222 protein-coding genes, 1 tRNA gene, 3 rRNA genes and 2 pseudogenes (2 of these 228 only partly in view) are annotated in these 229,794 nt (G+C 65.5%); 87 read left to right on the forward strand and 141 right to left on the reverse strand.

What is annotated here, in order from left to right; translation table 11 throughout:
* From tyrS to ACQPYR_RS30105, 6 genes are all read right to left on the reverse strand, one after another.
* Positions 1–610 carry the start of a tyrosine--tRNA ligase gene (gene tyrS, locus ACQPYR_RS30080; RefSeq protein WP_433622286.1) on the reverse strand. The gene continues 680 nt to the left of window position 1, outside the view, so the window shows 610 of its 1,290 coding nt (coding positions 1–610); it begins with the start codon at positions 608–610; its stop codon lies off the left edge, out of view.
* 222 nt (positions 611–832) lie between these two features.
* Positions 833–1,276, reverse strand: coding sequence for a DoxX family protein (locus ACQPYR_RS30085; protein ID WP_433622287.1), 444 nt, complete (start codon positions 1,274–1,276; stop codon positions 833–835).
* A 107-nt stretch (positions 1,277–1,383) separates the two neighbouring features.
* Positions 1,384–2,025, reverse strand: coding sequence for a DNA-3-methyladenine glycosylase (locus ACQPYR_RS30090; protein WP_433622288.1), 642 nt, complete (start codon positions 2,023–2,025; stop codon positions 1,384–1,386).
* Positions 2,018–3,166: a low temperature requirement protein A gene (locus tag ACQPYR_RS30095; RefSeq protein ID WP_433622289.1), complete on the reverse strand. Its 1,149-nt coding sequence runs from the start codon at positions 3,164–3,166 to the stop codon at positions 2,018–2,020. The genes ACQPYR_RS30090 and ACQPYR_RS30095 overlap by 8 nt, the downstream gene beginning before the upstream one ends.
* 31 nt (positions 3,167–3,197) lie before the next feature.
* The gene (locus ACQPYR_RS30100; RefSeq protein ID WP_433622290.1) at positions 3,198–4,088 is read right to left on the reverse strand and encodes an RNA polymerase sigma-70 factor; all 891 of its coding nucleotides are present in this window, start codon (positions 4,086–4,088) and stop codon (positions 3,198–3,200) included.
* A gap of 101 nt (positions 4,089–4,189) precedes the next feature.
* A complete protein-coding gene (locus ACQPYR_RS30105; protein WP_433622291.1) occupies positions 4,190–5,362 on the reverse strand; it encodes an NAD(P)/FAD-dependent oxidoreductase in 1,173 nt (390 codons plus the stop codon).
* Between the two features lie 181 nt (positions 5,363–5,543).
* Between ACQPYR_RS30105 and ACQPYR_RS30110 the strand changes: the two genes are divergently transcribed.
* From ACQPYR_RS30110 to ACQPYR_RS30125, 4 genes are all read left to right on the forward strand, one after another.
* On the forward strand, positions 5,544–7,061 hold the full coding sequence (locus tag ACQPYR_RS30110) for a multicopper oxidase family protein (RefSeq protein ID WP_433622292.1): 1,518 nt from the start codon (positions 5,544–5,546) through the stop codon (positions 7,059–7,061).
* Between the two features lie 77 nt (positions 7,062–7,138).
* Positions 7,139–7,870, forward strand: coding sequence for an ABC transporter ATP-binding protein (locus tag ACQPYR_RS30115; RefSeq protein WP_062986672.1), 732 nt, complete (start codon positions 7,139–7,141; stop codon positions 7,868–7,870).
* Complete coding sequence (locus ACQPYR_RS30120; RefSeq protein ID WP_433622293.1) at positions 7,867–8,658, forward strand: ABC transporter permease; 792 nt, start codon at positions 7,867–7,869, stop codon at positions 8,656–8,658. Before ACQPYR_RS30115 ends, ACQPYR_RS30120 begins: the two co-directional genes overlap by 4 nt.
* Positions 8,655–9,302 (forward strand): TetR family transcriptional regulator, encoded by a 648-nt coding sequence (locus ACQPYR_RS30125; RefSeq protein WP_433622294.1) that lies wholly within the window; start codon positions 8,655–8,657, stop codon positions 9,300–9,302. The genes ACQPYR_RS30120 and ACQPYR_RS30125 overlap by 4 nt, the downstream gene beginning before the upstream one ends.
* 45 nt (positions 9,303–9,347) lie before the next feature.
* On the opposite strand, the gene ACQPYR_RS30130 is transcribed toward ACQPYR_RS30125, so the two are convergent.
* From ACQPYR_RS30130 to ACQPYR_RS30145, 4 genes are all read right to left on the reverse strand, one after another.
* A complete protein-coding gene (locus ACQPYR_RS30130; RefSeq protein WP_354961354.1) occupies positions 9,348–9,581 on the reverse strand; it encodes a Trm112 family protein in 234 nt (77 codons plus the stop codon).
* 21 nt (positions 9,582–9,602) lie between these two features.
* The gene (locus tag ACQPYR_RS30135; RefSeq protein WP_433622295.1) at positions 9,603–10,112 is read right to left on the reverse strand and encodes a GtrA family protein; all 510 of its coding nucleotides are present in this window, start codon (positions 10,110–10,112) and stop codon (positions 9,603–9,605) included.
* The gene (locus ACQPYR_RS30140; protein WP_433622296.1) at positions 10,109–12,349 is read right to left on the reverse strand and encodes a hypothetical protein; all 2,241 of its coding nucleotides are present in this window, start codon (positions 12,347–12,349) and stop codon (positions 10,109–10,111) included. Before ACQPYR_RS30140 ends, ACQPYR_RS30135 begins: the two co-directional genes overlap by 4 nt.
* A gap of 70 nt (positions 12,350–12,419) precedes the next feature.
* Complete coding sequence (locus ACQPYR_RS30145) at positions 12,420–14,624, reverse strand: hypothetical protein (RefSeq protein WP_433635283.1); 2,205 nt, start codon at positions 14,622–14,624, stop codon at positions 12,420–12,422.
* Positions 14,625–14,882: 258 nt separating this feature from the next.
* Between ACQPYR_RS30145 and ACQPYR_RS30150 the strand changes: the two genes are divergently transcribed.
* Together ACQPYR_RS30150 and rffA are read left to right on the forward strand one after the other, a co-directional pair.
* Positions 14,883–15,983, forward strand: a complete 1,101-nt coding sequence (locus ACQPYR_RS30150; protein ID WP_433622297.1) for a glycosyltransferase family 2 protein — start codon at positions 14,883–14,885, stop codon at positions 15,981–15,983.
* Positions 15,973–17,112, forward strand: a complete 1,140-nt coding sequence (gene rffA, locus ACQPYR_RS30155; RefSeq protein WP_433622298.1) for a dTDP-4-amino-4,6-dideoxygalactose transaminase — start codon at positions 15,973–15,975, stop codon at positions 17,110–17,112. The genes ACQPYR_RS30150 and rffA overlap by 11 nt, the downstream gene beginning before the upstream one ends.
* A gap of 18 nt (positions 17,113–17,130) precedes the next feature.
* Here rffA and ACQPYR_RS30160 read toward each other — a convergent pair whose 3' ends face one another.
* The 3 genes from ACQPYR_RS30160 to ACQPYR_RS30170 form a co-directional block, all read right to left on the reverse strand.
* Positions 17,131–17,730: a class I SAM-dependent methyltransferase gene (locus tag ACQPYR_RS30160; RefSeq protein WP_433622299.1), complete on the reverse strand. Its 600-nt coding sequence runs from the start codon at positions 17,728–17,730 to the stop codon at positions 17,131–17,133.
* A gap of 132 nt (positions 17,731–17,862) precedes the next feature.
* Entirely contained in the window at positions 17,863–18,156 is a 294-nt protein-coding gene (locus ACQPYR_RS30165) for a hypothetical protein (RefSeq protein WP_433622300.1), read from the reverse strand.
* A gap of 83 nt (positions 18,157–18,239) precedes the next feature.
* A complete protein-coding gene (locus ACQPYR_RS30170; protein ID WP_433622301.1) occupies positions 18,240–21,230 on the reverse strand; it encodes an AMP-binding protein in 2,991 nt (996 codons plus the stop codon).
* 550 nt (positions 21,231–21,780) lie between these two features.
* On the opposite strand from ACQPYR_RS30170, the gene ACQPYR_RS30175 reads away from it, so the two are divergent.
* From ACQPYR_RS30175 to ACQPYR_RS30195, 5 genes are all read left to right on the forward strand, one after another.
* Positions 21,781–23,187 (forward strand): family 2B encapsulin nanocompartment shell protein, encoded by a 1,407-nt coding sequence (locus ACQPYR_RS30175; protein WP_433622302.1) that lies wholly within the window; start codon positions 21,781–21,783, stop codon positions 23,185–23,187.
* 60 nt (positions 23,188–23,247) lie between these two features.
* Complete coding sequence (locus tag ACQPYR_RS30180; protein ID WP_433635284.1) at positions 23,248–24,765, forward strand: family 2 encapsulin nanocompartment cargo protein terpene cyclase; 1,518 nt, start codon at positions 23,248–23,250, stop codon at positions 24,763–24,765.
* 51 nt (positions 24,766–24,816) lie between these two features.
* On the forward strand, positions 24,817–25,689 hold the full coding sequence (locus tag ACQPYR_RS30185) for a geranyl diphosphate 2-C-methyltransferase (protein ID WP_433622303.1): 873 nt from the start codon (positions 24,817–24,819) through the stop codon (positions 25,687–25,689).
* 150 nt (positions 25,690–25,839) lie between these two features.
* Positions 25,840–26,418 (forward strand): isopentenyl-diphosphate Delta-isomerase, encoded by a 579-nt coding sequence (gene idi / locus ACQPYR_RS30190; protein WP_433622304.1) that lies wholly within the window; start codon positions 25,840–25,842, stop codon positions 26,416–26,418.
* Between the two features lie 380 nt (positions 26,419–26,798).
* Complete coding sequence (locus tag ACQPYR_RS30195) at positions 26,799–27,143, forward strand: hypothetical protein (protein ID WP_387295363.1); 345 nt, start codon at positions 26,799–26,801, stop codon at positions 27,141–27,143.
* A 4-nt stretch (positions 27,144–27,147) separates the two neighbouring features.
* On the opposite strand, the gene ACQPYR_RS30200 is transcribed toward ACQPYR_RS30195, so the two are convergent.
* From ACQPYR_RS30200 to ACQPYR_RS30210, 3 genes are all read right to left on the reverse strand, one after another.
* Positions 27,148–27,879 carry an aspartate/glutamate racemase family protein gene (locus tag ACQPYR_RS30200; protein ID WP_433622305.1) on the reverse strand — a complete coding sequence of 244 codons (732 nt, stop codon included), beginning with the start codon at positions 27,877–27,879 and terminating at the stop codon, positions 27,148–27,150.
* On the reverse strand, positions 27,879–29,363 hold the full coding sequence (locus ACQPYR_RS30205) for an NCS1 family nucleobase:cation symporter-1 (protein WP_433622306.1): 1,485 nt from the start codon (positions 29,361–29,363) through the stop codon (positions 27,879–27,881). Before ACQPYR_RS30205 ends, ACQPYR_RS30200 begins: the two co-directional genes overlap by 1 nt.
* A gap of 86 nt (positions 29,364–29,449) precedes the next feature.
* Positions 29,450–30,172: a GntR family transcriptional regulator gene (locus tag ACQPYR_RS30210; RefSeq protein ID WP_433622307.1), complete on the reverse strand. Its 723-nt coding sequence runs from the start codon at positions 30,170–30,172 to the stop codon at positions 29,450–29,452.
* Between the two features lie 162 nt (positions 30,173–30,334).
* Here ACQPYR_RS30210 and ACQPYR_RS30215 point away from each other — a divergent pair, with 162 nt between their 5' ends.
* Both ACQPYR_RS30215 and ilvA read left to right on the forward strand, forming a co-directional pair.
* The gene (locus tag ACQPYR_RS30215; protein ID WP_433622308.1) at positions 30,335–31,504 is read left to right on the forward strand and encodes a serine hydrolase domain-containing protein; all 1,170 of its coding nucleotides are present in this window, start codon (positions 30,335–30,337) and stop codon (positions 31,502–31,504) included.
* A gap of 72 nt (positions 31,505–31,576) precedes the next feature.
* Positions 31,577–32,797, forward strand: a complete 1,221-nt coding sequence (gene ilvA, locus ACQPYR_RS30220; protein WP_433622309.1) for a threonine ammonia-lyase — start codon at positions 31,577–31,579, stop codon at positions 32,795–32,797.
* A gap of 37 nt (positions 32,798–32,834) precedes the next feature.
* On the opposite strand, the gene ACQPYR_RS30225 is transcribed toward ilvA, so the two are convergent.
* The 4 genes from ACQPYR_RS30225 to ACQPYR_RS30240 form a co-directional block, all read right to left on the reverse strand.
* A complete protein-coding gene (locus tag ACQPYR_RS30225) occupies positions 32,835–33,809 on the reverse strand; it encodes an ABC transporter substrate-binding protein (protein ID WP_433622310.1) in 975 nt (324 codons plus the stop codon).
* A 53-nt stretch (positions 33,810–33,862) separates the two neighbouring features.
* On the reverse strand, positions 33,863–34,897 hold the full coding sequence (locus tag ACQPYR_RS30230; protein WP_433622311.1) for an ABC transporter permease: 1,035 nt from the start codon (positions 34,895–34,897) through the stop codon (positions 33,863–33,865).
* Positions 34,894–35,670: an ATP-binding cassette domain-containing protein gene (locus ACQPYR_RS30235; RefSeq protein WP_433622312.1), complete on the reverse strand. Its 777-nt coding sequence runs from the start codon at positions 35,668–35,670 to the stop codon at positions 34,894–34,896. Before ACQPYR_RS30235 ends, ACQPYR_RS30230 begins: the two co-directional genes overlap by 4 nt.
* Positions 35,671–35,820: 150 nt before the next feature.
* Positions 35,821–36,222 carry a DMT family transporter gene (locus ACQPYR_RS30240; protein ID WP_433622313.1) on the reverse strand — a complete coding sequence of 134 codons (402 nt, stop codon included), beginning with the start codon at positions 36,220–36,222 and terminating at the stop codon, positions 35,821–35,823.
* A gap of 32 nt (positions 36,223–36,254) precedes the next feature.
* On the opposite strand from ACQPYR_RS30240, the gene ACQPYR_RS30245 reads away from it, so the two are divergent.
* On the forward strand, positions 36,255–36,929 hold the full coding sequence (locus ACQPYR_RS30245) for a hypothetical protein (RefSeq protein ID WP_433622314.1): 675 nt from the start codon (positions 36,255–36,257) through the stop codon (positions 36,927–36,929).
* Positions 36,930–37,023: 94 nt separating this feature from the next.
* Here the strand turns inward: ACQPYR_RS30245 and argH are convergent, their stop codons facing one another.
* The 3 genes from argH to ACQPYR_RS30260 all read right to left on the reverse strand — a co-directional run bounded on the left by argH (position 37,024) and on the right by ACQPYR_RS30260 (position 40,670).
* Complete coding sequence (gene argH / locus ACQPYR_RS30250) at positions 37,024–38,445, reverse strand: argininosuccinate lyase (protein WP_433622315.1); 1,422 nt, start codon at positions 38,443–38,445, stop codon at positions 37,024–37,026.
* A complete protein-coding gene (locus ACQPYR_RS30255) occupies positions 38,442–39,347 on the reverse strand; it encodes an SAM-dependent methyltransferase (protein ID WP_433622316.1) in 906 nt (301 codons plus the stop codon). Before ACQPYR_RS30255 ends, argH begins: the two co-directional genes overlap by 4 nt.
* A gap of 120 nt (positions 39,348–39,467) precedes the next feature.
* Positions 39,468–40,670, reverse strand: a complete 1,203-nt coding sequence (locus ACQPYR_RS30260) for an argininosuccinate synthase (protein WP_433622317.1) — start codon at positions 40,668–40,670, stop codon at positions 39,468–39,470.
* A 252-nt stretch (positions 40,671–40,922) separates the two neighbouring features.
* Between ACQPYR_RS30260 and ACQPYR_RS30265 the strand changes: the two genes are divergently transcribed.
* Complete coding sequence (locus ACQPYR_RS30265) at positions 40,923–41,075, forward strand: hypothetical protein (RefSeq protein ID WP_433622318.1); 153 nt, start codon at positions 40,923–40,925, stop codon at positions 41,073–41,075.
* Positions 41,076–41,202: 127 nt separating this feature from the next.
* Here ACQPYR_RS30265 and ACQPYR_RS30270 read toward each other — a convergent pair whose 3' ends face one another.
* The 7 genes from ACQPYR_RS30270 to ACQPYR_RS30300 form a co-directional block, all read right to left on the reverse strand.
* Positions 41,203–41,715 (reverse strand): arginine repressor, encoded by a 513-nt coding sequence (locus ACQPYR_RS30270; protein ID WP_354953026.1) that lies wholly within the window; start codon positions 41,713–41,715, stop codon positions 41,203–41,205.
* A gap of 121 nt (positions 41,716–41,836) precedes the next feature.
* Positions 41,837–42,775: an ornithine carbamoyltransferase gene (gene argF, locus ACQPYR_RS30275; RefSeq protein WP_433622319.1), complete on the reverse strand. Its 939-nt coding sequence runs from the start codon at positions 42,773–42,775 to the stop codon at positions 41,837–41,839.
* The gene (locus tag ACQPYR_RS30280) at positions 42,772–43,986 is read right to left on the reverse strand and encodes an acetylornithine transaminase (protein ID WP_433622320.1); all 1,215 of its coding nucleotides are present in this window, start codon (positions 43,984–43,986) and stop codon (positions 42,772–42,774) included. The genes argF and ACQPYR_RS30280 overlap by 4 nt, the downstream gene beginning before the upstream one ends.
* The gene (gene argB / locus ACQPYR_RS30285; RefSeq protein WP_433622321.1) at positions 43,983–44,939 is read right to left on the reverse strand and encodes an acetylglutamate kinase; all 957 of its coding nucleotides are present in this window, start codon (positions 44,937–44,939) and stop codon (positions 43,983–43,985) included. The genes ACQPYR_RS30280 and argB overlap by 4 nt, the downstream gene beginning before the upstream one ends.
* Positions 44,936–46,153, reverse strand: a complete 1,218-nt coding sequence (gene argJ, locus ACQPYR_RS30290) for a bifunctional glutamate N-acetyltransferase/amino-acid acetyltransferase ArgJ (protein WP_433622322.1) — start codon at positions 46,151–46,153, stop codon at positions 44,936–44,938. The genes argB and argJ overlap by 4 nt, the downstream gene beginning before the upstream one ends.
* On the reverse strand, positions 46,150–47,208 hold the full coding sequence (gene argC, locus ACQPYR_RS30295) for an N-acetyl-gamma-glutamyl-phosphate reductase (protein WP_433622323.1): 1,059 nt from the start codon (positions 47,206–47,208) through the stop codon (positions 46,150–46,152). The genes argJ and argC overlap by 4 nt, the downstream gene beginning before the upstream one ends.
* 179 nt (positions 47,209–47,387) lie before the next feature.
* Positions 47,388–48,092, reverse strand: a complete 705-nt coding sequence (locus ACQPYR_RS30300) for an ArsR/SmtB family transcription factor (RefSeq protein ID WP_433622324.1) — start codon at positions 48,090–48,092, stop codon at positions 47,388–47,390.
* A gap of 138 nt (positions 48,093–48,230) precedes the next feature.
* On the opposite strand from ACQPYR_RS30300, the gene ACQPYR_RS30305 reads away from it, so the two are divergent.
* From ACQPYR_RS30305 to ACQPYR_RS30320, 4 genes are read left to right on the forward strand one after another with little or no spacing between them, the layout of a single operon-like run.
* On the forward strand, positions 48,231–48,800 hold the full coding sequence (locus ACQPYR_RS30305; RefSeq protein ID WP_433622325.1) for a dihydrofolate reductase family protein: 570 nt from the start codon (positions 48,231–48,233) through the stop codon (positions 48,798–48,800).
* Between the two features lie 9 nt (positions 48,801–48,809).
* Positions 48,810–49,151 (forward strand): YciI family protein, encoded by a 342-nt coding sequence (locus ACQPYR_RS30310; protein WP_433622326.1) that lies wholly within the window; start codon positions 48,810–48,812, stop codon positions 49,149–49,151.
* A 1-nt stretch (position 49,152) separates the two neighbouring features.
* Positions 49,153–50,373: an RNA polymerase sigma factor gene (locus tag ACQPYR_RS30315; RefSeq protein ID WP_433622327.1), complete on the forward strand. Its 1,221-nt coding sequence runs from the start codon at positions 49,153–49,155 to the stop codon at positions 50,371–50,373.
* Positions 50,374–50,398: 25 nt separating this feature from the next.
* Positions 50,399–51,085, forward strand: a complete 687-nt coding sequence (locus tag ACQPYR_RS30320) for an NAD-dependent epimerase/dehydratase family protein (protein ID WP_433622328.1) — start codon at positions 50,399–50,401, stop codon at positions 51,083–51,085.
* Between the two features lie 81 nt (positions 51,086–51,166).
* On the opposite strand, the gene ACQPYR_RS30325 is transcribed toward ACQPYR_RS30320, so the two are convergent.
* Positions 51,167–51,658 (reverse strand): pyridoxamine 5'-phosphate oxidase family protein, encoded by a 492-nt coding sequence (locus ACQPYR_RS30325; protein ID WP_397054906.1) that lies wholly within the window; start codon positions 51,656–51,658, stop codon positions 51,167–51,169.
* 62 nt (positions 51,659–51,720) lie between these two features.
* Here ACQPYR_RS30325 and ACQPYR_RS30330 point away from each other — a divergent pair, with 62 nt between their 5' ends.
* A complete protein-coding gene (locus ACQPYR_RS30330) occupies positions 51,721–52,701 on the forward strand; it encodes a helix-turn-helix transcriptional regulator (RefSeq protein WP_433622329.1) in 981 nt (326 codons plus the stop codon).
* Between the two features lie 28 nt (positions 52,702–52,729).
* On the opposite strand, the gene ACQPYR_RS30335 is transcribed toward ACQPYR_RS30330, so the two are convergent.
* Positions 52,730–53,887: an epoxide hydrolase family protein gene (locus tag ACQPYR_RS30335; protein ID WP_433622330.1), complete on the reverse strand. Its 1,158-nt coding sequence runs from the start codon at positions 53,885–53,887 to the stop codon at positions 52,730–52,732.
* 62 nt (positions 53,888–53,949) lie between these two features.
* Between ACQPYR_RS30335 and ACQPYR_RS30340 the strand changes: the two genes are divergently transcribed.
* Positions 53,950–54,912 carry a helix-turn-helix transcriptional regulator gene (locus tag ACQPYR_RS30340; protein ID WP_433622331.1) on the forward strand — a complete coding sequence of 321 codons (963 nt, stop codon included), beginning with the start codon at positions 53,950–53,952 and terminating at the stop codon, positions 54,910–54,912.
* A gap of 210 nt (positions 54,913–55,122) precedes the next feature.
* Here ACQPYR_RS30340 and ACQPYR_RS30345 read toward each other — a convergent pair whose 3' ends face one another.
* The 4 genes from ACQPYR_RS30345 to ACQPYR_RS30360 are packed head-to-tail and all read right to left on the reverse strand — an operon-like array spanning position 55,123 to position 60,112.
* On the reverse strand, positions 55,123–56,574 hold the full coding sequence (locus ACQPYR_RS30345; protein ID WP_433622332.1) for a GntP family permease: 1,452 nt from the start codon (positions 56,572–56,574) through the stop codon (positions 55,123–55,125).
* A gap of 11 nt (positions 56,575–56,585) precedes the next feature.
* Positions 56,586–57,203: a bifunctional 4-hydroxy-2-oxoglutarate aldolase/2-dehydro-3-deoxy-phosphogluconate aldolase gene (locus ACQPYR_RS30350; RefSeq protein WP_433622333.1), complete on the reverse strand. Its 618-nt coding sequence runs from the start codon at positions 57,201–57,203 to the stop codon at positions 56,586–56,588.
* 5 nt (positions 57,204–57,208) lie between these two features.
* Entirely contained in the window at positions 57,209–58,819 is a 1,611-nt protein-coding gene (locus ACQPYR_RS30355) for an N-acyl-D-amino-acid deacylase family protein (protein WP_433622334.1), read from the reverse strand.
* A 9-nt stretch (positions 58,820–58,828) separates the two neighbouring features.
* Complete coding sequence (locus ACQPYR_RS30360; protein ID WP_433622335.1) at positions 58,829–60,112, reverse strand: amino acid deaminase; 1,284 nt, start codon at positions 60,110–60,112, stop codon at positions 58,829–58,831.
* A gap of 88 nt (positions 60,113–60,200) precedes the next feature.
* Here ACQPYR_RS30360 and ACQPYR_RS30365 point away from each other — a divergent pair, with 88 nt between their 5' ends.
* The 3 genes from ACQPYR_RS30365 to ACQPYR_RS30375 all read left to right on the forward strand — a co-directional run bounded on the left by ACQPYR_RS30365 (position 60,201) and on the right by ACQPYR_RS30375 (position 62,537).
* Positions 60,201–61,298: a sugar kinase gene (locus ACQPYR_RS30365; RefSeq protein WP_433622336.1), complete on the forward strand. Its 1,098-nt coding sequence runs from the start codon at positions 60,201–60,203 to the stop codon at positions 61,296–61,298.
* A 64-nt stretch (positions 61,299–61,362) separates the two neighbouring features.
* Positions 61,363–62,133: an IclR family transcriptional regulator gene (locus ACQPYR_RS30370; RefSeq protein WP_433622337.1), complete on the forward strand. Its 771-nt coding sequence runs from the start codon at positions 61,363–61,365 to the stop codon at positions 62,131–62,133.
* Positions 62,130–62,537, forward strand: a complete 408-nt coding sequence (locus ACQPYR_RS30375) for a RidA family protein (RefSeq protein WP_433622338.1) — start codon at positions 62,130–62,132, stop codon at positions 62,535–62,537. The genes ACQPYR_RS30370 and ACQPYR_RS30375 overlap by 4 nt, the downstream gene beginning before the upstream one ends.
* Here ACQPYR_RS30375 and ppc read toward each other — a convergent pair whose 3' ends face one another.
* The 6 genes from ppc to ACQPYR_RS30405 all read right to left on the reverse strand — a co-directional run bounded on the left by ppc (position 62,538) and on the right by ACQPYR_RS30405 (position 70,681).
* Complete coding sequence (gene ppc, locus ACQPYR_RS30380; protein ID WP_433622339.1) at positions 62,538–65,309, reverse strand: phosphoenolpyruvate carboxylase; 2,772 nt, start codon at positions 65,307–65,309, stop codon at positions 62,538–62,540.
* Between the two features lie 101 nt (positions 65,310–65,410).
* Entirely contained in the window at positions 65,411–65,830 is a 420-nt protein-coding gene (locus ACQPYR_RS30385) for a VOC family protein (protein ID WP_433622340.1), read from the reverse strand.
* Positions 65,831–66,089: 259 nt separating this feature from the next.
* Positions 66,090–66,665 (reverse strand): GTP-binding protein, encoded by a 576-nt coding sequence (locus tag ACQPYR_RS30390; RefSeq protein ID WP_433622341.1) that lies wholly within the window; start codon positions 66,663–66,665, stop codon positions 66,090–66,092.
* Between the two features lie 28 nt (positions 66,666–66,693).
* A complete protein-coding gene (locus tag ACQPYR_RS30395) occupies positions 66,694–67,092 on the reverse strand; it encodes a DUF742 domain-containing protein (protein ID WP_433635285.1) in 399 nt (132 codons plus the stop codon).
* A gap of 35 nt (positions 67,093–67,127) precedes the next feature.
* A complete protein-coding gene (locus tag ACQPYR_RS30400; RefSeq protein ID WP_433193204.1) occupies positions 67,128–67,556 on the reverse strand; it encodes a roadblock/LC7 domain-containing protein in 429 nt (142 codons plus the stop codon).
* Positions 67,553–70,681, reverse strand: a complete 3,129-nt coding sequence (locus ACQPYR_RS30405; protein ID WP_433622342.1) for a nitrate- and nitrite sensing domain-containing protein — start codon at positions 70,679–70,681, stop codon at positions 67,553–67,555. The genes ACQPYR_RS30400 and ACQPYR_RS30405 overlap by 4 nt, the downstream gene beginning before the upstream one ends.
* 457 nt (positions 70,682–71,138) lie before the next feature.
* On the opposite strand from ACQPYR_RS30405, the gene ACQPYR_RS30410 reads away from it, so the two are divergent.
* Genes ACQPYR_RS30410 through ACQPYR_RS30425 form a run of 4 tightly spaced genes read left to right on the forward strand, consistent with a single transcriptional unit; the run spans position 71,139 to position 74,108 of the window.
* On the forward strand, positions 71,139–71,651 hold the full coding sequence (locus ACQPYR_RS30410) for a DUF3558 domain-containing protein (protein ID WP_433635286.1): 513 nt from the start codon (positions 71,139–71,141) through the stop codon (positions 71,649–71,651).
* 21 nt (positions 71,652–71,672) lie between these two features.
* Positions 71,673–72,059, forward strand: coding sequence for a hypothetical protein (locus ACQPYR_RS30415; RefSeq protein ID WP_433521765.1), 387 nt, complete (start codon positions 71,673–71,675; stop codon positions 72,057–72,059).
* A gap of 16 nt (positions 72,060–72,075) precedes the next feature.
* Positions 72,076–73,311, forward strand: coding sequence for a hypothetical protein (locus ACQPYR_RS30420; RefSeq protein WP_433622343.1), 1,236 nt, complete (start codon positions 72,076–72,078; stop codon positions 73,309–73,311).
* Between the two features lie 23 nt (positions 73,312–73,334).
* Positions 73,335–74,108 (forward strand): ESX secretion-associated protein EspG, encoded by a 774-nt coding sequence (locus ACQPYR_RS30425; protein ID WP_433622344.1) that lies wholly within the window; start codon positions 73,335–73,337, stop codon positions 74,106–74,108.
* Positions 74,109–74,112: 4 nt separating this feature from the next.
* Here the strand turns inward: ACQPYR_RS30425 and ACQPYR_RS30430 are convergent, their stop codons facing one another.
* From ACQPYR_RS30430 to ACQPYR_RS30465, 8 genes are all read right to left on the reverse strand, one after another.
* Complete coding sequence (locus tag ACQPYR_RS30430; RefSeq protein ID WP_433622345.1) at positions 74,113–75,141, reverse strand: hypothetical protein; 1,029 nt, start codon at positions 75,139–75,141, stop codon at positions 74,113–74,115.
* Positions 75,142–75,184: 43 nt separating this feature from the next.
* Complete coding sequence (locus ACQPYR_RS30435) at positions 75,185–75,703, reverse strand: PspA/IM30 family protein (protein WP_433622346.1); 519 nt, start codon at positions 75,701–75,703, stop codon at positions 75,185–75,187.
* A gap of 25 nt (positions 75,704–75,728) precedes the next feature.
* Positions 75,729–76,496 carry an alpha/beta hydrolase gene (locus tag ACQPYR_RS30440; protein ID WP_433622347.1) on the reverse strand — a complete coding sequence of 256 codons (768 nt, stop codon included), beginning with the start codon at positions 76,494–76,496 and terminating at the stop codon, positions 75,729–75,731.
* A 54-nt stretch (positions 76,497–76,550) separates the two neighbouring features.
* Positions 76,551–76,841, reverse strand: coding sequence for a DUF427 domain-containing protein (locus ACQPYR_RS30445; RefSeq protein ID WP_433622348.1), 291 nt, complete (start codon positions 76,839–76,841; stop codon positions 76,551–76,553).
* A 360-nt stretch (positions 76,842–77,201) separates the two neighbouring features.
* Entirely contained in the window at positions 77,202–78,200 is a 999-nt protein-coding gene (locus ACQPYR_RS30450; protein ID WP_433622349.1) for an alpha/beta hydrolase, read from the reverse strand.
* Between the two features lie 634 nt (positions 78,201–78,834).
* On the reverse strand, positions 78,835–81,339 hold the full coding sequence (gene pheT, locus ACQPYR_RS30455; RefSeq protein ID WP_433622350.1) for a phenylalanine--tRNA ligase subunit beta: 2,505 nt from the start codon (positions 81,337–81,339) through the stop codon (positions 78,835–78,837).
* Positions 81,340–81,370: 31 nt separating this feature from the next.
* A complete protein-coding gene (gene pheS / locus ACQPYR_RS30460; RefSeq protein WP_433622351.1) occupies positions 81,371–82,429 on the reverse strand; it encodes a phenylalanine--tRNA ligase subunit alpha in 1,059 nt (352 codons plus the stop codon).
* Positions 82,430–83,523: 1,094 nt separating this feature from the next.
* Positions 83,524–84,948, reverse strand: coding sequence for an MFS transporter (locus ACQPYR_RS30465; RefSeq protein WP_433622352.1), 1,425 nt, complete (start codon positions 84,946–84,948; stop codon positions 83,524–83,526).
* Positions 84,949–85,049: 101 nt separating this feature from the next.
* Between ACQPYR_RS30465 and ACQPYR_RS30470 the strand changes: the two genes are divergently transcribed.
* The 5 genes and pseudogenes from ACQPYR_RS30470 to ACQPYR_RS30490 all read left to right on the forward strand — a co-directional run.
* Positions 85,050–85,631, forward strand: a complete 582-nt coding sequence (locus tag ACQPYR_RS30470) for a TetR/AcrR family transcriptional regulator (protein ID WP_433622353.1) — start codon at positions 85,050–85,052, stop codon at positions 85,629–85,631.
* A gap of 292 nt (positions 85,632–85,923) precedes the next feature.
* Positions 85,924–86,448 carry a cysteine dioxygenase gene (locus ACQPYR_RS30475; RefSeq protein ID WP_433622354.1) on the forward strand — a complete coding sequence of 175 codons (525 nt, stop codon included), beginning with the start codon at positions 85,924–85,926 and terminating at the stop codon, positions 86,446–86,448.
* Positions 86,449–86,640: 192 nt separating this feature from the next.
* Positions 86,641–87,051: a rhodanese-like domain-containing protein gene (locus ACQPYR_RS30480; RefSeq protein ID WP_433622355.1), complete on the forward strand. Its 411-nt coding sequence runs from the start codon at positions 86,641–86,643 to the stop codon at positions 87,049–87,051.
* A gap of 505 nt (positions 87,052–87,556) precedes the next feature.
* On the forward strand, positions 87,557–88,228 hold the full coding sequence (locus ACQPYR_RS30485) for a hemerythrin domain-containing protein (protein WP_433622356.1): 672 nt from the start codon (positions 87,557–87,559) through the stop codon (positions 88,226–88,228).
* Between the two features lie 33 nt (positions 88,229–88,261).
* Positions 88,262–88,363: pseudogene (locus ACQPYR_RS30490) on the forward strand (rhodanese-like domain-containing protein); the annotation flags it as partial.
* A 56-nt stretch (positions 88,364–88,419) separates the two neighbouring features.
* Here the strand turns inward: ACQPYR_RS30490 and ACQPYR_RS30495 are convergent.
* The 4 genes from ACQPYR_RS30495 to ACQPYR_RS30510 all read right to left on the reverse strand — a co-directional run bounded on the left by ACQPYR_RS30495 (position 88,420) and on the right by ACQPYR_RS30510 (position 90,068).
* Positions 88,420–88,560, reverse strand: a complete 141-nt coding sequence (locus ACQPYR_RS30495; RefSeq protein WP_433622357.1) for a hypothetical protein — start codon at positions 88,558–88,560, stop codon at positions 88,420–88,422.
* Positions 88,557–88,829: a hypothetical protein gene (locus tag ACQPYR_RS30500; protein ID WP_433622358.1), complete on the reverse strand. Its 273-nt coding sequence runs from the start codon at positions 88,827–88,829 to the stop codon at positions 88,557–88,559. The genes ACQPYR_RS30495 and ACQPYR_RS30500 overlap by 4 nt, the downstream gene beginning before the upstream one ends.
* 35 nt (positions 88,830–88,864) lie before the next feature.
* Positions 88,865–89,173, reverse strand: coding sequence for a hypothetical protein (locus ACQPYR_RS30505; protein ID WP_433622359.1), 309 nt, complete (start codon positions 89,171–89,173; stop codon positions 88,865–88,867).
* 724 nt (positions 89,174–89,897) lie between these two features.
* Positions 89,898–90,068, reverse strand: coding sequence for a hypothetical protein (locus ACQPYR_RS30510; RefSeq protein WP_433622360.1), 171 nt, complete (start codon positions 90,066–90,068; stop codon positions 89,898–89,900).
* A gap of 288 nt (positions 90,069–90,356) precedes the next feature.
* On the opposite strand from ACQPYR_RS30510, the gene ACQPYR_RS30515 reads away from it, so the two are divergent.
* From ACQPYR_RS30515 to ACQPYR_RS30555, 9 genes are all read left to right on the forward strand, one after another.
* Positions 90,357–91,208 carry a helix-turn-helix domain-containing protein gene (locus tag ACQPYR_RS30515; protein WP_433635287.1) on the forward strand — a complete coding sequence of 284 codons (852 nt, stop codon included), beginning with the start codon at positions 90,357–90,359 and terminating at the stop codon, positions 91,206–91,208.
* Positions 91,205–91,411, forward strand: coding sequence for a DUF397 domain-containing protein (locus tag ACQPYR_RS30520; protein ID WP_433622361.1), 207 nt, complete (start codon positions 91,205–91,207; stop codon positions 91,409–91,411). The genes ACQPYR_RS30515 and ACQPYR_RS30520 overlap by 4 nt, the downstream gene beginning before the upstream one ends.
* A gap of 235 nt (positions 91,412–91,646) precedes the next feature.
* Positions 91,647–91,856 carry a hypothetical protein gene (locus ACQPYR_RS30525; protein ID WP_433622362.1) on the forward strand — a complete coding sequence of 70 codons (210 nt, stop codon included), beginning with the start codon at positions 91,647–91,649 and terminating at the stop codon, positions 91,854–91,856.
* Between the two features lie 77 nt (positions 91,857–91,933).
* On the forward strand, positions 91,934–92,272 hold the full coding sequence (locus ACQPYR_RS30530; protein WP_433622363.1) for an ESX-1 secretion-associated protein: 339 nt from the start codon (positions 91,934–91,936) through the stop codon (positions 92,270–92,272).
* Positions 92,269–92,568 carry a WXG100 family type VII secretion target gene (locus ACQPYR_RS30535; protein ID WP_433622364.1) on the forward strand — a complete coding sequence of 100 codons (300 nt, stop codon included), beginning with the start codon at positions 92,269–92,271 and terminating at the stop codon, positions 92,566–92,568. Before ACQPYR_RS30530 ends, ACQPYR_RS30535 begins: the two co-directional genes overlap by 4 nt.
* A 5-nt stretch (positions 92,569–92,573) precedes the next feature.
* Positions 92,574–93,953, forward strand: a complete 1,380-nt coding sequence (locus ACQPYR_RS30540; RefSeq protein WP_433622365.1) for a hypothetical protein — start codon at positions 92,574–92,576, stop codon at positions 93,951–93,953.
* Positions 93,954–93,968: 15 nt separating this feature from the next.
* Positions 93,969–94,265 (forward strand): hypothetical protein, encoded by a 297-nt coding sequence (locus ACQPYR_RS30545; RefSeq protein ID WP_433622366.1) that lies wholly within the window; start codon positions 93,969–93,971, stop codon positions 94,263–94,265.
* 367 nt (positions 94,266–94,632) lie between these two features.
* The gene (locus tag ACQPYR_RS30550; RefSeq protein WP_433622367.1) at positions 94,633–95,205 is read left to right on the forward strand and encodes a hypothetical protein; all 573 of its coding nucleotides are present in this window, start codon (positions 94,633–94,635) and stop codon (positions 95,203–95,205) included.
* Between the two features lie 356 nt (positions 95,206–95,561).
* Positions 95,562–95,726 carry a hypothetical protein gene (locus ACQPYR_RS30555; protein ID WP_433622368.1) on the forward strand — a complete coding sequence of 55 codons (165 nt, stop codon included), beginning with the start codon at positions 95,562–95,564 and terminating at the stop codon, positions 95,724–95,726.
* Positions 95,727–95,958: 232 nt separating this feature from the next.
* On the opposite strand, the gene ACQPYR_RS30560 is transcribed toward ACQPYR_RS30555, so the two are convergent.
* The 4 genes from ACQPYR_RS30560 to infC form a co-directional block, all read right to left on the reverse strand.
* Complete coding sequence (locus ACQPYR_RS30560) at positions 95,959–96,756, reverse strand: TrmH family RNA methyltransferase (protein WP_433622370.1); 798 nt, start codon at positions 96,754–96,756, stop codon at positions 95,959–95,961.
* Positions 96,757–96,794: 38 nt separating this feature from the next.
* On the reverse strand, positions 96,795–97,175 hold the full coding sequence (gene rplT / locus ACQPYR_RS30565; protein WP_040689024.1) for a 50S ribosomal protein L20: 381 nt from the start codon (positions 97,173–97,175) through the stop codon (positions 96,795–96,797).
* A gap of 137 nt (positions 97,176–97,312) precedes the next feature.
* The gene (gene rpmI, locus ACQPYR_RS30570; protein WP_040689021.1) at positions 97,313–97,507 is read right to left on the reverse strand and encodes a 50S ribosomal protein L35; all 195 of its coding nucleotides are present in this window, start codon (positions 97,505–97,507) and stop codon (positions 97,313–97,315) included.
* 61 nt (positions 97,508–97,568) lie between these two features.
* Entirely contained in the window at positions 97,569–98,255 is a 687-nt protein-coding gene (gene infC / locus ACQPYR_RS30575; protein ID WP_084508992.1) for a translation initiation factor IF-3, read from the reverse strand.
* 336 nt (positions 98,256–98,591) lie between these two features.
* On the opposite strand from infC, the gene ACQPYR_RS30580 reads away from it, so the two are divergent.
* From ACQPYR_RS30580 to ACQPYR_RS30595, 4 genes are all read left to right on the forward strand, one after another.
* A complete protein-coding gene (locus ACQPYR_RS30580; protein WP_433622372.1) occupies positions 98,592–98,933 on the forward strand; it encodes a DUF1844 domain-containing protein in 342 nt (113 codons plus the stop codon).
* A 60-nt stretch (positions 98,934–98,993) separates the two neighbouring features.
* Positions 98,994–99,614, forward strand: coding sequence for a TetR/AcrR family transcriptional regulator (locus ACQPYR_RS30585; protein ID WP_433622373.1), 621 nt, complete (start codon positions 98,994–98,996; stop codon positions 99,612–99,614).
* Positions 99,615–99,660: 46 nt separating this feature from the next.
* Complete coding sequence (locus ACQPYR_RS30590; RefSeq protein WP_433622374.1) at positions 99,661–101,202, forward strand: FAD-dependent monooxygenase; 1,542 nt, start codon at positions 99,661–99,663, stop codon at positions 101,200–101,202.
* Positions 101,203–101,429: 227 nt separating this feature from the next.
* Complete coding sequence (locus ACQPYR_RS30595) at positions 101,430–102,143, forward strand: alpha/beta fold hydrolase (RefSeq protein ID WP_433622375.1); 714 nt, start codon at positions 101,430–101,432, stop codon at positions 102,141–102,143.
* Positions 102,144–102,315: 172 nt separating this feature from the next.
* Here the strand turns inward: ACQPYR_RS30595 and uvrA are convergent, their stop codons facing one another.
* Both uvrA and ACQPYR_RS30605 read right to left on the reverse strand, forming a co-directional pair.
* Complete coding sequence (gene uvrA / locus ACQPYR_RS30600) at positions 102,316–105,342, reverse strand: excinuclease ABC subunit UvrA (protein ID WP_433622376.1); 3,027 nt, start codon at positions 105,340–105,342, stop codon at positions 102,316–102,318.
* 115 nt (positions 105,343–105,457) lie between these two features.
* Positions 105,458–107,554: an amylo-alpha-1,6-glucosidase gene (locus tag ACQPYR_RS30605; protein WP_433622377.1), complete on the reverse strand. Its 2,097-nt coding sequence runs from the start codon at positions 107,552–107,554 to the stop codon at positions 105,458–105,460.
* Positions 107,555–108,332: 778 nt separating this feature from the next.
* On the opposite strand from ACQPYR_RS30605, the gene ACQPYR_RS30610 reads away from it, so the two are divergent.
* On the forward strand, positions 108,333–108,965 hold the full coding sequence (locus ACQPYR_RS30610; protein ID WP_387295502.1) for a response regulator: 633 nt from the start codon (positions 108,333–108,335) through the stop codon (positions 108,963–108,965).
* Here ACQPYR_RS30610 and ACQPYR_RS30615 read toward each other — a convergent pair.
* Complete coding sequence (locus tag ACQPYR_RS30615; RefSeq protein ID WP_433622378.1) at positions 108,962–109,750, reverse strand: sigma 54 modulation/S30EA ribosomal C-terminal domain-containing protein; 789 nt, start codon at positions 109,748–109,750, stop codon at positions 108,962–108,964. The genes ACQPYR_RS30610 and ACQPYR_RS30615 overlap by 4 nt on opposite strands.
* Positions 109,751–109,888: 138 nt before the next feature.
* Here ACQPYR_RS30615 and ACQPYR_RS30620 point away from each other — a divergent pair, with 138 nt between their 5' ends.
* Complete coding sequence (locus ACQPYR_RS30620) at positions 109,889–111,628, forward strand: sensor histidine kinase (RefSeq protein WP_433622379.1); 1,740 nt, start codon at positions 109,889–109,891, stop codon at positions 111,626–111,628.
* Between the two features lie 6 nt (positions 111,629–111,634).
* Here ACQPYR_RS30620 and ACQPYR_RS30625 read toward each other — a convergent pair whose 3' ends face one another.
* Entirely contained in the window at positions 111,635–112,780 is a 1,146-nt protein-coding gene (locus ACQPYR_RS30625) for a beta-ketoacyl synthase N-terminal-like domain-containing protein (RefSeq protein ID WP_433622380.1), read from the reverse strand.
* A gap of 261 nt (positions 112,781–113,041) precedes the next feature.
* On the opposite strand from ACQPYR_RS30625, the gene ACQPYR_RS30630 reads away from it, so the two are divergent.
* The 3 genes from ACQPYR_RS30630 (at position 113,042) to ACQPYR_RS30640 (ending at position 117,161) form a co-directional block, all read left to right on the forward strand.
* Positions 113,042–114,385, forward strand: coding sequence for a diguanylate cyclase domain-containing protein (locus tag ACQPYR_RS30630; protein WP_433622381.1), 1,344 nt, complete (start codon positions 113,042–113,044; stop codon positions 114,383–114,385).
* Positions 114,386–114,392: 7 nt separating this feature from the next.
* Complete coding sequence (locus ACQPYR_RS30635) at positions 114,393–114,731, forward strand: antibiotic biosynthesis monooxygenase family protein (protein ID WP_387295512.1); 339 nt, start codon at positions 114,393–114,395, stop codon at positions 114,729–114,731.
* 84 nt (positions 114,732–114,815) lie between these two features.
* Positions 114,816–117,161, forward strand: a complete 2,346-nt coding sequence (locus ACQPYR_RS30640) for a HelD family protein (RefSeq protein ID WP_433622382.1) — start codon at positions 114,816–114,818, stop codon at positions 117,159–117,161.
* A 53-nt stretch (positions 117,162–117,214) separates the two neighbouring features.
* On the opposite strand, the gene ACQPYR_RS30645 is transcribed toward ACQPYR_RS30640, so the two are convergent.
* The 3 genes from ACQPYR_RS30645 to ACQPYR_RS30655 all read right to left on the reverse strand — a co-directional run bounded on the left by ACQPYR_RS30645 (position 117,215) and on the right by ACQPYR_RS30655 (position 119,595).
* Positions 117,215–117,667 carry a universal stress protein gene (locus tag ACQPYR_RS30645; RefSeq protein WP_387295516.1) on the reverse strand — a complete coding sequence of 151 codons (453 nt, stop codon included), beginning with the start codon at positions 117,665–117,667 and terminating at the stop codon, positions 117,215–117,217.
* Between the two features lie 550 nt (positions 117,668–118,217).
* A complete protein-coding gene (locus ACQPYR_RS30650; protein ID WP_387295518.1) occupies positions 118,218–118,634 on the reverse strand; it encodes a DoxX family protein in 417 nt (138 codons plus the stop codon).
* A gap of 79 nt (positions 118,635–118,713) precedes the next feature.
* Positions 118,714–119,595, reverse strand: coding sequence for an AraC family transcriptional regulator (locus ACQPYR_RS30655; protein ID WP_433622383.1), 882 nt, complete (start codon positions 119,593–119,595; stop codon positions 118,714–118,716).
* A 53-nt stretch (positions 119,596–119,648) separates the two neighbouring features.
* On the opposite strand from ACQPYR_RS30655, the gene ACQPYR_RS30660 reads away from it, so the two are divergent.
* The gene (locus ACQPYR_RS30660) at positions 119,649–120,128 is read left to right on the forward strand and encodes a VOC family protein (protein WP_433622384.1); all 480 of its coding nucleotides are present in this window, start codon (positions 119,649–119,651) and stop codon (positions 120,126–120,128) included.
* Between the two features lie 38 nt (positions 120,129–120,166).
* Here the strand turns inward: ACQPYR_RS30660 and uvrB are convergent, their stop codons facing one another.
* Positions 120,167–122,350, reverse strand: a complete 2,184-nt coding sequence (gene uvrB / locus ACQPYR_RS30665) for an excinuclease ABC subunit UvrB (protein ID WP_433622385.1) — start codon at positions 122,348–122,350, stop codon at positions 120,167–120,169.
* 273 nt (positions 122,351–122,623) lie between these two features.
* On the opposite strand from uvrB, the gene ACQPYR_RS30670 reads away from it, so the two are divergent.
* Both ACQPYR_RS30670 and ACQPYR_RS30675 read left to right on the forward strand, forming a co-directional pair.
* The gene (locus ACQPYR_RS30670; protein ID WP_433622386.1) at positions 122,624–123,268 is read left to right on the forward strand and encodes a DUF402 domain-containing protein; all 645 of its coding nucleotides are present in this window, start codon (positions 122,624–122,626) and stop codon (positions 123,266–123,268) included.
* A 75-nt stretch (positions 123,269–123,343) separates the two neighbouring features.
* Positions 123,344–123,868: a DUF402 domain-containing protein gene (locus ACQPYR_RS30675; RefSeq protein WP_433622387.1), complete on the forward strand. Its 525-nt coding sequence runs from the start codon at positions 123,344–123,346 to the stop codon at positions 123,866–123,868.
* A gap of 9 nt (positions 123,869–123,877) precedes the next feature.
* Here the strand turns inward: ACQPYR_RS30675 and coaE are convergent, their stop codons facing one another.
* Positions 123,878–125,089 carry a dephospho-CoA kinase gene (gene coaE, locus ACQPYR_RS30680; RefSeq protein ID WP_433622388.1) on the reverse strand — a complete coding sequence of 404 codons (1,212 nt, stop codon included), beginning with the start codon at positions 125,087–125,089 and terminating at the stop codon, positions 123,878–123,880.
* Positions 125,090–125,385: 296 nt separating this feature from the next.
* Here coaE and ACQPYR_RS30685 point away from each other — a divergent pair, with 296 nt between their 5' ends.
* Positions 125,386–125,598 (forward strand): hypothetical protein, encoded by a 213-nt coding sequence (locus ACQPYR_RS30685; RefSeq protein ID WP_040688985.1) that lies wholly within the window; start codon positions 125,386–125,388, stop codon positions 125,596–125,598.
* 204 nt (positions 125,599–125,802) lie between these two features.
* Here the strand turns inward: ACQPYR_RS30685 and ACQPYR_RS30690 are convergent, their stop codons facing one another.
* The 3 genes from ACQPYR_RS30690 to rpsA all read right to left on the reverse strand — a co-directional run bounded on the left by ACQPYR_RS30690 (position 125,803) and on the right by rpsA (position 130,485).
* Entirely contained in the window at positions 125,803–127,347 is a 1,545-nt protein-coding gene (locus ACQPYR_RS30690) for a phospholipase C (RefSeq protein WP_433622389.1), read from the reverse strand.
* Between the two features lie 131 nt (positions 127,348–127,478).
* The gene (locus tag ACQPYR_RS30695; RefSeq protein ID WP_433622390.1) at positions 127,479–128,936 is read right to left on the reverse strand and encodes an SPFH domain-containing protein; all 1,458 of its coding nucleotides are present in this window, start codon (positions 128,934–128,936) and stop codon (positions 127,479–127,481) included.
* Positions 128,937–129,015: 79 nt separating this feature from the next.
* Positions 129,016–130,485, reverse strand: a complete 1,470-nt coding sequence (rpsA, locus tag ACQPYR_RS30700; protein ID WP_040689126.1) for a 30S ribosomal protein S1 — start codon at positions 130,483–130,485, stop codon at positions 129,016–129,018.
* A 290-nt stretch (positions 130,486–130,775) separates the two neighbouring features.
* On the opposite strand from rpsA, the gene ACQPYR_RS30705 reads away from it, so the two are divergent.
* Entirely contained in the window at positions 130,776–131,630 is an 855-nt protein-coding gene (locus ACQPYR_RS30705; protein ID WP_433622391.1) for a class I SAM-dependent methyltransferase, read from the forward strand.
* Between the two features lie 4 nt (positions 131,631–131,634).
* Here the strand turns inward: ACQPYR_RS30705 and ACQPYR_RS30710 are convergent, their stop codons facing one another.
* Positions 131,635–131,901 carry a hypothetical protein gene (locus tag ACQPYR_RS30710; protein ID WP_433622392.1) on the reverse strand — a complete coding sequence of 89 codons (267 nt, stop codon included), beginning with the start codon at positions 131,899–131,901 and terminating at the stop codon, positions 131,635–131,637.
* 181 nt (positions 131,902–132,082) lie between these two features.
* Positions 132,083–132,670 carry a TetR/AcrR family transcriptional regulator gene (locus ACQPYR_RS30715; protein WP_433622393.1) on the reverse strand — a complete coding sequence of 196 codons (588 nt, stop codon included), beginning with the start codon at positions 132,668–132,670 and terminating at the stop codon, positions 132,083–132,085.
* A gap of 43 nt (positions 132,671–132,713) precedes the next feature.
* Here ACQPYR_RS30715 and ACQPYR_RS30720 point away from each other — a divergent pair, with 43 nt between their 5' ends.
* A complete protein-coding gene (locus ACQPYR_RS30720) occupies positions 132,714–133,610 on the forward strand; it encodes an SDR family NAD(P)-dependent oxidoreductase (RefSeq protein WP_433622394.1) in 897 nt (298 codons plus the stop codon).
* Between the two features lie 74 nt (positions 133,611–133,684).
* Here ACQPYR_RS30720 and ACQPYR_RS30725 read toward each other — a convergent pair whose 3' ends face one another.
* The 3 genes from ACQPYR_RS30725 to ACQPYR_RS30735 all read right to left on the reverse strand — a co-directional run bounded on the left by ACQPYR_RS30725 (position 133,685) and on the right by ACQPYR_RS30735 (position 136,188).
* Positions 133,685–133,855, reverse strand: a complete 171-nt coding sequence (locus tag ACQPYR_RS30725; RefSeq protein ID WP_387295551.1) for a toxin-antitoxin system HicB family antitoxin — start codon at positions 133,853–133,855, stop codon at positions 133,685–133,687.
* A gap of 8 nt (positions 133,856–133,863) precedes the next feature.
* Positions 133,864–134,748 (reverse strand): SPFH domain-containing protein, encoded by an 885-nt coding sequence (locus ACQPYR_RS30730; protein WP_433622395.1) that lies wholly within the window; start codon positions 134,746–134,748, stop codon positions 133,864–133,866.
* A gap of 75 nt (positions 134,749–134,823) precedes the next feature.
* Positions 134,824–136,188, reverse strand: coding sequence for an FAD-binding oxidoreductase (locus ACQPYR_RS30735; RefSeq protein WP_433622396.1), 1,365 nt, complete (start codon positions 136,186–136,188; stop codon positions 134,824–134,826).
* A 71-nt stretch (positions 136,189–136,259) separates the two neighbouring features.
* Here ACQPYR_RS30735 and ACQPYR_RS30740 point away from each other — a divergent pair, with 71 nt between their 5' ends.
* Entirely contained in the window at positions 136,260–137,153 is an 894-nt protein-coding gene (locus ACQPYR_RS30740) for a LysR family transcriptional regulator (RefSeq protein ID WP_433622397.1), read from the forward strand.
* Between the two features lie 2 nt (positions 137,154–137,155).
* Here ACQPYR_RS30740 and ACQPYR_RS30745 read toward each other — a convergent pair whose 3' ends face one another.
* The 4 genes from ACQPYR_RS30745 to ACQPYR_RS30760 form a co-directional block, all read right to left on the reverse strand.
* The gene (locus ACQPYR_RS30745) at positions 137,156–137,908 is read right to left on the reverse strand and encodes an amino acid ABC transporter ATP-binding protein (protein ID WP_433635288.1); all 753 of its coding nucleotides are present in this window, start codon (positions 137,906–137,908) and stop codon (positions 137,156–137,158) included.
* A 41-nt stretch (positions 137,909–137,949) separates the two neighbouring features.
* A complete protein-coding gene (locus ACQPYR_RS30750; protein WP_433622398.1) occupies positions 137,950–138,912 on the reverse strand; it encodes an amino acid ABC transporter permease in 963 nt (320 codons plus the stop codon).
* A 3-nt stretch (positions 138,913–138,915) separates the two neighbouring features.
* Complete coding sequence (locus ACQPYR_RS30755; protein ID WP_433635289.1) at positions 138,916–139,836, reverse strand: ABC transporter substrate-binding protein; 921 nt, start codon at positions 139,834–139,836, stop codon at positions 138,916–138,918.
* Between the two features lie 201 nt (positions 139,837–140,037).
* Positions 140,038–141,096, reverse strand: coding sequence for an isocitrate/isopropylmalate dehydrogenase family protein (locus ACQPYR_RS30760; protein WP_433635290.1), 1,059 nt, complete (start codon positions 141,094–141,096; stop codon positions 140,038–140,040).
* Positions 141,097–141,212: 116 nt separating this feature from the next.
* On the opposite strand from ACQPYR_RS30760, the gene ACQPYR_RS30765 reads away from it, so the two are divergent.
* Both ACQPYR_RS30765 and trxA read left to right on the forward strand, forming a co-directional pair.
* Positions 141,213–141,734, forward strand: coding sequence for a 2'-5' RNA ligase family protein (locus ACQPYR_RS30765; RefSeq protein ID WP_433622399.1), 522 nt, complete (start codon positions 141,213–141,215; stop codon positions 141,732–141,734).
* A gap of 68 nt (positions 141,735–141,802) precedes the next feature.
* Positions 141,803–142,171, forward strand: coding sequence for a thioredoxin (gene trxA / locus ACQPYR_RS30770; protein WP_387295563.1), 369 nt, complete (start codon positions 141,803–141,805; stop codon positions 142,169–142,171).
* 62 nt (positions 142,172–142,233) lie between these two features.
* Here the strand turns inward: trxA and ACQPYR_RS30775 are convergent, their stop codons facing one another.
* Entirely contained in the window at positions 142,234–142,668 is a 435-nt protein-coding gene (locus ACQPYR_RS30775) for a 2-keto-3-deoxygluconate kinase (RefSeq protein WP_433622400.1), read from the reverse strand.
* 370 nt (positions 142,669–143,038) lie between these two features.
* Between ACQPYR_RS30775 and ACQPYR_RS30780 the strand changes: the two genes are divergently transcribed.
* On the forward strand, positions 143,039–143,350 hold the full coding sequence (locus ACQPYR_RS30780) for a DUF6191 domain-containing protein (RefSeq protein ID WP_433622401.1): 312 nt from the start codon (positions 143,039–143,041) through the stop codon (positions 143,348–143,350).
* Positions 143,351–143,604: 254 nt separating this feature from the next.
* Here the strand turns inward: ACQPYR_RS30780 and polA are convergent, their stop codons facing one another.
* Complete coding sequence (gene polA / locus ACQPYR_RS30785) at positions 143,605–146,349, reverse strand: DNA polymerase I (RefSeq protein WP_433622402.1); 2,745 nt, start codon at positions 146,347–146,349, stop codon at positions 143,605–143,607.
* 121 nt (positions 146,350–146,470) lie between these two features.
* On the opposite strand from polA, the gene ACQPYR_RS30790 reads away from it, so the two are divergent.
* Positions 146,471–146,887, forward strand: a complete 417-nt coding sequence (locus ACQPYR_RS30790) for a nuclear transport factor 2 family protein (RefSeq protein ID WP_433521817.1) — start codon at positions 146,471–146,473, stop codon at positions 146,885–146,887.
* A 13-nt stretch (positions 146,888–146,900) separates the two neighbouring features.
* On the opposite strand, the gene ACQPYR_RS30795 is transcribed toward ACQPYR_RS30790, so the two are convergent.
* From ACQPYR_RS30795 to ACQPYR_RS30830, 8 genes and pseudogenes are all read right to left on the reverse strand, one after another.
* On the reverse strand, positions 146,901–147,908 hold the full coding sequence (locus ACQPYR_RS30795; RefSeq protein ID WP_433622403.1) for a neutral zinc metallopeptidase: 1,008 nt from the start codon (positions 147,906–147,908) through the stop codon (positions 146,901–146,903).
* 83 nt (positions 147,909–147,991) lie between these two features.
* Positions 147,992–149,668, reverse strand: coding sequence for a DUF885 domain-containing protein (locus ACQPYR_RS30800; protein ID WP_433622404.1), 1,677 nt, complete (start codon positions 149,666–149,668; stop codon positions 147,992–147,994).
* A 150-nt stretch (positions 149,669–149,818) separates the two neighbouring features.
* Positions 149,819–150,514 (reverse strand): ABC transporter ATP-binding protein, encoded by a 696-nt coding sequence (locus tag ACQPYR_RS30805; RefSeq protein WP_327102034.1) that lies wholly within the window; start codon positions 150,512–150,514, stop codon positions 149,819–149,821.
* Between the two features lie 147 nt (positions 150,515–150,661).
* Positions 150,662–151,612, reverse strand: a pseudogene (locus tag ACQPYR_RS30810) (ABC transporter ATP-binding protein); the annotation flags it as partial.
* Positions 151,609–153,045: a branched-chain amino acid ABC transporter permease gene (locus ACQPYR_RS30815; protein ID WP_433622405.1), complete on the reverse strand. Its 1,437-nt coding sequence runs from the start codon at positions 153,043–153,045 to the stop codon at positions 151,609–151,611. The gene ACQPYR_RS30815 and the pseudogene ACQPYR_RS30810, both read right to left, overlap by 4 nt.
* Positions 153,042–154,076 carry a branched-chain amino acid ABC transporter permease gene (locus tag ACQPYR_RS30820; protein ID WP_433598522.1) on the reverse strand — a complete coding sequence of 345 codons (1,035 nt, stop codon included), beginning with the start codon at positions 154,074–154,076 and terminating at the stop codon, positions 153,042–153,044. Before ACQPYR_RS30820 ends, ACQPYR_RS30815 begins: the two co-directional genes overlap by 4 nt.
* Positions 154,077–154,173: 97 nt before the next feature.
* The gene (locus ACQPYR_RS30825; RefSeq protein ID WP_433622406.1) at positions 154,174–155,385 is read right to left on the reverse strand and encodes a branched-chain amino acid ABC transporter substrate-binding protein; all 1,212 of its coding nucleotides are present in this window, start codon (positions 155,383–155,385) and stop codon (positions 154,174–154,176) included.
* Positions 155,386–155,617: 232 nt separating this feature from the next.
* A complete protein-coding gene (locus ACQPYR_RS30830) occupies positions 155,618–156,235 on the reverse strand; it encodes an ANTAR domain-containing response regulator (protein ID WP_040688928.1) in 618 nt (205 codons plus the stop codon).
* 222 nt (positions 156,236–156,457) lie between these two features.
* On the opposite strand from ACQPYR_RS30830, the gene ACQPYR_RS30835 reads away from it, so the two are divergent.
* From ACQPYR_RS30835 to ACQPYR_RS30850, 4 genes are all read left to right on the forward strand, one after another.
* Positions 156,458–156,544 (forward strand) — tRNA-Leu (locus ACQPYR_RS30835).
* 140 nt (positions 156,545–156,684) lie between these two features.
* Positions 156,685–157,197: a monooxygenase family protein gene (locus ACQPYR_RS30840; protein WP_433622407.1), complete on the forward strand. Its 513-nt coding sequence runs from the start codon at positions 156,685–156,687 to the stop codon at positions 157,195–157,197.
* 244 nt (positions 157,198–157,441) lie between these two features.
* On the forward strand, positions 157,442–158,062 hold the full coding sequence (locus ACQPYR_RS30845; RefSeq protein WP_433622408.1) for a low molecular weight phosphatase family protein: 621 nt from the start codon (positions 157,442–157,444) through the stop codon (positions 158,060–158,062).
* A gap of 98 nt (positions 158,063–158,160) precedes the next feature.
* Positions 158,161–158,571, forward strand: a complete 411-nt coding sequence (locus tag ACQPYR_RS30850; protein WP_433622409.1) for a hypothetical protein — start codon at positions 158,161–158,163, stop codon at positions 158,569–158,571.
* Positions 158,572–158,592: 21 nt separating this feature from the next.
* Here ACQPYR_RS30850 and ACQPYR_RS30855 read toward each other — a convergent pair whose 3' ends face one another.
* From ACQPYR_RS30855 to ACQPYR_RS30905, 11 genes are all read right to left on the reverse strand, one after another.
* Positions 158,593–159,501 carry an acyl-CoA thioesterase gene (locus ACQPYR_RS30855; RefSeq protein WP_433622410.1) on the reverse strand — a complete coding sequence of 303 codons (909 nt, stop codon included), beginning with the start codon at positions 159,499–159,501 and terminating at the stop codon, positions 158,593–158,595.
* 2 nt (positions 159,502–159,503) lie between these two features.
* The gene (pyk, locus tag ACQPYR_RS30860; protein ID WP_433622411.1) at positions 159,504–160,922 is read right to left on the reverse strand and encodes a pyruvate kinase; all 1,419 of its coding nucleotides are present in this window, start codon (positions 160,920–160,922) and stop codon (positions 159,504–159,506) included.
* A 153-nt stretch (positions 160,923–161,075) separates the two neighbouring features.
* The gene (locus tag ACQPYR_RS30865; protein ID WP_433622412.1) at positions 161,076–161,744 is read right to left on the reverse strand and encodes an amino acid ABC transporter permease; all 669 of its coding nucleotides are present in this window, start codon (positions 161,742–161,744) and stop codon (positions 161,076–161,078) included.
* 6 nt (positions 161,745–161,750) lie between these two features.
* Positions 161,751–162,506, reverse strand: a complete 756-nt coding sequence (locus tag ACQPYR_RS30870; protein ID WP_433622413.1) for an amino acid ABC transporter substrate-binding protein — start codon at positions 162,504–162,506, stop codon at positions 161,751–161,753.
* A 174-nt stretch (positions 162,507–162,680) separates the two neighbouring features.
* Complete coding sequence (locus tag ACQPYR_RS30875; RefSeq protein ID WP_433598529.1) at positions 162,681–163,193, reverse strand: TM2 domain-containing protein; 513 nt, start codon at positions 163,191–163,193, stop codon at positions 162,681–162,683.
* 151 nt (positions 163,194–163,344) lie between these two features.
* Entirely contained in the window at positions 163,345–164,493 is a 1,149-nt protein-coding gene (gene lgt, locus ACQPYR_RS30880; protein ID WP_433622414.1) for a prolipoprotein diacylglyceryl transferase, read from the reverse strand.
* 68 nt (positions 164,494–164,561) lie between these two features.
* Positions 164,562–165,362: a tryptophan synthase subunit alpha gene (trpA, locus tag ACQPYR_RS30885; protein ID WP_433622415.1), complete on the reverse strand. Its 801-nt coding sequence runs from the start codon at positions 165,360–165,362 to the stop codon at positions 164,562–164,564.
* A 73-nt stretch (positions 165,363–165,435) separates the two neighbouring features.
* The gene (gene trpB, locus ACQPYR_RS30890) at positions 165,436–166,710 is read right to left on the reverse strand and encodes a tryptophan synthase subunit beta (RefSeq protein WP_433622416.1); all 1,275 of its coding nucleotides are present in this window, start codon (positions 166,708–166,710) and stop codon (positions 165,436–165,438) included.
* Positions 166,707–167,525, reverse strand: a complete 819-nt coding sequence (trpC, locus tag ACQPYR_RS30895) for an indole-3-glycerol phosphate synthase TrpC (RefSeq protein ID WP_387295612.1) — start codon at positions 167,523–167,525, stop codon at positions 166,707–166,709. The genes trpB and trpC overlap by 4 nt, the downstream gene beginning before the upstream one ends.
* 129 nt (positions 167,526–167,654) lie before the next feature.
* Complete coding sequence (locus ACQPYR_RS30900; RefSeq protein WP_433622417.1) at positions 167,655–168,410, reverse strand: TIGR02234 family membrane protein; 756 nt, start codon at positions 168,408–168,410, stop codon at positions 167,655–167,657.
* Positions 168,407–169,957: an anthranilate synthase component I gene (locus tag ACQPYR_RS30905; RefSeq protein WP_433622418.1), complete on the reverse strand. Its 1,551-nt coding sequence runs from the start codon at positions 169,955–169,957 to the stop codon at positions 168,407–168,409. The genes ACQPYR_RS30900 and ACQPYR_RS30905 overlap by 4 nt, the downstream gene beginning before the upstream one ends.
* 160 nt (positions 169,958–170,117) lie before the next feature.
* Here ACQPYR_RS30905 and ACQPYR_RS30910 point away from each other — a divergent pair, with 160 nt between their 5' ends.
* The 4 genes from ACQPYR_RS30910 (at position 170,118) to ACQPYR_RS30925 (ending at position 172,316) form a co-directional block, all read left to right on the forward strand.
* A complete protein-coding gene (locus ACQPYR_RS30910) occupies positions 170,118–170,426 on the forward strand; it encodes a hypothetical protein (protein WP_433622419.1) in 309 nt (102 codons plus the stop codon).
* A 91-nt stretch (positions 170,427–170,517) separates the two neighbouring features.
* A complete protein-coding gene (locus ACQPYR_RS30915) occupies positions 170,518–170,982 on the forward strand; it encodes a peroxiredoxin (protein ID WP_433622420.1) in 465 nt (154 codons plus the stop codon).
* A gap of 87 nt (positions 170,983–171,069) precedes the next feature.
* Positions 171,070–171,642 (forward strand): permease, encoded by a 573-nt coding sequence (locus ACQPYR_RS30920; protein WP_433622421.1) that lies wholly within the window; start codon positions 171,070–171,072, stop codon positions 171,640–171,642.
* Positions 171,643–171,863: 221 nt separating this feature from the next.
* On the forward strand, positions 171,864–172,316 hold the full coding sequence (locus ACQPYR_RS30925) for a MarR family winged helix-turn-helix transcriptional regulator (protein ID WP_433622422.1): 453 nt from the start codon (positions 171,864–171,866) through the stop codon (positions 172,314–172,316).
* Positions 172,317–172,326: 10 nt separating this feature from the next.
* Here ACQPYR_RS30925 and hisI read toward each other — a convergent pair whose 3' ends face one another.
* From hisI to ACQPYR_RS30950, 5 genes are all read right to left on the reverse strand, one after another.
* Positions 172,327–172,671 (reverse strand): phosphoribosyl-AMP cyclohydrolase, encoded by a 345-nt coding sequence (gene hisI / locus ACQPYR_RS30930; protein WP_062993581.1) that lies wholly within the window; start codon positions 172,669–172,671, stop codon positions 172,327–172,329.
* Between the two features lie 605 nt (positions 172,672–173,276).
* Positions 173,277–174,050: an imidazole glycerol phosphate synthase subunit HisF gene (hisF, locus tag ACQPYR_RS30935; protein WP_433622423.1), complete on the reverse strand. Its 774-nt coding sequence runs from the start codon at positions 174,048–174,050 to the stop codon at positions 173,277–173,279.
* A gap of 84 nt (positions 174,051–174,134) precedes the next feature.
* Positions 174,135–174,950, reverse strand: a complete 816-nt coding sequence (locus tag ACQPYR_RS30940) for an inositol monophosphatase family protein (protein WP_433622424.1) — start codon at positions 174,948–174,950, stop codon at positions 174,135–174,137.
* Between the two features lie 7 nt (positions 174,951–174,957).
* Entirely contained in the window at positions 174,958–175,689 is a 732-nt protein-coding gene (gene priA, locus ACQPYR_RS30945) for a bifunctional 1-(5-phosphoribosyl)-5-((5-phosphoribosylamino)methylideneamino)imidazole-4-carboxamide isomerase/phosphoribosylanthranilate isomerase PriA (protein ID WP_040688875.1), read from the reverse strand.
* A gap of 62 nt (positions 175,690–175,751) precedes the next feature.
* Positions 175,752–176,204 (reverse strand): MarR family winged helix-turn-helix transcriptional regulator, encoded by a 453-nt coding sequence (locus ACQPYR_RS30950; protein ID WP_433622425.1) that lies wholly within the window; start codon positions 176,202–176,204, stop codon positions 175,752–175,754.
* 99 nt (positions 176,205–176,303) lie between these two features.
* Here ACQPYR_RS30950 and ACQPYR_RS30955 point away from each other — a divergent pair, with 99 nt between their 5' ends.
* Positions 176,304–176,813, forward strand: a complete 510-nt coding sequence (locus ACQPYR_RS30955; RefSeq protein WP_433622426.1) for a nuclear transport factor 2 family protein — start codon at positions 176,304–176,306, stop codon at positions 176,811–176,813.
* On the opposite strand, the gene ACQPYR_RS30960 is transcribed toward ACQPYR_RS30955, so the two are convergent.
* Positions 176,810–177,337: a hypothetical protein gene (locus tag ACQPYR_RS30960; RefSeq protein ID WP_433622427.1), complete on the reverse strand. Its 528-nt coding sequence runs from the start codon at positions 177,335–177,337 to the stop codon at positions 176,810–176,812. The genes ACQPYR_RS30955 and ACQPYR_RS30960 overlap by 4 nt on opposite strands.
* Before the next feature lie 232 nt (positions 177,338–177,569).
* On the opposite strand from ACQPYR_RS30960, the gene ACQPYR_RS30965 reads away from it, so the two are divergent.
* Positions 177,570–178,862: a DUF2786 domain-containing protein gene (locus ACQPYR_RS30965; protein ID WP_433622428.1), complete on the forward strand. Its 1,293-nt coding sequence runs from the start codon at positions 177,570–177,572 to the stop codon at positions 178,860–178,862.
* Between the two features lie 87 nt (positions 178,863–178,949).
* On the opposite strand, the gene rrf is transcribed toward ACQPYR_RS30965, so the two are convergent.
* The 9 genes from rrf to ACQPYR_RS31010 all read right to left on the reverse strand — a co-directional run bounded on the left by rrf (position 178,950) and on the right by ACQPYR_RS31010 (position 189,918).
* Positions 178,950–179,066 (reverse strand): 5S ribosomal RNA (gene rrf / locus ACQPYR_RS30970).
* Positions 179,067–179,187: 121 nt separating this feature from the next.
* Positions 179,188–182,322, reverse strand: a 23S ribosomal RNA gene (locus tag ACQPYR_RS30975).
* 333 nt (positions 182,323–182,655) lie between these two features.
* Positions 182,656–184,172 (reverse strand): 16S ribosomal RNA (locus ACQPYR_RS30980).
* Together the 16S, 23S and 5S rRNA genes form the textbook arrangement of a ribosomal RNA operon.
* A 459-nt stretch (positions 184,173–184,631) precedes the next feature.
* Positions 184,632–185,267, reverse strand: coding sequence for an imidazole glycerol phosphate synthase subunit HisH (hisH, locus tag ACQPYR_RS30985; protein ID WP_433598544.1), 636 nt, complete (start codon positions 185,265–185,267; stop codon positions 184,632–184,634).
* Positions 185,264–185,878 carry an imidazoleglycerol-phosphate dehydratase HisB gene (gene hisB, locus ACQPYR_RS30990; RefSeq protein ID WP_040688866.1) on the reverse strand — a complete coding sequence of 205 codons (615 nt, stop codon included), beginning with the start codon at positions 185,876–185,878 and terminating at the stop codon, positions 185,264–185,266. Before hisB ends, hisH begins: the two co-directional genes overlap by 4 nt.
* A 23-nt stretch (positions 185,879–185,901) precedes the next feature.
* On the reverse strand, positions 185,902–187,059 hold the full coding sequence (locus tag ACQPYR_RS30995) for a histidinol-phosphate transaminase (RefSeq protein WP_433622429.1): 1,158 nt from the start codon (positions 187,057–187,059) through the stop codon (positions 185,902–185,904).
* Positions 187,056–188,393 carry a histidinol dehydrogenase gene (gene hisD / locus ACQPYR_RS31000; protein ID WP_433622430.1) on the reverse strand — a complete coding sequence of 446 codons (1,338 nt, stop codon included), beginning with the start codon at positions 188,391–188,393 and terminating at the stop codon, positions 187,056–187,058. The genes ACQPYR_RS30995 and hisD overlap by 4 nt, the downstream gene beginning before the upstream one ends.
* Positions 188,394–188,572: 179 nt before the next feature.
* On the reverse strand, positions 188,573–188,860 hold the full coding sequence (locus ACQPYR_RS31005; protein ID WP_433622431.1) for a putative quinol monooxygenase: 288 nt from the start codon (positions 188,858–188,860) through the stop codon (positions 188,573–188,575).
* A gap of 17 nt (positions 188,861–188,877) precedes the next feature.
* Positions 188,878–189,918, reverse strand: coding sequence for an aldo/keto reductase (locus ACQPYR_RS31010; RefSeq protein WP_433622432.1), 1,041 nt, complete (start codon positions 189,916–189,918; stop codon positions 188,878–188,880).
* A 142-nt stretch (positions 189,919–190,060) separates the two neighbouring features.
* On the opposite strand from ACQPYR_RS31010, the gene ACQPYR_RS31015 reads away from it, so the two are divergent.
* A complete protein-coding gene (locus ACQPYR_RS31015) occupies positions 190,061–190,918 on the forward strand; it encodes a helix-turn-helix transcriptional regulator (RefSeq protein WP_433622433.1) in 858 nt (285 codons plus the stop codon).
* A 22-nt stretch (positions 190,919–190,940) separates the two neighbouring features.
* Here the strand turns inward: ACQPYR_RS31015 and ACQPYR_RS31020 are convergent, their stop codons facing one another.
* From ACQPYR_RS31020 to ACQPYR_RS31040, 5 genes are all read right to left on the reverse strand, one after another.
* Positions 190,941–192,593 carry a protein kinase domain-containing protein gene (locus ACQPYR_RS31020; RefSeq protein ID WP_433622434.1) on the reverse strand — a complete coding sequence of 551 codons (1,653 nt, stop codon included), beginning with the start codon at positions 192,591–192,593 and terminating at the stop codon, positions 190,941–190,943.
* A gap of 114 nt (positions 192,594–192,707) precedes the next feature.
* Positions 192,708–194,450, reverse strand: coding sequence for a penicillin-binding transpeptidase domain-containing protein (locus ACQPYR_RS31025; protein ID WP_433622435.1), 1,743 nt, complete (start codon positions 194,448–194,450; stop codon positions 192,708–192,710).
* Positions 194,451–194,505: 55 nt separating this feature from the next.
* Entirely contained in the window at positions 194,506–195,363 is an 858-nt protein-coding gene (locus ACQPYR_RS31030; protein WP_433622436.1) for an arylamine N-acetyltransferase family protein, read from the reverse strand.
* Between the two features lie 60 nt (positions 195,364–195,423).
* Complete coding sequence (locus ACQPYR_RS31035; protein WP_433622437.1) at positions 195,424–196,419, reverse strand: alpha/beta hydrolase family protein; 996 nt, start codon at positions 196,417–196,419, stop codon at positions 195,424–195,426.
* 20 nt (positions 196,420–196,439) lie between these two features.
* Entirely contained in the window at positions 196,440–197,651 is a 1,212-nt protein-coding gene (locus ACQPYR_RS31040) for an MFS transporter (RefSeq protein WP_433622438.1), read from the reverse strand.
* Positions 197,652–197,757: 106 nt separating this feature from the next.
* Here ACQPYR_RS31040 and ACQPYR_RS31045 point away from each other — a divergent pair, with 106 nt between their 5' ends.
* From ACQPYR_RS31045 to ACQPYR_RS31055, 3 genes are all read left to right on the forward strand, one after another.
* Entirely contained in the window at positions 197,758–198,093 is a 336-nt protein-coding gene (locus ACQPYR_RS31045; protein ID WP_433622439.1) for an ArsR/SmtB family transcription factor, read from the forward strand.
* A gap of 111 nt (positions 198,094–198,204) precedes the next feature.
* Entirely contained in the window at positions 198,205–198,699 is a 495-nt protein-coding gene (locus tag ACQPYR_RS31050; RefSeq protein WP_433622440.1) for a tellurite resistance TerB family protein, read from the forward strand.
* Positions 198,700–198,715: 16 nt separating this feature from the next.
* Positions 198,716–199,894, forward strand: a complete 1,179-nt coding sequence (locus tag ACQPYR_RS31055; protein ID WP_433622441.1) for a winged helix DNA-binding domain-containing protein — start codon at positions 198,716–198,718, stop codon at positions 199,892–199,894.
* Positions 199,895–199,897: 3 nt separating this feature from the next.
* Here ACQPYR_RS31055 and nadC read toward each other — a convergent pair whose 3' ends face one another.
* The 3 genes from nadC to nadA all read right to left on the reverse strand — a co-directional run bounded on the left by nadC (position 199,898) and on the right by nadA (position 203,662).
* Positions 199,898–200,758: a carboxylating nicotinate-nucleotide diphosphorylase gene (gene nadC / locus ACQPYR_RS31060; protein WP_433622442.1), complete on the reverse strand. Its 861-nt coding sequence runs from the start codon at positions 200,756–200,758 to the stop codon at positions 199,898–199,900.
* Positions 200,759–200,800: 42 nt separating this feature from the next.
* Entirely contained in the window at positions 200,801–202,504 is a 1,704-nt protein-coding gene (locus ACQPYR_RS31065; protein WP_433622443.1) for an L-aspartate oxidase, read from the reverse strand.
* A gap of 114 nt (positions 202,505–202,618) precedes the next feature.
* Positions 202,619–203,662 (reverse strand): quinolinate synthase NadA, encoded by a 1,044-nt coding sequence (nadA, locus tag ACQPYR_RS31070; protein WP_433622444.1) that lies wholly within the window; start codon positions 203,660–203,662, stop codon positions 202,619–202,621.
* 92 nt (positions 203,663–203,754) lie between these two features.
* Here nadA and ACQPYR_RS31075 point away from each other — a divergent pair, with 92 nt between their 5' ends.
* The gene (locus ACQPYR_RS31075; protein ID WP_433622445.1) at positions 203,755–204,513 is read left to right on the forward strand and encodes an NUDIX hydrolase; all 759 of its coding nucleotides are present in this window, start codon (positions 203,755–203,757) and stop codon (positions 204,511–204,513) included.
* Positions 204,514–204,646: 133 nt separating this feature from the next.
* On the opposite strand, the gene ACQPYR_RS31080 is transcribed toward ACQPYR_RS31075, so the two are convergent.
* Together ACQPYR_RS31080 and ACQPYR_RS31085 are read right to left on the reverse strand one after the other, a co-directional pair.
* A complete protein-coding gene (locus tag ACQPYR_RS31080; protein WP_433622446.1) occupies positions 204,647–204,874 on the reverse strand; it encodes a hypothetical protein in 228 nt (75 codons plus the stop codon).
* Between the two features lie 439 nt (positions 204,875–205,313).
* Positions 205,314–205,502: a hypothetical protein gene (locus ACQPYR_RS31085; RefSeq protein WP_397087997.1), complete on the reverse strand. Its 189-nt coding sequence runs from the start codon at positions 205,500–205,502 to the stop codon at positions 205,314–205,316.
* Positions 205,503–205,527: 25 nt separating this feature from the next.
* On the opposite strand from ACQPYR_RS31085, the gene ACQPYR_RS31090 reads away from it, so the two are divergent.
* Positions 205,528–205,722: a hypothetical protein gene (locus ACQPYR_RS31090; RefSeq protein ID WP_433622447.1), complete on the forward strand. Its 195-nt coding sequence runs from the start codon at positions 205,528–205,530 to the stop codon at positions 205,720–205,722.
* A 297-nt stretch (positions 205,723–206,019) separates the two neighbouring features.
* Here ACQPYR_RS31090 and ACQPYR_RS31095 read toward each other — a convergent pair whose 3' ends face one another.
* The 4 genes from ACQPYR_RS31095 to bioB all read right to left on the reverse strand — a co-directional run bounded on the left by ACQPYR_RS31095 (position 206,020) and on the right by bioB (position 208,643).
* The gene (locus tag ACQPYR_RS31095; protein WP_433622448.1) at positions 206,020–206,553 is read right to left on the reverse strand and encodes a DUF1353 domain-containing protein; all 534 of its coding nucleotides are present in this window, start codon (positions 206,551–206,553) and stop codon (positions 206,020–206,022) included.
* Between the two features lie 92 nt (positions 206,554–206,645).
* Positions 206,646–207,374, reverse strand: coding sequence for a DUF2567 domain-containing protein (locus ACQPYR_RS31100; RefSeq protein ID WP_433622449.1), 729 nt, complete (start codon positions 207,372–207,374; stop codon positions 206,646–206,648).
* Positions 207,375–207,376: 2 nt separating this feature from the next.
* Entirely contained in the window at positions 207,377–207,592 is a 216-nt protein-coding gene (locus tag ACQPYR_RS31105) for a hypothetical protein (protein WP_174415049.1), read from the reverse strand.
* Between the two features lie 37 nt (positions 207,593–207,629).
* Entirely contained in the window at positions 207,630–208,643 is a 1,014-nt protein-coding gene (bioB, locus tag ACQPYR_RS31110; RefSeq protein ID WP_063042115.1) for a biotin synthase BioB, read from the reverse strand.
* A 105-nt stretch (positions 208,644–208,748) separates the two neighbouring features.
* Between bioB and ACQPYR_RS31115 the strand changes: the two genes are divergently transcribed.
* Together ACQPYR_RS31115 and ACQPYR_RS31120 are read left to right on the forward strand one after the other, a co-directional pair.
* Positions 208,749–209,333, forward strand: coding sequence for a TetR/AcrR family transcriptional regulator C-terminal domain-containing protein (locus ACQPYR_RS31115; protein WP_433622450.1), 585 nt, complete (start codon positions 208,749–208,751; stop codon positions 209,331–209,333).
* Between the two features lie 38 nt (positions 209,334–209,371).
* Positions 209,372–210,022, forward strand: coding sequence for a nucleotidyltransferase domain-containing protein (locus tag ACQPYR_RS31120; protein ID WP_433622451.1), 651 nt, complete (start codon positions 209,372–209,374; stop codon positions 210,020–210,022).
* Positions 210,023–210,026: 4 nt separating this feature from the next.
* Here the strand turns inward: ACQPYR_RS31120 and ACQPYR_RS31125 are convergent, their stop codons facing one another.
* A complete protein-coding gene (locus ACQPYR_RS31125) occupies positions 210,027–211,445 on the reverse strand; it encodes a DHA2 family efflux MFS transporter permease subunit (protein WP_433622452.1) in 1,419 nt (472 codons plus the stop codon).
* 130 nt (positions 211,446–211,575) lie between these two features.
* Here ACQPYR_RS31125 and ACQPYR_RS31130 point away from each other — a divergent pair, with 130 nt between their 5' ends.
* Both ACQPYR_RS31130 and ACQPYR_RS31135 read left to right on the forward strand, forming a co-directional pair.
* On the forward strand, positions 211,576–212,577 hold the full coding sequence (locus tag ACQPYR_RS31130) for a sigma-70 family RNA polymerase sigma factor (protein WP_433635291.1): 1,002 nt from the start codon (positions 211,576–211,578) through the stop codon (positions 212,575–212,577).
* Positions 212,574–213,122, forward strand: coding sequence for a maleylpyruvate isomerase family mycothiol-dependent enzyme (locus ACQPYR_RS31135; protein ID WP_433622453.1), 549 nt, complete (start codon positions 212,574–212,576; stop codon positions 213,120–213,122). The genes ACQPYR_RS31130 and ACQPYR_RS31135 overlap by 4 nt, the downstream gene beginning before the upstream one ends.
* A gap of 217 nt (positions 213,123–213,339) precedes the next feature.
* Here the strand turns inward: ACQPYR_RS31135 and ACQPYR_RS31140 are convergent, their stop codons facing one another.
* The 9 genes from ACQPYR_RS31140 to ACQPYR_RS31180 all read right to left on the reverse strand — a co-directional run bounded on the left by ACQPYR_RS31140 (position 213,340) and on the right by ACQPYR_RS31180 (position 222,664).
* Positions 213,340–214,569: an MFS transporter gene (locus ACQPYR_RS31140; protein WP_433622454.1), complete on the reverse strand. Its 1,230-nt coding sequence runs from the start codon at positions 214,567–214,569 to the stop codon at positions 213,340–213,342.
* Between the two features lie 452 nt (positions 214,570–215,021).
* Positions 215,022–216,365: an LLM class flavin-dependent oxidoreductase gene (locus ACQPYR_RS31145; protein ID WP_433622455.1), complete on the reverse strand. Its 1,344-nt coding sequence runs from the start codon at positions 216,363–216,365 to the stop codon at positions 215,022–215,024.
* Entirely contained in the window at positions 216,362–217,111 is a 750-nt protein-coding gene (locus ACQPYR_RS31150; RefSeq protein ID WP_433622456.1) for an ABC transporter ATP-binding protein, read from the reverse strand. Before ACQPYR_RS31150 ends, ACQPYR_RS31145 begins: the two co-directional genes overlap by 4 nt.
* The gene (locus ACQPYR_RS31155; RefSeq protein ID WP_433622457.1) at positions 217,087–217,953 is read right to left on the reverse strand and encodes an ABC transporter permease; all 867 of its coding nucleotides are present in this window, start codon (positions 217,951–217,953) and stop codon (positions 217,087–217,089) included. Before ACQPYR_RS31155 ends, ACQPYR_RS31150 begins: the two co-directional genes overlap by 25 nt.
* 2 nt (positions 217,954–217,955) lie before the next feature.
* On the reverse strand, positions 217,956–219,044 hold the full coding sequence (locus tag ACQPYR_RS31160; RefSeq protein WP_433622458.1) for an ABC transporter substrate-binding protein: 1,089 nt from the start codon (positions 219,042–219,044) through the stop codon (positions 217,956–217,958).
* A gap of 111 nt (positions 219,045–219,155) precedes the next feature.
* The gene (locus ACQPYR_RS31165) at positions 219,156–220,322 is read right to left on the reverse strand and encodes an alpha/beta fold hydrolase (protein WP_433622459.1); all 1,167 of its coding nucleotides are present in this window, start codon (positions 220,320–220,322) and stop codon (positions 219,156–219,158) included.
* 213 nt (positions 220,323–220,535) lie between these two features.
* Positions 220,536–220,748, reverse strand: a complete 213-nt coding sequence (locus ACQPYR_RS31170; RefSeq protein WP_433622460.1) for an SRPBCC domain-containing protein — start codon at positions 220,746–220,748, stop codon at positions 220,536–220,538.
* Between the two features lie 25 nt (positions 220,749–220,773).
* Positions 220,774–221,442 carry a dethiobiotin synthase gene (gene bioD, locus ACQPYR_RS31175; RefSeq protein WP_433622461.1) on the reverse strand — a complete coding sequence of 223 codons (669 nt, stop codon included), beginning with the start codon at positions 221,440–221,442 and terminating at the stop codon, positions 220,774–220,776.
* A 73-nt stretch (positions 221,443–221,515) separates the two neighbouring features.
* Positions 221,516–222,664, reverse strand: coding sequence for an 8-amino-7-oxononanoate synthase (locus ACQPYR_RS31180; protein ID WP_433622462.1), 1,149 nt, complete (start codon positions 222,662–222,664; stop codon positions 221,516–221,518).
* A 133-nt stretch (positions 222,665–222,797) separates the two neighbouring features.
* On the opposite strand from ACQPYR_RS31180, the gene ACQPYR_RS31185 reads away from it, so the two are divergent.
* Positions 222,798–223,118, forward strand: coding sequence for a hypothetical protein (locus tag ACQPYR_RS31185; protein WP_433622463.1), 321 nt, complete (start codon positions 222,798–222,800; stop codon positions 223,116–223,118).
* Positions 223,119–223,122: 4 nt separating this feature from the next.
* On the opposite strand, the gene ACQPYR_RS31190 is transcribed toward ACQPYR_RS31185, so the two are convergent.
* Positions 223,123–224,427 carry an adenosylmethionine--8-amino-7-oxononanoate transaminase gene (locus tag ACQPYR_RS31190; protein WP_433622464.1) on the reverse strand — a complete coding sequence of 435 codons (1,305 nt, stop codon included), beginning with the start codon at positions 224,425–224,427 and terminating at the stop codon, positions 223,123–223,125.
* Between the two features lie 157 nt (positions 224,428–224,584).
* Between ACQPYR_RS31190 and ACQPYR_RS31195 the strand changes: the two genes are divergently transcribed.
* On the forward strand, positions 224,585–225,517 hold the full coding sequence (locus tag ACQPYR_RS31195; protein WP_433622465.1) for a bifunctional helix-turn-helix transcriptional regulator/GNAT family N-acetyltransferase: 933 nt from the start codon (positions 224,585–224,587) through the stop codon (positions 225,515–225,517).
* A gap of 3 nt (positions 225,518–225,520) precedes the next feature.
* Here ACQPYR_RS31195 and ACQPYR_RS31200 read toward each other — a convergent pair whose 3' ends face one another.
* Positions 225,521–225,742 carry a MarR family winged helix-turn-helix transcriptional regulator gene (locus ACQPYR_RS31200; RefSeq protein WP_433622466.1) on the reverse strand — a complete coding sequence of 74 codons (222 nt, stop codon included), beginning with the start codon at positions 225,740–225,742 and terminating at the stop codon, positions 225,521–225,523.
* 61 nt (positions 225,743–225,803) lie between these two features.
* Between ACQPYR_RS31200 and ACQPYR_RS31205 the strand changes: the two genes are divergently transcribed.
* The 3 genes from ACQPYR_RS31205 to treY form a co-directional block, all read left to right on the forward strand.
* On the forward strand, positions 225,804–226,103 hold the full coding sequence (locus tag ACQPYR_RS31205) for a hypothetical protein (RefSeq protein WP_433622467.1): 300 nt from the start codon (positions 225,804–225,806) through the stop codon (positions 226,101–226,103).
* A 98-nt stretch (positions 226,104–226,201) separates the two neighbouring features.
* Positions 226,202–228,322: a glycogen debranching protein GlgX gene (gene glgX, locus ACQPYR_RS31210; protein ID WP_433622468.1), complete on the forward strand. Its 2,121-nt coding sequence runs from the start codon at positions 226,202–226,204 to the stop codon at positions 228,320–228,322.
* A 51-nt stretch (positions 228,323–228,373) separates the two neighbouring features.
* Positions 228,374–229,794, forward strand: the 5' portion of a protein-coding gene (gene treY, locus ACQPYR_RS31215) for a malto-oligosyltrehalose synthase (RefSeq protein WP_433635292.1). The gene runs 994 nt beyond the window's last position; only the first 1,421 of its 2,415 coding nucleotides appear in the window; it begins with the start codon at positions 228,374–228,376; the stop codon falls past the right edge of the window.

Below are 229,794 nucleotides of genomic sequence, written 5' to 3' on the forward strand. Positions count from 1 at the left end.
CGGCGATGATGTTGCCCCACTGATCCGAACCGCCTACCTGCAGTGTGCAGCCGTAGTTGCGGCGCAGTTGCAAGTAGTCGTTGGCCTGCAGCAGCATGTAGCTGAATTCGGTGTAAGAGATGCCCTCGCCGTCCAGGCGGCGCTTGATGGTGTCGCGGGCCAGCATGACGTTGACCGAGAAGTGCTTGCCGATATCGCGCAGGAAGTCGACGGTCGACAGCTGGCCGGTCCAGTCCATGTTGTTGGCGATGATCGCGCCGGTAGGCGAGTCGTCGAGGTCGACGAAGCGCTCGAGCTGTGAACGGATCCGGCCCGCCCATTCCGCGACGGTATCGGTCGAATTCATGGTGCGTTCGCCCACGTCACGCGGATCGCCGATGAGTCCGGTGGCACCACCGGCCAGCACGATCGGGCGATGGCCCGCGCGCTGGAACCGCTTCAGCGCCAGCAGCGGGACCAGATGTCCGGCGTGCAGGCTAGCCGCGGTGGGATCGAAACCGGCATAGAGGGTCAGCGGCCCGGCGGATGTCGCCGCGCGCAGGGCGTCCAGGTCGGTGGACTGCGCGATCAGTCCGCGCCAGGTCAGTTCGTCGATGATGTCGCCGCTCACGCCTCCGCCTCGCTGGCGCTCGGCTCCAGCGTGCGCGATGCGCGCCGGCACATGGTTCGCTCACTTCGTTCGCTCACGCTGTCCCATCTTTCCGCACCGGTCCCCGCGACCGGCATGGCCCTCAGTGTCGCCGCGCGCCGCCACGCAGGGCGAACGACTTTCGGTAAACGCGACGACGATCGGCAGACCGCGGTCTGCCGATCGTGTGGGTTGTTCAGATGTTCAGCGAGCCGGCAGCTCCCGCAGCGCGACGATGCTGTCGCGACGCTGCCAGGCGATCCAGACGAACACCACGCCGAGCACCAGCGGGAACGGTGCCAGAGCGGGTGCGCCGAGCAGGAACACCTGGGTCAATGCGGCGCAGACCATGGTGATGGTCAGGCCGACGGCCGCGGGGCCGGTCAGGCGGGGCACCAGCAGGCCGATGCCACCGGCGAGTTCGACGACGCCGGTGAAGTAGCGGAACCACTGGCCCCAGCCGATCGTGTCGAAGGATTCGATCGCCGCATGCGCGCCGAGCAGTTTCGGGGCGGCGGAGGCGATGATGAAGAACAGCGCGAGCAGGACCTGCACGGTCCAGAGCGCGATAGCCATCTTCTTGCCGGGGCGGTGGGCGACGGTGGCGGCAGCGGTGGTGATCGGGGCGGCGGGGGCGATGGCGGTCATCTGTCTTTCCTTCGAGTCGGTCGCGCCGGGTGGAGCGCGTTCAACAGATAGGACGGACACCGCGGCGAAAACTCATCGCCGATCCCGAAAATTCTTGTGACCTGGTGTTATACCGCTTCGATCGGAGCACGCGGGCTGCGCCGGTAGACCGAGACCGCCGGCGATGCGAGCCAGAATCGCCACGGCACATCCGCCGCACTGCTGACCCCGACGCGCGGTCCGTCGGAAATCTCGGCGGGGTCGATCGCGCCGTTCAGCTCCAAGCGAATCGGCGAGGCAGGGTCGAAGAGCGGAGTTCCGTAGTCGCTCAGCGTTATTCCGAGCGCGCTGCCGAGATTCCCAGGGCCCCTTGCCAAATCGGCGTCGGTTCGGGCCGCGGGTCGTCGCTCCCTGACCGTGTCGGCCCCGGCGATCACCTCGCCCGATCGGATGAGTACCGCACTCGCGGTGCCGTCCGGGCCGCTGGTCACGTTCACGCACATATGCATGCCGTAGCTGAGGTAGACGTACAGCACGCCGGCGGGCCCGAACATCACCGCATTGCGCTTGGTCCGCCCGCGTCCGGAATGCGATGCGGGATCCGGCCACGGTCCGGCCGGATCGCCGCCATATGCCTCGACCTCGACGATTCGCACGCCGACCGGTCCAGACCACAGTGTCGAGCCGAGCAGTCGGCGAGCCGCGGCGGGTGGTTCGACCGCGAGTTCCTCATTACGCACGACTCTCCATTGTTCCCGAAAGTCAGACATAGCGACTGTGCTGGCCCGAGCGCAGTGTGACGAGATCGTCGATGATCACCGCGGCATAGCCGACCGCGACCAGCACCGCGAGCTGCGCCCAGGCGACCCACGCGATACCGATCGGGATGGTCGTGGCCACCGCGGCGGCGGCGAGCAGTCGCGACCACGGGCGCGGCAGCCCGAGGGCGAGCCGGAAACAGAACTGGCCGAAGAAGTACAGCGCGACGCCGCCGGAGAGCGCGGACGCGGCGGCGACGGAGGCGGGTTCGTTGCCGTGCGCGATGGTCATATTGATGCCCGCCGCGGTGACGGTGATGCCGATCAGCAGCGGGTAGAGCGCGTAACCGTAGGCGAGCACCGCGGGACGCGAGCGTTCCCGATCCGGGACCGCGGCCAGCGCATGCTCGCCAAGGTCGTCATCGATCCCGAAGTAGGCCCACCACAGCACATAGACCAGGCAGAGTCCGAGTGCGACGGTGGCGGTCAGCGGCACGGTCAGCTTCTCCCCCGCCAGGCCCAGACCGATCGCGACCACCGACTCACCGATGGCGACGATGATCACCAACCCGTTGCGCTCGCAGAAATGGCTGGCCCGCACCACGAAATCGCGGGTGTCGACCAGGTACGGACTCAGTACCTGCACCCCGAATGCCAGCCCCCAGCACAGGTACTGCCACCAGCCGTGCACGAAACCGCCCGCGAGCACCAGCGCCGCCGCGAGCGCGTTCAGCGGCGCGATGCGTTTGATCGCCTGGCTCGCCGAGGTGCCGCCGCTGACCCAGAACAGGGCCGTGTGCACCGTGTTGACCAGGACGTAGCCGAGACCGAAGGCGAGACCCGTGCCGTGGAACGCGTCCGGGATCGCCAGCGCAAGCACGAAGAATCCGAACATGCCGATCAGCAGCAGCGTGCGACGCTGCGAATTGCTCGGCGCCACTTCGTTGGTGAGCCAGACGTAGCCGCTGTACATCCACCAGATGACCCCGAACAGCACCAGCACCTGAGCCAGCGCCTCCCAGCCGGGATGGTGGGTGAAGACGTGGGTGAGCTGGGTGATGGTGAAGACGAAGACGAGATCGAAGAACAGTTCCAGGGTGGAAACCCGAACCTGTCCCCCGTCCACGTCCGGTTCCGTGGTCTGGCTGGTCACGGCAGGATCGTAAAGCAACGCGGCGAACTGGTCATCCGATCACGTCGGTCCCCATGTAGAGCCCCTTGAGCTTGCTCGGGTTCACCTGGAAGCGCAGGTTGTGGATGTGGCCGTCGATGATGTCGTAGGTGAACGCTGCCACCGGGTTTCCGTCGATGCGCGCGAGCGCTCCGAGTTCCCCGTTGATATGCGCGGGCTCGAGGACGACGCCCGCGACCGACGGCTTGGCGAGTACGCCGAGGACCCAGCGGGCCACATGATCCGGTCCGTACAGCGGACGCCGGGCCGCGGTGACCACACCGCCGCCGTCGGACCACGAGGTGACGTCGGGGGCGAGCAGATCCATCAGGGCATTGAGATCGCCACCGGCGCAGGCGGCCATGAACTGTTGGGTGATGTGAGAGCGCTCGGCCTTATCGGTATCGAAACGTGGGCGACGGGACTGCACATGGGAGCGAGCCCGATGCGCGATCTGCCGCACGGTGGCCTCGGGCTTGTCGAGGGTGTCGGCGATTTCGGCGTGGCTGTATCCGAACACCTCGCGCAGCAGGAAGACCGCGCGTTCCACCGGATTCAAGGTCTCCAGGACCACCAGCATCGCGGTGGAGACGGTGTCGGCCAACTCGGTCTCCTCGGCGATATTCGGTGAGGTCAGCAGGGGTTCGGGAAGCCAAGGGCCGACATAGGTTTCGCGCTTGGCCTTGGCCGAGGTGAGCCGGTTCAACGACAGGTTGGTGACCGTGCGCACCAGATAGGACTTGGGGTGTTGGACTGTCGACTGATCGGTTTCATTCCACTTCAGCCAGGTGTCCTGGAGGATGTCCTCGGCATCGGTGACGGTGCCCAGCATCCGGTAGGCAGTGGAAAAGAGCAGCCGCCGGTGTTCGATGAATGGGTCCTGCGCGGACGTAGCGTCGGCCATCTGGACCATGCTCCTAGGCCAAGTCCGGATTTGGCAATCCAACTTTCCGGACGCACACGGAAACCGCCCGCCTGGTTGGCGGACGGCTGATCCGGGCCGGTTCATGCGGTCCGACGCGTGGATTTGCCGCCGTTGGACAGCTGGACCGAGACCGTCATCTTCTTGCTCAGCTTGAAGCTCGGCACCGGGCTGCTGCTCACCCCTTCCTTGTACAAGACGGCCGCTCGTCCGGTCAGGTAGAACCGGCCAGGGGTGTCATCGGCCTTGGTGAACTGGATGACTGCATCCTTGCGCCCCAGGCTGACGGGCTGATGGAAATAACCGAACCGGAAAGGCTTGACGTTCTTGCCCTTCAACTGCCGCGCGATGGAGTCGGCGGCGTAGGCGGCGGTCGGCAGACCGGACTGGCAGGTGCCGTGGATCTGCCCCCAGGCCTGGCGCACCGCGGCAGCGTCGCCGACGGCGTGGATGTTCGGGTGTGAAACCGACCGCAGGGTCGGATCGACGACGATCAGCCCGCGTGCGTCTGTTTCGATGCCCGCCTGCGCGGCAAGTGGCGAGACGCGGACACCGGTGGTCCACAGGGTCAGATCGGCCGAAACCAGTTCGCCGTCGGCGAGTTCGACCGCATCCGGGAGCACCTTGGTGACCGCTTGGCCGACCATGCGGGCAATACCGAGCCGATCGAGCGCCTTGTTCAGGTAGGCGCGAGACTTATCGCCCATCATCGCGCCCGGTTCGGTGCTGCTGATCAGCGTGACGCGCAGGCCCGGGTAGCTCTCTGCGATTTCGGCCGCCGCCTCGATGCCGGTCAGACCGCCGCCGCAGACCGCGAGGGTGCCGGCACCGGCCGCGACCACCGCGAGGTGTTCGGAGAAGCGGTGCGCGGTGCGCGGATCGTTCAGGGTCCAGGCGTGATCGGCGGCGCCGGGCACGATGCTGGTGTCGGTGCTGCTGCCGAGCGCGTAGATCAGCTCATCGTAGTGCAGTGTGCCGGTGCCGTCGAGGTAGACCCGCTGCGCCTCGGGATCGATGGAAGTCGCCCAGCCCTGGACGAATTCGACGCCCGAGCCCGCCAGGATCTCCGGGATCCGGTTATCGGCCAACTCCTGACCCGCGGCGACCTGGTGCATGCGCAGCCGCTCGGTGAAGCGGGCGGACGGGTTGACGATGGTTATCTCGACGTCGAGTTTGCGGGTCCGCCGGGCCAGCCGGATGGCGGCCAGCATGCCGGTGTAGCCCGCGCCTAGTACGACGATCCGATGCTTTGTCATGGCTTGCTCCCATGGTCGGTGTCACCGGGGCAGGTTTGTTGGTTGGTGACGACCATCGGACAAAGCACCGCCGCCGGACGTGACAGCCATGCGATGTGACGTGGGACACACGGCGGATCAGGGGCGAAATGGGGACGCTCCCGGATGTGGCCAGGGGCCGGTGATCCATACCGTCAGCGGTATGTCTTCGGTTTCCCGGCCGCGGTGGTTGCGGCGGTTGCTCTTGGTCGTCACGGCGATCGCGGCGGTGGTGCTGCTATCGGTTGGTGGCTGCGTCTCTTGGGTGTACAGCAGTGCATCCGTATCTACTGTCGGTGGCGGCGAATTCAGCAATGAGCTCGCGATTCCGCCGCTGGCGCAGTCCCGGGTGCGCGCCGATGGCACACGTGTCTTCGAACTCGAAATGCGTTCGGGGCAACGCGAATTCCGGGCCGGGCGGGCGACCGAGACGTGGGGGTTCAACGGGAACTATCTCGGTCCGACGCTGCGGGCGCGGCGGGGCGAAAAGGTGGAAGTCGAAGTCCGGAACAATCTTTCGGAACAATCGACAGTGCACTGGCACGGAATGCATCTGCCCGCGGCGATGGATGGCGGGCCACATCAGATGGTGCAGGCCGGTGGCACATGGACACCACGTTGGACCGTGGACCAGCCCGCCGCCACGCTCTGGTACCACCCGCATCCGCACGGCGCGACCGAACAGCACGTCCGGCGTGGGCTCGCGGGGCTTTTCCTGCTCGATGACGAAGTGTCCGAAGGCCTTTCGCTACCGCAGAACTATGGCGTCGACGATCTGCCGGTCATCGTCCAGGACGTGAAATTCCGTGGCAATCAGCTCGATTCGTCGCACGGCATGTTCCGCGATGTCGGGTTCCTCGGCGACCGGACCATGGTGAACGGAACCCTCACGCCGTATCGGAATGTCGGCGATGAGTTCGTGCGATTGCGGCTGCTCAACGCCTCGACGGCGCGGGTCTACACCTTCGGATTCGCCGACGATCGCCGCTTCTCGCTGGTCGGTACCGACGGCGGGCTGCTGGAACGTCCTGTCGCGCTCGATCGGGTGCGGCTGTCACCGGGCGAACGCGCCGAAATCGTGGTTCGCGTGCGGCCCGGCGAACGGACCGTGCTGCGCAGCACGAAACTCGATGCGGGACTGGGCTTCTGGACGCAGCGATTCGCCGGCGGTGACGACAGCTTCGACATCCTTGAACTGCGTGCGGCAACGATATTGCGGCCATCCCCGGAATTGCCTGCGGCACTGGCACACCCGTCCACGCCGGATGGCTCCGATTCGGTGCGTGAGCGGAAGTTCGAACTGAATCTGAGTGGCATCAACGGCAGTCCGATGGCGATGGATCGGATCGATCTGACGGTCACCCGGGGCACCACCGAAACCTGGGTGGTGCACAACAACGACGGCATGCCGCACAACTTCCACATTCACGATGTGCAGTTCCGCGTCCTCGAACTGAACGGCGCACCGCCGCCCGATGCACTGACCGGACCGAAGGACACCATCTTCCTGCCGCCGAATGCCACCGCGAAGCTCGCCATGCGGTTCGACGGACCCGCCGATCCGAACTCGCCGTACATGTATCACTGCCACCTGCTCTGGCATGAGGACCAGGGCATGATGGGCCAGTTTGTCGTGGTCGAGCCGGGTCAGTCGGCCGGAACACCGGCACATCACCACTGACGGGTCTTGCCCAGAAGTCCCGAGCGCGCTAAATTCATCACACAGTGAATTCAACACTCGATGAATTGAGGCGTCCCATGACGGACCTGCACTCATCCCACGCCGTCGAGGTTCGCAACCTCACCGTGCGCCGCGGCGGCCGCGAAGTCCTACACAACATCTCGCTGACCATCCCGCGCGGTTCCATCACCGGACTGCTCGGTCCGTCGGGATGCGGCAAGACCACGCTCATGCGAAGCATCGTCGGCACCCAGATCGTGGCGTCCGGCGAGATTTCAGCGCTCGGATTGCCCGCGGGCTCCGCGGAATTGCGACACCGGATCGGCTACGTGACCCAGGCGCCGAGCATCTATTCCGATATCAGCGTGCGCGAGAACGTCGCCTACTACGCTGCGCTCTACGGCCGCGACCGCGACGACACCGATGAGGCCATCGGCGCGGTCGGCCTGTTGGATCACGCCCATCAGCGCGGCGACGAACTCTCCGGCGGCCAGAAGACCCGCGCCTCGCTGGCCTGCGCCCTGGTCGCGCAGCCGGAAATGCTGATCCTGGACGAACCTACGGTCGGCCTGGATCCGGTACTGCGCGTCGATCTGTGGAAGAAATTCCACGAATTGGCCGCGAATGGAACAACACTGCTGGTCTCCAGCCATGTGATGGACGAGGCCGAGCACTGCGACGAGTTGCTGCTGATGCGCGAGGGCGATCTGCTCGCCGAGCTCAGCCCGGACGAACTGCGCACCGAGACCGGTGAGCAGAACCTCGAACAAGCCTTCCTCACTCTGATCACGATGGGACGTGCGGCATGACCACCACCCTCGTACCGCGCCGCCGGACGCCGACACTGCGTCCCTATGCCGCGACGACCGGACGGATCCTGCGTCAGCTGCGCAATGACCACCGCACTGTCGCAATGATTCTCGTGGTTCCGGCGGTCCTGATGGCGCTGCTCTACTTCATCTACAAAGACACCCCGCCGAACCCCTTCAACCCGGTGCCGATATTCGATCGCGTTGGCATCAGCATGCTCGGCATCCTGCCGTTCATCGTGATGTTCCTGATCACCGCGATCGCCATGCAGCGCGAACGCACCTCCGGCACCTTGGAGCGGCTGCTCACCACACCGCTGTCGAAGCTCGATCTGCTCGCCGGATACGGCACCGCCTTCTCGGTGGCCGCGGCGGCGCAGGCGGCGGTGGCCTGCCTGGTTTCCTTCGGGCTGCTCGGCCTGGATTCGGCGGGTAGTCCGCTCTGGGTGGTGGTGATCGCGATGGTCGACGCGGTCTGTGGCGTCGCACTCGGGCTATTGGCAAGTGCCTTCGCGCGCACCGAATTCCAGGCCGTGCAGTTCATGCCGGTGGTGGTCGCGCCGCAGATCTTCCTGTGCGGCCTACTTGTTCCGCGTGGACAGTTGCCCGGCTGGTTGGAGGCGATCAGCAATGTGATGCCGTTGAGCTATGCGGTCGATGCGCTGCAACAGGTTTCGACGCATCCGGACGTCACCGGTCAGATGCTGCGTGATCTGGCGGTCGTCGCCGGATTCGCGATCGTCGCGCTCTGCCTGGGCGCGGCCACGCTACGACGGCGGACCGCGTGACGGCCGAGGAGATCGCACAGGACCCGACGACCAACGGCGACCGGGGCACTCGCTCCGGTCGCCGGCCTGGTCGCTCCGACACCCGCGAGGAAATCCTCGCGGCCGCCCGCGCCCGCTTCGCCGAGATCGGTTTCGACAAGACCTCGATTCGTGCCGTCGCCGCCGACGCGGGGGTCGATCCCGCGCTGGTCCACCACTATTTCGGGACCAAACAGCAACTGTTCGCCGCGGTGGTCGAGTTACCGATTGATCCGGAGGCCACACTGCGCCTGATCGAGGCCGCGCCGCTGGATCGGCTCGGCGAAACCATTCTCGGCTCGGTGCTAGCGGTGTGGGACTCTCCTGCCGGCCCCGGGGTCGTCGCGGCGGTGCGCAGCATTCTCGCGGGCGGCGATACCGCGCTGGCCAGGACGTTTGTCCTGGATGTCGTCCTGGAACGGGTACGGATGCGGATCGCGAAGCCCGAGGACGACGGCCGCGCCCGGGTCGCGCTGGTGGGTACGCAGATGATCGGCGTGCTGGTCGCGCGCAAGATCCTGGAGATAGAACCGCTGGCCTCGATGCCGGGTCCCGAACTGGTCGCGGCCGTCGCCCCCACGCTGCAGCGCTATCTCACCGGTGAAATCCATACTCCCGCACCGTAATTCGCGGTGGCGCACGCTATCGTGCGCCACCGAGCGAATGGCTGCTCAGGCGTCGGCGTGCTGACTTGTGAAGGCGGTGTGTTCGGCGTCGGTGACATCGCGAGCCTCATCGATCAGCAGCACCGGAATGCCGTTCTCGATCGGATAGGCGCGGCGCAGGCGCGGGTTGTACAGCGCGGTGGCGCCCTTGTCATCGCGGACCAACAGCAGCGGACCCTTGTCCTGCGGGCAGGCGAGCAGGCTCAACAGGGTGGCGTCCAAGGCGGTTTCCTCCGGCATGATCGATAACTTACCCGCCGCCTAGGACCGTTCCGCACCCGAACCGGCCGACGGCGGCTCGGGCACGGGCGCCCGGTGGAACGAGATGTAGCGATGTCCGAAGAAGCTGGCGACGGCGACCAGGCCCATCACCACCACCGCGGCCGGCCTACTCGGCAGATGCAGCACCGAGACGGCCAGCGACAGCAGGGCGATATTCATCAGCAGCCCACCGGAGTTGACCGCCACGAAGCGAACGAAATCGCGCAGCATATGTCCGCGCACCCGGAAGACCAGCGTGCGATGCAGTACGAAAGCGATGACGATGCTGACGGCGTACGCGGCGACCACCGCGACCGCGGGCGGCACATTACTGCCGAGCACCGATAGCCACAGCACGGTCAGCCCCATACCGAGCGCGGTATTGAACGCACCGACCATCGCGAAGGCGATCTCCTGCCGACGCACCAGCCGCAGCAGCACACCCGGATCCTCGGCGCCGGTCGCACCCGCATGATCCGCCGTGAATTCGGCCTGCTGGTCAGCTGTCAACGAGATACTCCCGCCAGATCGGGTTCCGAAACCGTCACGGTCACCGGCGGTTCGGTCAGCGTCGCATCCTCGTCACGCTTGCGACCGCGCACGAACATCCATTGCAATGCGCCGATTCCGAACAGCCCGAGCAGTATCGCGACCCCGCCGATCTTCCACCCCGGCGGCCGCCAGGTCAGCTCCAGGTCGCCGTTCTTGGTACCGGCCGGAATATCGACGGCAACAAAGGTTTTCGCGACCACGTCGAAGGGAATCGCGCGACCGTTCAGCTTCACCTGATAGCCCGGCCAGCCCAGCCGTGCGAAGACCACGCGGCCACCACTATCCGAACTCACGCGAACCCGGCTGGTCAATTCCGATTCCGACACCGACGTCGCGGTGCCACCGGAGACCGCCGACACCCGGCCGTTCTGCGTGGACAGCAGCCCACCCACTCGCTCGAGCACCGCGATGTACTGGTCGTGCCCCGGGTAGTCGACCCACTGCCAGCCAGATGGTGCGGGTTGATCGCGCGCGTCCGGGTACAGCGCCTTCTGCAGTACAACCCGATCCACCTTCATCAGGTCGACGATCGTCCTGCCGGTAGTGGGCTCGGTCGCGAAGGCCCGCCGGAAGGCATCGGGGCAGACGCTGGTGTCCCAGCGCATGCACAGCATTTCACCGAACCAGAAGTGCCCGTTGGGCGTATAGCCGCTGACGTAGGTCTTCTCCAGATCCTTGGCGTAGTTACCGAAGACCAGCGATCCGTACGCGCCCCGCAGCGAACGATCCTCCGGCCGGATCAGCCCGCGATCGGCCAATTGCAGGGTGGTGCCCCGAAATTCGGGAAACGCGTCCTTCATCTGCGACCGCTGCTCGGGCAGGTTCCAGCTCATCGGCGTCGGCTGTGCCGCATGCACCTGCAGGAAGGCGATCGGGAACACCGAAACAATGGTCAACGCGCAGGCCGCGGCCATGCTTTTCTTCATCCCGAGCCACACGACGGCCGCGCCGAGCACGGCGATTCCGACCGCCGCCACTACATGCCAGACGACCTCGCGCGGCGCCGCCGAGAACGACCGCACCCACAGCAGCCCGATCAGCACACCCGCCGCGATAGCGCGGCCACGCCAATTCTCGAAGGTGGCGAAGCGGCCGAGCAGCACGCACACCAGCACCAACAGTCCGAGGGCCAGCATCGGCAATACCCGCGCGGGCCAGCGCAGCGGGCCGATGGTGCCCGGCCCCGCCGTCCACATCAGCGCCATCAGCGCGACGAGCGCGATCGCACTGAACTCCCGCCAGGACGCGCGCGCCTTGCGCCAGTCGATGAAGGCCAGCGCCGGAATCAGGAACCAGGCGATATAGACCACCGGCATCGGCTGCACATAACCCCACCAGGAGTTGTACGCGGGTAACGAGCTGGGCAGGCTGGCATTGAGCGATTCCGACCACGGCACGGTCAAGAACTGGTCGTTATTGATCTGAGCCGTGCCGCGCCAGGTCACCTTCGCCGACAGCATGCTCGGCAGATAGGTCGCCAGCCCTGCCACCGCCGCACAGCCCGCGACCGCGAGCAGTCGCAGCGACGGCTGCCACTTGCGTTGGTAGACGACCTCCCCCACGGCCACCGCGCCGATCATCAGCCCGGCCTCGACCGCCGGAAAAATGTATTGCACCGAGATGGCCAGGTACAGGAAAACGAAGGTGGGGATCGGGCCGCCCCGTCCCCGTGCGTAGCGCACGCCGGACGCCCACGCGTGCACCAGCCACGCGGTACCGGTGAAGGCGGTGTACCAACTCGCCTCGTCGAAGAACAGCAGCCAACCGGTGAACGGAATCGACACGCCCGCGACGGCGGCCCACGGCAGCCGCGCCCCGTACTCCACGCAGATGCGGTACACGCCGGTCCCGAGAACGACCGCGAAGATCAGCTTGATCACGGTGGTGTAGAGCGCGATGTTGTCGACCGAGGGCGCGATCAGATCGATCAGCAGTTGCGGCGGATTCAGCAGGCCCGCCTCCTCGATGGCGTAGTTGCCCGCCATCCAGTGCTCGGGGACCAGCACCGGGAACTGTCCGTCGCGCAGGGACCGGCCGAGCATCACCCACAGCGGGCCGTACTGCGACTCGCTGTCATCGGTGTAGAAATGCCTGGCATTGGCCAGCAGGACGGCACCATATCCGGCGATCACACCGAGCGCGGTTATGAATCCCCACTTGTACACGTCCCGCCGGGCGGGGGCGCTGCTTTCCACCACGAGTTCCAGACCCTACAGGGCGCACTCGTCGAGGGACACCTCCGATCGGGCCTGCGCGGATCGACCGCTACGAGACCAGGTCCGCCAGTTCACGATCCGGCTCGCCGGGCCTCGGATCCGCCGCCGATGGCTCCGGATCCCGACGCCGCGACCGTACCCACAGCCACTGCAGCACCCCGACGCCGGCGAGACCGAGCGCTGTGGTGCCGATGCCGATCTTCCAGCCCGGTGGCCGCCAGGTCAGCACCAGTTCGGCGTTCTGCGTGCCCGCGGGTATGTCGACGGCGACAAAAGACTTCGCCACGGTGGTGATCGGGATCTGCTTACCGTCCAGGGTCACCCGGTAACCCGGCCAGCCGAGGCGCGCGAATACCACCTTGCCGCCGCCGGCCGAGGACACCCGCACCCGGCTGGTGGTATCGGTCTCCGAAATCGATGTCGCTGTCACATTTTTCGCATCCGCGACGCGGCCGTTCACCGTCGAGATCGGACCGTCCACGCGTTCCAGCACCGAGATGTAGCGCTCATGACCGGGATAGTCGGCCCACTTCCAGCCCTCCGGCGCCGGCTGATTGCGCGCATCGGGGAACAGGGCGCGCTGCAGCACCACCCGGTCCAGCTTCATCAGATCGACAAGGGGACGGCCGGTGCTCGGCTCCGGGGCGAACATGCGCCGATAGGCGTCCGGGCAGACGCTGCTGTCCCAGCGCATGCACAGCAGTTCGCCGAAATAGAAGTGACCGGTCGGGGTGTAGCCATTGACATAGGTCAGCTCGAGCGATTTGGCGTAGTTACCGAAGACCAGGGATCCGTAGGCGCCGTCGAGTCTCATATCGTCGCGCTGCAGCAGCCCGCGCTCGCCGAGTTGGATCGTGGTACCGGGAAAGTCCGGGAACGCGGCCTGCGCCTCGGACCTGTTGGTCGGCAGATGCCATGTCATCGGTGTCGGCTGCGCGGCATTGACCTGATAGAACGCGATCGGGAACATCGCGACGATGCTCAGCACACCCGCGGTGGCAAGACTCCGGTTACGGGCCAGCCAGACCACCCCGGCGACCAGCGCGCCGATCGCGGCGGCCGCCAGCACATGCCGGACCACATTGTGTGGATCCGCGGAAAAGGACCGCACCCACAGCAGACCGATCAGCAGGGCGGCGGCGATGCCGCGACTCTTCAGATCACGCAGGGTGGCGTAGCGCCCGAGTAACACACAGACCAGCACGAGCAGGCCGAGCGCGAGCATCGGCAGCACCCGCACCGGCCAGCGCAGCGGACCGATCGAACCCGGTCCGGCACTCCACATCAGCATGATGATCGCGAACAGTGCGACCCCGCTGAGCTCGCGCCAGGATTCGCGGGCGCGCCGCCAGTCGATGAAGGCCAGCGCCGGAATAAGGAACCAGGCGATATAGGTGACCGGCATCGGCTGGATATAGCCCCACCAGGAGGTGAACGCGGGCAATGTGCTCGGCAGACTGGCATTGAGCGATTCCGACCACGGCACCGTCAAGAACTGGTCGTTATTGATCTCCATGGTGCCGCGCCAGGTCACCTTCGCCGACAGCATGCTCGGCAGAAAGGTCAGCAATCCGGCCAAGCCTGCACCCGTCGCGGCGACGGTCAGCCGCGCCACCGGCTGCCATTTGCGTTGGTAGACGAGCTCGCCCACCGCGACGGCGAGCAGCATGAGCGCCGCCTCGACGGCCGGGAAGATGTACTGCGTGGAGATGGCCAGGTAGAGGTAGATGAAGACGGGAATCGGCCCGCCCAGACCGCGGGTGTAGCGCACCGACGACGCCCAGGCATGGACCAGCCATGCGGTGCCGGTGAGCGCGGTCATCCAACTGGCCTCGTCGAAGAACAGGAAGAAACCCGACAGCGGGAACGCGACACCCGCGACCGCGGACCACACCGGCCGCGCGCCGTACACCAGGCAGATCCGGTAGACACCGAGCGCGGCGATGATCGCGAAGATCAGTTTGACGACGGTCGCGTACACCGCCATGTTGTCGACCGACGGCGCGATCAGATCGATCAGCAGCTGCGGCGGGTTGAACAGCCCGGCATCATCCATCGTGTTGTTGCCCGACATCCAACGCTCGGGCACCAGCACCGGGAAGGTGCCGTCACGGAGCGCGCGTCCCAATCCCACCCAGAGTCCGGTGTACTGCGATTCGGTGTCGTCGGTGTAGAAGTGCCGCGCATTGGCCAGCAGTACCGCCAGGTATCCCGCGATGACACCGAGGGTGCAGAGGCCACCCCATCGGTACACCTCCCGACGCGAATCGGGCTCCCTGTCGCGGGCGTCGGGTACTGCGCTTTTCGCCTCCGTCACTGCACCAACCGTCACGAGTTCCAAACCCTACAGCGCACAGTCGAGCTTGGCATCGAAGCGCCGACACCACCATGATGGTGCGATGAGCTGCTCCGGAATGCCGTATGCGTACCGTGTTAAAGTTCACGGCGGCTCGGGCTCTGCTGTCCAGCGGAGATTACCGGCACGCACCGTCATCGAAAGTCGATCCAGCTGATGCCGATTCCCACCGCCCACCCCAACGGCTCGCCCGCGGGTGCGACCAACGGACGCCCCGCTCGACCGGGCGCCGACCAGCCGCACGCGGTGTCGGTCGTGGTGCCGATCTATCGGGGCGAAGAAACCATCGGTGGACTTGTCGAAGAACTGCACCGGCTGACCGATCCCACGGACACCCCCGGCGGCGCCGCCTTCACGGTCGGCGAGATCATCCTGGTGCACGACCACGGTCCCGACCGCTCTGATGTAGTGCTGCAGGAACTGGAGCAGACCTATCCGGAGGTCCGCGTCGTCTGGCTCAGCCGCAACTTCGGGCAGGACGCCGCGACCATCGCCGGAATGTCGGCCGCCCAGGGCGACTGGATCGTCACCATGGACGAGGACGGGCAGCACGATCCCGCCTTCATCGGCGCATTCCTGGACGCGGCCCTGACCGAGCGCGCCGATCTGGTCTACTCGAAGCCGACCAACACCCGCCCGCACGGATTCCTGCGCAACATCACCTCGCGCGGCGCGAAGGTGGTGCTCGCGACGATCTTCGCTTTCCCGGACTCCACCCGATTCGAAAGCTACCGGCTCATCCGCGGCGATATCGGCCGCCAACTCGCCGAGGTCGCCTCCAACGGCGCCTACCTCGACGTCGCACTGACCTGGGTGGTCGGCACCGTCGCACAGGTGCCGGTGACCTTGCGCGCCGAGGGCCGCGAGGAATCCGGCTACAACTACCGGCGGCTGTTCTCGCTGTTCTGGAAGATGGTGCTGTGCAGCGGAACCCGGGGCCTGCGGCTGGTCAGCCTGCTCGGAGTCACCCTCGCGCTGGCCGGTGGCGTGATGGCCGCGTTCGTCGTATACGAGGCGCTCACCGCCGACAATTGGGCGCCCGAGGGCTGGGCCTCGATGATCGTCGTGCTGCTGCTATGTTCGGGAACGATCTTGTTCTCGCTGGGACTCATCGCCGAATACCTCGGTGTGGCTTTGCATATCCTCGTCGGCAAGCCGCTGTATCTGACCGTCGGTTCGCCGACACCGCGCCCGGCGGATAACCGCGAAATGACCACGACCACCGCCAGCAGGGAGAACGACCGGGTTGAGCACTGACCGCGTCATCTTCAGCCGCCCGTACCGGGCCCGCCGCGAACTGGCCAATCTGGAGGCCGTTCTCGCCTCCGACCACAGTCACGGCGACGGGCGGTTCACCGCCTCGGCCACCGCGAAGCTGAAGACCATCACCGAGGCACCGCATGCGCTGCTGACCACCTCGTGCACCTCCGCACTGGAGATGGCGGGTCTGCTGCTCGAGCTCGGCCCCGACGATGAGGTGATCGTGCCGAGTTTCGCGTTCACCTCGACCGCGACGGCCATGGCACTGCGCGGGGCCACCTGCGTCTTCGCCGATATCGACCCGGAAACGGGCAATTTGGATCCCGAGTCGGTCGCCGCGGTGCTCACCGAGCGAACCAAGGCCGTTGTGGTCATCCACTACGGCGGGGTGGCCGCCGATATGGCCGGGCTGCTCGCACTCGCCGACGCGCACGGCATCGCCATCGTGGAGGACAATGCGCACGGCCTCGGCGGCCGGTGGCGCGATCGCCCACTGGGCACCCTGGGCACCCTCGGCACGCTCAGCTTCCACGACACCAAGAACGTGCACTGCGGCGAGGGCGGTGCACTGTTGCTCACCGACGAGATCCTGATGTCGCGCGCCGAGATCATCCGCGAGAAGGGCACCGACCGCGCCCGTTTCCTGCGCGGCGCGGTCGACAAGTACTCCTGGCAGGATATCGGCTCCAGCTATCTGCCCAGCGAGCTCAACGCGGCGGTGCTGGACGCGCAGCTGGACGAATTCGAGACGATCCAGACCGGACGGCACCGGGTTTGGGACGCATACGCCGCCGCACTGCCGGACTGGGCCCGCCGCAACGATGTCCGGCTCATGGCCGTGCCCGCGGACCGCACACATACCGCGCATCTGTATTACCTGCGCACACCTACCGAGCGGCAGCGCGACGATCTGATCGCACATCTGGCCGCACGCGGTATTTCGGCGCCGTTCCACTATGTTCCGCTGGATTCCAGCCCGGCCGGACTGAAACTGGGCCGCACCCCGAAGCCCTGTCTGCGCAGCGCCGAATTCTCGGGAACCGTTGTGCGCCTGCCACTTTGGCCCGATCTCACCGACGATCAGATCGCCAGGGTCATCGACGCCGTCACCGCATACACCGTCTAGGCGAGAGTCGGACCCGCCTCACGCGGTGAGCACGAACAGCTTCTCCCTGCCACCGGCGATCAGCGACCGCTGTACCACCCGCGGCTCGTAATCGCGGAAGAACGCGTCCAGAGTCGCCTCGCTGAACCGACGCGCCTGTGCGCCGTCGCCCGCATCGGTGAACCGCTGGCCGATCGCGGCGAGTACCCGATTCTCGCTGGTGGCAAGGTTGCGAATCGGCTCCGCGATGATCACCTGCTTTCCCGCCGCCGCCAGCATCCGATCGATGACCGAAGCAGGCTCGGGCAGAAAGTGATACAGGCTCGACTGCATGATGACGTAATCGGCCTCGGGCAGCGGGGTATCGGAACGCAAATTCCACACCACGCCGCGTCCACCCGTCCGGGCCAGCCTCGCGATGAATCGGTCGTTGAGGTCGAGTCCGGTGTATTCGATGGCCCGGTCGCGCAGATAGCGGGTATACAGCGTCGCGGGCCCACAGCACAGGTCGACCACACTGACGCCATCGGGCACGAGTTCGGCGATCGCGCGATACCGAGCGGGGTAGTGCCGCCCGTACAGCCCCCGCATCAACAGCTCGTAGATGGTTCCGTTGCGGTAGATAAGGCTCGGTCTCACAGCACCCCTGAACAGTTGTCGACATGGCAACTACGCCACCCGGATGCGCCGGGCAGCCCGCACGCGGCACCGCCCTCTTGGTAGTGAATCAACCGACTCGCCAACACGATCCGGCGCGGCAAGCGTACCCGCCTACGGCTGCCCCTGCTGACGGGCGGCCTCCTCGCGGATCTCGCGGAGTCTGGTCGCCGCATCCTTCGTGGGACGGGTCGGGAGCGCGGGTGGTGGGGTGGCGGGCAGCTGTGGCGCTTCGGTCTCGGTGGCTTTGCCGCGACTGCCGACGTAGAGCCGGAACACGCCGTAACCGGCCAACAGCAGGATAGCCAGTGGCACCAGGGAAAGCACCAGGCTCTTCACGAACCCGATCACCATCAGCACGCCCAACAGCGCCAGTATGCCGACGCCCAGTTTGACCTTCCACGACATCTCGAGACCTCCGTTGTCGCCGCGGACCTGGCATCCACGCTACCCCGCCGTTGCGACCGGAACCGGAACGACGGGGCGCCGGCTTATTCGCCGAAGATGGTTCCGGCTTCGTCCTCGGTGCGGATTTCGTAGGCCTCGGATTCCCGGTTGTACCACCAGGTATCGGGTCCCGGCTGCGGACGACCCGCGGCCTGCACGGCCCGCGTCGACGGGCGGTAGGACGAACTACGCGGAATCTCGTCGACGACGTAGACGATGTCGGGCCGCTGGTCCGGATCGAGCGCGCGCACCGCCTCGGTCACATCCTTGGGTTCCAGCCGGAAGCCCTTGCGGACGCTCACCGCCGCCACCGCCACCGCATGGTCGCCGACGGGCAGTGCGTAGGCGACCTCCATATCGACGGCGGTGATGTCGTTGAGCATGTCGACGATGGGCTGGGTGAAGACCGGGCCGCGTTCGGTGTGGATCACCGTATCGGTGCGATCGACCAGCCAGTAGTCGCCGTCGCTGTCGCGGCGGAAGAGATTTTCGGTCGGCATCCACGCATCGCCCGCCGTGAACACCCCGCGGAGCCCGCCGTCGGAGAGGTCGATGCCCTCGGTCGCCTTGCCGATCAGCAGACCGACCTCGTTATCCGCGCACCGGCGCGCGAAGCCGGACCCGTCGGTTCGGATCTGCTCGGTGACCGGATCGTAGGCGACCAACTCCACCTTCGCGGTGCCCGGCACGGGGCGGCCCTTGCAGCCGGCTTTCACGCCGGCCACATTGGCCAGCACCACATCGCCCTCGATGGAGGCGTAGAACTCGAGTACCCGCGCGGGTGCGAACTGTTCGGTGGTGCGTCGCCACAGGCCCGCGGGCATGCCCGAGCCGATGAACAGACGGATCGGATGCCAAGGGGGGCTGGAAGTCGGCGAAGCCGACGGGGTGGGTGAATGCGGCCCGGCCGGGAAGACTTCGGCATCGAGTATGTCGCGCAGCATGGTCCAGGTGTAGGTGACCACGGTGACGCCGTAGCGGTGCACCTCCTCGCCGAACCGGATCGGGTCCAGCGACCTGGCCAGTGCGATCCGGCTGCCGCCCGCGATCGCGCCGCCCAGACTCACCAGCAGACCGGACGAATGATGCAGCGGCGCAAGGCAGTAGACGGTGTCCTTGCGATCCAGATCGGCAGAGGTCGCGGTGCCGAAGGCGGACAGCGCCCAGCGGTGATTGGTGATGTATTTGGCTTCCAGGCGGTCGCCGGTGCCGGTGACGAGCACGAAGGCCAATTCCCGCGCCAGACCCGGATCCGGGCGGTACCAGGCGGGCAGTTCGACCTGCGTGGGATCGATCTGTTCCAGGTCGATCACGTCATCGCTCAATGCAACAGCGAGAGTGCGGGTGCTACCGCCGCCGAGCACCAGGACCCGGGTGCCGGTTGCCGCCGCCGCGCGCAGATTCTCCGGATCCGAGACCAGGGCCCTGATGCCGGTGAGTTCGATGGCGCGATCCAACTCGCTACCGGGGGCGAGTAATACGGACACCGCGCCGATACGGGAGAGCGCGGCGACGGTGGCCAGCGCGCTCGGCCGGGTCTCCATCACCACACCGACGCGCATGGCCGGGCGGATGCCGACGGAGACGAGCCCGCGCACGACATTATCGATGCGCGCGTTCACGGCGGCATTGGTGTGCACGCGATCGTCGAAGAGGAACAGATCGCGCAGCGGCGCGCGGCGCGCCTGCTCGGCGACCAAGCGGCCCAACGAGATGCGGGTGTGCGGCTGGATCATGCCGAGTCGAGCCAGCCGCGGCAGTGCGCGCGCGGCCTCACCCGCGAGTTCGATCGAACCGCGCACGGTATTACCGGCAATGCCCTCCAGCGCCTTGCCGACGCCTGCGCCCGCCTCGGCCAGGGTGGCCGCGGTGTGCACGACCCGGGTGGCCGCCGAATTCGGCCGACTGGTCGCCACATGGTCGGTCATCGGCGCGATCTCCGGCGGCAACGGCTGATCGCCGTCCATCCAATCGATCCACTGACGCACCAGCGGCCAGGTATGCCTGGTCGCCATGCTGCCCGCGACGAGGCCGAAATGTCCCGCCACCAAACTGGCTTCGTATACCTCGGCATTGGGTGCGGCGCGGACGATGCCGCGCACCGCGGCCGGTTGGCCGATATCGTCGACCTCGCCGACGAAGGCCAGGATCGGGCACTTCAGCTCGGCCAGCGAAACCGGCTGGTCCCGGATCACGAAGCCACCGAGCATCAATCGGTTGTGCACGACGAACTGCTTGAGCAGGTCCGCCGCCGCCGGACCGGCGTAGCCGACCCAACCGTCGTTATTGAGGAACCGGCGCTGACGTTCCTTGGGCAGCAATGCCTCTCGGTCGTGCAGCTGGCGCAGGAAGTCGATCCGCGATTTGGCGGTCTTCATCGGATCGAGCATCTGGAAGCCGAGCCGGACCATGGAATCGGTGATCGGCAGGCGGGTCACCACATGGTCGGCCAGGAACTCCGCGACATCGGAGACCATGCCGTAGGGCAGTCCGAACGGCATGCCCGCGACCACATCCACCGGGCTGCCGAAGGTCACGATGCTCTCCACGCCCTTGCCGAAGCGGTAGGCGGTGGTCTGATAGGCGAACATGCCGCCCTGCGAGTACCCCATCAGGTGCACATTGGCGCCGGTCGCGTCGCAGACCGTATCGATGGCGCTGTTGATCGCGAGGACGTGATCGGCCAGATCCCGTTCCCAGCCACCCTCCTCACTGGCGGGCGAACCGAAATCGACCACCCAGCAGTCGATTCCGCCACGGTGCAGAATGCCGACCGCGCCGTCGTCGGCATTCACATCCCAGATATCGGCATTGACCATCAGCGGCGGTACCAGGACCGCGACCGGGCGGGCCGGCGTCGCATCGTCGGGGAAGTAATGGCGCAGTCGATACATTCTGCGCCGTTCGACTACCTCGAACGGCGAGGACTCGACATCGTGGGTCAACCCGCCGAAGCGGATGACCTCGAGGCCGTTCTGGGCCGTTGCCATCAACCGCTGCACCGACCCGACCACACTTTCCACATTCAACTTCACGATCGCTCCTGGCCCTACCCTGCAAAGTGACCCGCATCACACACCCCGATGTGCTCAGACGAGCTTCCCACACCGTGTATCCATTATGGGTCGGCTGTGACGGGATCCATGCCGGGTCGGGCCGATGATGCGGGATGTTCGCGGTGGCGGTGCGCAAAAGATACCGACCGTACAGCCTTGCCCGGCCCGCACCGATTCACGCGGGTCGTTATCGGCAGTTATCCGCATCGAGGTCATGTCGTAACCATCCGAAAAACAGACCAGCATTCTCGTGGCGTCATTCTCGAGATTCGTGTGCGCGCAGCATCTTTCGCGGTTTAGGATCGAACCCGTTCGGAACGCAATGTCGCGTAAGCCAATTCGCACGGGAGAGTCGGTCACCGTCTGCATGCCTCGGCTCGGCCACTTCTCTCGGCAACCATGCCGCCATACCCCAGCAGGCCTGCCGCCTGTCGAATTGTTGTGCACCACCGCCGAATTCGAAAGTCCGTCGAACCACCAGTACAGCACAATCGACCGTCTCGGTGACCATCTCAGGTGAGGACCACGCATGACCATCGAAATGCCAGTCCAAACAGAAACCAACGGGCGCAAGAGCCTCAGCACCGGTGCTGCCCACCAGCTCGCGCACACCACCAAGTCCGAGCCGCAGATGCAGGGCATCACATCGCGCTGGCTCACCCGCGCATTGCCGTGGACGCAGGTCAACGGTGGTATTTATCGTGTCAACCGACGACTGACCCACACCGTCGGCAACGGCGAGGTCGAGTTCGTCATCGACGGCTCGCAAGCCAGAGTGATCCCGATGGAACTCACCGAACTTCCGCAATTGCGGGACTTCGACGACGAAGAGGTGCTGCGCGCGCTCGCCCAGCGTTTCGAGCAGCGCGATCTCGAACCCGGTACGGTGGTCGCCGAATTCGGCAATCCGATGAATCAGGTCATGCTGATCGTGCACGGCAAACTCAGCAAGATCGGCACCGGGGAATTCGGCGAGCAAACCAAGCTCGGCATGCTGGGCGGCGGTGATTTCTTCGGTGATGAAACCCTCATCGATGGGTCCGGTATTTGGCCGGTGACCGTCAAAACCGTCACCCCCACCACCATGCTGGTGCTGTCCCGGCAAACGCTCGAAGAAATGCTGGAGTACACCCCGGCGCTCCGCGAGCAATTGTCCCGTGTCGCCGACGCTCCGGCACGTCCGCAGAACACCAAGGGCGAGGCGAACATCGAGATCTCCTCGGGCCACTTCGGTGAGCCGTTGCTGACCGGCACCTTCGTCGACCTCGACGACGCCCCGCGTGAATACGAGCTCAGCCTGGCCCAGAGCGTGCTGCGGGTGCACACCCGCGTCGCCGACCTGTTCAACGATCCGATGAACCAGGTCGAACAGCAGCTCCGACTCACCATCGAGGCACTCTACGAGCGGCGCGAGAGCGATCTGGTCAACAATCCCGATTTCGGATTGCTGCACAATTGCGACCTGAAACAGCGCATCTACAGTGAGTCCGGTGCACCGACGCCGGACGATATGGATGAGCTGTTGAGCATGCGGCGCAGCACGAAACTGTTTCTGGCACATCCGAAAGCGATCGCCGCTTTCGGTCGTGAATGTAGTAAGCGCGGCCTGTATCCGGATCCGGTCGAGGTGGACGGACACCGCGTGTTCGCCTGGCGCGGCGTCCCGATCTACCCGTGCAGCAAGATCCCCGTCAGCGATACCCAGACCACCTCGATTCTCGCCATGCGTACCGGCGAGAAGGATCAGGGCGTCATCGGCCTGCACCAGACCGGCATCCCGGACGAATACGAGCCGAGCCTGAACGTCCGCTTCAAGGGCATCGACGACCAGTCGATCATCTCCTACCTGGTCAGCTGCTACTACTCGGCGGCCGTGCTGGTGCCGGACGCGCTGGGCGTGCTCGACAACGTCCTGGTCGCCCGGCAGGCGGACTGACCGGGGTGATGACCGATGTCGGTGCTCTCCCGCGCCTCGGCACCACCCGCCACCCACGAGATGGCCGCCGCTGTCGCAGCACTGCTGTCCAACCTCGATACCACCGCTGCGCCCACACTCCCGCTGGAGGTTCCGGAACCGGCAACCTCGGCTCCACCTGAAAACACCGATATACCGGAAAGTACGGAATTACCCGAATGCACAGCAATACCCGAATCATCCGAAACCCAGGTGGTGGAAGCTGATTCGTCAGAACTGGACCGACCTACCCGACCTGCGGCGATTGTTCCGCGCAGCCTGCTCGGACCCAGCGGCCTGGGTGCGGCTGCACTCCTACTTCCGTCGTCCACCACCACCCAAGCGGGATTACCTACTACTGAGGTACCCGACCCCGCACGCACACCTACTATCCGGGCGGCTGGTCTCCAGCCGCCACCGGTGTCGTTCGACGCCACATCGATCGCTGTCGGCGTGGCGCAGGGGGCCGCGCCGGCAGGATCGGCCCCAGCCGAACCGAAAACCAACCGGGGTCGAATTCCATTCGGCCCCACCGGATCAGGTACCGCATCTGCCTACCCGCGAGGCACCGCGGCACCGATTCCACCGTTGTACTGTCCACCGGCGTTGCGTGATGACCCGGCGTTGGCCCAATTGGTCAACGACGGGCTCATCGACTGGGCGCGGGATATCGGTCTCTACACCGGGCGCCTGGACGAACTGCGCGATGCCGACTTCGGCCGATTGATCATGCTCGCCCATCCGGACAGTAACGATGCGGACCGGTTGCTCGCGGCCGCGAAATGCGCGGTCTCGGAATGGTCGGTCGACGATTACTACTGCGAGGAAGGAGCCGATGAGACCGAACCCGACGGCACACCGTCCAGTGCCGAGGCCGAACTCGGCCCCCGACTCGAGTTGGCCGCCGCCGCAATGGATCCCGTCCACCTCCCGGCTCGCTACCAGCCACAGCTGGAGCGGGCGCTACAGGCCGATCCGATCCTGCGCGCGTTCCGTACGTCCTTCGAGCACCTGTCCCGGTATGCGACCCCGGCACAGCTGGCTCGATTGCGCACCGAGATCGCCGGATGGTTCATCGCGCTCGGCGCGGAGGCCGGCTGGCGGGCCGCACACCGGATGCCACCGGTGTGGGAGTACCTCACCAATCGGCAGCCGCACAGTTTCCTGCCATGTATGGCGCCGATCGATGTGGTCGGCGGCTATGAGCTCCAGGCCGCCGAGTACACCGATCCGCGAGTGCGCCGGGTCGTGACCACGGCCGCGCTCGCCAGTCAGATGGTGAACGACCTGTATTCGATGGCGCGCGAAGACCGTTCGGACGGTAGGGAATTCAACCTGCCGACGGTTTTGGCCGCGGAAGAGCGCTGCTCCCGGCGCGAGGCGGTGCTGCGCACCGCCGTCGTGCACGACGAACTGGTGCACCGATTCGAACAGGAGGCCGGTCCACTGGCCGCCGTCGGATCGGCCGAACTGCGCCGGTTCCTCGGCGGACTCTGGGCGTGGATGGGCGGCAACCGCGCCTGGCACGCCGCGAGCAAGCGCTACAACGAGTCGAATTAGCCAGTACCGCAACCTAATCAGCAGTACCGCAACACGAGAGGATGATCAGGCATGACCATGCTCAATCCCGACACGGGGTCCGTCCTGCGCACCAGCTACCAGAAGGCCGTTGCCGAGTACTGGAACAACAACCCGAATGACGACCGGGTCAATACCAAACTCGGTGAGGTCGACGGGCTGTTCCACCACCACTACGGCATCGGCGAACCCGATCAGGCAGCGCTGGCCGGACCGGCGGATTCTCGCGAGGAACGGATCGTCAAGGAACTGCACCGCCTGGAGACCGCGCAAGCATCGCTGCTGCTGGACCACCTCGGTGATATCCGGCCGGGCGATCGGCTGATGGACGGCGGCTCCGGCCGCGGCGGTACGAGTTTTATGGCCAATCAGCGCTTCGGCTGTCAGGTAGACGGCGTCACCATTTCCGAATACCAGGTCGGCTTCGCCAATGATCAGGCCGCCCATCGCGGTGTCGCGGACAAGGTGCGCTTCCATTTCCGGAATATGCTCGAAACCGGTTTCGACACCGGATCCAGGCGCGGCATCTGGACCAACGAAACCACCATGTATGTGGATCTCGGCGAGCTGTTCGAGGAGTTCGCCCGGCTGCTCGAACCCGGCGGTCGCTACGTATGCATCACCGGCTGTTCCAATGATGTCAATGGCGGGCGTTCGGCCTCGGTCAGCTGGATCGACGCCCATTACGGCTGCATGATCCATCCGCGCAGCGAGTATTTCCGGGCCTTGGCCGACAACAATCTGGTGCCGGTCAACGTCATCGATCTGACCGCCGCCACGATTCCCTATTGGGAGCTGCGCACCGAATCCGAGCTGGCGACCGGTGTGGAGAAGCCGTTCCTGACCGCCTACAAGGAGGGCAGCTTCCAATACCTGCTGATCGCCGCCGATAAGGTGGGGCGATGAGCGAGCGTAGCGAGCCATCCATAGGCACAGCACCATCGGTCACCGCGGAGCCGAGCGTCGGCGAGGCGCAGGCATGAGCGCGCGGAGCGAGCGAATCATGGGCACAGCACCATCGGTCACTGCGGAGCCGAGCGCCAGCGAGGCGCAGCTGTGACCGAAACGCTGGCGAAGCCGATCACCGACCGCGAGGCCCTGCCTGTCGAGCTGGTCGACGCGGCCGGGCGCGCGGTCGGTGCGTGCCCGGTAGCGCAGGCGCATACCGCGCCCGGGCTGCTGCACCGCGCGTTCTCGGTGCTGCTGTACGACGATGCGGGTCGGGTGCTTTTGCAGCAGCGTGCCGCGGTGAAGACACGGTTTCCGCTGCTCTGGGCCAATACGGCGTGCGGTCATCCGGCGCCGGGTGAGCCGGTGGTGGCGGCCGCCGCGGTCCGGTTGGCCGAGGAGTTGGGGTTGGCCACCGCGCTGACCGAGGTCGGAATCTTCCGGTATCACGCCCAGGATTCCACGACCGGTCGGGTGGAGCACGAATGGGATCATGTGCTGATCGGACGGCTCGATGCCGAGTTCCTGCGGACCGCGGCGCCGCGGCCGGATCCGGCGGAGGTCGCCGACTACGCGTGGATCCAACCGGAGGCGCTGCGGGATGCGATCGCCGACGACCCTGGGAGCTATACGCCGTGGCTGCTCGGTGTGCTCGATATCGCCGAAGAAGCGGTTCGGGTCATCTGAGGCTCGTTGGGGGTCGTCGCGCTGACCCGGCCGTTTCAGGTTCGTAGGCCGGGTCAGCCAACGATCATCTCCCGCCGTCCCCGCGTAATCGCCGCGGCGATCCGTAGCTGCCGCCGCGATGCTTCGTAACTGGCTGCCTGGGCCAAGTCCCCTGCTCCTTGCTGGTTTTGGTTCGCAACATGTGCTGTACGACTTTCAGCATCTGAGATCTCATGTTTCAATGCGCATATCTACGTTTCAGCAAGTATTTTTGCCAAAATACGGGGGGCTTGTAACACCGGTCGAAGCCTTCGAGAAATCACAGGAACGACACAGGGTGCGAACAGGAGCGACTCGGATCCTGGATCGCGTACGAGGTCTTGAATTCAGCGAGGTGCACGATGGTCGAAGTCGAAGTCACGGACGACAAAGTGACGGTTCATGTGCTCGGCGGGCACCGACTGCTGGCCCTGCGCGAGCACGTGACCTTCGATCTGGCCGATATCAAAGAGGTGACCCCCGCCCCGGTCGATCTGCGCCCACCGTGGGTCCGCGCACCGGGCACGTTCTTTCCCGGCGTTATCGCGGCGGGCACCTACCGCGGCAAGGGGCGAAAAGAGTTCTGGGACACCAGATTCGACGGCCATGCCATTCTCATCGACCTTGCAGGCCCCGGGTTCACCCGTCTCGTCGTCGATGTCGACGATCCCGATGCGGCGATGGAAGCCCTGGCCGCAGCCGCCTGACAGCTCAGGAATTCGAGCCGAAGGAGCGCAGCGGGCCGCTATACGCCTTGGGTGGTGGTGCGGCGAACTCTCCCCTACCCGATTTGCGCAGGCCGAGGGTGATCAGCGACTGGGCGGTGAGGGTGGCAGCGGCGACGCCGTCGATCACCGGTACACCGATCTCGTCGCGGATGTGGTTGCAGAGGTCGGCCATGCCCGCGCAGCCGAGGACGATCGCATCGGAACCATCGGCGTCGACCGCATCGCCGCATGCCTCGGTGACGACTTTGCGGGCATCCGGATCTTCCAGTGCGAGCACCGGGATTTCGCAGGCGTGGATGCCGCGGCAAAAACGTTGCATGCCATAGCGATACACCAGCTCGTCGGCTCGGCCGATGGTCCGGCCGAGCGTCGTGACGATGCTGAATCCGCCGCCGAGATGACTCGCGGTACGCATTGCCGCCTCCGCGATGCCGATTACCGGCCCGCGTGCCAGTTCTCGGGCCGCGTCCAGGCCCGGATCACCGAAGCAGGCGATCACGTAGCCGTCGACACCCTCCTGTTCGCCGCGTCGGATGGCGGCGAGAATGCCCGGGACGCTGAGGGCTTCGTCGTAGTGACTCTCGATCGAGGCGGGCCCCATCTCGGCGGTTACCGCGTCGAGCAGTGTGTCCCGGCCCGCTACGGCCTGGGCACACTGCTCGATCGTGTCGGTCATCGCCCGCGTGGTGTTCGGGTTGACGACCTGGATGCGCATCAGGCGGCAACTCCCTGCACTGCCAACCGGGTTCGGGTGGCCAGCAGGTAATAGGTGAGGAAGCCGAGGCCGCAGCCGATGAACCAGCTGTACTGCGCGGCGGTGTACATGCCGGTGACATCCTTGGCCAGCACCGGGATCACCGCGATGATCGCGCCGACGGCGGTTGCGATGATCGCCGCCGGGTTGTAACCCTTGCTGTACCAGTAGGATCCGGTCTGCGACAGGGTGAACAAGTCGTCGACGACAACCTGCTGTTTGCGCACCAGATAATAGTCGGCGATGAGGACACCGAACAGCGGGCCGATGAATGCGCCGAGCACCTCCAGGGTGTAGTGGATGACCTCCGGATTGTTGTAGAGGTTCCACGGGGTGATCAGGACCGAACCGACCGCGGCGATCATGCCGCCCGCGCGCCAGCTGATCCGCTGCGGGCTGACGTGTGAGAAGTCGAAAGCCGGCGAAATAAAGTTGGCGACGATATTGATACCGATCGTGGCGATGGCGAAGGTCATCGCGCCCAGCACGATCGCGAAGGTGCTGTCGATACGGGCCACCGTCGCAACGGGATCGGTGATCAGCTCACCGTAGACCGGGACCGTCAGCGATGCCGTGATCACGACCAGCAGTGAGAAGAGCAGGAAGTTGACCGGCAGCCCGAGCAGGTTGCCACGCCGCACCACCGCGAAACTCTTGCCGTAGCGGGAGAAATCGCCGAAGTTCAGCATCGGACCGGAGAAGTAGGACACGACCAGCGCGATCGCGCCGAGCATGACCGGGACCGAGGCCCAACCGGTGTACTTCACCTCGCCGAGCTTCAGGTCGATGGCACTCCAGCCTGCCTTGGCGATCAGATAGCCGCAGAGCAGGAACATCACGACATACACAGCGGGACCACAGAAGTCGATGAATTTGCGAATCGATTCCATGCCGCGCCAGAACACGCAGGCCTGCACGACCCACAGCAATAGATAACTGCCCCACCCGAGCAGTGAGAGACCGAGGAAACCATAGTCGTCGACGACCGCATACGGAGCGAGGCTCGGAAATAGTTTCACCAGTACGACATCCAGTGCCGCCGAGGCGAGAAAGGTCTGAATCCCGTACCAGGCGACGGCGATCAGGCCACGGATGATGGCCGGGATATTCGCGCCGAGCACCCCGAATGCGCTGCGGCACATGACCGGATACGGCACACCGGTCACCTGACTCGGCTTGGCGACCAGATTGCAGAAGAAATAGACGATGGTGATGCCGATCAGCAGCGCCGCGAGCACCTGCCAGCTGGCGAGTCCGAGTGCGAATAAGCTGCCCGCGGTGACATAGCCGCCGACGCTGTGCACGTCCGACATCCAGAACGCGAAGATGTTGTAGGAGCCCCAGGTCTGCTTGCGCAGTGGGGCCAGGTCCGCATTTGTCAGCCGTGGGTCGTAGGCGGGCGGCGCGAGTACGGGCGGGGCCGCGGTGGTGAGCGTTTCGGTCATGGTGTTTCCCATCCGAAGGTGAAACTGTTGATCGAAACGACAGTAGAAACCACGCATTGCCCGGCCATTGCGCAGTTATTGCCCGGCTATTGCGCGATCGATATATCTTCCGGCGCGAGCAGTCCGGTATCGGTGGGCAACGTCGCGATTACCGTCTCCAACCTGCGGTGATGCCGTTCGGCGATCAGCAGCAGGCGATCCACATCCCGGGCCATGAAAGCATCGAGCATCAGCGCGTGATCGGTGTGCAGGCGCACCCGATCAGCGCGGCCGATATGCACCATGGACTGCACCGGCTCGGTGACATTCCACGCCGATTCGAGCATGTGCAGCAGTCGGAACATCCGTGACGGCTTGGTCAGCGCCACGTGGAAATGGCGCGACTGACGGTGGTATGCGACCGGGTCGTCATCTCGAATCGCCTGTTCCAGTAGCGAATTCACCTCGAGCAAACGAGCGCGGTCGGCGTCGGTGGCATTGCGCGCCGCGGCCGCCAGCGACGCGGTTTCCAGGGTCTCCCGCGCGATATACATTTCGCGCAGCTCGTTGGAGGTCAGCTGGGCCACCGCATAACCGCCGTGCGGCTGATGGGTGACCAGTCCCTCCCCGATCAATGTCTTGAGCGCCTCCCGCACCGGGATATGGCTGACGCCGAACAATTCGGCAACCTCGCGCAACGGGATCACCGTGCACGGCGGCACGGCCCCATCCAGAATCACCCGGCGCAGTTCGCCGAGGATCACTTGCGGTCGGCCTGGTTCGTCGACAACCAACCTGGCCAGTAGCGCCGATCGTCGTCTCGGGGGCATGCGGCCACGCTATGCGAGCCGTGTTGCGATCTCGGTCGCGGATATGACGGTCAGGAAAAGTTCACCGAACCGACCGGTCTCACGGTTGGAATTTCGGCTCCGCGATGGCCGCGGTCGCTGCCGTGCCATGCTGTTGGTTGGTCTAACGACAGAGGTAATCCAATGACACTTACCGCAACGCAGTCGGTGGATCGTCGCTATGTGCGCCTGGTCGCCGAATTCGACAGGCTGTTCCGCAGGCCGAGCGACGGCGGCGGGGCGCTCGTGGTCTATCAACACGGCGAACCGGTCGTGGATGTGTGGGCCGGATTCGCGCATCCGGGCGTGCCGTGGGCCGCCGATACCGTGGCCATGGCCTATTCCACCGGCAAGGGTGTGGTCTCGACGCTGGCGCACCGATTGGCCGAGCGTGGACTGTTCGATTACGACGAGCCGGTCGCCACCTACTGGCCCGAATTCGGGGCGGCGGGCAAGGAGCGCATTACGGTGCGGGAAATGCTCACCCACCGGGCGGGTCTGCATCGGCTGCGCGATCTGCTACCTGGGCCGGTAGCGCGTTTCCTGGACGATGCCGAGGTCACCGCTGCGCTCGCGGCCTGCTCCCCCGACCCGCGCCACCTGGTGACCAGCGGCTACCACGGAATCTCCTTCGGGCACTTGGTCGCCGAACTGATCCGACGGGTCTCCGGTTCGGATTTCACCGAGCTGTTGCGCACGGAAATCGCGAGACCGCTCGCGGCGGAGGAACTCTGGTTCCGCGTGCCGGAATCCGAACGCGGCCGCATTGCCACCAACTTTCCTCGGCTCACCGTTGCGGGCATGAGTTGGGAAAACAGTGCGCGGCTCATGGGCCGGACTCGTTTCGCTGCGGCCGCCGAAACCACCCCGCGCGGATTCGCGGATATGGTTTCCGATCCGCGGCTGCATGATTCGGTGATTCCAGGCGTCAACGGCGTCTTCTCGGCGCGTGCCCTGGCGAGGATGTACAGCGCGCTCGCGACCGATGGTCGGCTCGGGGACTTCCAGTTGCTGCGTCCGGAGACCATCGAGCAGATCACCCAGCGTCAGGTCTTCACTCCCGATTACGTTCTGGCGTTTCGCATTCCGTGGGCGCTGGGTTACCACGGTGTGCCGATGAAGCCGTCGAAGGTTGATCCCATCTCCGCGTTCGGCCATTTCGGTCTCGGCGGTTCGGGGGCGTTCGCCGATCCGGCCACCGGGATGTCGCTGGCCTTCGTCACCAATCGGCTCGGCGGGAAGCTGACGCCGCTCGGCGATGCTCGGCTGGCGCGGCTCGGTGCCATTGCGCATAATCTCGCGAAGGCCGGATAGGCGCGCGAAATCATCGGATGATTTCTGCCCATGTGGCAGCGCATCCGTGCCATGGGCTGGCAGCATGGGCGCATGGAGTTGCTGGGACTGGACCGTATCGAGGCGGCCGCGGCGGCATTGGCGCCGGTGATTCGGCGGACACCGGTGGTCGCGTCACGGGTGTTGTCCGAACACGCCGGAACCGAGGTGCGGCTGAAGTGCGAGAACCTGCAGCGGACCGGCTCGTTCAAACCGCGCGGGGCATACTTCCGGATCGCGAACCTCCCGGCGGAAGATCGGGCGCGCGGCGTGGTGGCGGCCAGTGCGGGCAATCACGCGCAGGGGGTGGCGTGGGCCGCGGCTTCGCTCGGGATTCGCTCGACGGTATTCATGCCGGTGGGCGCTTCGCTGCCGAAGCTGGTGGCCACCAAGGCGTATGGGGCCGAGGTGCGGCAGGTCGGTGAGACCATCGACGACTCGCTGGATGCCGCACTGGATTTCGCCGAGCGGACCGGTGCGACGCTGATCCATCCGTTCGATCACGGCGATATCGTCGCCGGGCAGGCGACGGTGGCCCTGGAGATCATCGAGCAGATGCCCGAGGTCGGGACTGTGATCGTGCCGACCGGCGGCGGTGGGCTACTCGCCGGGGTCGCCATTGCCCTGCATCATGTCGCACCGCACGTACGGGTGGTTGGCGTGCAGGCCGCGGAGGCAGCGGCGTGGCCCGATTCGCTGGCGGCGGGTAAACCGGTGCGGGCGACGCGGATGTCGACCATGGCCGACGGCATCGCGGTCGGGCTGCCGGGTGCGGTGCCGTTCGCGCACGTCGCGGCGCATGTGCCCGCGGTGGTGACGGTCGACGAGGATGCGCTGTCCAAGGCGCTGCTGCTGTGTCTGGAACGCGCGAAGTTGATCGTCGAGCCCGCCGGTGCCGCTGCGGTGGCGGCCCTGATGAGTTGCGAGCCAACGGAACTCGGGTTGCAGGGGCCGGTGTGCGCGATCCTGTCCGGCGGCAATATCGATCCGATGATGCTGACCAGGATCATCGGACATGGTCTCGGCGCCGCCGGGCGTTATCTGGCTGTGCGCGTGACGATTTCGGATCGGCCCGGTGCGTTGAGCGGATTGCTCGCGGTGGTCGGGAAGACCGGTGCGAGTGTGGTGGATGTGGTGCACTCGCGGACCGGTGGGTGGCTCGCGGTCGACGAGGTCGAGGTAGCGCTGACGTTGGAAACGCGGGGTCCCACCCATCGCGACGATGTGCTCGCCGCGTTGGAGAATTCGGGATACACGGTGCGAGTGGAGGATTAGCCGGGTCCGAGCGTGCTCGGACCCGACCTCGCCCCCGTCAGCACTTCCGCTTGTAGAAGTACTTCGAGTTGGCATCCATATCGGCCTGGGTGATCGCCACCATATCGGTCTGAATATTGCGGGTGACCGGCTTACCCTCCAGCGCGGCCGCGGCCTCGTCGACGCCCTTCGCACCGATCCCGGCCGGATCCTGCGCGATAAGCGCCTGCACGGTGCCGGCTTTCAGGTCCTCGACCTGTTTCGGGCTCGCATCGAAGCCGACCAGTTTGACCTGGCCGAGCTTATTGGCATTGCGTAATCCGGTGGCCGCGCCCTCGGCCGAACTCAGGTTGGTGGCGAAGATCCCGGCAAGGTCGGGATGGGCGGCCAGCGTCGCGGTCACGATCGAAGCCGCCTGTGCCGCTTCATTGTTGTTGTACTGCACGCCGAGCGAGGTAATGCCCGGGAAGGCCTTGACCGCATCTTCGAAGCCCTGGGCACGCGCATCGGTGGTGGAGGTTCCGGCCTTGGTGTTGATCACCAGCACGGGTCCCTTGTCGCCGATGAGCTTGGCCAGCGTCTGCGCCGCGAGCTCGCCGCCCTTCTTGTTATCGGATGCGATCGACGACAGCGCGATCGACGTGTCGTCCAGCGCGGTATCGACTTCGATGATTTTGATCCCGGCATCCTTGGCCTGTTTGATCGGATTCGCCATCGCCTGCGCATGTGTCGGGGCGATCAGGATGCCGCCGGGCTTATTGGCCACCACACCGGTCAGTACCGGAGTCTGCGCGCCCGCATCGAATTTCGTCGGCGCCTGTGTCTGCAGCTTGTAGCCGAGTTTGCTCGCCTCGTCCTGCGCGCCGCATTGCATGGAAATATAGAACGGTTCGTCGGCGACACCGGGAATCAGCACCAATTTCTTGGCATCAGTTCCGCCGGAATTGTTCACCGAGCCACCACATCCCACCATCAGCGTGCCGACCGCCGCCATCGCGCCGATCATCACCGCGGTCCGCTTCGCCACCCTCATTTGGCTACCTCCGCCTTATTCTCTTATCGCGCAGTGCTGTACTGCTTACCTCTCTACTTGCGGTCCCGGGCACGGCGGCGCAGTTGGTCGAACCACACCGCCCCCACCAGAACCGCGCTCACCGCGATCGGCTGCCAGAACACCGGCACCCCCGCGATGACGAATCCCTTGCGCAGCACCGACGGAATGAAAACGCCGATTACCGTGCCGGCAATGGTGCCGATTCCGCCGAAAAGGCTGGTCCCGCCGATGACTACACCGGCGATGGCATCCAGATTGTCGGTGCCGTGTCCGCCGATGGTGGTGGTGCCGAAGTAGGCCAGATTCATGAATCCGGCCACTCCGGCGAGTAATCCGGTCATCAGATAGACCAGCACGAGGTGGCGGGTGACCGCGATGCCCGAACGCCGCGCGGCCTCCTCATTGGAGCCGATCGCGTAGGTGTAGCGACCGAACCGGGTGGTGTGCAGCACCCAGGCGGCGAGCACCGTCACCGCCGCCGCGACCAGCACCAGATTCGGTACGCCGCCCAGCGACGTCCCGAAACCCAGGGAGTTGCGCAGTTTATCGGGCACCGTCCTGGTGTCGACACCGCCGGTGATCAGTTGTGCCGCACCGAGTGCCGCACCGAAGGAGCCGAGGGTGACGATCAGCGGTGGAATCTTGGCCTTTGCCACCAGAATTCCATTCAGCAATCCCCAGATGCCACCGCCCGCAATGGAAATCAGGAGGCCGACACCGATAATTCCCCAGCCCGCGCCGGTGGCGTTCTCGTCGGGGCTCAGCCATTCCATCGTTTTCGCGCCGAGTACGCCGGCGAAGATCAGCACCATGCCGACCGACAGGTCGATGCCCGAGGTGATGATCACGAAGGTCATGCCGACCGAAAGCACCAGCAGCACCGAGGTTTCGATCAGCAGCGTCTGCAGGGTGAAACGGGTCGGGAAGGCGTCGGGGCGGATGATGCTGAAAACGATGCACAATACGACGAGCACCACACCGATCCACAGCGTGCTAGCGCCGAGAAGCCGTTGCAGCGCAGTGCGTTCCGGCAGATCGGGGCCACCATTCGGCTCTGCTTTCGTCATGCGGCGTCCTCGTGTGACAGCGCTCCGGTCATCGCGCCGACCAACTGCTCCAGCGTGGCATCGGCGGCGACGAATCGGGCTACCCGCTTGCCGAGGCGCAGCACCTCGATCCGGTCGGCCACGGCCAGCACCTCCGGCATATTGTGGCTGATCAGTACGACGGCAATGCCCTGGTCACGCACGTTGCGAATCACCTCGAGCACCCGTTCGCGCTGCACAACGCCGAGGGCCGCGGTCGGTTCGTCCATGAAGACGACCTTGCTCGCCCACAGCACCGCACGCGCCACGGCGACACTCTGGCGCTGTCCGCCCGACAATGCGCCGATCGGCACATCGGTGCTCTGCAGCGTCACGCCGAGGAGCCGGAAGTGTTCCACGGCTTGGGTCCGCATCGCCCGCTTGTCGAGCATGCCGAGTCTGCCTGCCAATCCGCGGCGAACCAGCTCTCGGCCGAGGAAGAGGTTGGCGGCCGGGTCCAGATCGGGTGCGACGGCGAGGTCCTGGTACACGGTTTCGATGCCGAGCCTGCGTGCGGCGGTCGGTGAGCCGAGCACCGTTTGCGAACCGTCCAGCAGGATGGTCCCCGAATCCGGTTGTTCCGCCCCGGAAAGGCATTTCACCAGCGTGGACTTGCCCGCACCGTTATCGCCGATCAATGCGACGACCTCACCGGCGCGCACCTGAAAGTTGGCTCCCCGCAACGCCTCGACACCGCCGTAGCGTTTCACCAACGACTGGGCCTCGAGTACTACATCGCCCGCTTCCGATGCCATACCGTCACCCGCGTCGACTCAGTTGAGCAAACGTCCGATCCATCGGCCGATGCTACGTTCGCCGCCACCTCTCATGGGACGAATTCGACAAAATGCGCAGGGCGCAACGAGATTGATCAGCCGAACACCGATAATTTCGCAGCGCGGATGTCAATGTGCGCCACCGAGTTCCAATGCAAGCACACCGAGAATCACCAATCCGATGCCGCCGACCTGGATCAACGAGAGTCGTTCGTCCAGGAATAGGACACCGATGACGGCGATGGCCGCGACGCCGACCGCCGACCAGATGCCGTAGGCGACACCGATCGGCATGCCGCGCTTCAGTGCCTGGGACAGGAAGAAGAAGGCCGCACCGTAGCCGATGACCACGATGATCGAAGGCACCAATTTGGTGAAACCGTCAGAGATTTTGAGCGAGACGGTCGCGGTGATTTCGGAGGCGATGGCCAGCGCCAGCAACAGCAGGGTCATCGGCGCAGCGTAAACCCGGGCGGGCGGGGTGCGGTCGGCGCCATAAGCATTCGACCATCCCGATCGAAAGGTCGGCACCGCACAATTCGGTCGTCGATCGAGGAGGGACAATGGACGCAGCGGTGATCTTGGTCCTGGCCGGGCCGATCCTGATACTGGTCACGCTCATTGTGTTCGTTCCGCTGACGATTCGTGCCGAGCGCGAGCGCCGAAGGATCTTGCGGCAGTGGGCGACCCAGCACGGGTGGACGTTCGCGGACAGGTCGCGGGCTCGGTGGGTCTCGCGCATGCCCCGGGGTGGACGCTATCTGGGCGTGACATTGACGGGGCAGATCGGCGGGCGCTGGGTGACGGTGGCGGAGTACAGATATGAAACGGAAACCGTCGGTGCGACGGTCGGCCCACGTTCCGCGTCGAACAGGACTACGACAACGCACCACCTGATCGCGACCATGGTGCTGCTGGACCGCCCCTTCCCATCGGTCAACGTGTCCACCCGCGGCATGCTGTCCAAGCTGGGTCGCACACTGTTCGGCGACAAGCCCACCGCCACCGGCAATGTTTCCTTCGACTCACGCTTCCGGATCAATGCCGTCGATCCGGACTTCGCCCGCTGGCTCGTCGGCAAACCGCTGATCGACGCGCATCTCGCCGGAACCGTCCCGGACTGGAGCCTTGTCGGCCAGGAGTTGCTGACATACCGAGCGGGCCGACTGCGCGACCCATCCGCGATCCCCGCAATCGCCGCCCCGCTGGTGCGTGTGGCGCAGTTGTTGGGTCGCTGACGTTGTCGGACAGCGTCGCTGACCTATCGGCGACCCAACTGCGCGATCCCGGCGATCCCACCATTTCGCGCCCGCGTAAGGGCGTCGAGGGGAGCTACGGGAAGAGGGGGCGCAGGGTGGTGACGGTGTTGCGGATGTCGTCGAGTTGCGCCGTGACCTGCACGCCCGCGGTTCCGCCGCGCGCATTGCGGGATGCGATCGAGCCCTGCACGGTGAGCACTTCGCGGACCTGTGGGGCCAGTGCCGGATCGATGGCGGCGAATTCTTCGTCGGTCAGCTCGTCGAGGCCGACACCGCGCGCCTCGGCGGCGCGCACGCAGCCACCCGCGGCCTCGTGTGCGACGCGGAACGGAACACCCTGGCGGACAAGCCATTCGGCGATATCGGTGGCGAGGGTGAAACCGGCGGGGGCCAGTTCGGCCATGCGGTCGGTGTGGAAGGTGAGCGTCGAGACCAGGCCCGCGATGGCCGGGAGCAGCAGTTCGAGTTGGGCGACCGAGTCGAACAGCGGTTCCTTGTCCTCCTGCAGGTCCCGGTTGTAAGCCAGCGGTTGAGCTTTCAGGGTCGCCAGCAGTCCGGTCAGATTGCCGATGAGGCGGCCTGCCTTGCCGCGGGTGAGTTCGGAGACGTCCGGGTTCTTCTTCTGCGGCATGATCGACGAGCCGGTGGACCAGGCGTCGGCGAGGGTGATGTAGCCGAATTCCGGTGTGCTCCAGATGATCACCTCTTCGGCCATCCGGCTCAGATCGACGCCGATCATGGCGAGCACGAAGGCCGCCTCGGCCGCGAAATCACGCGCGGAAGTGGCATCGATCGAATTCGCCGCGGCGGCATCGAAATCCAGTTCGGCCGCAATGGCTTCCGGATCGAGTCCGAGCGAGGATCCGGCCAGTGCGCCGGAACCATAGGGCGACACCGCCGCCCGCTTGTCGAAGTCGCGCAGCCGATCGATATCGCGCAGCAGCGGATGCGCGTGTGCGAGCAGATGGTGTGCGAGCAGCACCGGCTGCGCGGCCTGCAGATGCGTCTTGCCGGGCATTACCGCGTCCGGATGCGCGGCGGCCTGGGCGACCAACGCGTCGACCACATCGAGGAGTCCGGCGGCGACCCGGCGGGCCGCATCGCGCAGCCACATCCGAAACAGCGTGGCCACCTGGTCATTACGCGAACGCCCGGCCCGGAGTCGACCGCCCAGTTCGGCGCCGACCCGCTCGATCAGCCCGCGCTCCAACGCGCCGTGCACGTCCTCATCGGCCTCGGCGGGGGCGAACGCACCCGAATCCACGTCCGCCGCAAGGCGATCCAGCCCAGACAGCATGGCGGCGAGGTCGCTCTCCGACAGCAGTCCCGCCTTGTGCAGCACGCGCGCGTGCGCCTTCGACGCGCGGATGTCGTAGGGAGCCAGCGCCCAGTCGAAATGGGTCGACTTGCTCAGCGCGGCCATTGCCGCGGCCGGTCCGGACGCGAAACGTCCGCCCCAGAGCGCCCCTTCGTTGGTGCTGCCGCTCTGCGTCATCGTGTGCTGTCTCCTCCGGGTCGTCGGGCGGTGAACAAAATATCGGTCTTCAGGTGGGCAGCGGCCGCGTCGGACACCTCCCGGCCACGGCTGCGCAGCACCTCGGCCGGATCGGCGCGCGACACCGTCCAGCCGTGTTCGGTGAACCAGTCGATCGGATCGCTGCGGCCCTCGTCGGAGTACCACAGTTCGCCGACATCGACCGTCACGTCGACCCCGGCCGCTCGCGCATCCCGCAATGCCTTCGAGTCCGGCGCGGAACCGGATGAGCGGTAGATCGCGATGCGACTGCCCGGTGCACTCGATGCCACGATGTTGTCGAACAGCCGGTCCTGAGCGTCCGCGGGGAGGTAACGCAAGAGGCCTTCGACCAACCATGCGGTCGGCGCGGTCGGATCGAATCCATTGTCGCGCAACGCCGCAGGCCAATCCTGACGCAGATCCACCGCTATCGCGCGGCGGTCTGCCGCGGGCGGAAAATCCGCAAGCGCGCTCTCCTTGAACTCCAGCACCTTCGGCAGATCCAGCTCGAAAACCGTTGTGCCGACTGGCCATTCGAACCGATATGCCCTGGCGTCCAGGCCCGCGGCGGGGATGACGAGCTGCCGGATGCCGTCGGCGGCCGCCTCCTGGACGTAGGCGTCGAGGTAGCAGGTGCGTGCGATGAGGGCCGAGATAATAGGGCCCATCGCCGCTGTCGCGGCCTCCTCGAGATTCGGGATCTCCCCGCGCACGATGCGCGTCCAGGATTCCGAACCGACGGCGGTCACCAGCACTTCGGCGTACGGATCATGGAACAGTGCGTCCGCGCGGCGGCTCTCGGCGGCTCGCATTGCGGCGACGCCGAGGGCGGTGGCGCCCACGCTCGATTCGATATCCCAGCTGTCGTCGTCGGTCCGCATAGCGCTCCTTTCGGGTCGGCGACTCACTGCGCGCCGACCCGATCGAGCCTAGTAGGCGCAGTCGGACGAGGTCCGTCGCTGAATCTCTCGCGCTCGGCCGAGCGAAGGCGCGGCCACCGCCTACTTCTGGTTGAGGTCGCGACGCGCCGCGACCTTGGAGGACAGGCCGTGGATCTGCACGAAGCCCTTGGCGAGGGACTGATCGAAGGTGTCGCCCTCGTCGTAGGTGGCCAGGTTGAAGTCGTAGAGCGACTGCTCGGAGCGGCGACCGTTGACCACGACCGAACCGCCGTGCAGCACCATCCGGATCTCGCCGGTGACGTGCTGCTGGGTCTCGGCGACGAAGGCGTCCAGCGCGCGCTTGAGCGGGGAGAACCAGAGGCCGTCGTAGGCCAGCTCGCCCCAGCGCTGCTCGACCTGCCGCTTGTAGCGGCCCAGTTCGCGCTCGATGGTGACGTTTTCCAGGGCCTGGTGCGCGGTGATCAGCGCGATGGCGCCTGGGGCCTCGTAGATCTCGCGGCTCTTGATGCCGACGAGCCGGTCCTCGACCATATCGAGGCGGCCGACACCCTGGCGGCCCGCACGATGGTTCAGCTCGACGATGGCCTCGAGCACGCTGACCTGGCGGCCGTCGATGGCGACCGGCACACCCTTGTCGAAGGTGACGATGAGTTCGTCGGGCGCCTCGAAGTTGACCGTCGGGTCCGAGGTGTAGTCGTAGACGTCCTTGGTCGGCGCGTTCCAGAGGTCCTCGAGGAAGCCCGTCTCCACCGCGCGACCCCACACGTTCTGGTCGATCGAGAACGGGGACTTCTTGGTGACGTTGATCGGGAGCTGGTTCTCCTCGGCGAAGGCGATGGCCTTCTCCCGGGTCCAGGCGTAGTCGCGGACCGGGGCGATCACATTCAGGTCGGGGGCGAGCGCGCCGATGCCGACCTCGAAGCGGACCTGGTCGTTGCCCTTACCGGTGCAGCCGTGCGCGACGGTGCTCGCGCCGTGGAACTTGGCGGCCTCGACGAGGTGCTTGACGATGAGCGGGCGGCTGATCGCCGAGACCAGCGGGTACTGACCCATGTACATGGCGTTGGCCTGGATGGTCGGCAGGCAGTACTCGTTGGCGAATTCGTCGCGAGCATCGACCACGATCGCCTCGACGGCACCGCAGTCCAGTGCGCGCCGGCGCACCACATTCATGTCCTCGCCGCCCTGGCCCAGATCGATGGCGACCGCCACGACCTCGGCGCCGGTCTCCTTGCCGATCCAGCTGATCGCAACGGAGGTATCGAGCCCACCGGAGTAGGCGAGTACGACGCGCTCGGACATGTCTTTGTGCTCCTCGGTTTCGTGCTTGTCTGCAGGTCGTGCCCGCATCCGCGGGCGGCGGGGCGCGGCGCCCACCGACGCACGCAAATCGCACGTCAGGCGGCCCGCACCGTCATGCAAATGATTATGCATGATGATGCAAGCCCATTCACAACCGGGTCCGAGTTCCACCTTCCCGTAGCACCTTGGCACCCCCTTCCAGCTATGTCACGCTTTATCCGGTAACTATCGGAGCGGGCGAAGGACGGACCCATGCTGCTGCACCTCATAGCAGGCGAATTCAGCACCCTCGGCAACGACGTCCTCGACATCGGCCGCGCACTAGTCGACCTCGTGCAAGACATCATCAACGTCGGCACCCCCAGCAACACCCCGCATGGCGGCGGCCAATACCCCTTCGGCTGACCCTGCAATCGCATCGCGTATGTAGTGGCTACCTCGCATAGGTTGTGTGCCCTATGCGAGGTAGTCACCAGGTATGCGCCACCGATCGCTGTGCCGAGCCGACCGCGCTGAGGATGAGATTCCCGGCTCAGGCGAGTGCCTCGATCTTGGCGGCTAGTTCGGCGCCGGTGAGGGGTTCGCGGGCTATTACGGCGATGGTGTCGTCCCCGGCGATGGTGCCGACGATGAACGGGAGGGCGGCGCGGTCGAGGGCGCTGGCCAGGTAGTGGGCGGCACCTGGCGGGGTGCGCAGGACGGCGATATTGCCGCTGGCATCGGTGGAGACCAAGAGGTCGCCGAGGAGTTTGGAGAGGCGGTCGGTGCCGCCGGTGACGCCGCGGACAGGGCTGCCGTCTTCGGGTACCACGTAGACGCCCGCGCCACCGTCGGCGGCGCGCAATTTCACGGCGCCGAGTTCATCGAGGTCGCGGGACAGGGTGGCCTGAGTGGTTTCGATACCTTCGGCGGCGAGCAGTGCCGCGAGTTCGGTCTGGCTGCGGACCGCGTGCGCCGTCAGCAGTTCGATGATGCGGGATTGGCGGCCGGCGCGGGTTCGAGCGATAGCGGGGGCGGACTTGCCCGCGTCGGGTTGGACTGTCATGGCCGAGCCTCGCTGCCGCGTCTCGCGCCGAGCCGCACGAGCGCCGTGATGAATGGAGGGCTGGTATGGCCACACCGAGCCACCGCCTTCGATCCTGTCACTCCCGCGGCACCACACACACTCACCGCGCCTCACCTCTCTTGGCCAACAACCACACAAGCAGCGCCTTCTGTGCGTGCAGCCGGTTCTCCGCCTCGTCCCACACCACGCTGTGCGGTCCATCGAGCACCTCGTCGGTGATCTCCTCACCGCGATGAGCCGGAAGACAGTGCAGCACAACGACATCCGGCTGTGCCTTGGCGAGCAGATCGTCGTTGAGCTGGAACGGACGGAACGGCCCGACGCGATCGAGGCCGTCGTTCTCCTGTCCCATGGAGGTCCAGGTGTCGGTCACCAGAGCATCGGCACCCGCCGCGGCGGCGACCGGATCGCCGGTCAGGGTGATGGTCGCACCGGTCTCGGCGGCCCGCTTGCGTGCGGCCTCCAGAATCCACGGCAGCGGCTCGAAACCCGTTGGCGCGGCGATGGTTATGTTCACACCCGCGGTCACACCACCGAGCAGCAGCGAGTGCGCCATATTGTTCGCACCGTCACCGAAGTAGGTGAGGCTGCGCCCGACCAGACCGCCCTTGCGCTCGGCGAGGGTCTGCAGATCGGCGAGCACCTGACACGGGTGGAACTCGTTGGACAAAGCGTTGACGATCGGAACCGTTGCGGTTACGGCCATTTCGTCCAGTCGCACCTGTTCGAAGGTACGCCACACGATCGCATCGACATAGCGCGAGAGCACCTTGCCGGTATCACCGAGCGTCTCCTCGCGACCGAGCTGGGTGTCGCGACCGTCGACCACCACCGCGTGCCCGCCGAGCTGCGCGATACCCATTTCGAAGGAGAACCGCGTGCGGGTGGAGTTCTTCTCGAAGATCACCCCGACTCCGCGCGGCCCTTCCAGCGGCCGATGCGCGAATGGATCCTTCTTCAATTCCGCTGCGAGCGCGAGGATTTCGGCTTGCTCGGCAGGCGTGACGTCATCGTCACGCAGAAAGTGCCGGAGTGTCATTTGGCCCCCTTGGCATCCGCGATCGCACCGTCCAGGATCTCGGGCAGATCGCCGACGAAATTGTCGGACTGGGTCTCGGTGAGCACCAGCGGCGGCGCGAGCCGAATGATGTTGGGCTTGGGCGCATTCACCAGATAGCCCGCCTCCCGCGCCCGGTTCTCGACCTCGGCCGAGATATCGTCGGTCAACACGATTCCGAGCAGCAGACCCGCACCACGCACATGGTCGATCAGCGGGTGCTCGAGCAGCTCGATGCCGTCGCTGAGCCGCTTGCCGACGGATTCGACATGGGCGAGCAGATCGGTGTCGTCGATGGTGCGCAGTACCGCCAAAGCCGCTGCGGCACAGACCGCATTGCCGCCGAACGTGGTGCCGTGCAGACCCGGCGTCAGCAGATCGGCGGCCGGTCCGGTGGCCAGCACCGCACCGATCGGCAGCCCGCCGCCGAGCCCCTTGGCCAGCGTGATCACGTCGGGCACTATGCCGAATGCCTGGTGCGCGTAGAACTTTCCGCATCGGCCGATTCCGGTCTGCACCTCGTCGAGAATCAGCAGCGCACCGTGACGCGCGGTGATCTCCCGCGCCTTCACCAGATAGTCGATGGGCGGCACGACAACGCCGCTCTCCCCCATGATCGGTTCGAGGAATACCGCCGCGGTGTCCTCGTCGACGACCGCCTCGAGCGCCGCCGCATCGCCGTAGGGCACATGGACGACACCCGCGGGCATCGGCTCGAACGGCGTCCGCTTGGCGGGCTGTCCGGTGAGCGCGAGCGCGCCCATGGTCCGGCCGTGGAATGCCTCGTCGGTCGCGATGATCTTGTGCCGCCCCGTCAGCCGCGCCATCTTGAACGCCGCCTCATTGGCCTCGGTGCCCGAGTTGCAGAAGAACGCGCGGCCGTGGCCGTCCCCGAATTCACCGTCGCCGAAATGCGCGAGCAGCCGTTCGGCCAGTTCGATGACCGGTTCGTTGGCGTAGATATTCGAGGTATGGCCCAGCGTGCCGAGCTGCTGGGTAACGGCTTCCAGAATCGCCGGGTGGGCGTGGCCCAAGCTGTTGACCGCGATACCGCCGAGGAAGTCGACGTAGCGTCTGCCGTCCGCGTCGTAGACCACCGCGCCCGCGCCGCGCACCAGCGCGACCTTGGGGGTGGTGTAGTTCTTCATCAACGCGGCGGACCACCGCTGTTGCAGCTCTGCTGTTTCGCTCATATTCTCGTTCCGTTCAGTGTGTCCGCCGCGCTCGTCGGGAGCGGGGCGGGCGTCACCATCGTTCCGATTCCTTCTCCGGTGAACAGTTCCAGCAGCACCGAATGTGGGACGCGACCGTCGATGACATGTGCGGTCGGCACCCCGCCCTGCACGGCGCGCAGGCAGGCTTCCATCTTCGGCACCATGCCCGCATCCAGACGCGGGAGCAACTCGGCCAGTTCGGCCGCATCGATGCGCGAGGTCAGCGACGAACGGTCCGGCCAGTCGGTGTAGAGGCCCTCGACGTCGGTCAGGATCACCAGTTTTTCCGCGCCGATGCCTTCGGCGAGTGCGGCGGCGGCGGTGTCGGCATTGATGTTGTGCACCACGCCGTCAGCGTCCGGGGCGATGGTGGAAACCACCGGAATACGCCCCGCGCCGATGAGGTCGAGCACGGCGTCGGCATTCACCTCGGTGACATCGCCGACCAGCCCGATATCGGTGGCTTCGCCGTCGACGTCGACGGTGCGCCGGGTCGCGGTGAACAGGCGCGCGTCCTCACCGGATATGCCGACCGCGTACGGACCGTGCGCATTGATCAGCCCGACCAGTTCCCGGCCGACCTGACCGAACAGCACCATCCGCACCACATCCATCACCTCGGGTGTGGTGACCCGGAAGCCGCCGCGGAATTCACCTTCCAGCCCGAGCTTTTTCAGCATCGCGCTGATCTGCGGTCCACCGCCGTGCACCACCACCGGGTGCACACCGACGGTGCGCAGGAACGTCATATCGGCGGCGAAGGCCTGTTTGAGCTCCGCATCGATCATCGCATTGCCGCCGTATTTGACAACTACGATCTTGTCGCGGAACTTCTGCAGCCACGGCAATGCGTCGGCGAGGACGTGCGCCTTGTCCAACGCCGAAAGTTCCCGCACCGCATCGCTGGTCGTGTTGATTGTTCGCTCGCTCATGAGCTGTAGGCCGAATTCTCTTCGACATAGCCGTGCGACAGGTCGGTGGTGCGCACGGTGGCGGTGCCGTCACCGACATTCAGTTCGATCCGCACCTCGATATCGGCGCCGGACAGGTCGACCTCGCGCGCGCCCGGCGCGCCGACGCTGTCGACGCAGACCGGATTTCCGTTGAACGACACCGAGATCCGGTTCGGATCCAGGGTGACCGGTGCGATGCCGACGGCGGCGAGCACCCGGCCCCAGTTCGGGTCGGAACCGAAGAGCGCCGTCTTGACCAGACTGTCGCGGGCGACGGCGCGCGCCGCGACCAGCGCCTCGTCCTCGGAGACCGCACCGGCGACGGTGATCTGCACGCGCTTGGTCACGCCCTCGGCGTCGGCCATCAGCTGGGCGGCCAGATCGTCACAGACTGCGAGCACCGCCGCGTCGAGGTCCTCCTGCGACGGCGTGACCTCGCTCGCCCCGTTGGCGAGCAGCAGCACGGTGTCATTGGTGGAGCAGGAGCCGTCGACATCGAGCCGGTCGAAGGTGAGCCGAGTCGCGTTGCGCAGTGCGCGATCCAGTTGTTCGGCAGTTGCGGCGGCATCGGTGGTGAGCACTACCAGCATGGTCGCCAGCGATGGGGCGAGCATGCCCGCACCCTTGGCCATGCCGCCGACATTCCACTTGTCGCGGTGGTGGAAGGCCGTTTCCTTGGGCACGGTGTCGGTGGTCATGATCGCGTATGCCGCGTCGAGACCGCCGGACAGCCCGCCGCCCATTTCGTGCACGATCTCGGTGACGGCCGGAACCACCTTGTCCATCGGCAGCCGGTCGCCGATCAAACCCGTTGAGCAGACGGCGATTTCGCCCGCGCCGGTCTCGGTGCCCCAATTGCTCAGTGCCTTGGCCAATTCCTCGGCGGTCTGGTGGGTGTCCTGGAATCCGCCCGGACCGGTACACGCATTGGCTCCACCGGAATTCAGGATCACCGCACGCAGACGACCGGCGGTGAGCACCTGCTGCGACCACAGCACCGGTGCGGCCTTCACCTGGTTGCGCGTGAACACGCCCGCGGCCGCGTATTCCGGGCCCTCGTTGAATACCAGTGCCAGATCGGGTTTTCCGCTGGCCTTGATGCCTGCGGCGATGCCCGCCGCCCGGAAGCCGAGCGGAGCGGTCACGCCCTGGCTCCGGACCAGCTTGCCGGCCGGAGTTTCGATCGTCGTCACGGTGCCACTCCTACGGTGGAAAGTCCTGCCGTCTCGTCGAATCCGACGGCCAGATTCATGGATTGGACCGCGGCACCCGCGGTGCCCTTGGTCAGGTTGTCGATCGCGCCGATCACCACGAGCAGTCCGGCATCGGCATCCACCGCGACCTGGAGGGTCACGGCATTGGAGCCGAGCACCGAACCCGTCTGCGGCAGTGTGCCTTCCGGCAGCAGCTGCACGAATGGTTCGTCGGCGTAAGCCTTTTCATAGATCGCGCGAGCCTGGTCGGCGTCGACTCGGGTCGGAGCCGTGCAGGTCGCGAGGATGCCACGCGGCATCGGCGCCAGCACCGGGGTGAACGAGACGGCGACCTCGGTGCCACCGGCGGCCTGCAGGTTCTGCGCGATCTCCGGGGTGTGCCGGTGCGCGCCCGCGATGCCGTAGGCCCGCACCGAACCCATCACCTCGGACCCGAGCAGGCCGATGTCGAGTTTGCGGCCCGCACCCGAAGTGCCGCTCACCGCAACAACATTCACCTTCGGTTCGATGATTCCGGCCGCGATCGCCGGTGCCAGCGCGAGGCTGGCGACCGTGGGATAGCAGCCGGGCACGGCGATCCGGTGCGCGCCGCGCAGGCGCTCGCGCCCGCCCGGCAGCTCAGGTAGGCCGTACGGCCAACTGCCCGCATGGGTGGTGCCGTAGTACTTCTCCCAGGCCACCGCATCGGTCAGCCGGAAGTCGGCGCCGCAGTCGATGATCACGGTCGACTCCGGCAGCTGCTCGGCGATGGCCGCGGACTGACCGTGCGGCAGGCCGAGGAAGACGATGTCGTGACCGGCCAGCTCATCGAGCGTGGTCGGCGCGAGCACGCGATCGGCGAGCGGCAGCAGATGCGGCTGCAGCTCCCCCAGCGTGCTGCCCGCATTGGATCCAGCGGTCAGCGCCCCGATGACGAGGCGCCCGTCGCGGTAGGCCGGATGACCGAGCAATAGGCGCAGCACTTCACCGCCGGCGTATCCACTGGCACCGGCCACAGCAACCCGCAACACTGGGTTACTCGACGAATCAACCATGTGATGATTATGCACGATTATGCAAGCCCATTCATGAACGGGGTCCTGCTCTACCTATCCTGGCCCACGTCACCAGGCGGTTCCGCATCGCTCGGGCAGTGATACCCGGGAAGGTTGCGGGTCAATCGCGTCGAAGAGATTCGGCACTCGATCGATCCTGCGCGAAAACGGGCGCAGTGTCAGCCGACTGTTGCGGGATCGATACCGAGCGCCTCACGCAGACCGATCTCACCCTTCTGGGTCAGGCGCATAGCGCGGCCGGATCCGACGCGTCGCACCCAATCCAGTGCCTGCAGTCGGCGGCACAGCTGTGCGCCCGCGGCACCGCCGAGATGAGTGCGGCGTTCGGTCCAGTCGAGGCAGGGGCGGGCAATCGGGCGGCGCGTCCGCAGTGTGTCCGCCTCGACGCCCATCGGCCCCGTCAGCCATGCCAAACCCGCCTCGGTGAGGGCGAACCCGCCGTCGTCATCGAGCAGTTCGCGCTCGGTCATGGCAGCGGCGATCGCGACGCCGAGTCGGCCCGCGAGGTGGTCGTAGCAGGTTCTGCCACGAGCCAGGGCCGCCGCCGCGGTGGACGCGCGCAGCGTCGTGGGTTCCGGGTGCCCCGGTTCCAGATGGGCGATCATGGTCTCCAATAGCTCGGCGACCTGCGGGCTCGCCAGCTGCACGTAGCGGTGCCTGCCCTGACGGCGTTCGATGAGCAGACCGCCGTCGAACAGCCGGTTCAGGTGCTCGGTCGCGGTGGACGGCGCGACTCCGGCGTGACGGGCCAGCTCACCCGCCGTCCAGGCGCGACCGTCGACCAGGGCCAGGCACATATCGGCCCGGGTGCGGTCGGCCAGCAGGGTGGCCAGTGCGGCCAGTTCGGCTCCTCGGATTTGCACCACACCATGATCGCGCCGGGATATTTCGGCGTGCACCGAAATATCCGACCGATTTCTGTCCGCGATGTCGATTCGCCGCAGGGCCGTTCGTGTAGGTAGTGAAGCCGGTCACCGACCGGCCAACGGAAAGGACTCCCCATGAGCAAGATCATCGCGGTCGAGCACCTCACCCTGGACGGCGTCATGCAGTCCCCCGGCGGGGCCGATGAGGACACCCGGGACGGCTTTCTACACGGCGGCTGGGCGCATCGCCACGACGACCCCGTGCAGGCCAGGGTGTTGGGCGAGCATATGGCGACCCATCACGGTGCGCTGTTGCTCGGACGGCGGACCTACCAGCAGTTCTACAGCTTCTGGCCGCACCAAACCGACAATCCGTACACCGAGGTGCTGAACAAGACCGAGAAGTTCGTCGCGTCCCGGACGTTGACCGATCCGTTGCCTTGGGAGAACTCCACACTGCTCGGCGGCGATGTCGTCGCCGCGGTACGCGAACTGCGGCAGGATCTGGTAGTACTCGGCAGCGGCGATCTGCTGCAAACGTTGATGCGCAACGATCTCGTCGACGATTATCTATTGCTGATCCATCCGATCGTGGTCGGCGGCGGGCGGCGGCTGTTCGATGGCACGGACCTCGGCGAACTGCGACTCGCCGATAGCGTGACCACTCCCACCGGCGTAGTGATCGCCACCTACCAGCGGGGATGAGGACGAGCCGTGCAGCAGTATCTACTCAGCATCTATCAGCCCGAAGGCAGTGCGCCGCCGGACGATCTCGACGAGATCATGCGCGATCTGTACGCGCTGAACGACGAGATCCGGGCCGCTGGCGCTTGGGTTTTCGCCGCGGGACTACATGCGCCGAGTACCGCGACTGTGCTGCGCGCCCAGGGCAACGATGTGCTCGTCACCGACGGTCCGTATGTCGAAAGTAAGGAGTACATAGGCGGATTCACCGTCATCCGGGCAGCCGATCTGGACGAGGCGCTCGACTGGGGCAAGAAGATGGCCGCCGTACTCACCTTGCCGATCGAGGTACGGCCGGTGGCCGATCACTGAGATGGTCACCGATGCCGCGATCGCCGCCGTATTCACCGAACACTACGGTCGGGCGGTCGCCAGCCTGATCCGCGTCTTCGGCGATATCACCATCGCCGAGGACGCGGTGCAGGACGCGTTCACCGCCGCCGTACAACGCTGGCCGACCGACGGACTCCCGCCGAGCCCGCCGGGCTGGATAATCACCACTGCGCGCAACCGAGCCATCGATCGCTTGCGGCGCGAAGCATCTCGCGACGACCGCCATGCCGAGGCCGCACTTCTGCACGCCGACAACGAACCCGACGATATGACCGCCGTCGAGGATGACCGCCTCCGCCTGATCTTCACCTGCTGCCACCCGGCTCTATCACTGAATGCCCAAGTGGCACTGACATTGCGGCTGCTCGGTGGCCTCACCACACCCGAAATCGCCCACGCCTTCCTGACTTCCGAATCGACCATGGCGCAACGGCTCGTCCGCGCCAAGGGCAAGATCCGCGACGCCCGCATCCCCTATCGAGTCCCGCGCGACGCCGACCTGCCCGCCCGCCTGCGCGCGGTCTCGGCCGTCATCTACCTGATCTTCACCGAGGGCCATACCGCCACCTCCGGAGATCAGCTGGTTCGGACCGACCTGTGTGCCGAGGCAATCCGATTGGGGCGCTTACTCATCGAGCTGATGCCCGACGAGCCGGAGGTACACGGACTGCTCGCGCTGATGCTGCTCACCGAATCGCGTCGAGCCGCTCGCACCGCCCCGGACGGATCGCTCGTGCCGCTGCCCGACCAAGACCGCAACCGTTGGGACCGCACCCTCATCGCCGAGGGACATGCCCTCGTCCGAGAGTGCTTGCGCCGCAACAAACCCGGCCCCTACCAGATCCAAGCCGCAATCAACGCCGTACACGCCGACGCCCCCGATCCGGAATCCACCGACTGGCAACAAATCCTGCAGCTCTACGACCAATTGGCCGCCATAGCACCGAGTCCAATGGTGGCGCTGAACCGCGCCGTCGCGGTCGGTGAAGTCGAGGGTCCTGATGCGGCGCTCACGCTGCTCGCTGAGATCGATCTACCGAATCACCACCTGTTTCACGCGATCCGCGCCGACCTCCTACGGCGACTCGGCCGCACCGCAGAGGCAGTTCAGGCCTACGAAGCCGCCATCGCCCACACGGAAAACACCGCAGAACAGACCTTTCTGCGGCGGCGCAGGGATGAGCTCGCCGCAGCCAACTGATGCCCAGGCGTTGCGCTAGACTCGAATGGTGCCTGATGCACTGATCGTGGGTGGGTCCGGCGTGATCGGACGCGCTATCGCATTGCGGATGGCGGCTGCCGGCTGGCAGGTGCGAGTGACGGGACGTATCCGCCTCCCCGTCGAACTCCGAACGGCCGGTGTGAGTTTCATCTCCGGAGATCGCGCCGACATGCAGCGAGAGTCGGCCGCCGGAGTAGATCTCCTCGTCGACTGCGCCTGCTACACCGCCGACCACGCTCGAGCCCTGGTGGAACTAGCGGCGGAAGCCGGTTCGACGGTATTGCTGTCCAGCAAGGCGGTATACATCGATCCCGCTGGCAACCACGCGAATTCGGATGTCGAGCCTCGATTCGACGGCCCACTACCCGAATCCGCACCGACAGTGGCGCCTGGCCATATCGACTACAACTCCCGCGTCGGCTACGCAGCGAACAAGGTTGCCGCAGAGCAGGTCTCGCTCGACAGCGGCCGCCCCATCACTGTGCTCAGACCATCGCGCGTCCACGGAGTGGGCAACCGTCGTCCACGCGAATGGGTCTTCGTGAAGCGAATCCTCGATGGGCGCCGCTCGGTCCTGCTGCGCCGAGTTCTTGGCCGGGCGGTGATCCGCGTCGAAGCTCTCCGCGCGGGAGGCCCGCCGAAGCGACTTCTCATCGGATCACACCCGCACGGGCGGTCGAACGGCGAGTGACGAGCCCATGAAAGCGCACCGTCTGATCCGGCGGTGATCACTGCCGAACTGCCTCAGCTGATCACCGCCGACCAGCCGCTCTCAGTGCTTGCGCACCACTCGCTCCCCCTGCCCGGGCTTCCAGATGGTGATGTCCAGGTGATCGTCGGTGACCTCGACAGTGGAGGCACTGGTCAGGTCCGCAGTGTAGAAGTGGTCGAACTCTTGGCCGCGGATGTCGAAGCCGGTTTCGTCGAACAGTTGCTGGGCGAAGCGGGCGTGGACTTCCTTGTCCGGGAGGTCGATGACGGTGCCGAAGAGTTTTGCGTCACCGTCGCCGACTTGGGTGTCGACGGTTGCGGTGTGCAGGCAGAAGCGCGGGTCGCGGGCGAGGTCCTTGAATTTGGTGGTGTTCGGCATGCCCGCGATTACCAGCATGCCCTCGAAGATCCGCGGTTCTATGGGGCTGATGCGGGGGAAGCCGTCGGAGCGCAGGGTGCCGAGCATGCAGAGATTGCCGGTGGCCTGGTGCCGACGAGTGAAGACGGTGGCGATGCGCGGGGCTTCTTCGGTGAACTGGCTCCATGTGGTCATGGGGTCGACGGTACGAGCAAAACCTGACATCTTCTGTCAGGTTTTATGGCTAATCTCGAATCATGCGAGCGAGTCGACTGGTGCAGCTGTTGTTGCTGCTCCAAACCCGCGGCCGGACCACCGGGCCGGAGCTGGCGCGCGAGCTGGAGGTGTCGGTGCGCACGGTGTATCGCGATATCGAGGCGCTTTCCGCCGCGGGCGTGCCGATCTACAGCGAACCTGGCCGGACGGGCGGCGTGCGGCTCGTCGACGGGTACCGCACCCGGTTGACCGGTCTCACCACCGAGGAAGCCGATGCGGTACTGCTGGCCGGACAACCCGCGGCCGCTGCCGATCTCGGACTCGGCACGGTATTGGCGACCGCGCAGCTCAAAGTGCTCGCCGCACTGCCGCCTGAATTGCGTGGCCGGGCAACACGAATCGCGGAACGCGTCCATGTGGACGCGCCGGGCTGGTTCCATCGCCCCGACGAAACACCAACGCTCGCAGTGGTTGCCGACGCCTTGTGGCACGACAGACGACTTGATATCCGGTATCGGCGCAAGGATCGAGCCGTCGAACGCCGCTTGGATCCACTCGGCCTCGTATTGAAAGCCGGGACTTGGTATCTCGTCGCAAGCGACGGGTCAGCCATCCGCTCCTATCGGGTCAGCCGGATCACCTCGGCCGAGCAGATCGGCGAATCCTTCACGCGGCCAGACGATTTCGACCTCGCCGAGCATTGGTCGGAGTCCGCCGATGATTTCGCCCGATCGATGCTGCGAGTGCGGGCCCGCTGCCGGGTCGCGGCCGCCCAGCTGCGCCTGCTCCGGCTGATGAACGAGCCAGCCGCGGTCGCCGAGGCGATGGCATCGGCCACCGAACCGGATGCCGAGGGCTGGGTCGAAGTGACCATTCCCTCGGAGTCCTATGAGGTTCTGGCGGGGGCGATCCTGCCGCTCGGCGAATTCTGCGAGGTTCTCGACCCTCCGGAATTCCGCGACCGGCTCGCCGCGACGGCTTTCGCCATGGCCGAACGCTACCGAGGCCCGCACGCGCCCTGACCTTGCGCAAGCCACACCCACACAATGCTCAGCGCAGCGAGCGGAAGAATGCGCGCACATCGTCGGTCAGCAGGTCCGGTGCTTCCATCGCGGCGAAGTGACCACCCCGGCCGTACTCCGTCCAGCGCACGATGTGGTGCTGCTGCTCCGCGAGTACGCGAATGGAATTGTCACCGGCGAATACGGCGGCCGCAGTCGGCACGCCGGGATTCCGCGCAGGCATCCCCCATGAGTCCCCCTCCCCGTACAGCCGGATCGATGAGACGAAGGTTTTGGTAAACCAATAGAGGCTGACATTCGTCAGCAGCGCGTCGCGATCCACCGCCTCGTCGGGCAACTCGAGCGTGGGATTGCTCCAGCGCTGAAAGAGATCCACGATCCAGGTCAGCAGCCCGGCGGGTGAATCGTGCATGCCGATCGCCAGGGTTTGCGGACGCCCCGCCTGCACCATCGCATAGCCGAAGCGCGTATAGCTTTCGCTACCGGTGAGTTTGTCCAGCTTCGCCCGATCCTGCGGGCTGTATTCCGGTTCCGTACCGTCAGCGCTCCAGGACGGCAGCGTGATCGGCCCGTTCACATGGATGCCGAGCACATGGTCGGTGGCGATCCGTCCCAATTCGGTCGAGACGAAGAAGCCCGCGTCGCCGCCCTGCGCCCCGTACCGGTCGTAGCCGAGCCGTGCCATCAACTTGGCCACCACCTGCGCGAACTGTTCGGTCGAGCCGTCCCCGACCTTCGGACCGGGCTCCGAGAAGGCGAATCCGGGCAACGACGGGATGACCAGATGGAACGCATCGACTGGATCACCGCCGTGCGCCCGCGGATCGCTCAAAGGTCCGATCACATCGAGGAATTCGATGAACGAGCCGGGCCAGCCGTGGCTCAGTACCAGCGGCACGGCATCGGGTTCGGGTGAGCGGATGTGCAGGAAGTGCACCTGCCGCCCGTCGATATCGGTGATGAATTGCGGCAGCTCGTTCAGCCGCGCTTCGACTGCGCGCCAATCGTATTCGGACCGCCAGTAATCGGCGAGGCCTTTCATATACGAGATCGACGCGCCCTTATCCCAACCGCCGCCCGGGATTTCATCCGGCCACAAGGTATTCGCCAGCCGGGCGTGCAGATCGTCGATCTGGGCCTGCGGGATCTCGATGCGGAAGGGGCGGATGTCCTGTTCGGGGTTCATGAAAGCGACGGTACTACTCCCTTAGGACAGGAACGTTCCTAAGCATCTGACATGCTGGATTCGTGTTGGAAACCTCGGCGCGCCTGCTCAAACTGCTCGCCCTGCTGCAGACCCACCGCGACTGGACCGGAACCGAACTCGCCGAACGACTCGGCGTCACCGGCCGCACAGTCCGCCGCGACGTGGATCGGCTGCGCGCACTCGGCTACCCGGTGCACGCCACCCAGGGCGCCGCGGGCTATCGACTCGGCGCCGGGGCGGCGCTTCCGCCGCTGCTGCTCGACGACGAGGAGGCCGTTGCGGTGGCGGTCGGGCTGCGCAGCGCCTCCGACGGCACCGTCGCGGGCATCGAGGAGGCATCGCTGCGCGCGCTCACCAAACTCGAACAGGTGCTGCCGCCGCGGCTGCGCCACCGGGTCCGCACGCTGCGTGGGGCGACGGTCCGGGTCGGGACACCGGACGCAACCGTGGAACCCGACACTTTGATGGCCGTCGCCGAGGCCTGCCAACGGCACGAGCGCTTGCGCTTCGACTATCGCGCACACAGCGGTGCCACCACCCGTCGCACGGTGGAGCCGCACAGCCTGGTGCACTTCAGCAGGCGCTGGTACCTCGTTGCCTGGGATGTCGATCGCGGTGACTGGCGTACCTTCCGAGCCGACCGCATCGCGCCACGAACCCCCACCGGCCCGCGTTTCACGCCACGGGAACTTCCGGAAGGCGATGTCGCGGTCCACCTTTCGCTACGACTGTCTTCGAGAGCCTGGCCTTACCAAGCAATTGCCTTGCTGCACAGGTCCGCCGAAGACGCCGCACCGCATGTCTGGCCCGGTATGGGCGTTATCGAAGCCGTCGATGACCACACCTGCCAACTGCACGTCGGCGCGGATACTCCGGAGGCACTGGTCTGGATGATCACCTCGGTCGATATCGACTTCACATTGCTCAACGGCCCACCCGAACTCGTCACAGCCGTCCGCGCCCAAGCCACCCGCTGCACAGCCGCCCTCCGCAACTTCCACTGAACCGCGCTCTGCGACTTCGATCGAGCACCTAAGCTTCGACAGCGCCGACGACGGCACCGAGTCGCATGGCCGCGTTCCGCACTGCAACCTCCAGTGAGCGACTCGAAGAACATGATGGAGGTCGACCCGGAAGACAACCGAGCCGCACGAATCATCCAGCCCGGCACCGGGATTCGATCGCGATGCCGGGCTGAAGCCAGCTGCCCGAGTTCAGCTGACAATCGCGAACAGCACCGCCGCGACCGCGAAACTGACCACCGAGAGCACGGTTTCGAGCACCGTCCAGGTCTGCAGTGTCTGCTTCACCGTCAGGTTGAAGTACTTCGAGATGATCCAGAAGCCACCGTCGTTCACATGGCTGAGAATGATCGACCCCGCCGCGATCGCCATGGCGATGAGCGCGATGGCCATCTGCGAGTACCCGTGCCCGGTGACCAGCGGCGCGACAATGCCGCCGGTGGTCACGATGGCGACGGTCGCCGAGCCCTGAGCGATGCGCAGACCGCAGCTGATGATGTACGCGAGGACGATCACCGGCAGACCGGCGGCCGACATGGTATCGGCGAGGGCGGTCCCGATGCCGGTTGCGGAGATGACCTTTCCGAAGAACGCACCCGCACCGACCACCAGCAAGAGCATGCCGACCGGCTTCAGCGATTCCGCGGTGAGCGTACTGAGCTCCTGCACACTGGAACCGCGCCGCACACCGAGCAGATAGAAGGCGACGAGCACCGCGATCAACAGCGCCACGGCCGGTGTGCCGAGGAAGGTGAGCACCTGCAGCAGCCGCGAATCCTTGTCCAGCCATTGGCTGCCGAAGGTCGCACCGAGGATGAGCACCAGCGGAATCGCGATGATGCCGCCGATGAGCCCGACCGCCGGCGGGCGGATCTCGGTGCGTACGGCCTCCGGATCTGTCGCGGTGCCAGGACCTTCGCCCTTCACCGCAGTCTCGGCCTCCGGCCGCACCAAGAACTCGGCAGGCACCTCGACCTGTACCCGCTTGCCGATGTAGGTGCCCCACACGATGCCCGCGGCGATGAATCCCGGTATGCCGCAGACGAATCCCATGATGATCAGCCATCCCAGGCTCACCCCGAGCAGTCCACCCAGTGCCACCGGACCTGGATGCGGCGGCAGAAACGCGTGGGTCATGGACAGACCCGCCAACATCGGCATGGCGTACAGCACCAGCGATCGCCCACCGCGCTTGGCGGCCACATAGATCAGCGGTGCGAGCACGAAGATGCCGATATCGAAGAAGACCGGGATGCCGAAGATGAGCCCGAGCAGACCCATGGCGACCGGTGCGCCCCTCTCACCGAAGATGCTCAGCAACTTGCCGGTCAGAACATCCGCACCACCGGAACGTTCGAGAATCGCACCGAGCACCGTGCCGAGGCCGATGATGACCGCGATATGCCCGAGAATGCCGCCGAAACCGGTCTCCAGCAGCGAATCACCGGGCTTGATCGCCGAACCGACGATCTTCGACACCGGCAGTCCGGCGGCGAGCGCCAGCCCGAGCCCGGTGAGCAGCAGCGCGATGAACGGCTCCAGCTTGACCTTGATAATGGCGAACAGCAGTACGGCAATCGCGAGACCGCACAGCACCAGCAATCCGGGTGTGGTGGTGCGCAGCCAGTCGACAGTGGTGCCCATGTGGGTACCTCTCAATTCATGGATCGAACGAATGACGCCGCGCGCGAGGCGATTTCGGACCATCGGCCCGCGGCGACGTCGGATGGGGCCACGACATCGGTACCCGCGGTCACGGCCACGGCTCCGTTGGCGAGGAATTCGGCGGCATTGCCCGCATTGACGCCCCCGGAGGGAATGAGCGCCACATCGGGGAAGGGACCGCGCAGGTCTTTCAAATAGCCGGGACCGAGCGCCCTGGCGGGGAAGATCTTCACCGCGGCGGCGCCGAGGTCGAGTGCGGTGAGCACCTCGGTGGGCGTGAAAGCGCCCATGACGACCGGAATGTCGCGTTCGGCCGCGACTGCCGCGACCTCCGCGCGCACACCGGGTGTGACGAGGAACCGTGCACCGTTGTCGATCGCGGCCGCGGCCTGATCGGCATGCAGTACGGTTCCGACACCGACGACAGCATCGGGAACTGTTGCGGCGATACGCAGGTGATCGAGCACGCCAGGCGTTGTGAAGGTGAGCTCCAAGGTGCGAATCCCGGAGCGCGCCAGCGCATCCGCGAGCGCCAATGGATCCGGAATCTCCGGCGCCCGCACCACAGTCAGCACGCGGTCGGCGCGCATGACTTCCAGAGCGCTCATGGCGTTCAATATGTCTCCTTCCGCGTGGCATCCATGCGCAGCGCGCGTCCGGCGAGCTTGCCGGTGGGCGCACCGTTCTCGATAGCGAATTCACCGTTGACCAGCACGTGCCGAATGCCGCGCGCCTGCTGCTTCGGGTTGTCGAAGGTCGCGGTATCAGTGATCGTCGATGGGTCGAACAGCACGAGATCGGCTGCGTACCCGGTGAATACGTGTCCACGGTCGCTCAGTCGCAGGCGCTCCGCGGGCCGTCCCGTGAGGTGGTGCACACACTCCTCCAGCCCGAGCACTCCGAGGTCGCGGACGTAATGGCCCAGATAGCGCGGGAAGGTGCCCCAGGCGCGCGGATGCGGCCGATCACCGACGAGCAGTGCGTCACTGCCGCCCATATGCACCGGGTGCACCATGATCGCGCGCACGTTCTCCTCGTGCCCGACGTGCTGCAGAATGGTGGTGGCCAACTGATCTCTGCGCAGCAGGTCGAAGAACACCGCGACCGGTGCGCGATCGGTATCGGTCGCGATTTCCGCGATGGTCTTACCGACGTACTCCCCCAGCTCCGCACTGGCGACACCGCTGATTTGAATGGTCTCCCATTCGACCGTGACGCCGTGGCAGCCGTCGGAACCGTTCACGTTCACGTCCAACGTGATTCGCGCGCGCATCTCGGGATCATCGATGCGAGCCAATGCCGCATCCGGGCCACCGGACATCGCCCAGCTCGGCAGCAGTGCCGAAAGTGTCGTGGAGCCGGGGAGGTACGGATACGTGTCGAGGGTGATATCGCACCCTTCGGCTCGGGCGGCATCTATCAGCGCCAGCAATTCCGGTGCGCGTCCGCGGTTCACACCGAAGTTCATGGTCGCGTGGGTGAGATGCAGTGCGCAGCCGGTGCTGCGAGCCAGTCCGATCATCTCGGCGTATGCCGCCAACGCGCCTTTACCGTAGGAGCGCGTATGCGGCGCATAGAACCCGCCGTATTCGGCGACGATCTCGCACAGCGCCGCCAATTCCCCGGTGTCCGCATACATTCCGGGCGTATATGTGAGCCCACTCGACATACCGACCGCCCCCTCGCGCAGCCCCTGTGCGAGCAGGTCCCGCATCCGCCGGATCTCCGCCACCGTCGCTGGGCGCTGCTCGCTACCGACGACCAGCAGCCGCAGCGTGCCCTGCGGTACGAGGTACGCGGCGTTCGGTGTTATGCCCTGATCGAGCCGGTGCAGATACTCCGCGACCGTGCGCCAGGAGAAGTCCAGATCGGTGGGATTGCCGTTCCATCCCGCGATCTGACGCCGCAACACCGCCAGCGTGGTGTCATCGATCGGTGCATACGAGAGCCCGTCCTGTCCGATGACCTCGGTGGTGACACCCTGGCTGATCTTCGGGAAATGGCCGGGCTCGGTGAGCAGATGCAGATCGGAGTGCGCGTGCATATCGATGAAGCCGGGGGTGAGCACCGAACCAGGCGCGTCGATGAACCGGGCCGCATCGATGATCGTTCGCGGGTCGGCGATAGTGCTGATCCGTCCCCGATCGATGCCGACATCGGCGCGGAAGCGTGATGCTCCCGTGCCGTCTATGACATCGATATCGCGAAACACTAAGTCCGTCATGGTTACTCGTCAGAAGAAGGTGTGAACGAGGTCGACAACACGTGGCCGCTCCGCATCGGCGTCATCAATGACCGGGATCAGCCGCCACTTGTCGAACGCGGTGCACGGATGCGACAGACCGAGCCGCACCACACTGCCGACCGGTAGGTCACCGGCGGCGCCGCCCGGCAGCCGGAGGAACGTGTGCTGATCATTGAGCGCACTGACATGTGCCGCCGGATTCAACGAACCTTCCGGTCCCGCAACGAATTGCGGGACCGGAAGCCCCTCATCGAATGGCAGATCGCGCTTACCGGCGTCCAGCAGCGCGAGTTCTGCCTCGGGTCGCGAAACGGTCCGCGCCCAGCCGTGCATCGCCGAGCGCAGCGGTCGTTCGCTGCGTGGCGCGGCGAGCGGCGAAATGCCCGCATAGAAGCCGTCGTCGTGAATGATGTACGCACCGGAGCGCAGTACCACGGTGGTCGCAACGCCTTGCTCGTCGGCGAGTCCGGCCAGACATTCGACGACCAGATCCGGATAGGCGCTGCCGCCCGCGGTGACGATCGCGCCTTCCGGATAGCGTCCGGCCGCGGCGAGTTCGCGATGCAGGCGGGCGATTTCGTCCAGATAGCGCCGGACGGCGGCGATCCCGTCCGGGGTGCGATCGTGAGCGAGCGCACCCTCATAACCGCCGACTCCGGCCAGCGTCAGTCGCTCGGCGCGGCCGACTGCTTCGGCAATCGCATGCGCCTGTTCGACCGTGCGTGCCCCCGTACGCCCATGCGGCCCACCGAGTTCGACGATCACCCGAATTCGCACATCACCGGTCAGGTGCTGCTCCATCAGCGCGACGGTCTCGACGCTGTCGACCCAGCAGAAGAATTCGAACTCCGGATCCCGCACCGATTCTGCGGCGACCCAGCGCAATCCGACCGGATCGACGAGTGCATTGGCCAGCACGATCCGTCCGACGCCGAACGACCGGGCCACCTGTACCTGCCACACGGTGGCGAAGGTGATCCCCCAGCACCCGGCGGCCAACTGCTGCGCCCACAGCTGCGGGGCCATGGTGGTCTTCCCGTGCGGCGCCAGGCGCACACCCGCAGCCGCGGCCCAGTCGGCCATCACCGCGACATTCGCCGCGACGGCGGCGCGGTCGACGGTCAATACCGGGGTTTCGAACTCGTCCAGGTGTGGCGCGGAGTCCAGAAAGTCGCGAACCGTGCGGCCCCACGCCGCGGGCGGCAGGCCCTTGTGCTCGGGTCCGAGCGTCCGATCCGCCAGTGCGGCAACGGCTTTCTCATCGATAGCCATGTCGCTCCTTCCCGCGGAATCGTCTCCGCCGAATCATATCGCTCAGGCATTGCATATTTTGCAACGCTTGTTGCACATCGTGTTTTGTGTGGTTATTCTGCACTGGATGGCCGGTGGCCGCAAGGGCAGAAGGGAGATCGATGTGACGTGGCCTACTACGTCGCTCCGCCCGCGGGCGGTGACCATCGGTGAGGGGCTCGCCGTGCTGGTGGCGCGCCCCGGTCCGCTGGAGGACTCGGAGAACTTCGAGCGAACCGCGGGCGGCGCCGAGGCGAATGTGGCCACCGTGCTCACTCAGCTCGATGTGGACGCCGCGTGGATTTCCCGAGTCGGCGATGACGGATTCGGCCGGTATCTCACCGGACACCTCGTGGCACGCGGCGTGGATGTGTCGGCGGTTGTCATCGATCCCGCACGCCCCACCGCCATCTATGTGAAGGAGCGCGGCAGCGGCTCGGGCAAGGCGACCGATCTGGCCGATGGAGCCAGCCGCATGCTGTACTACCGCACCGGCTCCGCCGCCAGCGCGCTGTCCACCGCCGATCTGACGGCGGCGGCCGGACTGCTCGAACGCGCCGACCTCGTGCACTTCACCGGAATAACCACCGCGCTCTCGGAATCCGCGACCCGCCTCACGGAATCCCTTGTCGCACTTCCCCGCCGAGGCATGCTGGTCAGCTTCGATCTGAATTACCGTCCGGCGCTGTGGGCGGGGCGCGTCGAGCAGGCAGCCGAGGTGCTGGCTCGTCATGTACGCGGCTGCGATGTGGTGTTCCTCGGCGCCGACGAGGCGGATGCGGTCTTCGGCACCGACGATGCCGACCGATTGCGGGCACTGTTCCCCGAGCCGGAACACTTGGTGGTCAAGAACAATGAGCATTCGGTGACCGGATTCTCCGGAACCGAGCGCGTCGAAGTGCCCGCGCTGGAACTGGAGATCACCGAGCGGATCGGTGCCGGTGACGGCTTCGCGGGCGGATATCTGGCCGCCCTGCTGCATGGACGCCCGCTGGAGCAGCGGCTGCGCTTCGGGCATCTGTGTGCCGCCGCCGCGCTGACCGGCACCGGTGATGTCGCGGAATTGCCTTCACCCGGTGCGCTGGCGGCATTGGCGGCACTCGACGAGTCCGCCTGGGGGCGCGTGCACTACAGCAGAGATGTCGTAGCAGAGAATGTGGCCTCATGAGCGAGCGAACCGAAGGCACAGCGCCCATGGCGATGACGAAGCCGAGCGCCTGCGAGGCGAAGTCATGAGCCAGAGTTTGTTGCGCGCGTTGACCATCCTGCTGTCGCTCGGGGAGGATACGCGCTCGCTCGATCAGCTGGCCGGTGAACTCGGCGTGCACAAGTCGACGGTGCTGCGGCTGCTGCAGACCATGGAATCGCAGCGCTTCGTCACCCATGACAGCCAGCACCAATACGTCCTCGGCTCCCGGATTTTCGAACTCGCCAACCGCGCCTTGGAACAGCGTGATGTTCGCACCCTCGCCCGCCCGCACCTGAGCGCACTGAATTCCGCTACCGGACAGACGATTCACCTCGCCACCTACGAATCCGGTGACGCCATCTACATCGACAAATTCGATGCGATCCAGAGCGTGCGAATGTATTCCCGCATCGGTCGACCCGCCCCGCTGCACTGCACAGCGGTCGGGAAGGTGCTCGTCGCCGCACAGCCGCGCACGGAATGGCGCGCGATCGCCGAGCGCCTCGACTACCGCAAGTTCACCGACCGCACCATCCGCACCCCGCAGCGCTATCTGGAAGAGCTGGAACTCGTTGCGACACAGGGCTATGCGGAAGACCACGAGGAACACGAGAGCTTCGTCAACTGCATCGGCGTCCCGGTGCGCAATGGCACCGGGACCGTGGTCGCCGCGGTCTCGATGTCGGTGCCGGACATGCTGCTCGACCACGACCAGGTGTTGGCCGAACTGCCGCGGGTTTGCGCGGCGGCCGATGCCATTTCCGCCGAACTCGGCTGGACTCCCGGCCGCACCCCACTGAAAGGCCACTCATGAGTGAGAAGATCGCCGTCCGCACCAACGACGCCCCCGCACCCGCGCACACCTTCTCCCAGGGCGTGCGCAAGGGCCCGTTCGTGCAGGTCTCGGGGCAGGGGCCGGTCGACCCGGCGACAAATGAATACCTCTTCCCCGGCGACGTTGCCGCCCAGACGATTCGGACGCTGCAGAATGTCAAGGCGATCGTCGAAGCGAGCGGCGCCACCTTCGATGATGTGGTGATGCTGCGCGTCTACCTGACCAAGCGCGAGGACTTCGCCGTCATGAACGAGGCCTACGGCGAGTTCGTCACCACCAACACCACCGGTGACGTATTGCCGAGCCGCACAACGGTATTCACCGGCCTGCCGCGGGAGGAAATGCTGGTCGAGATCGATGCGGTCGCCATCGTGTCGGCGTAACTAGCCGGAGTTGCGCAGCGCGGTGGCGAGTCCGTTCATGGTCAGCAGGATGCCGCGTTTGACGAGTTCGGAATCGTCGCCCGCCCGCAGCCGGCGCAGCAACTCGACCTGCATCTGGTTCAGCGGCTCCAGGTACGGGAAGCGGTTGTGGATCGATTCCGCCAGTGACGGGTTGTCGGCGAGCAGGTGATCATTGCCGGTGATCGCGGCGTGCATGCGGATGGTGCGAGCGTGCTCGTCGCGGATCATCCCGAAGATGTGCTCACGCAAGGCCACATCATCGACGAGTTCGGCGTATCTGGCCGCGATATCCAAGTCGCTCTTGGCCATGACCTGGGCCAGATTCGACAGCACCGTCCGGAAGAACGGCCAGCGGCGATAGAGGTCCGACAGAATCGCCAAGCGGTTGGGGTCGCCGCCGACCCACTCCTCCAGCGCCGCACCGGTCCCGTACCAGCCCGGCAGCATGACGCGGGCCTGACTCCACGACATCACCCACGGAATGGCCCGCAGATCGTTCACCGAATTCGTCGGCTTGCGGGAGGCGGGACGACTGCCGATATTCAGATCGCCGACCTCGGCGACCGGCGTGGACTGCCGGAAATACTCGACGAATCCCGGTGTTTCGTGCACCAGCCGCGCATAGGCCGCACGGGCGCGCGCCGCCAGATCGTCCATGAGGTCATAGGACGGCTCGGCATCGGGGCCGAGCCCCTCCACATCGAGCAACGTCGACTCCAGGGTGCCCGCGATCAACGACTCCAGATTGCGATGCGCCGCACCGGATTCCGCGTATTTGGCCGCGATCACCTCACCCTGCTCGGTCAACCGCAGCGAGCCCCGCACAGCGCCGACGGGCTGGGCGAGAATGGCGTCATAGCTGCGCCCGCCACCGCGACCGACCGTGCCGCCGCGACCGTGGAAGAGCCGCAGGCGAATTCCGGTCTTGCGCGCCACCTCGACCAGATCCAGCTCCGCCCGGTAGAGCGCCCAATTGGCGGCCAGATACCCACCGTCCTTGTTGGAATCGGAGTATCCGAGCATGACCTCCTGCCGCATTCCCTTGGCAGCCACCAACTCTCGATACACCGGGACATCCAGCACCGCGGACAGGGTCGCCGCACCGGCGCCCAGATCCTCGATGGTCTCGAACAACGGCACGATATTCACCGGGCAGCTCGGCGGCCCATCGGGCTCACCGGGATCGAGCAGCCCGCCCTCCTTCAACAGCAGCGCCGCCTCCAGCATGTCGCTGACCGAGGTGCACATGCTGATGATGTAGTTCGGCACCGCCTCGACGCCGAAGGTGACGACGACATCCCGTGCGGCACGGACGATATCGAGCTCCTTGGCAGCGAGTTCACCGAGCCGTGCATGCGGGCCGAGCAGCGGACGACGGGTACGCAACTCGGCGGCGAGCAGTTCCACCCGCTCCGCCTCGGCCAGACTCGCGTAGTCCTGATGTACACCCGCCCACGCCAGCAGCTCGGTGACGACCTGTTCGTGCACCTCCGAGTTCTGGCGCATATCCAAGCCCTGCAGGTGAAATCCGAATGTCTCGACGGCATATCGCAGTGCGGCCAGCCGGTCGTCGGCGAGCAGACCGTCACCGCTGGCCCGCATCGAGACGTCCACGGCGTCCAGATCGTCGAGTACCGCTTGCGGGGTCGGGTAGGCCGGTGCACCCATATCCAGTCCGTCCGCGGGTAATTCGCCCAGCGTGGCAAGCGCCGATGCCGACAGGCGCGCCCGAATCCGGTGCAGCGCACGGCGATACGGCTCATCGGAATGTGACGAGGGATCGGGATAACCGGCCTCGGCCAGTGCGGCCACCTCCGGTGTCACCAGCACCAGCCGCGCCGATTGCGACAGTGACTTCTCCAGCTCCACCAGCTCGTGCAGGTACCGTCCGAACGCCACCGCCGACGCTTGCGACGCTGCCTGACGCACGACATCCGCTGTCACGTAAGGATTTCCGTCACGATCGCCACCGATCCACGATCCGGGGCGCAGGATCGGCCGCGGCAGCAATTCCGCACCCGGCCACCGGGACCGCAGCGCCGCCCGAACTTCCGCGTTGATCGCCGGAATAACGTCGAACAGCGTGATGTCGTAGTAGCGCAGTCCGACCGAGATCTCGTCCTGAATCCGCAAGCGCTGCAATCGAATCAGCGCGGTGCGCCACAGCGAGAGCACCTGGCGGCGGATCCGCAGCTCCAGATCCGCACGTGCCCGCTCGGTTTCGGTATAGCGCTGCCGCAATCGCATCAACTCGGTAATGCGGGTCTGCACATCGAAGACGGTGCGGCGCCGGGTTTCGGTCGGATGTGCGGTGATCACCGGCGATACCAGGGCGTCGGCGAGCAGATCGGCGACCTCGGCACCGTCCAGGGCCGCGGCGTCGAGCTTGCGGTAGGTCGCCGCGAGCGAGGAATCCTGCGGCGGCTCCCCCGCCGCCTCATGCGCCGCGCGCCGCCTATCGCGCTGGATATCCTCGGCCAGATTGGCCAGCAGCACGAAATAGGTGAACGCGCGGATCAGCGGCAGCGCGACCGCGATCTCGACGCCGTCCAGCATTTCCGCCACCGCGCTGCGCTCGACCTCCTCGCGCCGCACCCGGAACGCCTCGATCCGCACCCGCTCGATCAGGTCGAAGACCTCGGGGCCCTCGTGATCGCGAATGGTGTCGCCGAGGACGCCGCCGAGGAAGCGGATGTCATCGCGCAGTGGCCGGGTCGCATCCTGTTCCGTCTCGATCCGCGCTTGGGTCATAATTCGACCCTAGTGCCCGGTGCCACACCATTGGCGGTGACATTCGCCTCGGGCGGTTCTCGCCGATGCCACCGAGCCTCGGCACCGGCGAGTGCGGCGAATCAGCCGAGCACCTGGGAGAACCGCAAATGGTTACCCCACGGATCGCGGAAACCGCAGTCGCGGACGCCGTACGGCTGGGTGATCGGTTCCTGATCGACATCGACACCAGCGTCGCGCAGCCGGGCGAAGGTGTCGTCGACGGCCTCGGTGGTGAAGATCAGGGTCCCCTGCGCACCGCTGGCGAGCCGGCCCCTGGCGGCCTCGCGGGCGGCCTCGTTCGGGTTCATCTCCGGGTTCTCCAGGATGAATTCGATACCCGGCTGCGATGCCGGTCCGACAGTCAGCCAGCGACCGCCCGGAAACGGCATATCCTGGCGGACCTCGAAGCCGATGACATCGCGGTAGAACTCCAGTGCCTTGTCCTGATCGCCGACCAAGATGGCGACGTGGGTGAGAGTGAAATCCTTGCCGTTGCTCATTGATATCTCCTTGTGTCGACGGGATCACCAGCGAAGACGGCGAGTGCGTCCGGAATTCATCGGTGATTTCGCGAGAATCTGCGATCTCGCTCAATATCTATCGCTTCGGCTGGCACCAGGGCGCGGCACCCGCGCCGGGGGTTGCCCGCCGCGAACACCCGGGACGACAGATCCCGGGTGACGACACCGCCCGCACCCACGATCAGCGCGCAGTCCAGCAGAATCGCGTCGTAGTCGAGGAAGCTATTCGCCCTACGAGTCAGACGACCTCGCGGGCTTGCAGGGGCGGTGCGGACAGGCGCTGGACCAGGACCTGTTCGAGCAGTGCCACGAGCACGTCCCTTACCGAGCCGCGTTCTCGCGCATCACATTCCAGGACGGGGATCCACTCGTCGAGCTCCAGTGCCTCGCGGACCTCGTCGAGTTCGAAGTGCTCGCCCTGTTCGAAACGGTTGACCACCACCACGAATGGCGTGTTGTGCTCTTCGAAGTAGTCGAGCACCGGGTAGCAGTCCTCGACCCGGCCGGTATCCACCACGATCACTGCGCCGAGCGCGCCGTCGACCAGGTCGTCCCACAGGAAGACGAAGCGGTCCTGGCCGGGGGTGCCGAACAGGTAGAGGATCAGCGAGCTGTCGAGGGTGATGCGGCCGAAGTCCAGGGCGACGGTGGTCTGGGTCTTGTCCGCGCGCCGCCCCGGATCGTCGACGCCGATGGCGACCTCGGTCATCGCCGCCTCGGTCACCAGTGGTTCGATTTCGGAGATCGCACCGATGAATGTTGTTTTGCCGACACCGAATCCGCCGCTGATCACGATCTTGACCGACGAGGGCATGGGCCGCTCGACCTCTGGTGTCCGATATTCAGAGTGCCCGTACAAGGTCCCTGATCCTCTCGATGGCTGCGGTGGAAAGTTCGGGGGCGTCCCGGACCGAAACATGCCCGGCGGCCGCGAGATCGCTGACGATCACCTTCGCGACGCCCACCGGAACGTGCAGCGCCGTCCCGATTTCGGCAATGGAATGCGGCTGCTGGCACAGCCGAACGACGGTGCGCTGTTCGAAGTGCAGCGGCGCGGACAGCGCGGCAGGCGTTGCCCGCACCAGTGTTTCGATGCGCAGCCCGTCGATCACTGGCGTAGTGCGTCCCGCCGTCACGACGAACGGGCGCACGAATCGGTCGTCGAGGACCTGCTCATCCGGACTGTCTTTCGGCGACCGGTTCGCCACGAGCCGGCCGAAAGATTGATTCACCGGGATCATCCGCGGGTCCGGCAACCGCGGCCGGTATGGATCTCTCATCTGCGCAACGACTCTCGCAATTCCGAGATGAGCGCAGGGTCGAGCAGCGCACCGGCGCGTTCGGCCAGCACCGCCATCTCGTACCCGACGAGACCGACATCGCAACCACCGTCGGCGATGACCCCGAGGCAGCTGCCGTCACCGAGTGCCGAGACCAGCAGGAAGCCGCGCTTCATCTCGATCATGATCAGCTTCAGCCCGTCGAACGCGTAACTGCGCGAAGCACTTCGGGCCAGGCTCGACAGGCCCGAGACCATGGCGGCGAGTCGATCCGCGCCCGTGCGGTCCAGCCCCTCGGACATGGCGATGAGCAGACCGTCGGAGGAAACGGCGACGGTGTCGCGGACGCCGTCGGTGTTGCGGACGAAATTGGCCAGCATCCAGTTGAAGGTATGCGGGTCCGCAGTCTGTATGTGGGTAGTCACCGAATCTCCTCTGCGGTGGTGGGTGAAGCCGAGGTTTGCGCCAAATCCGTGACGCGCGGGATATTTTCGGCTGGCTCCGCTCGCGGCGGGGCGGGTGTTCCACGCTCGTGTCCGGCACGGAACGACGAGAGCATGCTGCGGATTTCGGCCGGTGAGCGCTCCACGACCGGAGCGCTGGGCGGAGCCGGGGTGAGAAGCCTTGGCGCGCTGTCACTTCCGGCGGTACGTGCCCGCTTGTTTCGCTTGACCAATCCGTTCCTGGTCCGCTGCACGCCGATCGGAGCCGCATCGGATTCCGGTGCCGCTGACGCCGTTTCGGGTATCTGCCACAGCGAATCGCTCACCGAAGATCCGGCGGGCCGCGGCTGCGCGGTCATGGGTGTGCCATCGGTCGGGTGATCGGATCCATTGAGTCCGGGCAGCCCGGTCAGGGGCCGGTTGGCACCATCGTGCACGGTTCCATTGCCCTCGGGCAGTCCCGTCACCTCGGACGCGGCCATATCGCCGATTGGTACGGCTCCATCGGCCCCGCTCCCAGTGGACACGCGCTTTTGGCGCTCGGGTTCGAGTTCGGCGTCGGCGGAACCGTCCGGCGTGGAAAGGAAGTAAGCGAACGGCGCCGGTGTCGGCGACGCGAATCCCGGTCGTGAATGCGCGGGTCCACCGGACCTCGACGGCCGAGGCCCAGCGCCGTCGAGGTCGGGCCCGCCGGTCATACGCACATCATGGGTTGGCGCCGGGGTGCCGTTGATCGGGGCACCGCCGATCGAAGCCCCATTTACCGGAGTACCGCGGGTCAACGCCCCATTTACCGGACCGCCACCGATCGGATCTCCGCCGACCGGAGCACCGCCATCGTCGGCTGCAGCATCGCCACCATCGACCGGAGCACCACTGATCCGAGCACCGCTACCGCCGATCGGGACACCATTTGCCGGACCGCCACCAGTCGAAGCGCCATCTACCGGAGTACCGCGAGTCAGAGCCCCATTTACCGGACCACCACCGGTCGGAGCACCGTTGAGCGGAGCACCAGTGATCGGAGCACCGCCACCGTTGAGCGGAGCACCGGTGACCGGTGCACCATGCCTCGGCGCCCCGAGCACCGACCTCGCCGTAACAGCTTCGCCCGCAAGAGATCCACTTGATTCACCGACAAGAACGCCCGCCGGCTCGATATGCCCTTGCGCACCCGGCACCACTGCGCCAGACCCCGGAGCCGTCTCGCGCCGCTCCCCTGCCGCAGGTGCGCGCCGATCCTTCTCTCCCGCAATGATTCCCGCGGGCAACAGCAGCCGCGCGGCGATTCCGCTCACCGGCGACACATTCAACTCGACCTCGATCCCGAGCCGCCGTGCCAACCGGCCGACCACGTAATGCCCCAGATAGCGCGTCGGGGCGACAACGAAATCGGTCTCGCCGCGCAGCCGGGAATTCGCCTCGTCCAACTGTGCCACCGGCATGCCGACACCGTGATCCACCACCGCGAGCAGATAGCCGGTAGGCAGCTTGCGCCCGTAGATCTCCACCTCCATATCCGGTGGGGAGAAGGCCAATCCGTTCTCGATCAGCTCGGCGAGCATATGCGCGAGATCGCTGACCACCGCGCCGGTGATGGCGATATCGTCCACTCGCCGCAGCACCACCCTGCGATAGTCGTCGACCTCCGACAACCCGGCGCGAATCACATCGGTGAGCGCGATCGGCTCGGCCCAGCGCCGTGGGCTCCCCGCACCCACCAGCACCAGCAGACTTTCGGCATTGCGCCGCATGCGGGTAGCGAGGTGATCGAGCTCGAACAGATTGGACAGCGCCTTGGGATCGAGTTCCTCGCGTTCGAATTCACTGATCAGGCCGAGCTGACGGCGAACCAGATTCTGGTTGCGCCGCGCCAGATTCGCCATCGATTCGGTGGTATTGCGGCGGACCAGCGCCTGTTCCGAAGCCAATTCGAAGGCCGTGGTCTGCACACCATCCAATGCCCCTGCCACTGCGGCGATTTCGACACTCGCGCCGCGCGGTGTGCGCACCGGCGCGGGCGGATCCGGTTGGGTGTCATCGGATTCCCGCCAGGCCGCGATCACCCCGGGCAGCCGGTGATTTGCGACATCATCCGCCTGCGCGGCCAACTCGGCGAGTGGACGCACGATGGCGCGCACACTGGTGAAGACCAGCGCCATCTCGGCGGCAATCGCGATCAGCGCCGCGAGCAGGAAGCCGCCGAGTGTCAGGAACGCATCCCTGCGCAGCGCCTCCGCGCGCCGCTGCACATCATCACCGACCGTCTGCTGCACCTTGCGCTGCTCGTCGATGACCGCCGTCATCTGCGCCCACCAGGTGCTCGGATCCACCGAGCGCACCAGCGGACCGGTGCTCGACGCGATCGCGATCCGCTCCGATTCGCCTGCCTTGACGGCATTCTCACTGCGCAGCGCCGTATCGAGCTGGGCCTGCTGTGCCGCGGTCGCGTCGCGCGCGAAGGCGGTCAGACCGGCCATCTTGGCGGCGCGGATATCGAGGAATTCGACATACTCGCCATTGCGGAACTCATCGGCGGCGAAGACGCCATTGAGGAATCCGCGCTCTTTGGCTGTCTGTTCCTTGGCCTCACCGAGCGCGTACAGTGCCTCGAGGCCGTGCCGAACCTCGGCGTCGCGCGCCTGATCGAGCCCGAGCGTCAGACGATTCAGCGCGGAGATTCCGTCGGTATAGAACTGAAAGGCGGCCTGCCTACTGGTACGGCGGGCATCGATCTGCGTCCGGATCGTGTCGATCGCGTCGAATTGGCTTATCGCCGAACGTACTTGGGCGGCGCCCGGCGCGTTGCCGGCCGCCGCCTCCTCGAGTGCGGCCAGCGCCCGATTCGTTTCGACCCGCTGGTCTGCCACCGCCTGCACCAGGCGGATATCGCCGCCGAGCAGGCCATTGCTGAGCCCGCGCTCGCGCTGCGCCTCCTGCACCAGATCCTGTACGACCAGTGCGAGCGAGACCGCGTGCACTGTGTCACCGCTGTCGCGGAAGACCTCGACCTCCCGGGCGACAGTCACACCGAGCAGCGCCAACACCAAAACCAATGAGACGACAAGGATTCGGGCCAATTGCCCCCTGATCGTGCGTGATCGCACTATTCTGTTCCCGGCAACCTGGCGTTCACTTCCGGGATCGGCGGTCATATCCGCGGACTTTTCCGACCGTTGACGTAAACGCACCACCCTGCTCCTCCGATTGCCAAGCCGTGACAGCCCCACCGCGAACGCACGGAAAGTCACGCAGCAGCCTGCTCCAGGGGTATGTCGCTGTCAACGCGAAAACCGGACAAAACGGACACAGGGCACATTTGTATACATGCTGGTAATGCACCGTTTCCGCGGTGTCGATCCGCTCACACCGCATCGCCGGACGGTGTGACGTGACGTCCGTCGCAGACAGCTGCGCCGAGGATTCACTGTGCACGCTTCCGGCCGAATCCTTCGCTCCCACTTCCCATCGCGACCAGCAATGCCCCGCATATCGTTTGATATGGTCATGATCTCCGGATAGCCGCAGGTCGAGAGGGTGGGGATGGCGCACCGATTGAAGTTGATGCTGCTCGCGGCGGCTGTGCTGCCGGGGTTGGTCGCGTGTGGGAGCTCGAAGAGTGGAGACGCGACGCCGAGCAGCGGAACGAGCGCTGCTCCTGTGAAGTTGTTCGATCCGTGCATCGGAATCCCGGATAGCGCGCTGACGGCGGCGGGCGTGAACCCCTCCGCCAAAGAGAGTGGCGTGGCCGGCGTGCACCAATCCGGGTGGGAGATCTGCAACTGGAAGGGTTCGAAGTACTCCCTCGGAGTCTTCTCCAGCGCCCGAACTGTGCAGGAGATCGAACAGAAGCAGGGAAATGTCGAGTTCCAGGATGTGACGATCGCCGGACGGCAGGGCCGTCAGTTCCGTGTCGAAGGTGCGTCCCATGACCTGATGTGCGATGTTGTCTTTCCTGCGTCCCAGGGCATCTTCGAGGTCACTCTGATCAACAATCCGGTGCTCGACCACCCCGCGCCACCATGCGGCCTGCTGCAGCAGGCCGGTGAGGCCATAGTGCCGGTGCTACCGAAGTAACTCCGAGGGGGAGGACAGTAAATGAGCCAATCCGATGTCGCGCAATGGACGCGATTTGCCGATCAAGCACGGTCCGGCGAACTGTACTTGGATAGCGAGGAAGCAGCGCGGCAATGCCTTACGGCTTGCGACCAACGACTCAGCGATCTTCAGGACATGCTGATTCAGGCGCAGGCGGCGCAAAGAGTCTCCGGCTTCGGCGATTTCAACATGGCCAATGACCTCGTCAAAATGTTCAAGGGCCAAGCCACCGGCGAGGACAATTCGATCGACAAGATCATCCTGGACCACATCGAGGTCGTCAAAGACATGGGCCAAATCATGGCCCTCTCCATCAAACGCATTACCGGCCAGGACGTCACCAACTCCGTCAACTTCAACACCAACACCGAATCACTAGGCGGCTGACACCATGGGATTCGGCATGTTCAACTGGAGCGCAGGCGATCTCGGCTCCGCAATGCTGGAAAGCCTCACCGACTGGATCGCCGGCGACGAACGCAAACCGGGCGTCGACCCCGCCGCAGTGCAGACCGAATTCAATCAGCAGCGCGACGGCGTCCGCAGCACCGCAAATGGCATCGGCTTTCAGGGCGAGTTCCGACCGCGTTCGGTCAAATCTCGCGACGACTTCGACACCCCGTCCACCTCGCAACTGCGCGAAAAGGTCGACAAGATCGATCTCACCGCCGTCGACAATCTCGCGACGGCATGGAATGAGATCGGCAAACGCGCTGAGACCTCGTTGAATACCTTCAATGCGGCGATGAAGCGCGCGACCGACGAAAGCATCTGGAAAGGTGCGTCGCGCAATGCCGTAGCCAAGGCGGTGAGTGACTACAGCAACCAGGCCGTGCAACTCGCCAACGCCGCCAAGCTCACCGGCAGTAAGGTCGCCGAACTGAATACCGGTCTGGAGCCGACGAAAGCCCTTGTGCCGCATGCTCCTGAGCTCCGGTCGAATGTCGAGAACGCCAGGCATTGGATCGCGGGCCGCGGTTGGCGCGACAACGACGAGGCCGAGAGCACCGCGCATGCAGAAGCGGTGCGCGTGCTGAGGACCGTGTACGCGCCGGTCATCGAGGAGACCGACACCAACGTTCCGGTCATCCCGAAACCCGATAACCCGACCGCGAAGCCGGGCGAAACCCCCAACACCGGGCCGGGTTACAGCCCCGGCGGCAGCCAGCCGAAACAAGAACCCACGAACACCGAGGAGAGTCCGACCACCGATCCGTCGAGTACCCAGTCGACGGATGGTTCGACGACGCCCAGCACCACCAGCACCGACCCGACCACGACCAAGCCGGACATCACCGCGACCAACCCGTCGTCGACGACAACACCGACCGGCACGGGTTCACCGACCCACTCGGGCAGCCCGAGCGGCAGCCCCGGTTCGACCGCCCAGTCCCCGGGCCGAACCGTCACCGGCACACCGACCGGCACCGCCACGCCCACCGCCGCGGCCACAACGACCGCTGCCACCACGGGTCGCAATGGCATGTCCGGCATGGGCTCCCCCGGCAATCGCGGCGGCAAGGACGAAGACGAGTCCAGCAAAGCCATCCCCGACTACTTGATCAACCAGCAGAACGGCGAAGAACTCACCGGGCTCGCCAATGCGCCGAAGACGGTCCCGCCGGTCATCGGCGAATGAGCACCGGCAGACAGGAAGACCGCATGACAACCGCGCGGCGGTGGCGTTTTACCGCGCTCGAATTCCGAGTGCTCTGGGAATCGACCGGACGGGATGTGCTTCCCTATCCGCTGCGACATCGTTCCACCGAGGTCTTCCAGGAGGATTCGGATCGGCTGCGTCGGGCCGCGGCCCAGGTGGTGGTGCCACAACTGGACGAGGATCTGGTGCGCGCCGTCGAGGTGCTGCTGGCGCCGGAGGCGCGGGTGGAGGTGGCGGGGTTCCGCGGTCCGCGCAACGAGCGCAAGATCCGTGCGCACGGCGGCGTGCATTTCCAGCACGGCGCACTGGCTATGCAGGAACCGGGCTCCGAACACGAGCACGGCGGGGATGTGGACCTGCTGTTCCTAGCGGCCGATGATCTGGCCCCCGCCGTGGTCGATGTATTACCGGAATCCCGTCCGGGACAGGGGAAACCGATGCGGGTTCCGATCGAGGAGTTGGAGAAGCCGCCGCCCGTGGTGCGCGACGCCTGGCGTCCGACGGTGCGCGAGGAGTTCGACAAATTCTTCCGTCGCCCGACGACCGCCACCGTGCACGTCGGGGTGTATCCGCTCGGCAGTGTGGACAATCGGCATACCAAGGGCCGCAAGGACTTCCAGATCACCGATTTCGACAATGACGGCCGCTACGTCAGTTTCGGCAGTCGCACCGTGATCGTTAAGCCCACCGATCGGCAGCGCGTCACCGCGACGCTGCGCGAAATGATCGAGCGCACAGTCGAAGAGGTCCGCAACGGCGATCATTTCGCACGCTGAGGACTCAGCTCTTGACCTCGCCGAGGATTCCGAGCACCACATCCGAGGTGTAGAACGGCGCCAGCCGCTCGCGAATCAGCTTGCCCAGCACGCCATTGCGCTTCGCACCGTCGATGACGGCGGGACCATACCGCAGGATCTCCTTGGCGATATCGTCGCCGGACAGACCGAGTTCCGGCAGCATCGCGGCCAGCGTGTAATCCCCGTACTTGGTGAAGAAGACATCCACGCACTCGTCCACGAGCAGCCCGAAGTACTCCTTCTCCCTGGTGGTCACCGCGATCTCGTAACAGAGCAGCACCAGTTCGTTGAGATCCTTCTGGGTCAGATAGTCCCGCAGACCGCTCACCGGCTCGTCGGCGTGCAGATCCCAGAACTCCATCGCGGCATCGTGCACCGGAGCGTCGCGCAACATCTCCCGAATGGCATTGTTGGTGCGCTTGAGCGCGAATACCGCACCCTTGCCCGCCATATCGCCGATGAAGGTGCTCTCGGTGGCCTTCTTGGCGGTCTTGGCCGCCGACTGTCCCATGGAGATCAGCGATGAGACACCGGGAATCTTGCCCGCGAACTGCTTATTGGCCTCCATGAAATCGGAGATGAGCTTATCCACGAACTTGGAGGCGACGGTGGCGACCAGCGGGCTCTCGGTCAGCCGCTCCAGGATGCGCTCCTGCGCCTGGTGCATGCCGAAGATCTTCTCCAGCAGCGCCTCGACCGGTTCGCGGTCGACCACCTGGCCCAGTGTGTATTCGTTGTTCGCGGCGATATGGTCGTAGATCGAGTCGGCGAATACCCCGACCATATCCGCGATGACCGGACTACCGCCGATCAGGTCGATGACACTGCGGACCGTCTCCTTGGCATCATCGATGCCGACGACGTCGCGGAAGATCAGGGTGTCGGCCACCCCGAGCACCGATTCCACGTCCCGTACGACGACCTCGGTGAAACGTTCGCCGCTCACCTCGGCCAGCAGGAACTCCACTTGGGCATCGAGTAGCCGTTCGGCGATCTCACGCGGCTCGCTCATCGAATACCACCATCACATTCGTAGTCCGTCGCGCTCGGTCAGCTTACGGATCGTTCGAGTCGACGTCGTTGCCGTGCAACGATTTCCGTATCTGTGCCAGACGCTCGCGCGCCGCCTTCTCGCGCGCGTCCCATTGTTCGTCGGCGCTGCGGCCCGCAGGAGTCTGCCGGTCGAGTTCGCCCATCCCCTGCGCGGTGCCGAAGCGCTGCTCGACCTTATCGCGAACTGACTCAAAAGTAGGTACGCCGCCGGACGAATATCCGCCCACCTCGGAGCCGGCCGGGATACCGGTCGGCGGTACCGGTACCGCGGGTACCGGAGAAATGCCTCCGACCTGCCCGGATGCTCCGGCGCCCGACTGTTCGTCATGCGGTCGCGGTGTCACAGTGGCGGGACTCACAGTGGCTTCGGAGCTGGTATTACCGAGGCCGGTTGCCTCCACGACCGCGGTGTGCACCCACGAGAGCCGAGGTCGCCCCGCGGTGGCAGCGCCGAGCACCGCCAACAGTTCGTCATCGGACAGTGCTGCGAGGCGCGCGGTGATCTCACCCAAATCACTCATATCGCCAGGCTACGCATCAGCGCAATCACGGGGTCAGCAGTCCACCCGCCCAGGAACGGATCAAATCCTGCCAGTCGACTCCGGTCGACATGATCAGATCGTTGTGATGCCCGCCGGGAAAGACCACAAGTCGCTTCGGCTCGGGTGCCGCCGCATACAACCGCTCGGCATGCCGCAGTGGCAGGAGTTCGTCCTGGTCGCCGTGCATGATCAACACCGGTGCGCGCAGCTTGCTGATGCGGCGCAGGCTCGGATAGGCGTCCGGGACGAACGGGCTGGGCAGGAAGGGATATACCGAGCGGGCCGCGTCACGCAGCCCGGTAAAGGTGGACATCAGAATGAGCCCAGTGGGTGGATGCTCGATCGCGAGTTCGAGCAGCACGCCGCCGCCGAGCGATTTGCCCAGGTAGACCACACGATCCGGGTCGACGCCCGGCTGTTCCAATAGGACCCCGCGGGCCGCGTGGGCGTCGAGATAGGTGCCGTACTCGGTGGGCCGCCCGGTGCTGCGCCCGTAACCGCGGTAGTCGAAAGTCAGTACGTCCAAACCGATTTGGGTGAGCAACGAGTAGATCGGCACCCGGTCGCCGATATTGCCCGCATTACCGTGTGCGAACAGGACGTGCCCGATCGAGCGTGTAGCGGGCAGCCACCAACCCTGCAGCGTCTCGCCATCGGTCGTGCGGATGGACAACTCGGTGTAGTCCATCTCGAGGATCGACGGCGTCTGCACGACCTGGCGATCGGGCATGAAGGTCAGCGCATTGAGGATCGGACTGGCCGGATGTCGCATGCCATCGTTCTTACCCGGAACCCGCCACCGCCGCGCGCCGACTCCCCGAATGCACTACACCTCGACGACGTCGACGCCCTTCCAGAACGCGACCCGGTCACGCACCTGCTCGGCCTCCGGCTTCGGATCCGGGTAGAACCAGGCGGCATCCGGATTCTTCGCACCCTCGACCTCGACCGTGTAATACGACGCGAGCCCCTTCCACCCGCACACGGTATGGGTATCGCTGTCCCGGAAGTACTCCGTCTTCAGCGCTCCCGCCGGAAAGTAGTGATTACCCTCGACCACCACGGTGTCGTCGCTCTCGGCCAACACCGTGCCATTCCAAATGGCTCGCATACTCATCGAATCTCCCGCCGTCGCACCGGATTCCGCCGCTGACAAACCACAGCCAGCTTGTGTAACCCAGCCCACACCCGCCCTATTCCCGCCGCCGATGTCCCGCTCGTCCTCCGCGACGCCGTGCACGATCTCTTGCGCCGCGCACCGATTTGCCCGGCCGATCACCGCGCGGCGCGATAAAAGGTGCGCGACGGCCGATAGCCGATCCGGGACCGCGACGCCGCGCACCGGCCGTCGTGCGTGCCAGCTCCGCCATGTGGCCGGCGTTCGCGGACGCCGAACGACTCACTCAGTGCGCGAAAGCCCGTTCTGGTGGCGACTGTTCAGATCGTCACACGCGGCGACACTGTGACCGGGGCCCTCTTATACGCCGAGGCCCGCTTTGAGGGCTGGCCAGGATTTGGGCAATGCAGTCTTCCAGTACGGCCATGAGTGGACGCCGACCGCGGCGTAGTCGATGGAGAGGTCGGCGCCGAACAGTTTCATGGCGGGCGAGATGGCGAGAGTGCAGTCATGCGAGATCTGTTCGATCTCGTTCGCCCGGATCGGGTCGTTGGGCCACGACCAACTGTCGTCGAACGGGGCATCGTCGGGACCGGGCACACCGGTGCCGACGTATAGGTGGACCGGTTTGCCGCGCAGCGCGTCGAGGTGTTTGCTCGGATCGTGCGCCGCCCACTCCGGGTTGCCCGCGGTGCCCCACATGTTGTCCGGGTTTCCGCCCTTGGATTCGACCACGGGGCGTACCGATAATTGCCCGACACCGTCGGTGGAGTAACAACCGCTGAAGGCTGCCAGGGCTCGGAACATGTCGGGGTGCCGCACGGCCAGAATGGCAGCCGCTCCCGCTCCCATCGAAAGTCCGCCCACGGCGTAGACCCCGTTGCCTTTCAGCTCACGGTCGATCAACGGCGGCAGTTCCGAGGTGAGGAAGGTTTCCCATTTCTGATGCCCCAGTTTCGGGTCATCCTTCATCCAGTCGGTGTAGTAGGTTCCCCCGCCGCCGACCGGCATCACCACATTGACCGGCTTGTCGGCGAAGAACTCCTTCGCGCCACCGCGCAGCGTCCAAGTGCTCGCGGGCTGGGATTCCGATGCCCCGTTTCCGTCCAGTAGCAGCAGGGTCGGCCGGGATGCCGACTGGTTCGCCGGTACCAGCACGTCGAGGTGGATGGTCCGGTTCATCGCGGGCGAACGAACATACATCTGCCATTGCTGCGCGGAGGTGTGCTCGATCCGCTCGACGGTGGCGGCCGCGTTCGCCTGCGGAGCCGCGACGATCAGTGGCGCGACCGTGACCGCCATGGTCGCGGCGACAGCCCCCACTCGGCGCAACACCCGACGACCTCGCAACACCGACATGCGCAAACCCATGTGCACCCTCTCATCGACAGTCGGCCCTTCGGGGCCGGTGGCTGATTCGCGTCGACAATGCCATGGACCGCGCACGCAGACTTCCCACCGTCGGTAACTATCGGGCAACGTTGCAATCTGCGGCCCTCACCGTCTGATGACAGCCGGGCGCCTGCGATATCCGTGCTCCTATCGCCACAGCGCCAATTCTCAGCAATATCGCGGATTTCGCACGCGCGTGGGCAGTGAGCACATCGGCGGCACGCACGATACCGGCACACAACGAATCGGCCGCTACCCGCGTCTGCGATCGCATGGCCGCAGGGAACATAAATGCGCTAGCCACAACGCAAATCGACCCGGGCACAGGAACACCCGGCCCCGACAACAGCTCACCAGCCCCACAGCACCGTACTGACCACATCAGCAAATCACAGAGTCACCGGCGACACGTAAGACACCGAACCACAACGCAAATCGACCCCGGACACAGGAACACCCGGGCCCGACAACAGCTCACCAGCCGCGTCGCTCCGCGCTGACCACATCAGCAAATCACAGAGTCACCGGCGACACGTAAGACACCGAACCACAACGCAAATCGACCCCGGACGCAGTCGCGCCCGGGGCCGATAACAGCTCATCAGCCGCGCAGTACCGCGCCGACCGCGCCGGCGGCGGCCGCGACCGCCGAATCACGCGCGGCACTCGCTTCGTCCTCGGTCAGTGTCCGGTCACCGGCACGGAAACGCAGTGCGTAGGTCAGCGACTTGCGACCTTCACCCGCCTGCGCGCCCTCGTACACGTCGAACAGGGCGATATCCTCCAGCAACGCACCGCCGCCGGTGCGCAGCGCCGATTCGACCGAGGCCGCGGGCACGGACTTCGCGACACTCACCGAAACGTCCTGCAGTACCGCCGGGAACGGGGAAACCACTGGGACAGGCCGGGATTCGCGCAGCGGCAGGGCATCGAGATCGAGTTCGACGGCGCAGGTCCGCGGCGGCAGGCCCGCCCGCTCCAGAACTGCCGGATGCAATTCACCCGCATGCCCGATGACCTGACCATCGACCACCAACTCGGCGCACCGCCCCGGATGCCACGGCAGGTGGACCGCCGGCCGGCGCTCGATGCTCACGCCCGCCGCATCGCCGACGGCATCGGCGAGCGCGAAGGCATCGGCGGCCTCCGCCGGACGCCCGGCACCCCACGGCCCACGCGGTTCCCGCCGACCCGTCAGTACCGCGCCGATGTGCACCGGCTGGGCGGGCAGCGAATCGAGCAGTTCCTCGATCTGCGCATCGGTCGGACGTCGATCCACCGGCAGCGCCGCCACCGCGCGCACATTCGGACCGGGCAGCACCACCTGCGCGATCCCGAAGATCGCGAGATCGCGCGCACCACGAGAGATATTGCGCGCGGCCACTTCCAACAGCCCCGGCAGCAGCGTGGTCGCCAATTCCGCGCGCTCCACATCGAGCGGGTTCAGCACCCGCGTGGTGTTGCGGCGCGGATCGTCGGCGTCCAGACCCCAGATGTCGAAAACCCCGGCGGCGAGGAACGGCGGCGGCGGCACCTCGACGCAGCCGGCGAAGGCCAGCGCCCGGCTCACCGCGCGACGGCGGCGTTGCGCGGTGGTCAGCCCACGCCCGGCCGGCGCGGTCGGAATGACGGACGGAATCTGCTCCAGCCCCTCCAGCCGCAGCACCTCTTCGACGAGGTCGGCGGGCTGGGCCAGGTCGGGCCGCCAGCTCGGCGGCGTGACGACGAGTTGTCCGTGACCGGTGGCCTCGTCGACGCCCACCTCGACCGTGCAGCCGATCTGCGCGAGGCGACGCGCTGAGGTGCCGGTCGGATACACCACGCCGGCCACCCGGTCGGCGAGATCGATATCGATCCGGATCGGCGGCGTGGCGGGCACCGGCACCCGTACATCGGTGAGCGCGGATTGCACAGTGCCACCGGCGATTTCGGCCAGCAGCCGGGCGGCGCGATCGAGCGCGACGACATTGATCTCCGGATCCACGACCCGCTCGTAGCGCTTACCGGCCTCGGAGACCAGCTTGTGCCTGCGCGCGGTCCGGTAGACCAGCAGCGGATTCCAGGTGGCGGCCTCGAGCACGATATCGGTCGACTCCGCGCCGACTTCGGTTGTCGCACCGCCCATTACACCCGCGAGCGAGACCACGCCGGAGTCGTCGGCGATCACCACATCCTCGGCATCGAGCACCCGCTCGACCTCGTCCAGGGTGCGCAGCGTCTCGCCCCTGTTGGCCGTGCGCACGACGAGCCCACCGTTGAGCTTGGCCGCATCGAAGGCGTGCAGCGGCTGGCCGAGCTCGAGCATCACGTAGTTGGTGACATCGACCGCGGGGGAGATCGGGCGCACGCCAGAAAGCAGCAGCCGACGCTGTAACCACCAGGGGCTCACCGCATTCGGGTCGATGCCGATGACCCGGCGCACCGCGAAGCGGGTACACTTGGACTCCGGCTCCAGCCGGACCGGCCACGCGTCCTGCTCGTCATCGGCCAGGGTCCGCACCGCAGGATCCGCGTATTCGAGATCGAACCCGCACGCCAGCTCGCGTGCCAGCCCGCGGGTCGAGAAACAGTACCCGCGATCCGGCGTGATATTCAGCTCGATGACCGTATCGTCGAGCCCCAGCAGCTCATTGGCGTCGGTGCCCGGTTCGGCGGTACCCGGCTCGAGCACCAGAATGCCCGAATGATCCTTGCCGATGCCGAGTTCGGCGACCGAGCAGATCATGCCGTTGGACACATGGCCGTAGGTCTTGCGCGAGGAGATCTGGAATCCGCCGGGCAGCACCCCGCCCGGCAGCACCACGACCACCAGGTCGCCGACGGCGAAGTTCGTTGCGCCGCAGACGATCTCCTGCAGCTCCGGATTACCGACATCCACCTTGCAGAACCGGATCGGCTTCTTGAACTCGGTCAGCTCGGTGATCTCGGCGACGCGACCGACCACGAGGGGCTTATCGATATCACCGCTCACCCGCTGGAGCTTGTCGACCTCTTCGACCTCCAGCCCGACGCGGACGAATCCGGCATCGAGCTCCTCCGGCGTCACCGACCAGTCGGGGGTGGTCCGCTGCAGGATTTCGGTCAGCCAGGACTGCGCTACTCGCACTTGACGTTTCGCTCTCTCGATCGAAGGAAGGTCAGGACCGGATACCGAAGGGCAGTGTGAAACGCACGTCGCCCTCGACGATGTCCCGCATGTCCGGGATGCCGTTGCGGAACTGCAGTGTCCGCTCCAGCCCCATGCCGAACGCGAACCCGCTGTACACCTCGGGATCGATCCCACTGGCGATCAGCACCTTCGGGTTCACCATGCCGCAGCCGCCCCATTCGACCCAGCCCGCGCCGCCCTTCTTGTCCGGGAACCACACGTCGACCTCGGCCGATGGCTCGGTGAACGGAAAGTAGTTGGGACGCATTCGCGTCCGGGTATCGCGGCCGAACAGGGCGCGCGCAAACGCGTCCAAGGTGCCGCGCAGATGCGCCATGGTCAGGCCCTTGTCCACCGCCAGTCCCTCCACCTGGGAGAAGACCGGGGTGTGGGTGGCGTCGAGCTCATCGGTGCGGAAGGTCCGACCGGGGCACACCACATAGATCGGCAGTTCCCGCTCGAGCAGCGAACGCACCTGCACCGGCGAGGTGTGCGTGCGCAGTACCTGTCGCGAGCCCTCGGGTGCGATATGGAAGGTGTCCTGCATCGTGCGTGCCGGATGGTCGGGCAGGAAATTCAGCGCGTCGAAGTTGAAGTGCTCGGTCTCGACCTCGGGCCCCTCGGCGACCTCCCATCCCATCGCGACGAAGACATCGGCGATCTGCTCGGAGATAACCGTGATCGGATGCAGCGCACCGATGGCGTTCCGGCGCGCGGGCAGTGTCACATCGATCGTCTCGGCAACCAGCACGGCGGCGTCGCGCTCGGCGAGCAGCACCGTGCGGCGCGATTCGAAAGCTTCCGACACCCGCGCCCGCGCGACGTTCACGCGCTTGCCCGCATCCGCCTTCTCCGACTTCGGCAGGCTGCCGAGCGCGCGCTGCGCCAACGCCAGCGGCGCCTTACCGCCGAGATGCTCGGTCTTGGCGACCGCGAGCGCATCGAGATCGGCGGCCGCCGCAAACGCCTTCTCAGCCTCTGCCGCGGCGGCGGCCAATGCCTCCTCGCTCAGCGCTGCGTTCTCGACTCCATCGTTGTCGTCGGCCACGATCGTTCGTCTCTCCCCTGGGGATCGGTTCGCGGGTCCACGGTATTGCCGACCCACATTGCTCCTGGTCGAATCGTATTAGATGCGCGAGGGCCGATTCATCCGGATTACCGCTGACACGCTTGCCGAGTGTGTGCCGGCCTCGAACTTGCGCAGTTCACCCAGGCCAGCGCGGCTCGGCGCACAATGCGGTCGATAACGGTGCGTCCCCTAACTATGTGCGGACGGGATGCCCAGCAGGCCGAGCACGACACGAACAATCGCACCGACCACGAACCTACAAATCCGATCGTCGGCGAGTACAAGTCCCGTGCCACCGACATCAGCGGCAATTGGATGACGATCGCGAACCAATCTCCGTATCCAGCCAACGAATGAGCCGCCGGGCCACGAAAACACCAGCCCAACCAGAAAATCTGGATACCGATACCCGATTCATGACCGACCGCACCCCCCGCCGCGGCCTCCGCCCCGCACCTTCCAACGCAACCAGCCGACCAGCCACCCGCACCACAGCGGACACCCGCCCGCGCACCACTTCGCCGCCACGTCCGCCAAACTCATTAATAGCGACTGAGCATTACTGCTGGCCACATGATGCGCGGCCCGTCCGGCGTCAGGCGCACCACTCGTGCTTGATCGCCCCGGTCGCACACCCCGTGCGCGCCTCGCAGAAGGTAGGACTTATGCGAGGCGTGCACGGAATATGCGCCACCGCGCATGCCTATTTCACGTGCTGTAAGCGAGCGCTGGAGTAGAGGCAGATCGCGGCCGCCGCGGCGCGATTCAGACTTTCGGCGCGGCCCGCGAATGGGTAGGCGCACACGATGAGTCGCGCGCCGCACGACAACGCGGCACACCGCTGGGCCGGCCACACAAGTACGCCCGTCCCAGGCGACTGGCCCAGGGCGGGCGCGACCTCGTGAGCGCGTGGCACCGATCCAACTGGGCAGCAGCCGGGAAAGTACCGCGCCCACCCATCAATCCGCCCCAGAAACAACGCACACCCACGACGGCCCACCACGACACAGCCATGTACCCGCCCCACACGAGTAAACGTGGAGCGGGCACACCGCGATTCAGTGCCGCGACGATCAGCCCACTGCGGTGATGCGGCTGGGCAGGAGCCGGGAGAGTGCCGCACCCACCGCGACGATCGCGGCGCCGACCCACAGCGCGGGAATCAGACCGTCGATGAAACTCTGCGGGTCCGTGTAGGAGCCGTGGGAGGCGAAGACCGACGCCAGCACCGCGACACCCATCGCGACACCCACCTCACGGATGGTGCTGTTGGTGCCCGAGGCCATCGCCCGATCTTCCGCACTCGCGCTGGCCATCACGACCGTGGCACCGGGTGCGAAGGTCAGTCCCATACCGATGCCGCCGAGCACGAACGGACCCACGAAGGCGAGAAAGCTTGCGTCCACCGACGAAATCGCCGCCATCCAGGCCAGCGCCAGCGCCAGCAACGTCTGCCCCGCGGTCAGCAGATTTCGCGCACCGACCCGGTCCACGACCAACCCGGCAAGCGGCGCCACCACCATCGGAGCCATCGTCCACGGCATGGTCCGGATGCCCGATTGCAGCGGCCCATACCCCTGCACCACTTGGAAGTACTGGGCCAACAGGAAGATCGAACCGAAGACGCCGACCGCGAAGGTGAAGCCGGTCGCATTGCTCACCCGGAACGCGCGGGAGCGGAACAATCGCAGCGGCAGCATCGGATCCGGCGTCCGCAACTCCCAGGCCATCAGCAGGCCGAGCAGCGCCGCTCCGCCGATCAGCGCGGTCAGCACGCCGGTCGAAGTCCAGCCGTCATCGGCGCCATGGATCACGCCCCACACAACCGCGAGCACGCCGCCTGCGGACAACACCAGCCCCAGTGGATCCAGCCGCTTGGCCCGCCCGTGCGATTCGGTCAGAACCCGTGCCGCGAACGGCAGTACCAGCACACCGATCGGCACGTTGATCCAGAAGATCCACTGCCAGCTCAGGCCCTCGACCACCGCGCCGCCGATCAGCGGGCCGAGTGCGACGCCGAGTCCGGAGATGCCGCCCCAGATGCCGATGGCGGCACTGCGCATCTTCTCCGGGACCGCCGATGAAAGCAGGGTCAGCGAAAGCGGCATCACCGCGGCCGCACCGAAACCCTGAATCGCCCTGGCCGCGATCAGCATCCAGGGCTCGGTGGCCAGCGCGCAGGCCGCCGATGCCGCTGTGAAGATCGCGATACCGGCCAGGAAGACCCGTCGGCGGCCGAGCCGGTCACCGATGGACGTGGCGGTGAGCAGTAGCGACGCGAAGGCCAGCGTGTAGGCGTTGACGAACCATTGCAGATCGGCGAGGGAGGCGCCGAGTTCGGTGCGGATCACCGGCAGCGCATTGGTCACCACCAGGTTGTCCAGCGTGACCATGAACATCGGGATGCCGACCGCGGCCAGCACGGCGGCCAGCGCCCGCCCGCCCGTGCGCGGTTCGACGACCGCCTGCGGGGCGGCGGTTACGAGTGTCTCGGACATGTCCAGCCTTTGTTGTAATCGACTGATAACTAACTGCTCGAAGAGTATGCATCGACTGATAACATGTCAATGGCGAGCGGCCGACGACGAAGTGGAGCACGATGGCGAGTTCAGCCCGAACCCGGATGACCGCGACCGAGCGCAGCGAGGAAGTACTGCGCGCGGCCGTCACCGCATTCGCCGAATCCGGTTATGCTGCAACGAAAACCGATGAGATCGCGCGGCTGGCCGGGGTATCGCAGCCATATGTGATCCGCCTGTTCGGCACCAAACAGCAACTGTTCCTGGCCGCGACCCATCAGGTCTGCGATCGCATCGAGGAGATCTTCCGCGCGGCCGCCGCCGAGGGCATCACGCCGGACGCCACCGGGGAGGAGAAGATGCGCGCGCTCGGCAAGGGCTACCAAACCTTTCTCAACGAACGCGAACTTCTCCGAGTCCTGTTGCAGTCCTTCGCCGCCGCCTCCGACCCTGCCATCGGTCCGGATGTCCGCGCCCGCTTCGGCGGTATTTACGGCGTGGTCAAGGAACTCACCGGCGCATCCGTCCCGGAGATGTGCGGCTTTCTCGGCACCGGCATGCTGCTGACAGTGATGGCCGCGATGGGTGTCGCCGGGCCCGATTCGGTCGACGTCTGCTGGGCCACCGAAATGCTCGAAAGCCTCCGCACTGAGGGCGACTAGTGCATCTGTCCACGCGGTTGTCGGACAACAAGGGTTATTTGAGAGCGACGGACCGGTGATGGCGGTCATCAGATGCATTTCCGCTCACAGGCACGGTTACGGCGGCACCCCCACACCGCTCCGGCCAGTCGGGTGCGCCGCACCTCAGCGATGACGGCAGGTGTCCGGGTTTTACTCATGGTGATCGAGACCGATGGCAACGGCGTGGTGGTGCCGGACAATCGCGAGACCGCTTAGTCGCGGTTTGGCAGCGCAGTCGATTGTCCCCACGACCTTGTCAGGAGTATCTCGCTTGACCACATCACTGCCGGTGAATCTCAAGCACACCAGCGATATTCATCCCGCTGTCGATCTACCGCTGATGCGCGATGCGGTGTGTCCGGAGCGGACGCTGTGGTCACCCACCGAATTGCGGGAGTTGACCCGGTCGGTCGCCGATGCCATGGCCACACCACTATTGGACATCGTGCGGTTCGATACACAGCAACGTTGGTGGACCCGACTGGCGCTGACCATGGGCGTCGAGGTGTGGCTGCTGTCGTGGGCACCGGGGCAGGGCACCGAACCGCATGATCACGGCGGCGCCTCGGGCTCGTTCACGGTATCCATCGGCGAACTCGGCGAGGAATACCGTCACCCAGACGGACCGGTACGCACAGTCCAATGGCAGGCCGGTGAAACGGTCGCGTTCGGACCGGAGCGGGCGCATCGACTGCGCAATAACAGCACCCGCCCGGCCGCCTCGGTCCACGCGTACTCACCACCGCTGCGTCCGGTCCGCGAGTACCGCGCACTCACGGATTTCGTGGGCGTATGAGCGAGCGAACATTCAACACAGCTGCCATGGTCATGACGGAGCCGAGCGCCAGCGAGGCGCATTCATGAGACCAGTCCTCACCGGGACGACACCTTCCAAGACCACCCGCCTCCGGCACAGGCACCCGGGGACGACGTCTCATGACAGTCCGCGAAGGACAAGCGACGCGAGCGTTCCCAGGAGGCCCCGGCCATGAAAGAAGGTAGTGCTATCAGCGCCGAGGACAGGCTCGACAACGCGCGGGCCAAACTGGATCGCGTCGCCCCGCAGCAAGCGGCGACGCTACTGGCCGAGGGCGCATTGGTCGTAGATATCCGCCCGCACGCCAACCGCCTCGCCGAGGGTGAAATCCCCGGTTCGGTCGTGGTGGAACGAATAGTGCTGGAATGGCGGCTCGACCCGACCGGCGAGCATCGGCTGCCCGGTCTCACCGAGAACACTCCGGTCGTGCTGGTCTGCAATGAGGGCTACGCGTCCAGCCTCGCCGCCGCCGACCTCCTCGAACTCGGCCTGCACCGAGCCACCGACCTCATCGGCGGCTTCCGCGCCTGGCAAGCGGCCGGCTTGGCCGTTGTCCCGGGCGGCACACCAGCCGTCCCCTAGCACGCCACCCGAACCCACGAGCCCAGTTGTCGCATATCCAGTACCTACCTCGCACAACCGAGTCCCGCGTCCAGTTGCTTGCTGCGCGGTCCGCCTCCGGCAAGTCGCCGAGCATAGCGATTCTGCGGTCGAAATCGGTGTGGGCGACCACCATTCGACTACGTTCGACCGAATCCCGGCCCGAGCAGCGATACGGCAGAAGCTATCTGGACACGACACTAGGCAAGCTAGGACCTACGCGCGACCACTACTGGATATGCGACAGCTCACGGGTAGCGGGCAAGTAATGCCCGCTGCCGCAATGGCATCGAGCGGTGCACTGATGTCGAGCGGTCGGCGGCCCGCACGCGAGCGGACGTGTTCGCTGTTGTGTGGGCATCGCAGAGGAAGTGAAACCGCCTTAAGTCACCGATAAGTTCGGTGCAAGCGACGGGATGCATTGTTACTCCGACAACGCGCGAACTGCCCGCCACCGCGCACGGGCCGCCGCTTTCGAGGAGCCATCATGACCAGCAATCCAGACACCGCCGTCGCCACCCGCGTAACCCCTGACGTCACCGGGATGAGGATCGCGCACCGGGGGATGATCGCCGATACCCGGCGATTCGCGCAGATCACCGCCCAGATCGCGGCCGGATCCGCATGCCCGCACCGGCGCGTAGCGGCCATCACGGAGTACCTGAATCTGCTCTGCGACTCTATCCACCATCACCACACCATCGAGGACGATGTGCTCTGGCCGGTCCTCATCGCGTCTGCTGGTCCCGACGTAGATGTGCGCGAACTCGAAGACGATCACATCCACGTCGACGAGTTGCTGTCGACACTGCGTACACGCGCGGCCGCGTTTGCCGTGGCCAGCGATAAACAAGCGGCCGCCGCCGAACTCGCCGAAACGCTGGAAACCGCACACGCATTGCTCAGCGAGCACATCGCCGATGAGGAAAAGGTGGTGTTCCCGATCATCGACGAGTACGTCAGCCTCGAAGACTGGGCGCGCGTCGAGAAGGCGGCGAAGCAAGGCGGAAACCTGAAATTCGAGGTCCCGCGCGTGCTCCAGCACGCGACAGAACCGGAACTGGCGCGAATGAAGCAGGAGGCCGGCCTGGTCATCCGGCTGATGCTGAAGGTTCTGGTGCGCGGCTTCGATAAGCGCGAGGCCATCATCGCAGGCTGACTGTCGCCGCACCGGCTCACCGAGAACACTTCCGTTGTGGTCTGCAATGCGGGCAAGGCCTCCAGCCTCGCCGACGCCGACGTCCTCGAACGCGGCCTGCACCGAGCCACCGACATCATCGGCGGCTTCCATTAAAGCCGCTTCGCCAACCTGCAGGTCCAGCACGATAGCGTTGCGGCCGAAAACCCTTGTCACTCATCGTAATTCACCACCACATCGGCGCTCTTGGACCTACGCGGCGACACCCGCGCCGGCCAGCACACCGCCCACACCAACACCGCCAACGGCAAACCAGCCGCCACCACCAGCCCGGCCGTACTCCAACTCATCATCCCCGCCTCTCCGATGAGAACACCGTCCACCGAGCGAAAGACATTCGCGGAGCGACAGTTTCGACGTCCGCGACACACATCACCGCATGCAACATCAGCACATCCATATGCAGCGGCGAGGGCATGATCACCGCATCCACATCCGCGCCCCGAACCTGGTCGACCAGCGGCACCAGCGTGATGTTCGGCGGCCACACCAGCGCGCAGCCGAGTCGCCGCGCCAGCCGCCGCACCTGCGCGGCATCCCATTCCGGCACTTCGGTGACCACTGGGTCTATCCAACCCAGCGCAGTCGGACGCGGCCTCATCGCTGCCTTGCATCACGGGGTATCGGTGTTAGCCGTGCGGCGAGGGTCGCAGCAACCGCGCCGGGGTCGGTCAGCCCATCCACTACATCCAGCAAGGTCTGCATGTCGGGGCCGGGCGACTGCCGTGGCTCGATATCAGCGAAATAGCGACAATCCAACCGCTCCGCGTGACAACGAGTCTCGATCACGCGCTCCGGCCCATTGGTCCGTTCGAAGCGGACGGCTTTCGGCGTTCTCTCGTCAGCATCGACGGATGTGGATCGCCACGGCGTGTACTGCTGGCACATATCCATGTCCTGGCTCATTCCGCGCATTTCCTCCTGATCGCGTATCGGTAAGCACCCGCCGCCGAGGAGCAGTCGCCGCCGACCGGGCGGGTTGGCCGGGCGGTCGATCTAGCGATGGGGAACACGGCGACGGGGCTGCGAAAACCTTTGGCACGCCCGGTGCCTGGGGATGCGGCACCCCGGCACCGGGCCGACTGTGTGAACAGCGACTGATTCGCCCATTCGCGGACCGCATCCGCGAACAGTTCGACCACATCGGCTGGTGCGCCGCTGCAGACGGCCAGCGGACCGATGAGCGCATCACGTTGCGGCAGTTCCGAATCGCGGTCCACTGCTCGCGATTGGCGGCCGTTCGGGTTTCGCGTGGTCACCGGCCCGCCTGACCGGTGTTCTCCGCGCCCGGATCGGCGTGAAGCTTCCCCACGGCACAGAACAGCCACACTCGGTAAAGGAGGGTAGTGAGCACGACGATCAGAGCGGCGATCTGAGTGCGCATTAGGCAGCTGCTTCGGTATCGGAAATCTGTTGTCAGGCAGAGGGTCTGGTGCACGTCGGGCAGTCGGCGGCCGAATCGGTGGGGTGCGGATGTCCCGTCTCGATCAGGCGGGTCCAACAGCCGCGCAACATCTCACATGTACCGACCGCACAGTCGGCGTGGAGATCGCGGGAGATCTCCCGATGCATCTGCGCCGGTGCCATCGCCCGGCTCGGATACCGGTGCTCGATGCGATCGGCGGCCATATCAGAACCCCTGGTGCGGAACATCAGCCGGGACCAACCGCCCGGCATCGATCAGCCGCTTCTTCGCCTGCGCCTTGACCGGGCACATCGACGCCTGACAGTCCAGGTGGCGCTGCATGGTCTCGTGGGCGTATTCGATTGTCATCACGGGCAATTCGCTGTGGTTTGTCACGGGCAGGCCATGCATACGGAGACTCCGAACGTGGGTGTGAGTGTCTGGAAAGCCCGGCAGCGGAGGTCGAAACCACCTGTGCGACACAGTTATTCACAAGAAAGTCGGTACATCCCGGCTACCGGGGTGATTTCAGTAGTACGCTCCCATGGAGTGCTTTGGAAGATTTCTATCTGCGATTCGCGGAATTTACTCCCGCACTTCCAGATTGCCGCTCGTAGTCATTCCAAAAACCACGCCAACGACTAGCGAGGCTACGTAATGACCGGTTCGGCTGTACCGCGTCGGATGTTGGGCCGTCAGTTGAAGAGGCTCCGGGAGGAATCGGGTGTATCGCCTACCGCGGCGGCTAGGGCGATCGAGGTATCACCGCAAACGCTGTGGCGGATGGAGTCGGGTCAACGGGGGCCGAAGCTGAAGGAGTTGTACATCGGCGTCTTGTGCAAGATGTACGGCGCAACCGAGGAAGAGGCTGCGGCGCTCGCCGGCCTCGTCGCGGAGACGAAGAAGCCGGGCTGGTGGCACAGCTACGGCGATGCCGTTCCGGCTCACTTCGACCTGTTCATCGGGTTGGAGGAGGCCGCGAAGCGGTTGACGACGTTCCAGCTCACCCTTGTCCCAGGTCTGCTGCAGACGCCGGATTACCGGCGGGCGCTCGCCTGGATCGAGTTCCCCAGCCATGCCACCGCGGCCCTGGAGACGTTGATCGAGGTACACAGTCGACGGCAGTCGAGGTTGCGGGACAGGGCAAGCGAGTTCAAGTTACGCGTGCTTCTCAGCGAGTCGGTACTACACCATCAGGTGGGCGGTCCAGCCGTGATGGCGGAACAACTCCGGCATCTTGCCGACGTCGGCCTATCGCCAAATGTGTCGATCCGGGTGATCCCTCAGCAGGTCGGAAGCCACCGGGGATTGATCACGGGATCGTTTGTGTTGATGGAGTTTCCCGTGCATCCGACATCTCGGCTGACCGAGCCTCCGGTGGTGTATGTGCAGGGCTATACGGGGGCTCTCTACTTGGATCAAGAAGCGGAAATCACGCAGTACCGCACTGCGATCGCGCAGATCCAGCAGGTAGCGTTGGATGAAGACAAGAGCAGGGAACTGCTACTGAAAGTTGCAAGGGAGTACCTAGCGTGAGTATCGACCTGTCCGGCGCAGCATGGTTCAAGAGCAGCAGGTCAGCCAGCCAGGACACGTGCGTGGAAATCGCGCACCTCGACCGCGGCATGGTCGGGGTAAGGGACTCGAAAAACCCCACAGGTCCGGCCTTGGTGTTCAGTCCTGTCGAGTGGGATGCGTTCATGGCGGGGTTGCAGAGCGGGGAGTTCGAGCTGTCGTGAGCGGCACGTGTATATGAAGTTGTAGGAATCCAGGATTCGCCTGGGGTTCTTCCTTTCCCGGGGCTCGATGCCCCCCGCATCGGCGACGGTTCGGCCACGACGGCGACATCCGAGGCAGCCTCGGCATCGCATCCAGCATCATTGTTGTCGGCGTGCGCGGCCCGCAGAAGCCACACTCTGCAGAAAACACCAACGCTTTTTACGCGCTGGTGACTTGGCCGGTACGGTCTAGGGAGTGCTGGCCAGCGCGATCAATGACACCCCGGACACTGAACTACCCGCAGCAGCCGACCACATACGAGCGGCACAGGAGTTCGCAGCCCGCACGGGGGACACAGATCTGTTCATGACGGCATTCGGCCCACTGGATGTCGAGTTCCACAGCCACACTGTGGAACTCGAAGCAGACGAACCCACAAGTCAGCGGTCGAAGGCGACACGCTGACCTACATATTCGGCGCCCCAAGGGTCTCCTACCTCGATCTGCGCTGCTCCCAATGGGCATCGGTTAGGATTCGCGGCATGAGTGATGGGGGGACATCAGCCTCTGGCCAGAACCTCGCGGTGGTGCCCGAGAAGGTGCGCGAGGTCGGCAAGTACGTCTACGAGTTGGCCGAGGCACTGCGCACGGCGTTGGATTCCGCCGCGAAGGACGTCGCTTCGCTGACCGATGGCAGCTGGACCGGGGACGCGGCCAATGAGTTCTCCGAGGGCTGGACCGAAGTGCGTGACGGCGGTGTCCAGATCATGACCGCTCTGACCGGTATGGCGGAGAAGCTGGGCGTCACCGCAGACACCTACCAGGCGCGTGACGAGAGCAACGCTGCCTCATTGAACACCTCGAGTTTGGATCTGCCATGAACTCTCAATTCTCGGTCGACCTGGACCATCTCGATGAAATCGTGATCCGCCTGTCAAGTCTGGCCGGGTTCATCGGCGAGCATCTCGATGAGATCGATGACCGGGTCGCCACCCTGACCGGCAGTGGGTGGGAAGGCGTTGCCGCCCAGGCCTATGCCGATGCCCACGCTCAATGGGTCACTGGGGCAAGGGAGTTCGTCGAAGGTGTGAAGGATGTGAGCGATGCGGCCAAAGCGGCCCACGCGCGCTACACCACCGCCCACGACACCAATTACAAAATGTTCTCCCAGGGATAAGACACATGGGTGTACTGGTTATCGACTGGCAGACCTACTACGACGCCGGCAAGAAATGCCACGCCCTGGCCACCGACCTCCGCACCGCAGACAAACCGGTCCACGACGCGGTCAAAGGCGAATGCGCGGGCATGGCCGGTAACACCGGCGGTTGCGAAGCATGGGGCAAAACCTACGACCGCCTCGCCCAGGAAACGATGCAGACCTGCACGAACCTGGCCGACGCCCTCACCAACTTCGGCAACATGCTCTACGCCGCCGGACACAACTGGGCACAGTCCAACAACTCCAACCCGATGCCCGACCCACCCACCGTGACGGCGATGTCGGAGTACAAGGTCACCATCCCGACATCGGTCGGCAACAACGGCGACGGCGTCACCGAGGGACACGGCAGCATCCCCGGCTTCTACGACGCCCTGGTCGGCAAGATCCAGGAAGAGTTCGGAAGCAACCTGCCCAACGGCAACAAAGACAAACTCGCCAAGGCCGCAACGACCTGGAAAACGTTCGCCGAACACAAAACCATCACCGATGCGCCGTCCCGGATCACCGAGATCAGCAACCTCTTCAGCGACATCCAGGACAAGAAAGGCCTCGAACCCCTCCTCGGCCACCTCACCACCCTCAATAGCGGTGCCACCCAACTGGCCTCCGCATCCCTCAGCCTCTCCGCACCCGTCACCGAATACAGCACCGCCACCTCAGAAACCCGCGACAAATTCCGGACCGCGGTCACCAATGCCCTGATAGCAGCCGGCACCACTGTCGTCATCGGCGTCGCCGCCTCCTGGATCACCGCCGCCCTCAGCGACGTCGCCGCCGGTGTCGGCGTCGTAGCGATCGCCGGCAACACCGCCAGAGTGCTCAAAAGCACCTACGACGCAAGCAAACTCATCAAAATAATCGGCACAGCCTCCGCAGTCGCAGGCGCCGCAGCCTTCACCGTCACCGCATTCGACAAAGTCCCCAGCCTCACCGATATCACCATCAAACTCGGCGCCATCATCGCCATGAAGGTCTACATCGATGACGACGACAAATTCGAGAACTTGCCGCTGGCTCCCGGCAACCCGGCTCCGGGTATGACTGATGAAGTTGAAAAGTACATCCTCGGGAAGCATGTCAAAGGCGCTCCCAACTATAATCCTTCAAAGGGCACCTGGCCTGACACGATTACCGGTGAGGCGCTCGACGAGCTGGCCGAGGCAGCCGAAAACTCACCGGCACGAGGACCGAACGATGACGGCAATTTTGAACGCGAGGTTGACGCCGGTAAAGTCATCGGCAGCGTGTCAGAGCAATTGGGGGGTCACGCCACGAGTCGATACAAGATAATTACCGACCGATTTGGCGGCATTATTACCATGTATCCGATCCCATAGATTTTAGGAGTTGAATTGGGAATCGACATAATTATTCAAAATCAAATCCACGAACGGATCGACCTGGTATATGGGGACGCGGAAGATACGCTTGTCAAGTATCGAGGGAATGCTCCGGCGGGCTCATTGCTTCGGGGGCTTCATGCGCACGCGGACACAATGTTCAACACGACTCAACTGACCATGCTCTTGGACGAACTAGCAAATCTGTTGCCGAACAACGACAAAGAGGCAGAGATGCTCGTCGTATTGCGCGATGCCGCCGAAACCGCTATCCGCAGGAATGGGTATCTTTGGTTCAGTGGGGACTGAAAGCGTGAACGTGTTCCGCCATTGTTAGCGTAATGCATTCTGGTGACTTTGTTATTCGATTGCGGTACGGAGACCTGGAGAGGTATCGCTATTTCTTGACGAAGGCGCAGCGGCCGCCTCTGGAGGCCCGCAAAGCAGCGTCGCGTAGCGACGTAATCAGCAGCAGCACACGCTGATTGGTGTACGCACCTCCTCGCGTACCCTTGCCGACAACGCCGGTTCGGCGGTATCGACGAGAGAGCTGGGCTATGAGTTATCCGCAGTACCATGGTGTTCAGTACCCGTATTCGCAGGCGCCGACACCGAAACCCAAGGGCGGGACAGCAATTCCGCCGGGGCGCTGGCGGCGATCGGCGCGGTTGTGCAATTGCTGGTCGGGCTGATGAATATCGTACTGGTCCTCACGCAGTCACATGAGCTCCGCCAGGCTGCGGGCTTCGCGTGGTACTCGACTTACGTGTTGGGCACCGGGGCGGTCGCACTGCTTGCCGGGACGCTGCTAGGGACCGGAGCAGTGGCATTGTTCCGTCGCAGGCCAGCGGGGCGTTTGCTGATCGTCGCCGGCTGCGCGTCGACGATCGTGTTCGGAATCGCCTGGGCGCTTGTCATGTTCGGCGTCATCTTGATCGGAGGCGCGTCGGGTATTGCCGGGACACTCGGTGGTTCCGTCGGCTTGGTGTTCCCCATTGCCACACTAATTTTGGCATTGGTGCCGTCGACCCGCCGCTGGATCGCCGCCGACCCGGCACAGAACGCCGACCAGCCCCCGCCCTACCCGGGACAGCCTTACCCGCCGCAGCCGAAGCCGGCTACCTTGCTGCCTATTCCGCCGCCTGGACACCAAATGCCGTACAGCCCGATGCACGGTCAGTTCCCGGCAATGCAGCCGGTGCCATATCCGCAGCCTGCTCAGTACCCCGGCCAGCCGTGCGATCGATAGGCAGCAGGAAGAACAGGTTGAGATTCCGGAAATCCGATCAGCCGAGGGTGTTATTGCACCCGATCCGTTCACCCTCATGATCGCGTATTGGTAAGCACCTGCCGCCGAGGAGCTGCCGCCGGATGCGGGTGGTTGCGTCCGAGCTGAAATAGCTCGACCCGAACATGCCACGAACGTACGCTGCTCGCATGTGCATCTACCCGAGTCGGACTCACCTGGTGTGCCCGCGTTGCCGGGTTGCTCACAAGCACACGATCGGACACGGCCCGGAACAGTGTCCGCAATGTCATGGCGAATTCATCGACGCCGGACCGGATCTCGAGGTGCCAAGGAAAGTCGACAACGAAGGTTGGCGAGTGCTCGCAACGGTCCTCGAATCCGGGCTGAACTTCTACGGCGGCTGCTGCGGCACCGGTCCCGGCTACCGGCCCCGTACCTCCCGTGAGGTTCGTGAGCGGCGGATGCTTGCCGAACGCACAGGTATATCGCTCGCCGAGGCATTAGCCACGCCGAACCCATGATCGGTTGTCCGAAAGCCCTTTTCGTATGAGGGCAGGCCAGGTTTACAGTCGGGACACGCCCGATCATCACCCGCTGACCATGGCGGCAAGGTCGGCGTGTGGGATTCGAAATTGGGGGCCGCCACCCCGATGCTGGTTTTCGACGGAGCGGCAAGGAACTGTTCGACTCCGCCGTGAAGGCCGGCAAGGCCGACCGCAAAGAGTTCAGCCAGCCTGCGGGTTCGCGCCCGGCCTATTTCGTGTGCTGGACCCGTGCGCTCGCATACAGGCAGATAGCTGCTGCGGCCGCGAGATTGAGACTTTCGGCGCGACCGTGGATCGGGATACGCACCCGGTGGTCGGCTCGGTTGGCGACCGACGGATCCAGACCGTGCGCCTCGTTGCCGAACAGCCAGGCCACCGGACCGGCAAGCAATTCGTCGGCCTCGTCCAGGCCGACCTCCCCCTTGGCGGCAGTGGCCAGCACCGTAATGCCCGCTGCCGCAACGGCATCGAGCACTTCGCCGATATCCCGATGCCGCGCGATCGGCACATGGAACAGACTGCCCGCACTCGCGCGCACGCATTTGCCATTGTGCGGATCGACCGCATCCCCGGCCAGCACAACACCATTCGCGCCCACCGCATCGGCGACTCGAATGAGGGTGCCGGCATTGCCGGGTTCGGCGATCTCGACAGGGACGGCGAGCAGTGTCGGACGCTCGGCAAGCACGTCCGCCAGCGGCACGTCGATGTGGTCACACACCGCGACAAGGCCCGGCGCGGTGACGGTTTCGCCGAGGTGTTCGGCGGCGCGCTCACTGACCAACGTGGTGCGCACGCCCGCGGCGGCGGCCCCGGCGATCAGCTGATTCTCCCGAACCGCGGCGTGCATCGAGTAGAACAGCTCGCGCACCCGACCGGCTTCCAGCGCCGCCGCAACGGAATTCGCGCCCTCGGCCAGGAACTGTCCGGTCTTGCGGCGCTGCACGGCGCGCTGGAGCTTGACAGCGGAAACGACCCGCGGATTGTGCTCGGAGAGCGCATCCACGGGTCGTTCCGAATGCTGTGTCGTCACGCAGGTGCGGATCAGGCGGCCGGGGCGTTGACGTCCTGCGGGAGGGCGGCCTTGGCGACGGCGACCAGACCGGCGAACGCCTCGGCGTCGGAGACGGCGAGTTCGGCGAGGATCTTGCGGTCCACCTCGACACCGGCGGCCTTCAGGCCCTGGATGAAGCGGTTGTAGGTGATGTCGTTCAGGCGCGCCGCGGCATTGATGCGGGCGATCCAGAGCTTGCGGAAGTCACCCTTGCGCGCCCGGCGGTCCCGGTAGGCGTAGGTGAGCGAGTGCAGCTGCTGTTCCTTGGCCTTGCGGTACAGCCGCGAGCGCTGGCCGCGGTAGCCCTTGGAGGCCTCGAGAACGGAACGGCGCTTCTTCTGCGCGTTGACGGCCCTTTTGACGCGTGCCATGGGTCTGTCCTTTTAGATCTAGGGGGCGGATGCGTGACGCCCTGGAATTGGTCGGTGGTCGGCGTCCGGAATCCCGGTCGCGCGGGGGCTGGCCTTTTCGAGCGAGCTGCAAGCAGTCGCTACGGAGTAGCTGAGTCTCAGAGACCCAGGAGGCGCTTGACGCGAGGGACGTCAACGGACGCGACGGCTTCCGTGCCGTCCAGACGACGAGTCCGGCGAGTGGACTTGTGCTCGAGCAGGTGGCGACGGTTCGCCTGCTGACGCAGCAGCTTGCCACGGCCCGAAACCTTGAATCGCTTCGAGGCGCCGCTGTGGCTCTTCATCTTCGGCATGGATTCCTCTATCTGTCTCGTACCGGTGGTCCTCGTCGGACCACCGGTTTTCTGATCGGTATTACTGCGGGTCGGCCGGCGCGGCCTGTTCGGCGACCGGTGCGCCCGCGGCAGGTGCGGGAGCGGCAGGCGCTTCGGTGGCGGCGGGACGCGGTGCCCGCGAATCCTCCTGCGCCTTCACCCGCGTCTTCGCACCCTTGTGCGGTGCGAGGACCATGGTCATATTGCGACCGTCCTGCTTGGCGGAGGTCTCGACGAAACCCAGTTCGGCGACGTCGGAGGCCAGACGCTGCAGCAGCCGGAAGCCCAATTCGGGACGCGACTGCTCACGACCGCGGAACATGATCGTGACCTTGACCTTCGAGCCGGCCTCGAGGAAGCGAACAACGTTGCGCTTCTTGGTCTCATAGTCGTGGTCGTCGATCTTGGGACGGAGCTTCTGCTCCTTGATCACGGTCTGCACCTGGTTCTTGCGAGACTCGCGCGCCTTCTGCGCCGTCTCGTACTTGAACTTGCCGTAGTCCATGATCTTGCAGACCGGTGGACGGGCATCCGGCGCGACCTCGACCAAGTCGAGATCCGCCTCGAGGGCGACGCGTAGTGCATCTTCAACACGCACGATCCCAACCTGTTCACCACCCGGTCCGATAAGTCGGACCTCGGGAACGCGGATGCGATCGTTGATGCGGGTCTCAGTGCTGATGGGGCCTCCTAGGTCAAGCGGTGTCGTCAGACGACCGCACGCAATAACGGCAACCCCTTTTCAACACAAAGGCCCCGTTGCGGTATTCCGCCACGGGGCCCGAGTCGACCGGCCTTCGACCACGAGCATGCTCGTGCCGTCCTTGTCCGTGATGATCCCCGCTAGGACCGTCCGCACAAGAAACCCGCCCCGGAGGGCGGGGGACCGGACCGTTTGACCAGTACGATTGCTCGTCGGCAACGGTGGGAGTCGGGCTCCACTTATCAGCCCCGGGCAAGCCGGGGCGGTCGTCAGCGGAAAGTCTAACATTCCCACTCGCTATCGCCGAATCGCCCCGCCCCGGCGAGCGCGCCCACCTACCACGATGCCATCCTCATGGCTATGAGTGACGAGGCATCCGACGTCCGCGAGTTGGCCGAAATCCCCGCGGTCGAGATCATCAGCCGCGCCGCGATGATGCTGATGAGCGCGGCGGCGGAGAAGCTCGGACTCGCCGACGAGGATCCGGACAACAGTCCGCGCCGCGATCTGGACGAGGCGCGCCGCCTGATCACCGCGCTCGCCGGGCTGGTCACCTCGTCTATCGAATACTTCGGTCCGCATGCCGGTCCGTATCGCGACGGCCTGAAGTCGTTGCAGCTCGCCTTCCGCGAGTCATCGGCGCATCCGGACGAGCCGGGCAAGGGTCCGGGCGAGAAGTACACCGGCCCGGTCTACGCTTAGCTAAATTTTGCCCAGCGGGAAATATTGCCCGCCGGGCAAGTTTCGTCGTACTCTGGTGTCATGCCAGATGAGCAAGTCCTCGGCCTTCGCGAGCGCAAGAAACTCGACACCCGCAAGGCACTCAGCGACGCGACGCTCGAGCTGGCGTTCGAACACGGACTGGCCAATATCACCAGAGAGGACATAGCCGCCCGGGCGGGCGTGTCGGTCCGCACCTTCAACAACTACTTCACCGGTAAGCACGAGGCGCTGGCCTACCGGCAGACCGAGCGGATCCAGCGCAGTCTGATCGCATTGCGGAACCGGCCCGTGGACGAGCCGCTCTGGACCGCGATCACCGCGGCAGTCCTCGAACCACTCGAGGCCGACGGCGCCGGAGACCACCCGCCAACCGCGCGGCAACTGGCGGTCGTTCGCGAATTGCTCGAGGCACCGGAGACCCGAACCGCGGTGTCCAAGGCGGTATCCGACGACTGGATCGAGGCGATCGCGGCACGCACCGGAACCGACGCGGCCCGCGATCTGTATCCCCGCCTCGTCGTCGGCGCGATCGGCGCGATCTACCAGGCCGCTACGGCGACCTATGTGTACGCGGATCCGCCGGTATTGCTCACCACACTCCTACGACAAGCCATCGACGAGGTAGCCGCGGGACTTCCCGCGCCTTCCGTCGACGACTGACTCACCGCACACTCACTTTTCAAAGGTAACAAGAGGTGTATTCGTCATGCCCGAAAACTCTTTCGAGGTAGTCATTTCCGGTGCCGGACCGAACGGGCTCATGCTCGCCTGCGAACTCGCACTGGCCGGTGTGCGTCCTATCGTGCTGGAGAAACTGAGCGAGCCAAGCGTCGAGCCGAAAGCGAACGGCCTTGTCGGCCAGGTGATTCGGCTGCTGGATATGCGCGGCCTATACCACGAATTCGGCGGCGCGCCGGGCGCTCCGCAGCCCGTGCCCGGCTATCTGTTCAGTGGGATGCCGGTGTCATTCGCCGAAGTCGCGAACAATCCGATGTACGCGCTGCTCATCCCCCAGCCGAAACTGGTTCGACTGTTGGAGAAGAGGGCACGCGAACTCGGTATCGAAATCCGTTGGGGCCATGAGCTGACCGATCTGGTCCAGCGGGACGGGAGCGTGACCGTCACAGTGACGGGTCCCGACCGCGAGTACGACCTGACCACCACATACTTGGTCGCGGCTGACGGCGGCAAGAGCTTCGTCCGCAAACACACCGGAATCGAATTCCCCGGCAGCACAAACGCATCGAAGTTGGTCCGGATGGCACATGTGAGCGTGCCGGAGGAGCTGCGAACCGGAGACGGCGGCATCCTGATTCCCGGCCTCGGGCGACTCCCCTTCGGACATAACCGACTCGAACGTGGCATGTTCATCTTCGCCGAGCTCGAACGCGGCCGCCCGTTGGTCGCGACCATGGAGTTCGACGGCGATCCGGTACCGGAGGACACGCCGATGACGCTCGACGAACTACGCACAAGTCTGCGGCGGGTGCTCGGTGTCGACCTGCCGATCGCACCACCGCCTGGCCCCGGCCCGCACGCCTTGCGCCGTACCGAAGGCCAGAACACTCGACTGGCCGAACGCTATCGCGAAGGAAATGTGTTCCTGCTCGGCGATTCCGCCCACGTGCATTCGGCGATGGGCGGCCCGGGCCTCAACCTCGGTTTGCAGGACGCGGCCAATCTCGGTTGGAAGCTCGCCGCACAGGTGAACGGTTGGGCACCCGTGGGACTGCTGGACACCTATCACTCCGAGCGATACCCGGTCGGCGAGCGCGTAATGATGCACTCACTGTCCCAGCTCGCACTGATGGCGCCCGGTCCGGAGATCACCGCGCTGCGCGAGTTCATGGGCGAACTTCTCAAAGCGCCGGAAAGCGCTGGACATATCGCACATCTGCTCGCCGGATCCGATATCCGCTACGACATCGGCGATCCGCACCCACTGTCCGGACGCATGGTCCCGAACCTCATCCTCGAAACCTCGGACGGCCGAACGCGTATCGCCGATCTGCTCCACTCGGCACGAGCTGTACTGGTCCAATTGACCGAGACCAGCGGGTTCGCCGATATCGCGGGCGACTGGAACGACCGGGTCGACACCGTTATCGCGACCTGTCCGGACGCGCCCGCTGACGCGCTACTCGTCCGACCGGACGGATATGTGGCATGGGCAGGCGAAGTCGGTGCCGAAGATGACCGACTCCGGAACGCATTGGCGCGGTGGTTCGGTCCAGCTCGGAGCTCGTAGGCACGCCGATGTGGCCCGCCCGGAACCGCGGAGATGCCACCCGGGTGGGCCGCAAGCAACGCGGGGCGATCCGTGCCGCCGAGTCGATCTCACGGGGCAATCCAACTCGACCCGAAGTAGTTCATCTTGTGAACAATGAAACACTTTGTGCGCGTGGCCATCTCGGTGACCCAGACGTATTACTGCGGATTTGCGTTCCGCCTGGTTCGGCGTGCGATGCTCACTGCATGGCACGGATACTTCTGATCCCCGGATTCTGGCTCGGCGCGTGGGCATGGGACGACGTCGCGGCCGATCTGCGCGGCCGGGGTGACGATGTGTCGGCGCTGACGCTACCCGGACTCGACCCGGCCGACGACGAACGGCTCGGCGCGACCCTGGAAATGCAGGCGCAGGCCATCCTCGACGAAATCGCCCCGGATGAAGCCGTGGTGGTCGTCGCGCACTCGGGCGGCGCCGCGGCCGCCTATCTCGCCACCGATATCGCCCCGGAACGCTTCAGCCGCGGCATTTATGTCGACGCCGCTCCGCTACCGAATGGCTTCATCCTCAATTCCGCACTGGACGCGACCGTTCGCGAACTCGCGCTGCCGGATTGGGATCAGTTGGAAGCCGACGGCAATAGCCTCACCGGACTGGACGAGGCATCCCTGGCCCGGTTCCGCGAATGTGCCGTTTCCGAACCCGTCGGAGTCGCCGCGGCTCCCCTGCGACTGAGCGATTCCCCGGCGCGCCTTGCCATCCCGACGACGGTGATCTGTAACAGCATCACCGCGGACCTGGTAAAAAAACTCCGCGACGCGGGTCAGGAACCCATGTTCGCCGAGTTGGCCAAGATCGACGCCGAATACATCGATCTGCCCACCGGCCACTGGCCGATGTGGTCCCGATACAAGGAACTCGCCGAACTGATCCACACCATCGCGAACCGGTCGGACTAGCGAGACCTCGTAGCGGGCCGGTACCGGACGTCGACCACCGAGATGGGATCGGCTGGTCGTTCGGCTGGAAGACAAGCTCGCAGCGCGTCGACCCAAGAGCTGAGCGGGCTTCCGTTGTCTTGCCCGACACCGAGTAAGCGGTGTCGGACGAGACAAGTGGTGTGCGGACAGGTCAGCGGAGCGCGGCGGCCTTCCGCGATGCGCGCTTCGCGGCGGCAGCATTCGGTGCCGGAATCTTCGTCGCCGTCGCCTTGGTAGCCGACGAATTGTTCGTCGCCTTCTTCGCTGGGGCTGCCTTCTTCGCCGCTGCTTTCTTGGCCGGAGCCTTGGGCTTGGTCGCGGCGGGCAGTGCCAGGACCTCCTTCAGGAACTGGCCCGTGTAGCTGTCGCCAACTGCCGCAACATCTTCCGGGGCGCCTTCGGCGACGACCGTACCGCCGCCGGAGCCGCCTTCGGGACCCATATCGACCACCCAGTCGGAGGTCTTGATGACGTCCAGATTGTGTTCGATGACGATGACCGTATTGCCCTTGTCCACCAGGCCGTTGATGACGAGCAGCAGCTTGCGAATGTCCTCGAAGTGCAGGCCGGTGGTCGGCTCGTCGAGGATGTAGACGGTGCGTCCGGTGGAGCGCTTCTGCAGTTCGGCCGCCAGTTTGACGCGCTGTGCCTCACCACCGGAGAGAGTCGGCGCGCTCTGGCCGAGTCGCACATAGCCCAGGCCGACGTCGACCAGGGTCTTGAGGTAGCGGTGGATCGAGGTGACCGGCTCGAAGAAGCCGGCGGCCTCCTCGATCGACATATCGAGCACCTCGGCAATGGTCTTGCCCTTGTAGTGCACCTCGAGCGTCTCCCGGTTGTACCGGGCACCGTGGCAGACCTCGCACGGAACATACACATCCGGCAGGAAGTTCATCTCGATCTTCAAAGTGCCGTCACCCGAGCATGCTTCGCAGCGGCCGCCCTTGACATTGAACGAGAACCGGCCGGGCTGGTAGCCGCGGACCTTCGCCTCGGTGGTTGCCGCGAACAGGGTCCGGATCTTGTCGAATACGCCGGTATAGGTGGCCGGATTCGAGCGTGGCGTCCGGCCGATCGGCGACTGGTCCACCTGCACGAGCTTGTCCAGATGATCGAGGCCGTTGATTCGGGTGTGTCGGCCCGGCACCTGCCGCGCACCGTTCAGCTTGTTCGCGAGCACGGTCGCGAGAATGTCGTTGACCAGCGTGGACTTACCGGAACCGGAAACACCGGTGACCGCGGTGAGCACGCCGAGCGGGAAGCTGACATCGATATTGCGCAGGTTGTGCTCGTTCGCGCCGACCACGGTGAGCTGGCGCTTCTTGCTCACCGGCCGCCGCACCATCGGCACCTCGATGCGTTCGCGGCCCGAAAGGTATGCGCCGGTCAGCGATTTCGGGTCGGTGAGCAGTTCCTGATACGGACCGCTGTGCACGACTTCACCACCGTGCTCACCGGCCAGCGGACCGATATCGACCACCCAGTCCGAGGCCCGAATGGTGTCCTCGTCGTGTTCGACCACGATGAGCGTATTGCCGAGATTCCGCAGCCGCGTGAGCGTTTCGATGAGCCGCCGGTTGTCGCGCTGGTGCAGACCGATCGACGGTTCGTCGAGCACATACAGCACACCGACCAGCCCGGATCCGATCTGGGTCGCCAACCGGATGCGCTGCGCCTCACCGCCGGACAGCGTCGCCGCGGCCCGCGACAGGCTCAGATACTCCAGTCCGACATCGAGCAGGAAGCCCAGGCGCGCCTGCACTTCCTTGAGCACCTGCCCGGCAATGGCGGTCTCCCGCTCCCCCAGCGTCAAGGCATTCAGGAATGCCGAGCAATCACCGATCGACAATTCGCTCACATCGGCGATGGACTTCTTCGCACCGCCCGAGGCGATGGTGACGGCCAGAATTTCCGGACGTAGCCGAGCACCGTTGCACACCGGGCACGGCACATCGCGCATATACCCGTCGTAATGCTCCTTCATCTGCTCGGATTCGGTGCTCTCCATGCGCCGCTGCAGAAACGGCATCACGCCCTCGAAATCGGCGTAATACGAACGCTTCCGGCCGTACCGGTTGGTGTAGGAGACGTGCACCTGATCCGAACTGCCCTCCAGCACCGCCTTGCGTGCCTTCGGCGGCAGGTCCTGCCACGGCGTATCCATGGAGAATCCGATGGATTCGGCCAGACCCGACAGCAGCCGGGTGAAGTATTCGGCGGTCTGTCCGCGCGACCACGGTGCGATCGCGCCCTCGGCCAGGCTCAATTCGGGATCTGGCACCACCAGTTCCGGATCGACCTCCTTGCGGATGCCGAGCCCGGTGCAGTCCGGGCATGCGCCGTAGGGCGAGTTGAACGAGAACGAGCGCGGTTCGAGATCCTCGATATCCAGGGGGTGACCATTGGGGCAGGCCAGGCGTTCGGAGAACCGGCGCTCCCGATCGTGGGCGTGCTCGTCGCGGTCGACGAAGTCCAATACCACGATGCCGTCGGCCAACCGCAGCGCGGTCTCGATCGAATCGGTAAGGCGCTGTTTGGAACTCGACTTCACCTGGAGCCGGTCCACCACGACCTCGACGTCGTGCTTCTCCTGCTTCTTCAGCTTCGGCGGATCGGTGAGCGGATACACCACGCCATCGACCCGGACGCGCGAATAGCCCTGGCTGTTCAACTGGTCGAACAGATCGACGAATTCGCCCTTGCGGGTGCGCACCACCGGCGCGAGCACCTGGAATTTGATGCCCTCCTCCATGGCGAGCACCTGATCCACGATCTGCTGCGGACTCTGCTTGGCGATCAGCTCACCGCAGACCGGGCAGTGCGGAGTACCGGCGCGCGCGTACAGCAGACGCAGGTAGTCGTAGACCTCGGTGATGGTGCCGACCGTCGATCGGGGGTTGCGGTTGGTCGACTTCTGATCGATCGAAACGGCAGGCGAAAGGCCCTCGATGAAGTCGACGTCCGGCTTGTCCATCTGCCCGAGGAACTGGCGCGCGTACGCCGACAGCGATTCGACATAGCGGCGCTGCCCCTCGGCGAAGATCGTGTCGAAGGCGAGGCTGGATTTGCCCGAACCGGATAGACCGGTGAACACGATGAGACTGTCGCGGGGCAGATCGATGTCGATGCTCTTGAGATTGTGCTCCCGAGCTCCGCGCACAGTGAGGCGTTCCGCCACCAGGTGTCCCTTCTCGATCGTGTCGGTCCAACAGACGTGATACCCCCAGCGCCATGCTAGGCCGACCCACCGACAAGTTTCGTCGCACGCCGGGGTCCCCGGTCATCGGTCCAGGTCAGGAGTCGGATCGACGCAGCTTTCCAGCCAATCCGCTGAGCTGCCAGCCCCCATTGTCCACGGTGACGGTGAGCACATCGGACCCCACCCGGACCCCGCTCACCCGTAACGGCAGATACCGGTCCGGCACCGCGGGCGCGACCGACGCCGAGCCGGTGCCCGGCTCCAACCGCAACATGCTCCGCATGAAAAGCAGCGGCGCCGCCGACGCCCACGCCTGCGGTGAGCAGGAGGTCGGATACGGCACCGGCGCGTCGAACTCTGCCCGGTCGAAACCGCTGAAGAGCTCGGGCAGTCGATAGCCGAAGCGAGTCGACGCGTCGAGGACCCCGTCGATCACACGGTTGGCATGTTCGGTGAAGCCGTAGCGCATCAGTCCGGCGGCGCAGATCGCGTTGTCGTGCGGCCAGACCGAACCGTTGTGATAGCTCACCGGGTTGTAGGCACCCATGTTGGTGGCCAAGGTGCGGATACCCCACCCACTGAACATCTCCGGCGACAGCAGGTGATCCGCGACCGGCCGCGCCTTGTCCTCGTCGATGATCCCGGTCCACAGGCAGTGCCCGATATTCGAGGTCAGCGCGTCGATCGGCCGCTTGTCCCCGTCCAGACCGATGGCGAACCAACCGTGCTCGGGCAACCAGAACGTCTTGTTGAACGCTTCCTTCACTGCCGCTGCCTTGACGCGGAACCGATCCGCGGTCGGGTGATCGCCCACATCGGCCGCAAGGGCCGCCCGGGCCACATACGCGGCGTACACATATCCCTGCACCTCGGCCAGCGCGATCGGCGCCTCGGGCAGCCTGCCGTCGGCGAAGTTCACCCCGTCCCAGGAGTCCTTCCACCCCTGATTCGCCAAACCGTGCTCGGCCGCGCGCTGATACTCGACGAATCCGTCGCCGTCCGCGTCACCGAAGTTTTCGATCCACTCCAGCGCCCGATCCGCATGCGGAAGCAGCTCGTCCCTGGTCTCGGCATCCAGTCCCCAGCGATGCAACTCACCGAGCAACATCACGAAAAGCGGTGTGGCATCGGCGGTTCCGTAGTACACGGTGTCACCGCCGAGCAGCGACGTCGCCGCCCGCCCGAACCGCACCTCGTGCGGTATCTTTCCCGGCTCCTCCTCGGTCGTGGCGCGCACCTCGCTGCCCTGCAGACCCGCCAGACTCTGCAGCGTGCCGACGGCGAGCCGCCGGTCCAGCGGCAACACCATCCACGAGGTGAGCAGCGAATCCCGCCCGAACAGCGCCATGAACCACGGCGCGCCCGCGGCGACCACCGCCCGTTCCGGATGACCTGGATCGAAGATGCGCAGTGCGCCGAGATCGACGACAGCGCGGCGCAGTACCTCAGCGAGTGTCTGATCGTCGGTCTGCACCGACGGCGAATTCTCGTACCATTCGCGCATCCGCAGCGCCGGCGCGCTGTGCGAGATCGGATTCCCACACTGATGCCGCGGCGTCACCACCGAACCGAGCGTCGGCTGGTACTGGATGCACACCGACCATTCCCCCCGCCCTGGCAGCTCGACCTGCCACCGCAATTCGCGATCGACCGCGGTCGCCCCCGCGGCGGTCACCGTCACCGCCAGCGGCAGATCGGTCCGGCTGATCTCGACCGTGCCTGCCGTCGCCTTGCTCTTGGTGACCACCACGCTGTCGCCGATCCGTCCCTCCTTCACCTCGAACAGATCGGCGAAATCGGCATCGAGTTCCAGCACCACCACACAGCTGATCGCCGCACCGGAGAGATTGCGGACGGTCACGTCATCGCGCATACCGTCGCCGACATACCGCGCGACGGTCACCAGTGCCGTGCTGTCGGCGCGTCCGGGCCGCGGCGGCGTCCTGGCCAGCAGCGTCGCGCTATAGGGCTCGGTATGCTGGACAGTGAGCGGTTGCGGCGCCAACCCGTCGACGGTCAGCCGCCACCGCGACAGCACCCTGGTATCGCGCACGAACAATCCCTCGGCACGATTCGGGCTGATGACACCGCCGTCCTCGCTGATGCAGAAGGTCGAGCCCTCGACCAGGGTGACCCCGGCGACCGCCCGGGGCGCCCCGGGATCGCCGCCGTCACCCCAGGGGCTCGTCAAGCGACCGGTGTGGGCAGCATGGCCCGGCTCGTCGCTACCCGAGGCGCCGGTGGCTCCTCACGCGGTTCGGGGTCGTCGGCTCCCATCAGTGGACGCACCCGCTCAGTGTAGTAGCGGCACTGCTCCGGTTCGCGGATCTTGGTGATCATCACCAGTTTTCGGCGCGCCCAGCCGATCCAGACCGCCCGATGCGCCCGTTCTCCGCATTCATCCGGCCGACGAAGGCGATGTAGCCACCGGCGCGGGCACTCACGGCCGCACGAACAGCCGGATCTTCATGGACACGTCCACGCTTCTTCGGGTCCCGGCTGGGAATCGATAGCTGGGAACTCTCGAATGGCGCGGCCATGTGCGAACCGCCATTGCACGCCGCATTCTCCGCAGCGGAACAGGGCATCCCGGTGGTCGACGAAGGTGCCGATAGCATGCGAACTACAATCGGGACAGCTCCGCGGCGGACCGAAAACATTGCCGAAATCGAGCGTCGCTGAATATGTCATTGTTCGACATAACTTTGCATGGGGCCCTCCAAGGCCGCGCTACCAAAGACCGCTATGAATGACCTCGGCCTCAGCATACCTGGAACCCCGATGCGCACAATGCCATTCCAGCGGTCGGTTTCTTTCGGTGTTTCGATAGCGCTCGTCGGTAAATTCGAGTCGCCATTACTCGAAATTGTCGTTCCCGACATACCGGTGCGGCCCGCCGAGGGATACCTTGTCGGGTAGGACCAAACGCCGGGGGCGCACGAGATCCCCTGCACCACACAGGAGGTCGCGTGATCACAGTGTTCCTCGTCGACGACCACGAGATCGTCCGGCGCGGCCTCGTCGACCTGCTGGAGAGCGATCCGGAACTCACCGTGATCGGCCAGGCCGGCGATGTCGCCGACGCCATGGCGGGCATTCACGCCCTGCGACCCGATGTGGCTGTACTGGACGTCCGACTTCCCGACGGCAACGGCATCGAACTGTGCCGCGACCTGCTCGCCGAAATCGACGATTTGCATTGCCTCATCCTGACGTCCTACACCGATGAACATGCCATGTTGGACGCGATATTGGCGGGCGCGAGCGGCTATGTCGTCAAGAACATCAAGGGCATGGAATTGGCCGCGGCGATCAAACAGGTCGGCGCCGGGCGTTCGCTATTGGATAACCGCGCGGCGGCCGCACTCAAGGCCCGGCTACGTTCCAGCACCGAAAAAGACGGGCCGCTGGCCGGCCTCACCGAGCAGGAACGCCGACTGCTCGCACTACTCGGCGAGGGATTGACCAATCGACAAATCGCGGCGCGAATGTTCCTGGCGGAGAAGACCGTCAAGAATTACGTCTCGCGGCTTTTGGCCAAACTCGGCATGGAACGGCGCACCCAAGCCGCGGTGCTGGCCTCCAAACTGCGTGAGAGCTAGCGAATTTCGACCGGAACGACGATGGTGAGATCCCCGTCGTAGCGGCGGTACAGCAGGCGGCCGCGGCCCCTGTCGGCATCGGTGAAGAACAGGAAAGGCAATCCCTTACGGCACAGCCGGGTCACCGCCGCCTCCTCGATCAGGACCGGCGCCGGATCCGAATCCATGATCAGGGGTAGGGAATTCACCGTGAGCGGCCGCTGCGCCGGAGCCTGCGGCGGCTGTGTGGTGCGCTGCCTGGTCAGCCGGACGCCGATCGGATCCGCCCAGCTCATCAGGGCGTCCTCACCGGTTTCGGCATCGATGAACAGGTATGAGTCATAATCCATGGCATCCATCACCGCCGACGCCTCGGCGGGCGTACCGGTCAGCAACGCGCAGTGCTTCCTCCGCACGATCGGGCGCGGCTCGGTGACCCTGGCCAGGGGCGGACGCGCCGGATCGGGCCACTCGCGTGACTGTTTGGTCGCCAGCCGGGCGATCTGACGGTCCAGCCGTTCCACCGCGAAGGTCACCGCGAAGCCGCGCGGACCGGTGACCTGCACACGGGTCGGGGTGTCGTGTATGCGAATGTTGGCCTGTACCAACGTGGGTTCTTCCGAATCCACCGGCGCGGTCACCCGCACCCGCGCCGCTGCGTCGAGATGGTGCCGGCGCAGTACCCGGCCGATGCCCCGCACCGCCCTGGTCACATCCGCGGGCGGCACCGCCCCCCGGGTGGTCACGGCGAGTTCGGGGTCGGCGGCAGTGGCCCACAGCTCAGACGAATGCAACGGCGAATTCATAGGACAACCCTACTTTCTATTCCCGGTGTGCGACCATGCCATCACCGCTACGCCACCGCGAACAGGGCCGAAAGTCCTCGATCGACCAACTAGACTGGCGTAGGCGCTATTACGCGCCTGCCAGAACAGGATGCCGTCATGACCGAAGAGCTGGGCAGCGGCCTCTATTCGGTACGCGACACGCTGTCGCAACTTCGGCTCCGGGAGCTGCTGTCGGAGGTCAAGGAACGCGTCGAGCTGATCATCGATTCCCGCGACCGGATGGACGGCTTGGTCGAGGCGATGCTGACCGTCACCTCCGGCCTCGACCTCGATGAAACGCTGCGCGCCATCGTGCACACCGCCACCAGCCTGGTCGACGCCCGCTACGGCGCGCTCGCCGTGCGCGGACACGAGCAGCAGGTCACCCAGTTCCTCGACGAAGGCATGGACGACACCATCCGGGAGCGCATCGACCGACTTCCCGCCGGACACGGCGTACTCGGCGAGGTGTTCACCCAACCCAAACCGCTGCGCCTCGACGAACTCTCGAAACACCCTGCGTCCGTGGGGTTTCCAGAACACCACCCGCCGATGCACACCTTTCTCGGTGTCCCGGTGCGCATTCGTGACGAGGTCTTCGGCAGTCTCTACCTCACCGAGAAAGCCAATGGTCAGCCGTTCACCGAGGACGACGATGTACTCGTGCAGGCGCTGGCGGCCGCGGCCGGCATCGCCGTCGACAACGCCAGGCTCTACGAATCGGCGCGCACCAGACAGGCCTGGATCGAGGCCACCCGCGATATCGCCACCGAATTCCTCGCGGGCACCGAACCCGATCTGGTGCTCGCCCACGTCGTCGACCATGCGCGCACCCTGACCGGCTCACATCAATCGTTCCTGGCCAGCACCGCGGTACCGCAACTCCAACTCGCCGCGATCTCCGAACTCGTCATTACCCAATGGTCCGGTCCGGGTAGCGGATTCGACGGACTGGTCGTGGACGCCGACGGCACCGCACTCGGCGAGGCCTTCACCCGCCGCACACCGCTGCGCTTCGACAATGCCGCCCTGATCGACCTCGGCGTCCCACTGCACGATGTCGGGCCCGCGCTGATCCTGCCGCTGTGCACACCCGACGCCACCCTCGGCGCGCTGGTCACCGTGCGTCCCATCGGCTCACCGCCCTACCCCGACGAACTCGTCGAGCTGACCAACGCGTTCACCGACCAGGCCGCGCTGGCCATGCAGCTGGCCGAAACCCAGCGCAGAATGCGCGAACTCGATATTCTCGCCGACCGCGACCGCATCGCCCGCGACCTGCACGACCATGTGATCCAGCGGCTGTTCGCCATCGGGCTCACCCTGCAGAGCGCAGTACCGCGCGCCGAGGTACCCGAAGTGCGCCAACACCTTTCGACGGTCATCAATGATCTGCAGGAGGTGGTCCAGGAGATCCGCACCTCCATCTTCGATCTGCACGGCGGCAATGGCGGCGGTATCGAATTGCAGCAGCGGATCGAGGATGCGGTGCGTCAGCAGACCACCGATTCGCCGCTGCGGGCCACCGTGCAGGTGACCGGACCGCTGTCGGTGCTGGAGGCCGAATTGGCCGATCACGCGGAGGCGGTAGTGCGTGAGGCGGTGAGCAATGCGGTGCGGCATTCCGGCGCGGCGACCGTCTCGGTGGAGATCAGCGTGGCCGATGATCTGACCATCGTGGTCACCGATAACGGCTGGGGCATCCCGAATCACGTGATCCGCAGCGGGTTGCGGAATCTGGAGCAGCGGGCCGAGAAGTCGGACGGGCAGTTCACCATCGGCCCCGCGGTGGCGGGTATGCACGAAACAGAGGGCATGCCGGGCACGAAATTGTCCTGGTCGGTGCCGCTTCCGTAAACGGCCTCAGTCGACGGGACCGAGCACGACCATCGAATTATTGCCGCCCATGCCGAGCGACAGCTTGACCGTGATCCCGCCCTCGAAGGGCGTGGGACCGTCCAATAGTCGCTCGTAGGCGGGTGCGACGATCGGTGCGGCGGGCACGATGCCGCGGTCGTAGGCCAGTGCCGCGGCGGCCACCTCGACACCGGCCGCCGCCCCCTGGCAGTGCCCGGCAAGCGGCTTGACCGAATAGACGTGCGGCCGGTCGTCGAACATCCGCCGCAGCAGATCCCGCTCGGCCACATCGCACTGCCGGGTGCCGGTGCCGTGCGCGTTGAAATACCGCACGTCCGCGGGGACGATGGCAGCGTCGGCGAGCGCCTGGCGCGCACAGTTGAAGATCTGGGTGTGCCCAGGATCGACCGAAACCACATGATAGGCGTCATTGGTCATGCCGCCGCCGAGCACCGCGGCATAGGGCCGCTCGACCGAGCGTGTGAGGACGAAGGCGACCGACGCCTCACCCATGCTGAAACCGCGGCTGCCCTCTTGGAAGGGGCGGCAGGCGGCCAGTGGTTCGGTATCGCCGACCGCGGCACCGAGCCGGACGAAGTGCTCGAGCATTTCAGGGGTGGCCGACATATCGGTAGCGATGCAGATCACGTCGTCAGCGACACCGCACCGCAGCCAGAGTTCGGCGGTGATCAGCGCGACATTCGCCGAACTGCACGCCGCCGAGACATTCATCGATGGCCCGTGGAAGCCGAATTCCTGCTGTAGTACCGAGATCGGTGTGGAGGGCAGCAGTCGCAGGTAGTCGCGCGAGCGCCGGTGGCCCTCATCGACCAGATAGAAGTCGCGCCAATTGGCGACATCGCCGAGCACGATGGCGTGCAGCAGGCCGACCGTGCGGCCCGGTCGCCAACCACGCGCGGAGGCGTCGGCGATCGCCTCGCGACCCGCCTCCTGCATGGCACGGCCGTAGAGGCTGGTGCTCACCATGGGATCACCGCCATCGGGAATCAGCGAAACCCAGGCGTGCTCATCGCGGCCGAAGCCGTAGCCTGGTTGTAGCGAGGCCGCGGATTTCCCGCTCAGCAGCCCCTGCCAGAGCGTCTCCCGACCCCAGCCGTACCCGCTGACCGCCCCGATCCCAGCGATCGTCATATGATCTTGATGGTGCTTTTCACTGTTCGGGTTGGTACCCGACATGGCATCGCTCCTTCACCGGCTCCCGGGGCCGAAGCGACGTTCGGCTCGAGAAATGTTCACAAATCCGGGTTCTGTAATGATCACCAGATAGCGGCGGATGGAGTGGCCGGACTGTGAGCGAAGCAATAGCGTCGACGATGTGATCTTGTACACGTCGAGACCAGAATAATCCCATGTTCCAATGGCCATGATCGGGTCGATGATCGGGGGTTCGGAGTGGATCAGGACAAGGCAGTCGACGTCGGGGTCGACGCCGAGCAGCTGGCTCAGCGCTACCGGTCCCTGGTCGAACACACCCCGGACGGGATCGTCGTGCACGAGCGCGGCACCGTCGTCTACGCCAACCAGGCCACCGCGCGCATGCTGGCCGCCGACAGCGCCGACGAGGTGATCGGCCAACCGCTGACCAGGTTCGTCCATCCCGATTCGGTATCCGGCATGGTGGACCGCATCAGCCAGCTGACCACCGCGGGCGCCGCCTCCGATCCCACCGAAATGGAGCTGATCCGGGTCGACGGCGAGATCGTCCCGGTCGAGACGGTTTCGGTGCTCACCGCATGGCACGACCACCTCGCCTATCAGGTGGTCATCCACGACCTCACCGCCCAGCGCGCCGCCGAGGCCGCTCAGCGCCGCGCCGAGCAGCACTTCACCACGGTGGTCTCGCAGTTGGAGGAGGGCGTGGTGGTGATCGACCGGAACGGCCGCATCGAATCGGCCAATCCCGCGGCCGTGCAGATCTTCGGCACCGACGAACGCACCGGTGAACTCATCGGCTCCACCATCGATGAACTGCCGCTGATCCTGCTCGACGCCAATGCCCAGCCGCTGCCGCCGAGCCGACATCCGGTCGCACGCACCTTGGCGACCGGCGAAACGATCACCGGATACATCTTCGGCGTCGACCGGCACGACGGTCAGCGTCGCTGGCTCTCCGGCAGCTCGCGACTGCTCAATCCGGGCGATCCGGAATCATCCGCAGTGTCCTCCTTCGCCGACATCACCGAATTCCGGGCCAGTCGAAGGCAATTGGAGTTCCAGGCCACCCACGACTCACTGACCGGACTGGCCAACCGCTCACTGATCCTGTCCCAACTCGCCAATGCGCTGACCGCCAGCGAGGATCTGCCGGTCTCGACGGTGCTGTTCATCGACCTGGACGGCTTCAAGGCGATCAACGACACCCTCGGCCACGCGATCGGCGATACCGTGCTGCAGATCGTGGCCCAGCGGTTGCAGCGCGCACTGCGCGGCACCGATCTGGTCGGCCGACTCGGCGGCGACGAATTCCTGGTACTGCTGTCCGGCCGGACCCGACGCGTCGATCTCGACTCGCTGGTCGAGCGGCTGCGCTCGACCATGGCCGAGCCGATCATCGCGCGCGGGCACCGGATCGCGGTGAACGCCTCGATCGGCGTGACCGAACTCGCCGAGGGTGACAACCGCACGCCCGAGGCGGTGCTGCACGACGCCGATCTGGCGATGTACCGCGCCAAGCCGACCGGCCATCGGGAAGGCACCAGCCTGGGCCGCAGACCGAATAACACGCACGCTTCCTGAGGGTTCCATGATCATCGAACACGCGCTGTTGCCCGTCCGCCCCGCCGAGTCGGCGGCCTTCGAGGCGGCGTTCGCCGAGGCCAGGCCGATCATCGAGAGTATGCCGGGCTTCCGGTCGCTATCGCTGTCCAGGTGCGTCGAGGCGCCCGACACATATTTGCTGTTGGTGGGATGGGAACAGTTGAGCGACCATGTTGATGGCTTCCGCGGGTCCGCCGGATATCAGCGCTGGAAGCAACTGCTGCATCACTTCTACGAACCGTTCCCCGTCGTCCAACATTTCACGCCGGTCCTGGCCACGGACCCGCTACCTGCGGTTACAGCGAGCCCGCCGAACCAGCAGTAGACTCGAAAACTCTGTTTTCAATGGCGTTCGCGTGCACCGTGACCTGCGTGTGCACCGGCTCATCGCGGTGACAAGGAGTTCAGTTTGCCCGACCGCCTCACTCAGGATCGTGCCGCGCACGACGGCACACCCGAGCGGAACCGCGAGATCGACCTGGAGCAGGCCTACCTGTCCGTGCTCTATGAACGACTCGACGATATGCGCGAATACGCCACGAAACGGCTGCGCACCGTGCTGCTGGAAACCGGTGGAACCCCGCAGGCGCGCACCGAACGCGAATCCTTCAGCCAGCTCTATTCCGAGGATCTGGCCAAATACGACGCCGCCGAACACGGCCTGTGTTTCGGCCGCATCGACCTCGACGGTGAGCTAGAAGGCGAATACCGCTACATCGGCAGGCTCGGCATCCTCGACGAGAAGGACGATTACGAGACGCTGCTGCTGGATTGGCGCGCGCCCCTGGCCCGTCCGTTCTATCTAGCGACGACCGCCGCCCCGGACGGGGTGGTCCGGCGACGACATATCCGGTCCCGCAATCGTCGGGTCACGGCCATCAATGACGAGTACCTGGACCTCGACGCCGCTCGGACCGCGGGTGTGACCGATGGTGAGGGCGGGGTCGGCAGCGAGAGCGCATTGCTCTCGGCGCTCAATGCCGCGCGCACCGGTCATATGAACGACATCGTCGAGACCATCCAGAGCGAGCAGGATGCGATCATTCGCTCCGAGCACAAGAGCGTGCTGGTGGTCCAAGGCGGTCCGGGCACCGGTAAGACCGCCGTCGCACTGCACCGCGCGGCGTATCTGCTCTACACCTACCGTCAGCAGTTGGCCAAGAGCGGAGTGCTGATCATCGGTCCTAACGCCACCTTCCTCGACTACATCGGTCAGGTGCTGCCATCGCTCGGTGAGACCGGCGTGCTGCTGTCCACCATCGGCGATCTGTATCCGGGAGTGAAGGCCACCCGCGAGGATTCGCTGCGCGCCGGCGAGGTCAAGGGCTCGCTGGCCATGCTGGAGGTGCTCAAGCAGGCGGTACGCGACCGTCAAGAGGTGCCCGCGGAGCCGGTCCGCCTCTCCTTCGACGGCTACCCGGTCACACTCGATCGCAAGATCGCCACCAAGGCGCGCGGTCGCGCCCGCTCCTCGCGGCGTCCGCACAATCTGGCCCGGCCGATCTTCGCCTCCTCGGTCATCGACGCACTCACCGAACAACTGGCCCAGACCATGGGCGCGGATCTGTCCGGCGGACACCGGGGGATGGCAGGAGGCGCAGCCGACGGGGCGGGTAAGGAAAGTCTGCTCAGCCGAACCGATCTGGCCGAGATCCGGGACGAAATGCGCGCCGATCCGGAGATCCAGGCGGCCATCGGCAAGCTCTGGCCGATCCTGTCGCCGCAGGAGGTGCTTGCGGATCTGCTGGCCGATCCGAAGCGACTCGACCGGGCCGCGAGCAGTCTGGATCCGGCCGACCGAGCCGAACTCGCGCGCTCGGACAACGGCGAATTCAGCGCGCCGGACGCACCGCTGCTCGACGAACTGGCCGAACTACTCGGCATCGACGACACCGAGGAACGCGAACGCGCCCGCCGTCGCTGGCGGGCCCAATTGGCCGAGGCGCAGGACGCGCTCGACATCCTGACCGGTTCCGCGCCACAGGATCTCGAGGACGACCTCGATCCGGAAATCCTGATGGCCTACGACCTGATCGACGCCGGCCAGCTGGCCGAACGTCAGGATGTGCGCAATCGGCAGACCACCGCGGAACGCGCGGCGGGTGATCGCAATTGGACCTACGGCCATGTGATCGTCGATGAGGCGCAGGAACTTTCGGAGATGGCCTGGCGGATGGTGATGCGCCGCATACCTAATCGGTGGGTCACTGTGGTCGGCGATGTGGCGCAGACCGGTGATCCGGCGGGCGCCTCTTCCTGGCAGCGGATGCTGGAACCCTATGTGGCACAACGATGGAAGCTCACCGAGTTGACCGTGAACTACCGGACCCCGGCGGAGATCATGGCGGTCGCGGCGGATGTGCTCGCCGAGATCGATCCGGCCGCGTCGGTGCCGCGGTCAGTTCGGGAGACGGATGTGCGCCCCCGCGCCCATGCCGTCGATGCGAGCGAATTGCGCAGTGCGGTAGCACAATTGGTAGCAGCGGAGTCCGGGCCCGGTACCACGGCCGTCATCACACCGCACGAGATGGTCGCGGACTTCGCCGAGTTGGCGGGCGAATCCGTCCGTGTGCTCACGGTGCACGAGGTCAAGGGGCTGGAATTCGACGCGGTCTATCTGGTGGAACCCCAGGGGATCCTCGATGAATCGCCGCGTGGGATGAACGACCTGTACGTGGCACTGACCCGGGCGACCCAGCGACTCGGCGTGGTGCACACCGGCGACCTGCCACCAGTGCTCAGCGCACTGGATTGACGACGACAGCCGCACACTGCGGGAATGTGCGGCTGTCGCTTCGGCTTTACTGCTTACCTGACGGTGTGCACGATCAGCACATCGGAGCGGGACTTGCGCGCCACATCCGAAGGCACCGAACCCAACAACCGGCCGGCCAGGGTGTTCAGGCCGCGGTTACCGACGACCAGCAGATCGCCCTCGACCTCCTTGATGAGTGCGAGCAGGGATTCGACGGGCTCACCCACGATCGCCCGCTCGACGATCTGCTCGGCGCCCGCGGCGGTCGCGCGGTCGCGGGCGGTGCGCAGGATCTCGTTGGTGGGCGCGGAGCCGCGCACCTGGTAGGCCTCGTCCTTGAGCACATCGGCGGCGGCGGCCACATCGCGATCGTCGGTCGGGTAGTACGCGCAGGCCACGACCAGGGTCGCACCCGCGGCCGCGGCCAGCGAAGCGGCCTTGTCGACGGCGACGTACGACGAGTCCGAGCCATCGGTACCGACGACAATGGTCCGGTAGGCGGTCATGCCTCCACCTCGCTGACGCTCGGCTCCGGCATGACCGCCTGTGGCGCTGCGCCCATGGTTCGCTCGCTTCGCTCCCTCACGGCTTTCTCCTCCAACTATGTGGTGTCGGGTGCCTGCGCCGGTGCCACGTGGAGTCGTGGCACCAGCGCGGCGACTGGGGTCGACCATAGCGGCAAATCGACCGGAAATAGCAGAAATCGCAACACATCACACTTCGGGTGTTCTGGGTTTACCGACACAGGTTCATCCGGCGAATGCCACAGGACCTTTGCGACCTGGGCGGATCTAATTTCGGGGTCCGTGACTTGTGATCCATCACAACCGGCGCGAACGCCCTTGTCTCCCTGGGATATTCATCACATATACCCGACCGTGACCGCTATACGGCGGCAATGTCGGCCCGACCAGGACGGGTAAGAACGTACCCGGCCGGGCCGACGCCATCCACCCGGTTCCGCAGTAACCGCGATGGAGCTCCGTCGACTCGAAAATGCGGACGGCGTCTTTACGGCTCACAATATCGGCGCGATCGGCGCAAATCCGGTCGTATCTACAGACCTGTGAAAAGCGGTCCGGTGATGGTCAATCCGAGTTCGTCGACATGCGCGAAGAAGGCGAACAACATCAGCGAGGCGCCGGCGAGCGCGAGATCCTTGTTGAAATGGATCATCTCGCCCTGCTGGGCCTGCGGATCGGTCTCCTTCCAGAACTGGTGCATCAGAAACGCCGTCGGCACCAGCATGATCACCAGCAGCAGTGCCCCGAGGTCGGCCCATACGCCGAGCAGCACGCTGAGGCCGCCCACCGCGAGAACGACGCCGCCGGCCAGCACCGCGACCCGCGGCTGCGGCAGCCCGCGACTCCGCGCATAATCGGTCATCGCATCGGTCTGCGTGAAATGACCGAACGCGGAACTGAAGAACAACACCACGAAAAGCACTCGCCCTATCAACACCAAGACATCCATCACGAACTCCTCATTCGCCGATGTGGCGGGCCGATTCCGATTCGTGCTCGAATGGGTCGAACGCGAGCGGTCCTGCAAACTACATTCTCGTTGGGACGACCTTCGAAGTCACCTCGTTACGCGAGCGTAGCGAATTCTTGGCATATTCCAGTGGAGCCATTCCGACTTCCGCGGTGAACTCACGCGAGAAGTGCGCTTGATCGAAATAACCCAACTCGGTTGCCAGCGCCGCGAGATCTTCGATGCGTCCGCGCGCGAGTAGATCGGCGCCGTCCTGGAGCCGGTATCGGCGCAGCACCCATTTCGGTCCGGCGCCGACATAGCGCCGGAACAGCCGCTGTAATGTGCGGATCGGGATATCGAACCGATCGGTGACCTGATCGACCCTGGTCAGTTCTCGGTCCTGTTCCATGGCGTCGACGATGCGCAGCACCAATCGGTAGTTGGGATCCGTCGCGGCCTTCCGGCCGATGAGGAAATCCTCGATTATGCTGCGGCGCTTGATATCCGAGGATTCGGCCGATACGCGCTCGGCCAGCCCGGCGGCCTCGGGCAGCACGTCCGTGAGCGGTACGGCGGTGTCCCGGAACGCACCGACATCCAATCCGGTGAACGCACCGAATCCGCCGGCGCGAAAACGTGCGCCGAAAGTCTCCCCCGCGCCGCTGAGTTCCCGGACGAACTTTGTGGTGCAGACGCCGTTGACGAATCCGCCGGTGCGGGTTTCGGTGCGTTCGAAGGTGACGTTCACGCACGGGAACGGCAGCACCTCGGCATAGTACGGCGGCCGGCCGGTCAGATCCCAGCGCACCGACCAATACCACTCGACGAACCGCCCGACCTCGGGCCCGGCCGACAACCGCGCCAACGAGCGATGTCTGGCCTGCTCACCGGGATGCAGAATGCCCTTCACATTGTCGAGCGCGGGCACCGGAACCGGCCCGTCGGCTGCGCCGGTCACGGCTGTCGCTTTCTTACAAGACCACTTCGCCGCGCTCGACGAGGCTTATCGGCATGAGCGAAACAGTGAACACCGTGAACCCCATCGCCGACGGCTACCACTCCATCACCTGCTTCCTGGCCGTCCCGGACGGCAATAAGGCAATCGAGTTCTATACCAACGTCTTCGAGGCCGAGGTGATCAGCCGCAACGATCTCCCCGACGGCCAGCCCGCACACGCTGAACTGAAGATCGGCGACTCGACTCTGCAACTGGGCATGCCCATTCCGGACAACAATGTCCTGGCTCCCAACGGCGAATGGGTGCACACCTCGATCGTGCACTATTGCCCCGATGTCGACGCAGTGGTCAAGCGGGCCATCGAGAACGGCGCCCGCAGTGCGGAGGAGCCGCAGACATTCGTCACCGGCGACCGCTTCGGCGTCGTCCTCGACCCTTTCGGCCACCGCTGGGCGGTGATGACCAAGGTAGAGAATGTCTCGCGCGAGGAGGCCGAGCGCCGCGTCAACGAATGGATGGCCACCCAGGGCTGAACCACGCCGAGCCCGGCGGCGTCGAAAGACGCCGCCGCTCAACTCAACCCCGCGGCATCCATCCCGCGCAGTTCCTTCTTCAGATCCGCGATTTCGTCCCGCAACCGACCGGCCAATTCGAACTGCAGCTCGCGGGCCGCATTCATCATCTGCGCGGTGAGTTCCTTGACCAGATCAGCCAATTCGGCCCGCGGCATCGACTTGACGTCGCGGCCCTCGTACACCCCCGCGCTGACCGCCCGCCCCGGCTCGCCCTGGGCGCGACGGCCGCGGCTGACATTGCGGCCGGACCCACCGACGGCCACCTCGCTGTCGTCGGCCTCCTGATACACCTGATCCAGGATGTCGGCGATCTTCTTGCGCAGCGGCTGCGGGTCGAGGCCCATCGATTCGTTGTAGGCGACCTGCTTGGCCCGGCGGCGTTCGGTCTCCTCGATCGCGTGCTGCATCGAGTCGGTGATCTTGTCCGCATACATGTGCACTTCACCGGAGACATTGCGCGCCGCGCGTCCGATGGTCTGGATGAGGCTGGTGCTGCTGCGCAGGAAGCCCTCCTTATCCGCGTCCAGGATCGCGACCAACGACACCTCGGGCAGGTCGAGACCTTCGCGGAGCAGGTTGATGCCGACCAGCACGTCGTACTCGCCCAGTCGCAGCTGTCGCAGGAGCTCGACCCGGCGCAACGTATCGATCTCAGAATGCAGATACCGCACCCGGACACCGAGCCCGAGCAGATAGTCGGTGAGGTCTTCGGCCATCTTCTTGGTCAGCGTGGTGACGAGCACCCGTTCGTCACGCTCGGTCCGCAGCCGGATCTCGTGCACCAGATCATCGATCTGGCCCTTGGTCGGCTTGACGACGACCTGCGGATCGACCAGACCCGTCGGACGGATCACCTGCTCGACCACCTCGCCGCCGGCCTGACCGAGTTCGTACGGCCCCGGCGTTGCCGACAGGTAGACCGCCTGCCCGATCCGCTCGGCGAACTCCTCCCAGGTGAGCGGTCGGTTGTCGATCGCCGACGGCAGCCGGAACCCGTACTCGACCAGATTGCGCTTGCGCGACATATCGCCCTCGTACATGCCGCCGATCTGTGGAACGGTGACATGCGACTCGTCGATGACGAGCAGGAAATCCTCCGGGAAGTAGTCCAGCAGCGTGGCAGGTGCGGACCCCGCCGGGCGTCCGTCGATATGGCGCGAGTAGTTCTCGATGCCCGAACAGAATCCGACCTGTCGGATCATCTCCAGGTCGTACTGGGTGCGCATACGCAGCCGCTGCGCCTCCAGCAGTTTGCCCTGGCGGTCGAACTCGGCCAGCCGCTGTTCGAGTTCGGCTTCGATATCGCGAACCGCCCGCTCCATCCGATCCGGGCCCGCGACGTAGTGTGTGGCCGGGAAGATCCGGACGGTATCGACCTGCCGCACCACATCGCCGGTGAGCGGATGCAGGTAGTAGAGCGCCTCGATCTCGTCGCCGAAGAATTCGATGCGGACGGCGAGTTCCTCGTAGGACGGGATGATCTCGACGGTGTCACCGCGCACCCGGAACGAACCGCGGGTGAAGGACATGTCGTTGCGCGTGTATTGCACGTCGACCAGCAGCCGCAGGAATGCGTCGCGATCGATTTCGGTGCCGACATCCAGCTGCACCGACCGATCCAGATACGACTGCGGTGTACCGAGGCCGTAGATGCACGACACCGACGCGACTACCACGACATCGCGACGCGAGAGCAGACTCGAGGTGGCCGAATGCCGCAGCCGCTCGACATCGTCGTTGATCGAGCTGTCCTTTTCGATATAGGTATCGGTCTGCGCGATGTAGGCCTCGGGCTGGTAGTAGTCGTAGTACGAGACGAAGTACTCGACGGCGTTGTTGGGCAACATCTCTCGCAGCTCATTGGCCAGCTGCGCGGCGAGGGTCTTATTCGGCGCCATCACCAACGTCGGCCGCTGCAGCCGCTCGATCAGCCAGGCGGTGGTGGCCGATTTACCGGTGCCGGTCGCGCCGAGCAACACCACGTCACGCTCGCCCGCATTGATGCGACGCTCGAGTTCGGCGATGGCCGCGGGCTGATCACCGGCCGGCTGGTGTTCACTGACGACCTGGAACTGCCCGTCGGCCCGCTCGATCTCCCCGACCGGCCGGAACTCCGAATACGCCAGCGGGGTGCCCCGGTCCTCGTAGCCTTCCGCCGGGATTTCGGTTGCGAATGCCATGGTCACCAGCCTAGGCGCAGGCACCGACAGATTCTGCGGCCCGGCGGATCCGCCGGCGCCGGACTCGTCACCGGATCACGATCGGCGTATCCTTTCGCGATCTGAAGCATCATCGCGCCCCAGGGCCGATGCGCAATCTGTTACCTATCCTATAGGACAGGTAAACGGACGTTAATGTCCGTTGCCGCAACGAGATTCGGCATTTCTCGGCATCGGCGAACCGGCCGCAGCAGGTGTAGCCTGATTTGGTTGTCGGACATGAGGATGAGGCCAATGAGCGCTCTGATTCCATTGCTTGCCGCCGCGCCCGCTGTGACCGGTATCGCCGGTTACGTTGCGCGTGACTTTCGGGGGGTCGCTCCCCTGATCCAGCCAACCACCACCGCCGTCGCACCGGGGTCGCCGATGACTACCACCCAGCTAAGACCGAAGATCGAACATTTCAATATCGCCGAGCTGACCATGACCGATCCCAAGGGTTTCGTGCGCCCGATCGACCGCGTGCACGTCGAGCCGTGGGGCCTGTATGTGGCACGCACCGTCGGCGGTCCACGGATCCAATATATGGAGACCTGGCTGCTGCCCGAACTCTGGTTGCGCGTGACGATCGTGCACTACCAGCCCGGACATCACCGCGACCTGGACTATTGCCTGCATATCGGCGAGTACACCCGGATCGAGCCCAAGCGCTGGAAGTCGATGGACCAGTACCTCGAGATCGCGGTGCGCCACTCCCGCGCGGCCGAATTGCGGGGAGTCGACGATCTGCTGGCCGCCCATTCGGCCGGTCTGATCGACACGACGCATGCGCATCACGCGCTGGACCGGGCGACCAAGGCGATGGAGGGCCTGGCCGCGCACGGACACGAGGTCGAGCGCTGGCTTGCCACCAAAGAGATCACACTGACCTGGATGTAGCCGATTCGCCGGACGATCTGCCCAACCGCTGCCGTACCACTCGACGGCGCGGCAGCGGCGGTAGATTCTATTTGCATGACACAGGCACCATCAGTGGACGTGCACAGGCCCAAGGTCGAGTACTTCAATCTCGCGGACCTGACCAACACGGACCCGAAGGGCTTCGTCCGGCCGGTCGAGCGCTATTGGACCGAGCCATGGGGCCTGTACATGGCGCGCACCTCGGATCATCCGCAGTTCCACTACATCGAATCGTGGCTGTTACCCGGACTCGCCATTCGCGTGACGATCTTCCACTTCCACCCCGCGCATCGGCGGGATGAGGACTACTACATCGACCTCGGCCAATTCGCCCAGGTCGGTCCGAAGAAGTGGAAGTCGGTCGACCACTACCTCGACATAGTGGTGCGCTCGGGACGCGAGATCGAACTGCTCGATGTGGACGAGTTACTCGCCGCGCACACCGCGGGATTCATCACCCTCCGCGAAGCCCAGGCCGCCATCGAACGCGCGTCCATCGCGATCGATGGCATCGCCGCCAACGGCTACTCGCTCGACCGCTGGCTCGCCACCCAGGACATCACCCTGACGTGGCTGTAGTACCGCCGCTCAGCGTTCGACGCTGTCGCGCCAGGCCGCTGCCCGCGGGTAGGCGGCATCGAACCATGGTTCCTTCACATCCAGATACGCCAGTGTCGCCGCCGCGCCGGTCAGCCCGGCCGCCTTGGCCGCACCCTCGCGCTTGACCTCCAGATACTCCGCGCGCACCGCCGCATCGGCGATCAGCCAGTCCCGGAACAGCAGCGCGAACTCCTGCCCCGGCGAGCCCGCCACCCGGATATGTACATTCGCCAACCGCCCCGGATCGGCACTCTGGTGAAAACGCTTGGCCCACAACGCCGTATCGCTGCCGGTCGGATCCGCCGGGGTCGGCTTCGGGTTGTCGCCGGTGACATCGGGCCGAACCGGAAAACCGCCCGCCCCCAACGCGTCTCGCAGCCCATCGGCGGCCGCCAGATCCGCGACGGTGATCTGCACATCGATCACATCCTTGGCGGGCAATCCCGGCACCGCGGTCGAGCCGATGTGGTCGATTCGCGATGCCGCCGGACCACACGCCACCCACAGCCGGGCGATGAGCCGCTGCGCCTGCGCCGCCCACTCCGGATTCGCGGGCACGACGCGCAACTCCTTGCGCCGCGCCGGTGTCGCGGTGCGCAGGTTCTCCTCGAACGGCACCAACCGTTGCGTCCACAATTGCCGGACCACCGGGTCGATGGCCCCCGGTTCACCGCTATTGTCCAACAGCACATCCGCGACGGCGTGGCGTTGTTCATCGGTGGCCTGCGCCGAAATACGCGCCCGTGCATCCGTTTCGGAAACGTCACGGAATTCCACCAATCGCCGTATCCGAGTTTCCGCGGGCACGTCGACGATCAATACGAGATTCATCAGCGGTGCGAGACCGTTTTCCACCAGAAGTGGAATATCTTGAACGAGAATCGCATCCGACGGCGCGGCGGAAATCAATTCCGTGGTTCGTTTACCGACCAATGGATGGACAATGGAATTCAACGTCGCGCGAGCGTCGTCGTTTCCGAATGCCTTGGCCGCCAGCGCCGGCCGGTCCAGGCTGCCGTCGGCGGCGAGGATGTCGGGGCCGAACGCCGCCGCCAACGCCGTGAGGCCCTCGGTACCCGGCTCGACAACCTCCCTGGCGATCACATCGGAATCGATGATCACCGCGCCGAGCTCGGCGAGAATCCGCGCCACCGTCGACTTGCCCGCTCCCATGCCTCCGGTGAGGCCGATCCGCAACATTCGACCAGTCTCGCATCCGCGATGTCGCGCCGAACCAACCCCCTGTGCACACATTCCACCCAATGGGCCGGAATACCCACTCGCGCCGCACATTCCACCGTCTGAAACACCATTTGCCCGATCCGTGACTAGGCCGAGACCATCTCGCAACATTTCCGGTCGATTCCGGCCCCCGGCCCACAACTTTCCGACACGCCGAGGCAATTACTCGTGCAAAATACTGTGCCGAACACTTTCGTTCGACTAATCTTCGCCGTGGCGATCCAGGCCAGCACCAGCAAGCAAAGGAACTTTCATTGGGCACCAAAATCAACCAGGCGGGTCGCCACCGCTTGGGTAAGGCGGGGGGCATGCACTGCATCAAGCACCCTGCCGTCGCGGCCGCGCTCGCCGAGCACCGCCGCTCGTGGTTCACCGCTTTGATCAGCCCCGCCCGGCACAGCTTCGCGGCCATGCGAAAACGCTCCGCTGCCGCGACCGCGTACTGGGCGCCTGCGACCGCCAGCTGATTTCAGCCGCCTATCCGGCCATAAACTTCCGGTGACCCAGCCCCATCAGGGGTTGGGTCACTTCGTGCTGCCGTCAGCATTCCGCGCAGCGCGCATGCTCTCGGGGCCGCAACCCATCCCCACACACCGAAGGCGGCGGCGATCCCGATCGTCAGGTCGGCCTTGCGGCCGATCCGTTCGGCGAACAGCAAGAATACTCGCGACCTAGCCCCGCACGATGCCACTCGGACGGCGTCGCGACCCGGGCTGCTGGGTCGGCATCTGGTTGGGCGGCACCGGATACGGAACACCCTTGGTCGTGGTGCCCAGTGCGATATTCGGGCCGCACTGTGCGATCGCGGCATCCATCTTCGGCTTCGGATCACTCAGCACCGGCTTCGCCGCATCCGGGCTCGAGCCGAAATCGAAGGCCGAGGTCATATCGCCGGTGACACTGCGCCGCCACCGCGTCAGGTTCGGCACCTCGACGCCGAAGCGGGTTTCCAGCAGCCGCAGTTGGGACGTGTGATCGAAGGTCTCCGAGGCGACCAGCCCGCCGCGGCTGTACGGCGAAATCACCAGGCCGGGGACGCGATACCCCAAACCGATCGGACCCGCGACACCGTTGGATGCCTTCACCCGATCCAGCGGCACGGTGACGAATTCGCCCGGTGTGCCCGCCGGCGCGGTCGGCGGGGTGACGTGGTCGAAGAAGCCGCCGTTCTCGTCGTAGCTGATGATCAGCGCGGTCTTCTCCCACACCTTCGGATTGGAGGTGAGGATATCGAGCAATTGCACGATGCCGTATGCGCCGAACGCCGCGGGCAACGCGGGATGTTCGCAGTTGATCAACGACGGAATCACCCAGGACACAGCGGGCAGCGTGTCATTGGCGACGTCGGCCTGAAAGTCGTTGGGATACACCGGCGTAAGACCGCGCCGAGCCAATTCGGAATTCGGATCCGAGGATTGGGTGAAACAGCCGAGCATGCCGTCCAGAATTACCGAGGACAGCGGGCCGACATCGCGATTGTTGTAGACCTTCCAGCTGACGCCCGCCTCGGAGAGGTTCTCCGGGAAGGTCCGCCAACTGTAGACGTGCTGCGGAATCAGCGTGGGCGTCTCCAACAGCGGCCCACCGGCCACGCCGTCCGGGTCGATTGTCGCGCTGATCCAGTACAGCCGGTTCGGGTCCGTCGGACCCAGGACCGAGCAGTGGTAGTTGTCGCAGATGGCGAACGCGTCCGCGAGTTCATGGTGGATCGGAATGTCCTCACGCAGGTAGTAGCCCATGGCCGCGGGTGCGTTGGCCGGGCCGACGCTGGCAATGGACATCGGCATCCACTGATCGTTGGCGCCGCCGTTCCAGGCCCGGTGCATACCGCCCCAGCTGTGGTCCGGATCGTTGATGCATTCACCGTCGAGGGTCGCGCCGCGGGTGGTATCGAGGCGGAACGGATTCACGAAGCCGTCCGGGGTCGGACCGACACCGGGCGTCCATCCGTACTGCTGCCACGCCTTTGACGCCTCGCCGAAGCCGCGCACACCGGACATGGTGCCGAAATAGTGGTCGAAGGAACGGTTTTCCTGCATGAGCAGCACGAAATGCTCGATATCCCCGAGACCACCGGTGCCGGCCGGATCGGCGGCATAGGCGCGTTCGATGATCGGGTCGGCCCAGGACGCCAATGCGCCCACCGCTCCCGCCGCGGCGGCCTTCGCCAGGAACTGCCTACGGTTGAGACCGCTGAACGGACTCGCTGCGCACATGCGTGGTGTTCCTTCTCATCCGGTACTGATTGATCGGGGTTGATCTTGCCAGCGGGCTCCCGACTCGCCCGCACCCTATCGCTGAGTCGGGCACACATTCCGGCGAAGTTGGTCGATTGTCCAACTCGTCGCTATCGGCGGTTCACCTGATCCCCCGACTGGTCGAGCTCGTCCCTACTCGAGCTCACCGGCCGTGTCGCCGACCACGTTTCGAGCACCCGTGTCAGCTGCCCGATGAGCGCGGACAGCCCGGACAGATCCCCGCCGAGCTGATACGTCGTCAACTCACCGGGCGTCGGCAACTGCGCGACGATCTGGGGGAGCGCATCGACCAGCTGCGCCTGCGTAGCGGCGACCGAGCGGTGGTTCGTATTGTCGATGCGAATCCGATCCCGTTCCAGATCGAGCAGGGCATCATCATGCGCCGCCCGCGAGCGCCGGGCCGCGACGGCGATCTCACCGTCGAGTTCCAGCTCCCGCAATTCCAGCTTCCTGCGCAGGTTTTCGGCCTGTTCGCCATGTTGCTCACGCTCCAATCGCAGCGCGTGCAGTGCGGTCTCCTTGGCCAGATCGGCGACCGCGCGCTGATCGTCGTGCTCACGGGTGGTGCGCCGCAACCGTTCCGCGGTCTCGCGGTCGAACCGCGCGGCCTCGTTGCGCGCCCGTAGTTCGGCCAATTCCCGCTCGTTCTCGATCCTGCGTTCCTCGGCAACCCGATTCGCGTCCGTCTCGCGGGCCGAAAGCACTTCCTGCGCGGCGAGTTCCGCGAGGCGGGCGATCTGGTTCTGTTCGCTGCGGTAGGGCTTCTGCAGGTTCTCCCACAGCGTCGAAGAGCTGACCACCGCCTCCTTGATCTGCACCGTGACAATGCGCAGCCCGAGCCCACGATCGCTGTCCGCCTCGGCATTTCGATCGGCGCTGCCCTCGGCGACCGCCCGCAGCCGCGCGGTCAACTCTTCGATGATCGGCTGCTTATCGCTGAGCACATCGCGCACACCCATCGTGGAGACCTTGTCCTTGATGGCCGCCTCGGCCTGCTCGCGCAGCTGAATGTTGACCAGCCGCATGGGATCTTCGGCATCGGAGAAGTCCAGCTTGCGGTACGCGGTGGCGAAATCCTCGATGATCCACTGCACATAGCCCTGCACCAGCACGCCCTGCAGTTCACTGCAGATGCAGTAGGCGTTGATGAGAATCGTCTGCATCGCGCCAGGCACAACGAGATACGAATCCGTCGCGGGGTTGAACCGGAACGACACCCCGAGGCCGATGTGCAGCGGTTCCCCGCGACCGCGCCGGGTGTGTACGACGAAGGCATTGGGTGGCACCAAAACCGTTTGCCAGCGCCAGAATCCGGTGATCCGGACCTCCACCGGCCCCGGACCACCGCCCTGTGGTGTGGGCCCGACCCGTTCGGCCCGCTTGGCGATCGCACCGCGCCGCACCGGACCGCCCGGCGCCGCAGGGGCTGCGGCCGCCGCCATCGGCGCCGGGGCGACGGGTTTGCGGCTGCGCAGGTCACCCTCGAGCGCCGCCTGTTGCGCCACCACTTGGTCGAGATAATCGTTCTTGCCCGGATTGCTCCCCATGTCCGGGCACACTACCGCTTACCGCAACACAAAGGCCCCGGTCCGATCGGACCGGGGCCTTTGGCTACTGCTCTACGAATCAGGCGTTGCCGGAGAGCTTCTCACGCAGGGCCGCGAGCTGGGCGTCGCTGGCGAGCGAACCACCGGCGGGCTCGGCCTGGCCGGAGGACGCCTGCGAACCACTCTCGGAGGAGTAGTTGCCCGACGCGCCGCCGCCGTTCGCGGCCTCGGCCGCGGCGTCGGCCGCCATCTTCTCCATCTGCGCGGTGTGCATCTTGTGGCGACGCTCCGCCTCGGCGTAGCGGCCTTCCCACTCTTCGCGCTGCTTGTCGAAGCCCTCGAGCCACTCGTTGGTGTCGGGGTCGAAGCCCTCGGGGAAGATGTAGTTGCCCTGATCGTCGTAGCTGTCGGCCATGCCGTACTTCGACGGGTCGAACTCGGCGTGGTAGTCCTCGTTCGCCTGCTTCAGCGACAGCGAGATCCGGCGACGCTCGAGGTCGATGTCGATGACCTTGACCATCGCGTCGTCGCCGACCGCGACAACCTGGTCCGGGACCTCCACGTGGCGCTCGGCCAGCTCGGAGATGTGCACCAGACCCTCGATGCCCTCTTCGACGCGCACGAACGCACCGAACGGAACCAGCTTGGTGACCTTGCCCGGCACGATCTGGCCGATCGCGTGGGTGCGGGCGAACTGACGCCACGGGTCTTCCTGGGTCGCCTTGAGCGACAGCGAAACCCGCTCGCGGTCCAGGTCGACGTCGAGGACCTCGACGGTGACCTCGTTGCCGACCTCGACAACCTCGGACGGGTGGTCGATGTGCTTCCAGGACAGCTCGGAGACGTGCACCAGACCGTCGACGCCGCCGAGATCGACGAACGCGCCGAAGTTGACGATCGAGGAGACCACACCCTTGCGGACCTGGCCCTTCTGCAGCTGGTGCAGGAACTCGCTGCGGACCTCGGACTGGGTCTGCTCGAGCCAGGCGCGGCGGGACAGGACCACATTGTTGCGGTTCTTGTCCAGCTCGATGATCTTGGCCTCGATCTCCTTGCCGACGTACGGCTGGAGGTCGCGGACCCGGCGCATCTCGACCAGGGAGGCCGGGAGGAAGCCGCGCAGGCCGATGTCCAGGATCAGACCGCCCTTGACGACCTCGATGACGGTGCCCTTGACGGCCTCGTCCTTCTCCTTGAGCTCCTCGATGGTGCCCCACGCCCGCTCGTACTGCGCCCGCTTCTTCGACAGGATCAGGCGGCCTTCCTTGTCCTCTTTGGTGAGAACAAGAGCCTCGACCTCATCGCCCACGGAAACGACCTCGTTGGGGTCGACATCGTGCTTGATGGAGAGTTCGCGAGAGGGGATGACGCCTTCGGTCTTGTAACCGATGTCGAGCAGGACCTCGTCGCGATCGACCTTGACGATGGTTCCTTCGACGATGTCGCCGTCGTTGAAGTACTTGATCGTGGCGTCGATGGCGGCGAGGAAGTCCTCGGCGGAGCCGATATCGTTGACGGCTACCTGCGGCGAGGTGACGGTGGTGGGCATATGTCGGTTTGCTCCGGACGGATTGTGGTCGGTTGCGGACATTGGAACTTTCGGTACGCTGCGATCTCACCGCGATGACGCGACGTGACGGACATAATGAACGTACCGCACGCAAACGCTTGTGAAACTCAGCACGGGTGTTGGCATTACTTTTGTACAGTTGCCCCCGCAGATCGTTACTGCAATGACACCGGTACGGCAGTACCCAAGACACTCGCGCGTTCAGCGTACGCGACCTTGGTCCAGCCGGGCAAACCGGTCCCGACGCCACGCCGGGATAGTCTGACGGCGTGTCGGAAGATCGTCATACGCAGGCAAATGCGCTGCTCGGAACCACCACGACCGCGCGGACCAGAATCGGTTCGGCCGCCAGTCAGCAGGCCAGTCGGCGCTGGTGGGACGCCGACGCCGACCAGTATCACCAAACCCATGCCGACTTTCTCGGCGTCGACTCCCCCGCAGGCGAATTCATCTGGTGCCCGGAGGGCTTGCACGAGGGCGATATGCATTTCCTCGGCGAGGTCGCCGGTAAGCGGATCCTGGAGATCGGATGCGGATCCGCGCCGTGTTCGCGCTGGCTGGCCGGGCAGGGGGCCCACCCGGTCGGGCTCGACCTGTCCATGGGGATGCTCACGCGCGGACTCGCCGCGATGGCGCGCGGTGGACCGCGGGTGCCATTGGTGCAGGCGGGGGCCGAGGCATTGCCGTTCGCCGATGAATCCTTCGATCTGGCGTGTTCGTCCTTCGGCGCGGTCCCGTTCGTCGCGGATTCCGAACTGGTGATGCGCGAGGTTGCGCGGGTGTTGCGGCCGGGCGGTCGGTGGGTGTTCTCGGTGAACCATCCGATGCGCTGGATATTTCCGGACGACCCCGGACCCGCCGGTCTGACCGCCTCGATCCCCTATTTCGACCGCACGCCGTATGTAGAGGTCGACAGCGAGGGCGCGCCGACCTACGTCGAACACCACCGAACCATCGGGGATCGGGTGCGCGAGATCGTCGCCGCCGGGCTGGTGCTCGATGACATCGTCGAACCGGACTGGCCGGAATGGCTCGAGCGCGAGTGGGGACAGTGGAGTCCGCTGCGGGGTGAGTTGTTCCCCGGCACCGCCATCTTCGTCACCCGCAGGCCGGCCGACGCCTGATTTCTCAGAACGGCGGCAGAGCCGCGAAGTTCGGGTCGAGACGGGCGGCGGGGCAGGTATATGCCGCCCAGCGGCGGGCACGCGAGAGACAACCGCTTTCGGCATGGATCTCGGCGAGCCCGCGGCGCAGCGTTGTCAGGTCCGTCAGTGGCGCAAGCAGATCTGGTACCAGATCGAAGTAACTCAACTGGACGATGTCGCCCGTGGCGGGGTCCCGCCACGCGTTGCTGTCGAGCTGCTGTAATCCGCTGGTGTCGAACGAGATTGGCACCCGATCACGCTACCCGGCCGTGCGCTCGGGCAACCGCGGACGCGTTCGGCACCCGCAGATCGAACACCGTGTCGGGCGATACAGCGCGATATCGGCGTCTCCGATACGGCCACCATGGCATTCGGGGGCAGCTACGGCTGCTGGGGATTCCTCTAGCTGCCGCGAACTCGGCATCGCCGGATCAGATACCGGCCGAACGAAATTCATCGAGCAGCGCGGTTCGCGCATCGCCGATGTGCGAGCCGAGGTCACCGCCGGTGTGCAGCCAGATCTCGTAGCCCGCGAAGAAACATGCCATACCGACCTTGGCCCACAGCAGCGGCCGCACATCGGTGCCCGCCGCTACGCCCAATCGGCGCGCAAGGTGTTCGGCGACAAGGGATTCCACCGCATTTCGCTTGGCCAGCTCGCGGGCCTGCAGGGCCGGATGGTCCGCGATCAGCGCATCGCGGGCGCGCGCGTCGGCGATGCGATCGGCGAAACGCTCGACCAACGGGCCGATCACCGCCGCCATGGTTTCCTCCGGGGATTCGTCGGTCGGACGGTCGGCCAATAGCCGAGCCAGCTCCGCGCGATGCTCGTCGTCCTCGGCGAACAGCAATTCGTCCTTGCTCGCGTAGTAGCGATGCAGGGTGCGCGTCCCGACTTCGGCCTCGGCGGCGATATCCGCGACGGTGACGGCGTCGTACCCGCGCTCGACGAACAATCGCAGCGCGGCATCGGCGATCGCCCGCCTGGTCCGCTCCTTCTTCCGATCCCGCAATGACATCGGAATATTGTCGCACAGCGCGCCATATGGCAGACTCTGCCATATGGCAACAAGTGACAGAACTGTTGTGATCACCGGCGGAACCAGCGGACTCGGCCGTGAATGCGCGAGGGCGCTCGCCGCCGATCCACGGTGGACGGTCGTCGTGACCGGGCGCGACGCCGACCGGGCCCAGACGGAGGCCGCCGCCATCGGCGCGCGAGCGGCGACACTCGATCTCGGCGCACTGGCCTCCGTCGCCCATTTCGCCGACGAATTCCGCAGCAGCGGACTGCCTCCGTTGCACGCGCTGGTCTGCAATGCCGGACTGCAATTCACCCGCCGCAGCTACACCGAGGACGGCATCGAGGCCACCTTCGGCGTCAACCATCTCGGACACGTCGCGCTGGTCCAAGCACTGCTCGACGACCTGATCGCGCCCGCGCGCATCGTCTTCGTCACCTCGGGCACGCATAATCCGGATCAGTTCACCGGCATGCCCGATCCGCTGGATACCAATGTCCGCGAACTCGCCTATCCACCCGAGTCGACCGAATCCGCGCAGCGCGACGGTCGTCGCCGCTACAGCACGTCGAAGTTGGCGAACCTGCGGACCACCTACGAATTGGCGCGACAATTCGAGGCGCGCGGCATCACGGTGAACGCCTTCGATCCTGGACTGATGCCGGGCACCGGACTCGCCAGGGATGCCGGGTCGGCGGCACAACTGTTGTGGCGCACGGTCGCTCGGGGTCTGGTGTTGTTGCCGGGTGTGAATACGCCGCGCCGATCGGGCGAGGATCTCGCGTGGCTGGTCACGGATCCGTCGCTCGACGAGGTGTCCGGTCGGCATTTTGTGGGCCGCACCGCGAAACCGTCGTCGAAGGCGTCCTATGACCGCGGCGCGCAACACGCGCTCTACGCCGACAGTCTCGAACTCATCGGCGAACTCGCGCGCTGAAATCGTCGGACCGAATACCGACGATGCCGAATACCCATGGGCATTCGGCATCGTCGCGGCAGAGCTTGTTCCGGCTACTCCTCGGCCGGTTTCGCCTTCGGGCTTCGGCCCGCCTGTTTCAACGCGAGGCGCAGTGCGTACTCGATCTGGGCATTGATACTGCGCAGATCGTCGGCGGCCCATTGGGCAATGGCCTCGTGTATCGCCGGGTCCAGGCGTAGCAGGATCTTCTTGCGCTCGGCCATGAGGCGACTCAAGAGTAGAGCGAGCCGGTATTGACGACGGGTTGGGTGGCGCGGTCACCGCAGAGCACGACCAGCAGGTTCGACACCATCGCGGCCTTGCGTTCCTCGTCGAGTTCGACGACGCCCTGTTCGGCGAGCCGGTCCAGCGCGAGGCCGACCATACCCACCGCGCCCTCGACAATGCGGGTGCGCGCGGCGACCACCTGGGCCGCCTGCTGCCGAACGAGCATGGCCTGGGCGATCTCCGGCGCGTAGGCGAGGTGACTGATCCTGGCCTCGATGACCTCGATGCCCGCCAGATCGGTGCGGTCGCGCAATTCGATGGTCAATTCCTCGGCCACCTCGGCGCCGTCGCGCAGGCTGGTGGTGTTCTGGTCGTGCGCGTCGTAGGGGTGGGTCGTGGCCAGATGCCGCACCGCCGCCTCGGACTGGGTCTCCACGTACTCCTCGTAGTCGTCGACCGAGAAGGCGGCCTTGAAGCTGTCGACCACCCGGTAGACCACGACTGCGGCGATCTCCACCGGATTGCCGTCGGCATCGTTGACCTTGAGCTTCTGGGTTTCGAAGTTACGCACCTTCAGCGAGATGCCGCGCCGGTCGGTGAGCGGCACCACCGAGTAGAAGCCGGGTTCACTCAGCGAGCCGATGTAGCGGCCGAAGAACTGAACGACCTTGGCCTCGTTGGGATTCACCACGGTGAGCCCGGTGGCCAGCAACAGGAGCACGACCACGACCACGGTCGCGATGATCGAGCCGACGAGGGCGAGCACATTGTCGTTGTGCGCGGCCACGGCGTATCCGGCAATGGCGCCGCCACCGATCAGGAGCGTGAGGACAAACCACGACACCAGCACGAGAAAGCCGTTGACGTGGAACGCCGACCGAAGCTTCATGACATCCTCCGAGTATCAAAGTGATATCACGAAGATAGCATCAGACCGTCCCTCGCGATAGGGCGGTCGCGGCGATCAGTTCGCAGGTGTGATGTTGCGGTTGAAGCGGAACATGTTGCGGGAGTCGTACTTCGCCTTCAGCCCGGCCAGCCGCGCGTAGGTGTCCGGCGCGTAGCCACCTCGGGTCTGCGTCTCGTCGGCCGCGGCGCCCGCACCGTAGAGGAAGTTCAGGCTGTGGCCTACGGTCCACGGCGCGAGTGCCGCGCGGACCACCGCATGGTCCTCGGGCGCGGCATCACCCGCATCAGGCCCGGGCATGGTGATGACGCGAACGAGGTACTCGGCATCGCGGTTGTCCACGGCAATCCCCGCAGGACCACGCCTGCCCAGCGCGCCGCCGAGGTGCCGGATATCCACCACCGCCTGAATCGTCGATTCGGGTCCGGTGGCAGTGCGCAAGGCCGACAACGTTTCTCCGGTGAGCTCACCGAGCAAGGCGTTGGTGGCGGCATAGGCATGCGGGTGGTCGGGATCACTGTGGATGGTGTGCGATTCGGTGTACGGCATAAGCCGCAGATCGTCCTTCAGACGATCCCCGACCGCGCGCAACGGCGCGACCAGCAGCTCGCCGTCCGCTGCGGATCCGTTGTAGGCGATCCGTATCGACGCGACATAGCGCCCGCGCAGCGGTTCCGGAATCTGCGGAATGGGCGGGAAGGTCATGACGGTCACCGTCGAGGTCACCTCGTCGGGCAGCGTCGCGGTCCAGTCCTTCCAGGCTGCCATGGCCTGCTCGACCAGTGGGGTATCGAAGATCAACTGACCGCCGTAGACGGTGGCGACCGGCACGAGTTCCAGTTCCAGCGCGGTCACCACGCCGAAGTTGCCACCGCTGCCGAGCACCGCGCCGAAGAGTTCGTCGCCGGGGGTCAGCGTGCGGACTCGACCGTCGGCCGTGACGAGCTCGATGACGCGCACATGTTCGGCGGCGTAACCGAATTGCCTTGCCAGCAGGCCCAATCCGCCGCCGAGGCTGTACCCGACGACACCGACCGACGGCGAGGACCCGTTCAGCGGCGCCAGCCCGTACGGTGCGGCGGCCTCGACCAGCGCGCCCGCCCGCACTCCGGCACCGACACGGGCGGTGCGCGCCCGCGGGTCGATCCGGATATCGGTCATCCGGCGGGTGCTGATCAGCACGCCGCCGTCGGCCGCGACCGAGAGGCCGTGCCCGGTGGCCTGCACCGCGATCGGAAGTCCCTGGCGCGCGGCGTATTCGACCGCACCGCGCACATCCTCGGCGTGCACCGCACCGACGACCAGTGCGGGGCGGTGATGGTAAGCGGCCTGGAAGCCGGCGATCTCTTCGTCATATCCGGCGTCGCCGGGGCGGAAGACCGGGCCGGTGAAGGTATTGATGATCTCTGCGGTGTTTCCCATGCCATAGACGATGCCGCGCGCCAATCCAGAAGTACAACAGATAGTTCTGCTTGGACCTATAATCAGCAGTTATGGAACTGCGCCAACTCCGCTACTTCGTGACCGTGGTCGAGGAGGCCAACTTCACCCGCGCCGCCGCCCGATTGCACCTGGCCCAACCCGGACTCAGCGCCCAGATCCGCCAGCTCGAACACGAACTGGGACAGCAACTTCTGGATCGCGGCGGCCGCTCGGTGACCTTGACCGAGGTGGGCGCGGCGGTGCTGCCGCATGCCAGGGCCGCGCTGGCGGCGACCGAGCGGATTACCGCGACGGTGGACGAATTCACCGGACTGTTGCGCGGACACGTCCGCCTCGGCTGCATCTCCGGCGCGGGCGATGAGGAATTCGATATCGCCTCGGTGCTCGCGGACTTTCACGACGACCACCCGCAGGTCGGCATCAGCCTGACCGAGGACACCTCCGAACGGATGCTCGCGGCGGTGCGCAGCGGCGAGCTGGACATCGCCCTGGTCGGATTGACCGGTGCGGACATCGGCGCCGATATCGGTATAGATGTTGTGCTCGATACGCCGGTGGTCGCGGCGGTCGCGCTGAGCGGTAAGAAGCGTGCATCGATCACGCTCGACCAGTTGCGTGCGCACCCATTGATCTGTCTACCGCGCGGCACCGGCATCCGGGGTGTCTTCGACCGCGCCTGTGCCGCAGCGGGATTCGAACCCGATATCGCATTCGAGGCCGCCGCTCCCCCGCTGTTGCTGCGGCTCGCCGCCCGCGGCCTCGGCATCGCGGTGGTGCCCGCGCTGCCCGCCGAGGAGGCCACGGCATTCGGCGTACGGGTACTGCCGATCACCGAACCGGAGCTGCGCGGACAACTCGCGCTGGCGTGGCGGCGCGATCGCCCGGGCAGTCCGGCCTCGAAAGTCCTACTCGGACAACTCCGTATCGGCTTGGGCGGCCACTGAATTCAGAGCAACCGTGACAGGAACGCCTTGGTGCGTTCATGTTTCGGGTCGGCGAGCACCTCCCGCGGATTACCCGCCTCCACAACCACGCCGCCGTCCATGAACACCAGTTGGTCGGCAACCTCGCGGGCGAAACCCATTTCGTGGGTCACGACCACCATCGTCATACCGTCGGCTGCGAGTTCGCGCATGACCCCGAGCACCTCGCCGACCAATTCCGGATCCAGCGCAGAGGTGGGCTCGTCGAAGAGCATCAGCTTGGGATCCATGGCCAGCGCACGGGCGATCGCGACGCGCTGCTGCTGGCCGCCGGAGAGCTGGGCCGGATAGGCATTCGCCTTGTCCCCCATGCCGACTCGGTCCAGCAACTCGAGCGCACGCGCCACCGCGTCCGCCTTGCGGATGCCCTTCACCTGAATGGGCGCCTCGACAATGTTCTCCAGCGCCGTGCGATGCGGGAACAGGTTGAAATGCTGGAACACCATGCCGATATCGCGGCGCTGCTTGGCCGCATCGCGCGGGTGCAATTCGTAGAGTTTGCCGGCCTTTTCGCGATAGCCGATCAGATCACCATCGACATAGAGCCGACCCGCGTTCACCTGCTCGAGGTGGTTGATACAGCGCAGGAAAGTCGACTTACCCGAACCCGAGGGCCCGATCAGGCACAGCACATCGCCACGCCCGACCTCGAGCGAAATGCCCTTGAGCACCTGCAGCGCACCGAAGTTCTTACACACCCGATCCGCACGGATCATCGGCTGTACACCGGCCGGGTCTACCTTGTCTGTCGTCGCGCTCATTTCGCCTTCACAATCGTCTGAGCGTCGGCCAGTTCCTGCAGCTGCTTGGCGGTCAGCTGCCGCGAGGCGCCCCGTGAGTAGTAGCGCTCCAGGTAGTACTGCCCGATCATCAGCACGCTGGTGACCGCGAGATACCAAGTGGCGGTGACCAATAGCAATGGAATGGGCTGGAAGTTCACGCCGTAGATATCACGGGCCCGGCCGTAGAGGTCGGTGCTCAACGGGATCGCGGTGACCAGCGCGGTGGTCTTGAGCATTCCGATCAGCTCATTGCCGGTGGGCGGGATGATCACCCGCATGGCCTGCGGCAGCACGGTCCTGCGCATGGTCTGCGACCACGACATGCCGAGCGCCGTCGAGGCCTCGCGCTGGCCCTCGCCGACGGAATTGATTCCGGCACGGACGATTTCGGCCATATACGCGGCCTCGTTCAGTGCGAGGCCGATGACCGCGAAGGCGAACGCGGCCTGCAGCCCCTGCACGTCGATCCGCACGAACTCGGGCCCGAACGGCACACCGAGCTGGATCGACTTGTACAGCGACGGGAACAGACCCCAGAAGACCAACTGCACGAAAACCGGTGTGCCACGGAAAATCCAGAGATACACCCACGCCACGGCGCGCAACACCGGATTCGGCGACAGACGCATCACCGCGAGCAACGCGCCGAGCACGATGGCGATCGCCATCGCGAGCACGGTCAACTCGAGGGTGACCGCCGCGCCGGAGGCGATCCGGCTGTCGAACAAATACTTTCGATAGGTTCCCCATCCGTACGCGGGATTGGTGGCCGCGCCGTAGATGAACAACCCGAGCAAGGCGAGGATAATCGCCGCAGCGATCATGCGGCCCGGCCTGCGTAGTGGAACGGCCTTGATCGGCTCCGGTTCTGCCGCGTCGATCGGCCCGCCGGGCCCGGTGTTGTCGCCGGGCGCCGACGTGATTTCGGATGACGACATCGATCAGCCCGCGGCGCCGTTGATGACCGACTTGGTGATCGCGCCTTCCTGCACACCCCAGTTCTTGGTGATCTCCGTGTACTTACCGTTGTCGATCAGGTGCTGGACGGCGGCCTGCAGCGCCTTGCCGAGCGCCGAACCCTTGGGGATGGCCCAACCGTAGGGTGCGGAATCGAAGACCTTGCCCGCCGCCTCGATCTTGCCGTCGCTCTTCTTGATCGCGTACGCGGTCACCGGCGAATCCGCCGACATCGCGTCGACCTGGCCGAGCACCAGTGCGTTGGTCGCCGCGCTCTGCTCATCGAACGGCTTCTTATCGATGGCGGGCTTGCCCTCCGCCTCGCACTTCTTGCTGCGCGCCGGGATCTCATCGGTGTCCTGAACCGTGGTGGCCTGCACCGCGACCCGCTTACCGCAGGCATTGTCCGGGTCGATCGGCTTACCCGTCTGCTGCGCCCACTGGCTGCCCGCGTTGAAGTAGGTGGTGAAGTCGACGCTCTGTTCGCGTTCCTTCGAGTCGGTGATGGAGGACATGCCGACGTCGTAGGTGCCCGCCTGGATCGCGGGAATGATCTTCTCGAAAGAGGACTCGACGTATTCGGCCTTCAGGCCGAGGGTCGCGGCGACCGCGTCCATCAGGTCGACATCGAAGCCGACGATCTTGCCGCTCGGATCCTTGTACTCGTTGGGCTGATACGGGACATTGACTCCGACGACGAGCTTGCCCGACTGCTTGATCTTGTCCGGGAGCAGCGCGGCGGCCGTGTCGAGCTTGTCGATACCCTGTACCTTCGCCACCGCGGGCGAGTTGTCTTCGGAGTTACTACAGCCCGTCAGCACCAGTGCACCACCGGCTAGTACGCACATCGCTTGCAGGGCGCGCCTGCCAAGAACCGATCGAACAGACACAGCAGCCCTCCACATTTCGGATTCGAGAAACCCGGGTGTCACCACCCGTTTGGCAATCTAAGCGATCGTGGCGTTTCGTGCTGGACAGTAACGGAAGATTATCCGTTCTGTGCGGAACACTCCGGGCACAGCAAACACTCAGGTACCGGCGGTGGACCCTACCGGACGGTCCGGTGTTCGAACGATTTGGGTTCCCGGTCGCCCCGCCGGTCCGGGTCAGCGCCGGTGCACCCTGGCGCAGACATGCTCGGTGAATTCGCTGGTCGAGGCGAGACCGCCCAGGTCGGCGGTGGCAATGCCCGCGGCGAAGGCGCCCGCGACGGCGCGTTCGATGCGTTCACCAGCGCTCGACAGCGCGCGGTTGTTGTCGCGAATTCCCAGCCAGTGCAACAACATTGCCGCCGAGAGTTGGAGCGCCGCCGGGTTTGCGCGGTTGTGTCCGGCCAGTGTCGGTGCGGCGCCGTGCACCGCCTGTGCCATCGCCTTGGTTGCCGAGCAGTTGAGCGACGCGGCGATGCCGAGCGAGCCGCTGAGCTCACCCGCGAGATCGGAAAGGATGTCGCCGAAGAGGTTCTCGGTCACCACCACGTCGTAGTCGTGGGCGGCGCGGACCAGATGGGCGGCGACCGCGTCGACGTGTTCGTCGTCGACCTCGACGCCCGGATAGGCGCGGGCGACGTCATAGCAGACGTCGCGGAACAGGCCCATGGTCATGGGCAGCACATTGGCCTTGTGCACGATGGTGACCCGCTTGCGTCGCGCGGCCGCGAGCCGGAAGGCCTCATGCGCGATCCGCTCGCAGGCCGGCCGGGTGATCAGGCCGACCGCCATCGCCACGTCGGGGGTGGGCCGGAATTCGCCCGATCCGGCGAACATATTGCGGTCGGCATAGAAACCCTCGCTGTTCTCCCGGACGATCACCAGGTCGATATCAGCAGCGCTCGCCTTGATTCCGGCGAAGGCACGGGCGGGGCGGATATTCGCATAGAGGCCGAAGCGTTTGCGGATGGCGCCACCCGGTGCGATTCGATGTTCGGGCGGGTAGGCGGCATTATCGTGCGGGCCGAGGATCCAAGCGTCGAGTTCATCGAGGGCCGCGAGGGTCTGCTCCGGCAGCGGATTGCCGAATTCCGCGATGGCGTGCCGGCCCATCGGTAACCGAACCCAGTCGACCGAGACCGCGCCGGCCGCAGCGAGTGCTTCGTCGACCACCGCGCGGGTGGCGCGGACCACCTCGGGGCCGATGCCGTCACCTTCGATGAGGCCGAGTCGCATGGGCGACGTATCACGGTTCACCTGGCCATCCTCCCGCGATGCAAGTTGTTCGCCCACAACCGGGCCGCGTGTTCGCCGCCCATCGAGCCGCGCGGGCGGCTAACCTCACGTGAACTATGGTGCAGTCGGTCGAATTGTTGTTGGACGATGTGGCCGACGCGGAGATCCGGCGGCAGTGGCAGTTGCTCGTCGATGCAGGCATTCCGAGTTTGGCCGGAAAGCAGACCGAAACCAACCGGCCGCATATCACCGTCGCGGTGGCCAGGCAGATCTGGCCGCGTATCGATCACGCGCTGGACCAGCTCACTTTCCGGCCGATTCCGATACGACTAGGCGGCGTGCTGGTCTTCGGTGCGCGCAATCCGATCCTGGTTCGGTCGGTGGTGCCGTCGGAACACCTGCTCGCACTGCAACGTCGTATTTTCGCCGTCGTTTCGCCGTGTCCCGGCATACCGTCGAATGTGCAACCCGACGAGTGGACGCCGCATATCACCCTGGCCAGACGGGTGCCGACGCAGCATTTGGGCGAGGCGATCCACGCCGTCGCCAGGGACCGTGATTTTCCCGCGACCGTCGTGGGTATCCGGCGTTGGGACGGCGATCAACGGCGCGAGTGGCCGGTCGCCCGAGGAAGATAGCAGCATCGCCGGAAGATATATACCGCGCCGGACGTTATAGCTGGCGACAATCGACACGAGAGGACGTCATGGCCACCCAGACCCTGAATCAACAGAATTTCGATGAGATCGTCACCGGGAACGACGTGGTACTCGTCGATTTCTGGGCCGACTGGTGCGGTCCGTGCAAGAGCTTCGCACCCACCTTCGAGGCCTCCTCGGACAAGCATCCCGATGTCGTGCACGGCAAGGTCGACACCGAGGCCGAACAGGGCTTGGCCGCCGCCGCCAACATCCGCTCGATTCCGACCATCATGGCGTTCCGCGAGGGCGTGCTGGTCTTCGCGCAGCCGGGCGCCCTGCCGCCAGCCGCGCTGGAGGATCTGGTCACCCAGGTGAAGGCGCTGGATATGGACGAGGTGCGCAAGCAACTCGCCGAGCAGCAGACCGGTCAGTAAACCGCACCAACGGGTCGTTCACATTCCGCGGAATGTGAACGACCCGTTGCGTTTTCGTAGGCTCAGGCGTCCAGCTTGTTGACGCCCGCGATCATGGCGCGGACCGTCGATTCGGCACTGTCGTCGGCCAGGGCCGCACCCCAGCCGCGCCTGCCGTTGCATTCGCACTGCACGAACGTCGCGGTGCCCGCAGCGGTGCGGCGCTGGTGGAATTGCAGGATTTCGACCGGATAGCCCTCGTCGTAGAGCGCCGAGGTCATCGCGGCGACCGGACTGCCTGCAGCGATCACCGTGCGCAGGTGGTCGGCGAATTCCAGGGTGGCCGTGAACTCCGCGCTCCGATTGCCCGCGGGCGACCAGTCGCCGACCCGAATCGGGCCGGAGTGCTCGCAGTAGCGGTGGTGGAATTGCGTGGGTGTCAGATCGGCGCATTCGGCGCGCAGCGCCTTGGGGGCTGCGGCGATGAACATGTTGGGGTCAAGAGTCAGGATGGTCATTGTGCGGAGGTCTTCCCGAGGATTGTCTTCTCAATTGACAGAGGGGACCAGCAGTAAGTAGTCAGTAGCCCGCAGCGAGGGGGCCGGTCCGAATCAGACCCCGCTACGGCGGGTTACTACGAGAAGTCGCCGAGTTGCCACCATCGCGGTAAGCGGAATTAGCACTGCGCTGTCGCGGTCTGCGACGTGGAGCGCGGCGCTGTGGCGGTCGGCGGGATTCGGCACGCCGACAAGAATAGGTCGATCTCGACGCAATAGCAACCACATTCCTCACCCCGTCGCGCCTACTCGCCAGTACCATTTGCGCAGCTCAGGGGCATAGCGCCGAGGACGGATGGCAAGCCGTCGTCGGGCCGGTACTTTCGGTCACATGGGTGCTCTCGTCGCCATGACCATTCCCGGATTGGCCATCCTGCTGATCGGACTCGCATTCGTCGAGGTGCTGTGGAATCGGCTCACCGGCAGTCGGATACTGCCGTGGTTCAAGCACCGCAAGCACACGCCGGTCGCCGCAACCGGATTCGAACAGGTTGCCGCGACCTTTCAAGGTTCGAAGCATTACGAGTTCGAGCAGCGACAGACGGCACTGATGCATAAAGAAGATAAGTCCGATGGAGCGCCGCCGCGCGATGAGATCGATCTGCGAATGGGATCGGCGAGACTGGTGCGGCGCGAGCAGTGATCATTCGAACGTGAACGATCCGGCGGTCTGACGTGGTATCCGCACCATTATCGCCAAAGCTGTCCCGGGGGACGTTGATATCGTTTTCGGTCTTGGCTAGAGCCGGAGGTGCGCTGGTTGTCGCCGTAATCCTCGCGATCGGTGTAACTGGTTGTGGCTCCGCGATCAGCAGGCCACCGCGCAGTACAAATTACTGGCCGCTGGGCACTGAATGCGGTGCGGCACACCGGATTCCGGCGTGCCGCACCCAACGCTCAGTGCGCGGCGGAGTCCCAGCTGCGGCCGGTGCCGACGGAGACATCCAACGGCACCGACAGCGTGATCGCCGAGGACATCTGTTCGCGGGCGAGTGCGTCGAGGGTGTCCCTCTCCCCCTCGGCGACCTCGAAGACCAGTTCGTCGTGGATCTGCAGCAGCATGCGCGAGCGCAGGCCCGCCTCCTTGATCGCCTTGTGCACGTTGATCATCGCGACCTTGATGATGTCGGCGGCGGTGCCCTGGATGGGCGCGTTGAGGGCCATACGTTCGGCGGCCTCGCGGCGCTGGCGGTTGCTGGAATCCAGATCGGGCAGGTAGCGGCGGCGGCCGAAGAGGGTTTCGGTATAGCCGACCTTGCGTGCCTGTTCGACCACCTCGTAGAGATAGTCGCGAATGCCGCCGAAGCGGTCGAAGTAGACCTCCATCTGCTCCTTGGCCTCCTGCGTGCTGATCTTCAGCTGCGTCGAAAGACCATAGGAGCTCAGACCGTACGCGAGACCGTAGGACATCGCCTTGATCCGGCGGCGCATCTCGGGCGTCACCTCCGACAGCGGGATATCGAAGGCCTTGGAGGCTACGAAGGTGTGCAGATCCTCGCCGGAGTTGAAGGCCTCGATCAGGCCCTCGTCACCGGAAAGGTGGGCCATGATGCGCATTTCGATCTGGCTGTAATCCGCGGTCATCAGCGACTGGAAGCCCGGGCCGACCACGAAGGTGTCGCGGATCTGGCGGCCGGTGTCGGTGCGGATCGGGATGTTCTGCAGATTCGGCTCGGTCGAGGACAGTCGGCCGGTCGCGGCGATGGTCTGGTTGAAGGTGGTGTGGATGCGGCCGTCATCGGCGACGGATTTGAGCAGACCGTCCACGGTGACCTTGAGCCGGGTGGCGTCGCGGTGCTCGAGCAGATGCCGCAGGAACGGATGCTCGGTCTTCTCGAACAGCGATTCCAGCGCGTCGGCGTCGGTGGTGTAGCCGGTCTTGGTGCGCTTGGTCTTCGGCATATCGAGTTCGTCGAAGAGCACCACCTGCAGCTGCTTGGGTGAGCCGAGGTTGATCTGCTTGCCGATCACGCCATAGGCGGCGTTGGCCGCATCGGTGACCTTATCGGCGAATTGGCGCTGCAGGTTCTCGAGCTGCTCGATATCGACCGCGATGCCGGCGTTCTCCAGTTCGGCGAGCACGCTGAGCAGCGGCAGTTCCATATCGTCGAGCAGTGCACTGGATTCGATCCGGCGCAGTTCGCCGTCGAGTGCCTCGGCCAGGTCGAGAACCGCCCGCGCGCGCAGCATTTCGGTCTGCGCCAGCTCGGCGTCCACGGTGTCGGCATCGTCGAGCAGGGAAAGCTGCGGGGTTTCGTCGGTTTCGGCGCGCAGTTCGCGATGCAGGTAGCGCAGCGAAAGATCGTCGAGGTTGAAGCTGCGCTGGCCGGGGCGGACCAGGTAGGCGGCCAGGGCGGTATCGCTGGTGAGACCGGCCAGGGTCCAGCCACGACCACGCAGGGCGTGCACGGCGGCCTTGGCCTCGTGCAGCGCCTTCGGCACGGCCGGATCGGCGAGCCAAGCGCCAAGCGCGGCTTCGTCTTCCGGGGTCAGCACGGCGACATCGATGTAGCCGCTCTCGCCGTCCGCGGCGGCGATGGCGAGCGCGCGCGCGTCACCATTACCTGGGGTATTGGTGCCGACCACCGAAATACCGTGTCGGACACCAACTTTCGCATGTTCAGCAAGCCACCCGGTGACCGCGCCCACCTCCAGCGCGCCGCCGCTGATCTCGAAGCCGGATTCGGCCTCGGGCTCCGGCGGGGCGAGGGTTTCGAAGAGCCGGTCGCGCAGCACCCGGAACTCCAGGTCGTCGAAGAGCTGGTGGATCTTGTTGCGATCCCACGGCTGCTGGGCCAGCTGATCGGGGGTGTAGGGCAGCGGAACGTCGCGGATCATCTCGGTGAGCTGGCGGTTGAGCACGACACTGCTGAGGTTGGCGCGCAGTGCGTCGCCGACCTTGCCCTTCACCTCGTCCACCTTGTCGACGAGGGTGGTCAGATCGCCGTATTCGCGAATCCATTTAGCGGCGGTCTTCTCCCCGACGCCAGGAATGCCGGGCAGGTTGTCGCTCGGGTCGCCGCGCAGGGCCGCGTAATCCGGGTATTGGGCCGGGGTGAGCTGATATTTGGCCATCACCTCATCCGGGGTGAACCGGGTGAGATCGGAGACGCCCTTGCGCGGGTAGAGCAGCGTGACCTCATCGCTGACCAGCTGGATGGCATCACGGTCACCAGAGACGATCAGAACGCGGAAACCCTCGCCCACGGCCTGGGTCGCGATGGTGGCGATCAGGTCGTCGGCCTCGAAACCGTCGATCGCCATCACCGGGATTCCCATGGCGCCGAGCACATCCTTGGTGAGTTCGACCTGGCCGCGGAACTCATCGGGCGTGGCATTTCGGCCCGCCTTGTACTCCGGATACGCCTCGGTACGGAAAGTCTTGCGACTGACGTCGAAAGCGGCCGCGATATGCGTCGGCTTCTCGTCCCGCAACAGATTGATCAGCATCGCGGTGAATCCGTACACCGCATTCGTGGTCTGCCCGGTGACCGTCTTGAAGTTCTCCGCGGGCAGCGCGAAGAACGCGCGATAGGCGATCGAATGCCCGTCCAACAGCAACAATGTCGGCCGCTCACCACCCGCATCACTGGCTGCCGTAGGCACGACGCTGGAACGCTGATCAGTAGTCGCTGGGGTCACGTGCAAGAGTCTAGGGAGCCCCACCGACAATCCACAGTCGCGGCACCCCCTTGTTGTGCGAGTCCAGCGAGCCGTCCGATTTCCGCCGGAAGCGGTACGCAGCGGCGACCATGATTTCCCGGTGACCACAACCCGCGCAGCACTGCAGAACTTCTTCGCCGCCGAAGCCGCCTACATCACCGAGGGCGCGAACTTCGATGCGATGGCCGCCTGCTTGGCCCCCGATGTCGTCATGTACCAGGCCGAACACCTCCCCTACGGCGGCGAATGGCACGGCCCCGACGGCATCGAGAACTTCATGGCGGCAATGAGCCGGACCTGGGCCTCGCTGGAGTTCCTCGAGCAGCGATTCGTGGTGGACGGCGACGCGGTGGTCATCTACAACCGCGGCCGCATGCTGGCCCGTGCCACCGGCCGGATGCTGGAGACATCGGTAATGCAGCTGATGACATTCCGCGACGGGCTGATCGCCGAGATCCGGCCGTTCTATCTGGACACCGCCGCCGTCGTCGAGGTGCTGACCGAAGCGCACCGCTGATAGAACAACGCACTCATTCGACGTGGGCCGGGGAGCTGTACCAGGTATTGCACTCCCAGGTGTCGCCCTTGTCGGAGCCCCATTTCCACCAGCCCCACACGTTTTCCTCGGTGCCCTGCATGCGGGGATCGCGGGTGGCGTGGCCGCCCTGGACGGCGTGGGAGGCTTCGGTCCAGGTTTGTTCGTCGATATCGGCGCGGCCGAAGTTGGTGCCGAGGAACATGCCGGAGAAGCAGCGGGCCTGCAGTTCCAGGCGGCGGCTCAGTTCGCGACCGGCGATGGTTTCCTTGCCGACGATCGCACGTTTCTCGTTGTAAGCCTGCATGACGCCGATCAGGTTCTGCACGTGGTGGCCGTATTCGGTACTGAGAACGGCCAATTGGGCGCCGCGGCGCGAGCCGCTGGACAGCGGCCGCATGGCGTCGTACGGCAGGACCACGGTTTCGTCGAGCGCGCAGTAGAAGGTTGTCGGGCCGTTGCGCAGTCGCTGCACGCATTGGCTTGCCACCTCACGGGATTCGGTGGGGGCCAGTAGCCGCGGCGGATGGAACGGCAGTCCGGCGCCGCGCAGTGTCGGTTCCCATGACGCGTCCAGGCAGGCGATCGCGGACCGGTAGAAGGCCCGCGCGGTCTCCGGATCGTCGTGCCAGGCGGGCAGTTTGCAATCGACCCTGCCGAGTCCGACGTGCTGAGCGAAGAGCGGATGATCGGCCAGCGCCTGCACCGCGCGGCTCGACGCGAGCGGCATCCCGGCCGGCGATAACCCGGCCAACGGCGCGAAGGCGACCGGGGGCGCGGCATCGCCGATCGGATTCGCCGAGTCGGGCAGGGCGCCCGCGAATCCCGGTGTCGTCGAATCGGAAATCGTACGCGCGGTACGCATTTCACCGGCGTCGGCGGAGCGTCCGGTCATGAGCAGACCCGCCGCGGTGAGCGCACCGATCACACCGAACACCACCCAGATAAGGACGATGCGATTGCCGCGCAACAGACCGAGCCGAGAGCCGAACGTGCTGTTCATGACCTACCTAGAGAGCTCGATCACCGCACATTCATTGGAACTCCGCGCACATCGGTCCGCAAGTCGAGGAGCCGCTCAGCGGGTCACAGAGTGGCCACAAGTTCGCGCAGCACCGGCAGGCTGACCGAGCCGGAGCCGAGCACCACATCGTGGAAGGCTTTGATGTCGAAGGCGGCACCGAGCCGCTCGGCGGCCTGCCGACGTTGCCGACGGATCTCGAGCTGACCGACCTTATAGGCCACGGCCTGACCGGGGATCGCGATATAGCGGTCGATCTCGACCTCGATCTCGGTCAGCCCGACCGGTGCGTTGGCCACCATGAAGTCGACGGCCTGCTGACGACTCCAGCCCTTGGCGTGGATTCCGGTATCGACGACGAGTCGGCACGACCGCCACGAATCTGCGGCCAGCATGCCGACGCGCGCCAAATCGTCTTCGTACAAACCCATTTCGTCGGCAAGACGTTCGGTGTAGAGCGCCCAGCCCTCGACGAAAGCGGTATTCGCGAAGGACTGCCGTTGGAATCGCGGCAGCTGATCGAGTTCATTGGCGATGGTGAGTTGCAGATGATGCCCCGGAATCGCCTCGTGATAGGCCACGGCCGCCGTCTCGTAGCGGCTACGGCCGGTGGGTTCGTGCTGGTTCACGAAGTAGGTGCCGGGCCTGGATCCGTCCGCGGCGGGCGGAAAGTAGTACGCCGCAGGCGCATCCGCGGCCAGGAATTCCGGCACCGCGACGATATCGCAGGATTCCTTGGGCAGGCGGCCGAACCAGTTGCCCATCTCCGCGACCGCCGCACCGAGCGCGCGTTGCGCATCGGCCATGATCTCCTGGCCACTGACGTAACGCAGTTCGGGATCCCGGCGCAGGCGGGTGAAGATTTCGGCGGTATCAGCGGTACCGAAAAGCCGGGTCCCGACCGCACCGTATTCGGCACGCAACAGCGCCAATTCGGAGAGACCGAGTTCATGGATCTCGTCCGCGCCGAGATCGGGCAGGGTGGTGTGGCGGCGCAGCTGCCGTCGGTAGATGTCCTCTCCGTCGGCACCGAGCCAGCACAGGCCGCATTTGTCATCGGGACGGGCGGCGGGCCGCAATTCGTCGGCCAGTACATCCCGATAGCGTTGGAAGGCCGGGCGAATCACCTCGCGGGCGACCTCGGTGAGTTCGGTGCGCCAGTCGGCTTCCCCGTCCCAGTCCGCCGGTCCGGCGAAGGTGACGAACGGATCGGTGGCGATATCGGAGGCCAGGTAGCCGTCCAGCTGGTTGAGCGAGCGTTCGATGGTGATGCGCGCGGGCGTGCGGCCTGCGGCCAGTCCGTTGCGGAACTGCTGGACGGCTTGGTCGAACAGCGTGCCGAACTGGCGATACCGCCGGACCAGGGCGTGCGCATGTTCGGGCTGCGGCGCCTTGGTCTGGGTGGCCATCATGAGCATGCCCGCGTGCACACCGTCCATCTGGTCCGATGCCAGTTCGGTCGGTCGCCACGCCAGATTGTCGATGGCCGTATCCAGTTCGGTGCGCAGCAGACCGCGGGTGACCCGGTCGGTTCCGTCGAGCTTTTCGGCGTCGAGGCCGACCACCTGATCGCGCAACTCGCGCAAGGTCGCGAGCAGTCGCTGTTCGGCCTCGGGCGAGCGATCCTCGACGCGGTCGTCGAAGCGGTGGTCGCCGAGCAAAGTGGCTGTGCTCGGTGCGGCCGCCAGCACAGCATCCCAGTAGCGGTCGGCCAGATTCGTCAATTCGGCATGCCCGTCCACAGCGCCATTCCTCCAGTAGTGGTCATTGGGCGCCAGCGCCCAACGCAGGCCAGCGTCTGATGTGCACGGCGAAGACCGAGCGCAAGCTCGGCCTTCGCCGCGCACTTCCCGCCATCATGCCTGACGGCGGCCACGGACGGGTCCGACTTTTCAGCCCACGCCGAGGTAAGCCGACTTCACGGCCGGATCGGTGAGCAGATCCCCACCGATACCGCTCTTGGTGACCTCACCGGTCTCCAGGATGTAGGCGCGATCGCTGCGGGTCAGCGCCTGCTGGGCATTCTGCTCGACCAACAGCACCGTGGTGCCCTGCTGGTTGATCTCGCTGATGATCCGGAAGATCTGCTGAATCACCATCGGCGCCAAGCCCATCGACGGTTCGTCGAGCAGCAGCAGGCGCGGGCGGGCCATGAGCGAGCGGCCGATGGCCAGCATCTGCTGCTCACCCCCGGAGAGCGTGCCGCCGACCTGCTTGCGCCGCTCGGACAGCCGCGGGAACAGCTCGAAGACCCACTCCAGCGTCTGGCCGTACTCCGCCTTCTGCTTGAAAGCCCTTCCGTAGCAACCCATATCGAGGTTTTCCTGGACCGTCATACCGGGGAAGACACCCCGGCCCTCCGGCGCCTGGATCAACCCGTGTGTCACCCGCTCGTGCGCCTTCATGTGGGTGATATCGCGACCCTCGAACCTGATCTTGCCGCGGGTCAGCGGCAGCAGGCCGGACAGCGCACGCATGGTGGTGGTCTTCCCCGCGCCGTTGGCGCCGAGCAGGGTTACCAGCTCGCCCTCTGCGACACGGAGCGAAACCCCGTGCAGCGCTTGGATTCTGCCGTAGTTGACAACCATATCGTCGACCTCGAGCAGCGGCGGCGCCGCGCTCGAGTCGCGCGGCTCCGCTTTGCGATGCTCGCCACCGGCCGGAGTCGATTTGTCGACGGGCTGTTCCGGTTCGATCACTTCGGTTACGGCAGTTGCCTTTTCGGCCGCCGCGGCCTCGGCATCCGGCACACCCAGATACGCCGCGATCACATCCGGGTTGTCGCGGATCTCCGCGGGCAGCCCATCGGCGATCTTGCGACCGAACTCCAGCACCACGATCCGGTCCGTGACACCCATGACCAGGCGCATATCGTGCTCGATCAGCAGCACGGTGAACCCGTCGTCGCGGATCTTGCGGATCAGATCCATCAGCGCCGATTTCTCGCTCGGATTGAACCCGGCGGCGGGTTCGTCCAGGCAGAGCAGTTTCGGCTCGGTGGCCAGCGCGCGGGCGATCTCCAATCGGCGCTGATCGCCGTAGGAGAGATTGCGCGCCTTCTCCACCGCACGCGGTGCGATTCCGACGAATTCGAGCAGGGCCATGCCGCGCTCGATCGCGTCCTTCTCCTCGCTGCGGTGCCGCGGGGTGCGCAAGATCGCACCGGGCACCGAGGTCTTATGCCTGGCGTCGGTGCCGACCACCACATTCTCCAGCGCGGTCATCTCGCCGAAGAGCCGCACATTCTGGAAGGTGCGGGCGATACCGAGCCGGGTGATCTCGTTGCGCTTGGTCTTCGTCAGCGGTTTGCCGTCGAAATACACCAGACCCGAGGCCGGTTTGTAGACACCGGTGATGGCGTTGAAGCAGGTGGTCTTGCCCGCACCATTGGGGCCGATCAGTCCGAGGATTTCACCGCGGCGAATCTCGAAGCTGACCTTGTCCAATGCGGTCAGACCGCCGAACTGCACCGTGAGTTCATCGGTGCGCAGCAGCGGCGCACCCACCGCGGTCTCGATATCGCGGTGCGGCGCGACCACATCCGCGACCACCTCGGCGTCGGCGAGCACCGGGATCACGGCGGTGACATCGACCTCGCCCGCGCTCTCGACCTCGGGCGGTGCCGCATAACCGGCGGCCATATCCTCATTGTCGAACAGGGCGTCACCCGCGCCTGGCCCGGTCATCGTCGCGCTCCGATCAATTCACGCTCACCCGGTTTACGCACGGCCTGATACACCTGCCTACCGAAGGTCAGCAGCTTCTGCCGCACCGGGAACAGACCCTGTGGCCGCAGAATCATCATGACCACCAAGGTAATTCCGAAGTACATGTACTTGAGGTCACCGAGGGACTGCGCACCGCCGACCCGGAACAGCAACACGCTGCCCAGCAGCAGTGCACCCAAGACGCCGGTGACCACCATGCCGGTGATGCAGCCGCGCCGCGGCCACGCACTCAGACTGTCGCCCTTGTACTTCCACAAGAGGATCAACCCGACGAAGACCAGCACATCGATAGCCAAGAGGATGTACCCGGTGGACTCGTTGCTCACCAATTTCACCGACTGCAGCCGGGCGGGCAGATAGGCAATGATGAACGCGCCGAAGATGACTCCGAGCTTATTGCCCTGACCGCCGATGACGACCGCGCACAGGAACAGCATCGAGTTGATGATGTTGAACCCGGTCGGATTGATGAACTGCACCTGACCGGCGTAGATCGCACCGGACATGCCGCCGACGGCAGCGCCGATCGTGAAGGCCCACAGCTTGAATTTGAAGGTCGGCACGCCCATGATCTCAGCGGCGTCCTCGTCCTCGCGAATGGCCACCCAGGCGCGGCCGACCCGGCTGCGTTCCAGATTGCCGACGATCAACAGCACGATGATCACCAGCACCATCGCGAACCAATACCACCAGGTGCCGTAACTGGCTCGGTCGAGCAGATTCGCGCTGTCGGCATTGCCGCTGTTACCGCCGGAGAACACACCCTCCGGCTTGCTGGCGGATTCGCCGACATGTGGGAAGGCGACACCGGACAAACCCAGGCTGCCATTGGTGATATCGGAGAGATTGTCGGCGAGCAGCCGCACGATCTCACCGAAGCCGAGAGTGACGATCGCCAGATAGTCACCGCGCAGTCGCAGCGTCGGGGTGCCGAGGATGATGCCGGAGATGGCCGTCACCGCGACCGCGATCGGCAGACAGGCCATCCAGGCCCAGGTCGGATTCAGCCACCCGCCGTCGGTCTGATTCCACGGACTGTTCGGACTGGTGAGCAAGCCGACCGTATACGCACCGATGGCGTAGAAGCCGACGTAGCCGAGGTCGAGCAGACCCGCCTGACCGACAACGACATTCAGGCCGATGGCGATCAGCGCGTACATCGCGACCTGCGCCATGACCAGACCGAAGTTGTAGCCGGGGGTATCCAGCAGCGGCGGCGGGAACAGCGGAAGCAGTGCGAGCAGAATGAGGATCGGCACGCCGACACCCCATTGCGCGGGGCGGCTCAGGCCGTCCCACCAGGTCCGAAGCGCGTCTCCCACACCATGTTTGGGCGGGGCCGCATTGGGTGTCTCGGGTACCGAGTCCGGGGTTTTGGTCGAGTCGGTCATGCGCGGGCCCTCCCGAGACTCTCACCGAGGATGCCGGTCGGGCGCACCATCAGCACCAGCACGAGCACCACGAAGGCGACGACATCGCGCCACTCCGAACCGAGCAGCGACTGGCCGTACTGTTCCACCACTCCGAGCAGAATGCCGCCGAGCAGTGCGCCACGCAGATTGCCGATGCCGCCGAGCACCGCGGCGCTGAATGCCTTGATGCCCAGAATGAATCCGCCGGAGTAGATGATGCCCTGCGGGATCTTGATCGCGTACAGCAGCGCGGCCGCACCGGCAAGTACACCGCCGATGAAGAAGGTCAACATGATGACCCGCTCCCGCGAAACGCCCATCAGCGTCGCGGTATCGGGATCCTGGGCGACCGCGCGGATGCCGCGACCGAATTTGGTCCGGTTGATCAGCACCTCGGTCACGATCGCGAGCGCGATCGCCGCGAGCACGATCAGAAGTTTGATGTTGTCGACCTCGGCGCCGAAGAAGCTGAACTGCACGCTCGGCTCGACCAGTTTGATCGGCTGCTGCGCATTGGTGCCGCCGAGTTTGGGATTGATCTTCGGCAGGATGAAGTGCACGAATTCCTGGATCACGAACGACATACCGATCGCCGTGATGAGGAAGCTGAGCGGTTTGGCCCCGCGTTTGCGCAATGGCCGATAGGCCACGCGCTCCAATCCGACTGCGGCGCCACCGGATACCAGCATGCCGATGATCATCGCCAACGCGAGATAGGTGACCGTCAGGATTATGCCCTGGGTGTACACATCTGGATTCGCCACGAATCCGAACAGCATGAGCCCGACCAATTGGCCGAACATGCCGAGCATGAATATTTCCGAATGGGCGAAATTGATCAGCCGCAATACGCCGTAGACCAGGGTATAGCCCACGGCGACCAAGGCATAGATTGAGCCGTAGGTCACCCCGTCGACGGTCAGTCGCCAGAAGTTATCGATCACTCCGTGGTAGTTGAAGTCGATCGAGCCGGCGAGTTGTGCTGCACCGGCCAATGCCGTTGATGTCATTCGTCTTTTGCCCTCATTCATTCGCCCACCCGACACGGCGGCACGTACGGGGATTCGCACGAACCCCTGTACGTGCCGCCGTGCTGGTTGTCTAGGGCTACTTGACCTCGTAGATCCAGATCAGTGCGTTGGACAGTTCACCGGTCGCGTTCCACTTGTACTGACGCGCAAGACCCGGGCCGTCGTAGGACCGCACGTACTCCAGCAGGTCGGGACGGGTCAGCTTGCCGCCATCGATGCCCTTGGCCAAGATCGTGGTCAGATCGTAGCCCTCGACGGAGTAGACACCCGGCTCCGCGCCGTTGAGTGCCTTGTAGTCGGCCGTGAACTTGTCCGGCGCCGGACCACACGGGCAGGACAGCACCGCACCCTTGGACGAGCTACCGGCCTGGGCGACGAACTGCGGATCATTGGTGCCGTCGGCGGAGACGAAGACCGCCTTGACGCCACCGGACTTCAACTGCTGGGCCAGCGGGGCGCCCTCGGAGTAGTAACCGGAGTAGAAGACGGCGTCCGGCGCGGCGCTCGCGATCTTGGTGACCGTGGCGGAGAAGTCCTTGTCGCCTTTCTTGATGCTGGCGTTGCAGGACGCGTCGTTGGCCGAGCCGAGGCCCTCGATGATCGTCTTGGCCAGACCGGTGCCGTAATCGGTGTTGTCCTGGATGACGCAGACCTTCTTGTAGCCCGCCGTGTTGACCAGGTACTTGCCGACCGACGGACCCTGCACGCCGTCATTGGCCAGGCCGCGGAAGAAGCTGGTCCAACCGTTCTGGGTCAGCGTCTCATTAGTGGCGGAGGCCGTCGTCGAAACCAGGCCGGCGTCGCTGAGGATCTTGCCGGTCGCCTTGGTCTCACCGGAGAACGCCGGACCGACCAGGCCGATGATCGACTTGTCGTTGACGATCTGCGGGATGACCTGGGTGGCCTTCTGCGGGTCGCCCTCGGTGTCGAACTGCTTGAGCTCGATCTTGCAGCCCGGGTTGGCCTTGTTGTGCTTGTCCAGCGCGAGCTTCACACCGTCGACGATATTGATGCCGAGGGCCGCGTCCGGACCGGTAAGCGCGCCCGCCATGGCGATCGCGGTGCCCGCCGGGCAGGTGGCCTTGCCGTCGCCCGCCGGGTCGGCGGCCGAGGCGCTGTCCGACTTCGGCACCTGCTTGCCGTTGGCGTCGATCTGCATGACCGGCTGGATCTTCAGACCGCCCGCGCCACTGCTGCCGGAGGTGCCCGAACCACCGTCGGTCGATTTATCGCTACACCCCGTCAGCACGAGCGCGGCGGCGGCACCGATGGCCAATGCACCCCGCATCGAACGACTGCGCCATGTCGAACTAAGCACGTTTCACCTCTACGTCCTGTGCTCCCCCGGGCTCTCTTCCGAGGAGGCCGACCACGTCAGCCCGGTCAGAACATAGCGTTGGTACGTTAGCTGCGCATCACATTCGGATCATCCGATCGACATCGTTTCGAATTTTTCATTGTGATCGGGTTTCCGGAAAGTAAAATTTCCGGCCTTGAACCGCCGAGGCGCAAGGACGGGCCTACTTCGGGGCGAGATTTTCCAGCACGACCTCGGCTACCGCCTTCATGGTAGTGCGGCGGTCCATCGCCGTACGCTGAATCCACTTGAATGCCTGCGGCTCCGACAATCCCTGGGTCTGCATGAGCACGCCCTTGGCCCGCTCGACCAGCTTGCGCGTCTCGAGGCGGTCGGCCAGATTGGCGACCTCGCTCTCCAGCGCGGTGATTTCGTGGAAGCGGCTGGCCGCCAATTCGATGGCTGGCACCAGATCCGACTTCGTGAACGGCTTGACCAGATACGCCATCGCACCGGCGTCGCGGGCCCGCTCGACCAGATCGCGCTGACTGAATGCGGTCAAAATCACAACCGGCGCAACGCGTTTCGACGCGATCTCGGCCGCGGCATCGATGCCGTCGCGGCGCGGCATCTTCACATCCATGATGACCAGATCCGGCCGATGTTCCACCGCCAGATCCACCGCCTGCTGGCCGTCGCCCGCCTCACCGACAACCTGATAGCCCTCTTCGGTCAGCATCTCCACCAGATCCATGCGGATCAGCGCTTCGTCTTCCGCGACGACGACCCGCTTCGCCCCGGCGTCCCGCTTCGTGCCGGCGCCCCCTGCTGTGTTGCTCATAGGTAGACCCCTCTGGTTCCGATGCCGTGTCCTCGACACGCGAATGAGTGGCCGCGGTCCGGGCACCGGTCCAACGCCCCACTATCGCCGTCGAGTGATGTAAAGAGTACCTTTCAGTTCCACATACAACCCATATACCCTGCGCAAACCGGGCGTCGGTCACTTCTGACCCAGCCCATTCGTGATTTTCGACAGTGACCCGCTATGCTTTTCCACCGGTGCGCCGATTTGGCGGAACTGGCAGACGCGACGGTCTCAAAAACCGTTGTCCGAAAGGACGTGTGGGTTCGAGTCCCACAATCGGCACCAGCTGGTAGGCGGCCCATGCTCTTGGTGAGCATGGGCCGTTCTCACAGAGTCCGCCGGGGTGGCGATCGAACTAGGGCGCGGGCTGTCTCGTTTTCCCGGCGTAGGGTTTGCAGTGAGCGGCCCGATGCGGAGGTGCCTCGATGCGGGTGAACAGGACCACTGTCGATCTGTCCGGGTATCCGGATCTGGTCGTCATCTATCTCGGGATGCGCGTACGCAAGCCGCGCGGGATCCTGCGATTGCTCGGTCTGGGCCCGAAACTGTATCGGTCGCACAAGGATCGGCCGGACGGGCTGCTGCTGCACGAGGACGTGATCTGGTCGCTGTTTCCGCCGCATTGGGGGGCGCGCCAGTATTGGCGCGATCTGGATTCGCTGGAACAGTGGACACGCTCTGCGCCGCATCGGGATTGGTGGCAGCAGTTCCTGCGCGACTCCGGCGGGACCGGGTTCTGGCACGAGGCCTACTTCATGCGCGGCGGTATCGACGCGATGTACGACGATATGGAAGGCGCCTCCGGCCTGCCGCGGTTCGCACCCGTCGTGGCCTCGCGCGGCCGGAAGTTCACGACACGGGGGCGGGTGCACGGCGAAGCGGACAAGACAGCGCCGGTCGTCGCCGAATCCGCTTACTACCGTGGGGAGTCCGAGTAAATCCGATCCCCAACCGTGGCAATACCGTGATGGTTGAAACCACGCGCGCCGGGTATCTTCAGCAGGACGCCCAGACCTCGATTACCGATCGGCTGCATTGCGGCAACGCGGATCGAGCGTCTATCCGAATACCGGGGCGTACTTCGTGTACGGCACTTGACCAGCAGATGAACATGTGTTCCGTGGGCTGTGATTCGATCTCGACAGCCTTCTGGTCGGCCCGTGCGCGGCCTACCGTATCCGCATGCACGTCCTGTTCGTCTGCAACGGCAATGTCTGCCGTTCGGTAATCGCCGAGCGGCTCACCCGCGCCGTAGCGGTCGAATACAACCTGTCCGGGCTCACCGCGGAGAGCGCGGGAACCCGTGCGCTGGTTGGCTTTCCGATCGAACCGCTCGCCGCGCGGACGATCGAGGGGCTCGGCGCGGGCGCGGACCATTTCCGGGCACGCAAACTCAAGCCGGAACTGATCGACCGCGCGGATCTGGTGCTCGCCATGACCGAGCAGATCCGGGATCAGGCGGCGCAGATGGCGTTCGGCGCCGGATCGCGCACCTTCACCCTCTTGGAGGCGCATCGCATCGCCAAGGTCACCGGCGCCGAGACGATCGCCGATCTGCACCGCGCCCGCGACGATCTCGCGCTCGTCGGCCGGGAGAACATCGCCGACCCGGTCGGACTGTCGGAGGCCGCGTTCTGCGAGGTGGGCGACCGCATCGCCGAGGCATTGGTGCCGCTGCTGCTGGCGTTGGCGCCGCACGAGCAGCACCGGCCGGACGAGGACGAGCGCCCCGGCCTCGTGGTGGCCCCGGGAGCGCGTCCCGCGCCGCTGGCCGCCTTCCTTGCCGCCCAGCGAATCCGGTGACACGCAGGGCCCGGTGTCCGAATAGCGGGTAAAGGGATTACACTCGCGCGCGGAATAACTTCCGCCGTTGATGGTTCGACACACGACAGGAATCAGACATGCCGAAACGAATTTCGGATGTTTCGCTCCATGTTTATGTGACACCGGAAACCCTCGATCGCGTCGTCGATTCGGTGCGGGAGGTGGTGGACGACCACCTCCAGGACCGCGATGTGTTCGCTTGGCGCTTCACACTGCCCGTCGAGCCCGATGCACCGGAACACCTACTACTCGAAACCCAGTGGCGGGTAGCGCATCCCGGCCAGGAGCAGGGCGCCAGACGCACCTATGAGATCGCACTCAGCCTGGTCGGCGCGCCGCGCGATCTGACCGCACCGAGCCTGAGCGCGCTGGAGAAGCGCCTGATGTTGGAAACCGCAAGCTGCCCAATGGATCCGGAGATCCCGCGAACCATCCGAGTGCAGCGCCGCGACAGCTTCGACTTCGAAACCGAGCGCGAATCCCTATGATTTGCGCTCGGTTTCGCGGTGTCAGCGCCGCGCCGGGAAGTGGCGGATAATGCCTTCCTGGACCGTGGTGGCGAGCAATTCGCCACTGCGGGAGAAGAATCGGCCCGTAGCAAGGCCACGCGAACCAGCGGCCACCGGGGACTCGGTCGCGTAGAGCGCCCAATCGTCGAAGCGGAACGGGCGGTGGAACCAGATCGAATGGTTGATCGTCGCGGCCACGATGCGATCCAGCCCCCAGGACAGACCGTGCGTGGTGATGATCGAATCGAGCACCGTGGTGTCGGACGAATAACCAAGCGTCGCAACGTGAATCAGCGGATCATCGGGCAGTCGGCCGTCCGCGCGCATCCACACGCGGTTGTGGTTGAGCCGCTCCCCCGTACCCTTCAGGATCCAGGCCGGGTCGTTGGTGTAGCGCATATCGATCGGATGCGGCGCCTTGACGAACATCTCGAGCTTGTCTTCCAAGCCCGCGAAGCTCTCCTCGACGCGTGGCAGTGTCTCGGGATCGGGCACCTCCGGCTGAGCATGCGCGTGCTCGAGCCCCTTGCCCCAATCCTGGAACGCGGCGAGCATGACGAACAGCTCCTGACCATCCTGGGTCGCGGTGACCGTGCGGTTGGCCAGTGAGCGCCCGTCGCGGTGGCGGTCGACCTGATACTCGATCGGCTTCTTCACATCGCCACCACGCACGAAATGCGCGTTGACGGCGTGCAGCGGACGGTCACCATCGACCGTCCGCCCCGCCGCCATGATCGCCTGCGAAACCAGCTGACCGCCGAACGTACGGCTCCAGACCTTCTCCGGATGCTGGCCGACGAAGACATCCTCGTCGACCTGATCCAGATCGAGCAGCCCGAGCAGCACGTCGAGATCGGTACCCTCCGCTGTGGCCTTGAGGCCGACAGCGCCACCTAGCGAAGCGCTCACGACTAATGGTCCTCCTCACCGATACGGTGCACGTGGATCAGATTGGTGGAGCCGACAGTACCGGGCGGGGAGCCTGCCACGATTACCACCAGATCACCTTTTTGGTATCGCTCCATGGACAGAAGTGCTACATCCACCTGATGGATCATCGCATCGGTGCTGTCCACCGTCGGGACGATGAAGGTTTCGGTGCCCCAGGTGAGCGACAGCTGGCTGCGCACTTCGGGAAGGGGGGTGAACGCCAGCAACGGCAGCGGGGTGTGCAGACGCGCCAGCCGGCGAACCGTATCGCCGGACTGGGTGAAGGCGACCAGCGCCTTCGCATTGAGCCGCTCGCCGATATCGCGGGCGGCGTAGGAGATGACACCGCGCTTGGTGCGCGGCACGTGGGTCAGCGGCGGCACCCGGGTGGATTCGGTCTCCACCGCGTGCACGATGCGCGCCATCGTGCGGACCGTCTCGATCGGATACGCGCCGACCGAGGTCTCACCCGACAGCATTACCGCATCGGCGCCGTCGAGCACCGCGTTGGCCACATCGGAGGCCTCGGCGCGGGTCGGGCGGGAGTTCTCGATCATCGACTCCAGCATCTGGGTGGCGACGATTACCGGCTTGGCATTCTCGCGAGCCATCTGGATGGCCCGCTTCTGCACGATCGGCACCTGCTCGAGCGGGAGTTCGACGCCGAGGTCACCGCGGGCGACCATGACCGCGTCGAAGGCCAGCACGATGGCCTCGAGATTGTCGATGGCCTCGGGCTTCTCCAACTTGCCGATCACCGGAACGCGGCGGCCGACCCGGTCCATCACGTCGTGCACCAGCTCGACATCCGAGGGTGAACGCACGAAGGACAGCGCGATGAAATCCACGCCGAGCTTGAGCGCGAATTCGAGGTCCTCGATGTCCTTCTCCGACAGCGCGGGCACGGAGACGTCCATACCCGGCAGCGAGACACCCTTGTTATTGCTGACCGGTCCGCCCTCGGTCACCCGGCAGACGACATCGTTGCCCTCGACCCGAGTGACGGTGACACCGACCTTGCCGTCGTCGATGAGCAGCCGATCGCCCGGCTTAGCGTCCTTGGCCAGCTCTTTGTAGGTAGTGGAGACGCGATCGTGGGTGCCATCGATCTCGTCGACGGTTATGCGGACCTCTTCACCGTTGGCCCATACGGTCTTGCCCTCTGTGAAGCGGCCCAGCCGGATCTTCGGTCCCTGCAGGTCGGCGAGAATGCCGACCGCGCGGCCCACATGGTCCGAGGCCTGCCGCACCTTCTTGTAGTTCTCGGCATGGTCGGAGTGCTCGCCATGGCTGAAATTCAGCCGCGCCACATCCATGCCGCTCTCGACGAGTTCCCGAATACGTTCCTCGGTAGCGGTCGCTGGGCCGAGAGTGCACACAATCTTCGTCCGTCGCATCACGAGTAGAGCCTAGTCCCGTGTAGTGCCCGTAGCCTGCTGTGGCCTCGGTGAAAGCTAGGTGAAAAATATGTACGAAGGCTTAGCGGAATGTACAAACCTCACCCACCCCGCCGACTCCGCAAGCTCCGTCGGCTGCCATCCCCCTGGGCCTCGTCAGCGGGCGACATGGCGTGACAGCCGAGTTTCCAGACGGGTCTGGCCGAAGCCGAGGACCAGACAGATCACCCAGTAATACAACGCGGCGACGCCGTACAGGGCGAAGAAGTCGAAGGTGGGCGCTGCGGCCAGCTGCGCGGTGCGCAGGAGTTCGGTCACCAGGATGGTCGAGGCCAGCGAGGTGTCCTTCACCAGAGAGATGAGGGTGTTGGACAGCGGCGGCACGGCGATACGCGCGGCCTGCGGCAGGATGATCAGCCGCAACTCCTGCGCATACGACATGCCGAGCGCCTTGGCCGCCTCCCACTGCCCTTCCGCGACGCTCAGGATGGCGGCGCGCACGACCTCGGCGGCGTAACCGCCGACGTTGAGGCTGAAGGCGATCACCGCCGCCGGGAACGGATCGATGACGATATCGAACTGCGGCAGCGCATAGAACACGATGAACAGCTGCACCAGCAGCGGCGTGCCCCGAATGATCGAGATGTAGAACCTGGCGGGCGCCGAGACGAACCACAGCGGTGACATCCGCGCCAGCGCCACGAACAACGCGATGACCAGACCGATGACGAAGCTGATGGCGGTGAGCGGGATGGTCTTGTCGATCGTGGCCTGCAGCATCGGCCACAGGTTGTGCCAGATCAGCTCCCTGGTCGCGGGATCCACGGGCGGTTACTTGCTGACGTCGGTGCCGAAGTACTTTTCCGAGATCTTGGCCAGCGTGCCATCCGCGCGCAGCTGATCCAGGGCGGTGTTCACCTGGCCGATCAGCCCGTCGTCCTTGCGGGCGGCGAACGCCTGATTGCTGACCTCACCGGCCTTGGCGGAGATCTTGACGCTGGAATCGCCGTTCTTCTTGATGTAGTCGAGCGCGACCAGGCTGTCGTTGACGGTCGCGTCGACGCGGCCGGTCTTCAGCAACTGAACCGCCTGCACGAAGCCCTCGACGGCCTCGACCTTCGCACCCGCGCCCTGGGCGACCTTGGCCCAGTTACTGGTTGCCGACTGCGCGCTGGTCTTGCCGTTCAGGTCCGCGAGCGAAGTGATGTTGTTGCTGTCCGAGCGAGTGAGGATCACGCCCTCGGAGGTGGTGTAGGACTGTGACAGGGCGTACTTGGCCTTGCGCTCGTCGGTGATCGACACCTGGTTGGCGACCAGGTCGAAGCGCTTGGACTCGAGACCGGCGAAGATCGCGTCCCACGGCGTCTGCACGAACTCGATCTTCTTGCCGATCTTGTCCCCGACCGCCCGGATCACCTCGATGTCGTAGCCGGTGAGCTTGCCGTCGGAGCCCTGGTAGCTGAACGGCGAGTAGGTGCCTTCGGTGCCGACCTTGAGCACGTTCGGATCGCTGCTGCTGCCGCAGGCGGTGAGCCCGGTGGCTGCGACGATGGCGAGCATGGCGGCGGCGAATAGCTTGCGGCGCACGGAAGTCCCTCTCTCGACACAAAAACCCGGCTCAGGCTACGCCAGGAAGATACCGACCGACAGTATTGCGATCACGGTGCGCCGAATCCTCGCACAGCCTGCCGAAAATGGCGACGGGCCCCGTCACATCGTCATCCGATGCGACGGGGCCCCTCGGTCGCTTGTTCGCGGCGGTCAGTCGCGCAATGGCCGCCCGAGGCTGTCGGGCACCTTGCCGGTCAGCATCATGATGCCGTCGATCAGCGGCCAGATACCGCCGATGCCGCAGGTCAACCAGGTGACCGCGATCTGGGCAATCGCGATGCCGGTGTGGCCGGTGTAGAAACGGCCGATTCCGAAGCCGCCGAGGAAGATCTGGAGCAGACCCGCGGTCAGCTTCTGCTTATCCGAGAACGGCACGCCGAACGGGTCGCGACCGTAGGGCGCTTCCGGATCGTTCGGGTTGTAGCCGCCGCCCTGGTACGGCGCGGGCGGGTAGCCGCCCGGCTGCTGACCGTAAGGATCGGGCTGGCCGTACTGCGGCTGGCCGTACTGTGGCTGACCGTACTGCGGCTGCTGCTGGTTGTACGGATCCGACGGGTACTGCTGCCCCGGTGCATCGGGCTGCTTGTTCAGGTCCGGCCCCGTCCCGGGCGGACCATACTGCGGGCCGCCGAAGCCTGGCTGGTTCTGGTAGGGGTCGGTCACTAAATGTCCTCCATCATTCGTGCATTTCGACGGGCGCTCACCCGCCTCCCCGCGTATTTAGCCGGGCAATTGGGCGCCCGCAGGTATCGTCGCGGACACGCGTTCGCGTGTCTACTCGGTGCACCGACGTGTTGCCCAAGTCGTTATGGGATCAGGCGTCCTTTTTCGAGGTATCGACCTTGCCCTGCTCGGCGTCCGAGGTTTCGGACTCCGTTGAGTTATCGCCGGCGGTATCCGGTTCGTTGCCGGAGTTCTCGGATTTTGTCGGCTCCGGATGCTCGGCACTGTGCTTCGGCGGCGCTGCTTCGGCCACCGCGGCGGCCTTCGACGCGGCCTCGGATTCGGCGCCCGCCGCCCGCAGGGCCCCGATCTGCCACGGCCACGGCCGCGAGACCGTCGACGGTTGCAGTTGATCGGCGGTCTCCCTGCCCTTGGTCGCGAAGACGAAATAGGCGACGGCGGCGAGGAATACCAGTGCCGAGGTGAACGAGTTGATGCGGATGCCCGCGATCTTCGTCGCCTCGTCGTCACGCAGCAGTTCGACGACGAAGCGGCCGAGGCAGTACCCCGCGACGTAGAGCGCGAACAGGCGACCGTGCCCGATGCGGAAGCGCTTATCGATCTGCACCAGTAGCACCACGATCAGCAGGTTCCAGATCATCTCGTACAGGAAGGTCGGCTGCACGACCTTGTCGACAACGCCGTTGGAGACGCCGTTCATCATGTCGAGTTTGAGATCAGGGTCGAAGCGCCGATAGATCTCCAGACCCCACGGCAGCTCGGTATCGCGGCCGTAGAGCTCCTGGTTGAAGTAATTGCCGAGCCTGCCGATGGCCTGGGCCAGCAGAATCGGCGGCGCGATCGCATCGCCCAACGAGGGCAATGGAATTCGGTAGACCCGGCAGCCGATCCAGGCGCCGACGCCGCCGAGGAAAACCGCACCCCAGATGCCGAGACCACCCTGGTAGATCTTCAGCGCATCGATCGGATGACCGTCGGCGCCGAAGTATTTCTGCCAGTCGGTGGCAACGTGATACAGCCGCCCGCCGACCAGACCGAATGGCACCGCGAACATCGCGACATCGAGAATCGCGCCCTTCTGCCCGCCGCGCGCCTGCCAGCGCCGCTCACCCCACCAGATGGCGACGACGATGCCGGCGATGATGCACAGGGCATAGGCCCGTAGCGGGAATGGACCGATATGCCAAACGCCCTGGGACGGGCTGGGAATGTAGGCCAGCACATCAGCGGTGACGGCACCGTTGCTCAGGACGCTGTCTGCGAGGACTCGTAAGGTCACGGCCCCAACCGTAGCGGAGCACGGCCGCATCGCGAGATTCGCGGTCGGCGTGCCCCTCTCGCGGGCGCTTAGGAGGCGACAGTCGCGGAACGAACACCCTCGGCCAGTTCGGCCGTGAGGGTGCGGACCGCGTCGAGCCCCTGGGCCGCGGCCGTCACCAGTGCCGAGCCGACGATGACTCCGTCTGCGTAGGAGGCGATTTCGGCCGCCTGCACACCGTTGCGCACGCCGAGGCCGACACCGATCGGGATATCGGAGTGGGCGCGGATGCGCGCACACAGTGCCGGAGCCGCAGAGGAGACCACATCACGGGCACCGGTAACACCCATCGTCGATGCCGCGTAGACGAAGCCGCGGCTGGCCTCCAGCGTCTTGACCAGACGCTCCTCGGTGGACGACGGCGCGACCAGGAAGATGCGGTCCAGATCGTGTGCGGCCGAGGCGACGAACCAGCTGTCGGCCTCCTCCGGAATGAGGTTGGGGGTGATGATGCCGGACCCGCCCGCGGCGGCCAGGTCACGCGAGAAACGATCGACGCCGTACTGCAGCACCGGATTCCAGTAACTCATCACGACGGCCTTACCGCCCGCCGCGGTGATCGCCTCGACCACCGAGAACACATCACGCACCCGGACACCGCCGCGCAGCGCCTGATCGGCGGCGGCCTGGATGGTCGGTCCGTCCATCACCGGATCGGAGTAGGCGACGCCGACTTCGACTATGTCGCAACCGGATTCGACCATGGTGCGGCACACCTCGATCGAACCGGCCAGATCCGGATACCCCGCGGGCAGGTAGCCGATCAGTGCGGCCCGGTCCTCCGCCCGACACGCGGCGAAAGTGTTCGCAAGGCGGGACTGCTGACTCACGACTGCGCCTCGCTGGCGCTCGGCTCCGTCGACCTCATGGACGCTGTGTTCATGGTTCGCTCGCTGCGCTCGCTCACTGGTGACCCTCCTTGTCGGCGGCGTGGTCGTCGAACAGCCCGAACCATCGTGCCGCCGTGTCCATATCCTTGTCACCGCGCCCGGACAGGTTCACCAGGATGATCGCGCCCTTGCCGAGTTCCTTGCCGAGCTTCATCGCACCGGCTACCGCATGCGCGGATTCGATGGCCGGGATGATGCCCTCGGCGCGGCTGAGCAGCAGCAGCGCGTCCATCGCCTCGGTATCGGTTATCGGGTGGTATTCGGCGCGACCGATGTCCTTGAGGTAGGCGTGTTCCGGACCGACCCCCGGATAGTCCAAGCCGGCCGAGATCGAATGCGATTCGATGGTCTGGCCGTCCTCGTCCTGCAGCAGGTACGAGTACGCGCCCTGGAACGCGCCCGGCGTGCCACCGGTGAAAGTCGCGGCGTGCCTTCCGGTTTCGACGCCGTCGCCGGCCGCCTCGTAACCGATCAGCCGCACGCCGGGATCGTCGATGAAGGGATGGAAGATGCCGATGGCGTTGGAGCCGCCGCCGACGCAGGCCGTGACCGCATCGGGCAGCCGCCCGGTGAGCGCCTGCACCTGGGCACGGGCCTCCAGCCCGACGATGCGCTGAAGATCGCGCACCATCATCGGGAACGGATGCGGGCCCGCGGCGGTGCCGAAGCAGTAATAGGTGGCATCGGCATTGGTAACCCAGTCGCGCAGCGCCTCGTTGATCGCATCCTTGAGGGTCTGCGAACCGGTCCGCACCGAGATCACCTCGGCGCCGAGCAGCCGCATGCGGGCCACATTCAGCGCTTGGCGGGCGGTATCGACCGCACCCATATAGACGACGCATTCGAGGCCGAGCAGTGCGCACGCGGTCGCAGTTGCGACACCGTGCTGACCTGCGCCGGTCTCCGCGATGACCCGGGACTTGCCCATGCGCTTGGCGAGCAATGCCTGGCCGAGCACATTATTGATCTTGTGCGAACCGGTGTGGTTCAGATCCTCGCGCTTGAGAATGATGCGCGCACCACCGGCGTGCTCGGCGAGCCGCCGGCATTCGAAGATCGGCGACGGGCGACCGGTGTAGTCGCGCTGCAGCCGGTCCAGTTCGTCGAGGAAGGCGGGATCGAGGCGACACTTCTCGTATTCAGCGGTGACCTCCTCGATCACCGCCATCAGCGCCTCGGGCACATGCCTGCCGCCGTAGACGCCGAAGTGGCCGCCCGGATCCGGCTCGTGGTCGCTGCGCTCATGGATACCGTCGGAAGCCTTGGGCAGTGCCGCCACTGTCGTCACCGACCCCGCCGCGCGGGCTTCGGGCAGGACGGATGGGTGCCCGCGGTCACCAGTTCGGAGACGGCCGCGCGCGGGTCGCCACTGGTGACCAGGCCCTCGCCGACGAGCACGGCATCCGCGCCTGCACCTGCGTAGGCCAGCAGGTCGGCGGTGCCGCGGATACCGGATTCGGCGATGCGGATGACCTCGGTGGGCAGGCCGGGCGCAATGCGCGCGAAGACATCGCGATCCACCTCGAGGGTCTTGAGGTTTCGGGCGTTCACGCCGATCACGGAAGCACCGGCCTCGAGGGCGCGGTCGGCTTCTTCCTCGGTGTGCACCTCGACCAGGGCGGTCATACCGAGCGATTCGGTGCGGTCGATCAGCGAGCTCAGCACGTCCTGTTCCAGGGCGGCCACGATGAGCAGGATGACGTCGGCGCCGTGCGCACGGGCCTCGTGGATCTGGTAGGGCCCGACGACGAAATCCTTGCGCAGGATCGGGATGTTCACCGTGGCGCGGACCGCGTCCAGATCGTCGAGCGACCCGTGGAAGCGACGGCCCTCGGTGAGCACGCTGATGATGCGCGCTCCGCCGTCCTCATAGGACTTGGCAAGACTCGCCGGGTCCGGGATATCCGCGAGCTCCCCCTTGGAGGGGCTGGCCCGCTTGACCTCGGCAATGACGCCGATGCCGTCTTCGAGGAGGGCGGCGCGGGCGTCCAGCGGCGCGGGTACCGCGGCCGCGGCCGCCTTGATCGCCTGGAAGTCCAGAAGGGCTTCCCGAGCGGCCACATCCGCGCGGACCCCGTCGAGAATCGAGTCGAGTACCGTCATCTGGCTCGAATCCTTTCTGGGGAGACGGACTTGCTGCCTGAGAATCCCCCCAGGCGCTGTCTCACCGATGCTGACAAAGAATAAATGGCTGCTTGTGGCGCAACTGCGCCGGGGTTTGTAGTCACCTGCTCAGACACCTCGATGTCTTTGTTTCCCCTGATCATGATCGGCGGAATCGTCGGTTGCCGAAGCGGGCCGACTCGCTTCCTCGGTCGGGTCGGTCCCCGCGTCCAACGCATCCCACAGCACTCGCTCGGAAAGCTGACCCGTATCGGGCGCCGCCCCGTCGGTGCGCTGACGCGTCACCTGTTCGGTGGCGGCAGCCCTGCGGAAGACCGGATTGTCGTACTTGCCGGACAGGCGGGCGGCGTCCTCGGACATACGGGCCAGCAGGACACCGGCCGCAAAGGCCGCCAGCGCTCCCAGCAGCGAAAGTACGGCCGGAAAGTGGGACGTGACCACCTCGGTGACCATTGCGCGGCCGGGCAGCTCCGCCAGGGTGGCGGCACGGGCTGCGGTCGCGCCGGATCTGGTCAGCAGGGCGAAGGCCGGAACGGCCGTCACCGCGGCGACCAAACCGATCAGGACGCCGAACATGCGCCGCAACCAACCGCGGGTCGCCAGCACCGCGGCGATGGCGGCCAGCAGTACCAGGGCCAGCGGAGTGAGCGCACCGAACCAGACACCGCCGTTCAGTTTGTCAGTGCGCGGTTCGGTCAGCCCGTCGGTGGACGAGACAGTCACCCACGTCATCCGGGACGAGCCCCACAGCGCCGCTGCGGCGACGGCGAGCAGGACGATCGCGCCGACCGGATATTTACGCTTCGCGGTCTGCGAATCCGCCGGGGCGGTCGGATCGGTATCGGCGGGTTCGGAATCGGTCATTCCGCGCCGCCGTCCGCAGGTGCGCTATACGCCCGAACGGTTTTCGCGGCCGCCACCGCTCGCAGCACCGCCATGGCCTTGTTGCGGGATTCGACGTCCTCGTAGTCCGGATCCGAATCCGCGACGATGCCCGCACCCGCCTGCACATAGGCGGTGCCGTCCTTCAGCAGTGCGGTGCGGATGGCGATCGCGGTATCCGCATCGCCCGCGAAGTCGAGATAACCGACAACACCGCCGTAGACGCCGCGCCGGGTGGGCTCGAGTTCCTCGATGAGTTCCATCGCGCGCACCTTCGGCGCACCGGACAGCGTGCCCGCGGGGAAGCAGGCGTTGACCGCGTCCAGCGCGATCTTGCCCGGCGCGAGGCGGCCCGAGACCGTCGAGACCAGATGCATGACATGGCTGTAGCGCTCGATGTGCCGATACTCGGTGACCCGCACCGTGCCCGGCTGGCAGACCCGGCCCAGATCGTTGCGGCCGAGGTCTACGAGCATCAGATGCTCGGCGTTCTCCTTCTCGTCGTCCAGCAGTCCCTTCTCCAGCAGCAGATCGTCCTCCTCGGTGGCGCCGCGCCACCGGGTGCCCGCGATCGGATGTGTCGTAGCCACGCCCTCTTTCACGGTCACCAGCGATTCCGGGCTGGAGCCGACGATGGAGAACGCCGTGCCGCCGTCGCCGTCCGGTATGTGGATCAGGTACATGTACGGGCTCGGATTGGAGGCGCGCAGCATCCGGTAGAGGTCCAAAGGCGCGCCGTCGTAATCCATTTCGAAACGCTGCGAGAGCACCACCTGGAAGGCCTCGCCCGCCTCGATCTCCTTGACCAAGCGGCGCACGCCCGCACCGAATTCTTCGGTGGTGCGGCGGCGGATGTACTCCGGGTCGGGTTGATCGAAGACCGACACCGTCGACTCCGAGGAGGCGGCCAGCGCGGCGGTCATCCGGTCCAGCCGGGCCACCGCATCGTCATAGGCCTCGTCGACCCGTTCGGCGGTGCCGTTCCAGTTGACCGCGTTGGCGATGAGCGTGATCGCGCCCTCGTGGTGATCGAAGGCCGCGAGATCGGTGGCGAGCATCAACACCATCTCGGGCAGCCGCAGATCGTCGGCGGCGAGGGTGGGCAGCCGCTCGATCCGGCGCACCGCGTCGTATCCGAGGTAGCCGACCATGCCGCCGGTCAGCGGGGGCAGGCCGGGCAGCCGCTCGGTCTGCAGCAACTGCAGCGTTTCGCGCAGCGCAACCAGCGGATCGCCACCGGAGGGCGCGTCCACGGGGGTGTGCCCGAGCCAGGCCGCTTCACCGTCGACAACCGTCAGCGCGGACGGGCTGCCCGCACCGATGAACGACCAGCGCGACCAGGACCGACCGGTCTCCGCGGACTCGAACAGGAAGGTACCGGCCCGATCGGCGGCCAACTTGCGGTACGCCGACAGCGGAGTCTCGGAGTCCGCCAGCACCTTTCGGGTCACGGGGACCACCCGGTGCTCCGCGGCCAGTTGGTGGAACTGTTCGCGGGTCGTGGTGGTGGGAGTGGACGCGCCAGGCATGTGTCCATCATCCCAGGCGGCACCGACAGCCTTGTCGGCGCGTCCCATCCTCCTGAACCGACTGTCCGGTTCTGACGTGCTGCGGGCGTTGGTGACAGCCGTCACTACACTCGCCCCGTTCGATCTCATACGCGGTATCCATTTCGGGAGGAGACAACTGATGTACCCCTCGCAACCTGGTGCGCCGGACGGGCGGCGTGCCGCCGGCTCCGGCCTGCCGGGTCAACCCTCGCGGATGGTCGGCCTGCATTCGATGGGCGGATCACCGAGTTCCAACCAAGTGAACGCCCTAGCTTCCTTCGTCACCTACGTGAAGGCGCTGGAAGCCCTGGACAAGCACCACTTTCCGGATGAATACGCCACCCACAGCGACCGGATCAGGGAACTCAGGCCGCTCCTGCGCGCGCACGGAATTCTCGATGTCATGGAGATCAAAAATCCCGAGGTCGCCGCTCTCATCGGCGCTTAGTCGCGATAAGAACCCGTCATTCCGGTCTCCGGCGTGACGGGAACCGAGCGCGGGGGCGGCAACCGACCTCGCGCCCGGTACTGTCCCCACTATGCAGACAGGTCAGCTCGCCCCCGAATTCGAGCTTCCCGATCAATCCGGCACCCCGCGTTCGCTCGATGCGCTGCTCGCGAACGGTCCGCTGGTGCTGTTCTTCTATCCCGCCGCGAATACGCCGATCTGCACGGCGGAGGCGTGCCACTTCCGCGATCTGTCCGCCGAATTCACGGCGCTGGGCGCATCGTGCGTCGGCATCAGCACCGACAGCGTCGACACTCAGGCCGGATTCGCCTCCAAACAGAACCTCGGATACCCGTTGCTATCGGATGCCGACGGCAAGGTCGCCTCGGCGTTCGGCGTGAAGCGCGGGCTGCTCGGCAAGCTCGCACCGGTCAAGCGGCAGACTTTCGTGATCGACCGGGATCGCAAGGTCGCCAAGGTGATCACCGGCGAGTTGCGCTCCGATGCGCACGCGGACGAGGCGCTGAAGTTCCTGCGCGAACGCGCTCTGCAGTAGCCCTGTTCGCGAACGCGCGGTAGCCACCGCGAAAAACGCCAAGTCTATCGCCGTTGATCTCCTAGTTGCCCGGCATACGCTGGGTTCATGACTTCGAGCGAGGTTCGGCCGGACGGGCAGAAATCCACGCTGGCCACGTGGCGCACCCGGATCATCGGCGCACTGGCGGTCATCGCCGTACTGATCATCGCCTACTTCATTCTGGCGGCGTTCATTCCACGCTGGTGGGCCCAGCGCATCGCCGAGCTGGTGAGCGGCAGTTTCAGCAAGGGCATCGGCTGGGGGCTGGTGTACGGCTTGCTCGGCACCGCCATCCCGCTGTTCCTGATGTTGTTCGCGGCATGGATCTGGAAGCGGCGAGCCGGGAAGTTCATCGCGGGTGCTGCCGCGTTGCTCGCGGTGATCGTCGCGATTCCGAATCTGATGACACTGTCGATCGTGCTCGGCGGGAGTAGTGCCGCCCATGCCGGCGAACGAATTCTGGACGTCGACGCGCCGGCCTTCCGCGGCGCGTCACTGGTGGGCGCCATTGTGGCGGTCGCGATTTTCCTCGCCGCATCTGCCCTGATCAGCCGTCGATGGTGGCGGCGCAGGCATCCCGGGAAGCAGGCGGCACCGACGCCGCCCGCCGCCACTCCGCAAACGCCGACGGTCACCTAGGACACCATCCAGCGCTGTGAGTGACCTCACGTCGCGGACCAAGTTCATGACGGTCGAGCGAAGTCGTGGCAAACTCATTCACGCGAGTGACCGTGAACATGCTTTTCGTTAATCGCTAGGTTCGCTAACAATAAGACGTCACTTGGCTCGAAAGAAGGCACCCAGTGACGAAGTGGCTCGACCCGGACGAACAACGAGCTTGGCGCGCGATCGTAGCGCTGATGACACGTCTACCAGGCGCTTTGGATACCCACCTGCAGCGCGAATCCGGGGTGACGCATTTCGAATACTGGGTGCTCACGCTGTTATCCGAGGAGCCCGGCCACCGGCTGCAGATGAGTGAGCTTGCCCACAAAGCAAATGCATCGCTATCGCGCCTGTCCCATGTGGTGTCGAAGCTGGAGCGAATGGGCTGGGCGCAACGGTCAGCAACCACCGGCCGCCGCGGCGTGCAGGCGGTGCTCACCGACGACGGCTATTCGAAGGTCGTCGAGGCCGCGCCCGGTTATCTGGATGCGGTGCGGCAGTTGGTATTCGATGGTCTCGACGCCGAACAGACCGCGCAACTCGCCGACCTCAGCGAACTGCTCGTCAGGCAGCTCGGCGACACTCTGAGCCAGTCCAATGGCAGGTCAGCGCCGGTCGAGGAGCGCGGCGAGCAGCCGAATTCCTAGCAGATCGGGCTCAGCTGTCGGCGAGCAGCAGGTCGGAGTCGAAGCAGGTGTGCGTGCCGGTGTGGCAGGCCGCGCCCTCTTGGTCGACGACGAGCAGAATGGTGTCGCCGTCGCAGTCGAGACGGACCTCGTGCACGTACTGGGTATGGCCGGAGGTTTCGCCCTTGACCCAGTACTGCTGGCGCGAACGCGAATAGTAGGTCGCCTTGCGGGTTTCCAGCGTGCGGGCCAGCGCCTCGTCGTCCATCCAGGCAACCATCAGCACATCGCCGGTGCCGCGCTCCTGCGCGACCGCGGCGACGAGTCCGGCGTCATTGCGCTTGAGCCGGGCGGCGATGGCGGGGTCGAGAGTCATATCACCGTTATACAGGGGGCTCCCGCCGGGACACATCGTGTAGTGCCGAAACACCATCCGCCGCGACAGTTCCTACTCCTCCGGCAGCGGAATCAGTTCGAGATGTTCGGCCACAGGCTTTTTGGCGCAGGCCGCCCTGCCGGTGACCAAATTCACCCCGCCCCGGTGGGCAACCAGCCATTTGCCACAGACACAACGCAGATAGCGAACCGAACCATGTGTCGACACCAGCATCGGCGATGACCAGGAGCATGCGGGACACGTGGCGGACATGGTCGCTAAGCCTGGGTAACTGTCGAGCAGATAGCAATCACCGCCCCGGCGTGGCGGACGAACTCTCCGAAGAAAATTCAAGCCGCGCGAGTGCGATTCAGCTCCCCCCGGATCTGCCGAGCACGCCGACAATCAGCCTCGGAGCCAAATCCATTTGGGCCACAACAACATCGGTGGAACCCTCGACCGCACCAGGCATCAGCGTTACGGCACTGAGGTTTTCGCCGCCGAATTCCACCGGAGGCTGCCGCATATCTACTGAGAACCTCGCAGAGACCTTGTGCGAGGCAGTCACTGGCTATGCGTCAGCTTCGTGTGCGCCCGGGCGCGGGCTAGCGCACGATGATTTGTTCGGCGCGCATGGCGGCTTTTACCTGGGGGATGGTGAGTTCGCCGAAGTGGAAGACGCTGGCGGCCAGGACTGCGTCTGCGCCGGCCTCGACGGCGGGGGCGAAGTGTTCGACGGCGCCCGCGCCGCCGCTGGCGATCACCGGTATCGAGACCGCTTCGCGGACGGCCTTGATCATGGGCAGGTCGAAGCCTGTCTTGGTGCCGTCGGCATCCATCGAGTTGAGCAGGATCTCGCCGACGCCGAGTTCGGCGCCGCGCACGGCCCATTCGATGGCGTCTATGCCGGTGCCGCGCTTGCCGCCGTGTGTGGTGACCTCCCAGCCGGACGGAGTGTCGGGCTGTCCGTCCGGAACGGTGCGGGCATCCACCGACAGCACAATGCACTGAGAGCCGAAGCGCTCCGACATTTCCCGCAAGACTTCGGGGCGCGCGATGGCGGCGGTATTCACCGATACCTTGTCCGCGCCCGCGCGCAGCAGCCGGTCGACATCCTCGACCGTGCGCACACCGCCGCCGACGGTGAGCGGGATGAAGATCTGCTCGGCCGTGCGGGTCACCACATCGATCATGGTGCCGCGGTCCCCGGTGGAGGCGGTGACGTCGAGGAAGGTCAGCTCGTCGGCGCCCTGCAGGTCGTAGGCGGCGGCGAGTTCGACGGGATCGCCCGCGTCACGCAGGTTTTCGAAGTTGACGCCCTTGACCACCCGGCCCGCGTCGACATCCAGGCACGGAATCACGCGTACCGCCAACGTCATCGGCTCACCCTTCTTCGAATCTTGCGGTGTTTACCCGCCCCGCAGGCTCCGCCGACTGCCAGCCCCTGTCCTTCGTACGCAGCCTCACGCATCGTCGGCGACCGTGCAAATCATTTCGAGCAGTTCCTCGTGCACCCCCGGCGCGGCGGCCAGCACCGAACCCGAGGTGATGGTCCACGGATCCCCCGCCAGATCGGTAACCACCCCGCCCGCCGCACGCACCATCGCAACGCCCGCGGCGTTGTCCCACGGATGGTGCCCGAAGACGATCGCGCCACCGAGCACGCCCGATGCGGTGAACGCGAGGTCGATGCCGGTGGAGCCGTGCATGCGCACCCGTGACGAAAGCCTGCTCAGCGGACCGAGCAGATCGAAACGGAACCGGCCGGGAATGCGTCCGGCCGAGTCCACATTGAACGCGCCGAAGCCGATCATCGCCTCGCCGAGCTTCCCGTGCGGCAGGCGTGGCAGCGGTTCGCCGTTGAGCAGCACCGGACCATCGACGGCCGCCGAATAGCGCTGGCCGAGCAGTGGCAGCCAGGTCAGCCCGAGCAGCGGCTCCCCTTCGTGCACCAGGGCCAGCAGCATGCCCGAAAGGGGATGTCCCGATGAGTAATTGAAGGTGCCGTCGATCGGATCCAGCACCCAAGCGGTCCCCGATGTGAGCTGCGGACCGCCGAATTCCTCACCGTGCACCTCGATTCCGGTGCGCTGCTCGAGCTGCGCGGAGATGGTGCGCTCCAACTCCAGGTCGAGTTCGGTCGCGAAGTCGTTGCGGCCCTTGGCCACCGCGCTGGGCGCGCCGACCCCCTCGATGAAACGGGGGCTCGCCGCGTCAAGGATTTCGCTGGCGACATCGAGCAGGGCCGGTAGTTCGGTATCGAGGCGGTTGGCGGTCATCGAATCGTCAGCGGACCGCGGCCAGCGCCTCGGGCAGCGTGAAGCGGCCCGCGTACAGCGCCTTACCGACGATCGAACCCTCGACACCCTCGGGCACCAGTTCGGCGATGGCGATCAGATCCTCGATGGTGGAAACGCCACCGGAGGCGATCACCGGCGCGTCGGTGGCGGCGCAGACCTCGCGCAGCAGATCCAGGTTGGGTCCGGTGAGGGTGCCGTCCTTGGTCACGTCGGTGACCACGTAGCGCGAGCAACCGTCACGCTCGAGGCGTTCGAGCACCTCCCACAGATCGCCGCCGTCGCTGACCCAGCCGCGACCGCGCAGCCGGTGTTCGCCATCGATGATCCGCACATCCAGGCCGACGGCGATGCGCTCTCCGTGCTTGGCGATGGCACGGGCACACCACTGCGGATCCTCCAGCGCGGCGGTACCGAGGTTCACCCGCGCACAGCCGGTACCCAGCGCGGCCTCCAGGGATTCGTCGTCGCGGATACCGCCGGACAACTCCACCTTGACATCGAGTTCGCCGACGACCTTGGCCAGCAGCTCACGATTGGAACCACGGCCGAATGCCGCGTCCAGATCGACCAGATGCACCCACTCCGCACCGGCTTCCTGCCAGGCGAGTGCCGCGTCGCGCGGGGAGCCGTAGTTGGTTTCGCTGCCGGCCTCCCCCTGAACCAGGCGCACGGCCTCTCCATTGGCGACATCGACAGCAGGTAGCAGCACAAGACTCACGGATGCAGTTTAGTTGCTCGCTCCGCGTGCCCTACCCCCGGCCTGCGGAAATAGGGGCGCGATCACCCTTGCACATGATCATCGAGGATCCGGGTGAGCAGCCGGACCAGTTCGCGGCGCTCGGCGGCGGAGAGAGCGGTGAGTAGATCGTCCTGGGCGGCTTCGATTCGCTGGTCCAGTTCGTCCAGGTGGCGGGTGCCCGCCTTGGTGATGGTGACGATATTGCGGCGGCGGTCGCTCGGATCCGGGGTGCGTTCGATCAGGCCGCGCTCGGCCAGATCGTTCAGTGCGGCGACGATATCGCTGCGGTCGATCCGGGTGCGACGGCCGAGATCGGCTTGGCTGGCCGGGCCTAACTCGCCGAGGGTGGCGAGCAGGGCGTAGTGGTAGCGGCGGGATCCGGTTGCTTCGAAGGCGCGTTCGGTCGCCCGGTTGGCGAGGATGGCCACCTGGTTCACCAGCCGGGTGGGCAGGGCGCGCAGCCTGCCCGGGGTGTCCTCGTGCGCGATCTCCATGAGAGCAATGTAGCAAGACTTGTTGGTGTAACCCACGATCTGTTATCGTTGGACTCGCCAACGTTGGATCGACCAACGTTTAGTTCGAAAGGTTCGACGATGAGCAAGATCCGCCGCTTCCTCCCCCTCCCCGCACTGCCGCTGGCGCTACTCACCGCCTGCACCACTGCCACCAGCGACGACACGCACCAACTCCGCGAACTGATGGACCGCGACGAAATCACCGGACTGGTCAACCAATTGGGCCGCGCCTTGGACGAGGGCCGCTTCGATGACTTCCGCACGATCTACACCGCCGACGCGACCGCGAAAACCCCCGGCGGCCGGGCCGAGGGGCGTGCTGCGCTCATCGCGCAAGCGAGCCGGAATCACTCCGACGACAAGCGCATTCAGCACTTCATCACCAATGTGATGATCGACCTGCACGGCGATGCGGCCGAGGTACGCGCGAATCTCATCGCCACCTTCGCGCCGGCCACGAGCGCCGTGTCGGAGCCGCAGTACACCCTCGGCGAGGTCTACCGCTTCGACGCGGTTCGTACGGCGCAGGGCTGGCGACTGTCGAGGGTGGAGACGACGCCACTGTGGTCCACAGGCACTCGCCCCTAAGCCGGCCGCTCGAACCGCGCGTCGACCGTGGCGAGAACCCGTGTGCGATAACAACTCAGCGTGGCGGCGACCGCAAATACCGCGGTCGCCAGCGCAGCCGCAATCCGAACCCACTCGCCTACCTGAAATTCGGTGGCCGCGCTCTCGATCTCGGCGAGACTGTGCCGGGAGCGTTCGTCGAACAGAATCGTCGCGCGGGGCCACAGGTACAGGATCGACAGCAAGAACTGGCCACTGACCAGAGAAATCATCGATGCGCCAACCCATCCTCGTGCGAGGCGATACCGTGCCGCTGCAGCACAGGCGACCAGCGCGCACACCGTCAACACTCCGCCGAGCGGGCGCATCACATCACCGACCGCGACCTCACTCATGAACTGCTGGGTCTGCGCCAGCGATTCGGGTACATCACGAAAGATATTGGGATACAACATGATCGTCTCGGTGAGGGCGGCCGCGAACGCGAAGCTCGCAACCGCGGCATAGCCCCCGATGACGGTCAACGGAACCGTGACGGACTTCATCGCGACCTCCTCGCCACAACCGTAGGCCCGCACTCCGGCTCGGCGGATCAGGACGCATCCCCCATATGGCCGGCCTCCAGCTCAGGGTGTACCCGGAGAGCCGCCGACTACCGGTGTTTCCCGCATCCGACGGCTTCCGACCGCGCCGTATCGGATGCACGTCATCCGCGGCATTTCCCGGCCTATACGGTTGTGGGCGAGTTGCCTCCGGATTATGTGAGGAGGATCGGTCGTGGGCAAGCAAAACCGTCGACGGCACTCGGGACGTGGCGCCGCCGAGGGCGCCGCATTCTGGTGTGCGCAGTCGAGTGGGCCGCAGGATTCCGAGCAGATCGCGAACGCGATCATGGCGACGGCAATGGCAGCCGCGCAGGGGAATGCCCGCGCCGCAGAGCAATTCGCGCAACAGCTCGTCGGGCGCGAGTCGCTGACGCTCGAACAGGCCGACGGCGCGCACCTGGCGGCACAGCACATCATCGGCCGAATCTTTCAATACGGTTGGCTGCCGGAAGACATCCACCAGGTCGCGCGGCGACGCGTGGACCAGTTCGCGATCGCGCTACTCATCGATGTCATGGCCGCCTACGTCCGGCCCAACGCGCCGGAATCAGTCGATGAGACCTGGCAGCTGCAGCTCGCCGCGCTGGGAGCCGACATCTGGTGGTCCGCATCAGAACCGCACCTCGATCAGTGGGCCGCAAGGCAATTACTGACTCCGGCAGAGGCGGTAACGACTGTGGTCGAGGCGCTTGCGATGCTGATCCGACTACCCGAGCTCGAACTGATCCGGCCCTTGCCCGGCACTGCACGACCGCAAGCGGCAGCGCACCACCACGGCGTCGACGTCAAGGTTCTGAGCCGAGTTCGCGGACTGCTCGCGAAGGCCGAGTCGACGTCATATCCCGAAGAGGCGGAAGCACTTTCGGCCAAGGCCCAGGAGCTGATGACCAAATACGCGCTCGATCGGGTACTCGTCGATGCGGACAACGCCGTGCCCGATCTGCCCGGCGCGTGCCGGATCTGGTTGGAAACCCCCTACGCCGACGCGAAAGCGCTGCTGGTCGATGTGGTCACAAAAGCCAACCGGTGCCGCGCGATCTACGCCTCGGCATTCGGCTTCATGACCGTCGTCGGCGACGAAGGCGACTTGGAGGCAGTCGAATTGCTGACGACCTCGCTGCTCGTTCAGGCCACCAGAGCGATGATCGCCAGCGGCAACGAGTCAAAGCGCAGCGCCGATGCCAGAAGCCGCGCATACCGCAAGTCCTTCCTCATCGCCTATGCAACGCGCATCGGTGAGCGACTCGAAGAAGCGAATGAGACGACGATTGCGGAATCCCCGGATCCGGCGCGTTTGCTTCCGGCGCTCCGCTCCCGCCAGCACAAAGTGGATGAGGCGTTCGACGCGCTGTTCCCCACTATCCGAGACCGCGGGATTTCCATCGGCAACGCCAATGGTTGGGCGGCCGGGCGTGCCGCAGCTGACAGCGCCCGGCTACAGGCTCGCCGCCCGATCAAGAAGTAGCTCACCCCGATGCACTGAAATACATTGCGGGGAGCTCTGATACGCAAAAAGGCCCCCAACTGGTGTTGGGGGCCTTTCGCAATGATGTTCCGGCGGTGTCCTACTCTCCCACACCCTGTCGAGTGCAGTACCATCGGCGCTGGTGGCCTTAGCTTCCGGGTTCGGAATGGGACCGGGCGTTTCCCCACCGCTATAGCCGCCGTAACTCTATGAAACTATCCACACACAACCCGACAACCAGCACAGGGAAACGAACCCCTTCTGTTGTCTGCTGCAGTGTCTGTGTGTTGTTTCAGATACCGCACAGTGGACGCGTAGCTTCTTCGTTGGTAAGTCCTCGGCCTATTAGTACCAGTCACCTACACCCGTTACCGGGCTTCCAGTTCTGGCCTATCAACCCCATGGTCTGTAGGGGGCCTTAACCACTCGAAGGTGGTGAGAAACCTCATCTTGGAACAGGCTTCCCGCTTAGATGCTTTCAGCGGTTATCCCTTCCGAACGTAGCTAACCAGCAGTGCCCTTGGCAGGACAACTGGCACACCAGAGGTTCGTCCGTCCCGGTCCTCTCGTACTAGGGACAGCCTTCCTCAAGTTTCTGACGCGCGCGGCGGATAGAGACCGAACTGTCTCACGACGTTCTAAACCCAGCTCGCGTGCCGCTTTAATGGGCGAACAGCCCAACCCTTGGGACCTACTCCAGCCCCAGGATGCGACGAGCCGACATCGAGGTGCCAAACCATCCCGTCGATATGGACTCTTGGGGAAGATCAGCCTGTTATCCCCGGGGTACCTTTTATCCGTTGAGCGACACCGCTTCCACTTGCCGGTGCCGGATCACTAGTCCCGACTTTCGTCCCTGCTCGAGCTGTCACTCTCACAGTCAAGCTCCCTTGTGCACTTGCACTCGACACCTGATTGCCAACCAGGCTGAGGGAACCTTTGGGCGCCTCCGTTACATTTTAGGAGGCAACCGCCCCAGTTAAACTACCCACCAGGCACTGTCCCTGAACCAGATCATGGCCCGAGGTTAGAGGTCCAATACGATCAGAGTGGTATTTCAACGACGACTCCACAAACACTGGCGTGCCCGCTTCACAGTCTCCCACCTATCCTACACAAACCGTACCGAACACCAATACCAAGCTATAGTGAAGGTCCCGGGGTCTTTTCGTCCTGCCGCGCGTAACGAGCATCTTTACTCGTAATGCAATTTCGCCGAGTCTGTGGTTGAGACAGCAGAGAAGTCGTTACGCCATTCGTGCAGGTCGGAACTTACCCGACAAGGAATTTCGCTACCTTAGGATGGTTATAGTTACCACCGCCGTTTACCGGGGCTTAAATTCTCAGCTTCGCCACCGAAGTAGCTAACCGGTCCTCTTAACCTTCCGGCACCGGGCAGGCGTCAGTCCGTATACATCGTCTTACGACTTCGCACGGACCTGTGTTTTTAGTAAACAGTCGCTTCTCTCTGGTCTCTGCGACCACACCCAGCTCAGGCTGCAAGAACCGTCACCAGACGTGGTCCCCCTTCTCCCGAAGTTACGGGGGCATTTTGCCGAGTTCCTTAACCACAGTTCTCTCGATCGCCTCAGTATTCTCTACCTGACCACCTGTGTCGGTTTGGGGTACGGGCCGTGTACCAACTCACTAGAGGCTTTTCTCGGCAGCATAGGATCACTGAATTCACCTCAATCGGCTACGCATCACCTCTCAGGCCATATGCAACACGGATTTACCTATGTCGCGCCCTACAGGCTTACACCAGTACAACCACTGACTGGCCCAGCTACCTTCCTGCGTCACCCCATCGCTTGACTACTACAGCCAGGATCGTATGCAGCCCCCTCCAGCTTCCCGAAGGAAGTCTCTTGGGTTTTGGATACTTAGCACAACTGATTCGCCATTGGGCGCGGATACACGGGTACGGGAATATCAACCCGTTGTCCATCGACTACGCCTGTCGGCCTCGCCTTAGGTCCCGACTCACCCTGGGCGGATTAACCTGGCCCAGGAACCCTTGGTCATTCGGCGGACGAGTTTCTCACTCGTCTTTCGCTACTCATGCCTGCATTCTCACTCCCACAGCCTCCACAACTAGCTCACACTGCTGCTTCCATGGCTGTAGGACGCTCCCCTACCCATCCACACCACTGCACCAAATCCCGTAGAACTCAGCGGATGTATTGTGTGAATGCCGCGGCTTCGGCGGTGTACTTGAGCCCCGCTACATTGTCGGCGCAGAATCACTTGACCAGTGAGCTATTACGCACTCTTTCAAGGATGGCTGCTTCTAAGCCAACCTCCTGGTTGTCTTCGCGACTCCACATCCTTTTCCACTTAGTACACGCTTAGGGGCCTTAGCCGGCGATCTGGGCTGTTTCCCTCTCGACTACGAAGCTTATCCCCCGCAGTCTCACTGCCACGCTCTCACACACCGGCATTCGGAGTTTGGCTGATTTCGGTAAGCTTGTAGGCCCCCTAGACCATCCAGTAGCTCTACCTCCGGCGTGAAACACGTGACGCTGCACCTAAATGCATTTCGGGGAGAACCAGCTATCACGGAGTTTGATTGGCCTTTCACCCCTACCCACAGCTCATCCCCTCAGTTTTCAACCTAAGTGGGTTCGGGCCTCCACGACGTCTTACCGTCGCTTCACCCTGGCCATGGGTAGATCACTCCGCTTCGGGTCTAGAACACGCGACTCAAAACGCCCTATTCGGACTCGCTTTCGCTACGGCTACCCCACACGGGTTAACCTCGCCACATGCCACTAACTCGCAGGCTCATTCTTCAAAAGGCACGCCATCACCCACAGTGACAAGTCACTCGCAGGCCCTGACGGATTGTAAGCGCACGGTTTCAGGTACTATTTCACTCCCCTCCCGGGGTACTTTTCACCTTTCCCTCACGGTACTAGTCCGCTATCGGTCACCAGGGAGTATTCAGGCTTACCGGGTGGTCCCGGCAGATTCACAGCAGATTTCACGGGCCCGCTGCTACTCGGGCACCCACTACAACAGAGCACGCGTTTTCACCTACCGGACTATCACCGTCTATGGCGGGCCGTTCCAGACCACTTCGACTAACACGCACTTTTCTGACTGTCGCTCGACTCGGCAGAATCGAGAAAGTGAGCCCCACTACCCCACACGGACAACAACTGCCGTCTATCACATCCGCATGGTTTAGCCTCATCCGCTTTCGCTCGCCACTACTCACGGAATCACTATTGTTTTCTCTTCCTGTGGGTACTGAGATGTTTCACTTCCCCACGTTCCCTCCACACACCCTATATATTCAGATGCGGGTAACACGACATCACTCGTGCTGGGTTTCCCCATTCGGAAATCCTCGGATCTCAGCTCGGTTGACAGCTCCCCGAGGCTTATCGCAGCCTCCTACGTCCTTCATCGGCTCCTGGTGCCAAGGCATCCACCGTACGCTCTTAAACACTTACAAACAAAGATGCTCGCGTCCACTGTGCAGTTCTCAAACAACACACCCCACCGAATCGGATTCCAGCACCAGCAGAAGACCTCTCAGCCTTCCCGGTATGAACAAGAGACCCGGCAAGATCGTTATTTTGCTCCGAAAGAAACACTCGCGTGTTCTCTCAGGACCCAACAGTGTGTCGATATATCACCGCGATCGAAGACTCGGCTCCGATCCCATGCGATGAACTTGCCAGCGTTCCACCCATGAGCATCCGCAGTTCTACATGCGAGAACTACACGGTCTCTGACGCGATCGAGGACGACTATTCGAACCGACCAGCGTAGAAGTGCTCCTTAGAAAGGAGGTGATCCAGCCGCACCTTCCGGTACGGCTACCTTGTTACGACTTCGTCCCAATCGCCAATCCCACCTTCGACGGCTCCCTCCACAAGGGTTAGGCCACCGGCTTCGGGTGTTACCGACTTTCATGACGTGACGGGCGGTGTGTACAAGGCCCGGGAACGTATTCACCGCAGCGTTGCTGATCTGCGATTACTAGCGACTCCAACTTCACGGGGTCGAGTTGCAGACCCCGATCCGAACTGAGACCGGCTTTAAGGGATTCGCTCCACCTCACGGTATCGCAGCCCTCTGTACCGGCCATTGTAGCATGTGTGAAGCCCTGGACATAAGGGGCATGATGACTTGACGTCGTCCCCACCTTCCTCCGAGTTGACCCCGGCAGTCTCTCACGAGTCCCCGCCATAACGCGCTGGCAACATAAGATAAGGGTTGCGCTCGTTGCGGGACTTAACCCAACATCTCACGACACGAGCTGACGACAGCCATGCACCACCTGTACACCAACCACAAGGGGGCACCTATCTCTAGGCGTTTCTGGTGTATGTCAAACCCAGGTAAGGTTCTTCGCGTTGCATCGAATTAATCCACATGCTCCGCCGCTTGTGCGGGCCCCCGTCAATTCCTTTGAGTTTTAGCCTTGCGGCCGTACTCCCCAGGCGGGGTACTTAATGCGTTAGCTACGGCACGGATCCCGTGGAAGGAAACCCACACCTAGTACCCACCGTTTACGGCGTGGACTACCAGGGTATCTAATCCTGTTCGCTACCCACGCTTTCGCTTCTCAGCGTCAGTTACTTCCCAGAGACCCGCCTTCGCCACCGGTGTTCCTCCTGATATCTGCGCATTTCACCGCTACACCAGGAATTCCAGTCTCCCCTGAAGTACTCTAGTCCGCCCGTATCGACCGCAAGCCCACCGTTGAGCGGTAGGTTTTCACGATCGACGCGACGAACCGCCTACAAGCTCTTTACGCCCAGTAATTCCGGACAACGCTCGCACCCTACGTATTACCGCGGCTGCTGGCACGTAGTTGGCCGGTGCTTCTTCTACAGGTACCGTCACTCACGCTTCGTCCCTGTCGAAAGAGGTTTACAACCCGAAGGCCGTCATCCCTCACGCGGCGTCGCTGCATCAGGCTTCCGCCCATTGTGCAATATTCCCCACTGCTGCCTCCCGTAGGAGTCTGGGCCGTGTCTCAGTCCCAGTGTGGCCGGTCACCCTCTCAGGTCGGCTACCCGTCGTCGCCTTGGTAGGCCATTACCCCACCAACAAGCTGATAGGCCGCGGGCCCATCTCGCACCGATAAATCTTTCCACCACAAGACATGCATCCTGAGGTCATATCCGGTATTAGACCCAGTTTCCCAGGCTTATCCCGAAGTACGAGGCAGATCACCCACGTGTTACTCACCCGTTCGCCGCTCGTGTACCCCGAAGGGCCTTACCGCTCGACTTGCATGTGTTAAGCACGCCGCCAGCGTTCGTCCTGAGCCAGGATCAAACTCTCCGTTGAAGACTCACGAAACACCCCGAAGAGTGAATCAGAAATATCTAACTAGAGTCCGAAAACCTAGCAAAATCAAACGCCAGCAAAAGTATTTGCTGACTAAAATGTCCAACCTCACCACACGGGGGTATGAGAGGCCGGAACCAAAAAATATTTGGCACTGACATTCATCGACACACTATTGAGTTCTCAAAGAACACACGCACACACATTCACTCCGGCATTGATTCGGAACTTCAGTGAGGCAACTTGATGAAGCTTAGCTCAGCCGACTCCCGACACAAAATCAGGAACCTTCCGAACCAGTGTGATCGCCAGGCGCTCCTCGTCCTACCTCGTTTCCCAGGCCACTGTGCTCAACGTTTCCGCTGCGCTTTGGGCTCCGGGTCGGTGTCCGTGTCGCTCTGACTCGAATAAAGTTACTTATCGGCGTGCACGATGTCAAATCGCCTGGCCAGCGGGTGTTTACAGCGAGTTCACCCAATTGCGGAGCAACTGCGCGCCCGCATCGCCGGACTTTTCGGGATGAAACTGCGTCGCCGACAGCGGACCGTTCTCGACGGCCGCCAGGAATGGGACGCCGTGTTCGGACCAGGTGAGCTTCGGCGCGGCGAAGTGTTCGCTCGGCGGCAGGTCCCAGGTCTGCGCAGCATAGGAGTGCACGAAATAGAAACGGGTATCGCTTGCCATTCCGGCGAACAGGACGCTGTCGGTAGGAGCCGACACGGTGTTCCAGCCCATGTGCGGGAGCACAGGTGCGGACAGGCGCTCGACCACGCCCGGCCATTCCGCGCACCCGTCGGTTTCCACACCGAATTCCACCCCGCGCTCGAACAGGATCTGCATGCCGACGCAGATACCGAGCACCGGGCGACCACCGGCCAGCCGCTGACCGATGATGCGCTCCCCTTTCACCTCGCGCAGTCCGGCCATGCACGCGGCGAACGCACCGACCCCGGGTACGACGAGGCCATCGGCGGCCAGCGCGATATCGGCATCGGCGGTCACCTCGACGTTCGCGCCCGCGCGGATCAGCGCGCGGTGCGCGGAGTGCAGATTGCCGGAGCCGTAGTCGAGCAGCGCGACGGATTTCGTTGTCACAGCGTCCCCTTCGTCGACGGCACACCGCTCACCCGCGGATCCAGTTCGACGGCGGCGCGCAAAGCCCGCGCGACCGCCTTGAATTCGGCCTCGGTGATGTGATGCTGGTCGCGGCCATACAGCACGCGCACGTGCAGTGCGATGCGGGCGTTCAGCGCGATCGACTCGAAAACATGCCGATTGAGCACTGTCGAATACGGGGCTCCGGGGCCGGAACCGGGAATCACCGCGTGCAGCAGGTGATCGGGTTCGCCGGTGTGGACGCAGTACGGGCGGCCTGAGACGTCTACCGCCGCGTGCGCCATGGTCTCGTCCATCGGAATGAACGCATCGCCGAAGCGACGGATGCCGGACTTGTCGCCCAGTGCCTTACCCAGCGCCTGGCCGAAGACGATGGCGGTGTCCTCGACGGTGTGGTGCGCCTCGATCTCGATATCGCCCTCGGCGCGCACCGTCAGATCGAAGCTGGCGTGTGCGCCGAGCGCGGTCAGCATGTGGTCGTAGAACGGGACACCGGTGGAGATGTCGGTCTTGCCGGTGCCGTCGAGGTCCAGTTCGACGACGATATTCGATTCCTTGGTGACGCGCTCCACCCGCGCGGTGCGATTCATCTTTGCTTCCTCCACAGGCGGATTCATCGGATGGTGAGATCGGTGTCGGCCAATGTGCCACTGGCGCGCAGGAATTCGTCGTTCTCGGCGGCGAGACCGATGGTGGCGCGCAGATATCCCGGAATTCCGACGTCGCGGATCAGCACGCCGCGGTCCAAATAGTGCTGCCAGGCGCGGGGGGCGTCGGTGAAGCGACCGAAGAGCAGGAAGTTGGCGTCGCTGGGGATCACCTCGAAACCCATGGCGGCCAGCGCTTCCGCGACCCGGTCCCGCTGTGCCGCCAGTTCGGCGACGCTGGCGAGGGTTTCGTCGGCGTGGCGCAGGGCCGCGCGGGCGGCGGCCTGGGTGACCACCGACAGGTGATACGGCAGTCGCACCAGCAGCATCGCATCGATCACCGCCGGGGCGGCCACCAGGTAGCCGAGGCGGCCGCCCGCGAAGGCGAAGGCCTTGCTCATGGTGCGGCTGACCACGAGTTTCGTCGGATACCGGTCGATCAGGGCGATCGCGCTCGGCTCGGCGGAGAATTCGCCGTATGCCTCGTCGACGACCACGATGCCCGATGCGGCGGCCAGGATCCGGGCCAGGTCGGCCTGCGGGATGCTGTGTCCGGTCGGGTTGTTGGGGCTGGTCACGAAGACCACATCGGGTCGGCGCTCGGCGATGACGGTGAGCGCGTAGTCGATATCGAGGGAAAAGTCGGCATTGCGCTTGGCCTCGACCCACTCGGTATCGATGCCCTCGGAAATGATCGGGTGCATCGAGTACGACGGCACGAAACCCATTGCGCTGCGGCCGGGCCCGCCGAAGGCCTGCAGCAGTTGCTGCAGGATTTCGTTGGAGCCGTTGGCCGCCCAGACATTGGCGGTGTGCACCGCGGTGCCGGTCTGGCGAGTCAGATATTCGGCCAGGTCGGTGCGCAGGGCGACGGCGTCGCGGTCCGGATAGCGGTGCAGGTCGGTGGCGGCGGCGCGAATGGATTCGGCGACGTCGTCGATGAGGGCCCGGCTCGGCGGGTGCGGGTTCTCATTGGTGTTCAGCTGTACCGGCACCGTCAATTGTGGTGCGCCGTAAGGTTTTTTGCCGCGCAGATTCTCGCGCAGCGGCAGGTCGTCCAGGCTGATATCGGAGCCGGGCACGGTGTCTGTGTTCGTTCCCGCCCCGCCACCCACCGGCGTCATGCCAGTGCCTCGAATCGCGCTTGTACCGCCTGGCCGTGTGCGGGCAGATCCTCGGCATTGGCCAGGGCGACCACGTGACCGGCGACATCTTTGAGTGCGGTCTCGGTGTATTCGACGACGTGGATTCCGCGCAGGAAGGTCTGCACGCTCAGGCCCGAGGAGTGCCGCGCGCAACCCGCCGTCGGGAGTACGTGGTTGGAGCCCGCGCAATAGTCACCCAGGCTGACCGGGGCATACGCACCGACGAAGATCGCGCCGGCGCTGCGCACTCGGGCCGCGACACCCGGCGCATCGGCGGTCTGGATCTCCAAGTGTTCGGCGGCGTAGGCATTCACCACCCGCAGCCCCTGCTCGATATCGTCGACGAGCACGGTGCCGGATTGCTTGCCGGACAATGCCTCTCGCACCCGATGCGCGTGCTTGACCACTGTCATCTGGGTGGTGAGCGCGGCGTCCACCGCATCGGCGAGTTCGACGCTGTCGGTCACGAGCACGCTGGCGGCGAGCACATCGTGTTCGGCCTGGCTGATCAGATCGGCGGCGACGTGGACCGGATCGGCGGCGGCATCGGCCAGAATCGCGATCTCGGTGGGGCCCGCCTCGGCATCGATGCCGACCAGGCCGCGGCACAGACGCTTGGCGGCGGTCACGAAGATATTGCCGGGACCGGTGATCAGGTCGACCGGCTCGAGCTGCGCTCCATCGGTATCGATACCGCCGTAAGACAGCAACGCGATGGCCTGCGCACCGCCGACGGCCCACACTTCCTCGACCCCGAGCAGTTTCGCGGCCGCCAGAATGGTCGGGTGCGGCAGCCCGCCGTGCTGCGCCTGCGGCGGCGAGGCCACCACCAGCGAGTCGACACCGGCCGCCTGCGCGGGCACCACATTCATCACGACGCTCGACGGGTAGACGGCATTGCCGCCCGGCACGTAGAGCCCCACCCGCTCGACCGGAACCCACCGCTCGGTGACCGTGCCGCCGGGCACGACCTCGGTGGTGGTATCGGTGCGTCGCTGATCGGCGTGCACCTTGCGGGTCCGTTCGATCGCGACCTCGAGTGCACTGCGCACGGCCGGATCCAACTTCTCCAATGCGGCTTCCAACTCGGCCGCGGGCACCCGCACGCTCGCCGGAATCACGCCGTCGAACTGCTCGCTGAACTCCAGCGCCGCGGCGACCCCGCGATCCCGGATGGCCTCCACCACCGGTCGCACCTGATGCAGCACCGAGTCCACGTCGACTCCCCCGCGCGGCAGCGCGGTGCGCAGCTCGGCAGCGGAGGGAGTACGGCCGCGCAGATCAACGCGGGCGAGCTCGATGCGGGATGTCATGAGGTCTGCGATCCTGTCTGTCCTGATCCTTGGACGCCGTGCCCGAGGCCGAGCGGTCGGTATCCTCCGCTCCGCTCCAGCTACCAGCCTATCGGTCCGATGCCACCCGTTATCCGGTGCGGTCGCCGGATGTGGCGCGGACTGCCCCGGTCCGATAGTGGACCGGGGCGCGACGGGTGTCAGGCCGAGACGAGGCGCTTGATGATCATCGGTTCGGCGAGGATCTGGTCGAGTACATCGCGCACATGGAAGAAATGTGGCGTCGTGAAATGTTTGTCGAGGGCTTCGGGGGTGGTCCACTCCTCGACGAGCACCATGTGGGACGGATCGTTGGGGTCGGTGTAGGGGTGATAGGTCAGGCAGCCGGGCTCGGCGAGGGATGGTTCGATCATTGCCTCGAGTGCCGTGCGTAGGCGGTCCTCGCGGCCCGAGTTGGCGCGGAATTCGGCGACGACGTGCAGTGTCATGGTGGTTCCTCCGAAAATTACGCGCGGGCGGGGCCGGTGCCCGCGCCGGTCGTGGTGATGGCGGTCTCGATTGCGGCGAGGTCGTCGGGGCTGAGCGCGAGGTCACGCGCGCCGAGCCAGCCGTCGATCTGCGTGGCGTTACGTGCACCGACGATCGCGCCGGTGATGCCGGGCCATGCGGTCGCCCAGGCCAGGGCGACCTCGGCGACGGTCACGCCGTGGCGGGCCGCGATCGGGCGCATGGCTTCGACCAGGGCGAGCTTGGCGGACAGGCCGGTGGTGAAGTCCGGATGCGAACCGCGCCAGTCCTCGGCGGGCAGATTGCGCAGGCGTTCTTCGGTGAATGTGCCGGTGAGCAGGCCCGATTGCAGTGGTGAGTAAACGATCACGCCGGTGCCGTTCTCGTGTGCCCAGGCGATATCGGCCGCGGCCGAGCGGTTGATCGCCGAGAACGGCGGCTGGATCGCATCGACATGGGCGATGGACTCGGCGATCGCCAGCTCGGCCGCGCCGTGGTTGGACAAGCCGATCGCGCGGACCTTGCCTTCCTTCTTCAGATCGGCCATGACCTGCCAGTACTCCTCGAGCGGAGTCGCCTGGTCGTTGGCCTCGCCCTCGGCGCCGTAGACGAAGACCGCGCCGGTATCCGGCCAGTGCACCAGGTAGAGGTCGATCTGCTCGGCGCGCAGCCGACGCAGCGAATCCTCGACTTCCCTGCGCACCACGTCGGGCCGCATGATCCGGCGCGGCGGGCCGGAACGGTCATCGCCGTCGTCCCAAATCAGGCCGGTTTTGGTGAAGAGATAGGGTCGCTCGGCTTCCGGAATGTCGGCGAGCGCGCGGCCGACCACTTCCTCGGCGTGGCCGAGGCCGTAGGCGGCTGCGGTATCGATCCAGTTGATTCCGGCGTGCACCGCGTGCCGAATGGCGGTGATCGATTCGGCGTCATCGGTGGCGCCCCATGAGTACTGCCAACCAGATCCGCCGAAGATCCAGGTGCCGAAGCCGAGCGGGGTGATGTCCATGCCGGTGTCGCCGAGGGGGCGGGTGTTGCTCATTGTTTCCGTCTCCGTTCACTGCCGGAACCGTTCCGGCGGTGATCACTACTTTCGGCGCGGACAACGGCGGTAAACAGCGCCGCGTGAGCCTGGGCACGGCATGACCAGGATGCGCCCGGCAACCGGCTGGATACTGGATGACGTGAGTCTGGATCGACGTGCCGAACTCGGCGAATTCCTGCGTTCCCGGCGAGCGCGGCTGAGCCCGGAGGAGGTCGGCCTGCCCGATTACGGCAGCCGGCGCCGGGTGCCCGGTCTGCGCCGCGAGGAGCTGGCCATGGTGGCCGGGGTCAGTGTCGATCACTATGTGCGTCTGGAACAGGGCCGCACCCTGCACTTCTCCGAGTCGGTGCTGGATGCCGTCGCGCAGGCGCTGCGGCTGAATCCGGTGGAACGCGAGCATCTGTATCGACTCGCGCGGCCGTGGTCCGGCGAGGAGCCGCCGGCCGAACAGGAAGTCCGTCCCGGATTGCGCAGGCTGCTCGACGCGGCCGCCGACGTCCCCGCCTACATCGTGGGTCGCGGCACCAATGTGCTCGCCTGGAATTCCCTTGCCGCCGCGCTCATTACCGATTTCGGTGCACTACCGCCCCGCGAGCGCAATCTGGCCCGACTGGTCTTCCTCGATGAGGGGATGCGGGAACTGTACGAGGATTGGACGGCCAAGGCCGCCGATGTCGTCGCGTATCTGCGCCTGGATATGGCGCGCCATCCCGGCGACGCCGCAATCGTTTCGCTCATCGAGGAATTGAGCACGAACTCCGCCGACTTCGCCGCCATGTGGCAGCGTCACGAGCTCAAGGACAAGACGCACGGGCGCTACATTTATCTGCACCCGGTGGTCGGCCGGCTAGATCTGGGCTTCGAAACCCTGCGCCTGCCCGACGATCCGGATCAGGCGCTGATCATGCACACCACCGAAGCGGATTCGCCGAGCGCCACCGCCCTTGCGCTGCTGGCGAATTGGGCGCAGACCTCGGTGCGGTCCGTTGCCCGATAGCGCACCGCACCCGCCGCCGTGACTAGCGCGCGTCGCCGCTGCGGGTGTCGCTGTCAATGAGTGGGGCGCCGCTGCCGGGGTTGATCAACCGCAGCGTCACCGACCTGTTCTGGCCCGCATAGGTCACGCTGGCCACATTGATTTCCACCGAACCGTCTGGGTTGGTACCTGTACCACTACCGGCCGCATCAACAGTGTTGAAGCCCGTGACCCGATTCTGCGTCCAGTAATCCTGGAAGGCCGACTGACTGCCGTAGACCCGCTGGGCAGCGGGAGTCAACTGTTTCCATGCAGACGCGAAACTCATATAGGTGAGGTTGTTGTAGAAGTCCACCACTTGATCGATGGATTGCCGCGAGTCGGCCGTGCCGACGCTCTTCGTTTGCCCCGGCGCGCCCGCGGCAGCCGTGGAAGTGGTCCCCTTGGACACCGACGACGAAGGCGGACTCGCTTGCACCGACGGCGTATTGGTGCCCGACTGATTCAGCGCACCGATCAGGATGGCCACGACGGCCACCACCGCACCGATGGTCGCACCGACCAGTACGGCCTTGCGCTTGCCACCGGACTTGCGCTGCGCCGGACGCGGCTGCGTCGCCGTCCGCGGATGTGCGGCGGTCGTCGGATGCGATGCACTGGAGTTGGCGGGACGGACGGAATTTCGCGGCGGCGGCGCCGGACGTGGCTGCCGTGTGGTCGGCTGGTGCTCCGGCGTCGGATTGGCCGGTGGCCGCAGGGTACGGGTTGCGGATTCGCCGCGCCGGCCGAAAGCCTCACTGGCCGGTACGAATCCGGCGGTCACCGGTCCGGAATCGGCGAGCGCGGAAAGATGTTCGCGGGCCGCACGCATGGTCGGCCGCTCGGCGGGATCCGGGCTGAGCAGATCGAGCAGGAAGTCGGTTGCGGGGCCGGCGTGCCGAGGTTCGCTCACCTGGCCGTTCGCCGCGGCGTAGAGCACGGCGAGCGGGTTGGCGCTGGCACCGTACGGCGGTTCGCCCTCGAGAGCGTGGAAAAGCGTTGCACCCAAGGCGAATACGTCGGCGGCCGGGGTCGGGTCGGCGCCGCGCGCGACCTCCGGCGCGAGATAGGCGGCGGTACCGCAGATCAGACCGGTCTCGGTGAGGGTGACGTCACCGGTGGCGCGGGAGATGCCGAAGTCGGTGATCTTCACCGTGCCGGTGTCGTCGAGCAGGATATTGCCCGGTTTGACATCGCGGTGCACGATCCCGGCGTGATGTGCGGCGATGAGCGCCGAGGCGACCTGTTCGCCGATCCGCGCGACCTGGGTCAGCGGCAGCATCCCCTGCGCGGAGATCACTCCCGCCAGACTCTTCGACTTCAGGTACTCCATCACCAGGCACGGGTCGCCGTTGTGCTCGGTGATATCGAAGACGACGATCGCATTCGGATGCTGGAAGCGCGCCGCATTGCGGGCCTCGCGGATCGCGCGCTGTCGCACCACGTCGCGCTCGGCTTCGGGCAGGCTGGGCTTGATGTGGATCTGCTTCACCGCGACCGAGCGCTGCAGGCGTTCGTCGATGGCACGCCAAACTACACCCGTGCCGCCGCTACCAATCCGCTCGACCAGGCGGTAGTGCTCCGCGATCAATTGACCGGTATCGATGGCGCCTACTCCGAACCTTCTCGAAATCGTGACATCACGCGTATTGACCATCAACGCGTTCCGCCGACGAGTGTAGCGGGGCGCAATCCTCGGCACGCGTCTGCGGGGTATGTTCGCCGCCCACACGCGCCGAACGCTGATGTCGTGCTGATTCGGCAGTGACGCTCAATGTCTTGCACGCAGCATACGGCCTGCGGCTTCCACGGCCGGACCCGAGCTGTTGGCATCGCTGACGAATACGGCGAAGGCCAGGTCGCCGTCGATGCCGACGAACCAGCCGTGGGCGTGCTTGTCATCGATGTACTCGGCGGTGCCGGTCTTGCCGATCAGCCCCGGAATATCGCGCAGTGCGGTGGCGGTGCCGCCGGTTATGGTTTCGCGCATCATGGTTTTCAGCTGCTCGTCGGTGGTCGGCGGCAGCGGCGCCGGAGTGTGGTCGGCCACGCCGGGCTGCCCGTCGACGACCATCGGCAGCGGCATCGATCCGCGCGCGATGGATGCGGCGACCAGCGCCATACCGAACGGTGACGCCGTCACCTTGCCCTGGCCGATACCGGATTCGACGCGCAGCGCCGGGGTGTCCGCGGTCGGCACCTTGCCGGTGACGGTGGTCAGACCGGGTGTGACGAAGTCGATGCCGAGGCCGAGTTGTGCCGCGGCATCGGTGAGGCCGTTCGGTGCGAGATTCACCGCGAGTTGGCCCATGGTGGTGTTGCAGGACTGGGCGAAGGCGGTGTGCAGCGCGACATTGCCGAGGTCGAAGTTGTTGTCGTTGGGGATGCGGCGGCCTTCGATATTCGCGGTGGCCGGGCACGGCAGCACGGTGTCGGGTGTCACCGCGCCGGATTGCAGCGCGGCCGAGACCGTGACGGTCTTGAAGGTCGAACCCGGCGGATACAGGCCGGTGAGCGCGATCGGTCCCTGAGCGTCGGCGGCCGCGTTCTGCGCGACGGCGAGCACCTTTCCGGTGGACGGTTGCATTGCGACGATCGCGGCGGGCTGCGTGATCGGCGTCAATGCGCTCTCCGCGTAGCGCAGCAGATCGGTGTCGAGTGTGGTCACGATATCCGCGGTGGGTTTCGGATCCTGACCGGCGACGCGTTCGGTGCCATCGGCGGTCTGCGCCCGCACCGCCCAGCCTGCCGCCGCGTCGGCCGAGTTCTGCCACAGGTCGGCGAGGCCGGACAGCACCGGTGACGCGAGGGATTTGTCGGTGGCGAGCAGGCGGGTCTGCGGCGCGAGGGTGACGCCCGGGACTGCGGCCAGCGCCGTCTGGATCGGGGCGATATCGGCGTCGCGCAGGGTGACCGCCGTGATCGACTTGCCCTGGGCCGCAGCCAGATCCGATTGCAGCGACTGCGCGGTGATGTCGGCGGCGACGGGGGCGAGCACCGCGGCGAGCGCGGCGGTATCGGCACCGGGGGCGACGTTCACCAGGGTGACCACCTGCTCGGTCATCAACTCACCCCCCGATGACTCCAGAATGCGCGCGGGCTTCGGATAGGCGGTGGCGTAGCTCAGCGGTCCTGAGGCGAGACCGGGTGCGATGGCATTGGGATCCCATTTGATCTTCCAGCCGTCGCCGGAATCGCCTGCGGAACCGTTGGTGGTGTAGCTCCACTCGTTCTTGCCGAACTTCCAGGTGGCGGCGAGGGTGAAGGAGTTCTTGTCCGCAGTGCGGACCTCGTATTTCACATCTTTGCCGAGCCCGTCGTAGAGCTTGCCCAGCACATCCGATGCCGTGGTCGGGTCGTCGGTGAGCGCGGCGGCCGCGGCGACGTCGTCGCGGCTGAGCGCATCGGCGAACTGCTCGGCGACGGTATCGGGCTGGGCCCGCCCTGAGTTGCAACCACTCAGGGCCAGCGCGGAGGCTGCGAACAGAACGAGAAGATTCCGGTAAGCACGCACCTGGCCGACTCTAGTGCCGCAGGGCAGCGAGCCCGGGTAACCGCACGGAGCGGATTCAGGCGAGCCAGGGCCCCTGGGCGAGGGCGGTGGCGTCGGGTTCGGACAGGTCGATGTCGAAGACCTCGGTGAGGATCTTCGGAAGTTCGGCGAGTTCGAGTTCGCGGGTTTCGCTGGAGCCGTTCGGATATTCGGTGATGAGGGTGAGGTTGTCCAGCACGTGGTGGACCTCCGGAAGGAAGCGTTGCACGAACGGCCGGGCGGTGAACGGTGAGCGCGGCGAGGTGGAGACAAAGTGGTTGCCGACCGCGAAATCGATGCGGTACTGCGGATTCAGCGTGAAGGTGTAGCGGTCGATCCAGCCGTCGCGGCCGAATTGGTGCAGCACCCACAGATCGCTGTCGAGTTCGCCGGTGGTGTGTTCGAGCCGGAAGCGCCAGTCGCCGAGGCTGAATTCACCGCCCTCGGCCAGTTCATAGGGCGCGAGGGGTCCGGAGCCGAAGCCGACATCGCAGATCCAGACGCGATCGTCATCGCCGGTGGTGACGCGCAGCAGGGCGTGGGTGGCCGGGCGCAGACCCTCGGAAACGCCCATGGTGACCCGGCCGCTGAGACCGGTCACCCCGAAGCCGAGCCGTTCCAGCGCGGCGGCGAACAGGCCGACGTTCTCGTAGCAGTAGCCGCCGCGCCGGTGCCGGATCATCTTGTCCTGCAAGGATTCCAAATCCAGCGGCACGGGGCGGCCGAGAATGGACTCCAGGTTCTCGAACGGGATCGTGGTGGTGTGCGCGTGGACGATGGCGCGCAGGGTGGCCAGCGTCGGGGTGCGGTCGCCGGTGTAACCGATGCGCGCCAGGTACGCGTCGAGGTCCAATTCCGCGCCGCTCCAGTGGTAGGCGGGGTCATTCGGCTTCATTGCACCTCTCCTTGTATCCGGTCCTGCCCGAATGAACCACAACGCACCGACCGGTGTTCCCTATGCGGCGCATTTGGCGTTCGGCGGGGCCGGGGGCGCGGTCACGATGCCGCGGGCGACGTCGACCAGATAGTCGCGGTCGGGTCCGTCGACGGGTTCGGTGCCGAGCAGCAGGCGCTCGACCACGCAGCCGCCCTCGAAGTAGGCGGGTCCGACGCTGTGATCGCCCGGGACGACGGCGCCGTTCAGGTCGCGGCCGGTGACGATGGTGTACATCGAGGCGGGTTTGCCCGCGGCGAGCAGTCCGGCTCGCATTTCCACGGTCGCCGGGTACGGCACCACATCGTCACCGGTGCCGTGGATGAGGAAGGCGCGTTTCATGCTCATCCGGGCAGCGAGGAGAACGGGCGAACGTTCGGCATAGACCTGCGGGCAGACCGTCGGGGCGCAGCCGCCCGCATCGCGTTCGATCTGGCCGGGCAGTGCGGGATCGACGCCCGCCGACGCTAGCCACATGGTGAAATCGTCCGCGGGGCCGTAATTATCGACCCAATAGTCGAAGAGTCCCTGCGGACCGTGCGCCACCGCGAGTCCGCTCATGGTGCCGCCCTGACTCCAGCCCCACAGCACGGTGCGGCCGATCGTCGGATGCTCGTCCTTGTACCACTGGGTGGCGGTGACGATATCGCGCCAACCCGCCCACAGATTCCAGTCGCCGGTCCGCCAGACACTGGTCGCGCTGCGGGCGTCCATGGACAGAATGGGGGTCGCGGTGCGGCGGGCGATCGAGGTCAGATATTCGGCGTAGTCGGCGGAGGTGCCGTCGTGGCCATGGACCGCGACGACCAGATCACGCGGCGCCGGGTCGCCTGCCGTGCAGCGATGCGGTTCGTATACCCGACCGGTGGCGTCCTCGCCGTCCACTGTCAGGGTCACCGGTCGCACGTCCACCTGGACCGCGCATTCCGGTTCGGCCGAGACGGGCGGTGCGACAAGGCTTGTCGTCGACACCGCGACGAACAGCGCACAGCCGAGCGTCAGCAGTAGGTGTCTCATGCCGAAATGATGACATGCGGCTATCGCTGTCCGGTCGCGGTGCTGGGGCGAATCGCGACGAATACCGCGCCGAGCACCGCGGCGGCGCCGACGATGCCGGCGAAGGTGGTCGCGCCCGCGGGCAAACCGATTGCGTCACTGAGAAATCCGGCTGACAGCGGAAGTACCGCGGCGGGCAGGTATCCGCCGACGTTCTGAGCGGCATTGGCCTCGGCGAGCCGATCGGCGGGCACGCTCGCGCTGATGGCCGTGAGACCGCCGAACTGGCCCATACCCTGGCCGACGCCCGCGAGGATCGCGGCGGCGGCGAAGAACGCGATCGATGACAGCCGCAGCGCCGCGACCAGGGTGATCATGCTGAGCAGGGTGGCCGCCGTACCGCCGAGCAGGATCGTGCGCAGACGCAGTCGCCGCACCGCGAATTGGATGCCGGTGGCGCCGAGGAACATGACAAAGGCAAGGCCGCCCGCAAGCACGCGGTTGGTCGCGCCCAAGAGGTTCGACAGCAGCGAGGGGCCGAGCGAGAGCACGAATGATGTCGCGGTGATACCCGGCGCGAACACCGCGATGCCGAGCAGCACCGCCGTGCGTCCGCCCGGTGCGACCGCGGGGATGCGGATCCATGGGCCACGTCCGCGAGCGCCTTTGGGCAGGTCGAGCCGCGCGACGACCACGAAAGCCGTAGCAAGCAAGACGATTTCGACGACAAATATCGTGACGGTCGGGCCGGGAACGAACTGTGACAGCAGACCCGCCAGCAACGGACCGAAGCCCGCGCCGAGCACCATGGCCGATGAGGCCGCAAGTGCGGCAAGCCGTTTGCGCGCCGGGCCGCCGATATCGGTTACCGCCGCCATCCCCGCCGAGACGGCCGCGCCGACCGCTGTTCCGGTGAGCAGGCGCGCGATCGCCAGCATCGCGACCGAATTCGCGGTGGCGAACAGGACGCAGGCGAGCATCGCGAGGAGCACCGCGGGCAGCAGCACGGGCTTGCGGCCGATGCGGTCCGAGACAACACCCGCGACCAGCAGCGCACCGAGCAATCCGACGATGTAGCAGGCGAATACAGCGGTCAACGTGCCTGAGGAGAAGCCGAGCCGCTGCTGCCACAAGACATACAGCGGGGTCGGGGCATTCGAGAGCACGAAGACCGCGAGCACAGGCCAAGCCGCCAGCCACACTGCGCCGTCGTGCCGCACCTCGGTTTCCGGTTTCGCTGTGAGTGTCGCCATCCCAACCTCCTGGTTCGAAAATTCTCGTACTGGTACGACGGGAATCGAACTTAACATCTAGTACGATAGAAGTCGAACTAGGAATTCGCGATTCGCAGGAGAGCCGATGCCATCGACCGACACCGTCGCGACCACGCTGCCCGAGCCGACGCGTGCCGAACTGCGGCTCGAGGATGTACTCGGCGTACTCAGCGATCCGCTGCGGCTGAGCATGGTGCAGAAACTGCTGCTCGAATCCCCTGAGGCCGATCGCTCATGCGGCTGGTTCGATATCGATCGGCCGAAATCGACGCTGACGCACCATTTCCGGGTGCTGCGCGAGGCCGGTGTCACCCGGCAGCGGCAGTACGGACTCGAGCGCCGCAGCAGGGTGCGGATCGAGGATCTCGACGCCCGTTTTCCGGGGTTGCTCGATCTGGTGCGCGCCTGGCAGCCGGCGTAATTCGGCGGTGTTTCGGAGGCAGGCGTGTCCCGGCGGGTTCTGCTACCGTGCGCTCTGTCGATCCAGAGTTCGGGCCCGTCTGTCGTCCGAACTTCGTTCCGGGGAGTTTCCATGGCCTTCTTGAACCGTCTCATCAGCAATGCGACCAATATCGGTCGCCTGATGGATCTGATGGACAAGGCCCCCCAGTGGCGAGCGCAGTTGCTGGCCAAGAAGAACGAGCTGCGCGGCGGTTCGTTCCGGGATGCGAGCATGGGCATGTGCGCACTCGTCGCGGCGGCCGACGGCACCATCGATCCGGCCGAGCGCATGCGGGTGGCCGGACTCATCGGCTCCGATCCGGTGCTGCAGAACTTCCCGACCGATGAATTGCGCGATCTGTTCGAGGACAACTGCAACCGGCTGGTCGCCGATCCGGCATTCGGGCGGGCGCATGTGCTGCAGCAGATCGGCAAGGCGGCGGGGAAGCCGACCGAGGCGCATGCGGTCGTCCAGATCGGCATCATGATCGGCAATGCGGACGGAAATTTCGATCAGAACGAGATCGCCGCGGTACGGGAGGCATGCCAGACGCTGGGAGTGGATCCGCAGCAGTTCGGCATCTGACCGCTAGTATTCGCATATGCGTTCGATCGATGCGGCAGAACGGCGGGCCCGGCTGGCACGGCGGCATCGGCTGACACCAGCGTGTCGCACCGATGACGTTGCCGACATTGTCCGATCCCTCGTCGTCCTGCATGCGACGGATCCAGCGACGGTGTACCTGTCGGTGGGCGCGCGCAGTCTCACCGCTGAGCCCGCACATGTCGAGAAGGCGCTGTACGACGATCGGACGCTGCTACGCCTGCTGGCGATGCGGCGCACGATGTTCATCGCACCGGTCGAGTTGCTGCCGGTATTGCAGGCGTCGTGCGCGGATGCGTTGGCGGAGAAGCAACGTCGCACCTACGGCAGGTTCATCGAGCAGGCCGGTGTGGTCGACGGGGATGTGCGCACGTGGCTGGCCGATGTCGAAGACGAAACGCACAAGGCGCTCTTGGCGCGCGGAGCGGCGACCGGCGCACAGCTGAGCAAGGACGTGCCCCGGCTGCGCACACAGGTGAATCCCGCTCCGGACAAGGCATATTCGCGCCCCACCAGCATTACCACCTGGGTGCTCGTGATCCTGGGTGTCGAGGGGCGCATCGTGCGCGGTCGGCCGAACGGCAGTTGGACGAGCAGCCAATACACCTGGGCGCCGATAGAAACCTGGCTGCCGCAAGGTGTTGCGACCATGCCCGCCGATGCGGCACGCGCCGAACTCGTCCGGCAGTGGCTCTACGCCTTCGGACCCGCGCCCATCACCGATATCAAGTGGTGGACCGGCTGGACACTCGCGGAGGTTCGCAAGGCCCTCGCCGAACTCGATGTGGTGGAGGTCGATCTCGACGGCACCACCGGTCTGCTACTCGCCGACGACCAAGACCCGACCCCCGAGTCCGAACCCTGGGCTGCCCTGCTCCCCGCACTCGACCCGACCCCCATGGGCTGGCAGTCTCGCGATTGGTACCTCGGGCCCCATGCCTCAAATCTCTTCGACCGCAACGGAAACGTCGGTCCCACCATCTGGTGCAACGGGCGCATAGTCGGCGGCTGGGCCCAGCGCAAAGACGGCGAAATCGTTTACCGCCTACTCGAAGACATCGGCTCCGAAGCGGAATCTCTCATCGAAGCCGAAGCCGCCCGCATCACCACCTGGTACGGCGAGGTTCGCGCCATCCCCCGCTTCCGCACGCCGTTGGAACGCGAACTCACCGCCTGACGGTTACATGTCCAGGCCGAGGTCGAGGACGCGCACCGAGTGGGTCAGTGCGCCGACGGCCAGGTAGTCGACGCCGGTGCGGGCGTAGTCGGCAGCGTCGGCGAGGGTCAGGCCGCCGGAGGATTCGAGTTTGGTGGTGGGGGCCTGGGCGTCGCGGCGTTGGACGGCGGCTTGGGTTTGCCAGAGGGGGAAGTTGTCGAGCAGGACCAGTTCGACGTTTTCGGCCAGGACGGCGTCCAGTTGTTCGAGGCTGTCCACTTCGACCTCGCAGGCGATATCGGGGGCGAGCTCGCGCACCGCGCGCAGGGCGGCGACCACCGAACCTGCGGCTACCACGTGATTGTCCTTGATCAGGGCGGCATCGCCGAGGCCCATGCGGTGGTTGACGCCACCGCCGACGCGGACCGCGTATTTCTGCAGGGCACGCAGGCCGGGCAGGGTTTTGCGGCTGTCGCGGATGCGGCAGTCGGTGCCCGCGACCTCGTCGACCCAGGCGGCGGTGGCGGTCGCGATGCCGGACAGGTGGCAGACCAGGTTGAGCATGGTGCGTTCGGCGGTGAGCAGGCCGCGGGTCGGCGCGACCAGCCCGAGCACTGACCGGCCCGGCTCGACCCGGGTGCCGTCGGCGACCCGATCGGTGATTTCGTAATTGCCCGCGCCGATCACCTCGTCGAGCACGAGCAGCCCGATATCGAGCCCGGCCACCGTGCCCGGTTGGCGCGAAACCACCGATGCCTTCACCGCCGCATCGGCGGGAACCGTTGCCGCCGTGGTGATATCGGGGCCGTAGCGCAGATCCTCATCCAGTGCGGTGCGAATCAGGGCCAGCACCTCGTCACGATCCAGGCCGGTATCCAGTCCCATCAGTGCACTCCTAGTCCTACTTGTTCTCGTGCATTGCCGCGGTCATGAGGCGCTGGGGATGGCGTCCTGAGTCCAGGTGGTGAGGTCCAGGCCGTCGGGGGCGGGGACGGGGTGACCTTCTGGGCCCAGACGCACTGCGCGACTGCGGCGTTGGTGATCGTCGGGGGTCGGGTGATCGGAGCGAGTGTGGGAGCCGCGGCTTTCGGTGCGGGCTGCCGCGGAGAGCAGGAGCACCTGGGCGGTGAGGGTCAGGGCAGCGTCCTCGAACGCGGTGATGCGCTGTGCCGCACCGGTATTCATCGCACCGCTGCTGTTCAGTGCGGAGAGCTCGATCGGCGCACCCGTCAATCGCTGTTTGGCAGTGGTCAACTCGGCACGCAAGCGACTTGCCGCACTGTGCGACATCGCATCTCGCAACCGCACGGCCGCCTCCGCCAGTCCGGCGGCATCGCGAACCACGGAGGCATGCAATGTCATCGACTGCTGCACCAAGGCTCGGGCCGCACGCGGGATGGTGTGGAAGGACACGTCGGTCACATGCGCTTCCTCGCCGAGGCGTTCAGCAGCGGCCACCCCGGCCCGCTCACCGACCACCAGTCCCTCGAGCAGACTGTTCGAGGCCAGCCGGTTGGCACCGTGCAGCCCCGTACGCGCCACCTCGCCCGCGGCATACAGACCGGGAACCGCAGTCCGGCCGTGGGTGTCGGTCACCACCCCGCCGCATTGGTAGTGCGCGGCGGGTGCGACCGGAATGAGCTCGGTATGCGGGTCGATCCCGGCGGCCAGGCAGGATGCGGTGATCGTCGGGAACCGTTGCGGGAAGCTTTCGATCGCTCGGGCGTCGAGGTAGACGTGATCGGCGCCGAGGGCGCGCATCCGTGCGGCGATCGCACGTGACACCACATCGCGCGGTGCCAGATCACCACGCGGGTGCACACCCGCGGTCACCGAATTCCCTTCGGAATCGACCAGTGTCGCGCCCTCGCCGCGGACCGCCTCGCTGATCAACGGCCGTCTGCCGAGTCCGCCGGGGGTGTACAGCACCGTCGGATGGAACTGCACGAATTCGAGATCGGCCACCGTGGCGCCGGCCCAGAGCGCCAGCGCGATGCCGTCGGCGGTCGCACCCGGCGGATTCGTGCTCAGCGCGTAGAGCTGACCGAGCCCGCCGGTGGCCAGCAGCACCGCCGGTGCGTGCACGACCCCGAATCCGTTCTCCGACACCGCGATCACACCCTGCACACCGGTGCGCCCGGTGACGACTTCGAGTGCCGCGGCACCGAACAGGACCGGCAGCCCGGCCGCGTTCAACGCGCGCTGTACCTCGGCGCCGGTGGCGTCGCCTCCGGCATGAATGATCCGCCGCGTGCTGTGACCGCCCTCGCGGGTGCGTGAGATCTGGCCGTCCCGAGCGAGATCGAAGACCGCACCCAAATCGGTCAGTGCGGCGACGGCGGCCTGACCACCCTCGACGATCGAACGCACCGCCGCCTCGTCACACAGTCCGGCACCGGCCTCGACCGTGTCGCGCACATGCGATTCCACCGAATCCTCATGCGGCGCAACAACGGCGATACCGCCTTGGGCGTACTGGGTTGCGGTATCCGTCGGGCCGCCCTTGCTGAGGATGAGCACCCGCAGTCCGCGCAGCGATGCCGTCCGTGCCGCGGTCAATCCGGCGACGCCCCCGCCGATCACGACCAGATCGGCGGCGGCCTCCCAGTCGACTCGCGGCGCGGCGCTCATGCGCCTCGCCCCTTCTCGACCTGGTCGGCAGCGATATCGCTACCGACCGCCCCGGCGATCATTCCGCACCGCCACTCCGGACGAGCGCTCGCGTCGCGCTCCGTTCGCGGCCGTTCATTCGCCACCGCCCGGGTTACCGATTTCGATCATGCGCTGCACCGAATTACGGGCCAGCGCGGCGGTTTCCAGGTCGACGTGCACCTCGTCGGTGTTCTCCACGAGCGAGCGCAGCAGCGCCGCCGGGGTGATCATCTTCATGTACTTGCAGGACGCACGATCGTTCACGGCCTGGAAGTCGATGTCGGGGGCGGCCTTGCGCAGCTGGTGCAGCATGCCGACCTCGGTGGCCACCAAGACCTGATTCGACTTCGCGGCCTTGGCGGCGTCGATCATCCCGCCGGTCGACAGAATGTGCACCCGGTCGGCCGGGAAGGAGCCCTCGCCCGCGAGGTACAACGCCGAAGTGGCACAACCGCATTCGGGGTGCACGAACAGTTCGGCATCCGGGTGGGTGCGAGCCTGTTCGGTCAGCTCGTCGCCGTTGATCCCGGCGTGTACGTGGCATTCGCCCGCCCAGATGTGCATGTTCTCGCGGCCGGTGACCCGCTTGACGTGCGCACCGAGGAACTGATCCGGCAGGAACAGCACCTCGCGGTCGGGATCGATGGAGGCGACCACGTCGACGGCATTCGAGGAGGTGCAGCAGATATCGGTGAGCGCTTTCACCGCGGCGGTGGTGTTCACGTACGAGACGACCACCGCATTGGGGAACTCGGCCTTCCAGGCCCGCAATTCGTCGGCGGTGATGGAATCGGCCAGGGAACAGCCGGCCCGCTGGTCCGGAATGAGCACGGTCTTCTCGGGGCTGAGGATCTTGGCCGTCTCGGCCATGAAGTGCACACCGCAGAACACGATGGTGTCCTCGGGGGCCTCGGCCGCGATACGGGACAGCGCCAGCGAGTCACCGACATGGTCGGCCACGTCCTGGATCTCGGGCAACTGGTAGTTGTGCGCGAGAATCGTCGCGTTGCGCTCCCTGGCGAGGCGCTTGACCTCGGCCGCCCACTCCGGTGTGGCCTCGACACCGGAGAATCCGGTCGGACCGTCGACTACCTGTCCCATCAGCGGGGGCGCCAGCTTCACACCCATCGTCGCCATGATGGCTCCTCTCCTCGTGCGCTCGGCCCTTGTGCCTTTTCACATGCCAGCCGATTCGCACCAAACCAGGTTTTCGACTTATAATCGAAAACGTGGCCCATAGTAGCACCATCCACGAAACGCTCACCGCGGTGTTCCAGGTTCGGCGCTTCTCCGAGGACATCACCGCAGGTAGCGGCCCTGCGCGCATGACAGATGAGCTGATTCGACCGTGTCCGCCCGGTCAGCGGACCGAACTCGCGGTGCTGCTGTGGGAGCGGGCACTCGACCCGCAGAAGGGCACCTGGTCGCTACCCGGCGGGCGGCTGCGCGACGACGAAGACCTCAATGTCTCGGCCCGTCGCCAGCTCGCCGAGAAGGTCGATGTGCGCGAGCTGGCGCATCTGGAGCAGCTTTCGGTATTCAGTAGTCCGGACCGCGTGCCCGCACCGCGGCGAATCGCCTCGGCCTATCTGGGTTTGGTGCCGCTGACCGCGGACCCGCAACTGCCCTCGGACACCACGTGGCATCCGGTTTCCCAGTTGCCGCGCATGTCGTTCGATCACGGCACAGTCGTCGAGCACGCGCGCACCCGGCTCGCCGCGAAGCTCTCCTACACCAATATCGCCTTCGCGCTGGCACCCGAGCGGTTCACCATGTCCACGCTGCGCGAAATCTACTGCGCCGCACTCGGTTACGATGTCGACACGACGAATCTGCAGCGAGTTCTCACCCGCCGCAAGGTGATCACGCCGACCGGCGCGACCGCATCCCCCGGCCGGGCGGGTGGGCGCCCCGCGGCGGTGTATCGGTTCACCGACTCCGAAATCCGAGTCACCGACGAATTCGCCGCACTGCGCCCACCCACCTGACCTCCCGCGATCGCCTGCCCCACGATCGCCCCCTCCCGGTTCGGCGACCGCTCCCCCGAAGCGATCGCCGAGCTCGAAATGGACTGTGCCGTGGCCACTGCCGTAGGGGCCACGGCATCCGAGCGTGCCCTGGTCACCATCGACCAGGGCACTCCCCTTCTACTCGGACAGCCCGCCGGGCACCCCCAGGTGCCCGGAGCTCGAAACGCACACCGGCCAGAGACACGCCGAACGCGGACTCGGCCTCGACCGGTGTCGGCACCTCGCCCGACTGCTCGGCGGCCGCTTGCGCCGCGCCGGAAATCACTCCGATCGCCAGCACGGCTCCCGCCACCACCCCGTACACCGATTTCCAGGACATTGCTCTCCCCCTCCGAATCGCTGAATCCTCCCGGTGATTCGCGGAGTCGAGACCCGGAAACCGGCTCCGCGATTCGAACGAATCGAACAACTCAGAGGGTAGACAGCGATCACGCCGGGCGATACGGAGCAATGCGCGGAGCCGCCGAATATGGCTGGTCACAGTCGGATACGAGTTATCCGGTCCGGAAAGCGGTCGCCTGTTCATCGTTCCGGGGCGAATGAATGCAGGTACCGACAGGCAGCGAAAGTACTGTGGCAGAACCACTTTCGAGCGTGTCCGACGACCTCGCCACAAACAAGTTGCTCACCGGATGCGCACTGCTGGAAACGGACTCCGAGAGGCACCGGCTCGTCCGAGCCCTGTTCCCGCCAACAACAGAAAAACCCCGCCTCCACGTGCCTTCGCACGTGAAAACGGGGTCACTCGGGACGCGACCTCAATCCCGTTCCCGCCCCTTGTGCTTCGCCTTCCGCCGATACCGCCGCGCACTGGGTATCGGCTGCGCAGCACTGGACCGGCGCAACGCGTCCCGCCGCCGCCACGCCACCAGATCCGCCCGTTCCGACTTCCCGACCTCCGGAACCAGCACCCCCTGCCCATGCCTGGTCAACACATCCTCGCTCATCGCCACCTCCTTCCCACGCTCGACCTTGCGCACCAACGGTATCCGCGCCCCCGACACCGCCACCACCGATTTTCACCTGCACGGCGGTTCGTCCGTCGTCGCGCCGAAGCCAAGACGACGGGACATCGTCGGGTTCCGGGTCGCGCAGCGGCAGCTTCCGCAACTCCTCGGCCAGCCGGGTCAGCTGATCCGGAGACATCATCAGAACCCGAAGCGCTGAACCGATGCACCGCCTTCTGTCCGGGTCTCCGCGTCGCCCGCATCCGTGCCTCCGCTGCAGCCGCCACCCGACGCAGGGTGGGATTGCCCGCAGCTTTGAAGCGCGGCGCATTGTTGTGCGAAAACGGTTCTCGGCGACGCTCGCAGACGCGATTCCATCTGCCTCCTGCACGTTCCGATAGCGGGAGCGAAACTCCCTGGCGTGCAATGAGATCAAGCCGGGTCGCGAGCGCGAGCCTCGATCACGACATGCGAACACGCAGGTTGAACTGCCGAAGGAGAGTTCCGGGCCGGACGGTCAGGCGGTCTTCATCTGGGGTTGTGGTGGCGGGGCCGCGGTGCGCTGTCCGACGCGCGCTGCAGCCCAGAACACCAACTCCACCAACCAGAACAGCCACAGGAACACCTGCACCACGAAAACCGGGATCGCCAGGAACAGGATCGAGGGGATCGCGATGAGCAGAAAGCCTGCGATATCACCGACAGTGGCGCCGCGCAATCCGCTCCCCAAACGCACTGCGGCCCACATCATCCAACGACGCGGTACCGATACGTTGAACTCGTGCAGGCAGCGTCGGAACAGGCCGTCCGCGTCGGCGGTGCTCACCTCGTGCGAGCTCCGCAAATAGTCGTGCAGGATGGCGGCGCGGGTGTAGGCGCCGTAGCGGGGTATCAGCCAGACCAATGCTCGTGGCACCGACGCGAAGTCGGTGCGGAAGCCCGCTGGGATGACGAATTCCTGTGTGGCACCGTGATAGACGAGCGGCTCGACGACCCGCCAGAATTTCGCGTCGAGTTCTTCGACCACTGGTCCGCTACCGACGAACGCCATGATCCGTTCCTCTCTGAACGCACAGCGTGTCCCACAATTCTAGGCCATTCTGGTACGTCTGTGCCGCCGCGCGGGCAACGGTTCGGATAACGTCAGCGCGCGCGATCCGAACCGGGCGGTCCGAAGCCGCCATACGGCACACCGTAGGGCACCGGCCCGCCGTTCGCAGCGCCACGATACGAATCGGCATTGTCGACGGACGCGAATCCGCTTGCCGCAGTGAAGTATGGCCGCGAATCGCCGAGCGGTCCGCTGAAGCCGGTGCCGAGATCCTCTGTCGGACTGAGCGCAGCGAGGAACAGCACGATCAGCGAGGCGAGCAGCGGTTGCACGAGCAGCGCCAGCCAACTGCCGACCTCCACCGGCAGCCGAACGATCTGGCCGACCGCGGGGTCGTAGGGCATCGGATGCTGCCACTGCATGATCTGCTCGCCGACCTTCGACATCACGTAAGCGCCTGCGCCGGAACCGATCAGCAGCCCCAGTTGCAGCAGCGGTCCGCGCACGCGACGCCAACGCCATGCGCCGATCGCCGTCAGCACACCCAGCACCGCGCCGATGCACACGAAGATCGCCAGCGCGTCGAACTGGTGCACGCTCTCCCCGGTCAGCGCCGCGCCCTTGGCCGGCTCCGCGCCTGCACGCGCCTTGACCACCAGATACTGCTCGGTGGGTGCCACGAAGGCCCACACCACACCGCCGAGCACGCCGAGCAGCACCACCGCGACCGCGATCAGCGCGGACGCCCGCAGCTCACGCCGCACGCCCGCCATCCGGGCCGATCCCGTCGGCGCGGTGACGACGTCGCCGTATTCGGCCACCACTAGCGGTGTTCCAGATTCTTCGAATCCAGCACGCCGTGCCGCGAGCACTTCGCCCACCAGCCGTCCGGGCTGACCTGCACGATCATGCGCCGACCGCACTGCTCGCAGAAGCGCGGCGGCTCCAGTCCCAGTGCCGCGGCGGCCGGGACCGGATCGTCGAGCCCCGGCACGATGCGTTTGCCGGTGAACGGGTTGTAGCGCTCGTCCATATCCATGACAGTACTCACGGCGCCAGCCTCTTTCGTTACCGATTCAGAGTGTTTCGTTGAGCGCCTTGATCGGCATCTTCAGCTCACCGAGCAGATCCAGGTCCGCTTCGGCGGGCCGACCGAGGGTGGTCAGGTAGTTGCCGACGATGACAGCGTTGATACCGCCGAGGATGCCCTGCTTGGCGCCGAGGTCGCCGAGGGTGATCTCGCGACCGCCCGCGAAGCGCAGGATGGTACGCGGCAGCGCGAGCCGGAATGCGGCAACGGCGCGCAGTGCGTCGGCGGCGGGCAGCACCTCGAGGTCGCCGAACGGGGTGCCCGGACGCGGGTTGAGGAAGTTCAGCGGCACCTCGTCCGGCTCGAGCTCGGCCAGATTCGCCGCGAATTCCGCACGCTGCTCCAGGGTTTCGCCCATGCCGAGGATGCCGCCGCAGCAGACCTCCATGCCGGCCGCGCGCACCATGCGCAGGGTGTCCCAACGCTCTTCCCAGGTGTGCGTGGTGACGACGTTCGGGAAGTGCGAACGGGAGGTCTCCAGGTTGTGGTTGTAGCGGTGCACGCCCATGGCGGCGAGCTGGTCGACCTGCTCCTGGGTGAGCATGCCGAGCGAACAGGCGACCTGGATGTCGACCTCGTTGCGGATGGCCTCGACACCGGCGGCGACCTGCGCCATCAGCCGCTCGTCCGGACCGCGCACGGCCGCGACGATGCAGAACTCGGTAGCACCGGTCTTCGCCGTCTGCTTGGCGGCTTCGACCAGGCTGGGGATATCGAGCCAGGCGGCGCGCACCGGCGACTGGAACAGGCCCGACTGCGAGCAGAAGTGGCAGTCCTCGGGGCAGCCACCGGTCTTGAGGCTGATGATGCCCTCGACCTCGACCTCGGGACCGCACCACTTCATGCGCACGTCGTGCGCGAGGGCGAGCAGTTCCTCGAGCCGGTCGTCGCCGAGCCGCAGCACCTCGAGGGTCTGCTCCTGCGTCAGGCCTTCGCCGCGCTCGAGCACCTGCTCGCGGGCGGTCGCCAGAATGTCGGTTTGGACGGGTGCCTGGGTCACTGCACGAATCCCTTCGTCCGGCCGAGGTGGCCGTGCAACTTGAACGGTGTTCAGGCTAGGGTAGCGGTAACAAGTGAGTCAAAGCACCTCGGGGAAGGAAACAGCGTGCAGCTGCACCGCGCGGACGTGGTCGACGGCGCCATCGCCATTCTCGACCAGTACGGTCTCGCCGACCTGACCATGCGCAGGCTCGCCGGTTCACTCCAGGTCCAGCCCGGTGCGCTGTACTGGCATTTCCCCAATAAGCAGGCGCTACTCGGCGCGGTCGCCGACCGGATTCTGGCCCCGATGGAGGATCCGATCGAAGCCGAGGACTGGTCGGGCCAGATCACCGAATTGGCGCACCGGTTGCGCGGTTGCCTGCTCGCCTATCGCGACGGCGCCGAATTGGTCTCGGCGACCTATGCCTCCCGACTCACCACGAGCAAAGGGCGGGAACGGCTCGTCGGCGCCGCGATCCGGGGCGGGATGCCGCGGCCGGAAGCCGAACTCGCGGCGTACACGCTGCTGTACTACGTGCTCGGACAAACCGTGGACGAACAGTCCAGAATGCAGATGGATTCGGCCGGTGCGCTCACCGACGACGCCTCACCGCTCAACGAAACCCCGGACGCGACAGCGCGTTTCGACTTCGGTCTGCAACTGTTCGTCGGCGGCGTGCGTCATCTGCTCGGCACCCGCGTACGCTGAATCCTTCGTCGGCGCACACGCCTGGAAGGAACGTCCAGATGCCTGATTCGGATGTTGGAGTGTCACCCGAGGACGGACGTGTGGTTTCGGCGGAGGAATGCGAAAGGCTGTGGGCGGCGTGGACGCCCGCCGAAGTCGCGCAGCGCTTGTCGGATGTCACGGTTCCGTGGTGCGTGACCGCGGGGTGGGCGCTGGAACTGTTCACCGGCGGCGGGGCTCGGGAACACAGCGACCTCGAAATCGGTATCCCGCAAGGCAGATTCAGCGAGATCGTCGCTGCTTTTCCCAGTTTCGAGTGGGACGTTGTCGGTGACGGTCGAATCTGGCCGTTTCCGGCGAAGTCGTCAGACTTCCACCAGACCTGGCTACGCGAACCCGCGACCGGGCGCTATCGGCTCGACGTGTTTCGGGAACCGCACGCCGATGATCGATGGGTGTGCCGCCGCGACCCATCGATCACCCTGCCCTACGAACATCTGATTCGCCACACCATTGAGGGCATTCCGTACGCGACTCCCGAAGTCGCGCTCCTGTTCAAGGCAAAGGCACGCCGCGACAAGGACGAAGCCGATTTCCGTCGTGCGCTACCCATGATGGACCGCTCCCAAAGGTCCCGGCTGTTCGAGTGGCTGTCGCGGGTGCACCCCGATCACTCATGGCTGGAAAGCATTTCGACCTACCAGGATTGACGGGTCAGACGGATACTGTCGCCTCCTCGACGTCGACTGCGACGCCCGCCCTGCGCCCGGGCAGTGCGAGTGCGACCACCGCGCCCAACAGGGCAAGTGCCGCACCTACCTTGATCGCCGCGCCGAATCCGTCGGTGAATTCATCCACTGAACCGTATCCGCCGGTCGCGGCGAAAACCGCTGCCGCGATGGCGATTCCGAAGACGCCCCCCAGCTCGCGCATCATGCTGTTGGCACCGGCCGCCTTACCGAGCATCGCGTGTTCGACCGCACCGACCACCGAACTCTGTGCCGAAGGCAGCACCATCGACGTGCCGACGCCGGAGACGATGAACGGAACGACGAAGGAGCCGTAGGCCATCGCCGGGTCGGCGATCGCGGCGATCCACAGCATGCCGCCCGCCATCAGGGCCAATCCGCTCACCATCAGCGGCCGCTCCCCGATCCGGTCGGCCAGCGCACCGGCGACCGGCGCGCAGAAGAAGAGCGTGAGCGTCCATGGCAGCAGCCGCAATCCGGCGCCGAGTGGACCGTAGTGCAGGACCGCCTGCAGGAACTGCGCGTAGAAGAACACCTCACCGAACAGAGCGGCGAAGGTGAGGAATATGGCGGTATTGCCCGCCGCGAAACCGCGATTCACGAAAAGCCGCATCGGGAACATCGGCTCGCGTGTGCGCGCTTCCCAGACCGCGAACGCGATCAGCAACGCGATCCCGCCGACCAGTGCGATCAGCACCTCCGAACTCGACCAGCCCGCGATATTGCCGCGCACCAAACCCCACACCACACCGAACGCGCCGCCGGTGACCAGTGCCAGTCCGGTGCCGTCCACCGCGGTGTCTGGGCCGAAGCCCTCCGGAACACGGGCCGCCACCAGTGGCAGCGCCAGCAGCCCGAGCGGCACGTTCAACCAGAAGATCCATTGCCAGGACAACCCCTCCGCGACGGCCCCGCCGACCAGCGGACCACACGCGACGGCGAGACCGGTGATGCCCTGCAGCAGCCCCATGGCCATACCGCGCCTGTCCGGCGGAAACGCCGCGCTGACCAGCGCCAAAGCCAGGCTCGTGAGCAATGCCGCGCCGATGCCCTGCACGACGCGGGCAGCGATGAGGGTCGCGACGGTGGTCGATATCGCGCAGGCCGCAGACGCGGCGACGAAGATGCCGAGCCCGACCATGAACATCCGTTTGCGTCCGAAGCGGTCGCCGAGCACCGCCGCGGTCATCAGCAAGACCGCGAAGCTGAGGTTATATCCGTTGACGGTCCATTCGAGCGTCTGCAGCGACGCCCCGAGGTCGTGCCGGATGGTACTGAGTGCGGTGGCGACGACCAGGGTGTCCAGTGCCGCCATCAGCGACGCCACCGCGCCGAGTACCAGCACCCAGCGCTGTGTCACCGCCGAAATGATTGGTGTGCTCACGGTGATCCTTCCTTTGGTTTCGTCGTGCCCGATGGTTCGGGCACGCACAGATACCGACCGACCGCCGCCCGAAACTCATCGCACCGATGAGTTCTGGGCAGCACGGCGGTCGATATTTCAGAGGGAAACCATTCGGGGCACCCGGAAAGGAAGGCAGATGACCGACAGCGACGAATTCGCCGCCCGTACCGCGCCGTATAGGCGCGAACTGCTCGCCCACTGCTACCGGATGCTGGGTTCGGTCGATGATGCCGAGGATCTGGTGCAGGAGACGCTGCTGCGGGCCTGGCGCGGATACGGTGATTTCGAGGGGCGCGCTTCGATGCGGACCTGGCTGTACCGGATTGCCACCAATGCGTGTCTCAATGCGCTCGAGCACCGACGTCGCGTGCTACCCACCGGATTGTCCGAGCCCACCGCGGATCCCACGCGCCCGGTGAACTTCGCGCCCGAGATTCCTTGGCTGCAACCGATGCCGGATGTGCTGATCGCACCCGAGACGTCGGATCCGGCCGCCATCGTCACGGCGCGCGAGGGTATGCGGCTGGCATTGGTCGCCGCCTGGCAGCATCTGCCGCCGCGTCAGCGTGCCGTGTTGATACTGCGAGATGTGTTGCACTGGAAGGCCGCCGAGGTCGCCGAGCTGATCGGAGCCAGCGTGGCCGCGGTCAACAGCATGCTGCAGCGCGCACATGCGACGCTCGCGGAACTGGAGCCGGACACGCCGGTGGCCGAGCCGAGCGACCCCGAAATCCGCGCGCTGCTGGACCGCTATGCCGCCGCATTCGAAGCCGCCGATATGGATACGCTCGTCACGCTGTTGCGGTCGGACGCGGTGTGGGAGATGCCGCCGATCGAGGAGTGGTTCCGCGGCAATACCACGATCATCGAGCTCGTTCGGGCGAAGTGTCCGTATAGCGCGGGCGAGGTCCGGATGGTGCCGATCGCCGCGAACGGTCAGCCCGGATTCGCGTTCTACCTGCGCGGTCGGGCGCAATCGCTGCAGATCCTTACGGTGACCCCGACCGAGGTCGCCCATGTCGTCTCGTATCACGACAGCTCGATGTTCGCGGCGTTCGGACTGCCCACATCGTTGGTGGCGAATACGTCACCCGAGCCCGCCCTGCCATGAGCGATGATCTGCTCGAGCGGGCGGTCGCGTATCTGCTGTCGGTACTGCCCGGCATCGGTTCCGATCTGACAGCACCCACGCCGTGTCGGGGCTGGAATACGCGCATGCTGCTCGCGCATGTGGACGAGTCGATTGCCGCGTTGCGGGAAGGTTTGGCGGGTGGGCAGGTTCGGCTCACGCCGGGTGCGCCGCTACCGAATTGTGCGGGGACGGCCCATATTCGAAGTCGAGCCGTGGCGCTGCTCGGTGACTGGACGAATGAGCACCCGGGGTCGGTGGTCGTCTTCGGTAGACCGGTGCCCGCCCGGGTGCTCGGGACCGTCGGTGCTCTCGAATTGACGGTCCACGCTTGGGATCTCACCGCCACTGATCGCGGCGCCCCGCCGATCCCGGAGCGCCTCGCCCGCGAATTACTGTCGGTGGCACCGGAACTCGTCCCGATCGCGGGCCGATGGCCCCTCTTCGGTCCGCCGATCGAGCCGCCGACCGCGGCCCCCGGCGACCGGCTCCTCGCCTACCTCGGCCGAACCCCAGCAGCGCCCTGAGGTACCCGGCACCAGCGCATCGGTGCAGGCCGTCGCATACACCGCGAACACCTCGCAGAAGGTGCACCCTATGCGCGGCACACACCAGGTCTGCGCCACCCATGGGCCGAGCGCGACCCGCGTCCTGACCTGACCGCACATACCCAACGAGCACCTCACACGGGGAGCAACCTATGTGCGGGAAGCACCAGGTCTGCGCCATAAGTGGTCCGAGCGCTCAGTCGGTCGGCTGGGTTTCGGGACGGCGTGCGCCTGCGAACAGGGTGGGATAGGCACCGGGGAACCAGCGGTGCATGGCGATTGCGCCTGCGAAAACCGCCGCGGCGATGGCGAGCGCCGAGGCACCGAGAACTGTTGCGGCACTGATCAAGCCGACGGCAATGGGACCGGCGAACATGCCGATGTCATGGGTCAGACGCCAGGCACCGAGGAATTCCGCACGTCGACCCGGCGGCGCGGCGCCTGCGCCGACCGTCATGATGATGCCATTGCTCACACCATTGGCAAGCCCGAGCAGGACGGCGGCACCGGTGAGTTCGAGCGCCGTCGAGGTGAACGGAAGAGCCGCGAAACCCACCGCGAACAGCAACATCGATGGCACGCCGGTGGCGCGACTGCCGTAGCGGTCGAGCAGGATGCCGCCCGGGTAGGACAGCAGCACGTCCATTGCGCCGGCGATGCCGAATATCAGGCTCGTGGCGGTCGCGCTCACGCCGATATGCGCGGCCCACAGCGGGAGCAGTGCGGTGCGGGTCGCCCTGGCACCACCCATCAGCAGTGCCGCCAGACCGAGTGTGCCCAGCACGCTGCGGTTTTCGACGACCACTGAACGCAGGGTGTGATCGGCGCCATCCGTATCGTCGGCGTCGGCCGAACGGATGGCGAGCATCGCCGCGCCCGATGCGACGGTCGTGCCGAACTGCAACCACAGCGCACCGCTCGGCCCCATCGCGTACACCATTGCGGCCCCGATGAACGGTCCGCAGAACGAACCGAGGCGCGAGGCGCCGGCCAAGGCCGAGAACGCACGGCCCCGCTCGTCCGGTGGCACAACGGACACGATGTAGGACTGTCGCGCCAAACCCCATACCGCACTTGCGGTTCCATTGAGCAGCACACCAACCGCAAGCACCCCGGTATGCGGGGCGAAGATCGCACACAGCACCCCGACCAGACCGAGGCCCGATCCGACAGCGATCGCCCAGCGTTCCCCGATGCGCGCGACAATCCGCCCGGCGGGCAGATCGGCCAGCACCATCCCCAACCCGCTCAGCGCGACGACGATTCCGGCGACACCGGCCGACGCACCCAGATCCAATGCGCGCAACGCGTACATCGGCGCGGCCGCGCCGGATCCGATGCCGTAGAGCACCACAGGTACGAACACCGTCCACACCAGCGAACGCAGACGAACGGATTCCCTTGTGGTGCGGACCTGTTCGCTCACGACTTCTACCTCGCAGGCGCTCGGCTCCGTCGTACGCGAGGGCACGCTGTGCTGATGGTTCACTCGCCGACGCTCACTCACAGCGCCCGCAGGCGAACGGAATCCGATGTGACGCCCATCCGCTCGCTCACAGCGCCTGCGCCGCGGGAAGTCGGCATCGCAGCGCCCGCACACGAATATGCCGCTGGGCACCTTGCGGCGGCGCTTCGAGATGCTGGTCGCCGACGGTGCGAACGACGCCTGTACGCACGCGCTCGATGCGCCGATGGCCCTGCGTCCGGCGACAATCGCCAGGTCGCTTACTCCGAAAGTTCATGCAGCACCCGCCACGGTCGACCGGCTTCCGCGACGGCCGCCCGACCCTGACCCGGCTGGCAGCGTTTTCTTGCCGCAACCTATGGCCCGACGATGCCGATCATCTCGCCGGGCTCGATGCGGACCGATACAGTCGCTCACTGCGCGAGCGCCGGTCGCCGGGCGTGCCGGCTCTCGGGTCGCGGCAGACCGAAGTGGTCGCGCAGTGTGGTTCCGGTGTATTCGGTACGGAACAGGCCGCGCCGCTGCAGGATCGGGACGACCTGCTCGGCGAAGACCTCCAGACCACCCGGGTAGTAGGGCGGCATCACATTGAAGCCGTCGGCGGCGCCATTGCGGAACCATTCCTCGATGGTGTCCGCGACCTGCTCCGGCGTACCGGCGAAGACTCGATGTCCACGGGCACCGGCGAGACGATGCAGCAGTCCGCGCACGGTGGGCCGTTCCCGCTGTACGATCCCGGCGACCACCTGCCGACGGCTGCGCTCGTTATCGGTGACATCGCCCGCGTCGCTGAACAATTCGAGCGGCACCGGTTCATCGAGCGGCAGGTTCCGCAAGCTCTCACCCGCGATGCCCTCCAACTGCTTCAACCCGTATTCGGGCACCGTGAGCTCGTTGAACTCCCGCTCCAACTGTTTGGCCGCCGCCTCGGTATCGCCGATGAACGGGCTGATACCGGGCAGGATCTTGATCTGCTCGGCGTCGCGGCCGAATTCGGCGGCCTTGGCCTTGATATCTGTATAGAACGCCTGCGCGTCTTCCAGCCGCTGGTGCGCGGTGAAGATCGCCTCGGCGTACTGGCCCGCGAACGCCCGGCCGTCATTCGACGCACCGGCCTGGACGAGCACCGGATGTCCCTGCGGGGTGCGCGGCGAATTGAACGGCCCACGCACGCTGAGGTATTCGCCGACGAAGTCGATCGGGTGGATCTTGTCCGGATCGGCGTAGATGCCCGCCTCCTGGTCCAGCAGGATGGCGTCGTCCTCCCAGCTGTCCCACAACGCGACGACCGCATCGACGAATTCCCGCGCCCGCGCATATCGCGTCGCGTGATCGGGATGTTTGTCCAGCCCGAAATTCGCTGCGGCGAGGTCGGTTCCGGTGGTGACGATATTCCAGCCCGCCCGGCCACCGGAGATGTGATCGAGCGTGGAGAACAGCCTGGCCAGGTTGTAGGGCTCGTAGTAGGTGGTGGACGCCGTGGCGATCAGCCCGAGATGGGTTGTGGCCGTCGCGATCGCGGTGAGCAGGGTGATCGGTTCCAAACCCGAGGCCGCATTGTGTTTGACATTGGTGCGCAATGCGGGTCCGTCGGCGAAGAACACCGCGTCGAGTTTCGCGGCTTCGGCCGTGCGGCCAATCTCCTGATAGTAGGCGACATCGTAGATCCGGTCGGGTCGGCTCTGCGGATGCCGCCAGGCCGCCTCGTGATGTCCGGACGGGTAGATGAACGCATTGAGGCTGAGTTGACGGGTCATGAGGCTTTCTTTTCATCGTGCAGGGCCGCGACATCGACGCCGAGACTGGAGAGCAGCAACTCGCGCAGGCGGTTGAAGTCCGGATCGATGTGGCGGCGTGGACGTTCCAGATCGATGCGCTGGTCGACGGCGATGCGTCCCTCGTCGAGGACGAGCACGCGGTCGGCGAGCAACACCGCCTCATCGACATCGTGGGTCACCAGTAAGACAGCTGGCTTGTGTTTGGCGCACAGATCCTGCAGCAGCACATGCATTTTGATGCGGGTAAGCGCATCCAGCGCACCGAAGGGCTCATCGGCCAGCAGCAACTCCGGCTCCCGGACCAGCGACCGCGCCAAGGCGACGCGCTGCTGCTCACCTCCGGAAAGCTCCTTGGGCCAGGCCTTTTCTCGCCCGGCGAGGCCTACTTCGGCCAGCGCGGTGCGACCGCGCTCGGCAGCATCGGCACTCTTCAAACCGAGAGTCACATTGTCCAGTACCCGATTCCACGGCAGCAGCCGCGAGTCCTGGAACACGACCGCACGTTCGGTCGGCACCCGCAACTCACCCGAGCCGAGGACGTCGCGATCCAGCTCGGCCAGCGCGCGCAGCAAGGTGCTCTTACCCGAACCGCTGCGGCCGAGCAGTGCGACGAATTCGCCGCGCGCGATATCGAGATCGATCCCGTGCAACACGACGCGGTCACCGAAACCCCTGCGCAGCCCGCGGGTTCGGACCACATTCAGTCCGCGATCGTCTGCCGCCATGACAGTGCCCTCCGTTCTGTCGCGCGCACGGCGAGATCGCCGAACAATCCGAGCAGGCCGTAGATCACCAGGCCGACCACGATGACGTCGATCTGGCCGTAGGTACGCGCCTGTGTCATCAGATAGCCGATGCCGCTGGTGGCATTCACCTGTTCGACCACGACCAGGGCCAGCCAGGAAATGGTTACCGCCAGCCGCAGCCCGGTGAAGAATCCGGGCAGCGAAGCGGGCAACGCGATCCGGCGGATGAATCCCCATCGCGAAAGACCCACCGTTGCGGCCAATTCCACATACCGGCTGTCGACGCCGCGCAGTTGTGCGTGGGTATTGATGTAGATCGGAATCGCCACACTGGTCGTGATGACGATTAGCTTCATGTCCTCACCGATGCCGAACCACACGATGAACAGCGGGATCAGCGCCAGCGTCGGAATCGAACGTTTGATCTGAATCGGCCCATCCAGCAGGGCTTCACCGACACGGCTCAATCCGGCGATCAAGGCGAGCACCACACCGATCACCACGCCGAGCCCGAGGCCCCAGGCCGCGCGCTTCAGCGAGGTCAGCAGGTTCGACTGCAGTCTGCCATCGGCGAGCAGATCGCGTGCGGTCTCGGCGACCGTCCACGGCGCGGGCAGTGTCTGCTCATCCAGCGCGCCCGAGGCGGATCCGATCACCCATGCCGCGATCAGCAGTACGGGCCCGATGGCGATGCCGAACGGAATCGGGCGGCCCGGTCCGAGCCGGGGCCGAGTCGGCTTGCGGCGACCCAGAACCGGCTCGGTGGCGGTGCGTGAACTTCGTCCGATTCGGCCCAGTACACCGGCATCCAAGGTAGCCATTGCTATTTCGCCTTCGGTTCGAACGCGGCGCCGCTCTCGGTCACGGCCTGGGTGATGACAGCGTCGAAGCGCAGATCGAAATCGTCTGCGGCGCGCACCTTCTTGGGCAGTTCGCCCGCGTTGTCGATCGCGTCGATGGTGCCCTGCTGGCGATCGATGAGCTGCTGATCCAGATGCGGGAAGGTGTAGGTACCGAACGAGTCGACGATGCGTTTGGCATCATCGGCGCTGACCTTCTGGTTCTCGACGTAGTACTTGCGCGCCCACTCCTCCTGGTGGGTATTGACCCATTGGTAGGCCCGAACATAGGCGGCGACCACCGCCCGAGTCGCCGCTGCCTTGGCCGGATCGGTGACCGCGACGCGTCGCGCGTACAGGTAGCCGACACCGCCGTAGATGCCGGTGGTCTCCGAATCCGGGATCAGCGAGGCGCCCGGGGTACGCAACAGCCGGGTGACGTTCGGTTCGGCCAGTGGCGCGATATCGACCTGGCCGGTGCGTACCGCGTCCAGGAATTCCGCGAGCTGCAACCGGACCAGTTGCACATCAGTGGGTTTCAGTCCGGCCTTGGCAATCGCCCGCAGCACTGCGGCCTGCTGGGCGGTGCCCTCCGCGTAGGCGATCTTCTTGCCCTTCAGGTCGGCGAGCGTGGTGGCCGTCTTGCCCGGCGCCACCGCGAGTTTCAGTGCGTTGGGATTGGATTGGTAAGCCGCGACGATCGGCACATCCTGACCGGCGACCTGAGCATGGATCGGCGGGACATCGCCGACCGTCGCGACATCGGCGGCGCCGGCCCGGAATGCCTCCAGGATGGCCGGTCCACCGATGAAATTGGCGAACTCCACCTTGAACGGCAGCTTGTCGAGCTCGCCGGAGAACTGGAGTACCGACTTGAACCGCTCTTGTTGGTCGGCGAGCACGAGCTTTGTGCCCGCGGGGATTTCGGTGGGCAGCGGAGCGTCGGTTTTACCGACCGGCTTGTCGTCGCTCGCGCAGCCGGTCACACCCAAGCTCGCAACGGTCACCGCAGCGAGCAAAGCGGCGATTGTGCGGCCGCGCAGGCCGGTCAGGAACGTACGTGGTCGGAACATGCGGTGATTGAATCAAGACGAAACCGGCACGCATACGGTTTGCCTTAGCCTGATTCCAACGCAGCGCCCGATGCCGACTGTGTTCACCCACCCCGCCGGCTGCCATCCCCCTCAGCGCGGCGCCGCCGCGGAAGTCGTCGCGCGCACCTGCTCCTGATATCGCTCGATGAACGGCAGGATCTGCTGATCGATGATTCGGTTGTACTCCTCGGGACGCTGCATCGGATTGGCGTGCCCGGTATTTCGCGGCATGACGACCAATAGCGAGCCGTCGACGCCACCGGCCCGCTCGATGAGTACCTGATGGGAGTACTCGACATCCACCACTCGGTCGTTATCCGGATTGCGCGGGCGGATGAAGACGATGGCCGGGCGTGGTTTGCCCTCGGCGGGCCGGGACAGCGCGCGCAGATCATTGATCGCACCGCCCGCCACGATCGCCAGGAACTGTGTCTCGATCAGGCCGTTGCTTGCCACGTCTTTGGAGAAGACCTTCTCGCGCAACACTTCTTCGACGACATCGCGCAATGGCTCTAGCCGGACCCCGGGCAACCCGTTGGCCCCGCGATCGACGAATCGGTCACGGCGCGCGTAGGTTTCGACCGCCAGCCGCAGGGTACGGCTTTCCCGCGCCCCCGGCAGCCAGCCCATCCAGCGCACCATATCCTCGCCCGCACCGCGACTCTCCGGACGCACCGCATTCAAATCCACCGGCGTGCAGTCCAACATCACACCCACCAGGCGCAGGTCGCTGTCGAGATGGATATGCCGCGCGACCTCGAGCGCGATGACCCCGCCCATACTGTGTCCGACCAGCACAACGTTCTTCAGCCCCGACATCTGGGCGGCGCGGATGATCAGATCCGCGATCACCTTGGTGTCGATACCTTGATTGTCGTATTTGATGGCCCAGACCACTCCCATATCGCTGAGGGCGGGCAGCGCGGCCGCGGTATTGCTGGCATTGAGTCCACCGAGACCGACCATATCGACGACGACCGTGTCCCAGTCGCGATCGTGCGCGGGGGTGGCGATCGGCAGGACGGCGGGTTCGGTGCGCGCGAGCCGATCGCGTTCCGGGGTGACGTCGTGCACCCAATACTGGGCGAACACGATTAGCCCAGCGAGCAATATCAAGGCGACCCGCAGCAGCGCCAACCTGGTACGGCGCAACGTCTGCCACCCGTGCCCGAGACGAGTCTCCCGAAGCCGGGCCCTCCGTCGCGCGTCGTCCCAGTCCGAGACGGTGGACGGGTGCCGATCGTCCAACGGCGACATCCTCTCCACTGTAGGTACGGTTCGCGAGTGCTGCCAGGCGAGTGCGCGTGACGATCGCCGAGTCGGCGGCGGAAAATGTTCGCCGACTACCGGCCGCAAACCCACGACCAGCAGGTCGATGTGACGCGCGCCGTCGCAGGTCCGCACACAGCTCGAGCGCTGGAATCCGGTGCCTGTGTTCAGTATTGAGCCGTACGATGACTGTTGCCGCGATCAGGGCAGTTCGCCGGTTTCGGCGAGGGTGGCAAGCTTGCCGAGTGAGATGCTCCAGCCGAGTTCGTTCTGGTCGAGCGGGACGCCCTCGGGCAGGCCGTCGTGCACGGCGTTGATCTGGGTGCCGCCGTCGGCGTCGGCCACGTCGATTGTGATGGTCATCTCGCCCGTCACCGAGGGGTCGTCGGTCTCGAATTCGACGATCTGGACCACCTGCTCGTGCCGGGCCCGAATCGGGTCAGTCCGCCCAACCGGGAGTGAACCAACCGGGTGCGGCGGCAGCGAACCGCTCGCGATCCCACCCACCCGCACCCGCAGGCACCGCGCCGACCAACTCGACCCCGGTAACCCGCGGTAGATCAATACGATTGCACTCGTCCGCCAACCCTGGCTCGTCCGGCCATGAGCCGATCACCAGCCCCGCGCAGCGGACACCGGCGGATGACAGTGCGCGCGTGGTCAATTCGCTGTGGTTGAGGGTCCCGAGCCCGGCCGCCGCGACAACGAGCACTGCAGCGTCGAGCTTCTGCGCCAGCTCGAGCAGGGTGAATTCGCCGAGGCGGACCAGCAATCCGCCTGCGCCTTCGACCAGCGTCAGATCCGCATCGGCGAGTGAGTCGATGGCGGTGGCGGTTTCACTCAGCGTCAGCAGCGGCTGCCCGCACCGACGCGCGGCGGTATCCGGAGCCAACGGATCTGGATACCGGGCGATCTCGACCGTTCTCGTAACACCGGTGAGGCGTTCGACCTCGGCTAGATCGCCGGGTTCACCCGGCGCCACACCGGTTTGGGCCGGTTTGCACACCGCCACCGACCGACCGACGGCCAGCGCGGCCGCGGCCAGCGCGGCGGTCACCACGGTCTTGCCGACCTCCGTCGAGGTACCGGTCACGAACAGCACGCTCATGGCTCGCCTCGCCGGCGCTCGGCTACGCCATGCGCGACGCGCACTGTGTCAATGATTCGCTCACTTCGTTCGCTCATGCTGTCACCAATCCACGCGCCTGCGCCAGCACCTCGCCGAGGACCGTTGCGATGGTGTCGAGTTCGCCGGGAGTCAGATTCGCCCGTGCGGTGAGCCGCAGTCGCGATGTCCCCTCGGGCACGGTCGGCGGACGGAAGCATCCGACATCGAGTCCCCGTGCGCGGCACGCCTGCGCGGCGTCATACGCGACCTGTGCCTCGCCGAGCACCACCGAGACAACCGCCGAATCCGGTTTCGCCACACCGGCAATGCGCGCGATATCGGCGGCCCGCTCCAACACCCGACCCGCCATCTCGGGCTCTCGACGCAACAACCGCAGCGCCGCCCTGGCCGCACCGACCGCGGCGGGTGCGAGTCCGGTATCGAAGATGAACGTGCGCGCCGCATCGATCAGATGCGCACGCACGCGCTCGCTGGCCAATACCACACCGCCCTGCGCGGCAAGGGCTTTCGACAGCGTCGCGGTCACGACAAGATCCGGTTCGCCGGCCAAGCCGACCTCGTGCACCAGCCCGCGCCCACCCACGCCGCGCACACCGAGCCCATGCGCCTCATCCACGATCAATACCGCGCCATTCGCCCGGGTGACCCGGTGCAACTCGGCCAGCGGAGCCATATCGCCGTCGGCACTGAATACCGAATCGGTAAGTACCAGTGCCCGTTCCTCACTCCGCTCGGCCAGCAACCGCTCGACCGCCTCGACCTCGGAATGCGCGGCGATCTCCACGCGCGAACGCGAGAGCCGACAGGCATCGACCAGCGAAGCGTGGCTAGCCGCATCGGAGACGACCAGCGCGCCCCGCCCGGCGAGTGCGGTCACCGCTCCGAGATTGGCGGCGTAGCCGGAGGCGAAGACCAAACCGGCCTCGGCGCCGACGAATTCGGCGAGTTCGGTCTCGAGCTGCTCGTGTTCGGCGGTGGTGCCGGTGACGAGCCGGGAGCCGGTGGACCCGGTGCCCCAGCGTCGCACGGCCTCGATCGCGCCCTCGATAACCTCCGGATGACGTACCAGCCCAAGGTAGTCGTTGGAGGCGAGGTCGATCGATGGCGACTGTGCCGCACGGGGTCGCAGCTCACGGCGCAGCCCGACGCGCACGCGCTCGGCGGCGCGTTCGTCCAGCCAGCCCAACGGATCGGTAGTCACAGCTCCGCAGCATACTTGAACACCGTTCAAGCCGCATGGGCGGGGTCTGGTGCTGGTACCGTTGGAGCCAATCGTTGAAGGTCGCCACCGACCGACGGTGGCGCGGCATTTCCGCCAAAGGGAGTAGGGCCGAATGCCACGGTGGGCGATAGTCGTCGAAGAGACAACAGGTTCCGGCGAGCTCAAGCGTTGGTCGCCGCGGGTTCTGGCGGAGGTAGTCGGCACGCGCGAGCAGGCTTTGGCCAAATTGCACTCGCTCGTGCCCACTTTCACTCCGCAGCATCCGAGACTTCCGGGTCGCCGTGTCCTGCTGCGCGACGGCGACACCTATCTGCTGATCGCCTCCGGCTGGGCCGACGACTACCACTGCGTCTTCCGGGTCTGGGAGATCGTCTCCGACACCGACCGTCCCGAGAACGCCGAAACCGCGCACGATGCCCGCCGACGCGCCTGACATGTCAGGCCTGGGCGGCGGCGACCATACCGGCGGTGATGCGTTCGATGTCCTCGGTCGTACTGATGAAGGGCGGCATGGTGTAGATCAGATCGCGGAAAGGGCGCAGCCAGACGCCCGCTTCGACGGCGGCGTGGGTGGCCTTGCGCATATCCACCGGATGATCGAGTTGCACGACGCCGATCGCCCCCAGCACCCGCACATCCGCCACCCCGGGTAGCGACCGCGCCGGGGCCAGACCGGCATTCAGCTCCGATTCGATACGGGTCACCTCGGCGCGCCAATCCCGTTGCAGCAGTAGCTCGATCGAGGCCACCGCGACCGCACAGGCCAGCGGATTACCCATGAAGGTCGGACCGTGCATGAGCCCGCCGTGCTCGGCGCTGATGGTTTCCGCGATCCGGGAGGTGCAGAGCGCGGCGGCCAAGGTCAGATACCCGCCGGTGAGCGACTTGCCGACGCACATGACATCCGGGCTCACCCCGACGTGATCGGCCGCGAAAAGCGCTCCGGTGCGCCCGAATCCGGTCGCGATCTCATCGAAGACCAGTAGCACCCCGTACTCGTCGCTCAGGCGCCGCAGATCGGTCAGATACCGCGGATCGTGCCAGCGCATCCCGCCCGCGCCCTGCACGACCGGCTCCACGATGACGGCCGCGAGTTCCGCCGCATGCGCGGCCAGCAACCGCTCGAACTCGGCCACGTACTCGGCCGAATACGCACGCGGCGGCGCCGGCGCGAAGATCTGCTCGGCGAGCACATCGGTCCACAGCGCGTGCATGCCGCCCTGCGGATCGCACACGCTCATCGGCGTGAAGGTATCGCCGTGATACCCGCCGCGCCAGGTGAGCAGCCGCCGCTTTCCCGGCTTACCCGCCGCGCGCCAATACTGCAGGCACATCTTCACCGCGACCTCGACCGATACCGAACCGGAGTCGCACAGGAATACCTTGTCAAGACCGCCGGGCGTCAATTCGACCAGCAATGCGGCAAGCCGAGCCGCCGGTTCATGGGTGAGCCCGCCGAACATCACATGACTCATCCGCTGCGACTGCGCCACCAGCGCGGCATCCAGTACCGGATGCCGATAACCGTGGATGGCCGCCCACCACGAACTCATCCCGTCGACCAATTCCCGACCGTCGGCGAGGGTGAGCCGGGTTCCGGAAGCACCGGAAACCACCAGCGGTTCGGTCGTCGCCGGAAAGCCGCCGTAGGGATGCCAGACATGTTCGGCGTCGATGGCGGTGATCTCGTGCGGGGTCAGGGGGGTGGCAGCCGGCGGAGCCGGCGGGGTGGGTGAACTCATGCCACAGGATTCCTCGCGGTCGCGTGACAGCCCAGATGGGCTTGAACGGTGTTCAAGTTACCACTCGAGCTGCACGCGCACGGTCCCGGCGTCGAATTCCACACCGACACGACCGTTCCGACGTATTCTTTGACTCAGTCAAAGACTGGGAGCCGCCGTGACCACCGTTGCCGCCGCCGATATCGACGCCGTGCGCGAATTCAACCGCCGCTACACCCGAGTCATCGGGGTGCTGCGCGAGGGCCTGCTGGACAGCCGATATTCACTCACCGAAGCGCGAATCATGTTCGAACTGGCCAACTCCGGCGCGAGCGAGGTCGTCACGCTGCGCCGCACACTCGACCTGGACCCCGGCTATCTGAGCCGCATCCTGGCTCGCTTCGAAAAGGACGGGCTGGTCCAGCGCAATCGCTCCGAAAGCGATGGGCGACGCCAAGAGGTTCGGCTGACCGACCGCGGCAGGGAGATCTTCGCCGTGCTCAATCAGCGCTCGAGCGCCGAAGTCGGCTATCTCCTCAATGCGCACAAACCGGCCGAGCGCGCGCGACTGATCACCTCCATGCGCACCATCCAGCGCATTCTCGACGGACCGGGCCTCGGCGAATTGGTACTCCGCGCGCCGAAACCCGGCGACTACGGCTGGGTCATCCAGCGCAATGCCGCGCTCTACGCCGCCGAATACGGATGGGACGCCAGCTACGAAACGCTCGTGGCCCGCATTGTCGCGGACTATCTGAACGACCACGACGAGCATCGCGAACAGGCCTGGATCGCCGAATACGACGGCGAGCCGGTGGGCTGCGTTTTCTGTGTCGCGGAGAACGAGACCACGGCCCGACTGCGGCTATTGCTGGTCGAGCCGACCGCGCGCGGCCTCGGCGTCGGCTCCGCACTGGTCGAGCGCTGCGTGCGATTCGCCACCGAGGTCGGCTACCGCGACATGGTGCTGTGGACCAACGACATCTTGACCTCCGCGCGGCATATCTATCAGCGCGCGGGTTTCGAACTCGTCGAATCGAATCCGCACCACAGCTTCGGCCACGACCTGGTCGGCCAGACGTGGCGACTGACGCTGCCCGCGCGGCAGTGAAACTCAGTCGCGCAGCGCCTCCTGTACGCGGCTCAGCGATTGTCGCAGCTCAGCCAGCCCTCGCTCGCTCAAAGTCGCCACCAGCTTCCGCTCGATCCGGCTGATCCGCTCCGCCGCCACACCGAGCGCCGCATGCCCCTCGGCGGTCAGCACTACGAGCCGTGCCCGCCGATCATCCGGGTCGATCTTCCGTTCCAGATAGCCGCACCGCTCCATATGCAGCACCAAACTCCCCCATCGACTGCTGGGTCATGCCCGCCTCCTCGGCCAACGCACGGAAACCGTTGTGTATCCAGGTGATTCACTAACCGCGCCACCGCGCGCGGTACACGAGTTCTGGTGCGAGGCGCCCGATACCGTCTTCGACCACGAGATCCGCCCGCCGCTGCGGCACTGGGAGATGTTCCAGCTCTGGCACAATCTCGACGCCGCACACAAGACCACCGTCGGCTCCCGGATACCGCGCGACCCGTTGGCGCTGGCATTGCTGTGGGATTACCAGGACGGCTATCTCGCGGGCATCCCGGTCTGGCTGCAGCATGCGGTATTCGGCGGGCTCGCCCGGCTGGCCACCCGGATCGGGTAACGTCGGCGCTGGCTCGAAACCAGCCCCGACCAGGACTGACTCGCCCGGCCGCAACCACCCGCACGGAGCGCGATTCGGCTGACGCTAGTGTCGTTGACATGGCTCAGCCCGACGCAGCGCCCGGTGAGGTGACACCCCTCGGTGTCTGGCCCGGCACCGCCTACCCACTGGGCGCGACCTACGACGGCGCAGGCACCAATTTCTCGGTGTTCTCCGAGGTTGCCAACGCGGTCGATCTGTGCCTTATCGCCAGGGACGGCACCGAAGCCAGAGTGCCGCTGGAAGAGGTCGACACCTACGTCTGGCACGCCTATCTCCCGACCATCGGACCCGGCCAGCGCTACGGCTTCCGGGTGCACGGACCCTACGATCCCGAGCACGGATTGCGCTGTGATCCAAGCAAATTGCTGCTCGATCCCTACGGCAAGGCCTTCGACGGCGAATTCGACAACGACTCCTCGCTCTACACCTACGGCGAGGATTCGCTGGGACACACCATGACCGGCGTGGTGATCAACCCGTTCTTCGACTGGGGCGCCGACCGTCCACCGAATCGGCCCTACCACGAGACGGTCATCTACGAGGCGCACGTCAAGGGCATGACGATGACGCACCCCGACATTCCAGAGGAATTGCGCGGCACCTACGCCGGTATCGCACATCCGGCGATCGTGGAACATCTGAAGGAACTCGGCATCACCGCGATCGAGCTGATGCCCGTGCACCAATTCCTGCACGACCGCGTCCTTTTGGATCAGGGCCTGCGAAACTACTGGGGTTACAACAGCTTCGGCTACCTAGCCCCGCACAACGAATACGCGGCCAGCCCACGCGGCGGTGCGGCGGTCACCGAATTCAAGGCCATGGTGCGCGCACTGCACGCCGAGGGCATCGAGGTGATCCTCGATGTCGTCTACAACCACACCGGCGAGGGCAATCATCTCGGGCCGACCCTGGCCTTCCGCGGGATCGACAATGCGGCCTACTATCGCCTGGTCGACGAGGACCCGTCGCACTACATGGACTACACCGGCACCGGTAACAGCATGAACGTGCGCCACCCACATACGCTGCAGCTGATCATGGACTCGCTGCGCTACTGGATCCTGGATATGCACGTCGACGGGTTCCGCTTCGATCTCGCCGCCACGCTGGCCCGCGAACTGCACGATGTGGACCGGCTCTCGACCTTCTTCGATCTGGTGCAACAGGATCCGGTGGTCAGCCAGGTGAAGCTCATCGCGGAGCCCTGGGACGTCGGCGAGGGCGGCTACCAGGTCGGCAATTTCCCCGGCCAGTGGACCGAATGGAACGGCAAGTACCGCGACACCGTCCGCGACTACTGGCGCGGTGAACCCGCCACCCTCGGCGAATTCGCCTCCCGGCTCACCGGATCCTCGGATCTGTACGAGGCCACCGGGCGCAGGCCGAGCGCGAGCATCAACTTCATCACCGCACACGACGGCTTCACGCTGCGGGATCTGGTGTCCTACAACGAGAAACACAACGCGGCCAATGGCGAGGGCAATCGCGACGGCGAGAGCTACAACCGCTCGTGGAACTGCGGGGTGGAGGGTCCCAGCGACGATCCGGAGATACTCGCATTGCGCGCCAGGCAGAGTCGCAATCTGCTGGCCACGCTGGTGCTCAGTCAGGGCACCCCGATGCTCGCCCATGGCGACGAGATGGGCCGCACACAGCAGGGCAACAACAATGTCTACTGCCAGGATTCACCGCTGGCCTGGATGGATTGGTCGCTGATGCAGACGAATTCGGACCTTTTCGAATTCACCAAGCAGGTGATCGCACTGCGCACAGCGCATCCGATATTCCGGCGCCGCCGCTTCCTCGCGGGCCGGCCGATCCGCTCGAAAGAGCACGCCCGCGATATCGCCTGGCTCACCCCGGCGGGTGAGGAGATGACACCCGCCGATTGGGACAGCGGTTTCGGCAAGTCGCTGACGGTTTATCTCAACGGCCTCGGCATCAACGAACCCGGCCCGCGCGGCGAGCGCATCACCGACGATTCGTTCCTGCTGTGCTTCAACGCCCACGACAGCGGTCTGGACTTCGTACTGCCCGATCCGGATTACGGCGCCGAATGGGCTGTCGCACTGGATTGTTCGGTGCCCGACGGCCGCGCCGATGCCACCTATCCGGCGGCGAGCACCGTCGCCGTCCCCGCCCGTTGTCTGCTCGTCCTCCACTGCCCCGCATAACCGAAACCGCCGATGACCGAGACGCCGAAGATCGAGACGCCCAAGTCCGATATGCAGACCCACCACACCGACCCCATCTCCCGTGGCCGCACCCCGGCCCGGCAGACGACGGTCCGCAGCACCTACCGACTCCAGCTGCGCCCCGACGCGTTGACCTTCACCGATGCCCGCGCGATCGCGGAATACCTACAGCAGCTGGGTATTTCGCATCTGTACCTCTCGCCGATCCTCACCGCGACGGTCGGTTCGACGCACGGGTACGACGTCACCGATCCCACCACGGTTTCGGCGGCCCTCGGCGGCCCGGCCGGACTCAAGGCACTCGCGGACGAAGTGCGCAGTCGCGGCATGGGTTTGATCGTCGATCTGGTGCCCAACCACGTCGGCGTGGCCGATCCCCGGCAGAACCCGTGGTGGTGGGATGTGCTGCGCAACGGCCGCGAATCACAGTTCGCGCATTTCTTCGATATCGACTGGAGCGCGGGCAATGGCGCGGGCGGCCGGCTGGCGCTGCCGGTGCTGCAGAGCGAAAACGATCCGGCCGCACTGACGGTGGACCGGACCGGTTCGGAACCGATGCTGGCACTGCACGATCTGCGCTTCCCCATCGCGGCGGGCACCGACGGCGACAATGCGCTGCGCATCCACGACAAACAGCACTACCGGCTGGTCAGCTGGAAGGCCGGGTTGTGCACCTACCGGCGGTTCTTCGCGGTCGGCAGCCTAGCTGCGGTGCGCCAAGAAGATCCCGAGGTCTTCGAGATCACCCACCGCGAACTGGCCGCATGGTGCGAACACGATCTGATCGACGGCGTCCGGGTCGACCATCCGGACGGATTGTCCTATCCCACCGCGTATCTGACGAAGCTGCGTCGGCTCATCGGCCCGCACCGGCTACTACTCGTGGAAAAGATCCTCGCCAACCGCGAACCCTTGGACAAGACGCTGCCGGTCGACGGCACCACCGGCTACGACGCACTGTCCGACTACGGCGGCGTGCTGATCGACCCCGACGGCGAACAGACGCTGACCGAACTGTCGCGCAAAGTCGCCGGGCACGGCAGCGACCGCGCCTGGATCGGCGAAACCGAACACCGCATCAAACGCGCGGTGGCGGAGAACATCCTGGCCCCGGAGATCCGGCGCCTGGTCGCCGCGATCAAGCGCGACGCGCATGCCGAAAGCTTCGACACCATGGCATTGACCAATGCCACCATCGAGGTGCTGGCCTTCATGCCGGTCTACCGGGTGGATTACGCGCCGCTGGCCGGTATGACCGGCGCTGTGGTCGCCGAGGTGGAGAAGCGCAACAGCGAACTGACGGTGCCGCTGAGCGTGCTGGTGGCGGCGCTGGCGTCCGACGGCGAGGCGGCCGTTCGATTCAGCCAGGTCTGCGGTGCGATCACCGCGAAGGCCGTCGAAGACACCATGTTCTACCAGGCGGCGCGGCTGGTATCGCTGCAGGAGGTGGG

Source organism: Nocardia sp. CA-120079 (assembly GCF_050955745.1).
GTDB lineage: Bacteria > Actinomycetota > Actinomycetes > Mycobacteriales > Mycobacteriaceae > Nocardia.

Bases quoted from the DNA above. Each gene is read 5' to 3' on its own strand.
- ACQPYR_RS30255 (WP_433622316.1), bottom strand. From the start codon at position 39,347: ATGCGGACCGACGACGACAGCTGGGATATCGAATCGAGCGTGGGCGCC.
- ACQPYR_RS30580 (WP_433622372.1), top strand. From the start codon at position 98,592: ATGAGTGACGAGGCATCCGACGTCCGCGAGTTGGCCGAAATCCCCGCG.
- hisI (WP_062993581.1), bottom strand. From the start codon at position 172,671: ATGACTCTCGACCCCGCCATCGCCGCCCGGCTCAAGCGCAATGACGCC.
- ACQPYR_RS31085 (WP_397087997.1), bottom strand. From the start codon at position 205,502: ATGAGCGAGGATGTGTTGACCAGGCATGGGCAGGGGGTGCTGGTTCCG.
- ACQPYR_RS30425 (WP_433622344.1), top strand. From the start codon at position 73,335: ATGACAACCGCGCGGCGGTGGCGTTTTACCGCGCTCGAATTCCGAGTG.
- ACQPYR_RS30540 (WP_433622365.1), top strand. From the start codon at position 92,574: ATGGGTGTACTGGTTATCGACTGGCAGACCTACTACGACGCCGGCAAG.
- ilvA (WP_433622309.1), top strand. From the start codon at position 31,577: ATGGAGTTGCTGGGACTGGACCGTATCGAGGCGGCCGCGGCGGCATTG.
- ACQPYR_RS30090 (WP_433622288.1), bottom strand. From the start codon at position 2,025: ATGTCTGACTTTCGGGAACAATGGAGAGTCGTGCGTAATGAGGAACTC.
- ACQPYR_RS30355 (WP_433622334.1), bottom strand. From the start codon at position 58,819: ATGACGGACTTAGTGTTTCGCGATATCGATGTCATAGACGGCACGGGA.
- ACQPYR_RS31105 (WP_174415049.1), bottom strand. From the start codon at position 207,592: ATGGATATGGACGAGCGCTACAACCCGTTCACCGGCAAACGCATCGTG.
- nadC (WP_433622442.1), bottom strand. From the start codon at position 200,758: ATGGGACTGGATACCGGCCTGGATCGTGACGAGGTGCTGGCCCTGATT.
- ACQPYR_RS31165 (WP_433622459.1), bottom strand. From the start codon at position 220,322: ATGTCGCCGTTGGACGATCGGCACCCGTCCACCGTCTCGGACTGGGAC.
- ACQPYR_RS31135 (WP_433622453.1), top strand. From the start codon at position 212,574: ATGAGCGATGATCTGCTCGAGCGGGCGGTCGCGTATCTGCTGTCGGTA.
- rpsA (WP_040689126.1), bottom strand. From the start codon at position 130,485: ATGCCCACCACCGTCACCTCGCCGCAGGTAGCCGTCAACGATATCGGC.
- ACQPYR_RS30825 (WP_433622406.1), bottom strand. From the start codon at position 155,385: ATGCGGGGTGCATTGGCCATCGGTGCCGCCGCCGCGCTCGTGCTGACG.
- hisB (WP_040688866.1), bottom strand. From the start codon at position 185,878: ATGAATCGCACCGCGCGGGTGGAGCGCGTCACCAAGGAATCGAATATC.
- ACQPYR_RS30795 (WP_433622403.1), bottom strand. From the start codon at position 147,908: ATGAACAGCACGTTCGGCTCTCGGCTCGGTCTGTTGCGCGGCAATCGC.
- ACQPYR_RS30850 (WP_433622409.1), top strand. From the start codon at position 158,161: ATGCCGAAACGAATTTCGGATGTTTCGCTCCATGTTTATGTGACACCG.
- ACQPYR_RS31040 (WP_433622438.1), bottom strand. From the start codon at position 197,651: ATGGCGACACTCACAGCGAAACCGGAAACCGAGGTGCGGCACGACGGC.
- ACQPYR_RS30670 (WP_433622386.1), top strand. From the start codon at position 122,624: ATGAGCGCTCTGATTCCATTGCTTGCCGCCGCGCCCGCTGTGACCGGT.
- ACQPYR_RS30395 (WP_433635285.1), bottom strand. From the start codon at position 67,092: ATGATCCCGGTGAATCAATCTTTCGGCCGGCTCGTGGCGAACCGGTCG.
- ACQPYR_RS30505 (WP_433622359.1), bottom strand. From the start codon at position 89,173: ATGAGCCAGGACATGGATATGTGCCAGCAGTACACGCCGTGGCGATCC.
- ACQPYR_RS30650 (WP_387295518.1), bottom strand. From the start codon at position 118,634: ATGGATGTCTTGGTGTTGATAGGGCGAGTGCTTTTCGTGGTGTTGTTC.
- ACQPYR_RS30430 (WP_433622345.1), bottom strand. From the start codon at position 75,141: ATGAGCGAGCCGCGTGAGATCGCCGAACGGCTACTCGATGCCCAAGTG.
- ACQPYR_RS30725 (WP_387295551.1), bottom strand. From the start codon at position 133,855: ATGGCCGAGCGCAAGAAGATCCTGCTACGCCTGGACCCGGCGATACAC.
- ACQPYR_RS31045 (WP_433622439.1), top strand. From the start codon at position 197,758: ATGCCATCGACCGACACCGTCGCGACCACGCTGCCCGAGCCGACGCGT.
- ACQPYR_RS30720 (WP_433622394.1), top strand. From the start codon at position 132,714: ATGGCAACAAGTGACAGAACTGTTGTGATCACCGGCGGAACCAGCGGA.
- ACQPYR_RS30305 (WP_433622325.1), top strand. From the start codon at position 48,231: ATGAGCAAGATCATCGCGGTCGAGCACCTCACCCTGGACGGCGTCATG.
- ACQPYR_RS30780 (WP_433622401.1), top strand. From the start codon at position 143,039: ATGGGTGCTCTCGTCGCCATGACCATTCCCGGATTGGCCATCCTGCTG.
- ACQPYR_RS31010 (WP_433622432.1), bottom strand. From the start codon at position 189,918: ATGAGCAACACCCGCCCCCTCGGCGACACCGGCATGGACATCACCCCG.
- ACQPYR_RS30165 (WP_433622300.1), bottom strand. From the start codon at position 18,156: ATGTCGTGGAAGGTCAAACTGGGCGTCGGCATACTGGCGCTGTTGGGC.
- ACQPYR_RS30615 (WP_433622378.1), bottom strand. From the start codon at position 109,750: ATGAATTCGCCGTTGCATTCGTCTGAGCTGTGGGCCACTGCCGCCGAC.
- ACQPYR_RS30360 (WP_433622335.1), bottom strand. From the start codon at position 60,112: ATGGCTATCGATGAGAAAGCCGTTGCCGCACTGGCGGATCGGACGCTC.
- ACQPYR_RS30345 (WP_433622332.1), bottom strand. From the start codon at position 56,574: ATGGGCACCACTGTCGACTGGCTGCGCACCACCACACCCGGATTGCTG.
- ACQPYR_RS30440 (WP_433622347.1), bottom strand. From the start codon at position 76,496: ATGCGACATCCGGCCAGTCCGATCCTCAATGCGCTGACCTTCATGCCC.
- argF (WP_433622319.1), bottom strand. From the start codon at position 42,775: ATGACACTCCGGCACTTTCTGCGTGACGATGACGTCACGCCTGCCGAG.
- ACQPYR_RS30840 (WP_433622407.1), top strand. From the start codon at position 156,685: ATGCGGGTGAACAGGACCACTGTCGATCTGTCCGGGTATCCGGATCTG.
- glgX (WP_433622468.1), top strand. From the start codon at position 226,202: ATGGCTCAGCCCGACGCAGCGCCCGGTGAGGTGACACCCCTCGGTGTC.
- ACQPYR_RS30315 (WP_433622327.1), top strand. From the start codon at position 49,153: ATGGTCACCGATGCCGCGATCGCCGCCGTATTCACCGAACACTACGGT.
- ACQPYR_RS30480 (WP_433622355.1), top strand. From the start codon at position 86,641: ATGAAAGAAGGTAGTGCTATCAGCGCCGAGGACAGGCTCGACAACGCG.
- ACQPYR_RS30755 (WP_433635289.1), bottom strand. From the start codon at position 139,836: ATGTGGAGGGCTGCTGTGTCTGTTCGATCGGTTCTTGGCAGGCGCGCC.
- ACQPYR_RS30385 (WP_433622340.1), bottom strand. From the start codon at position 65,830: ATGAGCAACGGCAAGGATTTCACTCTCACCCACGTCGCCATCTTGGTC.
- rpmI (WP_040689021.1), bottom strand. From the start codon at position 97,507: ATGCCGAAGATGAAGAGCCACAGCGGCGCCTCGAAGCGATTCAAGGTT.
- ACQPYR_RS30415 (WP_433521765.1), top strand. From the start codon at position 71,673: ATGAGCCAATCCGATGTCGCGCAATGGACGCGATTTGCCGATCAAGCA.
- argH (WP_433622315.1), bottom strand. From the start codon at position 38,445: ATGACGCAGAGCGGCAGCACCAACGAAGGGGCGCTCTGGGGCGGACGT.
- bioD (WP_433622461.1), bottom strand. From the start codon at position 221,442: ATGAGCGTGCTGTTCGTGACCGGTACCTCGACGGAGGTCGGCAAGACC.
- ACQPYR_RS30100 (WP_433622290.1), bottom strand. From the start codon at position 4,088: ATGGCCGACGCTACGTCCGCGCAGGACCCATTCATCGAACACCGGCGG.
- ACQPYR_RS30195 (WP_387295363.1), top strand. From the start codon at position 26,799: ATGGTCGAAGTCGAAGTCACGGACGACAAAGTGACGGTTCATGTGCTC.
- ACQPYR_RS30390 (WP_433622341.1), bottom strand. From the start codon at position 66,665: ATGCCCTCGTCGGTCAAGATCGTGATCAGCGGCGGATTCGGTGTCGGC.
- uvrB (WP_433622385.1), bottom strand. From the start codon at position 122,350: ATGGCATTCGCAACCGAAATCCCGGCGGAAGGCTACGAGGACCGGGGC.
- ACQPYR_RS30920 (WP_433622421.1), top strand. From the start codon at position 171,070: ATGACTTCGAGCGAGGTTCGGCCGGACGGGCAGAAATCCACGCTGGCC.
- ACQPYR_RS30585 (WP_433622373.1), top strand. From the start codon at position 98,994: ATGCCAGATGAGCAAGTCCTCGGCCTTCGCGAGCGCAAGAAACTCGAC.
- ACQPYR_RS31050 (WP_433622440.1), top strand. From the start codon at position 198,205: ATGGCCTTCTTGAACCGTCTCATCAGCAATGCGACCAATATCGGTCGC.
- ACQPYR_RS30260 (WP_433622317.1), bottom strand. From the start codon at position 40,670: ATGTCCGAGCGCGTCGTACTCGCCTACTCCGGTGGGCTCGATACCTCC.
- ACQPYR_RS31145 (WP_433622455.1), bottom strand. From the start codon at position 216,365: ATGACCCGTCAACTCAGCCTCAATGCGTTCATCTACCCGTCCGGACAT.
- ACQPYR_RS30900 (WP_433622417.1), bottom strand. From the start codon at position 168,410: ATGACCGATTCCGAACCCGCCGATACCGATCCGACCGCCCCGGCGGAT.
- ACQPYR_RS30410 (WP_433635286.1), top strand. From the start codon at position 71,139: ATGCTGCTCGCGGCGGCTGTGCTGCCGGGGTTGGTCGCGTGTGGGAGC.
- ACQPYR_RS30470 (WP_433622353.1), top strand. From the start codon at position 85,050: ATGGCGAGTTCAGCCCGAACCCGGATGACCGCGACCGAGCGCAGCGAG.
- ACQPYR_RS30695 (WP_433622390.1), bottom strand. From the start codon at position 128,936: ATGGGGAGCAATCCGGGCAAGAACGATTATCTCGACCAAGTGGTGGCG.
- ACQPYR_RS30905 (WP_433622418.1), bottom strand. From the start codon at position 169,957: ATGCCTGGCGCGTCCACTCCCACCACCACGACCCGCGAACAGTTCCAC.
- ACQPYR_RS31035 (WP_433622437.1), bottom strand. From the start codon at position 196,419: ATGAGACACCTACTGCTGACGCTCGGCTGTGCGCTGTTCGTCGCGGTG.
- ACQPYR_RS30225 (WP_433622310.1), bottom strand. From the start codon at position 33,809: ATGAGGGTGGCGAAGCGGACCGCGGTGATGATCGGCGCGATGGCGGCG.
- trpC (WP_387295612.1), bottom strand. From the start codon at position 167,525: ATGACGGTACTCGACTCGATTCTCGACGGGGTCCGCGCGGATGTGGCC.
- ACQPYR_RS30955 (WP_433622426.1), top strand. From the start codon at position 176,304: ATGAGCAAGATCCGCCGCTTCCTCCCCCTCCCCGCACTGCCGCTGGCG.
- ACQPYR_RS30320 (WP_433622328.1), top strand. From the start codon at position 50,399: ATGGTGCCTGATGCACTGATCGTGGGTGGGTCCGGCGTGATCGGACGC.
- ACQPYR_RS30830 (WP_040688928.1), bottom strand. From the start codon at position 156,235: ATGAGCAACACAGCAGGGGGCGCCGGCACGAAGCGGGACGCCGGGGCG.
- ACQPYR_RS31190 (WP_433622464.1), bottom strand. From the start codon at position 224,427: ATGAGTTCACCCACCCCGCCGGCTCCGCCGGCTGCCACCCCCCTGACC.
- ACQPYR_RS30205 (WP_433622306.1), bottom strand. From the start codon at position 29,363: ATGACCGAAACGCTCACCACCGCGGCCCCGCCCGTACTCGCGCCGCCC.
- ACQPYR_RS30960 (WP_433622427.1), bottom strand. From the start codon at position 177,337: ATGAAGTCCGTCACGGTTCCGTTGACCGTCATCGGGGGCTATGCCGCG.
- argC (WP_433622323.1), bottom strand. From the start codon at position 47,208: ATGGTTGATTCGTCGAGTAACCCAGTGTTGCGGGTTGCTGTGGCCGGT.
- ACQPYR_RS30940 (WP_433622424.1), bottom strand. From the start codon at position 174,950: ATGACCGCCAACCGCCTCGATACCGAACTACCGGCCCTGCTCGATGTC.
- ACQPYR_RS30995 (WP_433622429.1), bottom strand. From the start codon at position 187,059: ATGACGCCGGTGGGTGGCGGGGCGGGAACGAACACAGACACCGTGCCC.
- coaE (WP_433622388.1), bottom strand. From the start codon at position 125,089: ATGTTGCGGATCGGCCTCACCGGAGGCATGGGAGCGGGCAAGTCGACG.
- ACQPYR_RS30675 (WP_433622387.1), top strand. From the start codon at position 123,344: ATGACACAGGCACCATCAGTGGACGTGCACAGGCCCAAGGTCGAGTAC.
- hisF (WP_433622423.1), bottom strand. From the start codon at position 174,050: ATGACGTTGGCGGTACGCGTGATTCCGTGCCTGGATGTCGACGCGGGC.
- ACQPYR_RS31120 (WP_433622451.1), top strand. From the start codon at position 209,372: ATGCCTGATTCGGATGTTGGAGTGTCACCCGAGGACGGACGTGTGGTT.
- ACQPYR_RS30115 (WP_062986672.1), top strand. From the start codon at position 7,139: ATGACGGACCTGCACTCATCCCACGCCGTCGAGGTTCGCAACCTCACC.
- nadA (WP_433622444.1), bottom strand. From the start codon at position 203,662: ATGGCGACGATGGGTGTGAAGCTGGCGCCCCCGCTGATGGGACAGGTA.
- ACQPYR_RS31185 (WP_433622463.1), top strand. From the start codon at position 222,798: ATGCCACGGTGGGCGATAGTCGTCGAAGAGACAACAGGTTCCGGCGAG.
- ACQPYR_RS30085 (WP_433622287.1), bottom strand. From the start codon at position 1,276: ATGACCGCCATCGCCCCCGCCGCCCCGATCACCACCGCTGCCGCCACC.
- ACQPYR_RS30515 (WP_433635287.1), top strand. From the start codon at position 90,357: ATGTTGGGCCGTCAGTTGAAGAGGCTCCGGGAGGAATCGGGTGTATCG.
- rplT (WP_040689024.1), bottom strand. From the start codon at position 97,175: ATGGCACGCGTCAAAAGGGCCGTCAACGCGCAGAAGAAGCGCCGTTCC.
- ACQPYR_RS30280 (WP_433622320.1), bottom strand. From the start codon at position 43,986: ATGAGCGAAACAGCAGAGCTGCAACAGCGGTGGTCCGCCGCGTTGATG.
- ACQPYR_RS30420 (WP_433622343.1), top strand. From the start codon at position 72,076: ATGTTCAACTGGAGCGCAGGCGATCTCGGCTCCGCAATGCTGGAAAGC.
- ACQPYR_RS30760 (WP_433635290.1), bottom strand. From the start codon at position 141,096: ATGCGACTCGGCCTCATCGAAGGTGACGGCATCGGCCCCGAGGTGGTC.
- ACQPYR_RS30335 (WP_433622330.1), bottom strand. From the start codon at position 53,887: ATGAACCCCGAACAGGACATCCGCCCCTTCCGCATCGAGATCCCGCAG.
- ACQPYR_RS30925 (WP_433622422.1), top strand. From the start codon at position 171,864: ATGACACGTCTACCAGGCGCTTTGGATACCCACCTGCAGCGCGAATCC.
- ACQPYR_RS30185 (WP_433622303.1), top strand. From the start codon at position 24,817: ATGACCATGCTCAATCCCGACACGGGGTCCGTCCTGCGCACCAGCTAC.
- ACQPYR_RS30485 (WP_433622356.1), top strand. From the start codon at position 87,557: ATGACCAGCAATCCAGACACCGCCGTCGCCACCCGCGTAACCCCTGAC.
- ACQPYR_RS30715 (WP_433622393.1), bottom strand. From the start codon at position 132,670: ATGTCATTGCGGGATCGGAAGAAGGAGCGGACCAGGCGGGCGATCGCC.
- ACQPYR_RS30775 (WP_433622400.1), bottom strand. From the start codon at position 142,668: ATGACCATCCTGACTCTTGACCCCAACATGTTCATCGCCGCAGCCCCC.
- ACQPYR_RS30210 (WP_433622307.1), bottom strand. From the start codon at position 30,172: ATGCCCCCGAGACGACGATCGGCGCTACTGGCCAGGTTGGTTGTCGAC.
- ACQPYR_RS30765 (WP_433622399.1), top strand. From the start codon at position 141,213: ATGGTGCAGTCGGTCGAATTGTTGTTGGACGATGTGGCCGACGCGGAG.
- ACQPYR_RS30815 (WP_433622405.1), bottom strand. From the start codon at position 153,045: ATGACCGACTCGACCAAAACCCCGGACTCGGTACCCGAGACACCCAAT.
- ACQPYR_RS30435 (WP_433622346.1), bottom strand. From the start codon at position 75,703: ATGAGTGATTTGGGTGAGATCACCGCGCGCCTCGCAGCACTGTCCGAT.
- ACQPYR_RS30150 (WP_433622297.1), top strand. From the start codon at position 14,883: ATGCCGATTCCCACCGCCCACCCCAACGGCTCGCCCGCGGGTGCGACC.
- ACQPYR_RS30265 (WP_433622318.1), top strand. From the start codon at position 40,923: ATGCTGCTGCACCTCATAGCAGGCGAATTCAGCACCCTCGGCAACGAC.
- ACQPYR_RS30325 (WP_397054906.1), bottom strand. From the start codon at position 51,658: ATGACCACATGGAGCCAGTTCACCGAAGAAGCCCCGCGCATCGCCACC.
- ppc (WP_433622339.1), bottom strand. From the start codon at position 65,309: ATGACCCAAGCGCGGATCGAGACGGAACAGGATGCGACCCGGCCACTG.
- ACQPYR_RS30105 (WP_433622291.1), bottom strand. From the start codon at position 5,362: ATGACAAAGCATCGGATCGTCGTACTAGGCGCGGGCTACACCGGCATG.
- ACQPYR_RS30735 (WP_433622396.1), bottom strand. From the start codon at position 136,188: ATGGGAAACACCGCAGAGATCATCAATACCTTCACCGGCCCGGTCTTC.
- ACQPYR_RS31155 (WP_433622457.1), bottom strand. From the start codon at position 217,953: ATGGCTACCTTGGATGCCGGTGTACTGGGCCGAATCGGACGAAGTTCA.
- ACQPYR_RS30110 (WP_433622292.1), top strand. From the start codon at position 5,544: ATGTCTTCGGTTTCCCGGCCGCGGTGGTTGCGGCGGTTGCTCTTGGTC.
- ACQPYR_RS30370 (WP_433622337.1), top strand. From the start codon at position 61,363: ATGAGCCAGAGTTTGTTGCGCGCGTTGACCATCCTGCTGTCGCTCGGG.
- ACQPYR_RS30350 (WP_433622333.1), bottom strand. From the start codon at position 57,203: ATGAGCGCTCTGGAAGTCATGCGCGCCGACCGCGTGCTGACTGTGGTG.
- ACQPYR_RS30910 (WP_433622419.1), top strand. From the start codon at position 170,118: ATGTACCCCTCGCAACCTGGTGCGCCGGACGGGCGGCGTGCCGCCGGC.
- ACQPYR_RS30690 (WP_433622389.1), bottom strand. From the start codon at position 127,347: ATGTGCGCAGCGAGTCCGTTCAGCGGTCTCAACCGTAGGCAGTTCCTG.
- ACQPYR_RS30530 (WP_433622363.1), top strand. From the start codon at position 91,934: ATGAGTGATGGGGGGACATCAGCCTCTGGCCAGAACCTCGCGGTGGTG.
- ACQPYR_RS30730 (WP_433622395.1), bottom strand. From the start codon at position 134,748: ATGAAGCTTCGGTCGGCGTTCCACGTCAACGGCTTTCTCGTGCTGGTG.
- ACQPYR_RS30635 (WP_387295512.1), top strand. From the start codon at position 114,393: ATGATCATCGAACACGCGCTGTTGCCCGTCCGCCCCGCCGAGTCGGCG.
- ACQPYR_RS30230 (WP_433622311.1), bottom strand. From the start codon at position 34,897: ATGACGAAAGCAGAGCCGAATGGTGGCCCCGATCTGCCGGAACGCACT.
- ACQPYR_RS31160 (WP_433622458.1), bottom strand. From the start codon at position 219,044: ATGTTCCGACCACGTACGTTCCTGACCGGCCTGCGCGGCCGCACAATC.
- ACQPYR_RS30740 (WP_433622397.1), top strand. From the start codon at position 136,260: ATGGAACTGCGCCAACTCCGCTACTTCGTGACCGTGGTCGAGGAGGCC.
- ACQPYR_RS30375 (WP_433622338.1), top strand. From the start codon at position 62,130: ATGAGTGAGAAGATCGCCGTCCGCACCAACGACGCCCCCGCACCCGCG.
- ACQPYR_RS30330 (WP_433622329.1), top strand. From the start codon at position 51,721: ATGCGAGCGAGTCGACTGGTGCAGCTGTTGTTGCTGCTCCAAACCCGC.
- ACQPYR_RS30175 (WP_433622302.1), top strand. From the start codon at position 21,781: ATGACCATCGAAATGCCAGTCCAAACAGAAACCAACGGGCGCAAGAGC.
- argB (WP_433622321.1), bottom strand. From the start codon at position 44,939: ATGAGCGAGCGAACAATCAACACGACCAGCGATGCGGTGCGGGAACTT.
- ACQPYR_RS31095 (WP_433622448.1), bottom strand. From the start codon at position 206,553: ATGGCGTTCGTCGGTAGCGGACCAGTGGTCGAAGAACTCGACGCGAAA.
- ACQPYR_RS30450 (WP_433622349.1), bottom strand. From the start codon at position 78,200: ATGTCGGTGTTGCGAGGTCGTCGGGTGTTGCGCCGAGTGGGGGCTGTC.
- ACQPYR_RS30750 (WP_433622398.1), bottom strand. From the start codon at position 138,912: ATGTCGTCATCCGAAATCACGTCGGCGCCCGGCGACAACACCGGGCCC.
- ACQPYR_RS30245 (WP_433622314.1), top strand. From the start codon at position 36,255: ATGGACGCAGCGGTGATCTTGGTCCTGGCCGGGCCGATCCTGATACTG.
- ACQPYR_RS30845 (WP_433622408.1), top strand. From the start codon at position 157,442: ATGCACGTCCTGTTCGTCTGCAACGGCAATGTCTGCCGTTCGGTAATC.
- ACQPYR_RS30620 (WP_433622379.1), top strand. From the start codon at position 109,889: ATGACCGAAGAGCTGGGCAGCGGCCTCTATTCGGTACGCGACACGCTG.
- ACQPYR_RS31080 (WP_433622446.1), bottom strand. From the start codon at position 204,874: ATGTCCTGGAAATCGGTGTACGGGGTGGTGGCGGGAGCCGTGCTGGCG.
- ACQPYR_RS31030 (WP_433622436.1), bottom strand. From the start codon at position 195,363: ATGAAGCCGAATGACCCCGCCTACCACTGGAGCGGCGCGGAATTGGAC.
- ACQPYR_RS30660 (WP_433622384.1), top strand. From the start codon at position 119,649: ATGAGCGAAACAGTGAACACCGTGAACCCCATCGCCGACGGCTACCAC.
- hisD (WP_433622430.1), bottom strand. From the start codon at position 188,393: ATGACATCCCGCATCGAGCTCGCCCGCGTTGATCTGCGCGGCCGTACT.
- ACQPYR_RS30950 (WP_433622425.1), bottom strand. From the start codon at position 176,204: ATGGAGATCGCGCACGAGGACACCCCGGGCAGGCTGCGCGCCCTGCCC.
- ACQPYR_RS30235 (WP_433622312.1), bottom strand. From the start codon at position 35,670: ATGGCATCGGAAGCGGGCGATGTAGTACTCGAGGCCCAGTCGTTGGTG.
- ACQPYR_RS30130 (WP_354961354.1), bottom strand. From the start codon at position 9,581: ATGCCGGAGGAAACCGCCTTGGACGCCACCCTGTTGAGCCTGCTCGCC.
- ACQPYR_RS30200 (WP_433622305.1), bottom strand. From the start codon at position 27,879: ATGCGCATCCAGGTCGTCAACCCGAACACCACGCGGGCGATGACCGAC.
- ACQPYR_RS31055 (WP_433622441.1), top strand. From the start codon at position 198,716: ATGCGTTCGATCGATGCGGCAGAACGGCGGGCCCGGCTGGCACGGCGG.
- ACQPYR_RS30215 (WP_433622308.1), top strand. From the start codon at position 30,335: ATGACACTTACCGCAACGCAGTCGGTGGATCGTCGCTATGTGCGCCTG.
- trxA (WP_387295563.1), top strand. From the start codon at position 141,803: ATGGCCACCCAGACCCTGAATCAACAGAATTTCGATGAGATCGTCACC.
- ACQPYR_RS30590 (WP_433622374.1), top strand. From the start codon at position 99,661: ATGCCCGAAAACTCTTTCGAGGTAGTCATTTCCGGTGCCGGACCGAAC.
- ACQPYR_RS31020 (WP_433622434.1), bottom strand. From the start codon at position 192,593: ATGGTCAATACGCGTGATGTCACGATTTCGAGAAGGTTCGGAGTAGGC.
- ACQPYR_RS30120 (WP_433622293.1), top strand. From the start codon at position 7,867: ATGACCACCACCCTCGTACCGCGCCGCCGGACGCCGACACTGCGTCCC.
- ACQPYR_RS30595 (WP_433622375.1), top strand. From the start codon at position 101,430: ATGGCACGGATACTTCTGATCCCCGGATTCTGGCTCGGCGCGTGGGCA.
- ACQPYR_RS31005 (WP_433622431.1), bottom strand. From the start codon at position 188,860: ATGACACTGCACGTCGTCGCCGAATTCCGCGCCAACTCGGGCCGCGAG.
- ACQPYR_RS30745 (WP_433635288.1), bottom strand. From the start codon at position 137,908: ATGATCCGTGCGGATCGGGTGTGTAAGAACTTCGGTGCGCTGCAGGTG.
- ACQPYR_RS30445 (WP_433622348.1), bottom strand. From the start codon at position 76,841: ATGAGTATGCGAGCCATTTGGAATGGCACGGTGTTGGCCGAGAGCGAC.
- ACQPYR_RS31150 (WP_433622456.1), bottom strand. From the start codon at position 217,111: ATGGCGGCAGACGATCGCGGACTGAATGTGGTCCGAACCCGCGGGCTG.
- ACQPYR_RS30805 (WP_327102034.1), bottom strand. From the start codon at position 150,514: ATGGTTGTCAACTACGGCAGAATCCAAGCGCTGCACGGGGTTTCGCTC.
- ACQPYR_RS30535 (WP_433622364.1), top strand. From the start codon at position 92,269: ATGAACTCTCAATTCTCGGTCGACCTGGACCATCTCGATGAAATCGTG.
- ACQPYR_RS30820 (WP_433598522.1), bottom strand. From the start codon at position 154,076: ATGACATCAACGGCATTGGCCGGTGCAGCACAACTCGCCGGCTCGATC.
- ACQPYR_RS31065 (WP_433622443.1), bottom strand. From the start codon at position 202,504: ATGAGCGCCGCGCCGCGAGTCGACTGGGAGGCCGCCGCCGATCTGGTC.
- ACQPYR_RS30465 (WP_433622352.1), bottom strand. From the start codon at position 84,948: ATGTCCGAGACACTCGTAACCGCCGCCCCGCAGGCGGTCGTCGAACCG.
- ACQPYR_RS30495 (WP_433622357.1), bottom strand. From the start codon at position 88,560: ATGATGAGTTGGAGTACGGCCGGGCTGGTGGTGGCGGCTGGTTTGCCG.
- ACQPYR_RS30270 (WP_354953026.1), bottom strand. From the start codon at position 41,715: ATGACAGTCCAACCCGACGCGGGCAAGTCCGCCCCCGCTATCGCTCGA.
- ACQPYR_RS30915 (WP_433622420.1), top strand. From the start codon at position 170,518: ATGCAGACAGGTCAGCTCGCCCCCGAATTCGAGCTTCCCGATCAATCC.
- ACQPYR_RS30180 (WP_433635284.1), top strand. From the start codon at position 23,248: ATGGCCGCCGCTGTCGCAGCACTGCTGTCCAACCTCGATACCACCGCT.
- ACQPYR_RS30645 (WP_387295516.1), bottom strand. From the start codon at position 117,667: ATGACCGCCTACCGGACCATTGTCGTCGGTACCGATGGCTCGGACTCG.
- ACQPYR_RS30625 (WP_433622380.1), bottom strand. From the start codon at position 112,780: ATGACGATCGCTGGGATCGGGGCGGTCAGCGGGTACGGCTGGGGTCGG.